This window comes from Gymnodinialimonas sp. JB5-7 (assembly GCF_055693405.1).
Genome location: NZ_JBVFUX010000004.1, coordinates 784664 through 972763, shown reverse-complemented (window position 1 = coordinate 972763; position 188100 = coordinate 784664). Strand labels below are relative to the sequence as shown.

173 protein-coding genes, 1 tRNA gene and 26 pseudogenes (1 of these 200 running past the window's edge) are annotated in these 188100 nt (G+C 62.3%); 118 read left to right on the top strand and 82 right to left on the bottom strand.

The annotated features are described in order from the left end of the window. The coding region (locus tag ACZ1HK_RS05800) for an IS6 family transposase (RefSeq protein ID WP_472627857.1) at positions 1-521 on the top strand (521 nt) is incomplete at its 5' end. 77 nt (positions 522-598) lie between these two features. On the opposite strand, the pseudogene uxuA reads toward ACZ1HK_RS05800, so the two are convergent. Then, a pseudogene (uxuA, locus tag ACZ1HK_RS05795) lies at positions 599-1234 on the bottom strand (mannonate dehydratase). 186 nt (positions 1235-1420) lie between these two features. Here uxuA and ACZ1HK_RS05790 point away from each other — a divergent pair. Continuing rightward, positions 1421-2110, top strand: a pseudogene (locus ACZ1HK_RS05790) (inositol monophosphatase family protein); the annotation flags it as partial. A gap of 180 nt (positions 2111-2290) precedes the next feature. On the opposite strand, the gene ACZ1HK_RS05785 reads toward ACZ1HK_RS05790, so the two are convergent. Together ACZ1HK_RS05785 and ACZ1HK_RS05780 are read right to left on the bottom strand one after the other, a co-directional pair. After that, the gene (locus tag ACZ1HK_RS05785; protein WP_472627856.1) at positions 2291-3268 is read right to left on the bottom strand and encodes a 2-dehydropantoate 2-reductase; all 978 of its coding nucleotides are present in this window, start codon (positions 3266-3268) and stop codon (positions 2291-2293) included. A gap of 1 nt (position 3269) precedes the next feature. Then, positions 3270-4801: pseudogene (locus ACZ1HK_RS05780) on the bottom strand (acyl--CoA ligase). A 312-nt stretch (positions 4802-5113) separates the two neighbouring features. Here ACZ1HK_RS05780 and hmgA point away from each other — a divergent pair. The 9 genes and pseudogenes from hmgA (at position 5114) to ACZ1HK_RS05735 (ending at position 17236) form a co-directional block, all read left to right on the top strand. Further along, positions 5114-6469 carry a homogentisate 1,2-dioxygenase gene (hmgA, locus tag ACZ1HK_RS05775; RefSeq protein WP_472627855.1) on the top strand — a complete coding sequence of 452 codons (1356 nt, stop codon included), beginning with the start codon at positions 5114-5116 and terminating at the stop codon, positions 6467-6469. A gap of 13 nt (positions 6470-6482) precedes the next feature. After that, positions 6483-6638, top strand: a complete 156-nt coding sequence (locus ACZ1HK_RS05770; protein WP_472627854.1) for a hypothetical protein — start codon at positions 6483-6485, stop codon at positions 6636-6638. 189 nt (positions 6639-6827) lie between these two features. Then, on the top strand, positions 6828-7376 hold the full coding sequence (maiA, locus tag ACZ1HK_RS05765; protein ID WP_472627853.1) for a maleylacetoacetate isomerase: 549 nt from the start codon (positions 6828-6830) through the stop codon (positions 7374-7376). Continuing rightward, a pseudogene (fahA, locus tag ACZ1HK_RS05760) lies at positions 7376-8625 on the top strand (fumarylacetoacetase). The gene maiA and the pseudogene fahA overlap by 1 nt, the downstream one beginning before the upstream one ends. 78 nt (positions 8626-8703) lie before the next feature. Continuing rightward, positions 8704-9654 carry an MBL fold metallo-hydrolase gene (locus ACZ1HK_RS05755; RefSeq protein ID WP_472627852.1) on the top strand — a complete coding sequence of 317 codons (951 nt, stop codon included), beginning with the start codon at positions 8704-8706 and terminating at the stop codon, positions 9652-9654. A gap of 75 nt (positions 9655-9729) precedes the next feature. Next, the gene (locus ACZ1HK_RS05750; RefSeq protein ID WP_472627851.1) at positions 9730-11331 is read left to right on the top strand and encodes an FAD-dependent oxidoreductase; all 1602 of its coding nucleotides are present in this window, start codon (positions 9730-9732) and stop codon (positions 11329-11331) included. Further along, on the top strand, positions 11328-11513 hold the full coding sequence (locus ACZ1HK_RS05745; RefSeq protein WP_472627849.1) for a DUF2783 domain-containing protein: 186 nt from the start codon (positions 11328-11330) through the stop codon (positions 11511-11513). Before ACZ1HK_RS05750 ends, ACZ1HK_RS05745 begins: the two co-directional genes overlap by 4 nt. A 77-nt stretch (positions 11514-11590) precedes the next feature. Further along, a pseudogene (locus ACZ1HK_RS05740) lies at positions 11591-14736 on the top strand (2Fe-2S iron-sulfur cluster-binding protein). A 64-nt stretch (positions 14737-14800) separates the two neighbouring features. After that, entirely contained in the window at positions 14801-17236 is a 2436-nt protein-coding gene (locus ACZ1HK_RS05735) for a GcvT family protein (protein ID WP_472627848.1), read from the top strand. Here ACZ1HK_RS05735 and ACZ1HK_RS05730 read toward each other — a convergent pair. Beyond that, positions 17187-18005: a DeoR/GlpR family DNA-binding transcription regulator gene (locus ACZ1HK_RS05730; RefSeq protein WP_472627847.1), complete on the bottom strand. Its 819-nt coding sequence runs from the start codon at positions 18003-18005 to the stop codon at positions 17187-17189. The genes ACZ1HK_RS05735 and ACZ1HK_RS05730 overlap by 50 nt on opposite strands. Positions 18006-18123: 118 nt before the next feature. Between ACZ1HK_RS05730 and ACZ1HK_RS05725 the strand changes: the two genes are divergently transcribed. Both ACZ1HK_RS05725 and ACZ1HK_RS05720 read left to right on the top strand, forming a co-directional pair. Further along, a complete protein-coding gene (locus ACZ1HK_RS05725; protein WP_472627846.1) occupies positions 18124-19521 on the top strand; it encodes a pyridoxal phosphate-dependent decarboxylase family protein in 1398 nt (465 codons plus the stop codon). Between the two features lie 33 nt (positions 19522-19554). Beyond that, complete coding sequence (locus ACZ1HK_RS05720; protein ID WP_472627845.1) at positions 19555-19755, top strand: hypothetical protein; 201 nt, start codon at positions 19555-19557, stop codon at positions 19753-19755. On the opposite strand, the pseudogene iolG reads toward ACZ1HK_RS05720, so the two are convergent. From iolG to iolD, 5 genes and pseudogenes are all read right to left on the bottom strand, one after another. After that, positions 19752-20737: pseudogene (iolG, locus tag ACZ1HK_RS05715) on the bottom strand (inositol 2-dehydrogenase). The gene ACZ1HK_RS05720 and the pseudogene iolG sit on opposite strands and share 4 nt — an antisense overlap. Beyond that, positions 20734-21577, bottom strand: a pseudogene (locus ACZ1HK_RS05710) (class II fructose-bisphosphate aldolase). The pseudogenes iolG and ACZ1HK_RS05710 overlap by 4 nt, the downstream one beginning before the upstream one ends. Then, complete coding sequence (locus ACZ1HK_RS05705) at positions 21574-22413, bottom strand: 5-deoxy-glucuronate isomerase (protein WP_472627844.1); 840 nt, start codon at positions 22411-22413, stop codon at positions 21574-21576. Before ACZ1HK_RS05705 ends, ACZ1HK_RS05710 begins: the two are co-directional and overlap by 4 nt. Positions 22414-22427: 14 nt before the next feature. Further along, the gene (gene iolC, locus ACZ1HK_RS05700) at positions 22428-23405 is read right to left on the bottom strand and encodes a 5-dehydro-2-deoxygluconokinase (protein WP_472627892.1); all 978 of its coding nucleotides are present in this window, start codon (positions 23403-23405) and stop codon (positions 22428-22430) included. A gap of 5 nt (positions 23406-23410) precedes the next feature. After that, positions 23411-25282, bottom strand: coding sequence for a 3D-(3,5/4)-trihydroxycyclohexane-1,2-dione acylhydrolase (decyclizing) (gene iolD, locus ACZ1HK_RS05695; RefSeq protein WP_472627843.1), 1872 nt, complete (start codon positions 25280-25282; stop codon positions 23411-23413). 124 nt (positions 25283-25406) lie between these two features. Between iolD and ACZ1HK_RS05690 the strand changes: the two genes are divergently transcribed. The 3 genes and pseudogenes from ACZ1HK_RS05690 to ACZ1HK_RS05680 all read left to right on the top strand — a co-directional run bounded on the left by ACZ1HK_RS05690 (position 25407) and on the right by ACZ1HK_RS05680 (position 28565). After that, positions 25407-26510, top strand: a complete 1104-nt coding sequence (locus ACZ1HK_RS05690; protein ID WP_472627842.1) for a Gfo/Idh/MocA family protein — start codon at positions 25407-25409, stop codon at positions 26508-26510. Positions 26511-26521: 11 nt separating this feature from the next. Further along, a complete protein-coding gene (locus ACZ1HK_RS05685; RefSeq protein WP_472627841.1) occupies positions 26522-27412 on the top strand; it encodes a sugar phosphate isomerase/epimerase family protein in 891 nt (296 codons plus the stop codon). 20 nt (positions 27413-27432) lie between these two features. Further along, positions 27433-28565 (top strand): annotated as a pseudogene (locus tag ACZ1HK_RS05680) (Gfo/Idh/MocA family protein). Between the two features lie 123 nt (positions 28566-28688). On the opposite strand, the gene ACZ1HK_RS05675 reads toward ACZ1HK_RS05680, so the two are convergent. After that, on the bottom strand, positions 28689-29690 hold the full coding sequence (locus ACZ1HK_RS05675; protein ID WP_472627840.1) for a LacI family DNA-binding transcriptional regulator: 1002 nt from the start codon (positions 29688-29690) through the stop codon (positions 28689-28691). Positions 29691-29857: 167 nt separating this feature from the next. On the opposite strand from ACZ1HK_RS05675, the gene ACZ1HK_RS05670 reads away from it, so the two are divergent. The 6 genes and pseudogenes from ACZ1HK_RS05670 (at position 29858) to ACZ1HK_RS05645 (ending at position 35271) form a co-directional block, all read left to right on the top strand. Continuing rightward, positions 29858-30808 carry a sugar ABC transporter substrate-binding protein gene (locus tag ACZ1HK_RS05670; RefSeq protein ID WP_472627839.1) on the top strand — a complete coding sequence of 317 codons (951 nt, stop codon included), beginning with the start codon at positions 29858-29860 and terminating at the stop codon, positions 30806-30808. Positions 30809-30959: 151 nt separating this feature from the next. Further along, positions 30960-32077 (top strand): annotated as a pseudogene (locus ACZ1HK_RS05665) (ABC transporter permease); the annotation flags it as partial. Between the two features lie 9 nt (positions 32078-32086). Then, complete coding sequence (locus ACZ1HK_RS05660) at positions 32087-32854, top strand: ATP-binding cassette domain-containing protein (protein ID WP_472627891.1); 768 nt, start codon at positions 32087-32089, stop codon at positions 32852-32854. Positions 32855-32865: 11 nt separating this feature from the next. Continuing rightward, on the top strand, positions 32866-34050 hold the full coding sequence (locus ACZ1HK_RS05655) for a phytanoyl-CoA dioxygenase family protein (RefSeq protein WP_472627838.1): 1185 nt from the start codon (positions 32866-32868) through the stop codon (positions 34048-34050). Further along, on the top strand, positions 34047-34820 hold the full coding sequence (iolB, locus tag ACZ1HK_RS05650) for a 5-deoxy-glucuronate isomerase (protein ID WP_472627837.1): 774 nt from the start codon (positions 34047-34049) through the stop codon (positions 34818-34820). The genes ACZ1HK_RS05655 and iolB overlap by 4 nt, the downstream gene beginning before the upstream one ends. 103 nt (positions 34821-34923) lie before the next feature. After that, positions 34924-35271, top strand: a complete 348-nt coding sequence (locus tag ACZ1HK_RS05645) for a glyoxalase superfamily protein (RefSeq protein WP_472627836.1) — start codon at positions 34924-34926, stop codon at positions 35269-35271. Between the two features lie 16 nt (positions 35272-35287). On the opposite strand, the gene ACZ1HK_RS05640 is transcribed toward ACZ1HK_RS05645, so the two are convergent. Continuing rightward, on the bottom strand, positions 35288-35752 hold the full coding sequence (locus tag ACZ1HK_RS05640; RefSeq protein ID WP_472627835.1) for a DUF2059 domain-containing protein: 465 nt from the start codon (positions 35750-35752) through the stop codon (positions 35288-35290). Between the two features lie 110 nt (positions 35753-35862). Here ACZ1HK_RS05640 and ACZ1HK_RS05635 point away from each other — a divergent pair, with 110 nt between their 5' ends. Beyond that, the gene (locus tag ACZ1HK_RS05635) at positions 35863-36303 is read left to right on the top strand and encodes a DMP19 family protein (protein WP_472627834.1); all 441 of its coding nucleotides are present in this window, start codon (positions 35863-35865) and stop codon (positions 36301-36303) included. A 43-nt stretch (positions 36304-36346) separates the two neighbouring features. On the opposite strand, the gene ACZ1HK_RS05630 is transcribed toward ACZ1HK_RS05635, so the two are convergent. The 5 genes from ACZ1HK_RS05630 to ACZ1HK_RS05610 all read right to left on the bottom strand — a co-directional run bounded on the left by ACZ1HK_RS05630 (position 36347) and on the right by ACZ1HK_RS05610 (position 42193). Further along, positions 36347-36796, bottom strand: coding sequence for a hypothetical protein (locus ACZ1HK_RS05630; RefSeq protein ID WP_472627833.1), 450 nt, complete (start codon positions 36794-36796; stop codon positions 36347-36349). 17 nt (positions 36797-36813) lie between these two features. Next, positions 36814-37689, bottom strand: coding sequence for a dimethyl sulfoxide reductase anchor subunit family protein (locus ACZ1HK_RS05625; protein WP_472627832.1), 876 nt, complete (start codon positions 37687-37689; stop codon positions 36814-36816). Positions 37690-37692: 3 nt separating this feature from the next. Beyond that, positions 37693-38472: a 4Fe-4S dicluster domain-containing protein gene (locus tag ACZ1HK_RS05620; protein ID WP_472627831.1), complete on the bottom strand. Its 780-nt coding sequence runs from the start codon at positions 38470-38472 to the stop codon at positions 37693-37695. A 128-nt stretch (positions 38473-38600) separates the two neighbouring features. Then, on the bottom strand, positions 38601-41390 hold the full coding sequence (locus tag ACZ1HK_RS05615; protein ID WP_472627830.1) for a molybdopterin oxidoreductase family protein: 2790 nt from the start codon (positions 41388-41390) through the stop codon (positions 38601-38603). Between the two features lie 149 nt (positions 41391-41539). Continuing rightward, entirely contained in the window at positions 41540-42193 is a 654-nt protein-coding gene (locus tag ACZ1HK_RS05610; RefSeq protein WP_472627829.1) for a helix-turn-helix domain-containing protein, read from the bottom strand. A 95-nt stretch (positions 42194-42288) separates the two neighbouring features. Between ACZ1HK_RS05610 and ACZ1HK_RS05605 the strand changes: the two genes are divergently transcribed. From ACZ1HK_RS05605 to ACZ1HK_RS05575, 7 genes and pseudogenes are all read left to right on the top strand, one after another. Next, on the top strand, positions 42289-42669 hold the full coding sequence (locus tag ACZ1HK_RS05605; protein ID WP_472627828.1) for a Rieske 2Fe-2S domain-containing protein: 381 nt from the start codon (positions 42289-42291) through the stop codon (positions 42667-42669). Next, entirely contained in the window at positions 42624-43601 is a 978-nt protein-coding gene (locus ACZ1HK_RS05600) for an RHO alpha subunit C-terminal catalytic domain-containing protein (RefSeq protein ID WP_472627827.1), read from the top strand. Before ACZ1HK_RS05605 ends, ACZ1HK_RS05600 begins: the two co-directional genes overlap by 46 nt. Further along, the gene (locus ACZ1HK_RS05595) at positions 43598-44890 is read left to right on the top strand and encodes a glutamine synthetase family protein (RefSeq protein ID WP_472627826.1); all 1293 of its coding nucleotides are present in this window, start codon (positions 43598-43600) and stop codon (positions 44888-44890) included. Before ACZ1HK_RS05600 ends, ACZ1HK_RS05595 begins: the two co-directional genes overlap by 4 nt. Before the next feature lie 95 nt (positions 44891-44985). Beyond that, positions 44986-45528, top strand: a complete 543-nt coding sequence (locus tag ACZ1HK_RS05590; protein ID WP_472627825.1) for a 3-hydroxyanthranilate 3,4-dioxygenase — start codon at positions 44986-44988, stop codon at positions 45526-45528. Positions 45529-45634: 106 nt separating this feature from the next. After that, complete coding sequence (locus ACZ1HK_RS05585; protein ID WP_472627824.1) at positions 45635-46618, top strand: TRAP transporter substrate-binding protein; 984 nt, start codon at positions 45635-45637, stop codon at positions 46616-46618. Between the two features lie 63 nt (positions 46619-46681). Then, on the top strand, positions 46682-47230 hold the full coding sequence (locus ACZ1HK_RS05580) for a TRAP transporter small permease (RefSeq protein ID WP_472627823.1): 549 nt from the start codon (positions 46682-46684) through the stop codon (positions 47228-47230). After that, a pseudogene (locus ACZ1HK_RS05575) lies at positions 47227-48487 on the top strand (TRAP transporter large permease). The gene ACZ1HK_RS05580 and the pseudogene ACZ1HK_RS05575 overlap by 4 nt, the downstream one beginning before the upstream one ends. Here the strand turns inward: ACZ1HK_RS05575 and ACZ1HK_RS05570 are convergent. Together ACZ1HK_RS05570 and ACZ1HK_RS05565 are read right to left on the bottom strand one after the other, a co-directional pair. Then, positions 48480-49433, bottom strand: a complete 954-nt coding sequence (locus ACZ1HK_RS05570; RefSeq protein WP_472627822.1) for a LysR substrate-binding domain-containing protein — start codon at positions 49431-49433, stop codon at positions 48480-48482. The pseudogene ACZ1HK_RS05575 and the gene ACZ1HK_RS05570 sit on opposite strands and share 8 nt — an antisense overlap. 1 nt (position 49434) lies before the next feature. After that, the gene (locus ACZ1HK_RS05565) at positions 49435-50199 is read right to left on the bottom strand and encodes an aspartate dehydrogenase (RefSeq protein WP_472627821.1); all 765 of its coding nucleotides are present in this window, start codon (positions 50197-50199) and stop codon (positions 49435-49437) included. A gap of 204 nt (positions 50200-50403) precedes the next feature. Here ACZ1HK_RS05565 and ACZ1HK_RS05560 point away from each other — a divergent pair, with 204 nt between their 5' ends. Beyond that, complete coding sequence (locus ACZ1HK_RS05560) at positions 50404-52428, top strand: xanthine dehydrogenase family protein molybdopterin-binding subunit (protein ID WP_472627820.1); 2025 nt, start codon at positions 50404-50406, stop codon at positions 52426-52428. Further along, on the top strand, positions 52425-53378 hold the full coding sequence (locus tag ACZ1HK_RS05555; protein ID WP_472627819.1) for a dihydrodipicolinate synthase family protein: 954 nt from the start codon (positions 52425-52427) through the stop codon (positions 53376-53378). Before ACZ1HK_RS05560 ends, ACZ1HK_RS05555 begins: the two co-directional genes overlap by 4 nt. 7 nt (positions 53379-53385) lie before the next feature. Here ACZ1HK_RS05555 and ACZ1HK_RS05550 read toward each other — a convergent pair whose 3' ends face one another. Both ACZ1HK_RS05550 and ACZ1HK_RS05545 read right to left on the bottom strand, forming a co-directional pair. Beyond that, positions 53386-53610 carry a DUF6455 family protein gene (locus ACZ1HK_RS05550; RefSeq protein WP_472627818.1) on the bottom strand — a complete coding sequence of 75 codons (225 nt, stop codon included), beginning with the start codon at positions 53608-53610 and terminating at the stop codon, positions 53386-53388. A 77-nt stretch (positions 53611-53687) separates the two neighbouring features. After that, a complete protein-coding gene (locus ACZ1HK_RS05545) occupies positions 53688-54689 on the bottom strand; it encodes a LacI family DNA-binding transcriptional regulator (RefSeq protein WP_472627817.1) in 1002 nt (333 codons plus the stop codon). 119 nt (positions 54690-54808) lie between these two features. On the opposite strand from ACZ1HK_RS05545, the gene ACZ1HK_RS05540 reads away from it, so the two are divergent. Together ACZ1HK_RS05540 and ACZ1HK_RS05535 are read left to right on the top strand one after the other, a co-directional pair. Beyond that, the gene (locus ACZ1HK_RS05540) at positions 54809-55903 is read left to right on the top strand and encodes a fatty acid desaturase family protein (RefSeq protein WP_472627816.1); all 1095 of its coding nucleotides are present in this window, start codon (positions 54809-54811) and stop codon (positions 55901-55903) included. Then, positions 55900-56520 (top strand): annotated as a pseudogene (locus tag ACZ1HK_RS05535) (SDR family NAD(P)-dependent oxidoreductase); the annotation flags it as partial. The gene ACZ1HK_RS05540 and the pseudogene ACZ1HK_RS05535, both read left to right, overlap by 4 nt. Positions 56521-56622: 102 nt before the next feature. On the opposite strand, the gene ACZ1HK_RS05530 reads toward ACZ1HK_RS05535, so the two are convergent. Then, a complete protein-coding gene (locus ACZ1HK_RS05530) occupies positions 56623-57645 on the bottom strand; it encodes a LacI family DNA-binding transcriptional regulator (RefSeq protein ID WP_472627815.1) in 1023 nt (340 codons plus the stop codon). 104 nt (positions 57646-57749) lie between these two features. Here ACZ1HK_RS05530 and ACZ1HK_RS05525 point away from each other — a divergent pair, with 104 nt between their 5' ends. The 10 genes and pseudogenes from ACZ1HK_RS05525 (at position 57750) to ACZ1HK_RS05480 (ending at position 68370) form a co-directional block, all read left to right on the top strand. Continuing rightward, positions 57750-58496 (top strand): SDR family NAD(P)-dependent oxidoreductase, encoded by a 747-nt coding sequence (locus ACZ1HK_RS05525; protein ID WP_472627890.1) that lies wholly within the window; start codon positions 57750-57752, stop codon positions 58494-58496. Between the two features lie 9 nt (positions 58497-58505). Continuing rightward, a complete protein-coding gene (locus ACZ1HK_RS05520) occupies positions 58506-59672 on the top strand; it encodes a Gfo/Idh/MocA family protein (protein ID WP_472627814.1) in 1167 nt (388 codons plus the stop codon). After that, positions 59669-60583 carry a sugar phosphate isomerase/epimerase family protein gene (locus ACZ1HK_RS05515; protein WP_472627813.1) on the top strand — a complete coding sequence of 305 codons (915 nt, stop codon included), beginning with the start codon at positions 59669-59671 and terminating at the stop codon, positions 60581-60583. Before ACZ1HK_RS05520 ends, ACZ1HK_RS05515 begins: the two co-directional genes overlap by 4 nt. A 50-nt stretch (positions 60584-60633) precedes the next feature. Next, complete coding sequence (locus tag ACZ1HK_RS05510; RefSeq protein WP_472627812.1) at positions 60634-61653, top strand: ABC transporter substrate-binding protein; 1020 nt, start codon at positions 60634-60636, stop codon at positions 61651-61653. Between the two features lie 195 nt (positions 61654-61848). Further along, positions 61849-63219: a sugar ABC transporter ATP-binding protein gene (locus tag ACZ1HK_RS05505; RefSeq protein WP_472627811.1), complete on the top strand. Its 1371-nt coding sequence runs from the start codon at positions 61849-61851 to the stop codon at positions 63217-63219. Then, complete coding sequence (locus tag ACZ1HK_RS05500; RefSeq protein ID WP_472627810.1) at positions 63216-64151, top strand: ABC transporter permease; 936 nt, start codon at positions 63216-63218, stop codon at positions 64149-64151. The genes ACZ1HK_RS05505 and ACZ1HK_RS05500 overlap by 4 nt, the downstream gene beginning before the upstream one ends. Then, complete coding sequence (locus ACZ1HK_RS05495; protein WP_472627809.1) at positions 64148-65161, top strand: ABC transporter permease; 1014 nt, start codon at positions 64148-64150, stop codon at positions 65159-65161. Before ACZ1HK_RS05500 ends, ACZ1HK_RS05495 begins: the two co-directional genes overlap by 4 nt. A 1-nt stretch (position 65162) precedes the next feature. Further along, entirely contained in the window at positions 65163-66236 is a 1074-nt protein-coding gene (locus ACZ1HK_RS05490; RefSeq protein WP_472627808.1) for a Gfo/Idh/MocA family protein, read from the top strand. Continuing rightward, positions 66233-67348, top strand: a complete 1116-nt coding sequence (locus tag ACZ1HK_RS05485) for a Gfo/Idh/MocA family protein (RefSeq protein ID WP_472627807.1) — start codon at positions 66233-66235, stop codon at positions 67346-67348. Before ACZ1HK_RS05490 ends, ACZ1HK_RS05485 begins: the two co-directional genes overlap by 4 nt. A 4-nt stretch (positions 67349-67352) precedes the next feature. Next, positions 67353-68370 (top strand): annotated as a pseudogene (locus ACZ1HK_RS05480) (Gfo/Idh/MocA family protein). On the opposite strand, the gene ACZ1HK_RS05475 reads toward ACZ1HK_RS05480, so the two are convergent. The 16 genes and pseudogenes from ACZ1HK_RS05475 to ACZ1HK_RS05400 form a co-directional block, all read right to left on the bottom strand. Beyond that, on the bottom strand, positions 68367-69032 hold the full coding sequence (locus tag ACZ1HK_RS05475) for a TetR/AcrR family transcriptional regulator (protein WP_472627806.1): 666 nt from the start codon (positions 69030-69032) through the stop codon (positions 68367-68369). The pseudogene ACZ1HK_RS05480 and the gene ACZ1HK_RS05475 sit on opposite strands and share 4 nt — an antisense overlap. Before the next feature lie 3 nt (positions 69033-69035). Next, positions 69036-70324, bottom strand: a pseudogene (locus tag ACZ1HK_RS05470) (trimethylamine methyltransferase family protein). A gap of 103 nt (positions 70325-70427) precedes the next feature. After that, positions 70428-70559: pseudogene (locus tag ACZ1HK_RS05465) on the bottom strand (hypothetical protein); the annotation flags it as partial. Next, positions 70556-72961, bottom strand: a complete 2406-nt coding sequence (locus tag ACZ1HK_RS05460) for a GcvT family protein (RefSeq protein ID WP_472627805.1) — start codon at positions 72959-72961, stop codon at positions 70556-70558. The pseudogene ACZ1HK_RS05465 and the gene ACZ1HK_RS05460, both read right to left, overlap by 4 nt. A 113-nt stretch (positions 72962-73074) precedes the next feature. After that, positions 73075-73749 (bottom strand): phosphatase PAP2 family protein, encoded by a 675-nt coding sequence (locus ACZ1HK_RS05455; RefSeq protein ID WP_472627804.1) that lies wholly within the window; start codon positions 73747-73749, stop codon positions 73075-73077. Continuing rightward, positions 73740-74993, bottom strand: a complete 1254-nt coding sequence (locus tag ACZ1HK_RS05450; RefSeq protein WP_472627803.1) for an ArnT family glycosyltransferase — start codon at positions 74991-74993, stop codon at positions 73740-73742. The genes ACZ1HK_RS05455 and ACZ1HK_RS05450 overlap by 10 nt, the downstream gene beginning before the upstream one ends. After that, positions 74993-75361, bottom strand: coding sequence for an ArnT family glycosyltransferase (locus ACZ1HK_RS05445; RefSeq protein WP_472627802.1), 369 nt, complete (start codon positions 75359-75361; stop codon positions 74993-74995). Before ACZ1HK_RS05445 ends, ACZ1HK_RS05450 begins: the two co-directional genes overlap by 1 nt. A 1-nt stretch (position 75362) precedes the next feature. Next, positions 75363-75710, bottom strand: a complete 348-nt coding sequence (locus tag ACZ1HK_RS05440; RefSeq protein WP_472627801.1) for a lipid-A-disaccharide synthase N-terminal domain-containing protein — start codon at positions 75708-75710, stop codon at positions 75363-75365. A gap of 1 nt (position 75711) precedes the next feature. Then, positions 75712-76443: a glycosyltransferase family 2 protein gene (locus ACZ1HK_RS05435; protein ID WP_472627889.1), complete on the bottom strand. Its 732-nt coding sequence runs from the start codon at positions 76441-76443 to the stop codon at positions 75712-75714. 88 nt (positions 76444-76531) lie between these two features. Further along, a complete protein-coding gene (locus ACZ1HK_RS05430; RefSeq protein ID WP_472627800.1) occupies positions 76532-77443 on the bottom strand; it encodes a dihydrodipicolinate synthase family protein in 912 nt (303 codons plus the stop codon). Next, positions 77443-78126 carry an aspartate/glutamate racemase family protein gene (locus ACZ1HK_RS05425; protein ID WP_472627799.1) on the bottom strand — a complete coding sequence of 228 codons (684 nt, stop codon included), beginning with the start codon at positions 78124-78126 and terminating at the stop codon, positions 77443-77445. Before ACZ1HK_RS05425 ends, ACZ1HK_RS05430 begins: the two co-directional genes overlap by 1 nt. A 1-nt stretch (position 78127) precedes the next feature. Further along, entirely contained in the window at positions 78128-78523 is a 396-nt protein-coding gene (locus ACZ1HK_RS05420) for a VOC family protein (protein ID WP_472627798.1), read from the bottom strand. After that, on the bottom strand, positions 78520-79065 hold the full coding sequence (locus ACZ1HK_RS05415; protein ID WP_472627888.1) for an amidohydrolase family protein: 546 nt from the start codon (positions 79063-79065) through the stop codon (positions 78520-78522). The genes ACZ1HK_RS05420 and ACZ1HK_RS05415 overlap by 4 nt, the downstream gene beginning before the upstream one ends. Further along, positions 78990-79904 (bottom strand): amidohydrolase family protein, encoded by a 915-nt coding sequence (locus ACZ1HK_RS05410; RefSeq protein ID WP_472627797.1) that lies wholly within the window; start codon positions 79902-79904, stop codon positions 78990-78992. Before ACZ1HK_RS05410 ends, ACZ1HK_RS05415 begins: the two co-directional genes overlap by 76 nt. Before the next feature lie 198 nt (positions 79905-80102). Continuing rightward, a complete protein-coding gene (locus tag ACZ1HK_RS05405) occupies positions 80103-80339 on the bottom strand; it encodes a hypothetical protein (RefSeq protein WP_472627887.1) in 237 nt (78 codons plus the stop codon). A 78-nt stretch (positions 80340-80417) separates the two neighbouring features. Then, positions 80418-81481, bottom strand: a pseudogene (locus ACZ1HK_RS05400) (phosphohexomutase domain-containing protein); the annotation flags it as partial. Positions 81482-81619: 138 nt separating this feature from the next. On the opposite strand from ACZ1HK_RS05400, the gene ACZ1HK_RS05395 reads away from it, so the two are divergent. The 4 genes and pseudogenes from ACZ1HK_RS05395 (at position 81620) to ACZ1HK_RS05380 (ending at position 84612) form a co-directional block, all read left to right on the top strand. Then, positions 81620-82306: a hypothetical protein gene (locus ACZ1HK_RS05395; RefSeq protein WP_472627796.1), complete on the top strand. Its 687-nt coding sequence runs from the start codon at positions 81620-81622 to the stop codon at positions 82304-82306. A gap of 2 nt (positions 82307-82308) precedes the next feature. Then, entirely contained in the window at positions 82309-83163 is an 855-nt protein-coding gene (locus ACZ1HK_RS05390) for an AAA family ATPase (protein WP_472627795.1), read from the top strand. A gap of 44 nt (positions 83164-83207) precedes the next feature. Further along, complete coding sequence (locus ACZ1HK_RS05385; protein WP_472627794.1) at positions 83208-83402, top strand: hypothetical protein; 195 nt, start codon at positions 83208-83210, stop codon at positions 83400-83402. Continuing rightward, a pseudogene (locus ACZ1HK_RS05380) lies at positions 83399-84612 on the top strand (vWA domain-containing protein). Before ACZ1HK_RS05385 ends, ACZ1HK_RS05380 begins: the two are co-directional and overlap by 4 nt. Before the next feature lies 1 nt (position 84613). On the opposite strand, the pseudogene betA reads toward ACZ1HK_RS05380, so the two are convergent. The 4 genes and pseudogenes from betA to betI form a co-directional block, all read right to left on the bottom strand. Further along, positions 84614-86283, bottom strand: a pseudogene (gene betA / locus ACZ1HK_RS05375) (choline dehydrogenase). A gap of 12 nt (positions 86284-86295) precedes the next feature. Further along, positions 86296-87739: pseudogene (gene betB / locus ACZ1HK_RS05370) on the bottom strand (betaine-aldehyde dehydrogenase). Positions 87740-87763: 24 nt separating this feature from the next. After that, a pseudogene (betC, locus tag ACZ1HK_RS05365) lies at positions 87764-89273 on the bottom strand (choline-sulfatase). Beyond that, entirely contained in the window at positions 89270-89842 is a 573-nt protein-coding gene (gene betI / locus ACZ1HK_RS05360) for a choline-binding transcriptional repressor BetI (protein WP_472627793.1), read from the bottom strand. The pseudogene betC and the gene betI overlap by 4 nt, the downstream one beginning before the upstream one ends. Positions 89843-89927: 85 nt before the next feature. On the opposite strand from betI, the gene choX reads away from it, so the two are divergent. After that, entirely contained in the window at positions 89928-90872 is a 945-nt protein-coding gene (gene choX / locus ACZ1HK_RS05355) for a choline ABC transporter substrate-binding protein (protein ID WP_472627792.1), read from the top strand. A gap of 255 nt (positions 90873-91127) precedes the next feature. On the opposite strand, the gene tcmP is transcribed toward choX, so the two are convergent. Both tcmP and ACZ1HK_RS05345 read right to left on the bottom strand, forming a co-directional pair. Then, complete coding sequence (gene tcmP, locus ACZ1HK_RS05350; protein ID WP_472627791.1) at positions 91128-92006, bottom strand: three-Cys-motif partner protein TcmP; 879 nt, start codon at positions 92004-92006, stop codon at positions 91128-91130. After that, the gene (locus ACZ1HK_RS05345) at positions 92003-92854 is read right to left on the bottom strand and encodes a DUF5131 family protein (RefSeq protein WP_472627790.1); all 852 of its coding nucleotides are present in this window, start codon (positions 92852-92854) and stop codon (positions 92003-92005) included. Before ACZ1HK_RS05345 ends, tcmP begins: the two co-directional genes overlap by 4 nt. Before the next feature lie 270 nt (positions 92855-93124). Here ACZ1HK_RS05345 and choW point away from each other — a divergent pair. The 3 genes and pseudogenes from choW (at position 93125) to choV (ending at position 95470) form a co-directional block, all read left to right on the top strand. Then, positions 93125-94020, top strand: a pseudogene (gene choW, locus ACZ1HK_RS05340) (choline ABC transporter permease subunit). Then, complete coding sequence (locus ACZ1HK_RS05335) at positions 94017-94454, top strand: GFA family protein (protein WP_472627789.1); 438 nt, start codon at positions 94017-94019, stop codon at positions 94452-94454. The pseudogene choW and the gene ACZ1HK_RS05335 overlap by 4 nt, the downstream one beginning before the upstream one ends. After that, complete coding sequence (choV, locus tag ACZ1HK_RS05330) at positions 94451-95470, top strand: choline ABC transporter ATP-binding protein (protein WP_472627788.1); 1020 nt, start codon at positions 94451-94453, stop codon at positions 95468-95470. Before ACZ1HK_RS05335 ends, choV begins: the two co-directional genes overlap by 4 nt. Positions 95471-95519: 49 nt before the next feature. On the opposite strand, the gene ACZ1HK_RS05325 is transcribed toward choV, so the two are convergent. The 3 genes from ACZ1HK_RS05325 to ACZ1HK_RS05315 are packed head-to-tail and all read right to left on the bottom strand — an operon-like array spanning position 95520 to position 98125. Next, positions 95520-96566 carry an acyl-CoA dehydrogenase family protein gene (locus tag ACZ1HK_RS05325; protein ID WP_472627787.1) on the bottom strand — a complete coding sequence of 349 codons (1047 nt, stop codon included), beginning with the start codon at positions 96564-96566 and terminating at the stop codon, positions 95520-95522. An 8-nt stretch (positions 96567-96574) separates the two neighbouring features. Further along, entirely contained in the window at positions 96575-97759 is a 1185-nt protein-coding gene (locus ACZ1HK_RS05320; protein ID WP_472627786.1) for an acyl-CoA dehydrogenase family protein, read from the bottom strand. A 57-nt stretch (positions 97760-97816) separates the two neighbouring features. Continuing rightward, the gene (locus tag ACZ1HK_RS05315) at positions 97817-98125 is read right to left on the bottom strand and encodes a HesB/IscA family protein (RefSeq protein ID WP_472627785.1); all 309 of its coding nucleotides are present in this window, start codon (positions 98123-98125) and stop codon (positions 97817-97819) included. 106 nt (positions 98126-98231) lie between these two features. On the opposite strand from ACZ1HK_RS05315, the gene ACZ1HK_RS05310 reads away from it, so the two are divergent. From ACZ1HK_RS05310 to ACZ1HK_RS05250, 13 genes and pseudogenes are all read left to right on the top strand, one after another. Then, the gene (locus ACZ1HK_RS05310) at positions 98232-98567 is read left to right on the top strand and encodes an HD domain-containing protein (RefSeq protein ID WP_472627784.1); all 336 of its coding nucleotides are present in this window, start codon (positions 98232-98234) and stop codon (positions 98565-98567) included. Continuing rightward, positions 98567-99402, top strand: a pseudogene (locus tag ACZ1HK_RS05305) (deoxyguanosinetriphosphate triphosphohydrolase family protein). The gene ACZ1HK_RS05310 and the pseudogene ACZ1HK_RS05305 overlap by 1 nt, the downstream one beginning before the upstream one ends. Positions 99403-99424: 22 nt before the next feature. Continuing rightward, on the top strand, positions 99425-99790 hold the full coding sequence (locus tag ACZ1HK_RS05300) for a hypothetical protein (RefSeq protein WP_472627783.1): 366 nt from the start codon (positions 99425-99427) through the stop codon (positions 99788-99790). Between the two features lie 45 nt (positions 99791-99835). Then, the gene (locus ACZ1HK_RS05295) at positions 99836-100183 is read left to right on the top strand and encodes a hypothetical protein (protein ID WP_472627782.1); all 348 of its coding nucleotides are present in this window, start codon (positions 99836-99838) and stop codon (positions 100181-100183) included. 60 nt (positions 100184-100243) lie between these two features. Next, a pseudogene (gene argS, locus ACZ1HK_RS05290) lies at positions 100244-101972 on the top strand (arginine--tRNA ligase). A 75-nt stretch (positions 101973-102047) separates the two neighbouring features. Next, positions 102048-103121, top strand: a complete 1074-nt coding sequence (locus ACZ1HK_RS05285; RefSeq protein WP_472627781.1) for an SPOR domain-containing protein — start codon at positions 102048-102050, stop codon at positions 103119-103121. Next, a complete protein-coding gene (gene nagZ, locus ACZ1HK_RS05280) occupies positions 103118-104122 on the top strand; it encodes a beta-N-acetylhexosaminidase (protein ID WP_472627780.1) in 1005 nt (334 codons plus the stop codon). The genes ACZ1HK_RS05285 and nagZ overlap by 4 nt, the downstream gene beginning before the upstream one ends. Continuing rightward, positions 104115-104918 (top strand): segregation and condensation protein A, encoded by an 804-nt coding sequence (locus tag ACZ1HK_RS05275; RefSeq protein ID WP_472627779.1) that lies wholly within the window; start codon positions 104115-104117, stop codon positions 104916-104918. Before nagZ ends, ACZ1HK_RS05275 begins: the two co-directional genes overlap by 8 nt. A gap of 66 nt (positions 104919-104984) precedes the next feature. Further along, entirely contained in the window at positions 104985-105602 is a 618-nt protein-coding gene (scpB, locus tag ACZ1HK_RS05270) for an SMC-Scp complex subunit ScpB (protein WP_472627778.1), read from the top strand. 105 nt (positions 105603-105707) lie between these two features. Next, positions 105708-105899, top strand: coding sequence for a hypothetical protein (locus tag ACZ1HK_RS05265; protein ID WP_472627777.1), 192 nt, complete (start codon positions 105708-105710; stop codon positions 105897-105899). 81 nt (positions 105900-105980) lie between these two features. Beyond that, positions 105981-106961 carry a hypothetical protein gene (locus ACZ1HK_RS05260; RefSeq protein WP_472627776.1) on the top strand — a complete coding sequence of 327 codons (981 nt, stop codon included), beginning with the start codon at positions 105981-105983 and terminating at the stop codon, positions 106959-106961. Between the two features lie 143 nt (positions 106962-107104). After that, entirely contained in the window at positions 107105-107296 is a 192-nt protein-coding gene (locus tag ACZ1HK_RS05255) for a hypothetical protein (protein WP_472627775.1), read from the top strand. Positions 107297-107400: 104 nt separating this feature from the next. Continuing rightward, positions 107401-108015, top strand: a complete 615-nt coding sequence (locus ACZ1HK_RS05250; RefSeq protein ID WP_472627774.1) for an MliC family protein — start codon at positions 107401-107403, stop codon at positions 108013-108015. 186 nt (positions 108016-108201) lie between these two features. Here the strand turns inward: ACZ1HK_RS05250 and glnA are convergent, their stop codons facing one another. Further along, a complete protein-coding gene (gene glnA, locus ACZ1HK_RS05245; RefSeq protein WP_472627773.1) occupies positions 108202-109608 on the bottom strand; it encodes a type I glutamate--ammonia ligase in 1407 nt (468 codons plus the stop codon). A gap of 57 nt (positions 109609-109665) precedes the next feature. Beyond that, the gene (locus ACZ1HK_RS05240) at positions 109666-110004 is read right to left on the bottom strand and encodes a P-II family nitrogen regulator (RefSeq protein ID WP_368475723.1); all 339 of its coding nucleotides are present in this window, start codon (positions 110002-110004) and stop codon (positions 109666-109668) included. 164 nt (positions 110005-110168) lie between these two features. On the opposite strand from ACZ1HK_RS05240, the gene ACZ1HK_RS05235 reads away from it, so the two are divergent. Together ACZ1HK_RS05235 and ACZ1HK_RS05230 are read left to right on the top strand one after the other, a co-directional pair. After that, positions 110169-110537: an NAD(P)H-hydrate epimerase gene (locus ACZ1HK_RS05235; RefSeq protein WP_472627772.1), complete on the top strand. Its 369-nt coding sequence runs from the start codon at positions 110169-110171 to the stop codon at positions 110535-110537. Then, entirely contained in the window at positions 110504-111766 is a 1263-nt protein-coding gene (locus tag ACZ1HK_RS05230) for an NAD(P)H-hydrate dehydratase (RefSeq protein ID WP_472627771.1), read from the top strand. The genes ACZ1HK_RS05235 and ACZ1HK_RS05230 overlap by 34 nt, the downstream gene beginning before the upstream one ends. Before the next feature lie 167 nt (positions 111767-111933). On the opposite strand, the gene ACZ1HK_RS05225 is transcribed toward ACZ1HK_RS05230, so the two are convergent. After that, positions 111934-112428, bottom strand: a complete 495-nt coding sequence (locus ACZ1HK_RS05225) for a Hint domain-containing protein (protein ID WP_472627770.1) — start codon at positions 112426-112428, stop codon at positions 111934-111936. 276 nt (positions 112429-112704) lie between these two features. Here ACZ1HK_RS05225 and ACZ1HK_RS05220 point away from each other — a divergent pair. Beyond that, positions 112705-112789: transfer RNA gene (locus tag ACZ1HK_RS05220), tRNA-Leu, on the top strand. Between the two features lie 13 nt (positions 112790-112802). Here ACZ1HK_RS05220 and ACZ1HK_RS05215 read toward each other — a convergent pair. The 3 genes from ACZ1HK_RS05215 to ACZ1HK_RS05205 form a co-directional block, all read right to left on the bottom strand. Then, positions 112803-113672 carry a CobW family GTP-binding protein gene (locus ACZ1HK_RS05215; protein ID WP_472627769.1) on the bottom strand — a complete coding sequence of 290 codons (870 nt, stop codon included), beginning with the start codon at positions 113670-113672 and terminating at the stop codon, positions 112803-112805. An 11-nt stretch (positions 113673-113683) separates the two neighbouring features. After that, positions 113684-115309 (bottom strand): amidohydrolase, encoded by a 1626-nt coding sequence (locus tag ACZ1HK_RS05210; protein WP_472627768.1) that lies wholly within the window; start codon positions 115307-115309, stop codon positions 113684-113686. A 75-nt stretch (positions 115310-115384) separates the two neighbouring features. Then, a complete protein-coding gene (locus tag ACZ1HK_RS05205) occupies positions 115385-116065 on the bottom strand; it encodes a DUF1045 domain-containing protein (protein WP_472627767.1) in 681 nt (226 codons plus the stop codon). Between the two features lie 163 nt (positions 116066-116228). Here ACZ1HK_RS05205 and ACZ1HK_RS05200 point away from each other — a divergent pair, with 163 nt between their 5' ends. Further along, complete coding sequence (locus ACZ1HK_RS05200) at positions 116229-117257, top strand: LacI family DNA-binding transcriptional regulator (protein ID WP_472627766.1); 1029 nt, start codon at positions 116229-116231, stop codon at positions 117255-117257. On the opposite strand, the gene ACZ1HK_RS05195 is transcribed toward ACZ1HK_RS05200, so the two are convergent. The 10 genes from ACZ1HK_RS05195 to ACZ1HK_RS05150 form a co-directional block, all read right to left on the bottom strand. Next, the gene (locus ACZ1HK_RS05195; protein WP_472627765.1) at positions 117254-117766 is read right to left on the bottom strand and encodes a hypothetical protein; all 513 of its coding nucleotides are present in this window, start codon (positions 117764-117766) and stop codon (positions 117254-117256) included. The two genes, ACZ1HK_RS05200 and ACZ1HK_RS05195, sit on opposite strands and share 4 nt — an antisense overlap. Next, positions 117727-117999 carry a hypothetical protein gene (locus ACZ1HK_RS05190; RefSeq protein WP_472627764.1) on the bottom strand — a complete coding sequence of 91 codons (273 nt, stop codon included), beginning with the start codon at positions 117997-117999 and terminating at the stop codon, positions 117727-117729. The genes ACZ1HK_RS05195 and ACZ1HK_RS05190 overlap by 40 nt, the downstream gene beginning before the upstream one ends. After that, entirely contained in the window at positions 117996-118349 is a 354-nt protein-coding gene (locus tag ACZ1HK_RS05185) for a hypothetical protein (RefSeq protein ID WP_472627763.1), read from the bottom strand. The genes ACZ1HK_RS05190 and ACZ1HK_RS05185 overlap by 4 nt, the downstream gene beginning before the upstream one ends. Positions 118350-118360: 11 nt before the next feature. After that, positions 118361-119161, bottom strand: coding sequence for a P-loop NTPase family protein (locus ACZ1HK_RS05180; protein WP_472627762.1), 801 nt, complete (start codon positions 119159-119161; stop codon positions 118361-118363). Continuing rightward, positions 119161-120837 carry a P-loop NTPase family protein gene (locus ACZ1HK_RS05175; protein WP_472627761.1) on the bottom strand — a complete coding sequence of 559 codons (1677 nt, stop codon included), beginning with the start codon at positions 120835-120837 and terminating at the stop codon, positions 119161-119163. Before ACZ1HK_RS05175 ends, ACZ1HK_RS05180 begins: the two co-directional genes overlap by 1 nt. A gap of 403 nt (positions 120838-121240) precedes the next feature. Next, complete coding sequence (locus ACZ1HK_RS05170) at positions 121241-121471, bottom strand: hypothetical protein (protein ID WP_472627760.1); 231 nt, start codon at positions 121469-121471, stop codon at positions 121241-121243. Between the two features lie 44 nt (positions 121472-121515). Further along, on the bottom strand, positions 121516-122397 hold the full coding sequence (locus tag ACZ1HK_RS05165) for a hypothetical protein (protein WP_472627759.1): 882 nt from the start codon (positions 122395-122397) through the stop codon (positions 121516-121518). After that, positions 122397-123281 (bottom strand): PP2C family protein-serine/threonine phosphatase, encoded by an 885-nt coding sequence (locus ACZ1HK_RS05160; protein WP_472627758.1) that lies wholly within the window; start codon positions 123279-123281, stop codon positions 122397-122399. The genes ACZ1HK_RS05165 and ACZ1HK_RS05160 overlap by 1 nt, the downstream gene beginning before the upstream one ends. Further along, the gene (locus tag ACZ1HK_RS05155; RefSeq protein WP_472627757.1) at positions 123274-123969 is read right to left on the bottom strand and encodes an FHA domain-containing protein; all 696 of its coding nucleotides are present in this window, start codon (positions 123967-123969) and stop codon (positions 123274-123276) included. Before ACZ1HK_RS05155 ends, ACZ1HK_RS05160 begins: the two co-directional genes overlap by 8 nt. Next, positions 123966-125300: a serine/threonine-protein kinase gene (locus ACZ1HK_RS05150; RefSeq protein ID WP_472627756.1), complete on the bottom strand. Its 1335-nt coding sequence runs from the start codon at positions 125298-125300 to the stop codon at positions 123966-123968. The genes ACZ1HK_RS05155 and ACZ1HK_RS05150 overlap by 4 nt, the downstream gene beginning before the upstream one ends. 597 nt (positions 125301-125897) lie before the next feature. On the opposite strand from ACZ1HK_RS05150, the gene pufB reads away from it, so the two are divergent. From pufB to ACZ1HK_RS05130, 4 genes are all read left to right on the top strand, one after another. Next, the gene (pufB, locus tag ACZ1HK_RS05145; protein WP_339982414.1) at positions 125898-126053 is read left to right on the top strand and encodes a light-harvesting antenna LH1, beta subunit; all 156 of its coding nucleotides are present in this window, start codon (positions 125898-125900) and stop codon (positions 126051-126053) included. A 15-nt stretch (positions 126054-126068) separates the two neighbouring features. Beyond that, positions 126069-126431, top strand: a complete 363-nt coding sequence (locus ACZ1HK_RS05140; protein ID WP_368475674.1) for a light-harvesting protein — start codon at positions 126069-126071, stop codon at positions 126429-126431. A gap of 101 nt (positions 126432-126532) precedes the next feature. Continuing rightward, positions 126533-127924 (top strand): PucC family protein, encoded by a 1392-nt coding sequence (locus ACZ1HK_RS05135; protein ID WP_472627755.1) that lies wholly within the window; start codon positions 126533-126535, stop codon positions 127922-127924. A gap of 67 nt (positions 127925-127991) precedes the next feature. After that, positions 127992-128642: a hypothetical protein gene (locus ACZ1HK_RS05130; RefSeq protein WP_472627754.1), complete on the top strand. Its 651-nt coding sequence runs from the start codon at positions 127992-127994 to the stop codon at positions 128640-128642. On the opposite strand, the gene ACZ1HK_RS05125 is transcribed toward ACZ1HK_RS05130, so the two are convergent. Continuing rightward, a complete protein-coding gene (locus tag ACZ1HK_RS05125; protein WP_472627753.1) occupies positions 128630-129523 on the bottom strand; it encodes a LysR substrate-binding domain-containing protein in 894 nt (297 codons plus the stop codon). The genes ACZ1HK_RS05130 and ACZ1HK_RS05125 overlap by 13 nt on opposite strands. A gap of 137 nt (positions 129524-129660) precedes the next feature. Here ACZ1HK_RS05125 and katG point away from each other — a divergent pair, with 137 nt between their 5' ends. Next, the gene (katG, locus tag ACZ1HK_RS05120; RefSeq protein ID WP_472627886.1) at positions 129661-131832 is read left to right on the top strand and encodes a catalase/peroxidase HPI; all 2172 of its coding nucleotides are present in this window, start codon (positions 129661-129663) and stop codon (positions 131830-131832) included. A gap of 207 nt (positions 131833-132039) precedes the next feature. Here katG and ACZ1HK_RS05115 read toward each other — a convergent pair whose 3' ends face one another. From ACZ1HK_RS05115 to ACZ1HK_RS05080, 8 genes are all read right to left on the bottom strand, one after another. After that, positions 132040-132423, bottom strand: a complete 384-nt coding sequence (locus ACZ1HK_RS05115) for a DUF1801 domain-containing protein (RefSeq protein ID WP_472627752.1) — start codon at positions 132421-132423, stop codon at positions 132040-132042. Positions 132424-132490: 67 nt separating this feature from the next. Next, on the bottom strand, positions 132491-132787 hold the full coding sequence (locus ACZ1HK_RS05110; protein ID WP_472627751.1) for a hypothetical protein: 297 nt from the start codon (positions 132785-132787) through the stop codon (positions 132491-132493). A gap of 114 nt (positions 132788-132901) precedes the next feature. Next, the gene (locus ACZ1HK_RS05105; protein WP_472627750.1) at positions 132902-133075 is read right to left on the bottom strand and encodes a hypothetical protein; all 174 of its coding nucleotides are present in this window, start codon (positions 133073-133075) and stop codon (positions 132902-132904) included. A 68-nt stretch (positions 133076-133143) separates the two neighbouring features. After that, the gene (locus ACZ1HK_RS05100; RefSeq protein WP_472627749.1) at positions 133144-133851 is read right to left on the bottom strand and encodes a hypothetical protein; all 708 of its coding nucleotides are present in this window, start codon (positions 133849-133851) and stop codon (positions 133144-133146) included. A gap of 91 nt (positions 133852-133942) precedes the next feature. Continuing rightward, positions 133943-134350, bottom strand: a complete 408-nt coding sequence (locus tag ACZ1HK_RS05095; protein ID WP_472627748.1) for a hypothetical protein — start codon at positions 134348-134350, stop codon at positions 133943-133945. Positions 134351-134569: 219 nt separating this feature from the next. Further along, on the bottom strand, positions 134570-136060 hold the full coding sequence (locus ACZ1HK_RS05090) for an FAD-binding protein (RefSeq protein WP_472627747.1): 1491 nt from the start codon (positions 136058-136060) through the stop codon (positions 134570-134572). A gap of 133 nt (positions 136061-136193) precedes the next feature. Beyond that, positions 136194-136571, bottom strand: a complete 378-nt coding sequence (locus tag ACZ1HK_RS05085) for a carboxymuconolactone decarboxylase family protein (RefSeq protein ID WP_472627746.1) — start codon at positions 136569-136571, stop codon at positions 136194-136196. A gap of 69 nt (positions 136572-136640) precedes the next feature. Next, positions 136641-138320, bottom strand: a complete 1680-nt coding sequence (locus tag ACZ1HK_RS05080; protein WP_472627745.1) for a BCCT family transporter — start codon at positions 138318-138320, stop codon at positions 136641-136643. Between the two features lie 283 nt (positions 138321-138603). Here ACZ1HK_RS05080 and ACZ1HK_RS05075 point away from each other — a divergent pair, with 283 nt between their 5' ends. The 4 genes from ACZ1HK_RS05075 (at position 138604) to ACZ1HK_RS05060 (ending at position 141358) form a co-directional block, all read left to right on the top strand. Then, entirely contained in the window at positions 138604-139224 is a 621-nt protein-coding gene (locus tag ACZ1HK_RS05075; RefSeq protein ID WP_472627744.1) for a class I SAM-dependent DNA methyltransferase, read from the top strand. Between the two features lie 129 nt (positions 139225-139353). Beyond that, positions 139354-140301 carry an NAD(P)-dependent oxidoreductase gene (locus ACZ1HK_RS05070; protein ID WP_472627743.1) on the top strand — a complete coding sequence of 316 codons (948 nt, stop codon included), beginning with the start codon at positions 139354-139356 and terminating at the stop codon, positions 140299-140301. A 189-nt stretch (positions 140302-140490) separates the two neighbouring features. Beyond that, positions 140491-140718 (top strand): hypothetical protein, encoded by a 228-nt coding sequence (locus ACZ1HK_RS05065; protein ID WP_472627742.1) that lies wholly within the window; start codon positions 140491-140493, stop codon positions 140716-140718. 94 nt (positions 140719-140812) lie between these two features. Then, positions 140813-141358, top strand: a complete 546-nt coding sequence (locus ACZ1HK_RS05060) for a CIA30 family protein (protein ID WP_472627741.1) — start codon at positions 140813-140815, stop codon at positions 141356-141358. Between the two features lie 36 nt (positions 141359-141394). Here ACZ1HK_RS05060 and ACZ1HK_RS05055 read toward each other — a convergent pair whose 3' ends face one another. Then, positions 141395-142240: a LysR family transcriptional regulator gene (locus ACZ1HK_RS05055; RefSeq protein WP_472627740.1), complete on the bottom strand. Its 846-nt coding sequence runs from the start codon at positions 142238-142240 to the stop codon at positions 141395-141397. A 335-nt stretch (positions 142241-142575) separates the two neighbouring features. Between ACZ1HK_RS05055 and ACZ1HK_RS05050 the strand changes: the two genes are divergently transcribed. From ACZ1HK_RS05050 to ACZ1HK_RS04980, 15 genes and pseudogenes are all read left to right on the top strand, one after another. After that, positions 142576-145029, top strand: a complete 2454-nt coding sequence (locus ACZ1HK_RS05050; RefSeq protein ID WP_472627739.1) for an FAD-dependent oxidoreductase — start codon at positions 142576-142578, stop codon at positions 145027-145029. Positions 145030-145075: 46 nt separating this feature from the next. Then, positions 145076-145978, top strand: coding sequence for a homocysteine S-methyltransferase family protein (locus tag ACZ1HK_RS05045; RefSeq protein ID WP_472627738.1), 903 nt, complete (start codon positions 145076-145078; stop codon positions 145976-145978). Further along, positions 145975-146394: a DUF2867 domain-containing protein gene (locus ACZ1HK_RS05040; RefSeq protein WP_472627737.1), complete on the top strand. Its 420-nt coding sequence runs from the start codon at positions 145975-145977 to the stop codon at positions 146392-146394. The genes ACZ1HK_RS05045 and ACZ1HK_RS05040 overlap by 4 nt, the downstream gene beginning before the upstream one ends. 51 nt (positions 146395-146445) lie before the next feature. Beyond that, the gene (locus tag ACZ1HK_RS05035) at positions 146446-146655 is read left to right on the top strand and encodes an isocitrate lyase/phosphoenolpyruvate mutase family protein (protein WP_472627736.1); all 210 of its coding nucleotides are present in this window, start codon (positions 146446-146448) and stop codon (positions 146653-146655) included. Next, the gene (locus ACZ1HK_RS05030; RefSeq protein ID WP_472627735.1) at positions 146588-147217 is read left to right on the top strand and encodes an isocitrate lyase/PEP mutase family protein; all 630 of its coding nucleotides are present in this window, start codon (positions 146588-146590) and stop codon (positions 147215-147217) included. Before ACZ1HK_RS05035 ends, ACZ1HK_RS05030 begins: the two co-directional genes overlap by 68 nt. After that, positions 147210-147701 carry a trimethylamine methyltransferase family protein gene (locus ACZ1HK_RS05025; RefSeq protein ID WP_472627734.1) on the top strand — a complete coding sequence of 164 codons (492 nt, stop codon included), beginning with the start codon at positions 147210-147212 and terminating at the stop codon, positions 147699-147701. The genes ACZ1HK_RS05030 and ACZ1HK_RS05025 overlap by 8 nt, the downstream gene beginning before the upstream one ends. After that, positions 147586-148014 carry a trimethylamine methyltransferase family protein gene (locus ACZ1HK_RS05020; RefSeq protein WP_472627733.1) on the top strand — a complete coding sequence of 143 codons (429 nt, stop codon included), beginning with the start codon at positions 147586-147588 and terminating at the stop codon, positions 148012-148014. Before ACZ1HK_RS05025 ends, ACZ1HK_RS05020 begins: the two co-directional genes overlap by 116 nt. Next, positions 147972-148754 (top strand): trimethylamine methyltransferase family protein, encoded by a 783-nt coding sequence (locus ACZ1HK_RS05015; protein ID WP_472627732.1) that lies wholly within the window; start codon positions 147972-147974, stop codon positions 148752-148754. Before ACZ1HK_RS05020 ends, ACZ1HK_RS05015 begins: the two co-directional genes overlap by 43 nt. 135 nt (positions 148755-148889) lie before the next feature. Continuing rightward, positions 148890-149865, top strand: a pseudogene (locus tag ACZ1HK_RS05010) (membrane dipeptidase). After that, entirely contained in the window at positions 149862-151646 is a 1785-nt protein-coding gene (locus ACZ1HK_RS05005; protein WP_472627731.1) for a hypothetical protein, read from the top strand. Before ACZ1HK_RS05010 ends, ACZ1HK_RS05005 begins: the two are co-directional and overlap by 4 nt. Further along, entirely contained in the window at positions 151528-152097 is a 570-nt protein-coding gene (locus ACZ1HK_RS05000) for a DUF3726 domain-containing protein (RefSeq protein ID WP_472627730.1), read from the top strand. The genes ACZ1HK_RS05005 and ACZ1HK_RS05000 overlap by 119 nt, the downstream gene beginning before the upstream one ends. Before the next feature lie 185 nt (positions 152098-152282). Then, the gene (locus ACZ1HK_RS04995; protein ID WP_472627729.1) at positions 152283-152675 is read left to right on the top strand and encodes a hypothetical protein; all 393 of its coding nucleotides are present in this window, start codon (positions 152283-152285) and stop codon (positions 152673-152675) included. Continuing rightward, positions 152666-152956: an FHA domain-containing protein gene (locus ACZ1HK_RS04990; protein ID WP_472627728.1), complete on the top strand. Its 291-nt coding sequence runs from the start codon at positions 152666-152668 to the stop codon at positions 152954-152956. Before ACZ1HK_RS04995 ends, ACZ1HK_RS04990 begins: the two co-directional genes overlap by 10 nt. Continuing rightward, the gene (locus ACZ1HK_RS04985) at positions 152953-154026 is read left to right on the top strand and encodes a PP2C family protein-serine/threonine phosphatase (protein ID WP_472627727.1); all 1074 of its coding nucleotides are present in this window, start codon (positions 152953-152955) and stop codon (positions 154024-154026) included. Before ACZ1HK_RS04990 ends, ACZ1HK_RS04985 begins: the two co-directional genes overlap by 4 nt. Beyond that, entirely contained in the window at positions 153929-155101 is a 1173-nt protein-coding gene (locus ACZ1HK_RS04980) for a hypothetical protein (protein ID WP_472627726.1), read from the top strand. Before ACZ1HK_RS04985 ends, ACZ1HK_RS04980 begins: the two co-directional genes overlap by 98 nt. Here ACZ1HK_RS04980 and ACZ1HK_RS04975 read toward each other — a convergent pair. Next, positions 155090-155389, bottom strand: a complete 300-nt coding sequence (locus ACZ1HK_RS04975; RefSeq protein ID WP_472627725.1) for a hypothetical protein — start codon at positions 155387-155389, stop codon at positions 155090-155092. The two genes, ACZ1HK_RS04980 and ACZ1HK_RS04975, sit on opposite strands and share 12 nt — an antisense overlap. A gap of 151 nt (positions 155390-155540) precedes the next feature. Between ACZ1HK_RS04975 and ACZ1HK_RS04970 the strand changes: the two genes are divergently transcribed. The 4 genes from ACZ1HK_RS04970 (at position 155541) to ACZ1HK_RS04955 (ending at position 159998) form a co-directional block, all read left to right on the top strand. Further along, entirely contained in the window at positions 155541-156404 is an 864-nt protein-coding gene (locus tag ACZ1HK_RS04970; protein ID WP_472627724.1) for a hypothetical protein, read from the top strand. 9 nt (positions 156405-156413) lie between these two features. After that, on the top strand, positions 156414-157805 hold the full coding sequence (locus tag ACZ1HK_RS04965; protein ID WP_472627723.1) for an FHA domain-containing protein: 1392 nt from the start codon (positions 156414-156416) through the stop codon (positions 157803-157805). Between the two features lie 676 nt (positions 157806-158481). After that, complete coding sequence (locus ACZ1HK_RS04960; protein ID WP_472627722.1) at positions 158482-158931, top strand: hypothetical protein; 450 nt, start codon at positions 158482-158484, stop codon at positions 158929-158931. Then, positions 158931-159998, top strand: a complete 1068-nt coding sequence (locus ACZ1HK_RS04955; protein ID WP_472627721.1) for a TSUP family transporter — start codon at positions 158931-158933, stop codon at positions 159996-159998. Before ACZ1HK_RS04960 ends, ACZ1HK_RS04955 begins: the two co-directional genes overlap by 1 nt. A 143-nt stretch (positions 159999-160141) precedes the next feature. Here the strand turns inward: ACZ1HK_RS04955 and ACZ1HK_RS04950 are convergent, their stop codons facing one another. Continuing rightward, complete coding sequence (locus ACZ1HK_RS04950; RefSeq protein ID WP_472627720.1) at positions 160142-163432, bottom strand: protein kinase domain-containing protein; 3291 nt, start codon at positions 163430-163432, stop codon at positions 160142-160144. 105 nt (positions 163433-163537) lie between these two features. Between ACZ1HK_RS04950 and ACZ1HK_RS04945 the strand changes: the two genes are divergently transcribed. Then, positions 163538-164188, top strand: coding sequence for a tyrosine-protein phosphatase (locus tag ACZ1HK_RS04945; protein ID WP_472627719.1), 651 nt, complete (start codon positions 163538-163540; stop codon positions 164186-164188). A gap of 7 nt (positions 164189-164195) precedes the next feature. Here the strand turns inward: ACZ1HK_RS04945 and ACZ1HK_RS04940 are convergent, their stop codons facing one another. Genes ACZ1HK_RS04940 through ACZ1HK_RS04930 form a run of 3 tightly spaced genes read right to left on the bottom strand, consistent with a single transcriptional unit; the run spans position 164196 to position 166501 of the window. Then, the gene (locus ACZ1HK_RS04940; RefSeq protein WP_472627718.1) at positions 164196-164432 is read right to left on the bottom strand and encodes a hypothetical protein; all 237 of its coding nucleotides are present in this window, start codon (positions 164430-164432) and stop codon (positions 164196-164198) included. 1 nt (position 164433) lies between these two features. Next, a complete protein-coding gene (locus ACZ1HK_RS04935) occupies positions 164434-165150 on the bottom strand; it encodes a hypothetical protein (protein ID WP_472627717.1) in 717 nt (238 codons plus the stop codon). Then, positions 165065-166501, bottom strand: a complete 1437-nt coding sequence (locus ACZ1HK_RS04930) for a serine/threonine-protein kinase (RefSeq protein ID WP_472627716.1) — start codon at positions 166499-166501, stop codon at positions 165065-165067. The genes ACZ1HK_RS04935 and ACZ1HK_RS04930 overlap by 86 nt, the downstream gene beginning before the upstream one ends. Before the next feature lie 544 nt (positions 166502-167045). On the opposite strand from ACZ1HK_RS04930, the pseudogene tig reads away from it, so the two are divergent. The 8 genes and pseudogenes from tig to ACZ1HK_RS04890 all read left to right on the top strand — a co-directional run bounded on the left by tig (position 167046) and on the right by ACZ1HK_RS04890 (position 174096). Further along, a pseudogene (gene tig / locus ACZ1HK_RS04925) lies at positions 167046-168373 on the top strand (trigger factor). A gap of 97 nt (positions 168374-168470) precedes the next feature. Then, positions 168471-169025 carry a GNAT family N-acetyltransferase gene (locus tag ACZ1HK_RS04920; RefSeq protein ID WP_472627715.1) on the top strand — a complete coding sequence of 185 codons (555 nt, stop codon included), beginning with the start codon at positions 168471-168473 and terminating at the stop codon, positions 169023-169025. Between the two features lie 160 nt (positions 169026-169185). Continuing rightward, the gene (locus tag ACZ1HK_RS04915) at positions 169186-169755 is read left to right on the top strand and encodes a hypothetical protein (RefSeq protein WP_472627714.1); all 570 of its coding nucleotides are present in this window, start codon (positions 169186-169188) and stop codon (positions 169753-169755) included. Positions 169756-169975: 220 nt separating this feature from the next. Continuing rightward, positions 169976-170353 (top strand): hypothetical protein, encoded by a 378-nt coding sequence (locus ACZ1HK_RS04910; protein WP_472627713.1) that lies wholly within the window; start codon positions 169976-169978, stop codon positions 170351-170353. Between the two features lie 230 nt (positions 170354-170583). After that, positions 170584-172125, top strand: a complete 1542-nt coding sequence (locus tag ACZ1HK_RS04905) for a hypothetical protein (RefSeq protein ID WP_472627712.1) — start codon at positions 170584-170586, stop codon at positions 172123-172125. Between the two features lie 165 nt (positions 172126-172290). Beyond that, on the top strand, positions 172291-172746 hold the full coding sequence (locus tag ACZ1HK_RS04900; RefSeq protein WP_368475636.1) for a hypothetical protein: 456 nt from the start codon (positions 172291-172293) through the stop codon (positions 172744-172746). A 318-nt stretch (positions 172747-173064) separates the two neighbouring features. Then, positions 173065-173298, top strand: a complete 234-nt coding sequence (locus ACZ1HK_RS04895) for a hypothetical protein (RefSeq protein ID WP_472627711.1) — start codon at positions 173065-173067, stop codon at positions 173296-173298. 165 nt (positions 173299-173463) lie between these two features. Next, positions 173464-174096, top strand: a complete 633-nt coding sequence (locus ACZ1HK_RS04890) for a LysE family translocator (RefSeq protein WP_472627710.1) — start codon at positions 173464-173466, stop codon at positions 174094-174096. A 93-nt stretch (positions 174097-174189) separates the two neighbouring features. Here ACZ1HK_RS04890 and ACZ1HK_RS04885 read toward each other — a convergent pair whose 3' ends face one another. From ACZ1HK_RS04885 to rpsF, 4 genes are all read right to left on the bottom strand, one after another. Then, complete coding sequence (locus ACZ1HK_RS04885; RefSeq protein WP_472627709.1) at positions 174190-175383, bottom strand: PQQ-dependent sugar dehydrogenase; 1194 nt, start codon at positions 175381-175383, stop codon at positions 174190-174192. Positions 175384-175563: 180 nt separating this feature from the next. Next, positions 175564-176208, bottom strand: coding sequence for a 50S ribosomal protein L9 (rplI, locus tag ACZ1HK_RS04880; protein WP_472627708.1), 645 nt, complete (start codon positions 176206-176208; stop codon positions 175564-175566). 12 nt (positions 176209-176220) lie between these two features. Continuing rightward, on the bottom strand, positions 176221-176448 hold the full coding sequence (rpsR, locus tag ACZ1HK_RS04875) for a 30S ribosomal protein S18 (protein ID WP_472627707.1): 228 nt from the start codon (positions 176446-176448) through the stop codon (positions 176221-176223). 20 nt (positions 176449-176468) lie between these two features. Then, positions 176469-176822 (bottom strand): 30S ribosomal protein S6, encoded by a 354-nt coding sequence (gene rpsF, locus ACZ1HK_RS04870; RefSeq protein WP_472627706.1) that lies wholly within the window; start codon positions 176820-176822, stop codon positions 176469-176471. A gap of 333 nt (positions 176823-177155) precedes the next feature. Between rpsF and ACZ1HK_RS04865 the strand changes: the two genes are divergently transcribed. From ACZ1HK_RS04865 to cysE, 12 genes and pseudogenes are all read left to right on the top strand, one after another. Further along, on the top strand, positions 177156-177878 hold the full coding sequence (locus tag ACZ1HK_RS04865) for a hypothetical protein (protein WP_472627705.1): 723 nt from the start codon (positions 177156-177158) through the stop codon (positions 177876-177878). Then, positions 177833-178087: a hypothetical protein gene (locus ACZ1HK_RS04860; RefSeq protein WP_472627704.1), complete on the top strand. Its 255-nt coding sequence runs from the start codon at positions 177833-177835 to the stop codon at positions 178085-178087. The genes ACZ1HK_RS04865 and ACZ1HK_RS04860 overlap by 46 nt, the downstream gene beginning before the upstream one ends. 142 nt (positions 178088-178229) lie before the next feature. After that, a pseudogene (fabD, locus tag ACZ1HK_RS04855) lies at positions 178230-179172 on the top strand (ACP S-malonyltransferase). Positions 179173-179202: 30 nt separating this feature from the next. Further along, on the top strand, positions 179203-179940 hold the full coding sequence (gene fabG / locus ACZ1HK_RS04850) for a 3-oxoacyl-[acyl-carrier-protein] reductase (RefSeq protein ID WP_472627703.1): 738 nt from the start codon (positions 179203-179205) through the stop codon (positions 179938-179940). A gap of 215 nt (positions 179941-180155) precedes the next feature. Continuing rightward, positions 180156-180389, top strand: coding sequence for an acyl carrier protein (locus tag ACZ1HK_RS04845; RefSeq protein WP_472627702.1), 234 nt, complete (start codon positions 180156-180158; stop codon positions 180387-180389). 208 nt (positions 180390-180597) lie between these two features. Beyond that, positions 180598-181857 carry a beta-ketoacyl-ACP synthase II gene (fabF, locus tag ACZ1HK_RS04840; RefSeq protein WP_472627701.1) on the top strand — a complete coding sequence of 420 codons (1260 nt, stop codon included), beginning with the start codon at positions 180598-180600 and terminating at the stop codon, positions 181855-181857. Between the two features lie 7 nt (positions 181858-181864). Then, on the top strand, positions 181865-183025 hold the full coding sequence (gene mltG / locus ACZ1HK_RS04835; protein ID WP_472627700.1) for an endolytic transglycosylase MltG: 1161 nt from the start codon (positions 181865-181867) through the stop codon (positions 183023-183025). A gap of 84 nt (positions 183026-183109) precedes the next feature. Continuing rightward, complete coding sequence (locus ACZ1HK_RS04830) at positions 183110-183247, top strand: hypothetical protein (RefSeq protein ID WP_472627699.1); 138 nt, start codon at positions 183110-183112, stop codon at positions 183245-183247. 235 nt (positions 183248-183482) lie between these two features. Beyond that, complete coding sequence (locus ACZ1HK_RS04825) at positions 183483-183842, top strand: hypothetical protein (RefSeq protein WP_472627698.1); 360 nt, start codon at positions 183483-183485, stop codon at positions 183840-183842. Then, a complete protein-coding gene (locus ACZ1HK_RS04820) occupies positions 183733-186198 on the top strand; it encodes a phage tail protein (RefSeq protein WP_472627697.1) in 2466 nt (821 codons plus the stop codon). The genes ACZ1HK_RS04825 and ACZ1HK_RS04820 overlap by 110 nt, the downstream gene beginning before the upstream one ends. Continuing rightward, positions 186191-186898, top strand: coding sequence for a DUF2793 domain-containing protein (locus ACZ1HK_RS04815; RefSeq protein WP_472627696.1), 708 nt, complete (start codon positions 186191-186193; stop codon positions 186896-186898). The genes ACZ1HK_RS04820 and ACZ1HK_RS04815 overlap by 8 nt, the downstream gene beginning before the upstream one ends. Positions 186899-186996: 98 nt before the next feature. Further along, a pseudogene (cysE, locus tag ACZ1HK_RS04810) lies at positions 186997-187816 on the top strand (serine O-acetyltransferase). 71 nt (positions 187817-187887) lie between these two features. On the opposite strand, the gene ACZ1HK_RS04805 reads toward cysE, so the two are convergent. Next, positions 187888-188100, bottom strand: partial view of a hypothetical protein gene (locus ACZ1HK_RS04805; RefSeq protein WP_472627695.1) — the 3' portion only. 2085 nt of this gene lie beyond the right edge of the window; the window shows 213 of its 2298 coding nt (coding positions 2086-2298); its start codon lies off the right edge, out of view — the gene reads right to left on this strand; the stop codon is at positions 187888-187890.

Below are 188100 nucleotides of genomic sequence, written 5' to 3'. Positions count from 1 at the left end.
CGTCTGAGATTAAGAAGCGACGGGTCGAAGGGATGAAGTTCGGTCGCTGGCGCTGGCATCTGGACGAGGTTTTCGTGAAGATCATCGGCAAGACACACTATCTTTGTCGGGCCGTAGATCACGAAGGCGAAGTGCTCGAAAGCTACGTCACGAAGCGTCGCGACAAGAGGTCCGCACTGAAATTCTTAAGAAAAGCAATGCGCAAGCACGGTCGACCTGTAGTGTTGGTAACCGACAAGCTTCGTTCCTATGGCGCCGCTCTCAAGGAACAAGGCGGCGCAGACCGGCAAGAGACAGGTCGCTGGGTAAACAATCGAGCGGAGCATTCGCACTTTCCGTACCTACGAAGGGAGAGGGCAATGCAGCGCTTCCGGCGGATGCGAAGTTTGCAGAAGTTCGCCTCCGTCCACGCCTCAGTCTCCAACCACTTCAACCAAGACCGTAGTCAATCGAGTCGAAGCCGCTTCAAACTTAGCCGAACCGCCGCTCTTTCCGAGTGGCGCGGTCTTTGCGCTGAATAAACGGCAGGGGATCTGTCCTATCTGAGACTGGTTCGAATTTGTCTGACAGCACCGCCACCGCCGCCCCCGACATCGTGTCAGCTTTGGGCTGAAATCGCCCCACGTAGTTCAGCAAGACCCCTTAGGCGGCCGATCAGGGTATATCCCGGTTGGACATCGCGATCTGCATCTGAAAGCAGGCAATGACCATTATCGGCACGAAACGGGAACTCCATTCCAATACGCGCTTCGACCTACAGCAACTCGTCAATGACCGCGATCATGTTGACGTCACCTTGAAGATGGCTGCTTTCGGAAAACGATCCATCCTCTTCCTTTGAGACGTTGCGCAGATGAACGAAATGAATTCGCTCGCCGAATTTACGCGCTATGGTCGGCAGGTCATTTTCAGTTCTGGACCCAAGCGATCCGGTGCACAGGGTCAGCCCATTTGCGGGTTCATCCATGCAACCGAGAATCCAATCAATGTCCGGCTCGGTCGAGACAATGCGCGGGAGGCCAAGAATACTGCGCGGCGGATCATCGGGATGAATACACATCTGGATGCCCAAATCAGTGGCAGTCGGAATGATTTCTTCCAGAAACCGCTTCAGGTTTGCACGAAGATCGACAGGACCTAGCCCATCATAGCGACGAAGGGCTTTGCGTAACCGCTCGATATCGTAAGTATCAACTGCGCCGGGCAGGCAAAGCTCTGGATCGGGCGGCGCGATGCTTTGTGCGCCAACCAGGGCTTGCGACGTAAGCAGGCTTCCGCCGCAGAATGTCGGAAACGGGTCATTGCGATGTTATGCGCCGATACGCGTTGCGCCGTCCGCCAGAAATTTGAGATGCCCTATGGATTGCGGTGCGCGGGGTGAAGACCCCACTTTTTCGCCCCCCGACATCTGAGCCGCGCTATGAAAGCAGGCAGGGGGTCGGCTACCGCCCTCCAACAAGAGGTTGCCCGACACATGACTGACGCCCTTACCGCCCGCGCCGATCTGGCCTCGGACCTTGCCCATCGGGCCGGACAATTGGCGCTGGAATACTACCGCAACCGAGAAGCATTGGTGGTGGAGACCAAGGCGGATGCGCTGGACCTCGTCTCTGTCGCCGACCGCGCGGTTGAGGACATGATCCGCTCTGCTATTGCCGCGCGTTTTCCCGATGATGCGATCCTGGGCGAGGAGGGCGGCGCGAAAGAGGGCGCTTCTGGTCTGACATGGGTGATTGATCCGATCGACGGGACTGTGCCGTTCTTGATGGGTCTGCCGCATTGGTGTGTTGTTTTGACCGTCGTGGAAGGGTCGAAGACCCATATAGGCGTGATCGATGTGCCGATCCTGGGTGAGCATTTCGCGGCCCGCGCAGGGCAGGGTGTGAGACTTGATGGGAAGCGCCTGGTTCTCGATCCGGCCAAGCGGATTGATCAGGGCGTGATTGCGGTTGGGGCGTCGTCGCGCACGGGCCCCGGGCCGACCGTTGGGATCATTGGCAAACTATTGGAGGCTGGCAGCATGTATTACCGCAACGGCTCGGGCGCGAATATGTTGGCCTGTGTCGCGGCGGGACGTCTTGCAGGGTATGTCGAGTTTGCGATGAACCCGTGGGACAGTTTGGCCGGCCTGCTGATGATCGAAGAGGCGGGCGGCGTCATTCTCCCCTATCCCGCGGATGCGCGCTTCGGCCTTTGCCTCGGCGCTGCCCGGGGGTTTGGGACGATCTGGAGCGGATTGTGGCGTCAGAATTCGGCGGGGCGCTGCCGGGCCCGAGTTTTTGATTGCCCTTCAGGAATACAAACCAGCCACACGTCCGCGCAGCTGGGTCAGGGCAAGGACCGTGTCGATCGTAGGCGTTTCGTGACCAGTGATCTGGCCAAGCTCCTGGACCGAGCCCAGAAGCGCGTCGATCTCCATCGGGCGGCCAGCACCCAGGTCTTGCAGCATCGAGGTGCGGTGGGCGCCGACAGCGGCTCCGCCATCAATCCGGCGATCCACGTCGATGGGGAATTTCACACTAAGCGCCTCGGCGATTGTCTGAGCCTCCAGCATCATATTGCGGGCAACGGATCGTGTGCCGGGGTCGGTGCACAGCACATCAAGGGTCGCATGGGTAAGCGCCGAGATCGGGTTGAAGGACAGGTTCCCCCAGAGCTTCACCCAGATCTCGTCGCGCAGGCGCGGTCGGACCGGTGCTTTGAGACCCGCGGCCATCAGTGCCTTGGATAGGCGCATCGCACGTTCGGATTTGGAGCCGTCGGGTTCGCCTAACGAAAAACGATTGCCTTCGATGTGATTGATCACACCGGGTTCCAGCACTTCAGCGGCGGGGTAGACAACGCAGCCGAGGACATTGTCAGGACCAAAGCCGTCCCATTGGGCATTTCCGGGATCGACGGTTTGAAGGCGGGTGCCTTCATGCGGGCCTTCGAGTCCGTGGAAGTACCACCAGGGCACTCCGTTCACGCCTGACACGATGGTGGTCTCCGGGCCGATAAGGGGGGCCATTTTGGGCACGACCGCGGGCACGGAATGGGCCTTTAGCGTCACGATGACATAGTCCTGCACACCTAGATCGGCTGCATCATTTGATGCGGTGACGGAGACGGTCTTGCGTGCGCCATCCTCGATCAAGGTCACGCCGTTCGCCTGCATGGCGGCCAAATGCGGCCCGCGCGCGACTAGGCTGACGTCCGCGCCAACCTCGGCCAACTTTGCCCCCATATAGCCGCCAATGGCACCCGCTCCGAAAATGCAAATCCTCATCTTACGCGCCCTCGGTCAGACCGAGTTTTTCGGCCAGTCCGATCCGTTGCAATTTACCCGTCGCCCCTTTGGGGATCTCATCGAGGATCACGACTTTGCGCGGCACTTTGAAGGCCGCAAGCCGCTCGGCTGCGAAGGCGCGAATGTCAGCCTCGCTCGCGTCTGCGCCTTCTTTCAGCACAGCGGCGGCGGCGACCTCTTCCCCCAGTTTCGGGTGGGGCAGGGCGAAGGTCACGACTTGCGCGACGGCGGGGTGGGCCGACAGGACCCCGTCGACTTCGAGCGGAGAGACCTTTTCACCGCCGCGATTGATGATCTCTTTCAGGCGACCGGTCAGTGTCAGATAGCCTTCGTCGTCGAACTGTCCCTGATCGCCTGTGCGAAACCAGCGCTTGCCATCGGCCTCGAAGAAGCTTTTGGCATTGGCGTCCGGATTGCCCTCATACCCCGGGGTCACGTTTGGGCCTGAAATGACGATTTCGCCCACACCGTCGATCAGATGGTTTTCAACTTCATGGGCGATACGAACCAGCGGGCCCGCTTCGACCCCAACAGCACCGGGCTTTTGCGCGCGAGGCGGGAGGGGTTAGAGGCCATCTGATGGGTGGCCTCTGTCATCCCGTAGCCTTCGATCACGGGGGCCGAGAAGGTCGCAGCCAGAGTCTCCATCACCGGGCCTGGGAGGGAGGCCGAGGAGGAGCGCAGGAAGCGCAAAGGCACATCGGCAATGGTCTCGGCATTGCGGCTGGCGCGGCTGAGGATGGCTTGGTGCATTGTTGGGACAGCTGTGTACCAGGTGGGCTGCGCTTCACGCATCCAGCCAAAGAATTTCAGCGCGTCAAAGCCCGGTGCACACCAGACCGAACCGCCGGAGGCGAGGGTCGCCGACACTGCTGCGATCAGCCCATGAATGTGGAAAAGCGGCATGACGTTCAGGCAGCGATCCTTCACCGACAGCTCCAGAGAGGCCCCGATATTGTGGGCAGATGCGGCGATATTGGACTGCAAGAGCGGCACGATCTTGGGCCGCGATGTGGTGCCGGACGTGTGCAGGATCAGCGCCACATCGTCCGCTTCGGGCAAGGAGGTGTCGGCAATTCCGCCGCCTCCCTCAGCGCGCAACGTGAATTGGCCTGCCGGTGCATCGGGTTCCGTGCCAAGGCGCAGCACCATCAGACCTTGTGCCTTGGCGGCTTCAAAAGCCGGGCCATTTTCGCCCTCGGCCAGGACAATTGCCTTGGCTTTGAGGTCATCGAGGTAGAAGGCGAATTCATCAACCTTGTAGGCCGGGTTCAGCGGACATGTCGTTGCGACATTGGCAACACAGATAAACGCGGCTGCCATTTCAGGGCCGTTGGGCAAAACGATTGCAACCCGATCGCCGCGCCCGATGCCAGCGCTGTGCAGGGCTGCGGCAGTCTCGTCGGCAAGCGTGCTCAGCGCGCCGTAGCTCAACCAATCCTGACCGGGCGCGCCAATAGCGGGTGCGGCTTTGTCTTGTGCCATCCAAAGTGCGGCAAGGGTGGTTGTCATGTCATCGCTCCCGTCTTTCAGTATTTGGGCATTGCTATGGCCCAGGGCGTTTGCGCCCCCATCTTGGACGAAAGCCTAGGTCGTTTGGCCAGCCGTCCAACACTTCGTTTTTGCGTCGCCCATAAAAAAGGCGTCAGTGTTTCCCTGTCTGGTAACGTGGAGTCGCTGCGCTGACCAGACGGCACAGGCCTCCGAAGAGTGCATCGCTGCGCCGGACAAGCGCAGGGACGGAGACCTGCAAATGAACACAGCGAAGCAGCTTGTTGGTTACAAAGTAACTGATACCTGTGCTGTGAGCGCAGGAGGAGTGCGATGACCGAACAATCGACGCCACGTCCGATGATACAGGCCCCGTCCCATCCGGGCGCCCATGAAGGGTATATGCCGGGCTTCGGCAACGACTTCGAGACAGAGGCTCTGCCGGACGCGCTGCCGCAAGGCATGAACTCCCCACAGAAGGTCAACTACGGTCTCTATGGTGAGCAATTGTCTGGCACAGCGTTTACGGATGTGCGGCCCGAGCGAACCTGGTGCTACCGTATCCGGCCATCGGTGAAGCATTCGCACAGGTATGAGAAGATTGCGCTGCCCTATTGGCAGAGTGCGCCGAATGTGGATCCAGATGTGGTGTCCCTCGGACAATATCGCTGGTCCCCCGTTCCGCATTCCGATGCACCGCTGACTTGGCTGACTGGCATGCGGACCATGACCACAGCGGGCGACGTGAATTCCCAGGTCGGGATGGCCAGCCATATCTATCTTGTCACCGCGTCGATGGTTGACGACTATTTCTATTCTGCAGACAGCGAATTGTTGGTTGTGCCGCAGGAGGGGCGCCTTCGGTTCTGCACCGAGCTTGGCATCATCGACGTGGAGCCGCAGGAGATCGCGATCATCCCGCGCGGTCTGGTCTACCGCGTCGAAGTGCTGGACGGGCCTGCGCGCGGCTTCGTGTGCGAGAATTACGGGGCCAAGTTCGAAATGCCCGGCCGAGGCCCAATTGGCGCCAATTGCATGGCCAATCCACGCGATTTCAAGGCGCCGGTTGCGGCCTATGAAGACCGTGAAGTCCCCTCGACCGTTACAATCAAATGGTGCGGTCAGTTCCACCGGACGAACATCGAGCAGTCGCCGCTGGACGTTGTGGCTTGGCATGGGAACTACGCGCCGCTGAAATACGACCTCAAGACCTATTGCCCTGTCGGGGCGATCCTGTTCGATCACCCGGATCCATCGATCTTTACCGTGCTGACGGCACCCTCGGGCCAGCCCGGGGTCGCGAACATCGATTTCGTATTGTTCCGCGAACGCTGGATGGTGGCCGAAGATACATTCCGCCCGCCGTGGTATCACAAGAACATCATGTCCGAGCTGATGGGCAACATTTACGGCCAGTATGATGCCAAGCCTCAGGGCTTTGTGCCGGGGGGCATGAGTCTGCACAACATGATGCTGCCCCACGGTCCTGACCGGGAGGCGTTCGAAAGAGCCTCCAATGCTGATCTGCAACCGCACAAGCTCGACAACACCATGTCGTTCATGTTCGAAACCCGCTTTCCGCAACATCTGACGGCGTTTGCCGCGAATGAGGCCCCGCTGCAGGACGACTACATCGATTGCTGGACGACGCTGGAGAAGAAGTTCGACGGCACGCCGGGCAAGAAGTAGGGGAGGCTGACCGATGGATCTGGGATATATCGTCATCGCCGCCGTCGTGGTCATCGCCGCGCTGGCGCTCTGGCCGCGCCGGGGTCGCTGGCGGGCCACGCGCCACGGCGAAGCGCCGGCCCGGATGCCGGGTGAGCGCCAAGGCGGCGCCGGAGGGCCCGAGGCATGAGTGCACCCTTCTGGATCCTGATCTCGGCCGCCATTCTGGCCTCCATCGCCTTTCCGCTGGTGTTGGTCTGGATCGCGCGCACCTATGGGGGTCGCGACGAATGATCCTTCACAGCTATTGGCGGTCCACCACCTCCTTCCGGGTGCGCGCGGCGCTGAACCTCAAGGAGTAAGCTACACGTCGGTCTCCGTGGACCTTCCCAGCGGCGAGCAGCACGGCGACGCCTACCGCGCGATAAATCCCGGTTACGGCGTTCCCGCGCTTGTGCTGGACGATGGCACGGTGCTGACCCAGAGCCTTGCGATCATCGACTATCTGGACGCCATCTATCCCGAGCCGCCGATGCTCTCGTCCGACCCTGTGCAGCGCGAGCGCCAATTGGCAGCCGCGCTCACGATTGCCACGGACGTGCACCCCGTCAACAATCTGCGGGTTCTGGCCGAGCTTGAAGGCCGGTTTGGTGCCAGCGATGAGGATAAGGTCAGCTGGATGCGGCATTGGATGGCCGAAGGCTTTGCGGCGCTTGAGGCCCTGCTGCCCGACGGAGAGGGCTTCGCATTCGGCGACGCGCCGGATCTGGCGGATCTGTGTATCGTTGCGCAGTGCGTCAATGCGCACAGGTTCGGGATGCCCCTTGCGCCATACCCGAAAGTCACCCGCATCGAAGCCGCGTGCCTTTCCGTGCCTGAAATCGCAGCAGCCGCACCGGATGCGCAACCTGAAGCGGGGGTGGGGTAATGTCTGATCTGAAACGGTCCTGGTTGGACAGCGCAAATGCGCCGGACACCGATTTTCCGCTAAACAATCTGCCCTATGGCGTTTTCTCAGTCGACGATGGCGATCTGCGCTGTGGCGTGGCGATAGGCGACCGGATCGTGGACGCGACGGGGTTGGAGGCTGCTGGTCATCTGCGCGCTGATCCCGAGGCTGACGTGCTGGATGCGCCTTACTGGAACGACTTCATGGAGCTTGGGCCAACCACCTGGTACGCCTACCGACAGGTGCTTTCGATGATGTTGGCCGAAGGTAGCGACGAGCATGTGCAGGACATCGTCACAACCTTTCGGTGCCCATGGCAAAAGCCAGACTGCACATGCCGTTCCGCGTGGCGGAATACACCGACTTCTACGCTGGCCGTCACCATGCGACGAACGTTGGAACCATGTTCCGGGGGCCGGAAAACGCGCTGCCGCCCAACTGGTTGCATATGCCCATCGGGTATAATGGACGGGCCTCATCAGTGGTGGTGTCAGGAACCCCGGTCAGGCGCCCGTGGGGCCAGTTGAAATCGCCGGACCACGACGTGCCGATCTTTGCCCCCTCGCGTCGCTTTGATATTGAGTTGGAGATGGGGGCGATTGTTGGCGTGCCCTCCGATGGCCCGCTGAGTGTCGATCAGGCGTTCGCAAATATCTTCGGCTACGTCCTGCTGAACGACTGGTCGGCCCGTGATATTCAGGCTTGGGAATACCAGCCCCTTGGACCGTTCCAGGCCAAGGCCACGGCTACCACCATCAGCCCATGGATCGTTCCAGCTGCCGCGCTGGCCCCGTTCCGGTGCGCCACGCCAGAGCGCGAAAAACCACTGCTGCCGCATCTGGCCGATACAGCGCCGATGAACCACGACATCGACCTGTCCATCACTTTGAACGGCGAGACAATCGCCCAGACCAACGCGAACGAGTTGTACTACTCGGCGGCACAGCAACTGGCCCACCACGCGACCTCGGGCTGCCCGATGCGCGCAGGCGACCTGCTTGGTTCCGGGACGATCTCTGGCCCTGAGAAGCACCAACGCGGCTCGCTCCTTGAACTGAGCTGGGGCGGCAAAGAACCGATCGACACAGCCTCTGGCCCGCGCACCTTCATTGAAGATGGCGATACGCTTGCCCTACACGGTGTAGCGCGCGGCAATGGCTATCGCCTTGGCTTTGGACCTTGCACCGGAACCGTCGAACCCGCCGCCAAGGATCCTTTCACCAGCTGACCCATCTTTGTTCCAAAAATATGCCCGCCGGAGGCGCCTGCCGCTGGCCACACGAAAAATCGGATAGGACAACACACCATGGCCAAAGCCTTCGCCTCGCAGGGGGACATGACGGAAAAGAAGATCACCTTCGACGAAATAGGCGAGGGGCTTTACGCCTTCACCGCCGAGGGTGATCCGAATTCCGGTGTGATTATCGGGGATGACAGCGTGATGATCGTTGAGGCGCAGGCCACGCCACGCCTCGCCCAGAAGGTCATCGATTGCGTGCGTTCGGTGACGGACAAGCCGATCTCGCACCTTGTTCTCACGCACTACCATGCGGTGCGGGTGCTGGGGGCCTCGGCCTACGGCGCGGACCAGATCATCATGTCCGACACGGCACGCGCCATGGTCGTGGAACGCGGGCAGGAGGATTGGGACAGCGAATTCCAACGCTTCCCCCGTCTTTTCGAAGGCCATGAAAGCATCCCCGGTCTGACTTACCCGACGACCACCTTTTCCGATGCCATGACGGTCTACCTTGGCAATCGTCGCATCGACATCAAGCATCTTGGCCGCGCCCATACGGCAGGCGACGCGGTGATCCATGTGCCAGATGCCAATGTCATGTTCACCGGCGATATCGTCGAATACCGCTCCGCCTGCTATTGCGGCGATGGCCATTTCGAGGATTGGCCCAACACGCTTTCGGCGATCTCCCATATCGGCCCGGACGCGATCGCGCCCGGCCGCGGCGACGCGCTACAGGGGCGCGAGATGGTGATGAAAGCGCTCTCGTCGACTGCCGATTTCATCCATTCCACCTACAACCCGGTCAAGCGCGTGGCCGCACGCGGCGGCTCGCTCAAAGACGCTTGGGACGCAGTGCGCGAAGCCTGCGACCCCAAATTCGCCGACTACGCCATCTACGAGCATTGCCTGCCGTTCAACGTAGCACGCGCCTATGATGAGGCGAGGGGTCTGGATCACCCCCGCATCTGGACCGACAAGCGCGACATCGAGATGTGGGAACAGCTTCAGGGATAAGCTGCGAGGCGGCGTTGCGCCCATCCGGGCGCATTGCCGAGGATTGGCCGAAAAGGCCGGAATACGGAGAAGAAGATGGTCGGCGCCACTTACGCCCTTGCCCATGAACTCTACCCCTATGACCCGGCTACGGCACGCGCGGGCCACCACCCCGTCATCATCATCGGGGGCGGGCCGGTGGGCGTGGCAACCGGCCTCGACCTCGCCCAAAAGGGCACGCCCGCGCTGATCCTCGATGACCACGAGGGTGTCGGCCAAGGATCCCGCGCGATCTGTTTTGCCAAGCGCACATTGGAGATTGCGGATCGGCTTGGTGCCGGGGCCGACATGGTGAAAAAGGGGGTCGTCTGGAATGTGGGCCGTGTGTTCCATGGCGATGGGGAAGTCTTCAATTTCAACCTCTTGCCCGAGGGCGGCCACAAGAACCCCGCCTTCATCAATCTCCAGCAGCCCTATTTCGAGATGTTCCTGATCGATGCCCTGCGCCGGGCTGAGGCGGGTGGCAAACCAATCGAAATTCGAGGCCGCAACGTGGTATCGGGCCTCACTCAAGATGCGGACAAGGTCACGCTCGACATCGACACGCCCGACGGGCCCTACCAACTGACCGCCGATTACGTGATTGCCTGCGACGGCGCGCGGTCCCCCACGCGTGAGATGATGGGTCTCAGCTTTGACGGTCGGGTGTTCGAGGACAACTTCCTGATCGCGGACGTCCGGATGACTGCCGATTTCCCCACCGAACGTTGGTTCTGGTTTGAGCCGCCACTGGCCGAAGCGCCGCAATCGGCTTTGCTGCACAAACAACCCGATGATGTCTGGCGTATCGATTTCCAGTTGGGATGGGACGTTGACCGCAACGCCGAGCTGGAGGAGGGCCGCATCCGCCAGCGGATTGACGAATTTCTGCCTGCGGGCACGGAGTATGAGCTGGTCTGGACCTCCATCTACACGTTCCAATGTCGTAGGATGGAGCGGTTTCGCCATGGCCGCGTTCTGTTCGCCGGGGACAGCGCCCATCAAGTCAGCCCGTTCGGCGCGCGCGGCGCGAATTCCGGGATGCAGGATGCCGACAATCTCGCGTGGAAACTGGACCTGGTGCTGAAGGGCCTCGCACCTGATGCGCTGCTCGAAACCTACCACGAAGAACGTGCCTACGGGGCAGATGAGAATATCCTGAACTCCACGCGCGCCACGGATTTCCTGACGCCGAAGTCTGAGATGTCGAAGATCTTTCGCAATGCGGTTCTGACATTGGCCAAGGATCACGCCTTTGCGCGGCCGTTGGTCAATTCCGGGCGACTTTCGGTCCCTTGCAGTTATGATGGCCTGCCCCTGAACGGCCCCGACGCTTTGGATGGCCCCGCCCGCACGCGCCCTGGCAGCCCATGCCCCGATGCGCCACTGGCGGAGGGGTTCCTATTGGATCGCTTGCCGGGCCTTTTCACGCTTCTTGCACTTGGCCTCCAACCGCCCGAACTCCTCACCGATGTACCGATCGGAACGCTTGCGTTGGCAGGGGATGATCTGACGGATGAACTGCGCGCCCGCTACCTTGGGGATGCAGAGCACGCGCTTTACCTCATCCGCCCGGACCAGCACGTCGCGGCCCGTTGGGCTGAGGTGAAAGAGGCTGAGATCCAAGCCGCCCTCAAGACTGCGATAGGCCTGACATGACGTTGAACACACAGCCCAACCTTCCCGACCCAGACGGCTTCTACGATGAACTCCTGGCGGCCCATCACGGGTTGAGCAAGGACCAGTCAGATGCCCTGAATGCGCGCCTGATCCTTGTCCTTGCCAATCATATCGGCGACCGGGAGGTCTTGCGCGCTGCGTTGAAGGCCGCGGCCGGGTAGCTCGGCCATTGCCATTGCCGCCGTTTCAGGCCGATGGTGCCTTGAACGATTTGCTGCCGTGAAATGGACAGGCCCCGATGGGATTTCGCATATTCTCAGACAAGACCAGGCCAGTGCATCTTGGGCGGTATCGGCTGGAATCGCTTGAGCGTGCGGACGCGGTGGACCTGTCGCGCGTCACCCCCTTTCAGACATTGTCCTACGCCCATGACCATCGCCCGCACTCCATCGTCAACGCGATGCGAGACCATGCCGCCATGCTGGATGTGATCCGGGATGGCTTGATCAACAAGGCCGTGGCGGAGACGCCGACGAACCTGCAAGAGCGCGCCAATCATCTGAAAGCGTTCGGGTATTTCGCAGACGCGTCCATGGTTGGCACATGCGCGCTGCCCTCTGAGGCTGTTCTGGCGGAACCGCATCTGAACCCCGATATTGCCCGTTTGGCCGAAGATCTGCGCACCCGTCAAACCAAGACGCTGGCCTCGGGCATCGACCTGATCATGGCTGATCTGAAGGAGTCGATGGAAGCACCGCCCACCACCATTGACGGGCATACCCACGCGATTGTCTTCCTCTATGAGCATCCCCGCGCGCCCGAGCCGGAAGAGCCGGGAAGCGATTGGATCATCGATGCCATTGACCATCGCTCAAGCCTTTTGGCGGCAGAGACGGCAGTGGTGATTGCGAACTACCTTCGGGTTTTGGGACATGATGCGCGGGCGCACACGGCCTCAACCGCGGATGTTGATCTGAACAAGATGGCGGTGGCTTCGGGTCTTGCTGTGCCTGATGGCGACGGGGTGGTTGCGCCTTATCTCGGACGCGGGTTCGGGATCTCTGTGATCACGACGAATTTTGCGGTTGCACCGGATCGACCGCTTGAGCCGCATGCGCGTTTGCCGGAAGCGCCCAAAGCCTATGCCAAACGGCGTTTCGTGGACGGTGCGCATCCGTTTGAGACGCTCAAGCGCGTTGAGGAGCCCACAACGTTCATTGACGAAGCGCGTGTGCCACGTGTTCCTAAGCGTTCGGACATGTTTGCCCGGGCGCAATTCGGCGACATGGGTAAGCCGCTGCAGGATGGTGCGAAGGGCGGATACTATGTGCGCAAATCCGCCCCGTCCTCAGCGCAACGGCGGGCGCTTGGGGCGTTTGTTCTTCTACAAGATGGCGAGCCCGCCGCTGAAAAGGCGCAGCTGGACCCTCGTGCAGCTGCCGAACTGGTCAAGGCGACCGGCTACTTTCTGGGTGTGGACGCAATCGGTCTCAGCCGCTGCCCGGATTGGACTTGGTATTCCCATGACGCAGCCGGTGAACCCATCGACCCGCCCCATGACAACGCGATCTCTATGATCATTGATCAGGGGTTCGAGACGATGGAGGGCGCGTCTGGCGACGATTGGATCAGCGTCGCGCAATCCATGCGCGCCTATCTGCGGTTCTCGCTCCTGGGGGGCGTTGTCGCGCGGCAATTGCGCAACTTTGGTTATAAAGCCAAGGCGCATTCGGTCATGGATGGCGAAGTGCTTCAGCCGCCGCTTCTGCTGCTGAGCGGGTTGGGCGAAGTCAGCCGCATTGGGGAGGTCATCCTGAATCCCTTTCTGGGGCCGCGTCTGAAATCGGGCGTTGTCACAACTGACCTGCCGATGGCCCATGACAAACCCATCGACTTTGGCCTGCAAAGCTTCTGCGAGGCCTGCAAGAAATGCGCGCGGGAATGTCCGTCCGGTGCGATCACCGCAGGTCCGAAGCTGATGTTCAACGGGTATGAGATCTGGAAATCCGACAGCCAGAAATGCGCAACCTACCGGATCACAACCGAAGGTGGCGCGATGTGCGGGCGGTGCATGAAAACCTGCCCTTGGAACCTAGAGGGCGTTTTGGGCGACGCCGTGTTTCGCTGGATGGTGATGAAAGTCCCGGGATCGGCGCCGGCTTTGGCCAAGCTGGATGATCTGTTGAACCGGGGCGACCTCAACCCCGCAAAGAAATGGTGGTGGGATCTGGAGATCGAGGAAGACGGCGGCTATCGACCCACCAAGAGGCCGGTGAACGCGCGCGGGCTGCAGAAGGACCTCGACCTGCGTTACGAGGATCAGACGCTCGCCGTCTATCCCGCGCCGCTTGTGCCGCATCCTTATCCATACCCTTACCCCATGGATCGGGAGGCCGGGATCGAAGCGTACCAGGCGATGATTACGGCTGAGGAGTACAAGGCACGTCTGGCCAACGGCGAAGACCCGGTTCACAAACCCCGCGATTATGACGAAAGCCCGGTCTTGCGCGTGCAGATCACCAAGGCCGAACAAACCGCTGAGGATGTCACGATCTACGAATTCGCCAGCCTGGATGGGAGCGATCTACCGGAATGGGAGGCCGGCGCGCATCTGGACATCGTCGTAGCCCCGGAATTTCTGCGCCAATATTCCATGTCCGGCGACCCGGCGGATCGGTCCAAGTACCAGATTGGCGTTCTTCGCGAAGCGGCAGGCAGGGGGGATCAGCCCTGTTGCATCGGATCTTCAGCGAGGGGCGCAAGGTCTTCATCTCCAAGCCGATCAACCATTTCCCGCTGCACGAAGATGCCCCAATGAGCTATCTGATGGGGGGCGGGATCGGGATCACACCGATGATCGCGATGGCCCACCGATTGCACGCCTTGGACCGTCCGTTCGAGATGCACTATTCAGGCCGCACGCGGGCCACGATGGGGTATCTCGACCATCTTGATAACGTGCCCTGGGCGGATCGCGTTACTCTGCATATCTCATCGGAAGGCACCCGTGCGGATCTTGCGGCGATCCTGCGCCACAGCGACGACGCGCATGTCTATACCTGCGGGGCTGAGCCTTACATGGCTGCCGTGATGGACGTGGCCGAGGCGGCTGGCTTCCCGGAGGACAACCGCCATCTCGAGTATTTCTCCGTCCCGGAGATGCCGGACTATGTGAACCATCCTTTTACGATCAAGCTATTGAAATCAGGCTGTGAATTTCCTGTTCCGGCGGACAAGAGTGCGGCGGATGTGCTGATCGAGAACGGCATTCCAGTTGATCTGAAATGCTCCGATGGGATTTGCGGGGTGTGTAAATGCGGCCTCGGCTCGGGTGAGGTTGAACACCGCGATTTCGTCCTGTCGAACGCACAGCGTCAGACGAATATCATCACATGCCAATCCCGGGCCGCCGTTGCAGGTGGTGTGATCGAATTGGATCTTTGAAAGCGCTTGCATTGCGCGTGAAATCGCCCCTTCCTGACAACGGTGTGATCGGAGGGGGAACGCAATGAAATCGCGCACGAAAGTGGCCGTGATCGGCGGTGGAATTGCAGGGTGTTCGACCCTCTATCATCTGGTGCAGGAAGGCTGGTCTGACGTTGTTCTGATCGAGCGGGATGAACTGACATCCGGCACGACCTGGCATTCGGCAGCGCAGGTCACAAATTTCGGCATGAACCAGACGATGGTGGGCCTGAAAAGCCATTCCGTCGCACTCTATAAGCGGCTCCGAGATGACCCCGAATATCCAGTAGGCTATAATCACGGCGATGGCGGCATCCGGCTCGCCAATACCGAGGCGCAGATGCAGGGCTACCGCCATTTCGCCTCGATGGCGCGCGGTATGGGTGTTGAGTTCGAGATGATCGACGCGGAGGAGTGTGCGCGACGCCATCCGCTGATCTCAACCGACAACCTGCTTGGTGGTTTGTGGGACGGCGAAGACGGCGATATTGACCCGGCGCAACTGTGTCAGGCCTTGGCGTTTCACGCCCGCAAAGCCGGGGCGGAGGTCTACCGCAGCACCGACGTCACGGGCCTGACGCAGCACAAGGATGACACCTGGACCGTGCACACCAACAAAGGCGACATTGACGCCGATATCGTCGTGAACGCCTGCGGCTACCGGGTGAACGAGGTCGGCGCGATGATGGGAGTGCAACACCCGGTTGCGTCGATGGAGCACCAGTATTTCGTAACCGAAGACATCCCCGCCATTGCCGAAGCGGGCCATCGGATGCCGCTGCTGCGCTGTCCGATCAGCGACTACTACTCGCGGCAGGAAAAGAATGGTCTTCTGGTCGGGTTCTACGAACAGGACTGCAAAACCTGGGGAATGGACGGGATCAGCCCCGCGTTCTCCAACGATCTATGCCCTGACGATCTGGACCGCGTGATGGACGTGCTCGAAGGCGCGTTTGAACGGATGCCTGCGCTAACTGAGGTGGGTATCAAGCGCATCGTGAATGGCCCGATCACCTATACGATCGACGGCGCACCGCTGGTCGGTCCGATCCCCGGCAAGCGCAATGCCTTCTGCATCATCGGCCTGCGCGCCGGCGTGGGCGAGGGCGGTGGGCATGGCTGGCTGCTGGCGCAGCAGATCGTCCATGGAGAGGCCTGTTACGACACCTGGTGCCTCGACCCGCGCCGGTTCACGGGCCACGCGAATGCGGAACTGACGGCGCTCAAGGCGATAGAGGATTACCAAAACGAATTCCGCTTTCATTTCCCCCATGAACATCGCCCTGCGGGCCGCCCCGCCAAGACAACGCCGTTAACGCCCGTATTGGCCGCTGAAGGGGCCGAATTCACCGTGGTGAACGGGTGGGAGCGGGTCGATTACGTCAAGCCATCCACCGATTTTCATCCGTCCCTGACCTTTGATTTTGATGAGGCATTCGATGTTGTCGGGTCCGAGGTCGCCGCCGTGCAATCAGGTGTTGGTCTTTGTGAAGTCAACGGGTTCAACCGGTTCGAGATCACCGGCCGGGACCGCCACGCCTTTCTCGATCGGATGTGCTGCGGCACGGTCACGAAAAGGCCGGGGCGGGTTGGCCTTGGCTATCTGCTGAACCACCACGGCATGCTCAAATCAGAGGCGACGTTTGCCAACCTTCCGGCAAGCGATCGGGGGCCGGATCGCGTCTGGTATGGCTCTGCCGCGGCGGCCGAGTTCCATGACATGGATTGGCTCACGGCGCATATGCGGTCGGACGAGGATGTTCATATTCGCTCGCTTACGAATGAGCAGACGATCCTTGTTCTGGCCGGGCCGAAGGCGCGCGATGTTTTGACGGCATGCGCGCGCGGCGATTGGTCAGCGGCGGCCTTTCCATGGCTCAGCGTGCGCGAGGCTTATGTGGGCTTTGCCCCGGCCACGATCATGGCCGTCAGTTTCTCGGGCGAGTTGGCCTATGAAATCCACGTCCCCAATGCCTCACTCTACGCCGCGTACCTTGCCTTGCGTGAGGCCGGAGAAGCTCGTGGCCTGACACTGTTTGGCGCCCGTGCGGTCGAGTCCATGCGGATGGAGAAGGGCTTTCTGCATTGGAAGGCCGACATCCTGACGGAATTCGACCCGTTCGAGACCGGCCTTTCGCGCTTTGTGAAGTTGGAGAAGGGCGATTTCGTTGGGCGGGAGGCGCTTTTGGCGCGAAAAGACGCCGGCCCTGGCAGATGCCTTGTGACGTTGAAGATCGACACAAACCAAAGCCCGGCCCATGGCGGCGCATCGTTGATGCGGGACGGAAAGGTTGTTGGCACCGTAACCTCGGGCGAATGGGGGCATCGCGTGGGTCTCAACCTAGCCTATGCATTTATTGCGTCCGAACTTGCGGCAGACGGTACGGTGATGGACCTTGACCTGTGCGGCACCAGGGTTGAGGCGACTGTCATTCCGGCCAGCCCGTATGATCCCGCTTTCGCCCTGCTGCGGGGTTAGGAGGGCTCGGCTCTGCGACCAGAACGTTGGTCTCCCAGTCTCGGCAGGCAGAGGACAAGGCAGGGGTCAGCGGGCGATCCGTGACCAATGTGTGAATATCGGCCAGCGAGCAGATGCGCCCCGGCGCGCTGCGCTGGAACTTCGAGTGATCCGCCACAAGCAGGGGGACGCGCGCCTGTGCAATGATCGCCTGACTGACGCCGACCTCCTGAATGTCGAAATCGAGCACATCACCCCCAGCATCGAGGGCCGAACACCCCATGACCGCATAGTCGAATTTGAACCGGCGGATTGCATCCACCGTCATGGCCCCAATCAACCCGCCATCGCCACGGCGGAGCGTTCCACCGGTGACGATCACTTCACAATCGGGGTTGCGGTCCAGTGTGTGGGCCACGTTCATGTTGTTTGTCACCACCAGTAGACCTTTGTGCGCCAGCAACTCGGCCGCCACCGCCTCGGTACTGGTGCCGATGTTCAGAAAGACCGCGCAATCATTGGGGATTTGCGCCGCACAATGCCGCGCCATGGCCGCCTTTTCTTCCGCCAGGAACTCACGACGTTCTCCGTAAGCGACATTCGATGTGCCAGAGGCCAGAACCGCCCCGCCGTGCACCCTGTTGAGGTGGCGCGCTTCATCAAGCTCGCTCAGGTCGCGGCGGATGGTCTGCACCGTGACATCAAAATGGGCGGCCAACCCTTCGACCGTCACCTTGCCCTCGCGTTGCGCGATGTCGAGGATTTCTGTCTGGCGAAAACTGCTTTTCATGGTCGTGCTCCTGCCTCGCCATCTGAGCGATAGCGTCCTTGGCAGGCAAGGCTTTTCACCCATCGACAGCCCGAAAGCACAGCCCTAACGTTTGCGCGCCGGACAAAGGGATAGAGCGATGGACTGGGATGAATTCGCGGGATGGGGCGCGCGCATCAGTGAATGGGCTGCGCACTACCACCAGACCATTGCCGACCAGCCCGTGCGCGCCCAAACGCAACCCGGCGACATCGCGCGGCAACTGCCCGACACGCCGCCAGACGCGCCGGACGGTATGGCGCAGATCCTCGATGATTTTGAGCGGATCGTCATGCCCGGCATCACCCATTGGCAGCATCCCCGCTTCTTCGCCTATTTCCCCGCAAACGCCGCCCCGCCTTCCATGCTTGCGGACTTTCTTGTCACCACAATCGCGGCGCAATGCATGTTGTGGCAGACCTCTCCGGCGGCGACCGAGGTGGAAGGCGTCATGGTCGATTGGCTCCGGCAAGCCATGGGTTTGCCTGCAGGCTTTACAGGCGTGATCCAGGACAGCGCGTCGTCCGCCACACTGTCAGCCGTGTTGACGATGCGCGAACGGGCCACCGGGTTCACGGGAAATCGCGATGGGCTGAACGGCAAGGGCAATTTACGCATCTATTGCTCGGATCAGGTCCATTCCTCCATCGACCGAGCATGCTGGGTGGCCGGTATCGGGCAGGAAAACCTCGTCAAACTGCCAACATGCGGGGCACGTTTCGCGTTGGACACGGAGGCGTTGAAGGCCGCGATTGCGGCAGATCGGGCGGCGGGGCACCAGCCGGCTGGCATCATCGCGGTGACAGGCGCGACCGGGGTTGGCGCCGCAGATGAGTTGCCCGGCATTGCCGAGATTGCAGCGCGTGAGGGATTGTACACGCACCTCGACGCCGCATGGGCGGGGTCGGCGATGATTTGTCCGGAATTCCATGCGGAATTTTGGCCGGGCGTCGCGCAGTTCGACAGTATCGTGTTCAATCCGCACAAGTGGATGGGCGCGCAGTTCGATTGTTCCATCCAGTTCCTGCGGGACGCGCAGCCGCAACTTGATACGTTGAAGATCGAGCCGGAGTATCTGAAAACATCCGGCAGCCCGGTCACGAATTATTCCGAATGGACGATCCCCCTTGGACGACGGTTCCGGGCGCTCAAGATCTGGTTTCTCATCCGCGCCTATGGCCTGGACGGGCTGCGCACCCGGATCCGCAACCATGTTGCGTGGGCGGAGGAGGTTTGCGAGGTCATTCGAAACATGGACGGGTTCGAAATTGTCACGGACCCGATCCTCAGCCTCTTCACGTTCCGATGCCCGGGGGATGACGACCGGCAGCAAAGGCTGGTGGATGCCCTTAACAACGATGGGCGCATCTACCTGACGCAAGGCCTGCACCACGGCCGCAAGGTGATCCGCTTTCAGGTTGGGCAGTTCGACACGACCCGCGACCATGTCATGATGGCCGCCGATGTCATTGCCGAGGTTCATGCGTCCCTTGCCTAGACGGCGCGTGACAAGCGGGGTAGCCACGGGGCCATGAAACTGCTCGACCCGACCCACCCCTTCTTTCGCCCCGCCTGGCGACGCTATGCCATTGTTGCGGTCTGTTTCCTGTGGGCGACCTTCGAGATGAGCCAGGGCAACAACATCTGGGCCTACGTCTTTGCGGGCATCGGCGGATACCTCGCCTACAACCTGATCTTTGCCTTCCCCAAGGATCCGCCCGAGGACGGTTAAAGCGCCACGGGCTTCCCGGTTTCACGCGATTGCGTGGCCGCATCTGCCAGGATCTGCGCCTGCAGCCCGTCACGGATGGAGGGTGTGGGCTGCGTGCCGGCTGAAACAGCAGCAATGAATGCCTTCATTTCCGCTGCATAGGCTGCTTCGTACCGTTCAAGGAAGAAGTGCAGGGTGGGGGAGCGTTTGAATCCCTCTGCCGTGGCGCTTTCCACCGAGGTCTCAAGGATATTCTCGGCCCTCAACATCCCATCCGCACAATGTACCTCGATCCGCTGGTCATAGCCATAAGCGGCACGGCGGGAGTTTGAGATTTGGCAAATGCGCCCGGACGCCGTGGTCAACGTCACCGCAGCGGTATCCACGTCACCGGCTTTGCCGATCTCAGGATCCACAAGGCTGGAACCCACTGCATGGACGCTGTCGAACTCTTCCCCCATCAGAAAACGCGCCATGTCGAAATCATGGATCATCATGTCCCGGAAAAGCCCGCCCGAGCTCTTGATGTAGCCGATGGGCGGCGGGGATGGATCGCGAGAGGTGATTTGGATCAGCTCCACGGCACCGATCTCACCCGCGCGCAGACGCGCCTGAAGCGCTGCGAAATTTGGGTCGAACCGGCGATTGAAGGCGGTGAAGAATGGCACTTCAGCGGCCTCTATATCCGCCATCAACGTGCGGATATTGTTGACGGACATATCAACGGGCTTCTCACAAAGATCGCCTTGCCGGCCTTGGTTGCGGCCTCGATCTGCGAAAAATGAGTATCCGTTGGCGTGCCAATGACAACCGCGTCGATATCTCCGGCGCTCAAGATCGCATCCGTCGCGCGCATCTCGGCCCCTGTGGCCTCGGCCAACGACTGCGCCGCAGCAGGCATCGCGTCGGCAACGGCTACGATACGTGCGCCATCCATGGCCTTTAGCGTACGGGCATGAACCTGCCCGATCCGGCCACATCCCAGCAATCCAATGCGGATCATCCCTGAACCCTCCCCGAAGCGCCCGTGGACCGGATCGCAAGGCGCGCCGCTTCCATAACCGGGTCTTGTGTGTCTTTCAGGATCTGAACGCGGTCGAAGCGATCCGCATCCTTGTTCACTGCCGCACGCAGCGCGGCGCCGAACGCCATGCGCAGTTCCGTGCCAATGTTGAATTTGCAGATGGCCGATCCTTGGGCCAGCGCGAGGCGTTGATCATGGGGCACGCCGGACCCGCCGTGGATCACCAGTGGCACATCGGTTGCGGCCTCAATCGCGCGGATGCGCGCCTCGTCCAGACCGCCTTCATGATCTTGTTGCAGGTGCACATTTCCGACACTGATTGCCATGGCGTCCACGCCCGTCTCACGCGCAAAGAGCGCGGCTTCGGCGGGGTCCGTTCCGGCACTGTCTTCGCCGCCTGAATAGCCGACAAACCCAATCTCGCCCTCGGCGGAGATGCCTGCGCCATGCGCCAACTCGGCCACTGCTTGGGTCTCTTTGATGTTATCTTCCAAAGGCTTGCGCGACCCGTCAAACATCAGCGACGTGAAGCCCGCCTCAAGGGCCGCTTCGCAGTCTTCCATGGTGTAGCCGTGGTCCAGATGCGCCACGACCGGCACCTCGACCTCCGCCGCCAGATGTCGGAACATCCGGCCCAAAACGGGCAGGGGTGTGCTCACGACATGATGGGCCCGCTTGCAGGATTACCGGCGCGCGCTCGGCTTGCGCGGCCAAGACATAGGCGCGCATATCCTCCCAGCCGAGGCAGACCAACCCGGGCACGGCATATGCCCCCTTCAGCGCGGGCCGAAGAACCTCAGACAACGTCGCAAGCGTCATTTGAACTTTGCCACCATGTCCATGATGCCCGGAATGGTATGGAGTTGCTCTGCATGGGTCGGCTGAAAATATTGCTTCAAGCTGCGCTGCGACAGACCGCCGAGGATGGTGAAATAGTACATCTCATAGCCCGGAAGGGCGCAGCAGGGATGGTAGCCCTTGTCGATCAGAACGGTGGAGCCGTTCATGATGTGATACGCATCACCGGGCTCGTTGTCTTCACGCTGAAGCATTTGCAGGCCCGAGCCGTAGTCAGGCTTGAAGCGGAAATTGTAGCATTCATCGTGGCGGCTTTCGTCCGGCAGGCGGTCCGTGTCGTGCTTGTGCGACGGAAACCCGGACCAGCCGCCGGCCCCAACCGTAAACAGCTCTGACACCAGCAGGCGGCCCACGCGATCATGGTGGCCCGCACCAAGGATGTGCTTGATTTTGCGATGCGTTTTTGTGTCGTCCGACCCGTATTGCACCAGATCCAGCTCATGCGACCGGACGGCAAACGGGGCCAACGTTTCGGCGAACTTGGCCCCCGCGATGAAGGTTTCGGTATCCGTCCGCGCCGTGATCCGCGCGCCGGTGGCGGTCGGTACATAGATCCCTTCCGGATCGCCATCCCATACATCCGCGCCGCGGTTCCCGATCTCGGCGAATGTTTTGCCCCCAACCTCGACATCAACGGTCCCGGTGGCGGGCACAATGCAGGTCTCGTACCCGTCCAGCTTATAGTCGAAATATTCGCCCGCTTTCAGCTTCACGATATTGAAATAGGTCAGCGGCACATGGGCATCGTCCACATCAACGATGGCCTTGTTCTGATTGTCGTGTGGGGCGATGTGCATGGGCGCGCTCCTGGTCAGGCGGCTGTTGGGCCGGGATGCTCGGATTGAAAGAGGTCGAGCGTGTCTGTATCGGGCATGGCGGGGGCGCAACCGGGTTGCGCGACTACGATGGAGGCGCAGGCAGAGCCGCGCAAAACAGCTTCTTTCAAGGGCCGGTTCTCGGCCAATCCGGCCAGCAGACCCGCCATGAAACTGTCGCCCGCACCTGTGGGTTTCACGGCCTCAACCTTGTAGATGCCGGTGCGCACTTCTTCGCCATCCGCGATGGTCACGGCCCCGTGTGGCCCCATCTTGTAGACGACGATGGCGGCGTTGCTGCCCGCCAATTCGCGTGCTTTCCCAAGGCCTTGGGCAATATCACCCGCCATGAAGCCAAACTCTTCATCATTGCCGACGATCACGTCTGACATCGCCCCGGCCCGCGATAGAACATCGGCGGCAACCTCGGGCGAAGGCCAGGAATAGGGGCGGTAATCGACATCGAAAATAATCGGCAGACCGGCCTTTCGCGCCAGTTCGAACGCTCGGAACGCAGCGCTGCGCGAAGGCTCTGCCGCAAAAACGGTGCCTGCGGTGATCAGGGCGGAAAACGCGCCGTAGTCTACCGCCTCCACATCTTCCAAAGACATCTGAAAATCGGCGGCATTGTTGCGGTAGATCACCGATTGATGGTTTTCCACCCGCGTCTCGTACACGGCGAGCGAGGTCCGTTCTTCCCCTTGAATGGTGCGCACATGCGACCGACCCACGCCGTAGGCGTCCAACTGGTTCAAGCAGTACCGCCCAACCGCATCATCCGACACGCAAGTGACCAAGTCCGCGGACAGGCCCAATTTGACCAGACCGGCGGCGATATTTGCGCTCGATCCACCCATCGCGACCATCATCTCGGTCGCGTCTTCCGTGCGGCTGCGGTCAACAGGCGACAGGTCCATTCCGACGCGGCCAACGACGATGAATCGTCCCTTTTGGATCCCGCCGAGAACATCCACGCCCATCACACACCCTGCCGCTGTTTGACACGCTCGGCTTCCCATTCCGCATGCTTTTCGCGCACGTTCGGATCGTCCGAGACTTGGGCGGTCCCGACCTCCCACCAGGTGTGGCCTTCGGTTGTCCAGCCGTCATAGGGGTCGACCTGCATCACGATCACACTGGTTTTGTCCGAGGCCTTGGCCTCTTTGAACGCCTCCCCCAGTTCCGCTGCGTTGGCCACTGTTACGGCATCCGCCCCCATGGATTTGGCATGGGCCTCAAAATCTACCGCGAAGGCTTCCGGAACCGTAGGGCAATCCTTGATCAGGTTGTTGAAACTCTGGTTTCCGGTGTTGTTCTGCAGCTTGTTGATGACCGCAAAGCCACCATTGTCGAGCACCAGGATGATCAGCTTCTTTTGCGTCAGTACGCTTGAATAAATGTCTGAATTCATCAACAAATAACTGCCGTCACCCACAAAAACGACAGTATCAGCTGTGGGTTCACGTTCGGATTGTGCAATTCGCGCGCCCCAACCGCCAGCGATTTCATAGCCCATGCAGCTGAATCCGAACTCCACATCAACGGTGCCCGGCAACAAAGTGCGCCAGTTTGCGGTGACCTCTGCCGGAAGCCCACCTGCGGCTGCCACAACCCGATCTTCCGGCGCGCAAAGGGCGTTCACCGCACCGATGGCTTGTGCGTAGGAATTGGCACCGTTCCCTGACTTGGTGTTCTCGGCCACATAGGCATCCCATTTGCGTCGCTCGGCCTGGCAATCGGCCAGCCAACTTGACGGTGCTGCATGCCCGTTAAGGGCATCGGTCAGAGCGAGAATGCCCTGTCGTGCGTCACCCACGATGGGCAGGCTGAAGTGCTTGGTTGCGTCGTACCGGCCCGCGTTCAACCCGATGATTTTCGCGTCCTTCGCAAATGCTGTCCACGACCCGGTTGTGAAATCCTGCAATCGCGTGCCAACGGCGAGGATCACGTCAGCCTTCTCAGCCGTCCAGTTTGCGCTGTCCGACCCGGTCACGCCGACCGGTCCGATGTTGAGTGGATCGTCCGCCGTCAAATTCGCACGCCCGGCAATGGTCTCGATCACGGGGATCGCGTGCCGCTCAGCAAATGCGCCGAGCGCTTCGACCGCACCGGAATATTGCACGCCACCGCCGGCGATGATGACGGGCCGCTTAGCGGATTTCAGAAGCGCGGCCGCCGCCGCAATCTCGACAGGGTCAGGATGGGCGCGCCGGATGCGGTGCACGCGGCGCTCAAAGAATTCCATGGGATAATCATATGCATATCCCTGCAGATCTTGCGGCAGGCCGATAAAGCATGGGCCGCAATCGGCAGAGTCCAGCATTGTGTTGAGGGCGTTGGGAAGGGAGTGCATCAGTTGCGCGGGATGCGTAATGCGATCCCAGAAGCGGGTCACGGCCTTGAACGCATCATTGACGCCAAAGGTCGGGTTCCCGAAATGCTCCAGCTGTTGCAGCACCGGGTCCGGCAATCGGGTCAGAAAGGTATCGCCGCACAGCATCAGCATCGGCAGCCGGTTCGCATGGGCGAGGGCGGATGCCGTCAACAGGTTGGCTGTGCCCGGCCCGGCCGATGCTGTGCAGAACATGAACCGACGACGTAGGTGGTATTTTGCGTAAGCCGCCGCAGCAAAGCCCATGCTCTGCTCGTTTTGCCCGCGGTACAGCGGCAGTTCATCTTGAACGGGGTAGAGCGCTTCGCCAAGGCAGGGCACATTGCCGTGCCCGAAAATGCCAAAGCCGCCACCACAGATGCGCGTTTCCACTCCATCGATCTCGATGAACTGGTTCATCAGGTAGCGCACAATGGCTTGGGCCACGGTCAGCCGGATGGTCTCGCCCTGAGCGGTCATGGTCTCTCCCCGTCTTTTCGCGCAGCCGGGCGTGGCCCGGTCGATTGGATATTGCGTCGCTTCATTTCGCAGGATACGAGTTTTGCAACCGGTTGCAACAGGCATCAGCAAGGGAGGGTGCGCCATGGCAGAGATCGGCATCGGTCTGATCGGCGGTGGCTATATGGGTAAGGCCCATGCTGTGGCCATGGCCGCAGTGGGGGCTGTGTTCGACACCGCCCTTCGCCCACGGCTTGAGATGCTCGCCGCCTCGTCCGACGCCTCTGCCGAGCGCTACCGGGCGGCCTATGGATCTGCCCGTGGTACCGGGGATTGGCGCAACGTCGTGGCCGATCCGCCTGTCGATGCAATTGTCATCGCCTCCCCCCAGACCACGCACCGTGCGATTGCAGAGGCCGCTTTTGCAGCTGGAAAACCGGTGTTTTGTGAAAAGCCCCTTGGCGCATCCTTGGAGGATGCACAGGCGATGGTCGCGGCGGCTGAGGCCAGCGGATTGCCGAACATGATCGGGTTCAACTACGTCCGCACGCCCGCCACGCAACTGGTGCGCAAGCTTCTTTCATCCGGTGAGATCGGCGAGGTGACCTGGTTCCGGGGCGAGCATACCGAGGATTTCCTCGCAGATCCGACCCTCCCGGCGACGTGGCGGACCACGGGCCGTGCGAATGGATGTATGGGCGATCTCTCGCCCCACATGATCAATTGTGCGCTCGCGCTCATGGGACCGATGGCGGAGGTTTCAGCGCGCATCGACACGGTCCATGCGACCCGCCCCGGAGGCGTTGTAGACAATGACGACCACGGCCAAATGATGGTCCGCTTTGCGTCCGGGGCGATGGGGCACCTGTATTTCAGCCGTGTCGCGACCGGACGCAAGATGGGCTATGCCTATGAAATTCATGGCACAAAAGGCTCCATCCGCTTCGATCAGGAAGATCAGAACGCGGTCCATCTCTACCGAGCCGACGGGCCTGAAGCGGTGCGCGGGTTCACCAAGATCCTAACCGGGCCGGAACATCCCGATTACCTGCCGTTCTGCCAGGGGCCGGGGCACGGGACGGGTTATCAGGATCAGATCATCATCGAGGCGCGGGACTTTTTGCGCGCCATCGAGACGGGCGATGCCATTTGGCCGACCTTCCGCGATGGGCTGGAGGTCAGCCGCATCATCGACACCGCTTTCACCGCTGCCGAGACGGGTGGCTGGGTCTCTATCCCTCAGATCTGAAAGGGAAAATCATGACTATTCGTATCGGAAATGCGCCCTGTTCCTGGGGCGTGGAATTCGCGGGTGATCCGCGAAACCCGGCCTGGCGCACAGTTCTGAAGGAGAATGCTGAGGCCGGCTATACGGGTATTGAATTGGGCCCTGTCGGTTTCATGCCGGAAGATCCGGCAGAGCTTGGAGAGGCATTGGCCGAGCATGACCTGGAGCTGATCGGCGGCGTTGTCTTTCGCCCGTTCCATGATCCGGCGGCGTGGGACGATGTGCTCGACGGGTCCGTGCGGACTTGCAGGGCCCTTGCCGCGCATGGCGCGCAACATCTTGTTTTGATTGACTCAATCTCTCCACGTCGCGCCCCGACTGCTGGCCGGGCGGATGCGGCAGAGCAGATGGATGCGGCGGAATGGTCCGCGTATCGGGACCGTATCGCGCAGATCGCGAAAATGGGAGCTGAGGAATATGGGCTCACCGTGGGGATCCACGCACATGCGGCGGGTTTCATGGACTTTGAGCCGGAGCTTGAGCGGCTTTTGGATGAAGTGTCTGACGACATCCTCAAAATCTGCTTCGACACGGGCCATCACTCCTATGCAGGGTTCGATCCGGTGGCCTTCATGAAGCGGCATATCGATCGCATTTCCTATATGCATTTCAAAGATATAGATCCGGTTGTTAAAGCGGATGTCATCGCCAAGAGCACTGGTTTCTATGAGGCCTGCGGGCAGGGCATTTTCTGCAATCTGGGCCAGGGCGACGTGGATTTCCCGAGTGTCAGGCAGGTGTTGCTGGATGCAGGGTTTGAAGGGTGGTGCACGGTGGAGCAGGATTGCGACCCAACGCTGGATGTGCGGCCCATGGATGATGCGGTCGCAAACCGCAAATATTTGGAATCAATCGGGTTTTAACCCGTCGCGGGAGACGAGAGATGGCACGTTTGCAATGGGGCATGGTTGGCGGCGGTGAGGGCAGCCAGATCGGGCCAGCGCATCGGTTGGGGGCGCAGGCGGATGGGAATTTTGTCTTATCTGCCGGGGCTTTAGACCATGATGCGGACAGGGGCGGGCCTATGCGCAGCACTTGGGCGTGGCCGAGGATCGTGCCTATGGCGATTGGCGGGAGATGCTGGCAGGCGAAAAGGACCGCGCGGATCGGGTTGATCTGGTGACCGTGGCGACGCCGAATTCCACCCACTTTGAAATCACCAAGGCGTTTTTAGAGAGCGGTTTCAACGTCTTGTGCGAAAAGCCGATGACGATGACGGTGGAGGAAGGTGAGGAGATCGTGAAGATCGCGGAGGCCTCTGGCCGCATCTGTGCGGTGAATTATTGCTACTCGGCCTATCCGATGGTGCGGGAGATGAAACACCTTGTAAGTGCCGGATTTATTGGAAAAATCCGGCTTGTGGTGACCTCTTTCAGCCACGGGCATCATGGCGATGCGACGGATGCGGACAATCCGCGCGTGCGCTGGCGGTATGATCCGGCGATGGCGGGGGTCTCGGGGCAGTTTGCCGATTGCGGGATCCATGCGCTGCACATGGCGTCGTTCATCGTAGGCGACGAGGTGCGGGAGCTGTCAGCGGATTTTGCCAGCACCATTCCAAGCCGTACCTTGGAAGACGACGCGATGGTCAATTTCCGCATGGAAGGCGGCACGGTCGGGCGGCTTTGGACAAGCTCTGTCGCGATTGGGCGGCAGCACGGATTTGACATCCAAGTCTTTGGAGAGACGGGAGGATTCCGGTGGGCGAGTGAACAGCCGAACCAGGTTCTTTACACGCCGGTGGGCGGCAGGACGCAAATAATGGAGAAGGGCGAAGCGGGCCTTTCGGACGAGGCGCAACGACTTTCGCGGGTCGCAATTGCGCATCCTGAAGGCTTTCCTTTGGCGGTTGCGAATATCTACGTGGACCTGGCGGCTGCGATCCGGGGAGAGGCGCATGGAGCCTATCCGACGGCGGCGGATGGGGTGCGTTCGATGGCGGCAGTCTATGGGGCCGTGGCCTCAGCGAAGGAGCGCGGTGCGTGGGTCGATGCGCGGCCGCCGATGTTTCGCTGATATCTGCTCAGATGAACGGAGATGCGTTCAATTGAACGCGTTTTCCCGCAAAAACTGCGTTCAGCTGAGCAGAATTCGATCCGTTCAGTTGAACGCGCTTGGATGCGTCCAAATGAACGCATTTTACCTTTGGGGGCGGAGTGTGCCGCGCTCGATCACGCGGCAGGGAAACAGCCGGGTTTCCGGGTGGCGTTTGGGGTCCTCAACGGTGCCGATCACCAGGTCGATGGACGCCCCGATGATCTCGGCCACCGGCTGTCGGATCGTTGTGAGGTTGATGTTCTGCCAGCCCGACATCTGCATGTCGTTCAAACCGATGATGCCGATATTATCGGGGCAGGTCAGCCCGGCCTCTTGCACGGCGCTGAGCGCGCCGATGGACAGCACATCGTCGCCGCAAAAGTAAGCCTCCGCCGGATCGGCCATCAGGAGCTTCGTCATCTCGACCCGGCCCGCATCGAAAGAATAGGCGGCGGCGTAGCTGGACGTCACCTCAATCTCTGGATGCTCGCGCAGGGCGGCCATGAAGCCGAGCGCGCGATCCTGTGTGGAGGTGGCCTGTTCCGGGCCGCCCAGAAACGCCACCCGTTTGTAGCCGCGCGCGATCAGGGTTTCGCCGGCCATGCGCCCGCAGGCGACGTTGTCGATGCCAACCACATGGACCTGCGGCGCAGTGGTGAAGCGCCCGAAGGAGTTCACGACGGGAATGCCGGCGGCGCGGTAGGCTTCAGCGAAGGCGGGAGGGAGCGTGGAGGAGGCGACAATCGCGCCATCCACGGAATATTGCTTGAGCATCCGGACCGAGCCCTGTGGGTCGGTTTCATCGACGCGGAGATTGACCAGAAGCGGGCGCAGGCCGCGATCCTGCAGGCCGCGTGTGAAGCGGTCGAAGACCTCAAGAAACAGGGGGTTGTGGAAGTTGTTGGACACCAGCCCGATAAGCTTGGTGCGCCCGGTCGTCAGGCTGGAGGCGAGCGCGTTGGGCGAATAGCCAAGCGCATCTGCGGCGCGTTCGACCTTGGCGCGGGTCTTGGGCGAGACGGAGGCCCCTTCGGTGAAGGTGCGCGACACGGCAGAGGTGGAAACCCCGGCTTTTTCGGCCACGTCCTTCAATGTCACGCCCACGGGAACCGTTTCCTTTGCAAATAAATTCAGCCCGTTATGGGCCATTTCCTAACGAAGAGTAAATCGCATTTTGCAACCGGTTGCAATGAATCAGAATCGCCGCTACGGTTTTGCCAAGGCGGGCCTCCGGACGTGTGATCCGCCGTAAGATCCAATGGGAGGACATCATGAAATCACTTTTGAAGACGGTCGCCGCAGCGGCACTCGTCGCAGCCACGCCGTTCATGGCGGCCGCCGACGGCCACCAGGGTGGCGAGCGCTACATTCTTGTCAGCCACGCCCCTGACAGCGACAGCTGGTGGAACACGATCCGCAACGCGCTGAGCCTTGCGGGCGAGCAGATGGGCGTCGAAGTCGAATATCGTAACCCGCCCACCGGTGACATTGCCGACATGGCGCGCATCATCGAGCAGGCGGCGGCCTCCGGCCCCGACGGCATCATCACGACGCTGGCTGACCCAGACGTTCTGGGCGACTCGATCAGTGCCGCTGTGGATGCAGGCATCGATGTCATCATCATGAACTCCGGCACGCCTGAACAGGCGCGCGAAGTGGGTGCGCTGATGTATGTTGGCCAGCCTGAATATGACGCAGGTTATGCCGCTGGTCTGCGCGCGGCAGGTGACGGTGTTACCAGCTTCCTGTGTGTGAACCACGTCATCTCCAACCCTGTTGTGGCTGAGCGTTGCTCGGGCTTTGCGGATGGTCTGGGTGTGGAACTGGGCGACAGCATGATCGATGCGGGCCAGGACCCTGCTGAGATCCAGAACCGGGTTATCGCCTATCTGAACGCCAACCCTGAAACCGACGGCATCCTGACCCTCGGGCCGACCTCGGCTGACCCGACGATCCTGGCGCTGGAAGAGATGGGCCTTGCGGGCGACATCTACTTCGGCACGTTCGATCTGGGTGAGAACATCGTGGCGGGTATCCGCGACGGCGTGATCCAGTGGGGCATCGACCAGCAGCCGTTCCTGCAGGCCTATCTGCCGGTTGTGGTTCTGACCAACTATCACCGCTACGGCGTGCTGCCGGGCAACAACATCAACTCGGGCCCCGGTTTCATCACCGCTGACGGCCTTGAGCTGGTGGAAGCCCTGGCCGGCGAGTTCCGCTGAGGCGACGCGGTCCATGTGATCGCGTGAGCATCGGGGCAGGCGGCGGAAACGTTGCCTGCCCTTTTTCAACGGCGGATTTCGAAAGGCCCTGTTGTGCGGGGCTTTCCTAGAGACGCTTGAGTGAGACGACACGTATACACGGGAGGGGCACATGTCGGAGACGCAGCCTGCAGCGGGCGGACAAGACGACGAAAGAATCAAGGAGATCGGGGGACTACGCCAATGGTTGATCCGGCCGGAATTGGGCGGGATCGTCGGTGTGATCACCGTGTTCGTTTTCTTCGGAATCCTTGCCGGGGACAGCGGCATGTTCAACCCGCAGGGCATCCTGAACTGGAGCCAGGTTTCGGCGCAGTTCATGATCATCGCCGTGGGCGCCTGCATGTTGATGGTGGCTGGTGAGTTCGACCTTTCGGTTGGCTCGATGATCGGCTTTGCGGGTATCTCCATCGCGATGTTCGGCGTGGTCTGGGGCTTTCCGATGTGGATTGCCATCCTGATCACCTTCGTCATCTGCATCGGCATCGGGGCGATCAACGGATTGATCGTGGTGCGCACCGGGTTGCCGAGTTTCATCGTGACGCTGGCTTTCCTTTTCATCCTGCGTGGCTTCACGATCTTCATTCCGCAAACGGTGGAAAGCCGCACAATCATCGGCGGCATCGAGGATGCGGCGGAAGGCGATTGGTTGGCATCGATCTTCAGCGCGGACATCATGCAATGGCTGTTCGTGAAGTTCGCAGATTGGGGCTGGATCGAGACCTTCACTCGGGGCACGCGGGAAGGGGAGCCCGTGGTGACGGGCATTCCGATGCTGATTGTCTGGGCGCTGATCCTTGTGGTCGTGGGCCACACGATTTTGACGCGCACGCGCTACGGCAACTGGATTTTGCGGCAGGCGGCGATGCGCAGGCGGCGCGCTATGTCGGCGTTCCGGTGGATCGGGTGAAGATCTCCATGTTCATGGTGACGGCCTTCTGCTCCACGATCTTCGCCTGCTGCCAGGTGTTTGAATTCGGCACGGCGGCGGCGGACCGGGGTATCCTGAAGGAGTTTGAGGCGATCATCGCGGTGGTGATCGGCGGCGCGCTTCTGACGGGCGGATATGGCTCGGTCGTGGGCGCGGCCTTGGGGGCAATCATTTTCGGCGTGGTGCAGCAGGGCCTGTTCTTTGCGGGCGTTGAGAACTCGCTGTTCCGCGTGTTCCTCGGCGTGATCCTGCTCTTTGCGGTGATCCTGAACACCTATGTGCGACGCATCATCACGGGGAGCGTTGATATGTCTGACCCAATCGTAAAAATGGTCGATATCAAGAAGCACTTCGGCCCTGTGATTGCCCTGAACGGTGTGTCGTTCGACGTGAAGGCGGGCGAATGCCATTGCCTTCTGGGCGACAACGGCGCGGGCAAGTCGACCTTCATCAAGACCATGTCGGGCGTGCACAAGCCGACCTCGGGCGAGATCATGTTCGAGGGCAAAACGATGAACTTCAACAGCCCTCGCGACGCGATGGAGGCGGGGATTGCGACGGTTTATCAGGATCTTGCGATGATCCCGCTGATGTCGGTGACGCGCAACTTCTGGATGGGGCGGGAGCCGAAGAAGGGTTTGTTCATCGACTTCGACAAGGCGAATTCCACGACGATGTCGGAGATGAAGAAGATGGGCATCAACCTGCGCTCGCCTGATCAGGCGGTGGGCACGCTTTCGGGCGGGGAACGTCAGACGGTGGCCATTGCGCGGGCGGTCTATTTTGGGGCGAAAGTTCTGATTTTGGACGAGCCGACCTCGGCCCTTGGGGTGCGGCAGACCTCGAACGTTCTGGCCACGGTGGACCGGGTCCGGAAGGCGGGCATCGGGGTGGTGTTCATCACCCACAACGTGCGCCACGCCATGGCGGTGGGGGACCGGTTCACGGTGCTCAACCGCGGCCAGACGCTCGGCACTGCGGCGCGTGGTGAGATCACGCCGGAAGAGTTGCAGGATCTTATGGCCGGTGGGCAGGAGATGGCGCAGTTGGAGGGCTCGCTGGGCGGGACCGTCTGATGGGGCCCCGGATGCGGGATCCAGGTGGGCCGCAGCTTGCCTGGTATAGCGATGAAGATGTCTCGCTCGACGCCTTTGCCGAGGCGGTCGGGCGGGCGATCCCTGAGGGTGCCATAACCCATACGCAAGACATTCGTGAGCGTATTCCGGTCTACGACATGGAGGCGCTGCGTCCGACGCTCATGGAATATGACCGCTGGGCGTTGATGAGCGAATGGATCTGGGTGCTGAAAGACGGCCCCGGTGCGATGGTGCTGAAGAACAGCTACCGCGACGTGGAGCCGGTGAACGGTGTCATCGACCGTGTCAGCGCCATCTTCGAGCAGATTATCGCGGAGGAGGGCGGCGGGTCGGGCGACCATTTCGCCAAGTCGGGCGCGAATGCGCGGATTTGGAACGCGCTGGAAAAGCTGTGCCTGGCCGATCCGGAGGCCTTCCTGATGTATCACGGGAACCCGACCATCGATGCGGTTTGCGAGGCGTGGTGCGGGCCCGGATACCAGATGACGGCCCAGGTCAATGTGGTGCGCCCGGGTGGTGCTGCGCAAACGGCGCACCGGGATTATCATCTGGGGTTCATGTCAAAGGATGCCGCGCAGGATTTTCCCAAGCATGTTCATGCTGTTTCGCCCTTCCTGACCCTACAGGGCGGCATCGCCCATTGTGATATGCCGGTGGAAAGCGGGCCGACGAAGCTTCTGCCGTTTTCGCAAGGATATGGGCCGGGCTATCTGGCCTATCACCGCGAGGATTTCGCGGCCTTTTTCGAAGAGCACCACGTGCAGCTGCCGCTGGAGAAAGGGGATGTGATCTTCTTCAACCCGGCGCTCTTTCACGGGGCGGGCGAGAACCGGACGCAAGATGTGCAGCGTATGGCGAACTTGATGCAAGTATCTTCGCCCATGGGTCGTGCGATGGAGGCGGTGGATCGCGCGGGCATGGCGCGGGCGCTTTACCCCGTCTATCAGCGGGCGCTGGCGACGCATCTGCACCTGGGCAATGAATTGGCCGCCGCACTTCCTTCGGCTTTGGAAGGATATGCCTTTCCCACCAGTCTAGACACCGACCCGCCCAAGGGAGGGCTGGCGCCAGAAACTATGGCACAGCTCTTTGACCGCGCGATCGAGCAGGGAAAGATGCCGGAGCAGTTCAATGCAATGCTGGATGCGTATGTCGCACGGAGGCCAATGGGATGAGTTTGCTGGTTAAGCCGAACGGGACGGCAGGGAAGGTCCACGCGATCACGCCGGACAGTGCCGGGTGGGGCTATGTCGGCTTTGACGTTTGGCATCTGGCGCCCGGGGATGTGGCCTCGGGCGGGGAGCCGGGGCGCGAGGTGATCCTGGTGCTGGTCGAGGGCCGCGCCGTGGTGGATGGCTTGGGCGAGATGGGTGTGCGGATGAGCGTTTGGGAAAAGACGCCGCCGGCCTGCGCCTATCAGCCGGGCGCATGGCGCGTGGAGGCCGTGACCCATTGCGTGCTGGCGGTGTGTTCCGCGCCGGGGACAGGCGCGCGCCCCGCGCAGGCACTGGGGCCAGAGGGCATCGAGATGGTGGATCGGGGGCAGGGGACGAACCTGCGCCACATCCACAACATCGCGATGGAGGATCGGGATGTGGCGGAGTCTTTGCTGGTGACGGAGGTGTTCACGCCCGCAGGCCATTGGTCCAGCTACGCGCCGCACCGCCATGACGAGGATGATTTTCCGCGCATCACCTATCTGGAAGAGACGTATTATCACCGGTTGAACCCGGCCAAGGGCTTTGGCGTGCAGCGGGTGTTCACCGAGGACGGCAAGTTGGATGAGACGATGGCGGTGTCGGATGGCGACGTGGTTTTGGTACCGCGTGGGCATCATCCGTGTGGCACGCCTTACGGGGTGGAGATGTACTATCTGAACGTCATGGCCGGGCCGCTGCGGAAGTGGCGGTTCGAGGCGCATCCGGATTTCGCGCATTTGATGTGAGGGGGCGCTGGCCGACGCTTGCCTGACGGCGTCGCCCCGCCCACCGTCCCGTATGGATGTGCTGCAGGTTGGCACATTTGCTGCGCGTGCGTAGGCTGTGCCTATGGTCCAGATCTCTCAACCTACTGCTGCCCTTCCGGTCCGGTCCGTGCCCGAGGCGCAGGACTGGTACCGCGATCTTCTGGGGTTCGAGATCAAGTGGCACCATGAGGGCGGCCGGATCGGCGGTGTGGCCCATGGGGAAGCGGCGGTCTTTCTGCGCGAATTGGACGGGGATATTCAGCCCAATGTGCTGTGGATCTTCTGCGCGGATGTCGATGCGGTCCACGATGATCTGGTCGCGCGGGGCGCGCCGATCACCGGGCCCTTGGCGGACACGCCCTGGGGTCTGCGGCAGTTCACAGTGACCGACCTGGCCGGTCACCACCTGCATTTCTTTCACGACCTCTGAGGGTCCGTGCGGGCGCCTATTGGCCCATGATGATGGCCATGATGTCGTTTTGGCGCCCCATCATGCGGGCCTGCATCTCGGGCGCGAGTTGCGTCATGATGGAGGTGAACATGGGTTGGGTCTGCACCAGGATCGAGCGGCCCACATCGGACGAATAGAATTCGATCATCGCCTGCATCTCCTCGACCGTGAAGGTGTTGATCATGCCTTCGATCATCAGCACTTCGAGGCGGGGCTGGAAATCGATCAGCTCTTCGGAGAGCAGGGTGCCGAGATCGCTGAGCTGCTGTTCGGTGAGCTCCATGCCCGGCGGCAGGGTGGCTGCGATTTGAGCGGCGGAGGCCTCGGGCGAGAACATGGCGGACATCATCTCCTGCACGGCGGGCAGGGCGGCGTAGTCGCGGGCGAGTTCCTCGACCGATTGGGCGGCGGCGGCCAGGGGAGAGAGGGCGATGGCTGTGGCGAAGGCGAGTGCGCGCATGGGCGATGTCCTTTATGGGGCTGCGTTGAAGGGTAATCTGGGCCCTCGGGCGGATATTGCCAATTCAATTTCTGGGACCAAAGGCGGATGGCCGCACAATTGGGGGCAAAATGCAAATAGGTGAGGCCTTTATCGAGAGGCTTTTGACGTCCGAGGACGCGGTGGAGGCTGTGGCGACTTTGTCGGGGTTTTGGGCGCACCGCGCCCGGGAAGGGGCGGCACAGTTGGGGCTGGCCAAGCCGGAATGGGAGGTTCAGTTGATCCTGATCTATACCGGTGAGGTGTGGAATGGGGGCCATGCGCAGTATCGCATGAACCGGCGGCCGGACATGGCGCAGGCGACAGGGACCGCCTTGGCGGCTGTTGGATTGGAGGGGCTGTCGGCGGTTTTGCGAGAGGTGTCAAATGCGGCGTGGTCGGAGGCGGGGTGCGCGCAAGCGGACCGGGCATTTGATGCGTTAGACGGCGGTGTGGACACGGCCCTGCTTGGGCATCTGCGCCGCCATGCGGACGAGATCCTATTGCCAGAGCGTGGGCAAGACCGGGCTTAGAGCGCTTTGCGATAAGAGTGCCTCAGATAAAACGCAAAGGGCTTTAGAAAGAGGCTTTCAAACCATTTGCCCGAAGCCAAAGCCAGCCACGGATGCCTGCGCTGATCAGGATCAAGCAGATGATGGGGATGATCCACTGCGTGACGATCATTGTGCCGCTCATGTTGGCGGCGCCCGGCGACAGGCGGGTCGCGAAGATGGTGAGCGCAAGGCTGGCGGCGAGGTAGGTGACAAAGAGCAAAGCCACGATGGGCACCCAGCCGGCATGGCCACCGCGCAGGCGGAAGGCGAGGACGATGCAGGCCAGGGCGGCGCCAAGCAGCCCCAGGGCGAAGGCGGCAAGCGATGGGCTTGCGGAGAGCGTAAGAAGTGCCAGGACCAGCAGGTTGAACCCCATCAGCAAGAGCGGCAGGCCCGCCATGCGTACGGCCTCCAGGGCGCTGGCCTGGTCATGGGAGACAATCCAGTAGCCGAGCAGGCGGGTCCGCGGCACGGGGGTTGATCCTTTGCCTAGCGTTTGCCGTAGTAGAGGCCCACAACGTGTTCTGCCTCGGCAAAGAAGAGCCAGCGGGCGCAGGCGACACCTGCAATGTGGCTGAGGATCGCCACAACGGCAAGGACGTGGCTGAAGGGCAGGGCCGTGAGGATCAGAACCGGAATGGCAAAGGCGAGAAGGCCTGCGATGATGCGGAGATTGCGGGCATGTTTGCGGCCCACGACATGGACGAATTCGCGCAGCAGGTAGTTGGTGCCGGTATGGGGCGGCTCGAACGCTGTGACCTTGCCGATGCGGCCAAGACCGGTGGCGGTCTGAAGATCGGTGCCTGAGGCGGCGAAGGCCTGATCGCCCTGGAACCAGGACAAGAGCGTGATGACGGTGGCGATCATCAAAAGGACGGCCGCAGCAGTGATCTGGCCGGACAGAAGCGCGCCGCCGGCCAGCGACAGGGCCAGGAACTTCAGCGGTGTCAGGGGCGAGTGCCAGCGTGGCACGGTCTTCATCTGGGCATAGATCATCGAGGTGGTGAAAACGGTGCCGATCGACAGAAGCGCCCCGAGATAGCCGAGCGGCTGCCAGGCGGTGTCGAAAAACACCAGACCGGCGCCGAAAAGTGCCATGACCAGCAAGGCCGCGACGGCGCAGATGCCTTCGCGGGAAAGCCAGGAGGTTTTCCATTGGCTGAAGGCTTTCCAGGCGCGTTCGGGGTGGCCGAGGTGGAAGGTCGACGAGATCAGGCCGCCGACCGCCAGCACATAGCCAATGGCGAAGAACCAGAAGGCCGTCCAGCCTGTGACCTGCGGATAGCCAAGGCCGAGGAAGGTCAGGAGGCCGAAGCCCAGGCCCGAGAGGGTGGTGAAGATGATGACGGAAGGAGCTGGATGCATGGTTCAGGCTCCTTTCGAAGGTAGTTTGTCGAGCGCCTTGTCGAGCCAGCCGATGAAGCCGCCGGGGTTCTCGGCCACGGGCTTCAGATACGGCGCGAGGACGTCGAATTCGGGCAGGCCATCCTTGGGGCGCGGGGGCAGGTATTTGTTGACGGGCTTGGTGCCTTGTTCGGGCATCAGGTCCATGCCGCCGCGTTCGGCGACCAATTGGCTGACGTCGCTGTCGGGGTCACCCAGATCGCCGAAATGGCGCGCGCCTGCCGGGCAGGTGCGCACGCAGGAGGGGGTGCGGTCGATCTCAGGCAGGTTTTCGTTATAGATGCGGTCGACGCAGAGGGTGCATTTCTTCATCACGCCTTCGTCCTGGTCGAGCTCCCGCGCGCCGTAGGGACAGGCCCAGGCGCAGAGGCCGCAGCCGATGCAGTCTTTCTCGTTGACCAAAACGATGCCGTCTTCCTCGCGTTTGTAGCTGGCGCCAGTGGGACAAACGGTAACGCAAGGCGCGTCTTCGCAATGCAGGCAGGATTTTGGAAAGTGGATGGTTTGCGCCGCTGGATGCGGCTTGGCGGAGGTGGCCAAGGGCTGGACCGAGTAGGAGTGCACGCGGTTGAGGAAGGTGCCAGACGGGTTTTCACCGTAAGCGTCCTGATCCGACAGCGGCGCGCCGTAATTTTCGGTGTTCCAGCCTTTGCACGAGATCACGCAGGCATGGCACCCGACGCAGGTGTCGAGGTCGATCACAAGGCCGAGTTTCTTTTGGGTCGAGGTGGGAAGCTGGGTCATGCGTTTGGCCTGGCTGAGAGGGGGATTTCACCGCGCTTTCGCGCGTCGACCAGCCGGGGGCGCTGCCCCCGGACCCCCCGAGGTATTTTTGAAACAAGGAAGTGGGGCGGGGCGGACGATGTCGGATGTCATTTGCCCACCTTCCAGGCGAGGTCTTTGGGGCCCTTCCCGACGGGTGATTTGATTGGGGGAAAGGCAGGTTGGCTTTCCGCAGGCGCCGTGGCCTTTTCGAGGCGAACTTTGAGGTCGAACCACGCGGCCTGCCCGGTGATCGGGTCGGAGTTGGTCCAGCGGTGGCCATCGCCTTTCGAGGGCAGAAGCTCGTGGATCAGGTGGTTCAGCAGGAAGCCCTTGGTGGCCTCCACCGCGTTATCATCGAGCGCCCAGGCGCCCTTGCGCTTGCCGATGGCATTCCACGTCCAGACGGTGTTTTCGTTCAGCGCGGCCATCTCCATCACCGGCACGGTGATGGTGCCGTGGGGCGAGGTGACCTTGGCCCAGTCGCCGTCATTCAGCCCGTTTTCGCGCATCAGCTTGGTGGGCACGTAGAGCGGGTTGTGGCCGTGGAGCTGGCGCAGCCAGGCGTTTTGCGTGCCCCAGGAATGATACATCGCCATCGGGCGCTGGGTGAGCGCGGTGATGGGGTAATCGTCCACTTTGTTGGCGGGGGCGGGGTCCGACCAGAAGGGGAGCGGGTCCATGTTTTCGGCGACTTGGGCGCGCAGATGTTCAGGCGGCTGGATGTCGCCATGGCCCTCCGCCGCGCGGCGGAATTTTTGCATCGGCTCCACATAGAGCGTGAAGAGGTAGGGCTGTGGCGCGTCGTAGAGGCCCATCTCGACGGCCCAATCCTGATAGGCGTTGTTCCAGGGTTTCATGTATTGCGCGCCATCGGGGACGTGGCTGACGAAGAAGCCGCCATTTTCGATGTACTTGTTCAGCTGGTCTGGGTTGGGGTCGCCGCGCCCATGCTGGTCGCCATTCTCACCGCGCCAGCCGGCGAGCGGGCCGATGCCGGGGCGGCGGATGTGGTTGACGATATAGTCGCCGTAATCGGCATATTTCTGGGAGCCGTCTTCGTTCGTGAAGCCGGGCAAGCCAAGGCGCGCGCCGAGGTCACAGAGCGCGGACTGGAAGCCTTTGACGTTGCGGTCGGGTTCGATCACCGGCCAACGGATGGCGTCGGCGGCGCCGTCTGCCTCGCAGATCGGGCGGTCGAGGAGCGAGATGCAATCGTGGCGTTCGAGATAGGTTGTGTCGGGCAGGATCAGGTCGGCGTAAGCCACCATCTCGGAGCTATAGGCATCGGAATAGATGATGTGCGGGATGACATATTCGCCGCTCTCATCCTTGTCGGTCAGCATCTGCATGACGCCGCCGGAGTTCATGGAGGAGTTCCACGACATGTTCGCCATATACATGAAAAGCGTGTCGATCTTGTAGGGATCACCGGCATGGGCGTTCGAGATGACCATGTGCATGAGGCCATGGGCGCTCATGGGATTTTCCCAGGTATAGGCCTTGTCGATGCGGGCCGGCGTGCCGTCTTCCTTGAGCGCGAGATCCTCGGGGCCGTGGACGAAGCCCAGATGCGGGCCGTCGAGCGGTTGGCCGGGCGTGACCTTGCAGTGCGGCTTGGGGTGGATCTTGGAGGGCTTGGGGTAGGGCGGCTTGAAGCGGAAGCCGCCGGGGGCCTCGACCGAGCCCAGGATGATCTGGAGGATGTGCAGCGCGCGGCAGGTCTGGAAGCCGTTGGCATGGGCGCTGATCCCGCGCATGGAGTGCATGGCGACGGGACGCGCGGTCATGGAGGTGTGGGTTTCGCCGCGGAAATCGGTCCAAGTGATGGGCAGCTCGAAGCTTTCGTCGAACGCGACGCGGGCCAGTTCGGCGGCGATGGCGCGGATCTTGTCGGCGGGGATGCCCGTGCGCTCGGCCACGTTTTCGGGCGCGTATTCGTCGGACATGTAGCGTTCGGCCATGTGGTGGAGGACGGGTTTGTGGCCGTCCTTGTGGGTGGCGCTGAGATCAGGCTGAACGCCGGGTTTGTCGAAGGCCGTGGGCTTGCCGGTCTTGCGGTCGATGACCAGTTCCTTGCCGTCCTTGTCGCGGAGCAGCAGCCCGGTGTCTTTGTCCACCAACACCGGCGCGTTGGTCCAGCGGGCGAGGTAATCGAGGTCGATCTTGCCGGCTTTCATCAGGCAGTGGACCATCGACAGGATGAAGAGGCCGTCGGTGCCGGGTGTGATGCCGACCCATTCGTCGGCCACGGCGTTGTAGCCTGAGCGGATCGGGTTCACGCCGATCACTTTGGCCCCACGCGCCTTGATCTTGCCCAGGCCCATTTTGATCGGGTTGCTGTCATGGTCTTCGGCGACGCCGAACAGCATGAAAAGCTTGGTGTGATCCCAATCGGGCTGGCCGAACTCCCAAAACGCGCCGCCCATCGTGTAGATGCCAGCGGCGGCCATGTTGACGGAGCAAAAACCGCCATGGGCCGCGTAGTTGGGGGTGCCGAAATTCTGCGCCCAGAAACTTGTGAAAGATTGCGATTGGTCGCGGCCGGTGAAGAAGGCGAGTTTGGAGGGGTCTTCTTCGCGGATCGGGCGCAGCCAGCCTTCGGCGATGGTGTAGGCTTCTTCCCAGGAGATTTCTTCGAATTCACCCGAGCCGCGTGGGCCAACGCGCTTCAAAGGCGCTTTCAGGCGCGAGGGGGCGTTGACCTGCATGATGCCCGCCGAGCCCTTGGCGCACAGCACGCCCTGATTGACGGGGTGGTCGCGGTTGCCCTCGATATAGGCCACCTTGCCTTCTTTCATGTGCACGTTGATCCCGCAGCGGCAGGCGCACATGTAACAGGTGGTTTTGCGGATTTCGTCCGAGACCTTCGGGGACAGGTCCAATGTCGGTTGTGCCATGTGTTCCGTCCCCCAAAATGGTCCCTGCGACAGCCTTAATCCCGCAGTGACTGGAATGGCCATATGGCCAAATCGCGCAGGCGTTATGGCCAACGCTCAATCAGTATTGAGACTTTTGGTCTCAAATTGCAATGGATCGATTGCCGCAATCAGGCGGCGTAGGCAAGCCCCGGAACGTCTCGCAGGTCGGCAGCGGCCATTTGCAAGGCGGCGAGCGCGGTTTCAAGGCGCGCCTCCAGATCGGGCAGAGCGAGCGGCAGCGTGGTGCCGAGAGCGGCTTGCGGAGCTTGCGGTGCACCGACGGGAACCGCAAGGCCGCAAACGCCCGCCTCGTAGGCGCCGCGGATCACCTGAGCGGGTTGATCGCTGCCTTGCAGGACTTGCCCGATGGCCGTGGTGTCGAGGGGCAGTGTGGAGCCGACCGTAAGGCCAAGCGACACCCGCGCGCCGGGACGGGCGGAATGGGCCACGTAGACCGCGACAGTGTCGTCGCGCAGGGCGAGGCTGATCTCACCGCCTAAGGTTTCCGCATGGGCGTTGAGCGTGGGTTGCACGGCGCGCCCGAAGCTGCCTGCTTGCAGGAAAGCGCCAGCCGGGCGCAGCACGCGAGGGGCAAGCGAGAAGGCGCGGCCCTGCTGGCGGGCCCATCCGGCCTCCACCAGCGTCAGGGTCAGGCGGCGGGCAGTGGAGCGATCCAGCCCGGTGCGGTCGGCGATCTGGCTGAGCGTAAGGACCGGTGCGCCTTCGAAGGCGGACAGGACGCCGAGGCCTTTGAGAAGGGTCGTCGAGAGGGTTTTGGACATCTGCGCGCTTTCGTTGACAGGGGAGGAAAGCGCGCCACGCTCATAAAGTCAACAAATGTGCGTATATCGCACAATTCCAGCGGAGGGTCGCGCCCATGATGAGCCAGGAGTTGAACGATCAGATCACGCGGGTCGGGCCGGGGACGGGAGCGGGCAAGGTGCTGCGGCACTATTGGCAGCCCGCGGCCCTGAGCGACGAGTTGATGGGCGCCCGGCCCGTTGTGCCGGTGAAGCTGATGGGGGAGGAATTGGTGCTGTTCCGCGATGAGAGCGGCACTTTGGGCCTGATCGGGCGGCGCTGTCCGCATCGCGGTGCGGACCTTGCCTATGGACGGCTGGAGGATAACGGGTTGCGGTGCCCTTTCCACGGCTGGCACTTCGATTGCACCGGGCAATGTGTGGAGCAGCCGGGGAGCCTGAGGGCTCGAAGATGCACCAACAGATCAGGGCGGTCAGCTATCCGGTGCGGGAGCTGAACGGGATCATCTGGGCTTACATGGGGCCGGGCGACCCGCCGCCTTTCGCGGATTTCGACTGTTTCCGCGCGCCGGAGAGCCATGTGTTCGCCTTTAAGGGGCTGTGGGAATGCAACTGGCTGCAGGCGATGGAGGTGGGGATCGACCCGGCCCATGCTTCGTTCTTGCATCGATTTCTTCAGGATGAAGACCCTGCCGACAGCTATGGGAAGCAGTTCCGCGACGGGGTGGATGGGGCCGAAATGCCGATGACGAAACTGCTGCGCGATTATCCCCGGCCCGAAATCAGCGTGGATGAAACGGACTACGGGATGAAGCTGACCGCGCTGCGCCACCTCGACGACGGGCGGACCCATGTGCGGGTGACGAACCAGATCTTCCCGCAGGCGATTTGCATCCCGATGAGCCGCGAGATGACGATCACGCAATGGCACGTGCCGGTCGATGATGAGACCTGCTATTGGTATTCGATGTTCACCTCGTTCAAAGCGCCCGTTGATAAGGCGACCATGCGCGATCAGCGGTTGGCGGAGCATCGATTGCCGGACTACGCGCCGCTGAAAAACGCGCGGAACAACTATGGCTATGACGCGGATGAGCAGGCCGATCAGACCTATACGGGCATGGGCCTCGACATCAACGTGCATGACCAATGGGCGGTGGAAAGCATGGGCCGCATCCAGGACCGGCGGCATGAGCATCTGGGCAAGACCGATGTGGGCATCATCAAGTATCGCCGGATGCTGCGGGCGGCGATTGCGGCTGTTGAAGCGGGCGAGGCGCAGGGCCTGAAGATGCAGAACGGTGGGACATCCGGCATCAAGGGGCCGCTGTCGAATGATGCGATTGCGCCGGATGATGATTGGCAGGCGGCCTCCGTTCAGGCAGACTTGGAGCGTCGGGGCCAGTGCCCCTGGGATGCAAGCGTTTGACGACAGACGATATTCTCAAACTGGTGGAGAAGGACGGGATCGAGACGATCCGCGTGGTCTTCACCGATCCGCATGGGGTGTTGCGGGGCAAGACGGTGACGGCGAGCGCGCTGCCGGGGGTGTTGCGCGATGGGCTGCGGGTGCCGTCGACGCTGCTGTTGAAAGACCTGTCACACCGCACGGCGTTTCCGGTTTGGGCGGGCGACGGTGCGCCGATGCAGGGGGCGTCGGATGTGGTTCTGCGGCCCGATCCGGCGACGTTTCGCAAGCTGCCATGGTCGCCGCATTCGGCGCTGGTCCATTGCGATGTGGAAAGTCCGTTTTGTTCGCGTGGGATTTTGCGCCGTTGCGAGGCGGCTTTGGCCGAGGTGAGGCTGCGCGCGACGATGGGTGTGGAGATTGAGTTTCAGGTGTTTCGGGTAGTGGACCCGTCCTTGGGGCCTGCGCAATCCACCATGCCCGGCGTCCCGCCGCAGGTGGAGAATACGACGCAAGGGTATCAGTACCTGACCGAGACTCGATACGCGGAGGTGGAGGGGATGCTCGACCGGCTCCGCCGCGCGGCGGAAGCGATGGGGATCGACGTCCGCTCCGTCGAGGTGGAGATGGGGCCGTCGCAATATGAGGTGACGTTTGCGCCGGGCACGCCGATGGAGGTGGCCGAGCAGGCGGTGAATTTTCGGATGTTGGCGCGTGAGGTGAGCCATCGCCACGGGCTGCTCGCCAGCTTCATGCCCAAGCCCGCGTTGCCCAATGCGGTGGCGAATGGGTGGCATATTCATCAGAGCGTATCGGGCGATCTCGACATGGGCCACTGGATCGCGGGCTTGCTGGAGCACGCCCCGGCCTGTGCGCTTCTGACCAATCCGACGGTCAACAGCTACAAACGCTTCACGCCCTATCAACTCGCCCCGACCCGCATTGGCTGGGCGCGCGACAATCGCGGCGCGATGGTGCGGGCGTTGGAGGATCGGGTGGAGAACCGCTTGCCAGATAGTGCGGCGAATCCCTTCTTTGCCTTGGCTGCGCAGTTGATCGCGGGTCGTGCGGGGTTGAAAGCCGCGCAGGACCCGCCGCCTGAGATGACCGACCCTTACGGCGGCGATGCGCCTGCGCTCCCGGCTTCTCTGGGGGAGGCGATTGAGGCCTTCGCGGCTTCCGATACGTTGCGTGCGGCGTTGACGCCGGAGGTCCATGACTGGCTGATCACACTGAAACGGCACGAGTGGAAGCGTTACCTGGCTCATATCTCGGATTGGGAACAGGCGGAGTATTTCGCCAATCTTTGATATCCAATTTGTGGATAGCGGGCGCGGAAATCGGCCCTTGCGGTTATATCGGGGCGCGGCAAACTGAACGGCGACAGACACGGGGAGATTTCAGTATGGGACGGCTTTCGGCCTTCAACTTCAAAGCCTGGATTGACGAGCATCGCCACCTTCTGAAACCGCCCGTCGGCAACAAGATGGTGTTCGAGAACAGCGATATCATGGTCACCGTCGTGGGCGGGCCGAACAAGCGGACGGATTACCATGACGACCCGGTGGAAGAATTCTTCTACCAGCTCGAAGGCGACATGGTCCTGAAGCTTTGTGATCAGGGCGAGTTCTATGATGTCCCGATCCGGGAGGGCGAGATATTCCTGCTGCCGCCCCATGTGCGCCACTCGCCGCAACGCCCGATGGAGGGGTCTGTCGGGCTGGTGATTGAACCGAAGCGGCCTAAAGGGGCTGTGGATGCGATTGAGTGGTATTGCTTCAATTGTGGAACGCTGGTGCACCGGGCGGAGCTGCACCTGACCTCCATCGTCGATGATCTGCCCCCCGTCTACGCCAAGTTCTATGCCTCGGACGAGGCGCGGACCTGTGGGTCTTGTGGGGAGGTGCATCCGGGGAAGGAGCCACCCGAGGGCTGGGTGACGCTTTAGCGGCAATCCGTTGCGCGGGCGTCCGATATCCGGCTAGGCTCTGCCGGAACCAATCAAAAATAGCCCCGGCCACACAAGAAGCCGAGGGCGGATAGGGAGAAAAGACATGAAGACATTCAACGCATTGCTGGCCTCAGCGGCCATGGCCGTCAGCGGATTGGCAGGGGCCGCTCAGGCGGAGGAATTCCGCTTGGGCTTGATCACGCCGCCGCCCCATGTCTGGACGCTGGCCGCCGAAGAATTCGGCACGGCGTTGTCCGAGGCGTCGGGCGGGGAACACACCGTCACCGTTTTCCCGGCGCGGCAGTTGGGCAACGAGGCGGACATGCTGCAACAGTTGCAGTCGGGCGCCTTGGACATGGCGTTCATGACGGTGGCGGAAATCTCCAACCGTGCCACCGATTTCGGCGCCTTCTACCAGCCGTTCCTGGCCGATGACATGGGCCATGCCGCGCGCATCCTGCGCTCGGACGAGGCGCGGGCGATGCTGGATCAATTGCCCGGGTCGTTGGGTGTTGTGGGCTTGGGCTATGGCTCGGCCGGTATGCGCCACATTCTGACGAATGGCGGTGTGACCGACGCGGCGGGGCTTGCGGGGCAGAAGATCCGCATCACGCCGTTCGAGGCCAATCTTGATTTCTACAACGCCATCGGCGCGGCCCCTACGCCCATGCCTTTGCCCGCCGTCTTCGACGCGCTGGCCAACGGGCAGGTGGACGGGATCGACATGGACAGCGAGTTGATCGTGCTGCTTCGCTACCACGAGCATGCCGATACGATGCTGCGCACCAACCACATGATGTTCCCGATGGTGGGTCTGGTCTCGGCCCGGGTCTGGGCGGGCTTAAGCGAGGAAGATCGCGCGCTGATCTCGGAGCATATGGGCGCGGCTGTGGATGGCGTGCTGTCTACTTATGTGGAGCGTGATGCCGGATGGCAGGAAGAAATCCGCGGCTTCGATGTGACCTATATCGAGGCCGACCGCGATTTCTTCGGCGATGCCGTGGCCCAGTGGGAAGGCATCTGGGAAGAGCGCGCCGGTGAGGCGCTGGCGACCCTGCGCGATGTGGCTGACGCGACCCGCGAGTGATCTGATTTTCAACGAAGAAGCCCGGGCGTTGTCAGACGCCCGGGTTTTGCTTGGGACCTGCCCATGTTGACCCGCCTTTCCGCCTTCTGGGCCCGGATTGAACTTTCCGCTGCTGCCATTCTGGCGGTGGGTGTGACGCTGTTGATCCTGCTTAATGTCGTAACGCGCACGGCGGGTGCGCCGATCTATTGGGTGGATGAGACGGCGATCTACACGATGGTTTGGATGACGTTTCTGGGCGCGTCTGCAGCAATCCAGATGCGGCAGCAAGTGGCGATCACGATCCTGACCGACGCGCTGCCCGGCGGGGCGAAGCGGGTGGCGGCCAAGCTGGTGGACCTGGCGGTTTTTGTCTTTGCGGCGGCGATGCTCTGGTTCTGTTGGCGCTGGTTCAACCCTTGGGCACTGGCGCAGAACGGGTTCGACGTGATGGCGTTTCAGGGAAGCACTTTCAACTTCATCTATGCGGAGCCGACCAGCACTTTGGGTATCTCGAAATGGATCATCTGGCTCGTCATGCCGATCTTTTCCGCCGGCGTGTTCTTGCACGCCACGGCGCATCTGCTCAACTTCGCACCGCCTGAGACCAGCGGCCCGGAGGTCGCCACATGACCCCGGCGCTGTTTTTCGCGAAGCTGCTGTTGGCTGTTCCGGTTGCGGTTGTCCTCGCGCTGACGGCGATGTGGTACATTTGGGAGAGTGACAACACGATCCTCTACGACAGCTTTGCGCAACGGATGTTTTCAGGCGTCGAGGCGTACGGGTTGCTTGCGATCCCGCTCTTCATGCTGACCGGTGAGTTGATGAACGAGGGCGGCATGACCCGTCGCCTGATCCACGCCGCGCGGGTGTTTGTGGGCGGGTTCCGGGGCGGCCTCGCCTATATCAACCTGCTGGCGAATATGTTCATGGCGGCCATTGTGGGCTCCGCTGCGGCGCAGATCGCGGTGATGAGCCGCGCGATGGTGCCTGCGATGGAGGAAGAGGGTACGATCGGGGCTTTGCGGCGGCCACGACGGCGGCGGGCGGATTGCTGGCGCCGGTGATCCCACCCTCGATGCTGTTTGTGATCTACGGGGTGTTGGCGCAGATCCCCATTGGCGACATGTTCCTGGCCGGGATCATTCCTGGCCTGATCCTTTCGGCCTGTTTCGCCATCGTGATTGCCTTGATCGGGTTGAAGCAGCAATTCCCGAAGGGGAGTGGTTGGCCGCGTCCGAGGCCGGGAAGGCCATTCTTTACGCCTTGCCTGCGATGCTGATCCCGGCGGCGATCATTGGCGGGATCATCGGTGGCGTGGCGACTCCGACGGAATCGGCTGCGGTGGCAAGTGTGGTGGCCTTTGCGCTGGGATGGTTGCTGTATCGGGAGTTGGAGCCGCGAAAGCTGTTTGACATGTTCAAGCGCACGGCGCTGAACGCGGCGCTGATCATCTTCATGATTGCGGCCGCGAACGTGTTTGGCTGGGTGATCATCTACGAGGCCGTGCCGCAGCGGCTGGCGGAGTTCATCACCACGATCACGGAAAACCCGTTCCTGTTCCTGCTGATCGTCAATGTGGTTTTGCTGTTCGTGGGTATGGTCATCGACGGGATCGCCGCCATCATTCTGGTCACGCCGATCCTGTTGCCGATTGCCATCGAAAGCTATGGCATCAGCCCGTATCAGTTTGGCGTCGTCATCTCGCTCAACCTGGTACTGGGGCTGCTGACGCCGCCGGTGGGTGTGGGCCTTTATATCGCGTCCGCCATGGGGGAGACGCCGACGGGCCGTATCCTGCGCCAGCTCTGGCCGTTCCTGATTGCGGTGGCATTGGTGTTGATCCTGCTCAGCTACGCGCCCTGGCTGTCGACGGCTTTGATCAGCTAGCGGTGGCGCTTTGAGTGAGGGCCGTGGCCTCTTCCTGCAAGGCCAGCAGGAACAGGCGGGCGGCGGGGGAGAGTTGGGTGTCGCCCCGATGGGTTACACCAATCGGGCCGGACCCGAACGGGAGGTCATAGTCCAGCCGGCTCAGCACCTTCAGCGTCAGGTCAAGCGCTGCGACGGTCCGCGGGACAAGGCCGATCAACGCACCGCTGCTGAGCAAGGCTCGGTTGCTGAGATAGTTGACGCTTTCGACCACCTTGGGCGGTTCATATTGCGCGGCCTCGACGAACATCTCGTCGATCTGGCGGCGCAGGGTGGTCTCGGGCGGGGGCAGTATCCATCCGAAGGGCCGCAGATCGTCAAAGCTGAGGCCCGCGCGTCCGGCCAGCGGGTGATCGGGACCAACCACCAGCACCACATCCTCATGGATCAGGGGGACCTGAACCAGCCCCTTGCGGTGGCGGTGGTGGGGCAGGCGGCCCACGACAAGGTCGACCTCGCCGGTCTGGACGCGTGGCATGAGGGCATCGTTTGTGCCTTCCACCACCCGGATCGTCACATTGGCGCGCTCGGCCAAGACGCGCTGGATCGCAAGGGGCACAAGTTGCGCGGCGCCCGCCAGAAGGGTGCCGACGGTGATACGGCCCGCGCTGCCTTCAGTGATATCTTCCATCTCCTGCGTGGCGTTGGACAATTGGGCGAAGATCAGCTGCGCGTGGCGGATCAGGGCGGCCCCTTGCTCGGTCGCGATGACACCGCGGTTGGTGCGCGTGAACAGGCGCGTGTCGAAGTCGGCCTCAAGCTCTTTGATCATGCGGGTGGCGGCGGGCTGGCTGATATTCTCGGCCTGCGCCGCGGCCTGAATATTGCCAAGCTGTCCGACCGTCACCAGCAGGCTGAGTTGCCGCAGCTTCAGGCGGTTGAGCGCGCGGTTATAGAGGCGGGCCATGTCAGGCGAACCGGATCGGCGAGGAGGCTTGGCGCAGGGCGGCCACGGCTGACATCGCGGCCAGCGCGGAGGAGCGTGGATTGTCCGGCAGACTCTTACCAGTGATGCGGAAGGCCATGGTGCCAAACGCCCCTTCGGCGCGGATATCGTGGATGTTTCCGGTGGCCGTGGGGTCGGCGATCAGCTCCGCCCGTGTGGCGTCGAACCCAAGGCCCGCCAAGGCGACGGCGGCGGCGACATTTGCGTTTTTCGGGTAGGTGAGGGCGGCTTCGCGGGCGGTGCCGACAAAGTGGGTGGCCGGTTTGGATAAGGTCTCCAGATCAAGCGCGTCTTCTGCCGGAGAGCCACGCCAGCCCGCAGGGGGTTTGCGCCCCGAATAGGTCACCGCGCTGAGGCCACCGACCGCCCCGGCCCGCAGGGCATCCAGCGCTCCAATTGCGCCGGAGGCGAGGTGCAATTGCGCGCCGCCCGCTTGTGCGCTGCGTTCAAGCTGCGTGGCAAGATCGGCATCGGCCAGAGCGCCGAGGGACAGGGTCAGCACGTCGATCCCGGCGGATAGGGCCTTTGGGCCGTGTTGGGCCAGCCCGGCATGCCCGGCGCAATCGATCAGAAGGTCGACGGGCGGAAGATCAGCCACATTCGCCACGGCATGGGCTTGGGACCGCCGCAACACCCGACCGACAAGTTCAAGCTCGCCCGGCTGTGCGAGGATCGCGTCGGTCACGTACCCCGCAATTGCGCCCTTTCCGATGATGGCCAGCCGCATCTTGTATCCTTTCCTGATATACGAAGAGCGTCGTATCAAATCCGATGGCTATTCACAAAGTGGATAACTGTGTCTGGAACTTCGACTTCTGTTTGTTAGGGGGCCATGGGAAACAGGTGCGATGTTTGACACCGGCAAAACGCACATAGGCGACAGCCCGATTGACCGGCGCGCCGGGGCGCGGGTGCAGGGGCTGGCTGCTTTGTGGCAGATGTTCGCCTGACCGCGCCGTTGCATGTGTCGTTCGTCCGTTCGCATTTGGCGCATGGCCGCATCACGTCCGTCGAGACGGAGATTGCCCGGGACGTTGATGGTGTTTGCGCCGTACATGTTGGCGGGGATGTGGCCATTGCCCGCGCGCTGAGTGTGAACGAAGTGCTGCCGCTGGAGTGGCGACCGGATTTCCCCGTTCTTGCACAAGATCATGTCGGAGGCCTTGGGCAGCCGATTGCCGCCGTTCTGGCAGAAAGCGCTGCATCGTCTCTCGACGGGGCCGAAGCGGTATCGGTGGAGTTAGAGGAGTTGGGCCCACGCGATCTGCCGCCGGTGGCGCAGAAGCGGTGGCGCACGGGCGATCCAGAGGCGGTCTTTGAAGAGGCGGCTTTCGTGGTGGAGGCCAAGATCCAGCATCCGCGTCTGTTTCCCGCCCCGATGGAGACGCGCGGCATTGCCGTTGAATGGGCCAAAGATGGGCTGACGATCTGGCTTTCGACGCAGACGCCGCACCGGGCGCGCAGCGAATTTGCCAGCATCCTTGGCATCGACCCGGAACGTTTGCATGTGATTGCGCCGGATGTGGGTGGGGCCTTTGGCATGAAGGGTTCGGTCTACCCCGAAGAGGTCTTCGCGGTCTGGGCAGCGCTTCGGCACGAACGCTCCGTGCGGTGGATTGCGACGCGCGGCGAAGACATGCTGTCGGCCACCCAAGGGCGGGGATTGACCAGCCGGGGCCGTCTGGCGGTTGCCCGGGATGGGACATTTCTGGCGCTCAGCGCGCAGGTTGAAGCGCCTTTGGGGGCTTGGCTGCCAAACTCCGGCCTTGTTCCGGCGTGGAACGGCGCCCGCATCTTGCCGGGGCCCTATGCCATTGAAACGGTGGATATTGAAACGCGGGCCGTTGTGGATGGCCCCGGACCCATGGGCATTTACCGGGGTGCAGGGCGGCCCGAAGCGGCCTGTCTGATGGAACGGTTGGTGGAGCTTGCGGCCGCGCGGTTGGATCGGTGTGCCCTGGATTTGCGGATCCAGAATGCGCACCCCTCCGGTGCGCTGCCGGTGCGTACGCCCACGGGCAATGTTCTCGATACCGGCGATTATCCGGCGGCGCTGTATCAAGCGGCGGAGGTGTCGCACTATGCAGAGCTGCTGCGCAAGCGTCGCGTGGCGCGCCAGGACGGACGGCTTTTCGGATTGGGGGCGGCGCTTTATCTGGAGCCCTCCGGCGAGGGTTTTGAAACCGCCCGTGTGACGCTGCAAGGCGATGGCCGCATCCTTGTTGCCAGCGGGTCATCCAGCCAGGGCCATGGGCGCGAGACGGCTTATGCGCAGATCGTGGCGGATGTGTTCGAGGTTGCACCGGATCGGATTACCGTTGTTCAGGGGGATACGCGGACCTGCCCGGCGGGGATTGGGGCCGTCGCCTCCCGCGGGACGGCGATTGGCGGCAGCGCCGTGTTTGCGGCGGCCGAGCGGGTGCGGGCGCGCCAATTGCGCGGCGATGTGGCCCCGATCACGGAAGAGGTGCGCTACGAGAATGAAGGGCAGGCCTGGGGCTATGGTGTCTATGTGGTTGCCGTCGAAATTGACCGGGAAACCGGGGTGCCGGATGTGCAGCATGTCACATGCCTTGATGATGCGGGACGCATCGTGAACCCCGCCTTTGTCGAAGGCCAAGTGCGCGGCGGCTTTGCCCAAGGGTTGGGCGAGGCCTTGATGGAGCAGGTTGTCTACAGCGATGGCCAGCTGCTGAGCGGATCCCTGATGGATTACGCCTTGCCACGCGCCAGCGATATGCCACCGCTCGGCCTGCACAAGTCTGAGACGCCCACGTCGCTGAACGCGCTGGGCGCGAAGGGTGTGGGTGAGGCGGGCACAATCGGAGCGCCTGCCGCGATATTGAACGCGGTGCTCGATGCTTTGGCGCCGCTGGGCGTGGTGCATCTGGATATGCCGCTGACACCCTGCAAGATCTGGACGGCGATCCGTGCTGCGGAAAGGGAAAAGCCATGAAATACAGCCGCTTGGACGCGAAGGATCATGCGCGCGAACATATGCGCGGCATCTGGGCTGCGTGCCTGAACCCGTGGCGCGCGGATGGATCCTTCAACGAAGAAGGGTTCCGGGCGAACATCCGCCATTGGGTTGATGACCTTGGCATTGCGGGTCTGTTCATTGCGGGCAAACAGGGCGAATTTTTTGCCATGTCGCTGGAGGAGCGGAAGCGGAATATCGAGATCGCGGTGGAGGAATGCGACGGGGCGGCGGGCACGATATTCTCGGCCAGTGACCAGAATTTCGAGACGGTGATCGCCCTTGCACAGCACGCGCAGGATTGCGGTGCGGATTACGTGGTGGTGCACGCGCCGGTGCTGCATTTCGTGAGCCACCCCGATGAGGTCCTGTACCAATACTATAAGGCGATTTGCGAGCGTGTGGACATCGGCATCGCGATGTGGAGCCATCCCGACAGCGGCTATATGATGAGCCCTGAGCTGTGCGCGCGGATCGCCGAATTGCCCAATATCGTGGCAATCAAATACTCCGTCCCGCGGCCCATGTATGTGGAGCTGACCCGGTTGGCGGGGGACAAGATCCATGTCTCCACCGCCGATGAGGGCGCGTGGCTCGATAATATCGAGGAGTTGGGCTGGAAGCTGTATCTGTGTTCCTCGCCGCCCTATCAGCTTCAGTCGAAGGTCGATCAACGGATGAACGACTATACGCGGCTGGCGTTTGAAGGGCGGTTTGCAGAGGCCCGCGCGGTGCGCGACAGCCTTGATCCGGTGCGCGAGGCCTTCAAGCGCACGAAACCGGCGGACAAGCCGCAGGCCCATGGCAAATATTGGCAAGACCTGCTGGGGCAGGTCGGTGGCCCCGTGCGCGCGCCGATGCTGAACCTGACGGACGCCGAGAAAGCGGCCACGCGCGCGGCATTTGAGGCGTGCGGGCTGCGCGTGTGATCCGGGCCTAGCTGTTGAAGCGGGCGGCGTTGCGGCAATAGGCCGGGGCGGCGTCGAGTGTGTCGGTTTCCGCTTGCAGGCGCGTGCACGCGGCCTGATCGGAACAGGCGGCGCAGGCCATCACCATTTGCTTGAATTGAGAGGCTTCTTTCGGATCAGTCAGATCGTGGCCGGTGCGTTGGGCCATGCCTTTGACCAGATCCGCGCTGCGATTGAATTTTTCGAAGAACATGTGCGTTCCCTCGCCTGATTGCATGCAGGTTCAGGATAGGGCGTGCGGGGGCGGTGCCTTGATCTGGGTCAAACGGCTCAGATCGGCAGGTTTTCCCGCAGGATCAACTGGGGCTGGGGTGCCGTGACGCGATGGTCCTGGTCGCGGATGGCCGCAGTGAGAGTGGCCAGGACTTCAGCCGCCTCGTTGCGTGCGGATTGGTCGATCACGGCGTCCAGAGTGCCCTCCAGCAGCAGGGCCTTGTTGGGGTCGGTCAGATCATGGGCCACGAAGGTGATGTCGCGCCATCGGTCTGCCGATTTGAGGGCGCGGGCAATGCCCTGGGTGCCGCCGCCTGCGTTGTAGACGGCGACAAGATCGGGGTGATCTGACAGAAGCTCCGCCATCTGGGCCTGGGCTTGATTGCGGTTTTCGCCGCTTTCGCGCACAGCGAGCAGGTTCAAGGCGGGGGCTTCTTCCGCAAGGTATTGGCGCAATCCCATCTCACGCTCCTGATGGCCGCGATAGCTGAGCGAACCTGCAAAAAGGGCGATTTTGCCCTTGGGGCGGGGCCCAAGGAACCGGGTGATGATTTGCCCCGCAAGCCGCCCGGCGCGGGTGTCGTCGATGCCGATATAGGCCAGCCTGCCACTGCCGGGCACGTCGGAGGCGAGGGTGACGAAAGGCGTGCCGCCATGGCCGATCCGGCGAAGCGCGTCCAGCACCAAGGGGTGATCGCGGGCGAGAACGGCAAGCCCATCGGCATGGGTGGCGGCATTTAGTGCGGCCACCATCGCCTCGGGCGAGGAATCTGGGATCTCAGGGAATTCAAGGGTCAGGGCGGGATCGGATTTCGCAAACCGATCCAGGTGATGCCGTAGGTCGTTGACGAAGGCATTGGTGCCCCGTGGCAAAAGAACGGCGAGGTGAACCGGGCGCGGCGCGGTCGGTGTTTCGGCCAGGTAGCCGATCGCATGGGCCGTCTGCAGAACCAGGGCGCGGGTGCGCGGCGAAACGCCCTTGCGGTTGTTCAGGGCGCGGTCCGCCGTGGCGGTCGAGACGTTGGCCGCTTTGGCAAGGTCGTGCAGGGTCGGGCGCATGGGATGATGTAAAATGATGTGATTTCGGCGCGCAAGCGCGGATTTCATCACGTGCAATCGCCGATTTGTTGACGGGTGCGTGCAGTCCCTCCCACATTTGACGGAAGGGAGGCAGGGCAATGCCGAAGGATAGCTACGAGACGCGCGATTATTCCCTGACCGGGCCGGAGGCTGCGCGGGCGGAGGCTTTGGGCCTTGTCTCAGCCGGTTGGTATCACTCCGACGTGCCGCGCAAAGTCATGAAAGAGCTGATGCAGCGCAAGGATGGGCCCGCGACGCGGGATACGATCCTGTGGATTGGGTTGCTGCTGGTCTCAGGCGTGGGCGGCGTGCTGACCTGGGGAACATGGTGGTGCGTGCCGTTTTTTGTCGTCTACGGCGTTCTCTACGGGTCGGCCTGCGACTCACGCTGGCACGAATGCGGGCACGGGACTGCCTTCAAGACGCAATGGAAGAACCGCTGGGTCTATAATCTGGCCAGCTTCATGGTGATGCGGAACCCGGTGGCCTGGCGGTGGAGCCATATGCGCCACCACACCGATACCATCATCGTGGGCCGCGACCCCGAGATTGCGATCATGCGCCCGCCCGATATCGCGCGTAAGGCGCTGCATTTCATCGGCATTCCGGACGTATTCCAGCATTTCGCGATCCTCATGCGGCAGGCTGTGTCTGGCCCCGATGAAGCTGAGCGAGGCTATATCCCCGAAAGCCAGATCCCGAAGGCTATCTTCTGGGCGCGGCTGTTCGTGGGGGTGCATCTGGCGGCGGTCCTGCTCGCGCTGGTCACTTGGTCATTGCTGCCGCTGATGCTGATTGGCGGGCCGCGCATTTATGGGACATGGCACATGGTGCTGACGGGGCTTTTGCAGCATGGCGGGCTGGCGGAGGATGTGTTGGATCACCGCCTGAATTCACGCACGGTGCTGATGAATCCGGTCAGCCGCTGGATCTACTGGAACATGAATTACCATGTGGAGCATCACATGTATCCGGTGGTGCCCTACCATGCCCTGCCGCGCCTGCACGAGGCGATCAAGCACGATCTGCCTGCGCCCGATCCGTCGATGTTTCATGCCTACCGCGACATGTTGGGGGCGCTCCGGCGGATGCGACAGGAGCCGGGCTATTACCTACGCCGGGAGCTTCCGCCGACGGCCAAGCCGTACCGGGAGGAGTTTCATGGGGCCGATGCGGTGCCGGCGGCGGAATGAGTGATCTGTCCGGGAAAGTCGTTCTTGTGACTGGCGCTGCACGCGGGATCGGCGCGGCGATTGTGGCGGCTTGCGAACGGGCGGGGGCCGGAGTGATCGGCGTGGATCGCGACCCGTGCAGTGGGATCGAGGCCGATTTGGCGGAGCCGGACGCGCCGGAGCGCGTGATGGCCGAGGCTATTGCGCAGGCGGGCCGGGTCGACGGGCTGGTGAATGCGGCCGGGATTACCACGCGCGCCTCGTTCGAGGATGCCGATGTGGCGCGGTTCGATGCCTTGGTGGCTGTGAACTTTCGCGCTCCGTTTTTCCTGATGGCGGGGTTGATCCGACACCTAAAGGGACGGGGCGCGCCGGGGGCGATCGTGAATATCCAGTCAATGAATGCCCATTGCGGGGTGCCTGACCTGGCGATTTATGCGGGCACCAAGGGGGGCTTGCAGACGCTTACGAAGAATGCCGCGCAGCACCATATGGCGGACCGTATCCGGGTAAACGGGATCAACCTGGGCTGGGTCGCGACGGAGACGGAGGCCGCGCTTCATGCCGCCGAGAAAGGGCCGGAATGGCTGGCCGCGCAGGGCGAAGCGCAGCCGCTGGGACGGTTCGTCACGGCTGAGGAATGTGCCGCGCAAGCCGTTTGGATGCTGTCCGATGCCTCCGCCCCGATGACAGGGCGTTTGCGTGGATCTGGAGCAATGGGTCGCGGGCGCGCCGCCATGTTAGGCGGGAGGCGCGGTCGAACCGCGAACAACCAGTTCGACAGGCACAATCTCATCAATGCGGGATCGGCCGTGCGGGACCCTCATTTGCTCCAACAGGCGCTCCGCCGCCGTGCGGCCCAACCGTTCACGATCCTGTCGGATGGTCGTCAGGGCGGGCACGTAACTGCCTGCCATATCGATATCGTCGAAGCCGATGACCGAGATATCTTCGGGCACGCGCAAGCCACCGGCCACGAGCCCGGCGATCAGCCCGAACGCGACCATGTCGGCGGCACAGAAGACGGCGGTGGGGCGATCTTCCATGACGAGAATGCGCTCGGCGGCCATGTGACCGGAGCCCAACGAAAAGTCGCCCCGGATGATCCATTCATCGCGGGCGGGCAAGGCAAGGCGCGCGCGTTCCTCAATCATGCCCTTGCGCCGCTCAGCCGTCAGCACGTTCCCGGCAGGCCCGGTGACATGCGCAATCTTGCGATGCCCAAGCTCCGCAAGGTGCCGGATCGCCAGCCGGGAGCCTTCGGCATTGTCGCACATGATGATCGGAAATTCGGCGCCGTTGACCCATTCGCACAAAAAGACGATCCGGTCCGCGACGCCCTGGTGGTGGCATTGGTCCAGCGTTTGTGGGGCAAGGCTGCCGTCCAGCGATATCACGCCGTCAACACGGCCTTGGGTGAAGTTGCCGACCAGCTCCCCTTCGGCCAGAGGCGTATTCTCGGTGTCTGTGATCAGCACCGCATAATCCGTTCCGGCAAAGCCCTGAGAAATGCCGCGCAGGATCGCGGAATAGAAGGGCTTTCCGAGGTTCGGCACCAGCACCAGCACCGCGCCCGCGCGCTGCATCCGCAGGTTTCGCGCCGCGTGGTTCACGCGGTAGCCTGTGGTCTTGATCGCCTCCATCACCTGTTTGCGCGTCCGCTCGGACAGCAGGCCGGGGTTCGACAGCGCACGGCTGACCGTCGCGGTCGAAACCTTCGCCGCCTGGGCCACATCCTGAATGGTCGCGCTTTTGGGGGCCATTTTCATCCCTTGATGCCGAAAACGCCGCTTGACACGAATCTGTTTCCGCTTCGAGTATGTAATCGATTTCATATTTCGCAAAGCGTTTATCGCAAGCATCTGAAATCGATTACACGGGAGGGCGGGCTGATCACGGCAGCCGCGACATATCAGGGGATTTCTCCGGGGCTGAAGTTCTGGTCGTAGGTGCGAGCCGCGGCGGGATCGGGACAGCGATTGCAGGTGCGTTCCGCGATGCCGGTGCGCAGGTGCGGATTACCGGGGTCGAGGCCGCGCCGGACCCGGATGAGGGATTTGCCTACACGCAGCTGGATGTCACCGACACCAAGGCAGTGCGGGCCTATGCCGGAGGGATCGACCGGCTTGATGTTCTTGTGAATTGCGCGGCCATCACCCGGCGCGGGGAAGAGATGGACCCGGAGTTCTTCGCTCACGTTCTGAACGTGAATCTCGTGGGCTCCCTTCGGTGTGCTGAGGCGTTGCAAGGTGCGCTGAAAGGCGGCGCGGTGATCAATATCGCGTCGATGTATGCGCGCTTTGGCTCACCCCGGAATCCGGCTTACGGCGCGTCCAAGGCGGGGGTGGAGCAGATGACGAAATCGCTCGCCATCGCCTGGGCCGGTGACGGCATCCGCGTCAACGCCATCGCGCCCGGGTTCATCGTGACGGAGCAATCTGCCCGCGCTCGGCAGGATGAGAGTTTCACCAAGGGCGTCGAAGCCCGCACGCCCATGGGCCGTTGGGGCCAGCCCGGCGATATCGCGGGGGCTGCGATGTTTTTGGCAAGCGACGCGGCGGGGTTCATCACCGGCGTCACGCTGCCGGTCGACGGGGGATATTCGGTTGTCTGAGAGGGGCTTATGACGGATTTCTCGAAGCTTTGCGCGGCGGTGATCGGAACGGGGTTCATCGGCACGGTCCACACGCAAGCTCTGCGCCGATTGGGCGTGCAGGTGAAAGGGGTTCTCGGGTCCTCCCCAGAGCGTGGCGCAGCACGGGCGGCCGAGATCGGCGTCGCCCATGCCTACGCCACGCTCGAGGAGTTGCTGGCGGATGACGCGGTGGACGTGGTCCACGTCACCTCGCCCAACCACGCCCATTACGGGCAGGTGAAGGCTATCTTGCAGGCCGGAAAGCACGTGATCTGCGAGAAGCCTTTGGCGATGACGAGTGCTGAGTCCGCCGAGATGGTGGAAATCGCCAGGACCTCAGGCAAGGTGGCCGCCGTTTGCTACAACATTCGCTTTTATCCCCTGAACCAGCAGGCCCACGGGATGGTGCGAGCGGGGGAGCTTGGGGATATTCGGTTTGTGACGGGCCATTACCATCAGGATTGGCTGGCCAAGCCCACCGATTGGAATTGGCGGTTGGTGGCGGAAGAGGGCGGCACTCTGCGCTCCGTCGGCGATATCGGAACGCATTGGGTGGACCTGACGAGCTTCGTAACGGGGCTGAAGGCCGAAGCTGTGATGGCGGAACTAGCGACCTTTATCCCAGAGCGGGCAAAGCCAGTTGGACCGGTGGAGACCTTTTCTTCGGCGGCCGGCGCGACCGAAACCGCCCTGATCAACACCGACGACGCTGCGATGATCGTGATCCGATATGCCGGTGGCGCGCGCGGGGTGATGAGCACGTCGCAGATCAACATGGGCCGCAAAAACTCCCTGCAATGGGATGTGGCAGGCGCGAAGGCTTCCGCCGCGTGGGACAGCGAGACGCCGGATCATTTGTTCATCGGGCATCGAGACCGCGCCAATGAAACCCTCATGCGGGACTTCACGCTGATGAACGACACGGGCGTTGCGGCGGCGACCTTGCCGCCCGGCCATGTGGAAGGTTTCGCAGACAGTTTCTTCAACTTTTTCAGGGCTGTGTACGCGGATGTTGATGCGGGCGAGCGGCAAGAGAATAGCACATGGGCCACCTTTGATGATGGCCATTACGAGATGCGCTTTTGCGACGCGGTGGTGCTGAGTGCGCGCGAAAACCGCTGGGTGCGGCTGGATGAGATCGGGGGTAAGGCATGAAACTTGGGCTACTGACGGCACCGTTTGAGGACAGCGACCTGATGGACGTCGCGGCGTGGTCCGGGGCGAATGGCTTCTCGGCCTTCGAGGTTGCATGCTGGCCCGCCAGTGGCGGCGAGGCGCGGCGATATGCTGGCACGTCTCATATCAACGTCGATGGGCTGAATGCAGCGCAAGGCGAGGAGATCAAGGGCGGACTGGCCGCGCATGGGATCGAGATTTCGGGCCTCGGTTACTACCCCAACCCGCTGCACGCCGATGCGGATCACCGGGACGAGGTGATCGGCCATCTGATGAAGGTCATCACGGCGGCGGGTACGATGGGTGTGCCGATTGTGAACACGTTTGTTGGCGGGGATCGGACGCTGAACGTCGATGAAAACTGGGCGCGGGCGGTTGAGATCTTCAACCCCATCGTCGCCCATGCGCAGGCCTCAGGCGTGCGGCTGTGCTTTGAAAACTGCCCAATGATCTTCAGCTATGATGAATGGCCGGGCGGTCACAACATCGCCTACAGCCCGAAAATCTGGCGGCGCATTTTCGAACAATGGGGGGATGCTGTCGGCATGAATTTCGACCCCAGCCACCTGATCTGGCAGTTCATCGACCAGACTTGCTTCATCAAGGAATTCGGGGGCCAGATGGCCCATGTCCACGCCAAGGACGTGATGGTGGATCGCGACGGGCTCTATGAGAATGGCGTGATGTCGACGGGCATGGGGTGGCAGATCCCGCGCCTGTGTGGCCTCGGCGATGTGGACTGGAGCGACTTTTTCAGCGGGCTCTACCGCGCAGGCTACGACGGCCCCATTATCATCGAGCATGAGGATCGCCTGTTTGAAGGCACGGACGAAAAGGTCAAACGCGGGTTCCTGCTGGCCCGCGACGTTTTGCAACCATTCATCAAGTAGAGGGTGCCAAGCCCCGGACTTTGTTTTGTAATCCCAAGGGAGGAAGACCAATGAAGAGACTTCTTACAACCGCCGCCGCTTTGGCCATGCTGGCCCCCGGCGCGGCATTTGCCGATGGCCATGCGGCCTACACAATCGGCGTGTCGAACACCGTGCAAGGCAATGGCTGGCGCGAACAGATGATCTGCGCCATGCGCGCCCAAGCGGCCGTCGAAGGGGACGTGGCCGAGCTGATCGTGGCGCACCGGAACACGGATGCGGCGGGTCAGCTTGAGGATCTAAACAACCTGATCGAGGCGGGTGTGGACGCCATCGTGCTGAACCCGTCGAACCCCGACGCGCTGAACTCCGCGCTGGATGCGGCGATGGAGGCCGGGATCGTGGTGGTCGCAGTAGATGCCGGTGTGACGGCGGAAGGGGCCTACATCCTGTCCAACAATCAGGAAGAATATGCCTATCTCGGCGCGCGGTGGCTGTTTGAGCAGTTGGGTGGTGAAGGTGCTGTCGTCTACATGCGCGGGATCGCTGGTGTTTCGGCGGATACCGACCGCGACAATGGCTTCCAGCGCGCTTTGGCCGAATATCCCGGCATCGAGGTCGTGCACGAGGTCTTCACGGGCTGGCAGCAGGACCAGGGCAAGCAGCAGATGTTTGATTTCCTTGCAACCGGCATTCCGTTTGATGGTGTCTGGACCTCCGGCATCGACAACGTGATCGTAGATGCCTTCGTGGAATCCGGCGCGCCGCTGGTGCCGATCGTGGGCGCGGATAACGCGGGCTTCGTGCAGTACCTGGCCGAGACCGAGGGTCTTCAGGGCGCGGCTGTTACTAACCCCGGCTCTGTCGGGGGCGCGGGCATCGCGCTGGCCGTGGATATCCTGAACGGCGAGGCGCCAGCGGAAAGCACCGTGCTGGTTGATCCGGTTCTCTGGGAAAATACGACTGCCGAAGGGCAAGAGATCATCGCGGGCGCCCTGAACCCGAACCTTGATCCGGAATGGCCGGTCTCGGTCTCCATCCCCGGTTGGACGGATTATTCGATGGAAGAGATCATCGCCTGCGAAGGCTGATCTGAGCCTTTGAAAACGGGTGTCCCGCCGTGCGTGTGGGGCACCCCAGCCAATAGACAAACCTCCGGGGCGCGAGATGAGCAGGACGGAACCACAAGCGCTTTTGGATGCGACCGGCGTGGCCAAGAGCTTTGGCGCGGTGCGGGCGCTGACGGATGCGAGCCTGCACGTCTCGCCGGGGAAGTTGTTGCCCTGATGGGGGCAAACGGCGCAGGCAAATCGACCTTCGTGAAAATCATCACCGGAGCTTTGCGGCCCGATGCGGGCACGGTCTTGATCCGGGGCAAGCCCGCGCAGGTGGGTAGCCCCGCGCAAGCGCGACGGTCCGGGTTGGTGCCTGTCTATCAGGAACCTTCGTTGATCCCCGATCTGGATGTGGCCGACAACTTGCGCCTTGGTGATACGCCGGTGGAGCCGTTCCGGCATTGGGTCAGTGAATTGGGGATCGAGGGGCTGAGGCTGGATCACATGATCGCGGACCTGCCGCTGGCGACCCTGCGTATTCTTGATCTGGCGCGCGCGATTGCGGCAAAGCCGGACGTTTTGATGCTGGACGAGATGACGGCTGCCTTGCCGACGGATCTGGTGGAGAAGGTGCTAAAGGTCGTGCGCGGGCAGGCGGATGAGGGGCGTGGGGTGATCTACATTTCCCACCGTTTCACAGAAATCCAGGAGTTGTGCGACAGCGCGACCGTTTTGCGCGATGGGCGCACGGTGGGCGATCTGAAGATCGAGCCTGGGGCCGAAGAACAGGTTGTGGAACTGATGCTGGGGGCGAAGATCGACCTTGGCAAAGCGGCGGCGCGTGCGCGTCATGTGAACGAGGGCGCGCCGCGGCTGAGCGCGCGGGGTCTGGCGGTTGCGCCAAAGGTGACGGACGTGTCGTTCGACCTCTACCCTGGTGAGGTTCTCGGCGTCGTGGCGCTGGAAGGGCAGGGGCAGGACGAGGTCTTTGAAGTGCTGTCTGGCTTCCGCAAGGCCACTGGCGGCACGCTGGAGGTCGATGGAGATGCGGTCAGTTTCAATCACCCGTCGCAGGCCATCGCAAAGGGCCTGACCTTCGTGCCGGGCGACAGAGCCGAGGCCCTGATGCGCGAGCGGTCCGTGCGCGAGAATATCGCTTTGCCGTTTTCGGCACGGTTGCGCGATTGGGGTCCGCTGAAAGGCAGGCAGGAGCGTGCGCGCGTGGCCCATGCGATCGATAAGCTTCAGATTGATACGCGTGCCCAGGGCGAGGTGCAGCGCCTGTCCGGCGGCAATCAGCAGAAGGTGACCATCGGGCGGTGGCTGGCCCATGGGGTTGAAACGCTGCTGCTGTTCGACCCGACCCGCGGCATCGATGTGCGCACCAAGCGGCAGATTTACCCGCTTGTACGCGAGTTGGCAGAACAGGGCGCGGCTGTGTTGTACTACACCTCTGAACTGGAGGAAGTGCCCTTGGCCTGCGACCGCGCCGTGGTGATCTTCAACGGCCGAGTTGCGGATGTGATCGACGCGGCGGACGCCGATGAACAGACCTTGATGCGCGCGGCCTATGGGCTGACCGAAGCGAAAGCCGCCTCATGAGCATGGTGCGGAAAAATGCGTGGGTCATGGGGTTGGTGGGGCTGCTGGCCGTGCTTCTGATCGTGACCAAGCTGATCCAACCGAGTTTCGGGGCCACAGGCCTCGAAAGCCTCGCCCGCGCCGCCTTGCCCTTTGCCTTCGCCACGGCGGGTATGGCGATTGTGGTGATCGTGGGCGGCATTGATCTGTCGATTGCATCGATCATGGCGGTGTGCGGGGTGACGGCGGCGGTGCTGATGCAGAGCATGGGGGCCGTTCCTGCGGTCGCCATCACATTGGCACTTGGCGGATTGATGGGGGCGATCAACGGCGGGCTTATCGTGGTGACGAAGGTGCCCGACATCGTCGTCACACTGGCGATGCTTTTTGTGTGGGAAGGGGTCGCCTTGCTGATCCTGGAGACGCCCGGCGGCACCGTTGCGCCCGGGTTGCGGGCGCTGATCAACGGCTCCCTTATCCCGTTTCTTCCCAATGCCTTACTGGTCATCGTGATTGCCGTCGCCCTTGTCTGGGTGCCTGTGCGCCGTTCCAAGCTTGGGCTCTCGATTTATGCCGTGGGTTCGGATGAATTGGCCGCCTTCCGCTCCGGCGTATCCGTGGGCTGGACCAAGGTTGCCGCCTATGCGTTGGCCGGCGTGCTGGCGGCGATGGGTGGCCTGAGCCTGATCATGCTGACCGGCATCGGAGAGCCTGTGCCCGGCCCCTACCTGCTGGCCTCGGTCGCTGCTGTGGTGTTGGGCGGCGTGATGCTGGGCGGCGGGCGCGGCGGACTGCTCGGCCCGATCATCGCGGTCTTTATCCTGCGTATCATCCGCACGATCCTGACGCTGGCGAATGTGGATCCGAACGTTACGACGATTGTGGAAGGTGTGGTGATGGTCGCCGTGGTGATGTTGGGCGCAGTGCTGACCTACCGAGGACGGCGGACATGAGCGATACACGCATCCACGCGGAAGCTGCGGAAGAACGTGGCCTCGTCCGCCTTGGCCGTTTCTTGCGGGACAATCCGGTCATCCCGCTGATCCTGTTCCTGATCCTGCTGATTTTCGCGCATTTCTACGTTGTCATGCCGCTCAGGACAGGCCGCACCGGAGCGCTGTCGGCCTTCTGGGTCAACAACCTGATCAAATTTGCGATCCCGCTTGCGATGTTGGCGGCCTGTCAGGTGCTGACGATGCTGACGGCGGGCATCGACCTGTCTGCGGGCATCGTTGCCACCATCGCGGCCTTCGTCTGTGCCACGCTGTCACCCTTGATCGGTGTGCCGGGGGCGGTGGCGATTGCCATGGCCTGCGGCGTTGTCGTTGGGCTGGTGAACGGGTTTGGAGTGGGCGTGGTGCGGGTGCATCCGCTGATCATGACCCTCGGCACGGGTCTGATCGCCACCGGCTGCTTGCAGGTCTACCAGCGCTTCGTGATCTCCACCGGCACATTGGTGCCGGAGTTCCTCGTCTGGCTCGGCACTGGACGCACGGCGGGCCTGCCCAATGGCCTGTTCCTGTTCCTACCGTTTGCCGCCTTCATCCTCTGGCTCATGCGCTTCACGGGTTTCGGCCGGTTGCTGTTTGCGCTTGGCTCGAACGAGAATGCGGCCAAGCTGAGTGGCGTGAAAAGCTGGCAGGTGTTTCTCGCCCTTTACGCGCTGTCGGGTGTGATCGCGGCCCTTGCAGGCCTGCTTTACCTTGGCATGATCCGCACGCCGTCGCTGCAACTGGCGAACCCGCTGCTTTTGCCAAGCGTTGCGGCAGCTGTGATTGGGGGCACCTCCATCTTCGGCGGGCGTGGCAGTTTCGCCGGTGCCATCGTTGGCGCGTTGATCCTGCGCGTGATCGACACGATGCTGACGCTGTTGCAGATGCCCGAAGGCGCGCGCATCGCGCTCTTTGGGTTGATCATTCTGCTGGTCACGGCGCTTTATGTGAGGATTACGGGGAGTAGGTAGCATGACGTACAAAGTCGTCGGGATCAGCTTCGACCACATGCATATGGGTGACCTGCTGCGGATGGTCGACGCGCATCCGAACGCCGAGATTGCGGGCCTCTACGACCCGGACCGAACCAAGATGCAGGGCGCGGTCGACACGTTCAACGTGGCCGAGGACCGGGTTTTCACCGATTTCGATGCCTGCATGGCCGCTGGCGCCTATGACCTCGCCATCCTATGCTGCGCCACCGCCGATCACGCCGCGATGACCGAACGCCTCGCGCCCCATGGCGTGCATATCCATGTCGAAAAGCCCTTCGCCGCCAGCGCCGATGATGCGCGGCGGATGATGAAAGCGATGGAGGGGACGGGTAAGATCATGTCGATCAACTGGCCGCTGGCCTGGGTTGAGAGCCATCTAACCGCCAAGCGCCTGATCGACGAAGGGATGATCGGAGAATTGCGGGAGGTGCATTTCTACGACGGCAATCGCGGGCCGCTGTTCCACCTGGCTGACAAGGTGGAGGTCAGCCCTGAAGAGGTCGAGGCACAGAAACCCGATAGCTGGTGGTACAAGAAATCCTCCGGCGGCGGGGCGTTGCTGGATTACATGGGCTACGGCGCGACGCTTGGCACCTGGTATATGGGGGGCGAGGCCCCGCTGGAAGTGACCTGCACCATCGACGAGACACCGGGGATCGAAGTGGATCAACACGCCATTGCGTTGGTGCGCTATGCGTGCGGGCTTTCAAAGATGGAAACCCGCTGGGGCACCTTCACGGACCCTTGGACGATCAATCCTCAGCCGATGTGCGGCTTCGTGTTCGTGGGCAGCGACGGCACGATCTGTTCGCCCGACTATGCACCTGCGGTCACCGTGCAGACGCGCACCAACCCGGAAAAGCATGACATCCCCGTCGATCCGCTGCCCGCTGGCCGCGCGGACGCCATCGCCTATATTCTCGACCTGATTGAACGCGGCGCGCAGCCCGAGGGGCCCTTCGACCCCGCGCTTTGCCTGACCGCGCAACGGATCGTGGACACCGCCGCCGCCTCCGCCCAACAAAAACGCACCCTGGAGCTTTTGCCATGACCGAAGATGCAGGCGACAGCGACACCTATGCCCTGAAGGCCGCCGACCTGCCCGAGATCGCGGCACCCGATGTGGCCTATAGACCGCCCATGCCGCAGCATCTGCGCCCGCGCATCGGCGTGATCGGGACGGGCGGCATCTCTGGCTCCCACCTCGACGCCTATCGCAAGGCGGGCTGGCAGGTGGCTGCGCTGTGGAACCGGACCCGCACGAAGGCCGAACAAAAGGCCGCAGAATATTGCCCTCAGGCCCGCATCGAAGACACCTGGCAGGCGGTCCTGGATAACCCCGATATCGACGTGGTGGACATCACGCTGCACCCTGAACACCGGACTGAGATCATCGAAGCGGCGCTGAAGGCTGGCAAACATGTGCTGAGCCAGAAGCCCTTCGTCACCGACCTCGACACCGGCATGGACCTTGTGAAACTGGCGCAAGACAAGGGCGTGAAGCTGGCCGTGAACCAGAACGCGCGATGGGCGCCTTATTTTGCCTTCGTGCGTGAGGCCGCGCGGGCAGGCAAGATTGGGCAAATCCTGTCAGTGCATCTGAATGTGCATTGGAACCATGGCTGGACGGCGGGCACGCCTTTTGACGAGATCGAGGATCTGATCCTTTACGATTTCGGCGTACATTGGTTCGACTTCGTCAATTCCGTGCTCGGCAACCGGGTTGAGGCGATCTTTGCCACTGCGCTGCGAGGGGCAGGGCAGGCCAACAAGGTGCCGCTTCTGGCGCAGGCGCTGGTGCGGGCCGATGGCGCGCAGGCCTCGCTGGTCTTTGACGGCGGCATCCCCCACGGGCCCCGCGACACAACCTTTGTGGGGGGCACGGCAGGCAGTATTCAGTCCGACGGGCCGGATCTGGGCCAGCAACAGGTGACGATGACCACACCTGATGGCATCGCCCGCCCTCAGCTGGAGGGCGATTGGTTCAACGACGGCTTCATGGGCACGATGGGGGAGCTTCTGTGTGCGATCGAGGATGATCGCGAACCCGCCAATGGCGCCGCCGAGAACCTGCGTAGCCTCGCCATGGCCTTTGCAGCCGTCCGCTCGCGCATCACCGGCAAGGAAGTCGCTGTGGGCGCGGCCCGGCGGTTGGAAAGCTGACATGGTGCTGCGTGTCGTTATCATCGGCCTTGGCAATATGGGCCGCAGCCACGCGCTTGCCCATCACGCCGCAGACGATGCGGAAATCGTCGGGCTCGTCAGCCGCACGCCGCCGGACCTACCCGGTCCGTTGCAAGGCTATCCGTGGTTCTCAGACATTGATGCGGCGCTTGCCACCAAACCTGACTTGGTCGTGATCGCCACCTATTCCGACAGCCATGCCGAGATCGCGCTGAAAGCAATGGGTGCTGGCGCCCATGTCTTCGTCGAAAAGCCGCTCGCCACCAACGTGGCCGATGCGAAGGCCGTGGTCGACAAAGCCCGCACGACGGGCCGCAAGCTGGCCGTCGGATACATCCTCCGCCACCATCCAAGCTGGCAGCGCCTGATCGCGGAGGCGCGCGCATTGGGCGGGCCTTACGTTTTCCGCATGAACCTCAACCAGCAATCCAAGGGTGCGGAGTGGGAGACGCACAAGGCGCTCATGGACACGACCGCCCCCATAGTCGATTGCGGGGTGCATTACGTCGATGTCTGGTGCCAGATCACCGATGCCAAACCTGTCGCGGTGCACGGCATGGGCCTTCGCCTGAGCGATGAGATCGCGCCGGACATGTACAATTACGGCCAGTTTCAGGTGATCTTCCATGATGGCTCCGTCGGGCTGGTACGAGGCCGGCTGGGGCCCGATGATGAGCGAGACGGCGTTTTTCGTGAAAGACGTGATCAGCCCAAATGGCGCGGTCTCGATTACCGATGCCGACAAGGGCGAGAGCGCTGATATCGACGGCCATACCAAAGTGGGCGGGTTGTTGGTGCATCGAACTGACGGCGACGAGCTGATCGACCTTGCCGAAGAGCCGGGACACCAGGCGCTCTGCGATGCTGAACAGGCCTATATGCGCCGCGCGATTGCAGAGGATCTGGATCTGAGCCGCCACATGGACGACGCTCTCCGGTCGCTTGCGATTTGTCTGGCGGCGGATGAAAGCGTGCGCTCCGGCCAGCGTGTCGCCCTTTAGCACGCGCGCTCCATCGCAAAGGCCGAAAAGGCCGCAATTTCGGCGGCCAAGGGTTTGCGACCCGTGAAATGCTCAAGGAACCCGGGCAAACGATCCATCCGCACGGCCATATCCTCGCGCAGTTCCAGCGCATGATACCCGATCTGCATGAAATAGAGGATACGGGCCCGGCAATCTGCCTCGACGGGGTCGTAGCCATGGGTGGCGAACATGGCTGTCACAGCCTTCAGCCGTGCGGCATCGGCTGCATCGATACGGCTGCGCACCGACGCATCGCGCCGCGACCATTCCCGCACGGCGAAATCAAGATGCGCGTCGAATATGCTGTCATCCACAAAGCACCGGAAGAAGTTGCACAACGCCCCTGTGATGGTCTCGGCCGGAAGCGCACAATGATGCAGGATTGGCGCCGTGTTGCGCGCCTCCCAATCGTCCAGCAGGGCAGCCAACAGCTCAGCCCGTGAGCCGAAATACCAATAAAAGCTGGACCGTGACACACCCAGCCGTGTGGCGAGCGCCAAAATCTTCACCTCGCCCGCGCCCTCGCTGACCAGCACGTCGCGCGCCGCGTTCAGCCAATCCTCCCGCGTGACCTTCACATGGCCGGTCAGCGGATCTTTTGCAGGATCATCTCGGTGCAGAACGGGGGCTGGGCGGGGCATGTCTTAGCTTTCAGGGTACGCGCCGCCCTTGGCGGTCATCTTCGCAATACTCTCCTTTAGCGCGGCATGACGGTCCGGGTCTATGGCAGGGCGGTTCGGATTGGCCACGATCCCCTGCCAGATGTCGCGCGCCCGGGTGGAGGCATCCTTGGCCCCGCGTTCCGTCCAGGTGCCGAAATTCGCATAATCATGCACAATCGGTTCATAGAATTCGGTCTGATAGCGCGCCATGGTCTGGGCGGCGGCAAAGAAATGGCCACCCGGCTGCGTCTCGGCGATGGCATCAAGGCCGATCTCAGCCTCCCCCGCCTGCGCGCCGGCGCAGAGCTCGGCCACCATGTTCAGCACTTCCGCATCTGTCACCAACTTCTCGTAGGACACGCTCAGCCCCCTTCGAGCCAGCCCGCCGAGTGGATCACCACAGTGGCCCCGGCCATCAGGCACCCCCATAGGCCGAACTGGTTTTCATTGGCCGCCTGCACGTCGTTGAGGTTCGCCGCCGATCCCGCCGCGGACCGCCAGGGCAGCCCGATGAAGCGCGCCAGTTGTCCCGCCGCCAGCGAGGCCTGGAAATGCGCGGGCGTGCCGAAGGCAGGCGCACCCGATTTCATGTCGACGTTTGAGGTGAAGGTGCCGTAGCAGACCGGCGCGCCGGGCCGGGCGAGTTGCGTGAGCGTGAGGGCCGCGAGTGCCTCTGCATGGCTCAACGTGATCGCACCCGCCACGGTGATGGGTGCCATGGCCCCCATCAGAGTAAACGGCGTGATGATGGAGACCTGACCGGCGCGGGCAAAGTCGATCAAGCCCTGCGCCATGGGAATGTCGAGCGTGCGGGGCGAGTTGGTGTTGATGATCGTGTAGCAATACGGTTCGGCTTGGAACTCGGCGTCCGACAGCCCCCGAAAATCACGCAAAAGCTCAAAGCTCTCCGCCACTTGTGGGGTGCCACGTGAGAAGATGAAGGGGAATTTGTCCGACTCCGTCAGCTGGGTTTCCAGCGTGTAGTAGTGGCGGATGTTGGTGGCGACATCCTGCGGCTCGACCAAGGGCGGCATCATCTGGAAGACGTCGAAATGGTGGGTCAGTTGCACCAATTCACGGAAATCCCGCGCGCTGCCGGGGCGGCGACCTCGGATTTCATCCGTCGCGTGGGGCGCGCCCGCGCCGGGCTGGAACACAAGGCTTCCAAGCTCCAGCACGATGTCCCGTTCGCGCGATCCGGCGCGGCCGTCGATCCGGGTGGGGGCAGTAGCCAGCGCCTCGGCCACGATCTCGCGCCCGATATGCACCATGTCGTCGTCTCGCACCGTCGCCCCCGCCGCGCGAAACATCTCCGATCGCCTCCGGCAGCAGGACCTTCACACCCAGATCTTCCAGCACGCTCAACGCCGCCTCGTGCATTGCCTCGATCCGGTCGGCGGTGAAGACATCCATCGGCGGGAACGGGTTTTTCAACTGCCGATAATTCGTCACCCGCGCCGAGGGGCGCGGGCCGGAAGCGTTGCGGGCGCGATTTCGGCGGCTCATCCCCGCATCGCTTTGCCTTGGGGGTCGTAGGGCGAGGGCGGCACAACTTTCGCCCCGCGTTCAACGCCCACAATATGCACCGACAGGTCCGTGCCTTCGCCTGCCGCCTCCACATTCACCATCGCCATGGCGAGCGATTTGCCAAGTGTGTGGCCGTAACCGCCCGAGGTCACGAAGCCCACCATCTCGCCGTTCTGCCAGACCGGTTCATACCCAATCGCGTCGGAATCCCCGTCCGCGATTTCGAGCGTCACCACCTTTTGCGCCGGTCCATTTCCGTCCCGCTCGATCAACGCTTTATCCTTGCCAATGAACGACTTATCCCAGTCGATCCAGCGATCCATGCCTGTCTGTGCGGCGGTGTAGCCCATGGTGAATTCCGCCGACCAGATGCCGAAGCTCTTCTCCAAACGGGTCGACAGCAGCGCGTTGAAGCCGACTTCCTTGATCCCCTCCGAGGCGCCCGCCTCCAACAGCATCCGCCGCAGCGTGATGTGATCGCCATAACGGCAGTTGATCTCATAGCCCATCTCACCCGTGACGCTGATCCGCGCGACCCGGGCCTGGATCAGGCCCACGTCAAACGTGGCACAGCCCATGAACGGCATCGGGGTCAGGTCGTTGGTGACAAGCTTCTGCAACACCGCCCGCGACTTCGGCCCGGACAAGGAAAAGCCGCACATCTCTTCGCCCAAATCGCGCACGGCGACTCCTTCGGCCATGTGGTCGTTGAACCACCGCGTGTGCCACGCCCGAAGGTAGTAGGAGCCCATGATCCACCACGTCCCGTCGCCCCAGTTGAAGACCGTAAGGTCCCCCATCAACCGACCCGAAGGCGCCAACATCGGCGCCAGTTTCGCGCGGCCCCGCCCCGGTAATTTCGACGCCATCAGGTTGTCCAACCACGCCTCCGCGTTTGGGCCGGAGACTTCGAACCGCGAGAAGCCCGAGATGTCGAGAAGGCCCACGCCCTCGCGGACTGCCTTGCATTCCTCAGCCACGATGTCATGGGCGTTTGAGCGCTTGAGCGTCAGGTTTTCCTCAAAATCCTCACTGGGTGCGAAGTAGAGGGGCACCTCCAAATCCCATGACTGACCCCAGCGACAGCCCGCCGCCGTCATGTCCGAATAGGCCGGCGCGCGCTTCAAAGGACGCCCCGCGGGGAGCTGTTCGTTGGGGTATGACATCACAAACCGGCGCGAGTAGAACTGCCCCGTCGTCTGTTTGATATACTCCCGGTTCTCCGCAAACTTCCCGTAGCGTGCGACGTCCATGCAGTAGGTGTCGGCCTCGGTTTCGCCCTCGACCATCCATTCGGCCAGGGACTTGCCCACGCCGCCGCCCTGCAGGAAGCCCGCCATGACCGCGCAGGCGCACCAATAGCCCTTCACACCTGGTACCGGGCCCACAAGCGGGTTGCCGTCGGGCGAGAAGGTGAACGCCCCGTTCACCCAGGTTTTGACACCGGTATGCTGCAGCGCCGGATACCGCTCGAACCCCAAAATCAGTTCGTTTTCAATACGATCCGTCTGTTCCTGGAACAGCTCCATCCCGTAGTCCCACGGCGCACCGTCCATGGCCCAATGCTCGTGCTCGATCTCGTAAATGCCAAGCAGAAGGCCCTTTTGGTCCTGCCGCATATAGGTGAAGCCTTCGAGGTCCACGGTCATCGGCACCTCGAAATCGAGCGCCTCCAGCTCCGGGATGCTATCCGAGATCAGATAATGGTGCTTGAGCGGCGAGACGGGCAGTTCGATCCCTGCCATGCGCCCCAATTGCTTGGCCCAAAGACCACCCGCATTCACCACATGCTCGCAGGTGATCGTGCCCTTGTCGGTCACAACCTGCCAGCCATCGGCGGTCTGGATCAGCTCTTCGACCTTGGTGTGCTCATAATACTCCGCCCCGCGTTTCTTGGCGGCAATCGCGTAGGCATGAACGGTTCCGGTGGTATCCACATACCCCTCGCGATCCGCCCAAAGCGCGCCCAACACGCCGTCAGTGGACATGATCGGGCAGGCCTCTTTCGCCTCCTCCGGCGTCATCAGGTGGCAATCGTGAATGCCGATGGACTGGAACGTCCGGTACGCCGATTGCAGCCATTCCCAGCGCTCTGGCGTGCCCGCCAAGGTCAATCCGCCGGTCATGTGCAGGCCGATGTTCTGCCCGCTCTCGGCCTCCACTTCGCTCAGCAAATCAATGGTATAGGCCTGCAGCGCCGCCATGTTCGGGTCCGCGTTCAGCGCATGGATGCCGCCCGCCGCATGCCACGACGACCCCGCCGTCAGGACCGAGCGTTCCAGCATCACGCAATCCGTCCAGCCCATCTTGGCCAGGTGATACAACACGGAAGAGCCGACAACGCCCCCTCCGATCACGACAACGCGGTAATGGGATTTCATGGGTTACGGTCTCCGTCAGGGTCGAATCTGTCTCTCGACCCAAGGCTAGGGAGGATTAGACATACCTGTCCAGATGGATTGCGACCTCTGGCGGCCATATCCGCGACACGGGGCTATTGGGCCGGCTTGATCAACGCCGCAATCAATCGCCCGAATGTGCGCGGAATGGCCCGCAGCCCCGTCATCGGCGTGCCGCCATCCGCGAAAGGCTCCGTTACCCGCCAGCGATCCAGCATCCATCCGGCCAAGACTGCGCCAAGCGCCAGCCCCGCGACGACGTCCGAGACATAGTGAACGCCCACCAGCACCCGGCTGACCGCAACCAGCACGGACAATCCCCACGCGTATATCCATGCCCTCGGCCAGATCCGGCAGGCCATCACCGCAAGCGCACCCATCGTGGTGGCATGCCCGGACGGAAAGGCCTTCCACCCCAGCTGAAAGGAAAACGGCGCGAAGGTCATGGGTGACAGCCCGTTCAGATAGGCGGGGCGAGGCCGTCCGAAGCCATATTTCAGCGCCTGAACTGCGATCCCGGTCAGAAGGATCAGCAGAAAGCAGGCCACTGCCAACCTCAGGACCGCCGCCGAGACCGGGGTCGGGCGGGCCAAAGCCGCGCCGATCATCAAGGTGATGAGGACCAGAGCCTGCCAATCCGTCTTGCCGATCCAGGTCACATATGCCGCTGCCTGTGCGACACCCTCAGGCGCGGCGGACAGGGCTCGGTGCACTGGCGCATCCGCAATGAACGCCAGCAAGAGCGCCAACAGAAAAAGGGCTAGCCGCATGGATTTTCTGGTGCCGGAATGCCCGGCGACACCCATAGTCGTAGCGCAACATCCCGGAAGTTGGCCGAGTTTACGCCTCGGATCGCCGTGACCCCGAGAACGCCGTCCTCTCCGTCCGCGGGGATCCAGGCCGCCCGGTTCTCCCCATCGGCGAGGTAGGCCAGCGCGCCGTCTTCCTCCATCAGCCGGACATTGCCCCCCAGAAGGAACGCGGCGGACGGCTCATGATAACCAACTAGGGCGACCGGGTCGCGCACGCACGCATGCGCTGCCATCGCGTCCGCCAAGTGCGGCGCAAGCCACAGGTCGCGCGCGGCGGGCAGGGACACGGCGGTCAACGTCCAGCCCATGACAATTCCTGAAAGCGCCAGCGCGCCAATCCCAAGTGGTACCCGCATGCGCCAGAACGCGACCAATGCGGCGGTGGCGGCACCCAGCGTGACAAGAGCACCGGCGACACTCAGCCAATTTATCCCGGGTCCATAGACCACGGGAAAGGCCACCATCAGCCCGGCCATCAGTAGCGCCCCCAAAGCAAACCCGGCAGACCCGATCCAGGCGGGCCAGCCGCGAAAAACCCGCGCGCCGTCCAGCATCTGCACAAGGGCCGCCGCACACAGGATCATCAGCGCCGGGTAAAGCGGCAGGGTGTAGTGGATCAGCTTCACCGGCACGGCCTCAAACACCAGCCAACCGGGGATCAGCCAGCCCAAAGTGAAAGCCGTCTCAGGGGTCTTCCGCGTGGCCCAACCATAGACCAGCCCAAGCGGGATCAGCAGGGTCCAAGGCCAGTAGGTGAACCAAGTGGTTAACAAATATTGGCCCGGCAGGCTGCCGGAATGCTCCCCACTGGCGAGGACCTTGTCGGTCAAATCGCCGCCGACCGAGCCGGACCAGAATGCGCCGTCTGTGACGATTGTGATGGCGATGAACCATGGGGCCGAGAGGGCGAGAAACCACAGCCCGCCCACCAGCGGCCTCAGCCCAGACAGCCAGCGCAGGCTGCGTGCGTTCCAGCCGCACCAAGCCATTGCGCCGACAACCGGCAAGGCCACCATCGGCCCTTTCAGCAGGAATCCTGCCGCCAAAGCCGTCCAGAAGATCGCCGGGATCAGCCAGCCCTTCGCCTGATCGAGCCAGACCCGGCCCAAGGCCCCCATGGCCAGGATCACCGACAAAAGCAGCGCCGCGTCGGTCTTGGCCGTACGCGCCTCGGAATGGACCATGTAGATCGTCGCACACATCACCCCCGCGACGAGGGCGCCCTGCGCCCGAGCATGGGACGCGCCGCCCAATAAAGCGCCAGGGCCGACAACACGCCTGCCAGATAGGAGGGCAGGCGATGCACCCAAATCGGCGTCGTGCCGTCCGCCCCCGTCGCCCATTGTGCCACCGTTTGGAGCCAATAGATCAGGGCCGGTTTGTTGTGGCGCGGCTGATCCAGAAGGCGAATATCGATCAGATCACCCGTTTGCGCCATCTGCCGCGCGGCCTGCGCGAAACGCGCCTCGTCGCGGTCCTGCACCGGCAGCTCGGCCAACCCTACACCCAGGCTCAGCAAGGCCAGCACCAGCAGCGCAAGCGGGGCCAGCCGGTGCGCCAGAAGCGCCATGTCAGGCCTTCTCGTGGGCGGCATCCGCGGCTTCGGCCTCGGCCGCATCCGCCTTTTTCGAGCGGCGGATCAGCATCAGGTTGCGCGCATAGACGATCACGCCCGTCGATTGCCCCAGGATGAACACCGGGTCCGCGCGGTAGATCGCATAGGCCAGCATCAACAACCCGCCCGAGATCGACAGATACCAGAACGCGATCGGCACATAGGAGCGTCCGGCGCGTTCAGACGCGATCCATTGAACGATAAAGCGCGAGGCGAAAATCGCCTGCGCCACAAAGCCCAGCGTGACCCACCAGAACTCTAACCAATTGTCGAGGTTGAGGAAATCAAAAAGCCATTCCTGCATGTCAGACCTCCTCCGCTCGGTCGATGTGCACTTCAGCGGGGGCCACCTTGCGCCGCCGCCGGATCAGCCATGCAACGCCAAACAGGTCCGAGGCCCCCACAATCGCGCGCCCCAGATTTGTGTATTTTGAGGCCCCGGCCGTGCGCGGTTTGTGCGCCACGTCGACATGGGCAATGCCCCAGCCATCGCGCTGGAACAGGGCGGGCAGGAACCGGTGCATATGGTTGAAATAGGGCAGGGCGAGGAAGGCATCGCGCCGGAACGCCTTCAGGCCGCAACCCGTATCGCGCGTCCCGTCCTTCAACAGCGCCTTGCGTAGCGCGTTTGCGGCCTTGGACGCGAGGCGTTTCGCAGGCGGATCGTCCCGCTTGACGCGCTGTCCCGCCACCAGCCCCAATGTCTCTGGTCCGTCCAGTAACTCTGCCAACAGCTTGGGCAATTCCTCGGGCGGATTTTGCCCGTCGCCATCCAGCGTCGCGATGATCGGCGCACGCGCGGCGCGCACCGCCGAGTGCACTGCCGCCGATTGGCCCGCTGGCACCGGATGCGTCAGGATCGTCAGCTGTGCCTGGGGATGCGCCGCACGGAAGGCCAGCAGGGCCTCGCCCGTCGCGTCGGTCGACCCGTCATTGGTCACGCAAATCTCGAACGGCCCCAATGGCTCCGCCGCCGTCACGCAAGCCCCCAGCAGATGTGGCACGGTCTCGGCCTCATTCAGCATCGGGATGACAATGGCGAAACGGGGGCGGTCATTCAGGCGTTCCTTGAGCGGTCCAAAGGGCTTTAGGCCAAAGGCGCGCGCCCCGAAAGGGGGCCTGACCTCACAACGCGGAAAGCCGCGCGTCCTGCCGGGCGATCAACGTGTCAATCTCGGTCATTGCAGCCGGGCTCAACTCCGCCCCCGCCTTGCGCGCTTTGGAATGCGCAATCGCGCCCCGCTTGGCGAGGATGTATTTACGCGCCGCCAATCCCAGACCGGGCTGACATTCATACCGCACCAAGGGCAGATAGGCGTCGAAAATGTTCCGCGCACGCTCAATATCCCCGCTGTTACAAAGGCTTACGACATCGCGCATCATCTCAGGATACGCAAATCCCGTCATGGCGCCGTCCACCCCTCGCAGCATTTCTTCCAGCAGGAACTGCCCGCCATTGCCACACAGGATCGAGACCTTGCGCGCCCCGTCCGCTTCCGCCTGACGCAGGGTAGAGATCTTCTCCAGCCCCGGCCAATCCTCATGCTTCAGCATCACACAATTCGGGCACGTGTCGAAAATCGCGCGCAAAACCAGTGCCGAAATATTGATTTTCGTGACCAGCGGAAAATCCTGCAAAACCCAAGGCGTGTCGCCCAACCGCCGGGCCACATCGTGAAAATAGGCGATCACCTCATCATCGGCGCGCGGCGTGCCTTGCGGGGCAACCATCACACCCGCAGCACCGTGCCCCATCGCGATCTCGCTGAACCGCTCCACCGCCTCGATCCGCGGCGCAGACACGCCCACGACCACCGGCACATCCGTGCGTGCTGTCACGCGCTGGATCACGGCCTCGGATTCCTTGGCGGAAAGCTCGCCAGCCTCGCCCATGATCCCAAGGATCGTCAGGCCCGTCGCGCCCTTTTCCAGGTAGAAATCGACCATCGAGTCGATGCTGTCGAGGTCCAGCGCCCCATCCGGCAGAAACGGCGTGGCCGCAATGGTGAAAACACCAGACGCGCGTTCATCAAGCATCAGCTCTCTCCAACTTTGTGGAATTGTTTCAAGGCGATACGGGGCAGGGCCATGGCGACGGCGGCTTGGCAAGGCTCCACCACCGGAATGCCCAAAGCTTTCTCCAAAGGAAAGCGAAACCGCGCCATGCCGGCGCATCCCATGATCAAGACATCTGCGCCATCCTCGTCACGCAACCGGCGGCCCACCTCCGTCATCCGCTCCAGCGTGCGCCCGGCATCGTTCAACTCATTCACATGCAGCCCGATGGCCCGGTCCCCCGCCAACCGATCGAGCACACCCATGGCCCCCAGACTGCGCAGATGGCGCGGGATCGACCCCGGCAATATCGCAATGATCCCAAAGCGTTGGCCAAGGGTCATCGCGGTCATCACTGCACTTTCCTGAATGCCCAGAACGGGCTTGGCCGTTTGGTCTCGCAAGGCGTGCAGACCCGGATCGCCAAAACACGCAATCACGAACCCGGCCGCCGGATCCTCGACCTGCGCGGCCAGTTTCAAGGTCTGAGGAATCGTCAGATCCGCCTGCGCCTGCGTCTCGATCCCTTTGGGCCCCTGACTGTTGCCCATGCAGATGATACGTCGCCCGAACCCCTCCAACGGGCGCACGGCCTCCTGAATGCCAAGCGTCACGCTGTCCGAGGCGTTCGGGTTCAGAACATAGAGGTATCTCTTGTCGCCCAAATCACGCGCCCTCTCGTGTGGCGGTCTGGATTTCGACCTGATAGCCCTCTGGGTCGTCAAAGACGAAGGCGCGGATGCCAATGGCATCGTTGACGAACATTTCGCTCAGGTTTTCAACGCCTTGGTTCTCGATATAGGCGTACCACGCATCCACATCCGGCACTCGAATGCAGAACTGAACGGGTCGTGTTTCGGCCCATTTGTGCATCCCGTGCGCCTCGTCCACGAGGCCGATATGCGCGCCCTCGCACGCCCGCATGATCTTGGCGAGGCCCTGCTGGTCGATCACCAACGGAAAGCCCATCACGTCGCGATAGAAGGCTTCGGCCCGCGCAAGGTCCTTGTAGTACAGAAAGGTGATCGCAAGCTGGTTCGGTGCGTCCGGGCGTTGTGTCATCTGGGCCTCCGGTTGATCCATCGGCCTTGGCCGGGTTGCGTGGTCAGGACACCGTCGCTGACAATTCTGTCGCCACGAAGGAAAACATCGTTGGGCCAGCCGGTTACGGTGCGTCCTTCATGCGGATTATAACCCACGTTGTCGTGCAGGTCATTGGCTCCGTAGGTGTGAGTCTGGCCTGTATCCCACAGCACGATATCGGCATCCGCGCCCACTTCAAGCACACCCTTGCCGGGCAGGTCGTAAATCTCCGCAGCCCGCGATGCGGTTAGCTGAGCGAAGGCAGGGGCAGGCATCTTGCCCTGGGACACGATGGCATCAAACAGAAGCGGTTGGCGCGTCTCCAACCCGGGTTGGCCATTTGCAATCTCCGGGAAAGGTGGGTTCGGGCCGGTGCGCAATTTCCCCGTTTCATCAAAGCGATAGGGCGCGTGGTCGGATGAGATCAGGTCGAGCGTCCCGTCGCTTAACCCGTCCCACAACGCCAATTGGTCCGCTTTGGCCCGTTGCGGCGGCGAACACATCCACTTCGCGCCTTCAATGCCTTGGTCGAGGATTTCGGCGGTCTGAAACAGGTAATGCGTACAGGTCTCGGCGAAGACTGGCGCCCCCGTTTTCGGGCGGCCCGGACAGCTTCAAGCGCCTCAATGCAGGTGACATGGAATATCATGACCGGTGCGGAAAGTTGCTCTGCCATCGCACAGATGCGTTTTACGGCCTCGGCTTCCGCCGCCCGCGGGCGCGCTTCAGCGTGGTGCTTCGGTTCTGTTTTATTTCTCGAAATCAATTTGTTACGCGCCGCACTTAAGATGGCATCGTCTTCGGCATGAACACAGGTCAGAGCGCCAGCCGGGCCGGTGATCGACAGGATATGGGCGATTTGATCTGAATTTAGCGCGATGTTGTACGTGGTGAAGACCTTCACGGTCCGATGCCCGGCCGCGATCAATGCACGCAGATCATCGTCAAAATGCGGCGCATCGGGGTCAGACAGGCTCAGGTGGAAGGCATAATCGATCATCGCACCGCGCTGTGCACGGGCGGAGTAATCCTCCACAACGTCGCTTAATCGCTCACCTTTTCCTTGCGCCGCGAAGGAGATGACGGACGTCGTCCCACCAAGCGCGGCCGACCGTGTCGCGGTTTCAAAACTGTCCGCGTTCCAAAGCCCCATCCCGGATTTCTGTTCGATATGAGCGTGTGGGTCCACGCCGCCTGGGGTGGCCACCAAGCCGGGTGCGTCGTGGGTCGGCAGCGATTTATCAAGATCCGCGCCAATTGCGCCAATTTTCCCGTCGGAGACAAGGATATCCGCACGCCGCCGACCCAGACGGTCCAGCAAGTCAGCCCCACGGATCACGAAATCAGAACGATGCCCCATATCCAGAGCATGCGGCGCGGGTGATGGGGTGACAAGCACCTGAACGTCCGAGCTGATGCCTCACTTGTGGATATACTTGTGGATAAGTAGATCCCAATAGATGAAAACAGACCTCACTCCTTTTGATTTCTATTCCCAGAAGAGGTCAAATACTCATTGGTGCTCCACAAAATTGTGCTTATACCACCTCTATTCCCATCACTGGGAAATCAGCGCACTCACTGTTTCCAGTCCCGATTTTAGCCGGTCCACACGCCCTATCGCCTCAACATTCAGACGCAAAAGCGGCTCTGTGTTAGACGACCGCAGGTTCAGACGCCAATCCTCAAAACTCAGGCTTAACCCATCCGTAATGTCTCGCGCCAAAGCCTTGGGACCAAGGGCCTTATCGACGCGCGCAAGAGCGGCTTGCGCATCGTCGACCCGGAAATTCATCTCACCGGACGAGGGGAAGGCGGCCATCTGGTCCGCGACCAATTGCTTCAAGGTGCCACCACGCCGCCCGAGCAACTCACACAGCAGCATCCAGGGGATCATGCCGCTGTCGCAGAAGAAGAAGTCGCGAAAATAGTGATGGGCAGACATCTCTCCGCCGTAGATCGCATCCTCATCACGCAGCTTTTGCTTGATGTTGGTATGCCCGCATTTCGACATCACGGCGCGCCCGCCCGCCCGCGCCACCACATGCTGCGTGTTCCAGACAATGCGCGGATCGTGGATGATCGTGGCCCCCGGTTCCTTCTCCAGAAACACTTCCGCCAACAATCCGACGACATATTCGCCGGGAATGAACGTGCCTTCATGGTCGAAGAAAAAGCAGCGGTCGAAATCGCCGTCCCAGGCGATGGCCAGATGCGCACCGGTGTCACGCACCATTTGCGCGGTGGGCGGCTGATTTTCCGGCAGCATCGGGTTGGGAATGCCGTTGGGGAAACTGCCATCCGGCGAATGGTGCATCCGTACGAATTCCCAAGGCACGCCCCTTTCAGCGAGCGACTCAGCCAAGTGGTCAAAAGTTGGCCCCGCTGCGCCGTTCCCCGCGTTCACCAGTATTTTCAGTGGCTTAAGGGCCTCGGTTGAGAGGAACCCTAAAATGCAATCTATATAGGCATCGCGCGTGCCAGTCGCATCGATCACACGGCCACCTGCACGCCCGGGCGCGAATTCGCCGCTTTCTGCAAGCGCCTTGATCTCTGCCAGACCAGTCTCGGCCCCAACGGGCGCAGACCCGGCCTTGACCAGCTTCATGCCGTTATAGTCCATCGGATTGTGGGACGCAGTCACACAAATCCCCCATCAGCGCCCAGATGGGAGGTTGCGAAATACACCTCTTCCGTGCCGCACAGGCCCAGATCCAGCACCTCAACCCCGGCCTGCACCATTCCGGTCGCAACAGCACCCGCCAACCCGGCGGAGGAGGGGCGCACATCCCGCCCCAGAACCACTCGCCGCGCAGTCAAAACCTCGGCAAAGGCGCGCCCAACCCGTTCCGCATTGGCTTGCGTCAGATCATCGTCCAGCCGCCCGCGAATGTCGTAGGCCTTGAAGAAATTCAATGGTTTAGCCAATGGCTCCATGCCAAGCTCCGTCCCGTCGCTCCCGCTTGTTATAGCCATGTGCGGGCCAGCGCGACCAGTCTGCGTGATTGGCATGACCGCGTGAGACGCTATGTTTGACCCAATGCCGCAAGACCCACGGGGCCCAAGAACCAGACCATGATCATCCTCTCGCCCCAGACCGTCGCCAATCCAGGCGCATTGGAAACGCGCTCCCTGCCGAAGAAAATCATTGGCCGGGTGCAGATCCTGCCGCGCGGGGCAACGTTCGGCACATGGCTGCGGCTCCTGTTTGAGATGCAGTTCCTACGCTATTGCGCGGCCCTATTTCCCTTCCTTGTCCCCATCCTCATTTCCCGCGATCTGGCCCTGCCGGTCATGCAGGCGCCGCTTGCCATGATCCTCGTGATCGGCGTCATCGAATTGAAGGTCCTGCGCCTGTCTGACAGCGCGCGCACCCGCCTGATGCCGGAGGAGGAGGCTGACCGCACCCTCGATGCCTTTTCGTTCCGCGCCAAATCCCTGCTGCGCCGCATCGCCGCCCGCCGCGGGATTGCCGAAGGCGATCTTCGCCTTGTGGCCGAGCAATCGGAACTGGCGCGCGTCGCACCGCTGACCTTCGTATCGGTTCAATCGGCCGCGCCGTCGCGCCACATCGTTCCCCTGGACCCGGAGGATCAGGATATCCTGAACACCCTATTTGACGACACACTCACTGAACGCGATCTGCACCGCGCTCAACTTCGGAAAGAAAAGCATATTCAAGATGTTACCATAGAAGCAGCCGGTGTTTCGGCCCATGCGCGCCTGTCGGCGTGGATGGATGCAAACGCGGCGGAGGCCTGATTATGGCAATCAACGCAACCCGCGTTTCCGCCGGTGGCGCGCTGGACGTTTTGCGCGCCGCATGGGCCGCGCAACGCGACGATGGGCTGACCGCATCTTGGATGCTGCACGGACGCCCCGGCGTCGGAAAGTCCGAGATCATCGCGCAATTGGCGGCTGAAATCGGGGCAGACTTGCACGATCTGCGCCTGACCACGATTGAGCCGCAGGATCTGCGCGGCTTGCCTTTCTATGACCATGACGCGGGCAAGACCATCTGGTACCGGCCCGAGGATTTGCCAGACGGCGACGCGCCCGCGATCCTGTTTCTGGACGAACTGACAGCCGCCGCCCCCTCTCTCCAACCCACGGTCTACGGGCTTTTGCAGGAACGCCGCGTGGGCCGCCACGTCCTGCCCGCGAACGTGCTGATCGTCGCTGCCGGCAATATGGTCGAAGACGGCGCCGTCGCGTATGAGATGGGAACCGCCCTGTCCGACCGCTTGATCCACATGATCGTGCAGGCCGACGCCGAGGATTGGCTGCAAAACTACGCAGCCTCCACAGGCATCCATCCCAGTGTCGCCGCGTTCCTCAAGACCCGGCCTGACCTGTTCGAGACAACCGAAGCAGCCCTTCGCCGCGGGGACGCCATTGCCTGCACCCCAAGATCGTGGCGCCGCGTCAGCGACATCATGCATCTCAACCCGGCCAAATCCACGCGCCAGGTCATGGTCGCGGGCACAGTGGGGGAGACTGCGGCCGCCGAATTCCTGCTGCTGGCCGATGAAATCGCGGCAACCGTGCAGGTCGAGGCCATGTTGCAAACCCCCGATCTGAACGGGCTGACCTTTATCCGCCAACGCTGCATGGGTTAACGGCACTCGTTTACGGGCTGTTGGGTGCGGTCAACGAAGCGAATTTGCCCGCGGCCATCGAAATTCTCGCTGATATGCGCGGGATCGAACGCGTGGGCGTGCCGGTGGCGGAACTCGGGACCTTCGGGTTCGAACTGCTCATCTCGCAAGCGCTCGACAATGGCTGGCAAGCCGCCTTTGCCACGTCCGATGCCTTCGCGGCCTACCAGTCCGAACGCGCCGCCGCCGGCCTGCCGTGACCGGGCGGCACCGCGCCAGCCGTGCCCTCGCGCATCTGGGCGAAATTGACCCGGCCCTTGCTGTCTTGTCCCTTGCCTGTCGGCACCGCGACGGAAGCGGGCGTACAAAGACCCAAGGCGAAACAATCCTTTACGGCCTCGGCTTTGAGCAATTAGGTCTCGCGGAACAGGTCGGGCTGACGGCCCATCACGTCCTGCATGTTGCGCTGCAGCACTCGGATCGAAAGGCAGCACTGGCGGAGCGATTGGGCGAACGGTTTGATCCCAGCCTCTTTGATCTTGCCGCCGATGGCATCATTAACGAAACCCTCCAACTGGCCGATCACGCCCTTCCGCGCCCTGCCGTCATGCTGACGGAGCTATTGGCGGACATCGGTGATACCGCCCCCTCTGCCGTTGCTGCACTTTCCGAATGGGATGCGGACCGCTTGGCCATGCATCTCCACGCGGATCCGCAACGCGCTGAAAAAGCACGCGATTTCGGCGCAACGCGCGGCTTCGCGCAGGATCTCGACCTTGGCGAAGCGGATACGGAAGGCGAGCCTCAGAAAGCCGCGGATTGGCGCAACCATATGTTGCGCGCGCTGGAGGCGGGCCGCAAAGCCGGCACCGGGATCGGGCGCTTTGGGGTCATCCTCGCCGATCTCGCCCCGCCCACCATCCCGTGGGAGGTCGAGTTGCGCGGCATCCTCGCCAAGGCCTTGTCTGACCAGCCTCGGACCTCCCACCGCCGTCCCGCCGGGCGCTGGGTCGCCATGGCAGCCGACGCACTGGACCGTGGCGCGCCAGAGCCTGTCTTCCAACCCGGCCAATCCCGTGATGCCAGCCGCCCTCGCGTGGTCGTGGCCCTTGATACATCCAGTTCCATCGATGCTCTCACCCAATCTCTCTTTTTCGCCGAAGTTCAAGGGGTTGCCCGCCGCACCGCGGCCGAGGTGCACCTGCTCGCCTTCGATGAAGAGGTGTTTGAAACCCGCCGCATCGACGGCTTCGGCGCGACCCTGGCTGACCTCAACCTGCGCACCGGGGCGGCACCGATTTTGCCCCGGTGTTCGCGGCCGCAGACCGGATCAACCCGTCCATTCTGGTGATGTTGACCGACCTCGATGCGCCATGCCCCACCGCGCCCGCCTATCCTGTGATCTGGGCGGTGCCTGGCCGGGCCGAGGTCAGCGTGCCGTACGGGCGCTGCCTCAGGGTCGGGGGCTGACCTATTCGGCCGCCTGCGCGGTCACATGCCCTTCCCGCTGCGCGTGGTGCCAATCCGGTGCTGTCCAAGCGGGCAAATTCTCCGCCGGGAGGCTGCGGCCCAGGATATGGTCCGCCGCTTTTTCGCCCACCATGATCGATGGCGCGTTCAGATTTCCGTTTGGAATCAACGGAAAGATCGAGCTGTCGGCCAGTCGAAGCCCGTCTACGCCGATCACCCGGTTTTCCGGGTCAACCACGGCGCCCGGATCATCCGCACGCCCCATCCGCGCCGTCCCGCACGGGTGATAGGCCGATTCCGCATGCTCCCGGATCACGGCATCCAACGCGTCGTCCGATTGCGCGTCTTCACCCGGCTGAATCTCATGATCGACATATTGCGCGATGGGATCGGTCTGGAAGATCTCGCGCGTCAGCCGGATCGCGCGCCTGAAATCCTGCCAATCCTGCTCGGTCGACATGTAGTTGAACCGGATGCGCGGCGCATCGTTCGGATCGCCGCTGCGCAACGTGATCTCCCCGCGAGAGGGGAGCGCATCGGCCCGACATGGGCCTGAAATCCGTGCCCGCCGGGCGGGGTTGTGCCGTCGTACCGGATCGCAATGGGCAGGAAATGGTATTGAATGTCTGGGTATTCCACGCCCCTGTCCGAGCGGATGAAGCCACAGCTCTCAAAATTGTTCGTCGCACCCAGGCCCGTCTTGGTGAACAGCCATTGCGCACCCACCAGCGCTTTGCCCCAAAGCGACCAATAGGGCGCGATAGAAACCGGTTGCGAGGCTGCGTATTGCACATACAGCTCAAGATGGTCTTGCAGGTTCTGCCCCACGCCCGCGCGGTCCGCGACCACGGAAATTCCGTTATCGCTCAGATGTTTACCGGGTCCAATTCCACTCATCATTAGAATTTTAGGCGAATTGATCGCACCGGCGGCCAGCACCACTTCGGCCCGCGCGCGCAGCATCTTGCCGCCCGCCAGCCGCACGCCCACGGCGCGACCTTCTTCGATCACGACCTTCTCGACCAGCCCACGTACCAAATCGCAGTTCGGCTGCCGCAGCGCCGGTTTCAGATAGGCCGACGCCGCCGACCAGCGCTTGCCCTGCCACACGGTCATCTCAAAGGCCCCGAAGCCCTCCTGCCGATAGCCGTTATAATCGTCAGTAGCCCCGTAACCGGCAGCCGCCCCGGCCTCGCTAAACGCATGAAACAGAGGGTTTTTCCGTTCTCCTCGCGTGATGTGAAGCGGCCCGCTGTCACCGCGATACGCCGGATCGCCCGCATCACCATGCCAAGTCTCCGCCCGTTTGAAATAGGGCAAGACGTCGGCGTAGCTCCACCCATCCGCCCCCATCTCGGCCCAGGTGTCGAAGTCGCGCGCATGGCCGCGCACATAGATCATGCCGTTGATCGACGACGACCCACCGATCACCTTCCCGCGCGGCACCGCCATGCGGCGATTGCCCATATGCGGCTCAGGCTCAGACGCGTAGCCCCAATCATAGCGCTTCATGCCCATCGGGTAGGACAGCGCCGCCGGCATGTTAATGAACGGCCCCCAATCGGACCCGCCATGTTCCACCACCAGCACCGATTTGCCTGCTTCCGTTAACCTGAACGCCATCGCGCAACCGGCTGATCCGGCACCCACAATGATGTAGTCGGCTTCCATCGTGTTAACCATTTAGAACGCCGCCTCCACCGGGGACATGCCGACATAGACGGTCTTCAGCTGCGAATAATGCTCGATTGCGGCCTTGGAATTCTCACGCCCCACGCCGGATCCCTTCATGCCGCCAAATGGCACTTCCACTGGCGTCAGGTTGTACTGATTGATCCAGACCGAGCCCGCATCAATCGCATGCACCACCCTGTGCCCGCGCGTCAGATCGGCGGTGAACACCGCCCCCGACAGGCCGAGATCCGTTGCATTGGCCCGTTCAATGACCTCGTCCTCGGTCTCGAAATCCAGCACCGACATGACCGGCCCGAAAATCTCTTCCCGCGCGATGGTCATGTCGTCGGTCACATCGGCGAAGATCGTCGGCTCAATGAAGCAGCCGGGGCGATCCAACCGCTTGCCGCCATGCACCATGCGTGCGCCCTCGGACACGCCCTTTTCAACGTAAGAACAAACAATTGCGAGCTGTTCTTCACTCACCATCGGCCCGAAATTCGTGGCCTCGTCACGCGGATCGCCAATCACGGCGGCGGCCGTCCGTTCCACCAATCGCGTCAGAAACGCGTCTTTGATCCCACGCTGCACGAAGACCCGCGTGCCGTTGGAACAGACCTGCCCAGAGGCATAGAAATTCGCATTGATCGCCGCCGAAACCGCGCTTTCCACATCCGCGTCGTCGAAGATGATCAGGGAGATTTGCCCCCAATTCCATCGTGGCATGTTTCATCTGTGCCGCCGCCGAGGCGTAGACCTTCTTGCCCGTCGCCGCCGATCCGGTCAGCGACACCTTCGCCGTGCGCGGGTCTTCAACCAGCGACCGCCCGACCGTTCCAGCCCCCTGCACGACGTTGTAGACACCCGCAGGCGCCCCGGCCTCCACCAATATTTCCGCGACTTTCAAAGCACATAGCGGCGTTTGTTCAGATGGTTTGAACACCATCGCATTGCCGCAGGCCAAGGCGGGCGCGCCCTTCCAGGCCGCGATCTGGGTGGGGTAATTCCACGCGCCGATCCCCACGCACACGCCAAGCGGCACCCGCATCGTATAGGCCCAATCACCGCCCAGCGGCACATGCTCACCCGTCAACGTCGCGGCCAACCCGCCGAAATATTCCAGCGCATCCGCCGCCGATGTGGCATCGGCCACCAGCGTTTCCTGCAACGGCTTACCGGTATCGAGCGTTTCCAGCTCGCTCAATTCCCGGTTCCGCTCCCGCATGATGTCCGCCGCGCGACGCAGCACGCGGCCGCGCTCCACCGGCATCCACGCGGCCCAGTCCTTCTGGGCCTCAAAAGCCGCCTTCAGGGCCGCCTCGACCACTGCGGGCGTCGCCTCATGGACGACCGCGATCTCTTCGCCGGTTGCGGGGAAAATCACCGGCATGGCCGCGCCATCCGTATCTTCCAGATAGGCGCCATTCACAAAATGAGAAGCAACAGGTTGCATCAGTCACACATCCTTTTCAAAGGGCTACTCGCCCCGAGGAAACCGTTGATTTTCCTCGACAACATTCAAATCCATATGATTGCGCATGTAGCGGTTCGAGGCATCGCGCAGCGGCTGGAAATCCCACGGGTAATACGCGCCATTCCGCAACGATTCATAAACGACCCACCGGCACGCCTGGCTCTGCCGCACATCCGCATCGAACCGTTCCAGATCCCACCGTGCCGCCGCCATCACGCGGAACCGCTCCAGCACGTCCGCATGGGCTGGGTCTTCGGCCAGATCCGTCAATTCCAGCGGATCGGCCTCCAGATCGAACAACTGCTCCGGGTCCAACGCACAGTTCGTGTACTTCCACTTGCCCTCACGCAGCCCGACCAGCGGCGAGTATGACGCCTCCGCCGCATATTCCATCGCCACAGGCGACACGCGCGTGGCCCCACGCCCCAATGGCACAAGGCTCTCGCCCTCCGTCCAAGGCATCACTTCGCCCATGTCCACACCCGCCAGATCGCAAAGCGTCGGGCACAGATCGATGGTCGAGACGGGTGCCTCCACCAGCCCCGCTTCCATCCCAGGTGCCGCGATCATCAATGGCACGCGCGCCGAGCCCTCGAAGAACGTCATCTTGAACCAGAGCCCACGCTCACCCAGCATGTCCCCGTGATCTGAAACGAAGATCACGATGGCCTCTTGCCGGGTCCGCTCCAACACGTCCAAGACACCGCCGATCTTCTCATCCAAATACGAGATGTTCGCGAAATACGCCCGCCGCGAGCGCCGGATATCCTCGTCCGAAATCTCGAAATTCTCCCGATCATTCGCATCCAGAATCCGCTGCGAATGCGGGTCCTGATCCTCGTAGGGCAGGGCGCCCACCGCGGGCATCAGGTGGTCGCAATCCCCATACATGTCCCAGTACCGCTTCCGCGCCACATACGGATCATGGGGATGCGTGAAGCTGACCGTCAGGCACCAGGGCCGCGCATCATGCCCCCGCGACAAGTCATAGAGCTTCTGCTCCGCCTCAAAGGCCACCGCATCGTCATATTCCATCTGGTTGGTTATCTCGGCCACGCCCGCGCCTGTGACCGAGCCCATATTGTGATACCACCAATCGATCCGCTCACCTGGCTTGCGGTAGTCGGGCGTCCACCCGAAATCGGCGGGGTAGATGTCGGTCGTCAGCCGCTCCTCAAACCCGTGCAACTGGTCCGGCCCCACGAAATGCATCTTGCCCGACAAAGCGGTGTAATACCCCGCCCGCCGCAGAGTGATGCGCATAGGTCGGCACACTCGACGGAAATTCCGCGGCATTGTCGTAAACTCCTGATCTCGATGGCAAAAGCCCCGACATGAAGCTCGCCCGGGCAGGCGCGCACAGGGGCGAGGCCGTGTAGGAATTCGCAAACCGCGTCGACCGCGCGGCCAGGGCCTTCAGGTTCGGCGCATGCAACCACTCCGCCGGGCCGTCCGGGAACAGCGTCCCGTTCAACTGGTCCACCATCAGGATCAGGATGTTCGGCTGGCTCATGCGACGGCCCCCTCAAGGTAGTCCATCACACGGCCCACCGCTGCGTTTCCGTCGGGCGCGCCCGCATCGGCCAGTGCGTGCCGAATATAAAGCCCGTCGATCAATGCAGCCGCCGTCGCCGCGACATCCTCAGGCCGCGCGCACAAAGGCCGCAATGCATGCACCAAATTCGCCACCAAGCGCCGCTGATAAACCCGCAAAAGCCGCGCCGCCTCCGCGTCCCGCTGCGCCATCACGTAGAAGGTCAGCCACGCGGAAATCACCTCCGCCCGGAAATTCCGCCCCTCAAAACTCGCCTCCGCAATCGCCCGCAACCGCGCCATCGGCCCCTCGGCCTGCGCCAACCGCGCCCGCGCCTCCGCTCCGAACTCCGCCAGAATCGCCCGCATCGCCGCCAGAAGCAGCTCATCCTTCGACCCGAAGTAGTGATGCGCCAACGCGCTCGACACACCCGCCGCCTTCGCGATCTGGCCCATTGTCACGTCCAAATGGCCCGCGCGCCCGATCTCGGCGATCGTCGCGTTGACAAGCGCGTCCTTCCGTATAGCCATCATACCTGTGCGGGGCATTGCGCATCCTTTCATTGCCTTGCCCCAGAAATATGTTTTTAATTGACTGGTCAATCAACAAAAGACCGCCAACCGGGAGAGAAACATGACAATCCTCAAGAAATCCGCCGTCAGCGCCCTCGCGCTCGCCGTCAGCGCCGGCGCCGCCATGGCCGATGGCCACGCCGAATGCGGCACCGTGACCTTCTCCGACGTGGGCTGGACCGACATCACCGCAACCACCGCCGCCACCACCGTCGTGCTTGAGGCGCTGGGCTATGAGACCGAGATCCTCGTCCTCTCCGTCCCCGTCACCTACACCTCGCTGGCCGAAGGCGACGTCGACATCTTCCTGGGCAACTGGATGCCCACGATGGAGGCGGACATCGCCCCCTACCGTGAAGCTGGCACCGTCGACACCGTCCGCGCCAACCTTGAAGGCGCGAAATACACGCTCGCCACCAACGCCGCTGGCGCCGCCCTCGGCATCACCGATTTCGCCTCCATCGCCGCCGCCATTGACGATCTCGACGGTGAGATCTACGGCATCGAGCCCGGCAATGACGGCAACCGCCTGATCATGGACATGATCGAGGCCGACGCTTTCGGCCTCAGCGGGTTCGAGGTTGTCGAGTCCTCCGAGCAAGGCATGCTCGCCCAGGTCGCCCGCGCCACCGACCGCGATGAGCCCGTCGTCTTCCTTGGCTGGGAACCGCACCCGATGAATGCCAACTTCGAGCTGACCTACCTGGAAGGCGGCGACGATTGGTTCGGCCCCAACCTTGGCGGCGCGACCGTCTACACCAATACCTCCGCCGGTTACGTCGAGGCCTGCCCCAATGTCGGCGCGCTGCTGACCAACCTGGAATTCTCGCTGGCCATGGAAAACGAGATCATGGGTGCCATTCTAAATGACGGCGAAGAGCCTGCGGATGCGGCGACGGCCTGGATGGCCGCGAACCCCGATGCGGTCATGGCGTGGCTCGACGGTGTGACGACGATCGACGGCGGCGACGCGGCTGCTGCCGTTGGAGAAGCGCTGGGGCTGTAAGCCTTAAGCGGAGAGAGTAGGGGAGGCCCCGCGGGAAACGGCGGGGCTTTTCTTTTCGCGCTAAACCCACCCCGTCGCACCACCCGTAGGGCGGGACTTGTCCCGCCATCTGTCCACCCGCGCCAACCCCGTAGGGTGGGTGAAACCCACCATCCCCGCCACCGCGCAGGTCCATCGCCGAGCCGGTGGGGGGGCGGCGGTCGCGCTCTGGCAATCTTTGGCTACAAGGCTACTGCGCTGGATGAACAGAGCAAACTACCCGCCAACTTTCTCACCTTGGCGCAAGATATAGTCCGCTCCTTTTAGCCCCAATTTGTTCGGCCCAGCCCAAATCAAATAGTAGAGCGGGCTGTTCCGCGTGTTGCGTACAAGATGAGGCTTTGCGACGAACGGGAACAGTGCCTTGAGCCGAGTTATGTAAAGATCAAGCAACCTCTCCGCGACATTCCCGTTTTTGCTAGTGACTTCATGTCCGAACAGATCAATTTCGCGACTGTAAGCAATATCACGCCACTCTCCGGTTCCGAAACATGCGGTCAATTGGTTTGCCCACCGCTCCGGCACAACACCTGACCTTGTAATGAGTCGGTTGATGGCCATCGCGAGCGGGAAATTGATGACTACTTCCATTGTCCCCGTTGCTGCCAGTGCTTCAATGGTCGACCATTCCAAGTGGGCACCGTAGGGGTCTAGAAATGCCACGCCGCGAATGTTGGGTGTAGCCAGCGATGGCGCAAGTTCGCGGATCAAGGGATTGCAATCACCTACCTCAACGGTCACTCCGCTCCTTCCTTCACTAACCGCACGAAGTGTTTCCGCTCGAGTTGCATCAAGGTCAAAGAAGTAGTGACGGTGGAAGCCATTCGGCGTGTTGAGCGCTCGAATTGGCGAGCCAAGTATGAATTCCTCCTGCGCCTCTGTGTCATCCAATTCGTCGAAGAATGGTGAAGTTTCCGTCGTGGAGTCCACGCCGCGAACCTTTGCCACACACGCACCAGCAAATGCGTCAATGTAAACACGTGTGAAGGACTGCTTGCTAAGCGCCGTTCCGTAGAACTTTAAGTAGGCTTCCAAAGCATCAAGTTTTGCGGCTGCCCAAGGGCCAACTGTGTTCTCCCGGTGGTCTTTCTTCATGCAAGTTCTGCCATGATCGCCTTAGGCACGATCTGCCAAGGGAACCCATTCCACTCTTCGCCTTCGAGCAGTCGGCCGCCGGACTTTGGACGTGCACCGCCCCACTGCTTGAAGAAGAAAGCCACATCGTGCCGCTCACAGGCGATACGCAATTCGGTCGCCCATGCGGCTTCCATTGAACGAGCGCCGGGTCCGCTTTCGCCGCCGACGATCGCCCACGCGACGCCAGTCAAATCGACCTTGCCAATCGGTCCGAGCAGCGGTTCGAACGAGATGAAACGAGCCTCCGAGTTGATCTGCCGAAGGTGCTCGATCCGCCCTTTGTGGGCAGCATTTTCGACGGAAACGCCGAGCCAGATGTGCGTCGGCACTCGCCCACCGTCGTAGCGGCTGCGCACGTAGTTGCGCATCAGCGACGACCGCTTGGTGAGCACCTGATAGACGTGCCAGTCGGCAGCTTCCATGGCCTCGAACACACGGTCAATGAACTCGCGAGGAATGTCCTTGTGGAACAGGTCGCTCATGGAGTTGACGAAGATCATTCGGGGCTTCTTCCAAAGCGATGGTTGTTCAAGGCGTGACGGCCAAAGGCGCATATCAAAACCTTGCTCATAGGGGTGTCCTTCGATGCCACGCCAACGTTCTGCGAACCGCTCAGCGTAGCAATGGTCGCAGCCCGGGCCGACTTTCGTGCATCCTGTCACGGGATTCCACGTCGCATCGGTCCATTCGATTTCAGATTTCTGTGCCATGCTGCTCAATCCTTTTTCTTTGAACTTACCCGACACTGGACAAACAGAGAACGGTTTTTGGGATTTCCCCGCGGATTGCTCGAAGAGGTGTATCATTCTGTCCTAGGGTGCACCCAACCCCTTAACAAACCCTTAACAAAATCCCCCTTTCCCAACAAAACCAACATCTTAACCCCCTTGCTCAACCTTGCAGCAAACCCGCCCCACACCTCCCCCCTTTCCATCCCGACCCACCCACGCCATGATCCCCTCAAACGACCGAAGGGACACAAAGACATGAGCTGGTGGAGCGACCTGCGCGCCTGGTGGGCCGATGACGGCATTGCCGAGTGCACCTTCCCCAACGACCCCGACGTCACGGGCCCCATCACGTTCCTCACCGAATGCAAGCTCCGCATCGGTGACGCGGCGGAGGCCGTCTTCGACAGCCTGCAAGCCAACCTCTCCGGCTTTTTCGACCTGATCGCCATCGGGCTAGAGGCGATGATCGAAGCCATCCTCGCGCTCCTCCAACAGCCCCCCAATACCAGCTGGTTTCAGGACGTCCGCCTCCGCGACGCCAGCTTCCTCTACCCCCCGAATGGCACCCGTTCCTGATCATCGCGCTCTTCACCGCGCTCGCCTGGTACTTCCACCGCGGCTGGAAAGTCCCAACCCTCGTGGCCCTCGGCTTCCTCTTCATCGTGAACCAGGACTATTACGAGGAAACCACCGAAAGCCTCACTCTCGTCCTATCCGCCTGCGTCGTCTGCATGGGCCTCGGCGTGCCCATCGGCATCGCCGCCGCCCACCGCCCCCGCCTTTACGCGGCCATGCGCCCCGTCCTCGACCTGATGCAGACGCTGCCGACCTTCGTCTACCTCATCCCCGCCATCGTCTTTTTCGGCATCGGCATGGTCCCCGGCCTGATCGCCACGGTGATCTTCGTCCTACCCGCCCCGATCCGCCTGACCCATCTGGGTATTTCCTCCACGCCAACATCGCTGCTTGAAGCCGCCGACGCCTTCGGCGCCACGGGCCGCCAAAAGCTCTGGAAGGTGGAGCTTCCCTACGCCCTGCCGCAAATCATGACCGGCCTGAACCAGACCATCATGCTGTCGCTCTCCATGGTCGTGATCGCAGCCCTTGTCGGTGCCGACGGCCTCGGCGTCCCGGTCGTCCGCGCGCTCAACCAGGTCAATACCGGCCTGGGTTTCGAGTCCGGCTTCATTATCGTCGTCGTCGCCATCGTCCTCGACCGAGCCCTACGGGTGAAAACATGATGCATAACGCACACGATACGATCACGCGCGTGAACGCGCGATGCCACTGCGGCAATGTCAAATTCACCGTCGATCTCAAGGGCGGCCTCGCCTCCGCCCGGCGCTGCGATTGCAGCTTCTGCACCATGCGCGGGGCGGTTGCGGTCTCCACCACACTCGACGGCCTCACCATCACCGAAGGCGCGGAAAACCTGACGCTTTACCAGTTCGGCACCAACACCGCGCGCCACCATTTCTGCAAGACCTGTGGCATCTACACCCACCACCAACGCCGCTCGAACCCGGAAGAGTTCGGCGTCAACATGGCCTGCCTCGAAGGCCACACACCGTTCGAGCTGGCAGAGATCATCGTCCATGATGGGCAGAACCACCCCAATGATGGCGGCGCGCCCGATGGCGTCGCGGGCATCCTGCGCTACGAGGCCAATACATGAGCATCGCGGTTTCTTTCGAAGATGTCTGCATCATGTTCGGCCCGCGCCCCGCGCCCGCGTTGAAGCTTGCCGATGACGGCAAGGACCGCGCCGAAATCCAGCGCGAAACCGGACACGTCCTGGGTGTTCACGATTGTTCCCTGGATGTGGAGGCTGGTGAAATCCTTGTCCTTATGGGTCTCTCCGGCTCAGGCAAATCTACGCTTCTGCGGTCCGTGAATGGCCTCAATCCCGTGGCGCGGGGCAGGGTGCATGTGCGCGACGGGGATTGGAACTGCACGCTGCCCGGCACCTCGACGCAAGACTTGCGCTATCTGCGCCAGAATTGCGTTTCGATGGTGTTTCAGCAATTCGGCCTGCTGCCTTGGCGCACGGTCCGCGAAAATGTCGGCCTCGGCCTTGAACTGGCAGGCCAAAGTGCGGCCGACCGCACAGCGAAAGTCGACGAACAACTGGCCCTCGTCAGCCTGTCGGACTGGGCCGACCGTAAGGTGGGTGAGCTTTCGGGCGGCATGCAGCAACGCGTGGGCCTGGCCCGTGCCTTTGTCACCCAAGCCCCGATCCTACTGATGGATGAGCCGTTCTCAGCGCTCGACCCGCTCATCCGCACCAAGCTGCAGGATGAGCTTCTTGACCTGCAACGCGACCTCAAGCGTACGATCATTTTTGTCAGTCACGATCTGGATGAGGCGTTCAAGATCGGCAACCGCATCGCGATCATGGAAGGCGGGCGCATCGTTCAGATCGGGACGCCGCGGCAGATCTTCTCGGAACCCAAAACACCTTATGTCGCTGAATTTGTGGCCAATATGAACCCGCTTGGGGTTCTGACCGCGCGCGATGTCATGCAGGACATTCCCACCGATCACCCGCGCATCCCGGCGGAAACACCAGTCAAAGATATCCTCACCCGCTTCGCCGAAACGCCGTCACCGCTCAGTGTGGAACAGGATGGAGAGGTCATCGGCACCGTCACCCCTGACAGCGTCACCGCGCGGCTCGGCGCCAGCGGGTAGGGCACGACCGGCCCATCTTTGTTCCCTGGAAATGCCCCCCGGAGGGTCCTCACTCAGCCGCAAGTGCCCCCATCAGCCGCTCCAGATGCCAATCGGTATCCCCAAGTTGCGCATCAATCATCACCAGCCGTTTGGCGTAGTGCGCCAACGGATATTCCCAGGTGATCCCGATCCCGCCATGCATCTGGATCGCCTCTTCGGAGACCTGTCGCGCGATCTTGCCCACCAGGAACTTCGCCTGCGCCACGCGTTTCGCGAACTCGGGTCCGCCCTCGGCGCTCGCGGCCAAAATCACGATCGACCGCGCCTGCTCGATCTCGATCCCAAGATCAATCGCCCGGTGTTGCAACGCCTGAAACGCGCCAATTGGCTGCCCGAATTGCTTTCGCGTTTTCAGATAGTCGATAAGAATGCCCTGCACGACCTCCATCGCGCCAAGGGCCTCCGCACATAGCGCAAGCGCGCCCAGATCCAGCGCCTCTTCCAACGCCGCACTCGCGTCACCCAGAACCAATTCCCCCGGCGTGCCGTCCAGAAACACCTCCGCCACCGGGCCGCCGTCGATCATGCCGTAGCCGGAAACCTGGGCGTCTTCCGCGTTCACATCGAACAAAGCCAACTTGCCCTCGGTCTGCGCCGCAATCAGCAAACGTTCCGCGCCAGCCCCGCCATACACCACCGACTTCCGTCCGGTTAGCAGGCCGCCCTCGGCATGGCAGGCGATTCCATCCAGATCATAGGGCGCATCCAACTCGCCGATCCCGACGGCGAGGCGTTGCCCCGCCAAAACCTCCTCCACATCCCGCCCGGCGCGCGCGAGGAGGCGCAAGCCAAGAAGGGTTGCGAGCACTGGCTCCGGACACAGGGCGCGGCCAAGCGCCTCAAACACAACGGAAATATCAAAGCCTGAGCCGCCCATGCCGCCCGCATCTTCAGGGGCCAGTGCATAAAACGCGCCCAATTCCGCCAACCCTGCCCAAGCCGCTTCCGAATGCCAAGGTGCGGCATAGGCCACGTCCACGCGGCCCTCCACCGGGCAGGCATCCGCCAGAAACCGCGCCAGGCTATCCGCCAGCATTCGGCGGTCATCGCTCATCTCGAAATTCATCCCCGCATCATCCCTTTTGCCAGAATGTTGCGCTGGATCTCGTTCGATCCGCCGTAGATCGAGATCTTGCGGTTGTTGAAATAGCCCGCCGCATTGTGCGCATGACCCTTGGGCGCAATCGCCAGATTATCGAGGTCTTCGGACGGAAACGGCGCCGCAGCCGGCCCCAAAGCCCGGCGCGCCAGATCGTTCAACTCCTGCCGGATCACCGTGCCCTTGATCTTCAACATCGACGGCTCCGCCCCAAGCTGCCCGCCCGCAGCAGCCTTTGACAGCATTCGAAGGTTGGTGATCTTCACCGCCTCCAACTCTGCCTCGACGCTCGCCAGTCTCGCCGCAAATAGCGGGCTCTCGATCAACGCTTTGCCACCGCGCTTAACCTGCTTCGCCAGCGCCTTCACTTGGCGCAAAGCCTGCACTGAAAAGCCAGTCCCCGCGATATTCGTGCGCTCATGCCCCAGCAGATACTTCGCGATGGTCCAGCCCATATTCTCTTCGCCGACAAGGTTGCCCACCGGCACCCGCACATCGGTGAAAAACACCTCGTTCACCTCATACCCGCCCTCTATCAGGCGAATGGGCCGCATCTCGATGCCGGGCGTATCCAGATCGATCAGCAGGAAGGAAATCCCTTCCTGCGGCTTGCCTTCGAACTTCGTGCGCACAAGGCAGAAGATGCGATTGGCGTATTGCCCCAACGTGGTCCACGTCTTCTGACCATTCACGACATATACATCACCGTCCCGCTCGGCCCTTGTCTTCAGCGACGCCAGATCCGACCCCGCCCCGGGCTCAGAATAGCCCTGACACCACCAATCGCGGCCATCCAGAATGCGCGGCAGATACTCAGCCTGCTGTGCGGGCGTGCCGAACTTCATCAACACCGGCCCGAGCATCTTGGTGCCAAACGGCACGATCCGGGGCGCGCTGGCCTTGGCGCATTCCTCCTCGAAGATATGCAGCTCAATCGGACCCCAGCCTTGCCCGCCAAACTCTACGGGCCATGTGCCCGCCAGCCAGCCCTTTTCGTTCAGGATCGCGTGCCACCGCTCCATATCCTCACGCGTGGGCTCTTCACCGCGGCCCACACGACCCGCAATCTCCGCAGGCAGCGCCTCGGCCAAAAACGCCTGCACCTCTGCTTGAAATGCCTGTTCCTCAGGGGAAAAATTCAGATCCATCGCACCCTCCCTCCGCTTTGGAAAAAGGGTAGCACGGGCAGCGTAAAGCGCCAGCGGTTACATCGAAAAGGAGGTCCCGCACCCGCAAGATGACGTGGCGTTCGGGTTCTCGATTGTGAACCGCGCGCCGATCAACTCTTCGGTAAAGTCGATCACGGCGTCGGCCAGAAACGGCAGCGAAACGCTGTCCACCACAACCTTCTGTCCCTGACCTTCCAGAACCAGATCGTCTGCGTCCGGGGCGTCCAGCTTGATCTCGTACTGAAATCCCGAACATCCACCGCCTTCTACGGCCACACGCAGCGCCTGCGGGACCTCGGCGGTATTGTTGATCTCGGCCAGGCGCGCAAAGGCGCGGTCGGTCACTTTGGGGGCACGGTCAGCATGTCAGATCACCTGTCGCATTCAGCGTGGGGCAAATATATGAAAGGGCAGGGGCCGGGACAAGACAGCGCCCCGCAAGGAGGCTGAAATGCGGGCACCTTTTGCGTGCAATCCGATCGAGACGCGCGGACGCTTGGTCGTCGAGGAGGAAAGCGCCCACCGCTCCCCCTTTCAGCGCGACCGCGACCGGATCATCCATTCCTCCGCCTTTCGCCGCCTCAAACACAAGACGCAGGTCTTTGTGGAGCATGAGGGCGATTACTTCCGAACCCGCCTGACCCACTCGCTGGAGGTCGCCCAGGTGGCACGCACCATGGCCCGTGCGCTTGGCCTGGATGAGGATCTGACCGAAACCGTCGCACTCGCCCATGATCTGGGCCATCCCCCTTCGGCCATACCGGTGAGGATGCACTACAGGCGCTGATGGCGCCTCATGGCGGCTTTGATCACAACGCGCAGGCCCTCCGGATCGTGACGCAGCTGGAGCGGCACTATGCCGAATTCGACGGCCTCAACCTGACATGGGAAACGCTGGAGGGGATCGCCAAACATAACGGCCCGGTCGCGCCCCCACTGCCGTGGGCGCTCAACGCCTGTTGCGCCGATATCGACCTTGAGCTTTCAACCCATGCGAGTGCCGAGGCGCAGGTCGCAGCCCTGGCCGATGACATCGCCTACAACCACCACGACCTACACGACGGCCTGCGGGCAGAGCTGTTTTCGACCGACGAACTGGCCGAATTGCCGATCCTGCGGGACTGTTTTGCGGCTGTGGATGCACGTTACCCCGGCCTCAACTACTACCGTCGCAGGCACGAAGCACTGCGGCGCTTCTTTGGTGTGCTGGTCGAGGATGTTCTCGCCTGCGCGCGCACCGCTCTGGACGAAATTGATCCACAATCCCCTGTGGATATCCGCATGGCGGGCCGCCCGGTCATTCGCTTTTCCAAGGGCTTGTTCGACGACCTCAAAGTCATCCGTACATTTTTATTCAAACGCATGTACCGCGCGCCCTCGGTGGTGGTCATGCGGCAGGACGTGACGCAGGTGGTCGAGGATCTGTTTCCCTTTTCATGGCCAACCCAACGGAATTGCCCAAGCAGTGGCGCAAGGACGTGGAAGAGATCGCGGGGGATCAGACCGAACTGGCCCGCATCGTCTCGGACTATATCTCAGGCATGACCGACCGCTTTGCGTTGCAATGCCACCAAAGGTTGATCGGTGGGGCGGATCGCGGCACACTGGACCGGCCCCTATAGCTCACATTTCCGGAGCCGAACGATGCCCATTACCCTCCGCCTCGCCGCCCCGGCGGCGGCCCTGTTTGCATCCCTATCCATTGCGCAGGCTTTCCCGCAAGATGGCCAGTTTTATCAGGGGTTTAGCTGCCCCGCCGAAGGGTTCACACCCGGCGGCGAACGCACCGCCTCTCTGGCTTTTCCGACGCTCTGCCTGTTCGAGCAATGCTGTGATTTGTCCAACCCGATCAATGTCCGCGATATGGATCAGATCTTCCTCTATGACGGGGCCTGCACTGCGGAAGGCAATGATTTTGAGGCGCGTCTGCTGGTGGGGGAAGCCTCCATTGATGGGTTGGTCGTGGTGCTGAACAATAACGCCTATACCTACGCGCGGTGCGAGCCCTGATTGACCCGTTCCGCGCATCCTATTTTGATGCAAGGAATTGAACTCATGACTTTGAAATCATTCGGCATTTCTGCCATCCTGCTGGTTGCGGCCACCGCCAGCGCCTCGGCCCAGGTGGCCAATGGCCGCTTCCAGATCGGCGCCTGCACCACTCATCCTGAGGAGGCCATCGTCCGCCTCGAAAACAACGTCCTCACCTTCTACGAGTCCGTGTGTACCTTGGCCAATCCAGTCCCAGTCGACGGCACAGATGGCTTCTCCTACACCGGCAATTGCGCGGGCGAGGGGCAGGAATGGACGGCCAATATGTTCCTGATCCCGCTGCAAGACGGCGCGGTGATGCGCCTGATCAATGACGGCAACGTCATCGACTACAACCGCTGCACCCCCTGATCTGATTGACGCCACAGGCCATGGTGATACACCCCCGGTGATCTTCCAAAGGACACCGCCATGACCCTGTTCGACCAGATCCGCGAGGCTGTTCTCGCCGCCATCGACGCGCTTTCCGCTGAGGGCACTTTGCCCACCGGCCTGGAGACGCGCGCGATCACGGTCGAACCGCCCCGCGATGCGGCCCATGGCGATATGGCAACGAACGCCGCGATGGTGTTGGCCAAGCCCGCCCAGATGAAGCCCCGCGACATTGCCGAGGCACTGGCGGCCAAACTGGCCGATGACCCGCGCATTGACAGTGCCGAGGTCGCAGGCCCGGGCTTTCTGAACCTGCGGCTCGCGGCGTCTGTCTGGCAGAGTGTCGTGGCGGATGTGGTGCAGGGCGGCACGGCCTACGGACGCTCCACCAAGGGGCAGGGACGCCGCGTAAACGTCGAATATGTCAGCGCAAATCCCACCGGGCCGTTGCATGTGGGTCACACCCGTGGCGCGGTCTTCGGCGACGCGCTCGCCTCGCTTCTGGATGCGGCGGGCTATGACGTCACGCGCGAATACTACATCAACGACGGCGGCGCGCAGGTCGATGTCCTCGCGCGGTCGGTCTATCTGCGCTACCTCGAAGCCCACGGACAACAGGTCGCGTTTGAGGATGGCACCTATCCCGGCGACTATCTGATCGAGGTTGGACAAGCGCTCAAAGACAAGGTTGGCGATCAGTTTGTCGACAAGGGTGAGCAGTATTGGCTCGCCGAAATTCGCGAATTCGCAACCGAGCGGATGATGGGCCTGATCCGGGAGGATCTGGCGATGCTCGGCGTCGAGATGGATGAATTCTTCTCGGAAAAATCGCTCTACGGCACGGGTCGGATCGAGGATGCGATCAACGATCTGCGGGACAAGGGGCTGATCTACGAAGGCGTGTTGGAGCCGCCCAAGGGCAAGAAACCCGAAGATTGGGAACCCCGCGAACAGACGCTTTTCAAGTCGACCGAACACGGCGACGACGTGGACCGCCCGGTGATGAAATCCGACGGCGCCTGGACCTATTTCGCCCCCGACATCGCCTATCATTTTGACAAGGTTTCCAGAGGGTTCGACGAGCTTATTGATGTATTTGGCGCCGATCACGGCGGCTATGTCAAACGGATGAAGGCGGCTGTCTCGGCGCTCAGCGATGGCCGCGTCCCGCTCGATATCAAGCTGACCCAGCTCGTCAAACTGCGTCGCGGCGACGAGGAATTGAAGATGTCCAAACGCGCGGGCACCTTCGTGACGCTCCGCGATGTGGTTGAGATGGTGGGCGCTGACGTGACCCGCTTCCACATGCTCACTCGCAAGAACGACGCACCGCTCGATTTCGACGTCGACAAGGTCCGCGAACAGTCCAAGGACAACCCCGTCTGGTACGTCCAATACGCCCATGCGCGCATCCATTCCGTGCTGCGCAAGGCCGCGGAGGCCGGCATGACGCCCGATCCTGCAAACCTCGATGCCATCGCCGATCCGGCAGAACTTGCGCTGGCCGCAAAGCTTGCCGAATACCCCCGGATGATCGAGGCCGCCGCCGCCACGCACGAGCCGCACCGCATCGCCTTCTACCTCTACGACCTCGCCTCCGACTTCCACGCTCTGTGGAACAAGGGCAACTGCCGATCCGCACCTGCGCTTCTTCCAGGAGGATGATCCATCGGCAACATCCGGGAAACTTTGCCTGATTTCGGCCGTGGCGATTGTCATTTCGAACGGCCTTGGTATTTTGGGCGTGAAACCGGTCGAACAAATGTGAGGCATCAGACCTCCTGTCGCGCCGGTCGAGCAAGTGACATCGGGCCGCCAAAAGGCTCGGGCGAATGAGGCAGGCATGGCAGATATCCAATATTCCGGGGACTACGCCCCAGAGTCGGGTTACGACTATTCGCATGATTATGCGCACGACCACGCGCAAGCGGCGGCTGATGTCAGCCGTGTGACGCAGTTGATCAACTGGGCCGGTGCGGTTGTGTCCATCGGCTTGGTTGTGGGCATGGCGATCTGGGCCTGGCAGCTTCTGATGCGCGACGTGACGGACGTTCCGGTGATCCGCGCCATGGAAGGCCCGATGCGCATCGCTCCTGAAAATCCAGGCGGCGCTGTGGCCGAGAACCAGGGGCTGGCCGTAAACCGTCTGGCCGAAGGAGAGGAGGCCGCGCCAGTGCCCGACCAGTTGGTCTTGGCTCCTCAGCCCATGGATTTCGACGATGTGCCTGAGCTTGAACAGGCTTTTGAAAGTGCCTCGGCCGGAAACCCTGCACCGGTTGAAGAGGTTGCAGAGGTGCCCGCAGTGATCGCCGAAGTGGCCCCGGAGGTCGAAGAACCTGTCACCGCCGAGGACACCGAAGCGTTGATCGAACGTCTGCTGGCCGAAGCGCAACCTCTTGAAGGTGTGGAAGAAAGCGCCATGCCCAACGCCGCGGAAGAGCCTGAGCTGGTGGCTCGCGCCGATACAATCCCGATCTCCGTCCCCGGCGTGCGCCGCTCTCCTCGGCCCGCCACGCGCCCCGCAGATATCCAGGCCCGCGCAGAGGCTGCCGCCGCAGCCGCCGCCGTTGCCGCCGCCACGCCAGACGCGGCAGAGGCCGCGGCACCTGCCGCTGACGCGCCTATCGGCGCGGATGAATTTGAACTTGCTGCGTCCGATCTGGAAACGGGCACCCGCCTTGTCCAGCTTGGCGCCTTTGACACGCCCGATCTGGCCCGCGCCGAATGGCAGCGCCTGTCGCAGAACTACCCCGACTTCTTCCTTGGCCGGGCTCGCGTGATTGAACAAGCCTCCTCCGGCGGACAGAGCTTCTATCGCCTGCGCGCCCACGGGTTTGGCGACCTCTCGGCCTCTCGCCGCTTCTGCGCGGCACTGGTTGCCCAAGGTGCTGCCTGCATCCCGGTTACGGTCCGGTGACACAAGCCGCGACGATCCTGGGATGCGAAGGCACGATCCTCTCACCTGCGGAGAAATCCTTCTTCGCCGATGCGCAGCCCTGGGGCTTCATCCTCTTCACGCGGAACATTAACAACCCCGCGCAACTTTCTGCTTTGACAGCAGAATTACGTGAAATTGTTGGGCGCGACGCCCCCATCCTGGTTGATCAGGAAGGGGGACGCGTACAGCGGATGGGCGAGCCCCATTGGCGGCAATGGCATCCACCGCTCGACATGGCGGCCAAGGCGTCCGACCCCGTGCGTGCGCTCTACCTTCGCTACCGCCTGATCGCCGAAGAACTGCACGCCGTGGGCATCGACGTGCAATGCGGCCCTACGGCGGATGTGGCGCGCGACAGCACGCATCCGTTCCTGCAAAACCGCCTCTATGGCTATGACACAGAGACGGTCATCGACCTTGCCCATGCGGTCGCTGAAGGCCTGACCGATGGCGGCATCCATCCTGTCGTCAAGCATATCCCGGGCCACGGGGCGGCCACCGTCGACAGCCACCACGATCTGCCCCGCGTCACGCTGGATCGCGATACGCTAGACGCCACGGATTTTGCCGTGTTCGAGCAGATGGATCACATCATGATGGGCATGACCGCCCATGTCGTGTTCGAGGCCATCGACCCCGACCTGCCCGCCACCCTGTCGCGCAAGGTCATGCAAGTGATCCGGGAAGACATTGATTTCGATGGCCTTTTGATGACCGATGACCTGTCGATGGGCGCGCTGCCTGGCGCTATCGGTGAACGCGCCGCGGCCGCCCGCGCGGCCGGATGCGACATGATCCTGCACTGCAATGGAGACCGGGCCGAGATGGAGCAGGTTCTTGCTAATTGCGGCCAGTTGAGCGGGGCCGCACAGGCCCGTGCCGACACCGTTATCGCGCGCCGACCACAGCCTGAACCGCTTGACATCCAAGCCGCCGAGGAGGAACTCTCAAGCCTTCTGGGCGGAGAGGTTTATGTCTGAAGCGGGCCAAACGGGCCAACCTGCGAACACAGATGATTGGGACAAGGTCACCGCCCGGCGCGAAGCTGAGGCGCTGATTGTGGACGTCGATGGGTTTGAAGGCCCGCTCGACCTGCTGCTGACGCTCAGCCGCACCCAAAAGGTCGACCTGCGCAAGATTTCCATCCTCGCTCTTACCGAACAATACCTTGTTTTCATTGAACAAGCCCGCGCTTTGCGCATCGAACTGGCCGCCGATTATCTCGTCATGGCCGCCTGGCTCGCCTTCCTGAAATCCAAGCTCCTCTTGCCGCCGGAACCCGGCGATGAAGGCCCGTCTGGCGAAGACCTGGCCGCGCATCTGGCCTTCCAGCTGGAACGCCTCGCTGCGATGCGCGAATGCGCAGCCAAGCTGATGGCGCGCGACCGGCTGGGTCGTGACCGTTTCGTGCGCGGCGCCCCGCAAGCCATGACGACGAGCCGCAAGATCACCTACACCGCCGGCCTGCTCGACCTGATGCAGGCCTATGCCCGCATTCGCACCAAGGACGATTTCCGCCCCTACGTGATGGACCGCGAAAAGGTCCTGACCATGGAAGAGGCGCTGGATCGCTTGCGCGGGATGGTCGGCTATATGGGCGAATGGGCGGACCTGATGTCCTACCTGCCCGAAACCTGGACGAAGGACCCGAAATCCCGCCGCTCCGCCACTGCCGCCAACTTCGCGGCGGCTTTGGAGTTGACGAAGGCCGGAAAGGTTGAGATCCGCCAATCCGATACATTCGAGCCCATCCAACTGCGCCGGAAAGACACATGAGCGATCAAGCGCCTGAAAAGACGGAAGAAAGCCTCTTCCGCGCCCCCGCTAGCTGAGCAGGAGCGTATGATCGAAGCGCTGCTGTTTGCCTCCGCCGAACCCGTAAGCCTGTCGGAGATGGAGGCACGGATGCCCCACGGCTCCGACCCGGCGGAGGCGCTTGTTCTTCTGCGCAGACGGTACGAGGGCAGGGGTGTGCAGGTTGCCAAAGTGGGCGATGCCTACGCCTTTCGCACAGCCGCCGATCTCGGCTTCCTCATGGCGCGCGAGCAGGTCGAACAACGCAAACTCAGCCGTGCCGCCATCGAGACGCTGGCCATCGTCGCCTACCACCAACCCGTCACCCGTGCCGAGATCGAAGAGATCCGCGGTGTCTCCGTCAGTCGCGGCACGGTCGATCAGTTGATCGAGTTGGAGTGGATCAAATCTGGCCGCCGCCGCATGACCCCGGGCCGTCCGGTGACCTACGTGGTCACGCCCGAGTTCCTCGACCATTTCGGGCTGGAAAATGCACGCGATCTGCCCGGCCTCAAAGAGCTGCGCGATGCGGGTCTTCTGGAAAGCCGCCCCCCGGACGCCGAGGGCGAAGAGGGGCCCGAGCCCGAGCGGGATGACGATACGGGCGACATGTTCGACGATGACGCGGACGCGGCGCGCGACGATGACCTGATCGAAGACGAATAAGGCCGGAAAAGTCTGACCAGCTGAACGCAGTTTTCGCCAAAATTCTGCCCAACTGGTCACATACCCGTTCATCTGAGCAGATATAAACTGGTAAAGGGCAGCCCAATGGACCGTATTTTGAACATGATCATCCGCCGCGTGATGTCGCGCGTCGTGAACCGTGGCGTCGATGCAGGCATTGATGCCGTGACACGTCGGGGCGACGAAAACACGCCCGAAGATCGCGCGCGCGGGCGGGCGGCTGCGCGCAACGCGAAAGGCGCGCTTCGCATGGCTCGGCGGATCGGGCGCTTCTAAGCCGATAGCCAATTCTACCCTTGGGTCCGCCGCCAAAGCGCGGCAGGGTGTGTGTGCTCAATTCTAGAGGACAACACCACAATGATTACCCGATTGACCCTTAGCACGGGGGTATTTCTCCTCGTTTCCGGGGCCGCTCAGGCGCAGGCTTACCTGTGTCCCGGCTTTGGTGATGTGGACGTGCGCATTACCTTGATCGAAGGCACGGACGCGGCGGTTGCCGAGTTCATCGCCGGGGCTGACAACCCTTCGGGCGGGGACGATCCCGTCACCATGCGGTCGCAACGGGGCGGCGACGGCATCACCTATGCTGGCGGCGATCTATTGCTGCGCGGAACCGGAGACATCGCTGATCTGACGGCTGGCGATCTGACGGTTCACTGCACTCTTGAAGGGGCTGAGGCTGCGGCGACCGTCGAGCAACCCGTTGAAACTGTGGAAGATAGTGAGGTTGTGCAGGCGCCGATTGAGGATGGCGCGGGCGAGGCCACACCTGATGCGGCAGGCGGCGCAAACATTCCCGCAATTTCCCTTGGCGGGAACCTGCGCGCCGGTCCCGGCACGGAATTCGCCGATGTCGGTGGCCTTGATGAAGGCACGGAAATCATCCTGCAGGCCGATACGGGCGTGCCGTTCAACGGCTACACATGGTGGGAGATCATCCTGCCAAGCGGCGAGTTGGCTTTCCAATGGGGCGGCGTGATTTGTGTGCCCGGCGGCGGTGTGTCCGGCGTGATCGAGGATGCAGACGCCTGCCCGATTGCCGAGGCTGATACCGGCACGGATGTCGGCGAAGCGACGGCGGATGCCAGCGGTGCTGCTGACATCGCCGCGATCTCGCTGGGGGGCAACCTGCGCTCGGGCCCCGGCACGGCGTTCCCGGATATCGGCGGATTGGAACAGGGCACGGCCATCACATTGCTCACCAACAGCGGAATTCCTTTCAACGGCTATGATTGGTGGGAGATTGAGCTGGCCGATGGCCAGATCGCCTTCCAGTGGGGCGGCGTGATTTGCGTACCCGCCGGGGGTGTCGCTGGCGTGTTGGAAAGCTGTCAGTAAGCCACAAAAGGTCCGCGGCTGGGTGGTATTGAAGCCACAGGTCGCGGCCCTCTGCCGATGGCAGAACGTGGTGCCCAGATTTCGCCACATTTCGCCGCCAACTCTGCCTCAAGATCAATAAAAACAGATCATGAGGCAGAGTTATGGAGCGGATCGTTAGCAGCGTTTTGCGCTTTTTCCAGTCGGTGGATGCGCCGAGAACGGAAATTCACGTCAACCGGATCGCCATGGGCAGCAGCCACGATCGGGCGCTTGCCGCATTCAAGGCAGATCAGGCACGCATCGCCAGTAAACAGGATGGCGCGACGTTCGCGTCCAAGCGCGCGGCCAAGTAAACGACGCACATCGCGTGCAGCAAAGCGCCCCAGCCGGGGCGCTTTTTTCTTTGTGCCCGGGGTTTTGTGCGGCAATCATCGCGCATCAGCTTTGGGGATGTACCATGAAATATACTACCGCTCTTGTGGCCTTGGCCGCGTCACTTGGTGTGCCAACCATGTCTTTGGCAAACGTGAACTATGCGTGCGGCGCGCTTAACGGGATCGAATTCACAGCCACCTATTTTGATGAGGAAGACGTCGTCGGGGTCGATGCGCGGAACCAAGCCAATGGGCAGGTCACGCGGGCGGTGCTGAACCCCGCTGTTTCAGGCAGTGGGTCGCGCTTCTTTGATCCATCCACAGGCCTCGATTTCGTCGAGCATCAGGGTCAGGCATTTCTGACGACGGCCTCGGGCGCGCAGTTCACCTGCGTGGTGACAAGCATTGACGAGCCAGGTGGCAGTCAGGCTGGCGGCGGCTACGACCCGCAGGTCGGCCCATTTCCCGGATTTTCCTTCGGAGGCAATCTTCGCGGTGGGCCAGGCACCAATTTCGCCGATGTCGGTTCTACGTTTGAGGGGCAACCAATAACTTTGGTCACGGATACGGGCATTTTCTTCAACGGTTATTCGTGGTGGGCTGTGCAGTTGCAGAACGGGCAGGACGCCTACCAATGGGGCGGGCTGCTCTGCGCGCCGGGTCTGCAGCTTGCAGGTATCTTCAACGAAGGGTGTTGAGGGCAACCGAGACGTTAATTTTCGGCTAACACAAAATGGAAAACCGTTCGATATCAATGGGAAAGGGTAGCTTATCAAGCGTGATAAGCTGAGTACTACCGGCCAAAAAAAGGGCGCCGCAATGGGCGCCCTTTCCTGTTTCTGACAGCCGCTGATTAGCAGCTGTAGTACATGTCTGACCGGAGGTCAGCAGGAGTAGTACATCTTGTATTCCATCGGGTGCGGCGTGTGCTCGTAGGCGTAAACCTCTTCCCACTTGAGCGCGGCATAGCCCTCGATCTGGTCTTTGGTGAACACGTCGCCCTTCAGCAGGAATTCGTGATCGGCTTCCAGCTCGTCGAGCGCTTCGCGCAAGCTCGCACAAACGGTTGGGATGCCCGCCAGCTCTTCCGGCGGCAGATCGTAGAGGTCCTTGTCCGAAGGATCGCCCGGGTTGATCTTGTTCTGGATGCCGTCGAGGCCAGCCATCAGCAGGGCCGCGAAGCAGAGATAGGGGTTCGCTGCCGGATCGGGGAAACGCGCTTCCACACGCTTGGCCTTCGGGCTTTCCGTCCACGGAATACGTACACAGCCAGAACGGTTGCGGGCCGAGTAGGCGCGCAGAACCGGGGCTTCAAAGCCAGGGATCAGACGCTTGTAGGAGTTCGTCGACGGGTTCGTGAAGGCGTTCAGCGCCTTGGCGTGCTTCAGGATGCCGCCGATAAAGTACAGAGCTTCATCAGACAGGTCGGCATACTTGTCACCCGCGAAGAGCGGCTTGCCGTCCTTCCAGATCGACATGTTGCAGTGCATGCCGGTGCCGTTGTCACCCGCGATGGGCTTCGGCATGAACGTGGCCGACTTGCCGTAGGCATGGGCAACGTTGTGGATGATGTACTTGTACTTCTGAAGCTCGTCGGCCTGCTTGGTTAGGCTGTCGAAGATCAGGCCAAGCTCGTGCTGGCAAGATGCCACCTCGTGGTGGTGCTTATCGACCTTCATGCCGATGCGCTTCATCGTGGACAGCATCTCAGACCGCAGATCCTGACCGGCATCGATCGGGTTCACGGGGAAGTAGCCGCCCTTAACGCCCGGACGGTGGCCCATATTGCCCATCTCATACTCGGTATCGCCGTTCCAGGATGCATCCTGAGCGTCGACCTCGTAAGAGACCTTGTTGATTTCAACAGACATGCGCACGTCGTCGAAGACGAAGAATTCGGCTTCGGGGCCGAAGAACGCGGTGTCACCGATGCCGGAGGACTTGAGGTATGCCTCAGCCTTCTCGGCGGTCGAACGGGGATCACGCTCATACGCTTCGCCGGTGTCGGGCTCAACGATCGAGCAGTGCACGCAGATCGTCTTTTCCGCGTAGAACGGATCAACATAGGCGCTGTCGGTGTCGGGCATCAGCTTCATGTCGGAGGCTTCGATGCCTTTCCAACCGGCGATGGACGAGCCGTCGAACATGAAGCCTTCCTCAAGGAAGTCCTCATCGACCTGGTCGGACATCACCGTGACGTGCTGCAGCTTGCCGCGCGGATCGGTGAACCGGATATCGACGTATTCCGCGTCCTCGTCCTTAACCATTTTCAAGAAGTCTGCTGTGCTCATTCTGACCTTCCCTTTGCGTTCAAATAGGCCCCGGTCGGGGGTGCTTTACATTGCGGATTAGATTGCGTCTTCGCCCGTTTCGCCGGTCCGGATGCGGATCGCCTGGCTGATGTCGGATACGAAAATCTTGCCATCGCCGATCTTGTCGGTCTTGGCGGCATTGATGATGGTCTCAATCGCGGCATCGGCCTGATCTTCGCTTAGGACGACTTCGATCTTTACCTTGGGCAGGAAGTCCACGACATATTCGGCGCCACGGTAAAGCTCCGTGTGCCCCTTCTGGCGGCCAAACCCTTTCACCTCGGTTACGCTCAGACCCTGAACGCCGATTTCCTGAAGGGCTTCCTTCACCTCATCCAGCTTGAACGGTTTGATGATTGCTTCGATCTTTTTCACAGGCCGACTCCCTCGCCATCTCTTCGATGTTCTGACACCATCTTGGGCAAGGGGCGTCCATGTGTGAGCGTGATTGCTGTTCAATCTTTGGGCGTATTTTGAAGCTGTCGGTGACTTATTGTGCAAGGCGCTTAAAAAATGTGCACAAATGAATCGGAGCCGCGATGAACCTGTTATCAGCTGCCGAAATGCGGGATCTGGAAGCTGCGGCAATCGCGTCAGGCCATACCACGGGCCTCGACATGATGGAGCGGGCCGGTGCCGGAGTGGTGGATGCGGTGCTGTCACGCTGGCCTGAATTGAACAACGGTCCGCGTCGGGCCGTAATTCTATGCGGGCCAGGCAATAACGGAGGTGATGGCTACGTCATCGCGCGGCTTTTGGCGCAGCGCTATTGGGATGTGCGGGTCTTTGGGATGGGGGCGTGCGATGACATGCCCCCGATGCGGCGGCAAACCGGCGTCGTTGGGAAGGGATTGGCGCTGTTGCCCTGCTTGAAATGGCCTCGGACGAGGGGGCGGACCTTGTCGTAGACGCGATTTTCGGAACCGGACTAAGCCGTGGTTTCGCGCCGCCCGATCGCGTGGGTGCGCTGTTTCACGGCCTGTTTGCAGATGGATTTTGGGGGCATGGCAAAGAACACCTGCCATATGTCGTCGCGGTTGATGTCCCGTCGGGACTGGATGCGGATAGCGGAAAGATCCTTTGGACCGACAGCCAATGGTGCGGGGATATTGCGGCGCATCTGACTGTCACTTTTCAACAACCGAAATTGGGGCATGTCCTGGCGGACGGGCCAGGGCAGTGTGGAGCGCTCGAGGTTGTGGATATCGGTTTGACAGATCGATCGAAGGGTCTTCCATTGGCGCGCCTGCCGGATCCGATTTTGGCGGAACCTTCGTTGAGCAAGACAGTCATGGACGCTCACAAATTCGACCATGGCCACGCCCTGATCCTGACGGGTGGTCTGGGGCGCACCGGGGCGGCCCGCCTTGCTGCACAAGGGGCGCTTCGTATTGGCGCGGGGCTCGTTTCTCTCGGGGCGCCGGGTGCGGCCATGATGGAATGCGCCGCCCAGATTACAGGGCTGATGTTGCGCCGGTGCGAGGGCGCGGATGGGCTGCGCGATTCATTGGAAGACGACCGCATCAACGCCCTATGCATAGGCCCCGGTTTTGGGATTGGGGACGCCCAGGTTGCCGTAGTGCAGACGGCTCTGGACATCGCCGCGAACCGAGGGCGCAAAGTCTCTGTGGTATTGGATGCCGACGCTTTGTCGAATTTCTCCGGGCGGGCGGATGACTTGGTGCTCCGTCTGGCGGATGCAGCCGTTATCACGCCCCATGGCGGAGAATTCGCCCGGATCTTTCCGGATTTGGCGGCACGTCTGGCCGAGCGGGCGATACATGGCCCGGCCTTTTCAAAGGTCGACGCCGCACGAGAAGCCGCCGGGCGGGCGCAATGCGTCGTCGTTCTCAAAGGGGCTGATACAGTGGTTGCTGGCCCGGACGGCAAGGTCGCAGTTCACGCCGCTGCCTATGAGCGTGCGGCCCCTTGGCTTGCAACAGCTGGGTCTGGTGATGTCCTGGCCGGGTTCATCACGGGACTTCTGGCGCGCGGGTTTGAGCCGTTTTGGGCGGCGCAGGCCGGGGTGTACCTGCATGTCGAAGCTGCGCGCAGCTTTGGCCCGGGTCTGATTGCCGAAGATTTGCCAGATCAACTGCCTGAAGTCCTACGGCAGATCGAGGCAAACACGCCCTGAAAAGAAAGCGGCGCCCTGTCCCGGGGCGCCGCTTGAATTCCGTGAGAGGGGGGCGGTCTGCAACGCCCGAGTTCACGGTGTCGGACGCAGCGATGCGTCCTGTCCTCCGTGGCGTGGTGTGCGTTGCCACTGCCACCCGCACGCATACACCGCGCGGACTGGATGGGTCACTTCGCCGAGGCTGCCACCTTCGGCTTGTCTGCGGAGGCAAGCTCCAACCCATCTGCGTAGAGGATCTCAGGTGCGCCGAAGTAGAGCGACAGCATAATCTGCCGTCCGCCGGTTTCGGTGCGAATGAAGTTGCCGTCCACAAGGCGGGCGGCGGGAACAGCGGCGATGTCCTTGCCCCAAAGGGCCTTGGCGCGCCAATCGCGGACCAGCACACGCTGGCCGGGCATCAGAATGACGTCATTGGACGGCTTGCCGCCCATGGCGTCGGCTGACACGCGCACGCGCGGCGTACCTTCGGGCAAATTGTGGCGCATCACGGCTTTCAGTGTGCGGACACCACGCCGCGTAATGACGCGGTCGCCGGGGTTCAGAAATTCTACGGGGATCGCGCCGTCCAGGGTCAGGACTTGCGTTCCGGGGGCAAGGCCGGCTTCACATGCGCCGGATTTGCCACCCACACCGGCCTGCGGCCGCGGGGTTGCATCTGTCATTTTGATACCTGCTCGCTCGTTCGGGCCCTGAGGACCTCGTTTATGTGAACGCGAGATTACGGCATCCTCGCCCATTGGGCGAGTTTTTTCTTCAATATGAAGCGTGGTGTCGGTCATGTGTCTTCCCCTCAGGTTTCGGGTGGCAGCCCGTTGATGAGAGATATCTCGCGTGAGATTCGGGCATAATCTGGGCGAAAACTGGTTACACTTAGGTTAATGCTGGGGAGAATTTTGGCCTCGCCATGCACGAACGGGCCTGCTAAACGCACCGCCGATGCGGGTGTGGCGAAATTGGTAGACGCACCAGATTTAGGTTCTGGCGCCGCAAGGCGTGGGGGTTCAAGTCCCTCCACCCGCACCATCTTATGCTTGGCCTACCGACCTTCGCGCTGCTTGAGGCCTTGGTTCGGCCACCACATCTGAATCCCCTCCGGGTCCCACAGCGCCGACAGGCCGATGCCGACGATGCCCGGCTGCGCGTCCTGCGCCGCTGGCGTGATCTCTAGCTGTGTTCCGACAACCTGAACGTGCCAGTGGTTTGCGGCGGCATCTCGTGCGACCCCCTTCACCCGGAACAGGCCGCGCGGTCGGTTTTCCAGGTGGTCACGCAAGGCCGTTGCATCGCCGGCGAAGCTGCCATCCGACGACCAGGAAGAATATTCGGCATGGGGCTGGCCCTTGGCCGGCGGGGAATAGGCGCCTCCGATCAGCTTCAGGAATGCGTCCGATGTCAGGCCTTCGACCACGGGCGCAGTCACAACGCCTTTCACCTGATCCAATTGCGGACCGTCAGGTTCCTTGCTGACCCAGATCAGATCCGCCTTTTCGATCTGCGACATGTATTGTGGCCCGATCAGGGGGTCTTCGCGAAAGTCGCAAAAGCGCTGACCATCCACAACAGTCACGATGCCCGCATAGCTGAGCTCAGGTTCCGCCAAGGCCGCATTTGCGATGCGCGCGGGATCCGAAATGCCGCTGGCCTCGATAAACAGGTGATCCGGGCGTGGGCGACGATCAAGCGTGTCGCCGATTGCCATGAACAAATCTGCCCCCATCGTGCAGCAGACGCACCCGTTAGACAGGGCAATCGTGTCTTCATCGCGTGAGATCAACAGACGCTCATCAATGTTGATGGCGCCAAAGTCATTGACCATCACCAGGATGCGCAAGCCCTGCGGATCCGCGAGGATGCGGTTGATCAACGTTGTCTTTCCGGCCCCAAGATAGCCGGAGATCACCGTCATGGGCAGAGCGGTCAAAGTAGATACGCCCGGCCGTCCAGCACCGTGCCAAGCACCTCCACGTCCTTGAGCTGGTCCGGACCCGCTTGTGTGGGGTCGCTGCCGAGGACGGCAAAGTCCGCTCGTTTACCAACTTCGATAGAGCCGATTTCGGCGTCCATCTTCAGCGTCTGCGCAGCGCCGAGGGTGATGGCGTAGAGCGCCTCGTCCACTTTGATCCTCTGCGCCTCCCCAAGGGTGCGGCCTGACATCGTCTTTCGGTTCACGGCGCACCAAGCCGTGAAGAGTGGCCCCATCGGCGTCACGGGCGCATCGGAGTGGATGGCAACCGTCAGACCGGCATCAAGGGCGGAGCGCACGGCATCCATCTGGCTGGCGCGGTCTTCACCGATGGTCAGCGCGACATGTTGATCGCCGAAATACCAAAGGTGATTGGCGAACAGGTTTACGGCGATGCCCAATTCCTGGCAGCGGCGGAATTGAGCGGCATCCATCATCTGGCCGTGCTGCAGAACATGGCGATGGGTCGGCCAAGGGGCGGCCTGCATCGCGGCCTCCAGCGCATCAATTGCAATCTCGGAGGCTTCATTGCCGTTGACGTGGATATGCATCTGAATTCCGGCGGCATGGAGCGCGGCGCAGGTCTCAAAGATCTGGTCCGGCGCCATGTTCCATAGGCCATTTGGCTGGCCACCAACATAGCCCGGCCACTTCACACGCGCCGTCCACCCCTGGATCGACCCGTCGGTCATCAGTTTTACGGCACCCAATCGAAGTTTGTCTGTTGAGCGTGCTCTCAACCCTTTTGCGCGTTCCGCGAGGGCCTGCGGGTCGCCCATTGCGGCGAGGGCAGGGACGATCCGCAATGGAAAGTCTGGATCCGCGGTGACCGACAGCATCGTGGCGAGATCCTCGTCCTCCAATTGAGAGAAGAGGTCCGTTACGGTGGTCACACCCGCGCGCCGCGCGACTTCCCCATAGGAGCGGATCGCACTTTCGCGTTGGGACAGGGCGCGAAAGTCGATCCCCAGGCGCCGCATGATCGGAAACATGGCCGCCATTTCCTGAAGCTCGCCCGTGGGCACACCGTTGCGGTCTTTGACAACACCTTCGACATTGGTGCCCTCTCCATATCCAGCCATCTCCAGCGCAACCGAATTCACGCACATCAGGTGAAAGTTGGAGAATATGATCGCAATGGGCCGCGTCGTTGAAACGCGGTCCAGATGCGCGGCACCAAGCCGTTCGCCGGGCAGAAAGATCGGATCAAAGCCCCAGCCGATCAGGGGTTGATCGTGGGGCAGGGTCGCCTCGACCTCCTTCAATCGATCCACGACGGCATCGAGCGTGCCCAAACCTTGCCAGAGCTGCCCGTTTGGATCGAGGCGGTCGTGATAGCCCGTATAGGTGTAGTCCCAGATCGCCCCGGCCATCATGTGGGCATGGCCTTCGACAAAGCCGGGCATCAGCACGGCGTGCGAGAGCGAGGTGTCGTGTGTGACAGGCCCCCAAGCATCGGCACAGGACGCATCGCCAAGTGCCAGAATGCGCCCGTCGCGCACCGCGACATGGGTGGCGCTGGGGCGATTGCGATCCATGGTGACGATCTTTCGCGCCGAATACACGGTGATGTCCGCCATTTTTGCTCTCCCTACCTTGTTGGGAATCCGTAGCGCACTCTTGCAGCGGGGAGGAACCGGAATCTGTGCGTGGCCTTAGCCTTGCAGCTTGAAACGCTGCAGAACATGAAACCAGCCGGCCTCGTCTTCGCCGACAAGACACAGGGCGGTTATGTCCATCGGCCGGGCGAGGTCGGGGGCGAAATATTGCCTGAGAACGTCGCACACCTGATCTGCGTGATCTGTTGGGCCGGTCAGTGTCATGTGAAAGCGGAACTCCTCCATGACATAGGGATAGCCCCAATGCTGCAGCATCTGTTCTTGCCGGGCGCTCAGCCCGTGTTTGCGCCGTTTGGCAAGCTCGTCCTCAGTGGCGGGTGCCCGGAAGCCGTCCAGCGACTTGACGGCGGAGGAGGCCAGATTGGCCAAGGCCTCGCTACGCTTGAGCGGCGTGAGCGCCACAAAACGCCCCATGCGACGTACCACCATCGCGGGCAGAGTTACTGGCGGGCGTGACGCACAAAAGGCGGCGGCTGCATCCGTCAGCGCTGTATGATCGGTTCCGGGCGATAAGGCGAATGGCGGCTTGATCGTGCCGTGGAACCCGTATTTGCGGGGCCGACGGGTCAGCGCATCTATGCTTTCGCCGAGGTCGGGAAGTGAGGGATTGGCAACAGTCCGCCCCGCGTCGCTATCCCAGCCCAACCAACCGGCCCCGCGCGTGTACACGGACCCGTCTGGTACGAAAAACAGGGCAAATCGTTTGAATGATGCCATTTGCAAACCCTTCTGCCCGAGCGTGTTTTGCGCAAGTCGAACGTGATCACAAGGCAAGCTCGCCAATGCCCCGTGTGCAAACCTGTCCGTCGTCACGGCCAAAGAGTTGACAGTGAAAGCCCCTTCATTAAGCAGAGCAGATGCTTTTGACCACGTGCAGCCCATGACCAAAGACGCCAAATCCGCGCCAACATTGGAAGATGTTGCCCGGCTCGCCTCGGTCTCGACGGCGACTGTGTCGCGGAGTTTGAACTTTCCCGAATTGGTGTCCGATCGCACCCGCGAGCGGGTCCAATCCGCTGTCGATACCTTGGGCTATTCCCCGAATTTCGGCGCGCGCGCCATGGCCTCGCAACGGACGCGCACCATTGGGGCGATCATTCCAACGATGGAGAATGCCGTGTTTGCGCAAGGCATTCAGGCCTTTCAGGAGGAGCTGGACGACCATGGCTATACGCTTCTGGTCGCAAGTTCGGCCTACCGGACGGATCTGGAGGAAAAGCAAATCCGGTCGCTGATCGCACGCGGTGCCGATGCGCTGCTGTTGATCGGGTACCAACGTGCCCCCGCGATCACCGATTTCATCAAGGCCCGCAACGTCCCGACCCTGATCACCTGGGCCTATGACGCCGCCAAAACGGACCCGAGCATCGGGTTCGACAATCGCCACGCCATGCGGCGCCTGACGGAGGAGGTCTTGCGCCAGGGCCATCGCCGCATCGCCTTGATTGCAGCAGAGACCGACACCAATGACCGTGTGGCAGAACGGGTTCGCGGGGTGTCAGAGGCGATCCAACAGGCGGGACTTCCCGCCGATCATCTTACGATCCACCGCACGCGATATGGGATAGAGACCGGAGCGGCAGCGTTTGAGGCCGTGATGCGGAGCCCCCAACGGCCCACAGCCGTCATGTGCGCCAATGATGTTCTGGCCGTCGGGGCGGTCAAACAGGCCTCAAAAATGGGGCTGGCCGTGCCAGGCGATGTTTCGGTTACAGGTTTTGATGACATTGAACTGGCGCAGGTCACGTCACCCGAAATCGCTACGGTTCGGGTCCCGCACCGCCAGATGGGGCGCCACGCAGCGCGCGCCCTGATCGCTTTGTTGGAGGAGGCTGTGCCGCTTGAAAGCGAAAACCTGCATACCGAGCTTTGCCTCCGTGGGTCCCTTGGACCTGCACCGGAGATTTAGGCGGCCTGCCAATAGGTCAGGGCCTCTTGCGCGCTGGTCTGTTGAAACAGCACGGCGCCGTAGGTGCCGACGCGACCCACGAGCAAAACGCACGCCTCATCCGCAGGATCGCACGGGAATGCAAGCGCGCCGTCTGTTTCGAGCGTGGCCGCCAAAGGGCTTTCATCCGAGGTTGCCCGCGCCAGAATATCCGTGATCTCGGAGGCGCGCCGTTCAATGGCGTCCTCAGCTCCGGAAAGAGGGGCGATTTCATAGCCTTCCATCAAGAAGCTTGCTTCGATCTTCGCGGCGTGCTGGTTGGTGAACGCCACTAACTGATGCGCCAAATCGGGCTGGACTGAACCGCTTTGATCTGTCCCGGTTTGTTCCATCAGACTTGTGGCTGCGATGCCAAGGCCCGTCCCATCCATGCCGTCGCGAAGTGCAGTTTCGGAGATGGAAATAACGACATCGCCCGAAAGCGCTTCTTTCAACGTGTCGGCAACCAGTCCTTCATCGCCAGCGCCCAACGCGGCCCCCAGGGTGCCGGCGCGCTGGCGTCGCCCGTCATGCGGTAGAGGCGACGATTGTGCACGAAAAGCGCCATCGTCGCCCCGCTCTCGAAGCGCAATTCGATGTGGCGCGGCAGTACCGTTCGGTTCAGCCGCTCCAAAAGCGCACTTAAGTCAGGGACGGACGCAACCTGATCGCTGACGCAGGCCGCCGCGTTCAGAGTAGATCTGATGCGAGACAGGGCGCTCATGCCGCAATCTCCGGAATTTCCATGGACACAGCGAACCGGTGCATTCCGGCCAAGAGTTCAGTGATGTCCGCGCCAGGGTTGCACACGCATGTAAGCGCCACGCTTCCAAGCTGCGGCACTTTCTTGAATATGCGGATCGCCTGTGGCGTTTCGAGGGCCACATAATCCGTCGCCAAGCCCGCCATATCAAAGGCATCCCGGGTGAGCGCGCTGAGCGCATCGAGGTTTTCCTGCGGGTAGGCGAGTGCACCGTCTGCTGCCAGAACCGTGCCGGAGCGCAGGTCGCTGAGCATCAGAAGCACGCATTGGGGATGTGCGGCGCGATATGTGCGTAGTCCGTCAAAGTGCATTGCAATTCCAGTTAGATCAGCGCGTTTTGCGCGGTCCGTCGCCGGACCTTTCGCTCGGCTGACAGGGTTGTGACACGGCGAGGCGCAACAAGATCGGGGGTAGGCACCTTTGATCGCATTGGCGCTTGTGGGGCAGGTCTTTCGGGCGCTTGGGCGATCTGCGGCACGGCGCATTCGATCAAGTCGTCCAGTGCAGAAACGATGGATGAGGGTCCGGTGCTGTGCGCACCATCGTCGGCCGTCAGCAGTGCGGCTGGGAGAACATGGCGGAACTGTCCCGCAACTTCATCGCGAACCCGCTTCAAGACGCGCGGTTGATCCTGCGCCCGAACTTTGTCGATCCGCGTCAACAGCAGCATCGACCGATGCTGAAGCGTGGCCGGCACAAGGTCCCAGATCGCAGCTTCCGATTGCCGCCAGGCCTGGGTGGCCGGAGTGCACCAAATCGCAATTTCCACTCCGGGCAGCAGCTGGTCCCACAGGTCCGGCGCCATGTTCGGATCGGAGCTTCCTGGCATATCGAGAAGATCAATGCGCTCAAGGATTGGGGCGTCCAGGGGCACTTGGACGAACTTCGTGTCTTCCAGCGGCACCGAGGACCCGCTCCCTGCCGCCAAAGGCTCGGCCGTATCGTCGTCCAAAATGCGGACTGGGTCACCGGTTCCGTATTGATACCAAAGGGGCGGGGTTTGTGTCGCGGTGACGCGCACCGGGGATTGCCTGCGCCCCAATAAAAGGTTCGCTAGGGTGCTTTTCCCGGCGGAGAATTCACCAAGCAGCGCCACGCATGGCCGTTTCTTCGTATTTGCCATTACTTTGCTCGTCCTCGTTGGGGTGTTCCAAAATCTGCCAGAATGGCCTGGGCCGCGCCAAGGGCGTTGGATTGCTTCTCATCCGTTTGCGCTTGGTCCTGACGCAACTGGGCAAGGTCTGTGGTCCCGCGGCTTGCCAGGCCAAGGATCACCGCACGCTGCGCCGACAGGAATTCGTCAAGCTCTTCGTGCACCGCCCTTGCATGGGGGGCCGCGTGGTCGGTCGACAGGGCTGCCACAACGGGCGCAATTTCCGCTTCGATCAGCGATCTGAATTCGGCGGCATAGCTGTCATAGCTGCGGCGGCGGCGCCACCATCGGGTCCACCAGCTGCCCTTGATGTCGAGCGCGATGGTTTGCCCCAGCATCACAGGAACAGGTGGCTCTGGCACAGCCGGGGCTTCCAGTGTGAAGCCCGCATGGCTCAGGCCGAAGGTTGTCTCAAACAGGATCTCAAGATCGCGCGCGGCCTTCTGGAAAACGGCGTCCGCGGATTTATGCGACTTTCCGCAATAGACGTTGTAGCCCGATTTCAGCAGCAAACGCAGACCTGCCGGGTCGTACGTCCACTCAACCTCTTCGCCATAGGTTTCCAAATGCCGGATCAACGAGGTGGTGCCGCGGGCGACGAACGCTTCCTGCGCTTTTCCCAGGCGCAGGTCGAGGTCAGCGGCCAGCGTCGAAAGTGAGCTCTCGAGGGCTGATTGCGCCTCGGCCGCGACCTTATCGATGGCTTGCGCCAATTCTGTTGGGTCAATCGAAGGAGTGGCGCGTTCGACGATGTGCTTTTCCTGCAAGGCGCGCTGTGCGGAAATGGCGCTGACCGTGTTTCGCGCGGCAGACGCGGTTCGGGCCAACGCATGTGCGCCATCGCTTGCGCAGATACGCTCCGCCATGGCTTGTCCAAGCGCTGGCAAGCCCGAGAGTGTCCAGATCAGCGATGCGGTGTCTTTCTCAAGCCCCGCTTTATTGGCCTGATACCGCGCGAAGTTGAGCAGCGCCTCAGCGCTGTCGCGACCCATCTGGGCGAAGTCGCCGGACAAGGCGGCGTTGGCCCAATGGGCGCTGCCAAACAGGATTTCCGCTTCGGCCGGAATGCTGAGCGATTTGAGCGTTTTCTCGATCGAGGCGCGGATTTCGGGAATGTCCCGCGCGGGATCTGCCAATTCATCCACTCGGTTCACGAAAATCAAAACGTCACGGGCCGGCACGTTCGCGATCAGCCGAACGAGCGCCAGATCCACATTCGAAAGCGCCTGATGAGCCGACAGGACAACGATACACAGGCGGCTGCCGCGAATGGCATTCACAGTGATCTGCTCGCGGACCATGAAAGTGTCGTTCACACCGGGCGTGTCCCGAAGGCAAAGTGGCAAGGGCAAGGCAGGTTGCGACAGGTACAGGTCAGCCGAGCGGGTGATATCGGCAAATCGTCCCTGGGACGGGTCCACGTCACTCTCGTCGCCCAGGCAGACATAACGTTGCAACAAGTCCGCATCGACATAGCCATAATCGTGGGTCTGCCCGAGCAGCATCTCGAACTGCTCGCCCAATCGCGCACGGGCCGCTGCGCGCATGGTCTCAAGCTGTTTGCGGACCTTCTCAAGCTCCTGATCGGCACCGGCGCGGCTAGCCAATTCGCCCACACGCCCCCGGTGGTCAGAAGGTTGGCCCATTCCGCATCCGTGAAGAAGCGGAAGCTGGATTTTTCCTGCACCTTGTTTCGGCGCGGGGAGAGATGGACGGATGTGACCACCGACGTCCACGGGTTGATGTCTGAGGGAAGCAAGCCAACAGTGCCCGCCATTGCATTGGCGAGAGATGTTTTTCCGGCCTTAACCTGTCCAATCAGGGTCACAGACGGCGTGAACTCCCGAAGCTCGGCCCGCATGGCGCGCACCTGATCGCTATGCGTGTCACCGCCTGCGACCTGCAGATGGTCCAGCGCCGCTTCCAGCTTGCGTATGTCCCGGGCCAGCGGGGTGAGCCCGCGATAGGCGCGCGCCAAAAGGGCCTGGTCTGGTGGGGGTGTCTCGCAAGGCACACCCGGCTTGGCGCGGGGAAGGGCTGCATCATGTTTCATGCCGCCATACCCCGCCCGAGCCTGCACTGATCAAATGCGGCACGCATCTGGTGCAAAAGCGCTGCCGCATCTTCAACCTGGTCCGGGCCCGCCTCCATTTGCAGCAGCAGGAGAAGGTCGGTGGCTTCATCAATCATGTCGGCGAGCGCGGTGAATTCCGCCAGATCATCGGGCCAACCGCTGGACCGATCCCGCAGGCCTTCAGCCGTTTCCGCGCAATGGATCAACGCGGTTTCTGGCCAATTCGTTTCGGTTTCGGGGTCGATCCACGCTAGGTCTTCTGCCAGCGCTCGTGATCTTCGTGCCAGAAAAGCGTGGGCTCCGACAGCACTTCGCGCAGGCGCGCAAGCTGTCCCGAACTGCGCTGCGGCTTACTTGGCCCGTAGTCCGCGACCGGTTCTTCGGGGTCGGCCGTATATCCAAGACGGTGCAACAGCAGATACGCAGCGTCCAGGTCCGCCATGCGCGCTTCATCGATGTCGTCGCGCAACTGCGTCAGAAGCGGGGCGATGTCGCCGGGCAAGGGCAGGTGCACATGGTCAGTGAACTCAGAGGCAGCCACAGCGTCATGCCCGGCTGTGTCCGGGGCCGTTTCAACCAGATAGGCCCGGTGTGTGAGCCGCTCGGGCGCATTCCCCCAAATCCGGGCATCGGCGACGGAGAAGGCCGTCGTGCACCAGACCGCGATTTCAGTGCGCCGCGCAGCCCATGCAAGGGCGGGGCGGTGCATCGCGGGGTTCAGATCCAGTGATAAGGCCAGAAAGGACATGTGTTTGAGGGGCTCTGACGGCGCGGTCACACGCAGAAACACCGGGGCTTCCGACAGAAGCGCGGCATCAGGCCAGCCGTCCTGGGCAAGGTGCGAACCATCCTCCAAGGTTGCATGGGTCTGAACGCGGTCGCCGAACTGCATCTCCAGCGCTGGCGGAAGGGCGACGCCATCGGGCGCAATGTCGCTGCCGCACACAGCGTAGAGAATGGTGCGCATGTCGCTGTCCCATTGACCCATCAGGCAGACGCGAACGGGCCGCTTGAGCGTTTCGATCAAATGCGCACAACGCTCCGCATCCCGTTGCGGAATACGGGCAGACGCCAAGAGCGCTTCCAGCTTCGCGACGGTCTCACTTGGTTCTGGCGCAAGGGCCTTCATCATCACCCCCGCGGTTCAATCGAAATCGCTGGCGCAACCGCGCGCCGCATGGCTTTGAACATGGCGCTGGGGGCATGACGCAAGCTGCTGTGGCGTTCGGCGCGCTTGCGGCGCACCGGGCGAATGACGACCAGCGATGTGTTGTCCTGTTCGGGATCGTTCAAGGTCGTCAACGCCTCAAGAAGATCGTTGGCGATCACGCGACTTTGCTCATTCCGAGCGCGCAAAAGCAGGGCTTCGATGATCGGATCGGGCAGGAATTGAAGGCCGTCACTTGCGAGGACGAGAATGTCGCCTGCGCGCACTTCTAGCGGGGCGTCGGGGCAGTCAATCTCGGCCACCGCGTCGCCGGTCAGGGCTGAGGTCAGGCAATTGCGCTGCGGGTGCGCGGCGGCCTCAGCTTCGGTCATAGCGCCGTTTGCGGCCAGCAGGTCCAGTTGCGGGGCCATCGAATGGTCCGCGTTGAGGCGGGAAAGCTTTTCATCACGGAACAGATAAAGGACGGAATCCCCGACCGAGACCCAGTGCAGATCGCATCCGGACAGGTGCGTGGCAATGACAGTGCCCCCCATGCCGGAATGATCCGGGCGCGCGGCCGTCACGGCCTTGAGGCCCGCATTTGCCTTTTCCACGGCGCCGCGCAAGGCGTCAGGCGGCGCGGATTTGCGGGCACTTTCCTTTAGGGTCAGCGCGGCAAAAACCTCGGTCACGATCGCGCGGCTGGCCAGATCGCCGGAGGCATGTCCGCCCATGCCATCCGACAGAATGGCAAACCCATCCGGTGCGCCTTGTGGGAACGACACGGCCACCGCGTCTTCCTGTCGAGACCGCGCGCCTTGCGCGAGGGCAGAGGCGACATCAAACTCGAATTCCGATTGGTCAGTCATCGGCGTGCCCGTCCCACGTGAAATCAGGCCCGCAAAAGGCATGAAAGCGCAAAGTGGTTTTGCCGATGCGGATTTCGTCGCCATGCTCCATCTGTTCGGTGGCAAGGACCGGCATATCGTTGCGACGGACGGCATTGGCCTTGTTGCCGTGGCCAAGGAAGAACCGGTTTTGTTCGGCGTCGTACATGACCGAGGCATGGCCGGCGCGCGAGATGCTCTCATCGCCGAAGTTCATGCAAATGTCCTGATCTTCGCCGCGCCCGATGGACGACACGCGCGTTGTTACGGCGAAAAAGGCACCCCGTCCGGGGCCGTCCGTGACGACAAGAAAGCCTGCCGGATAGGTGGGTCCTTCTGACTGCGCGTCGGATGCGGGTTCAACCTCGGAAGTCGCGCCGAGAAATCCGATGACCCGCGTTTTGGCGCGATCGGTGGGCTGTGCGGGCGCAGGCGGCGGCGTTGACGGCACGGCACGCGCCGGGGCCGGTGCCTTGTCGGATGGGTCCGCTTCCAGATCCCAGATTTGACGGCGCTGATCCGTTTCCGGGCGACTGACGGCCACGCGCCGCGGTATTGCGGGCTGCGATACCGGTCGTATGGCGTTTTCGCCTGTTGTCGGCGCAGGTCCGTCAGCGCCTGCAGGAGGACGCATCCGAACGGCAACATTGCGCAATCTTTTGATACTCATACGATTTCCTCGGCTCGATCATCCCCGTTTGCTGTTTTGGCGCCGGGTTTTGGGGGTTTTGCGAATAGGGAAAGCCAGCCCGAGCGTGTCGCGGCCTGATGGTCCGCCGCGTCCGTCTGCGGGGCTTCGGGCCGACGATACCTAAGCTGCATCTTTTCAATGGGCTGCAATTTCGGCTTGCGGGGCCGATGCGGTTGCGTTGCTGGCGCTTCTGCTGGCTCCTCTGCGGTCAACTCCTCAAAGTCCGGTTCAGCTTGTACGATCCGCACTTCCGGTTTTGCCTGCACTGGGTTGGGTGGTTCCAGCGGCGGTTTTGGCGCGTCGGGCGCCTTCGGCGTGAAATCCCGAAAGAAGTCGCGCACAAGTTGCGACACCGTTTTGTCCAGGGTTTCGTCTTGCTCGGCCTTTTCCAGCAAACGCTTCTTGCGCCGCGTCTCGTCTATGGACGACAGCCAGGTGTCCGCGTCGGTCAGGCGATCTTTCGGAAACAAGCTGAGGCATTGCCAAATGGCCGCAATGAAGGTGCGATCATAGCCCTCAATGTCAGGTTGGTCTGGCAACGGATCTGCGGCGTCGCGCGCGGCTGCGGCCATCCGCACTTGGCTGCTTGGGGGCGCTTTGCCAGTCAGCAAGTGGAAAAAGGTCGCCGCTAGCGCATAAAGGTCGCTCGCATATGTTTGGTCGCTACCCGCGAGGTAGAATTCCTGCGGCGAGTAGCCGTCTTTGACAGTTTGCAGTTTCGACAGCACGCGACTGACGCGTGTCGCATCCTCGCGCGCAGCCCCAAAATCGATCAAGACAGGCAGGTTATCATCATCCACCAGAATATTGTCCGGCGAGATATCGCGATGCAGGATGTCGTTGCTGTGGATGTAGGCAAGTGCCTGCAGCAATTGGGACAGGAGGGTTTTCACGCGATCGGGCGTCAGGCGCCCAGGGTCGTTTTCGACGATGTCGAGGAGCGTGCGTCCCTCGACAAAATCCATCGCCATATAGGCGGTCCCGTTGTCGCGAAAATACTGATGGACCCCAACAATATAAGGGTGTTGCAGCGTGGCAAGCGCGCGGGCTTCCTTTTCGAACAGCTCCAGAATGGCGTCAAATTCAACGGCGTTTCCCTGGCTTCTGACGCAGACCGTCTGATTTGACCGGAAGCACATAGCGCTGGGGAAGCATTCCTTGATCACCACCCGACGCCCGAGGCTGTCGCAGGCCAGATAGGTCACTCCAAATCCGCCAGCGTTGAGGTAGCCCTCGATCGTGTACTGGCCGCCACACAAGGTGGCGCCGGGGGGCAGCTCATCTCCCTGATATGTGGGTTCGGGTTCCATTTGGTGCCTGTGCCTGCAGAAATGCGTTGATGCTGACCCCGGGTTGTCCGGGGGCGCGTTCAGGCCTTCCAATTCGCGCTCGAAAAGTGGCTGGATTGCGGCACGCGGTGGTGCAACTGGGGTCGAATACCTGCAATTCAGATTGAATTCTCGGGGATTGTTGCGCGCCCGAATTGCGCAAAAGGCTATCGATGATCCGACTCCACTGTCACGCTGGATTTACACATTTGAGTGCATGGGGGCTGTTTCTGGGGCGGAATCAGAGCAACTTTTCATGGATATTCTTCCCCTTGGGGCAGGGCGTCCCGCAGAAAGATCACTTCAGATGAAATAGCTTTTCCGGGCCACAAAGTCTTTTCGCACAAAGACTTAGCAGGGTCGGACCAGGTTTTGATCCCTGCAAGGCCAATTGTTTCGCGTGTGTTCAAGGTGTAAATCACAATTTACAGTTGACCTGTCAGACTGTTGTGACATTCTTAATCTCGATGGACCCGGATGCCGGACGACTTGTCTTCGCCTCTGCGGGCCCGTCGCTCGCCGGTTCTTGGGTGTCACCACCCTCGGGCCAAATCTCGAAGCGAAGAGGAGAGGAACATCATGTCTGATGATCCGGATAAAGTCTGGCCCACGGGTCTGACCCTCAAAGAGGCGGAAGAGGTGCATAGCTACCTCATCGATGGCACGCGGGTGTTTGGGGGGATCGCTCTGGTCGCTCACTTCCTCGTGGCTGTTGCAACGCCTTGGCTGGGCTGACGGGAGCAAGATCGCATGAACAATTCAAAGATCTGGCTTGTTGTTAAGCCCACCGTCGGTATTCCGCTGTTTCTTTCAGCGGTCGCCGTCGGCTCGTTTGCGGTGCACGTCGCCGTTGTCAGCAACACCACCTGGGTGTCTGATTTCCTGTCTGGACAGGAACTCGGCTCGGGCTCGGCGGCGCTGGAAACGGAAACGAATATCCTGCCCGCAAGTGCGGACGTCACACCTGACGCGCCAATGTATCTCGACGCCGCTGCCGATGATGGCATGACGGTAATCCTGCCCGATGGGCGGACAGCAAGGCTTGTCATCGAAGACCCGGTGACGCTGGCCTCCGCGAGGACATTGCTACCAACCGACACGGCGCTCGAATAAGCGCCTTGTTCTCCACGACCGGGGGATAGAAGCGCGCGTCGCTTCTTGACCCGGCCCGGTCGCCCGTCTTTCCCAGCGACCATCAGCAACGGGGCAGCCTTTTGAGCGGCATTCGTGACACTATCCTGCGCCGGATCACCCGGATCACGCCGCGCTATTTGCCGTTTGCCGATGTCGCCAGCGAAACGGCACCCTTGTCACGCTTGCTGCGCCTTTCCCTGTTTCAGGTTTCCGTGGGCATGGCCCTTGTTCTTTTGGTCGGCACGCTCAACCGCGTGATGATCGTCGAGCTTGGTGTGCCAGCCTCCCTTGTCGCGATCATGCTGGCCTTGCCGCTGATCTTTGCGCCGTTCCGTGCGCTCATCGGGTTCAAATCCGATCAACACCGATCCGCCCTTGGGTGGCGCCGTGTTCCTTACATCTGGAAGGGCACGATGCTGCAATTCGGTGGCTTCGCGATCATGCCCTTCGCGTTGCTCGTGCTGTCTGGCTACGACCAGGCCGCTGACGCGCCTTTGTGGATTGGCCGCGCTTCAGCCGCGCTGGCGTTTCTGCTGGTTGGGGCAGGGGTGCATACAGTGCAGACAGTTGGGCTTGCCCTCGCCACCGATCTTGTTCCTGTAGAAGATCAGCCCAAGGTCGTGGGTCTGATGTATGTGATGCTTCTGCTCGGCATGATCCTCAGTGCGCTTGTGTTCGGCTATCTTCTGTCAGACTACACGCCGGGCCGTCTGGTTCAGGTTGTGCAAGGCGCGGCAGTTACCACCATTGCGCTCAACCTGCTGGCATTGTGGAAGCAGGAGCCGCGCGACCGCACGCGCGCCGCCAACCCGCCGCCGGTCGAGGCCTTCTCGGACGCATGGGCCGTTTTTTCAGCCCGCGAAGGGACCATGCGACTGCTGATCGTGATCGCTCTTGGGACCATGGCCTACGGTATGGCCGAGGTCCTGCTGGAGCCCTATGGCGGTGAGGTCCTGTCGATGTCAGTCGCCATGACAACCCGCCTGACCGCTGTTCTTGCGGGCGGCGGCTTGCTTGGCTTCTGGTTCGCCAGCCATGTGCTGCTGCGCGGGGCCGAGCCGTTGAATGTCGCAACGTTCGGGGCGGCCATTGGTGTGCCTGCCTTCATCGCCATTGCCATCGCTGCGCAAATGGGTGGCGTGGCCTTGTTCACTTTGGGCACATTCATCTCGGGCGTCGGCGCGGGCCTGTTTGGTCACGGCACGTTGACGGCCACGATGCGCCGCGCGCCACGATCGCAAATTGGCCTCGCCCTGGGGGCCTGGGGCGCGGTGCAGGCGACCGCCGCGGGTATCGCCATTGCCGCCGGCGGCGTGATCCGCGACGTGATCCTTGCCCTGCCGGGAACCGCGGGTCCGGCGACGCCGTACATCCCCGTTTTCCTGCTTGAGGCTGTCTTCCTGGTGGCGGCTTTGTGCGTAATTTGGCGCCTACATGCACAGGCGCCTCGAAATTTGGGCGTTGAGCCCTAACATAAGGTTTTGGTAGTCTTGCCGACGTAGACTGCCACCGTCCGTTCAATTGGGGAGGCCCGATCAAATGTCCACAATAGTCACCCGGCTCTATGAAGACCCGGCCAATGCCGACGCCGCAGTCGCAACGCTCAAAGCCGAGGGTTTCCCGGACGATTGCATGAGCATTGTGGAACAGCGATCGCGCAGGTCTGCGCAGGACATGATTGAAGAAGCGGGCGTGCCCACGGACACGGCACAGCAATACGCGCAGCATCTGACGGCCAATCGCGCCCTTCTGGTGGTTCGTGCGCCATTTACCCCCTTCGGCGCCGCGCGCCGCGCGATTGAGGTGGCAGACAGCTACCCCGCCTTCAATGCAGGCGTTGCAAACGAAAACATCAATATTCCGAATGAGCCTAACCCAGAGCTCTTCGTGTCGATCCTGCCGTCGCACCGCCTGTTCCTGACGAACATGCTGGATGTGCGCAATGACCTGAAGCCGCGTGGCCTGTCGCGCGCCTTCGGCATTCCAACCCTGTCGCAAAAGCCCAAAAAGCGGATGCGCCCGGCTGTGATTGATCAGCGATTTGGCGATTTCCTGTTCCCGTTGATCGCGCGCAACCGGATGATGTCGAGCAGGCATTTGGTCAACGGCTTCTTCGCCGCCTTCGCCCTGCCGCATATCTGGCGCCGCAACCCAAAGGCCCGCGTGGGCAGTTGGCGTTACACGACCTGAACGGCCTCCCTCAGCACGTCTGCCATCCCATTGAGCTGATGGCCGAGCGGGCTGGTTTTGCGCCAAACCATTCCAACCGTTCGCTTCGGCTTGCGCCGCCCAAAGCGCGCAACTGAGACGTCGGCTGAGGGTGTTTCGACGCCCACAGCCATTTCGGGGATGAGGGTCACTCCAATTCCGGCGCCCACCATCTGCACAAGTGTCGACAGGTTCGATCCATCCAACCCTTCACGGGGCAGGGGTGAGCGGATGTTGCAGAATTCGAGCGCCTGATCACGGAAGCAATGGCCTTCCTCCAGCAACAACAGGCGCATTTGGGCCAGTGTCTCCGCGTCAGGAACCGGCTTTTCGGCATCGGATGCGGGGCGGATCAGAACAAACTCCTCATCGTGCAGCGGCACCTCGGTCAGGCCGGGCTCAGAGACGGGCAGGGCCAGGACCGCACAATCCAACCGGCCCGCGCCCAGATCCTCGATCAATTTCGGGGTCAGCGTTTCGCGAATATGAAGGTCGATGTCAGGGTAGCGGTGGCTGAGGGCGCCGATGATCCGGGGCAGAAGGTAGGGCGCGATGGTGGGGATGATCCCGAGCCGCAACCGCCCCACAAGGCTGGTTTCAGCGGCGCGCGCAAGCTCGGCCAATTCATCCACATCGCGCAGGATTTTGCGCGCGCGCTCCAGAAAGCGCTCTCCGAACCCGGTCAGGCGCACCGCTTTTCCGCCACGCTCAAAGAGCGCGAGGCCGAAATTCTCCTCCAACTCCTTGATCTGCATGGAAAGCGCAGGCTGCGTCACGGCGCACGCATCTGCGGCGCGGCCAAAATGGCCATGCTGCGCCAAAGCTTCGACATATCGCAACTGCTTGAGAGTGAGATTGCTCATCAGTAGAGCTTATCAGGATTATCAGAAAATCCAACTGTAGCTAATGGCCTCGGCCTGATAGCCTAGCGGCAATCGCGAGTCGCAAGACCGGTGCGGCGCGTGCCAGTCAAACAGCCAGCAGTGGAGAGAGACACATGATGGACGGAGCCCCGATTTCGACAGGCCGTTGCCCCGTGATGCACGGGCAGGGAAAACAACCCAGCGCCAGCACCGCAAATGAGCATTGGTGGCCAAATCAGTTGAACCTGAAGCCGTTGAACGGCAATTCCCCAAAGCTGGACCCGATGGGTGAAGCGTTTGATTACGCGGAAGAATTCCAGAAACTCGACATGGAGCAGGTCAAGGCCGACCTCAAGGCGTTGATGACCGAAAGCCAGGATTGGTGGCCTGCAGATTATGGCCATTACGGTGGCCTGATGATCCGCCTCGCATGGCACTCTGCCGGAACATACCGCACCTATGACGGGCGCGGTGGTGCAGGCAACGGCACGCACCGGTTTGCGCCGCTGAATTCCTGGCCCGATAACGGCAATCTCGACAAGGCGCGCCGTCTGCTCTGGCCGATCAAGGAGAAGTACGGGCGTTCGCTGTCTTGGGCGGACTTGTTCATCCTGGCGGGCAATATGGCGTTGGAGTCGATGGGGTTCAAAACCTTCGGCTTTGCCGGTGGCCGTGAGGATGTGTGGGAGCCTGATGAAGACATCTACTGGGGGCCTGAGGCGACCTGGTTAGGCGATGAGCGCTATTCTGGCGACCGCGATCTGGAAAACCCGCTGGCCGCTGTGCAAATGGGTCTGATCTACGTGAACCCTGAAGGCCCGAACGGCACGCCCGATCCGCTCGCCTCGGCCCACGACATTCGCGATACCTTTGCGCGCATGGCCATGAATGATGAGGAAACCGTGGCCCTTGTTGCCGGTGGCCACACCTTCGGCAAGGCCCATGGTGCAGGCGATCCTGAGCTGGTTGAAGCCGAGCCCGAGGGCGCGCCGATCCACCAGATGGGTCTGGGCTGGCGCAATGGGTTCGAAAGCGGCAAGGGCGTCCACGCCACGACCTCCGGGATCGAAGGCGCCTGGACACCGAACCCGACCCAGTGGGACACGGGCTATTTCGATATGCTCTTCGGATATGAGTGGGAGTTGACGAAGTCGCCTGCTGGCGCGAACCAGTGGCAACCCGTTGATCTTAAAGAAGAAGATATGGCGCCCACGGCCGACGGACAGGGCAAGACCCATATCATGATGACGACCGCGGACATGGCGATGCGCATGGATCCGGCTTACGAGAAGATCAGCCGCGATTTCCACGCGAACCCCGACAAGTTCGCCGATGCCTTCGCGCGGGCCTGGTACAAGCTGACCCACCGCGACATGGGGCCGATCCAGCGCTACCTCGGCCCGGACGTGCCAAGCGAAGAACTGCTGTGGCAGGACCCCGTTCCAGCGGGCCCGACGCTGAGCGATGCGGACGTGGATGCGCTCAAGTCGCAGATCATGGACAGCGGCCTGTCGGTGCAGGAATTGGTCCGCGTCGCCTGGGGCTCGGCCGCGTCCTACCGCAACAGCGACAAGCGGGGCGGCGCCAATGGCGCGCGCATCCGGCTTGCCCCTGCCAAGGATTGGGAGGTCAACAATCCGGCCGAATTGTCCAAGGTTTTGAAGGTGTTGGAAGGCATTCAGGGCGGGTTTGGCAAGCCTGTTTCCATGGCAGACCTGATCGTTCTGGGCGGGTGTGCTGCGATCGAGGCGGCGGCGAAGGCAGGTGGCCACGACGTGACCGTGCCGTTCACCTCAGGCCGCGGCGATGCGAGCCAGGAGCAGACGGATGTCGAAGCCTACGCCGTGCTGGAGCCCAAATCCGATGCGTTCCGCAACTACCATGCGCCGTTCAGTCTGCGCGAACCGGCGGAGATGATGGTCGACAAGGCGCAGCTTCTGGGCCTGACCATGCCGCAGATGACCGTTCTGATGGGCGGCATGCGGGCGCTTGGCGCGACCCATGGCGACAGCAAGCACGGTGTGCTGACGGACACGCCCGGTGTGCTGAACAACAAGTTTTTCAAGAACTTGCTGGATATGAGCACAAGCTGGACCGAGACGGAAAGCGGCATTCTGGAGGGGCGTGACGCCTCTGGCGCGGTGAAGTGGACGGCCAATGTGGTCGATCTTGTCTTCGGGTCGAACAGCCAGTTGCGGGCCGTGGCCGAGGTGTATGGCTGCAACGATGCCGAGCGGAAGATGGTTGATGATTTCATCGCCGCCTGGGTTCAGGTCATGGAGAATGATCGCTTCGACCTGCATCGCTGAAGTCGTTGATTTAAAAGAGTAATTGGGCGCGTCGTTGAACCGGCGCGCCCTTTTTCGTTTGGGTGTTTCGCCGACTGCGTCGTCGACCAATGCGAGGGGAAACCCCCTCGCGCTCCCCCATGCGAAGAGGGGGGCGCCGCCCCAGGCGTCTTTTTCGGAGAAAAAGCCGCCATCCCCCGGCATATTTTCGGAACAAAGAAGGGCGGATCAGGCGCGTTTGTCGCGGTGGTAGGTCAGCGCCATGGCCGCGATTTGCTGGAAGGCTGCTTCCGCGAAGGGGCCGCTTGCGGGAACAAGGATCGCGCGCTTGTCGGAATAGGTGAATTCTGTTGGAAAAAGAACGCGGTAGCGGGAGACGAGATCCGTTTGGCAATGCACAAAGAGAGCCGGGTTTTCTGCGGACACCCCAAGGCGGAGCGTGGTGCCGGCGCGTTTGGCGGGGAGGTAGGCGGCTTGGCCCCATTTGAGGGTTTCGGTCAGCGGCGCGGTCCCGGTTGCCTTTGCTGCGGCAAAGATCAGCGCGCGCATGTGCAAGAGGCGCGGGCGGTGGGTTTCGGGGAGAGCTGCTTTGATTTCTGGCGGAGCTGTCATGGGAAAAGCCTAGCATATCCAATGGCTTGGTGCACCCCACCCTCCTGACAGGATCATGTCAGCAGGCTTATACGTCTTGGCGCAGGAAGCGCGGGATGCAGGCCTCCAACCCGGCGGGCAGGACCAGCCAGGCCCCGGCCTCATAAAGCTGCGACGGCAGATTTTCCGTTTCAGATCGGAGGGTTAGCGAGATGGGGGAGCGACCTGTTATGGCGATGCCATCGGGCAGGGCGGTGATGAAGTCCGACGGGGGCAAGGGCACAAATGCCGCTGGAGCCTCACCGCCCAAGCGCATCACGAGGGCGAGGATGGCGATCCAGCCGACAAGGACGATCGGGATGGCTATGAGCACCCGCTTCAACATGTGACCATCTGGACGGAGATGTGACCATTTGGACGGGTTTTTGCGCGAAAAAGCGTCCAGATGGTCACAGTTTTGCGGAAAGGCCCAAGATGCGCCCAACGGAGCGGACTTTGCTCAATAATCATGGATGTGTTCCAGCCGCAGTCCGGCAGCGTCCAGCTCGCGCAACGCCTCGGCCAGTGAGGTGACGGGGATCAGAAACAGGTGCCGCGTGTCGCCATATCCCTGACGGTCGAGCGAGGCCAAAGCCCCTGGAACATCGGGTGTGTCGGAGATCGCCGTGAACATGATCTGATCATTGCCCGCCATATCGAGGAAGGTCGCGCCTTGGTCGGCCCAATTGGCAAGGATGCCGGTCAGCTCGCGGTAGCGGGGGTTTCGATTTCCACCCCGCCGGGGGCGTCGCGCAGAATGGTGACGCCTTCTACGGCTTCGATCTGCGCAGGCGTCAGACCGGTGACGACCATTTGCAGGGTCAGATCGTCGAAGCCCGTGGCGGCCACGGCTTGCGCGATAACATCGGCGTATGCTGCGCGGGTCAGGTGCTCAAAGCCCAGGGCAAAGGCGCGTTCCTGATCGCGAAAAGCGTCGGTTGCGGCGGCGTTCAGCGTGGCGGCGTCGCCCCGGAAATCGTAGCGGTACCATGGCACCTGCTGCAGGAAGGCGGCGTAGTCTGCGGCTTGCAGGGCGGAGAGATTGTCGAGCCGGGTCTGCTGCGGGCCGCGCACCCATGTGGCGGCGCGGCCAATCGTTTCCTCATAGAGGCCTTTCATCAGCATTTCGAACGTGAAGGAGACGCCTATGACATGGACAAGCTGACGGGTGCCGCCGTCGATCTCACCCAGCTCACCACTGGCGCGGGTGAGGGTGCAGAGCGAGGACCAATAGCCCGCAATGGCGCGCAGATAGCCGAAATCATGCGGGTCGCCCTGATCGATGACGGTGGCGTAATCGTCATAGGCATGGACGATGTGCCATTCGGGGTAGGTCAGAAGCGTGCGGATTTCGGGCCGGGTCTCTGACGATAATGGGCTCGCGGGCGCGGGCTCCCCGAGGCGCGGCACATGGTTTCGACATAGAGCGAGGGGGCCGCCAAGGTCAGCACCAGCATCAGCAGAAGCTGGAGGGCGCGCTTGAGAAAGGTGGCGATAAAGCTCATGTCTGGCGGCCAGCCATAAGGCCCGCGCCAACGGCGATGGCGCCGAGGCCGATATGGGGCGCATTGGCGGCGAGGCGGAGGAAGGTGAATTCTGGCCCGAGGCTTTCATTGGTGAAGATCGCGAAATCGAGGAAGCCCCAGCCGGTGAAAATGCCGAAGACGCCGTCCGCGAGGTAGGCCGCGCCGAAGATCAGCAGGAAGGTGCGGGCGGAGCGGTTTGAGATGAGGCCCGCGAGGAAGGCCCAGATGGCGGAGGCCAGGTGCAGGGCATCGTCGAACGGGTCGAGCGCGAAGATGCCGAAGGCGAGGCCGTCGTCATCGGTGAGGCCTGGGATATAGTTGATTGCGGCTACGGCGAGAAGCACGGCGGCGTAGAGGAGGCAGAGGCGACGGATCAGGGACATTTTGTGGAGCCTTTGCGGGTTTGGGGCCTTGGATGGTCTTTTCAAATGGAGCGGCGTGCGCCGCAAGTCTTTTGCCTCGTTGTCCGGCTTGCGCCGGCCTGCCTCTGCAAGGGGGCGCTGCCCCCTTCGCGACTTTTTCCGTGAAAAAATCGCTGACCCCCGAGGTATTTTTGAAACAAGGAAGACGTGCCTGCGCGGAGAGCCAAGGAGGGGGACGGGTCAGAGGTTGGCCATATAGCTGTCCCAGAGGTTGTTGCGGAGGGTGAGGGTCGGGTCGATCTCACGCTTGAGGGCGGCGAGGTCGGCGGCGCGGGGATAGGCGCGGGTGAATTGGCTCTGCGTCGCGTGGGGGCGGTAGGGCAGGTAGTAGCGCCCGCCGATTTCGAGGATGCGGTCGATCAAGGCTTGGGTCATGCGTTGGTGGTCGGCCTCGGCGCGGGCGGTCATTTCCTGGGTGAAGGACATGACGGCGGCGATGGTGGGGGTGGGGGAGTGGGGCAGGTAGCTGTCGGTATCGGCGTCGACGAAGCGCAGCGTGACGTTGAGGAATTCGACGAAGGCGTCGGGGATCACGTCGCGGCAGGCCTCAAGGAAGCCGTCGAAGGCGTCGAAGGGGACGAAATATTCGTGCAGGATGTCGACGCGGGTCGGGTCGCGGTCATCGAGGGTGATGATGGGTTCGTTCATGAGCGAATTGCGCGTGCTTTCGCCGGCGAAGCGGGGGCCGAGGGAGGTTTCGACCCACCAGCGCCAGTCTTTCATGCCTTCGCGGCCCACCTGGCCCCGGTAGAGGTAAGAGGCGGCGTAAGACATCCAGCCGGATTCGGTGGCGGGGGGAATATCGGATTGGTCTTCGGTGGGAGAGTAGGTGATGAGGAGGGCCTCATCGAAGAGCGTCTCGCGCGTGACGTTGAGGCGACCGTAAGTCATGGGTTTGGTCGGGTCGTCGACGGCGGCCTGGAAGGCGGTGGGGAAATCGGCGGCGGGCATGGTCTCGAACGCCGGGGTGAGGCGCTGGTTGGGGACCATGTCGACGTCCATGTCGACGATGAGGCCGGTGAGGCCGTAGCCGCCCATGGCCATCTGGAAGAGTTGGGTGTTTTCCGTGCGCGACGCGGTGACGAGCTCGCCCGAGGGCAGGACCATGCGGAGGTTGCGGACGGTGGCGCCCATGGGGCCGTAGGGGACGGGCCAGCCATGCGCACCGACGGAGAAGGTCGCGGCGACGCCGAAATCGTGGTTGGACTGCATGACGGCGGGGGAGAAGCCGAGCGGGTCGAGGGCCGCGATCACGTCGCGCCAGCGCGCGCCGCCGTTGACGCGGTAGGTCCCGTTGGCGGTGTCGGGCTCGATCCAGGCATCGTCGACGGTGATCGCGTGGCCGTCGCGGGGGATGGACTGCCCGCCCATGGAATGGCGGGCGGCGGAGACGCAGACGGGGCGGTTTTCTGATTGGGCGGCAGCGAGTTCGGCGCGGAACGCCTCGATCAGGGCATCGCCGTGGGCGGCGGGGCGCTGGTGGATGTGGATGGGGGTGGCCATCAGTTCGGACGCATCGTTGAGGAACAGCCCCTCTGGCGTGCTACCGATGCGGTCGACGCCGTCCAGTTGCGACAATCCCGGTGCCCAGGCCCGGCCCGCGACGTAGCCGCCGGCCGCACCGGCCCCCAACAGCAAGGCACGGCGGGAGAGTGTTCCGGTGCGGGCCATGGGCGTTCCTTCCTTATCCTCGGCGTGATCTGGGCGTCGGTTTGTGAACGACGTTCAATTATCTTATGCCGAGGTAATCACGAAGCAAGCATGGCAGAAGGTAAGGAAAACCGGAAGGGAGGCGGGGTTGCCCCTAAAGTTCGCCGGCCTCTTCAAGCACCTTGCGGGCGACGCGGAAGCATTCGAGCGCCATGGGCACGCCGCAATAGATGCCGACGACGTGGATGATGGCGCGGATCTCCTCCTTCGTCACACCGTTGTTGAGGGCGCCGCGGCAATGGATTTCCCATTCGTGCATGCGCCCGAGCGCGCCGATCATCGACAGGTTCATCATCGAGCGGGTCTTGGGATCAATCGCGTCATCGCCCCAGCCAAAGCCCCAGCACCAGGCTGTCATTGCCTCCTGGAACGGGCGGGTGAAGTCATCGGCGGCCTCCAGGTTCTTGTTCACATAGTCCGCGCCGAGCGTGCCGCGGCGTTGTTCGAGGCCCTTTTCAAAGAAATCGTCCATCATTTCCTCCGTTGGACATGAAAACGGGCCGCGCGGTGGCGGCCCGTTTCAGATGGTTGGGATGTAGGCTTATTCCGCGGGCGTTGCCGAGGGCACCTCATCATGGGTGGTGGCCACACCTGCCGCTTCGCGCCGGCCATCGTTGAAGATGGCCTTGATCAACGCGATGCACATCAGCGCCATCACCAGCGAGAAGGGCAAGGCCCCGATCACCATGGCGGTCTGAATGGCCCCGGTGCCGCCCGAGATCAGCAGGCCGCCGACCACAAGCGCCAGCGCGCCACCCCAGAACAGGATGTGCGGACGGGCCTTGGGGCCTTCATCGCCGGCCGCGTTGATCGTGTTCACGATCAGAACGGCGGAGTCAGCGGACGTCACCAGGAACGTCATCAGCAGGACCACGATCAGCACGGCCATGCCCCAGGCCAGAGCCTGCGCGATGGGCGCGAGCATGAACTCGGTCATGGCGAAGATCTTGTCGCCATTGGCCGCATCCAGGATCACGCCGTTGGCGTCGCCGTTCAGCTCCAAGTCGATGGCGGTGCCACCGGCCCAGGAGAACCAGACGAAGCACATCAGCGACGGCACGATCATGGCGCCCAGGACGAACTCGCGGATCGAGCGACCCTTGGAGATACGTGCCAGGAACAGGCCCACGAAAGGTGCGAACGCGATCCACCAGGCCCAGTAGAACACCGGCCACCAGCCCTGCCACTGCGTCAGCAGGAAGGACTCAGACCCTTCGACACCGTCGGAGCTGTAGACGTTGAACGACAGCCAAGGCAGCTGAACCAGATAGTCCCAGATGCCCACGAAGAAGGCCGTTGCGCCAAAGAACGTCGCACCGAAGATGATGAAGAAGCCGAGAAGGACAATCGACAGCACCATGTTGATGTTCGACAGCCATTTGATGCCTTTGCCAACGCCGGAAAGCGCCGACAGCGTCGAGGCCCCCATGATCACGCAAAGCGCCACGATGATTCCGAGCGTGGTGGCTGAGCCATCCTCCAGCACCAAGCCGCCAATGCCGATCCGGTTGAGGCCGGCCACGAACTGTTCCACCCCGAAGCCCAGAGTCTGCGCCACACCGAGGATGGTCGCAACCACGGCGACGATGTCGATGATATGGCCAATGGTCCCGGACAGGGACTTGCCGAACAAGGGTGTCAGCGACGACCGGATCGTCAGCGGAAGGCCGCGACGATAGCTGAAGAACGCAAGTGCCAGGCCCGCAACAGCATAACAGGCCCAGGCGCCCAGACCCCAGTGCAGGAACGACCAGACATAGGCCGTGCGCACGTTGTTGGCATCAAGGGCGGTGGTGTCGCCGGTGATCACAGAGGGGTTGTTCTGGAAGTGTGCAACCGGTTCGGCCACAGCCCATGTCAGCATGCCGACGCCGATACCGGCACCGAACATCATGGAGAACCATGAGAAATTCGAGAATTCGGGTTTCTCGCCCGGCAGGCCAAGGGTCATCCGCCCGGCTGTGGGCCAGATCGCAAGCCCCAGGCAGACGATGATGAAGGCTGCGACCACCCAGATATACCATCCGGCAAAGGCCGAAAGGATCGCACCGTTCCAATCGCCCAGGACATTCCCAGCCTGGATCGGCCAAAAGATACACCACACCACCAGAACGGAGATGATGATCTTACTGACCACTGCAACGTTAACACTAAATCCCCGATAAAAGCCGCTGTCAGCGGTCTTGATCGGTAGATCTGTTAGAGGGGGTTCAATAGCCATGCAGGTCTCCTCGTCCTTGCGCGCTTTATGGCAACGAACCGCCAATTCCTTACTTGCCCCGGTTTTTCTTGTGTCCGCGACAAGCCCCAGGCGGCCCGCTGACCCGTTTTCCACGGGGTCTTGGTCTGTGGGGCAAAAGCGTAAGCGCGATTCTTTTCAAACCCAAAGGTCTTTTTTCACCCAGAAGTTGATTTTGATGAGTCCAATTTCGCGCCAATGGTGCTTGACGCTGGCGTCATGCCCGCGGGAGGGTGGCCGGACAAAGAGCCGGGAAGAAAGACCCATGACGAGACTTGGACAGGCCTATGATGCCGCGACCCCTGAGGCGGCGAGGGACAAGTACAACGCCTGGGCCGACAGCTATGAGACGGAATTGATGGCAGGCGGCTATCGCTTGCCTTGGATCATGGCGACCGCGGTGGCTGCCCATGTGCCGCGCGATGCTAAGCCGCTTCTGGATGCAGGCTGTGGCGGCGGATTGCAGGTGGAACCGCTGCATTTGCTGGGATACCGGGGCTTTATCGGGCTTGATCTGTCGCCGGGCATGCTGGATGTGGCGCGCGGCAAGGGCCTGTACGACGATTTGATCGAAGCGGCGCTGGGCGGGCCGCTGCCATTTGCGGAGGGGCAGTTTGCGGCCACGATGACAGCGGGCACGATCACGCCCGGCCATGCGCCGCCCGAGGCGTTCGATGAATTGGTGCGGGTGACACGGCGGGGCGGCATCCTGATCTATTCTATGCGCCACGATGCGGGGCAGGAGCCGGCCTATCTGGACGCCATCGCCCGGTACGAGGCCGAGGGTGCGTGGCGCGAGATCTACCGAACGCCTGTCTTTCACACGATCCCCGTAGGTGCGCCGGAGGTCATGAATGCGGTGCATGTGTGTGAGGTTCTGGTCTGACGGTCTTAATCCGTCGCAACAATGGCGCATTTGGCCGAGTTCGGACGCTGCGCGGCGCATATTTTAGGAACAAAGATGGGGCGGCCGCAGATTGACTGCGGCCTGAGGCGTGCTTGGGAGGGCAGGGCAATGCAGGTTGGGTTTATCGGGTTGGGGTCCGTCGGTGGGAAACTGGCGGGATCGCTCTTGCGCAATGGTGTGGCGTTGCGGGTGCATGATCTGGACGCCGCGCTGGTGGACGGCTTCGCGGTGGGCGGGGCGGTTGCGGGCGGCGATCCGGCTGCGATGATGCGCGACTGCGATGTGGTGATCACGTGCCTGCCGTCGCCTGCGGCGAGTGCGGCGGTGGTGGATGCGATGCTGCCAGAGGTTGGGCCAGGCAAGATCTGGATGGAGATGTCGACAACCGATGCGGCCGAGATCCTGCGCATCGCACCGTTGGTGGAGGCGCAGGGCGGCGCGGTGGCGGAATGCCCGGTCTCGGGCGGGTGCCACAGGGCGGATACGGGCAATATCTCAATCTACATGAGCGGGGAGCGGGCCGTCTTTGACCGCGTGTTCCCGCTGCTGACGAAGATGGGGCGGCGGGTGCTGCATACGGGGCCGTTGGGGGCGGCATCGACGTTGAAGGTGATGACGAATTATCTGGCGACGGGGCATCTGCTAATGCTGTGTGAGGCGCTGACAGTCATGCGTGCGGCGGGGGTGGATATGGCCACGACCTATGAGGCAATTGCGGTCTCGTCCGGCAACTCGTTCGTGCATGAAACGGAGAGCCAGCTGATCCTGTCGGGCTCTCGCGATGTGAATTTCACGCTGGACTTGATCCAGAAAGATGTGGGGCTGTTCCAGACGATTGCTGACCGTTTCGGGGTGCCGTTGGAGATCAGCCCGAAGATGATCGAGATGCTGACCGCGGGGCAACGGGTGTTGGGGGAGGCGGCGCAATCGGATCGGATGATCGAGCTGCTGGAGGCGGCCACCGGGCTGGACGTGCGGGCCGATGGGTTCCCCATGGAGCTGGTTGATGAGGAGCCGGAGGAAGAGGGCTATGAGGTGGTCGTGACGCGTGCATGAGCAAGGTTGCTCACGCGTGATCAGATGGCGGGGTAGGTAGGAAAGCATTAAAATCAATGACTTGATGGGGCGAACATTTCTATATTCATAGAAATGTTTTTGGACCTCGGGCGGCATCTTTCCCCTGTTGCGGACAGCCGCGCCCGTGCAATCTTCCCGGTGAGACACCCAACAACAAGGAGAGCGACCATGGGTATTGGAGATATGATCGGCGGCCTGATGGGCGGCGAGGGCGGTGGCCTGGACGGGATCATGGAGAAGCTGGGCGAGGCGGGCATCGACCCGAGCGCGCTGGGCGATTTGGATGCAGAGGGCATCACCAGCCTCCTCGCAGATAACGGCATCGATCTGTCGATGTTGGAGGGGCTTGGCATCTCGGTCGAGGACATTGTTGCAAAGCTCACCGGCAGCGCGTGAGCCTTTGCGACGGAGAGCATGGGGCGCCTTTGGGCGCCCTTTTTTATTGGACGCGGAGCGCTATTTGGCGGGATACAATGAGGGCAGGTGCAGCATGGGCAAAGTATACGCAATGGCGTTTGCGCTGGCGGTTTCATGCGGCGGGGCGGAGACGGCGATGGCGCAGGTTTGGGACAGGTTCGACGCGCTAAGTGGCGCGCGTTGGGACTACGTGGCCGATGGCGTGATGGGCGGCGTGTCGCAAGGGCGGGCCGAACTCGTGCCGGGTGAAGGGGCCGTGCGCCTGGTGGGTGAGGTCAGCACCGAGAACAATGGCGGCTTCATTCAGGTTCGGCGCAGGTTTGAGGGTGGCTGGCCGGATGACACGCAAGGCCTGCGCCTGTCGGTGCGCGGCAATGGCGAGACCTATTACCTGTTCGTGCGAACGGAGGGGCTGCGCCGGGTCTGGCATTCGTACCGCGCGGCGTTTGTCGCCGGTGCGCATTGGTCGGAGGTGACGTTGCCACTGGATGGGTTTGTGCCGTCCCATGATGGCATGGACCCGGGCTTTGCGCCGGGGGATGTGGTGAGCCTCGGGATCGTGGCCTATGGGCGCGACCACGTTGCTGACTTGATGGTGCGCGAAATTCGTCTGTATTGAAGATGGGCGTCGGCCCCTGGATATTGCCGGTTGCGGTCACGTGCCCATTTGTCCCCGCAGGACCTTTGCCATGCGGCGGTAGCCCGCGCGATGGCGGTTGCGCAGGTGCATAGCGATGAACACGGGCTGGCCGATGACCGGCGCGCTCCCGACCGCATGGGCGCTGCCCTCGGCAATAAGGGCGTCGGCCATTTCAGCGGGCAGATAGGTGGTGCCCTGCAGCGCAATCAGCAGGCCGCGCACTGCGGCGGCCTGGCCGGAGCTGACCGTGCCTTCGCTGAGGCCCGGCAGAAGCGTTGCGTGGGTTTGCGCAAACGCGGGGGCGTAGTTGGGCAGGATGTAGTCGTTGGCTTTGACGTCTGCCAAGGTGTCAGCAGTGCAGGACACCATGCGGTAGGGCACCTCCCCCATGCTTTCAAAATAGAGGTCGGGGGACGGGCGCGGTGTGTAGACGACGCCAAGGTCGAGGGCGCCGGCCTCAAGATCGCGGCACATCTGGCGGGAATAGTCGCCGTCCACGTAGAAGCCGCAGTCTGGCAAGGCCGAGCGGAGTGCGGTGAGCCAGTCGGCGACATGGTTGTCGAGCAAGTCATGCTGGATGCCGATGCGCAGCATGACAGCGGCGCCATAGGGTTTGACATCGGCCTGCGCGTCGGCCCAGGCGCGGCGCAGAACGCGGGCATGGGTTTCGAACCTAAGGGCCGCGGTGGTAGGCTGTGTGCCCGAGCGAGAGCGTTCGAAGAGCTTCTCGCCCAGGGCCTTTTCCAGCGCCTTCACCCGTCCTGATATGGTGGATTGGGTGACGTCGAGCCGATCGGCCGTGCGATTGAAGGATCGGGTGTCGAGGAGGTCGAGAAAGGTTTCGATCTGGTCGATTTGCATGCGGTCGCAACTTTCTGTCTGCGCCTTCGGCGCGAGGGGGCGCTGCCCCCTTGGCGCGGATTTCTGTGAAATCCACGCTGACCCCCGAGGTATTTTTGACCAATGGAAGACGAGGCGCTGGTCGTAGGGGTGCGGCTGTGAGGAGAGCCGGAGGCTCGAGGAGGGGCGGGCGGGGCGCGTTGGCACCGAAGGAGGGTGGCGCGCGCACTAATCGGTTTTTGCGATTAAAACAGATGCCGTTTGCGAATTGAACTGAAAAGTTTCCGATACGATACTTGCGCGCGAGACAATCAGGAGGCGCGCCGGGATGGCAGCGCCCGACAGGGGAGAGAGATATGGCTGATCTGCCAAGCACCGCACGCGTTGTTATCATTGGGGGCGGGGCCGTTGGCACATCCTCGCTCTACCACCTGGCGATGGCCGGTTGGACCGATTGCGTGTTGTTGGAGAAGAACGAGCTGACCGCAGGCTCCACCTGGCACGCGGCGGGCAACTGCCCGAATTTCTCGACCTCCTGGGCGGTGCTCAACATGCAGCGTTATTCGTTGGAGATGTATCGCGGGCTGGCCGAGAAGGTCGATTACCCGATGAACTACCATGTGACCGGCGCGCTGCGTCTTGGCCACACGAAGGAGCGCAAGCAGGAGTTCGAGCGGGTGATGGGCATGGCCCAGTACCAGGGCATCGACATGAAGATGTTGGAGCCGGAAGAGGCGAAGGAGTATTATCCGTTCCTCGAGACCCACGATCTGAGCGCGGTCCTGTGGGACCCCTATGATGGCGATATTGACCCCGCGCAGTTGACGCAGGCCATGGCCAAGGGCGCGCGCGATCTGGGGGCGCAGATTCACCGCTTCACACCCGCCACGGGCGTCCGCCGCGAAAATGGCGAGTGGATCGTGGAGACCGAGAAGGGCGAAATTCGCTGCGAATATGTGGTGAACGCGGCGGGCTATTATGCGCAGCGCGTGGGCGAGTGGTTCCGCCCCTATGGCGGGCGGCGGGTGCCGATGGTTGTGATGTCTCACCAGTATTTCCTGACCGAGGAAATCGCGCAGGTGAAGGAATGGACCGAGGCCAACGGGCGCAAACTGCCGATGATCCGGGATGTGGATAGCTCGTACTATCTGCGGCAGGACAAGCACGGTCTGAACCTTGGACCCTATGAACGGAACTGTAAGGCGCATTGGGTCACACCCGAGGATCCGATGCCCGATGACTTCAGCTTCCAGCTGTACCCGGACGATCTGGACCGCCTGGAATGGTATATCGAGGATGCGATGGAGCGGGTGCCGCTGCTGGGTGAAGGTGGTGTGGGCCGCAATATCAACGGACCCATTCCTTACGCGCCCGATGGCCTGCCGATGATCGGGCCCATGCCGGGGGTCGAGAACGCGTTTGAGGCGCATTCGTTTACCTTCGGGATCGTGCAGGGCGGCGGCGCGGGCAAGGTGCTGGCCGAGTGGATCACCGAGGGCATGACCGAGTGGGACATGTGGGCCGTCGATCCGCGCCGCTATACCGATTACACCGACCATTCGCTTATTGCCTGGACAAGGCGCTGGAGACCTATGGGCACGAATACGGGATGCATTTCCCGTGGAAGGCCTGGCCTGCGGGGCGCGACAAGAAACTGTCGCCGGTGGACGCAAAGGTGCGCGAATTGGGCGGCCAGATGGGCGCCTATGCCGGGTTGGGAACGCGCGAATTGGTTTGCCAAGGACGGCGATGATACGTCGCTTGAGGCGACGGAGACCTGGGGCCGGACCGGGCCTTGGGAGCAACGGGTGAAGGAGGAATGCGAAGCCGTGCGTGATGGCGTCGGCGTTCTGGATTTGCCGGGCTTCTCGCGTTTCAATCTGACCGGTGAGGGCGCCGCGGAATGGCTGCGGGGCCGGATTGCGGGCGCGCTGCCCAAAGTGGGCCGAATGAACCTTGGATATTTCCCGGACCCCCGTGGCCGTATCCTGACCGAGATGTCCCTGATCCGGCATGACGAGGATCACTTCACGTTGATCACGGCGGCACCGGCGCAGTGGCACGACTATGAGGTGCTGTGGCGCGATGGTCTGCCCGAAGGCGTGAGCCTGACAGATCATACGACGGAGTTTTCGACCCTGATCGTGACGGGCCCGAAAGCGCGCGATCTGTTTCAGGCGATTGGGACGGACGCGGACTTGTCGCTGGGGTGGCTGACGCATCAGAAAGCGACCGTCGCGGGCAAGCCTGCCTTCCTGGCGCGGGTGTCGTTCGCTGGGGAGCTGGGGTGGGAAATCCATGCCGCCATGGCCGAGATGCCTGCGATTTACGAGGCGGTGCTGGGCGCGGGGGCGACCCCATTCGGGATGTTCGCGCTGAACGCGCTGCGCATCGAGAAGGGCTACCGTGCGTGGAAGGGTGATTTGTCGACCGATTACACGCTGCTGGAAGGCGGGATGGAGCGGTTCATCAAGTTCGACAAGCCGCAGGATTTCCCCGGCAAGGCGGCGCTCCTGTCTGAAAAGCAGCAAGGCGTGAAGAAGCGCTTTGTGACGCTGAAGGTCGATGCCGGTGAGGCCGACGCACCGTACATGTCGACGATCATCAAGGATGGCGACGTGGTGGGTGAGACAACCTCCGGCGCGTGGGGCTACCGGGTTGGGCATTCCGTGGCGCTGGCCATGGTGCGCGCCGATCTTGCGGAGCCGGGCACAGAGCTGGACGTCAATATCTATGGCGAGATCTGCAAGGCGACCGTGCAGGGCGATGGTCCGCTTTGGGACCCGCAAAACGAACGGATCCGGGCGTGAGCCGCTTGTGCCTTAGGTTTGCGACCCTCCTCGTGGCGGTGACCGTATGAACGATGTGACACTCCTCGATGGTGGGATGGGGCAGGAGTTGATCCGACGCTCGGGTCAACCGGCGCAGCCCTTATGGTCAACGCAGGTGATGATTGATCATCCCGGCCTCGTGGCCGGGGTTCATACCGACTACGTAGATGCGGGCGCGCAGGTCGTCACCACGAATTCCTATGCGATCCATCGCGATCGGCTGCGGGGATCGAGTTCGAACCACTATGCGGGGGACGGCGTGGAGCTGCCCGACCGTGAAGCGGAGTTCGAAGCGCTGCTGGCCCGGTCGCTGGATGAAGCGGAGGCCGTGCATGGGCGGGCGCAGGTGGCGGGATCGGTGGGGCCTTTGGGGGCCAGCTATCGCTCGGACCTGAACCCGCCATTCGACGAGGCCGTGGCCCTTTATGCGGAGGTCGCCAAGGCACTGGCCCCGCGGTGTGACGTTCTGTTGTTCGAGACCATCGCGTCGGTCGAGGCGGCGCGGACCTGTCTGGAGGCCGGGCGGCAGACATTGCGCCCCGTCTGGCTGGCGCTGACGGTGGATGATGAAGACGGATCGCTGCTGCGATCCGGTGAGCCGGTGGCGGAGGCTGTGGCGGTGGCGCGGGATGCGGATGCGGTGCTGGCCAATTGCTCGGCCCCCGAGGTCATGCCCGCAGCGTTGGACGCGATAGCGAAGGCGGATGTGCCGTTTGGCGCCTATGCCAATGCGTTCACGCAGATCACCAAGGCGTTTCTGGAAGGCGGAACCACGGCCAGCGACCTGAGCGCACGGCGCGATATGGGCCCCGAAGCCTATGCCGATCATGCGATGTCTTGGATCGATATGGGGGCCACGATCGTGGGCGGCTGTTGCGAAACGGGGCCTGCGCATATCGCAGAGATCAACCGGAGGCTCGGGCGGTGACGGGCTTGAAACGCCCTTTGCGTCCACCTGATTGGGCGGACACGCATTCGGGGCCGGTGCGGCCTGCGATTGCGACGGCACGCGGGGCCTATGAGACCGCGCTGGGAACTATGCCGCGGTGGGCCGAAGCGGCGCTGGCGATCCGAAACAGGGTCGTTGGTATGTTCGGCCTTCAGACACCCGATATGGGGCAGGGCATGGCGGACCTGCCGGTTCTGACCGAGACCGATGAGGCCTATGAGCTGGGCCTGGAAGACCGTCATCTGACTTTCACGATATTGACGCAAGTGCGGGGCGGCGAGGCGGCTGTCACGACGTCGATCTGGTACAATCACTGGGCCGGGCGGCTGTACCTGGCGCTGGTCCTGATCCCCCACAAATTGATCCTGCGCGGTGCGCTGAGGAGGCTGGCATGAGCTGATCGGCACGAGGTGTTTGCGCAATTGCACGGGGCGGGCTGTTTCGTCATGCCGAACCCCTGGGACCGCGGCAGTGCACGGATGATGGCGGCGATGGGGGCGGTGGCTTTGGCCACGTCGTCGGCGGCCCATGCGTTCACCTTGGGGCGGCCTGATATGGGCGGCGTGAGCCGGGACGAAGCCTTGGCTCATGCGGAAGATATTGTTGCGGCAACGAGCCCTGCCAGTGTCCGGCGATTTCGAGAACGGGTTTGGTGACACGCCCGAGGATGTGGCTGAAACGGTGCGGCTGGCCGCCGAGGCTGGTCTGTCGGGCTGTGGCATCGAGGATATGGCGTTTGGCGAGAGCGTCACGGCCTATGACTTTGAATTGGCTTTGGAAAAGGTGCGGGCCGGTGTGGCGGCTGCGCGCACTCTGGGGCGGCCATTCGTGCTGACGGCGCGGGCCGACGGGATCATGAACGGGGTCTATGACCTCGCCGAGGGGATCCGCCGGTTGCAGGCGTTCGAGGCGGCGGGGGCCGATTGCCTCTACCTGCCGGTGCCTCCGGGTCGGGCGGAATTGGCGCAGGTGTTGCGCGCGGTTTCTGCGCCGGTGAACGCGCTGGCGGTGGGGCCGTTGCAGGACCTGTCGGTGGCGGAGCTGGCGGGCATGGGCGTGCGGCGGATTTCGCTGGGCTCTCAGGTCGCGCGGCTGACCCATGCGGCGATCCGGGACGGAATGGCGGGGCTGATGGCGGGTGATCTGACCCCGTTCAAGGCGAGCGCCTCGGGAGATGAGATTGATGCAATGCTGAGGGAGGGCAGTGCAGATGGTTGAGGTTCAGGAGCGTAAGGGCAGGCGCGGCGGTGGTCGGGCTGCCCGTGTGGCGGCGCGGGCGGCAGCTTTGCCCGATGATGTGCGGCCAATCCGGCCGGGGATGGAGGGCGGCACGCTCAAGGTCTTGAGCGAGGCGCAGGTCCTGCAGATCCACCATGCGGCCTTGGAGGCGCTGGAGACGATTGGTCTGGCCGATGCGCCGCAATCGGGCATCGATATCATGGTCGCGGCGGGTGCGATCCTGGGTGAGGATGGGCGGCTCAGGTATCCGCGTGCGCTGGTCGAGGATATGCTGGCCAAGGCCAACCGGAACGTGACGCTGCCCGGGCGCGATCCGCGCTTTGACCTGAACTCTGGGCGGAACGAAGGTGCACTACGGGACCGCAGGGGCCGCGGTGAACGTGGTGGAGGTGGAGACGAATTCCTACCGTCATTCCACATCGCAGGACCTGTACGACGCCGCGCGGATCACGCAGGTGCTTGATAACGTGCACTTCTTTCAGCGTCCGATGGTGTGCCGCGACATTGCCGACAATCTGGAGATGGACCTGAATTCGATCTATGCCTGCGTGGCGGGCACGCAGAAGCATATCGGTATGTCATTCAGCGATCCGTCCCACGTGGCGCCCTGTATGGAGATGATCCATGTACTGGCAGGCGGCGAGGACGCGTGGCGGGCGCGGCCCTTCATCTCGAACACCAATTGTTTCGTGGTCCCGCCGATGAAGTTCGCCACGGAAAGTCGTGCGAGACGATGGAGCATTGTATCCGCGCGGGCATGCCGATCCTGCTGCTGAGTGCGGGGATGGCGGGGGCGACGGCGCCTTCGACCATTGCGGGCGCGGTGGTGCAGGCCACGGCGGAGTGCCTGGCCGGGCTGGTCTATGTGAACGCGATGGCGCCGGGGCATCCGGCGGTGTTCGGGACCTGGCCCTTTGGCTTGGATTTGCGGACCGGTGCGATGAGCGTGGGCTCGGGCGAGCAGGCATTGCTGAGTGCGGCCTGCGCGCAGATGCATCAATTCTACGGCGTGCCGGGCGGGGCTGCCGGTGGCGCGTCTGATGCCAAGATGCCCGACATGCAGGCGGGGTGGGAGCAGATGTGCTCCAACGTCATGACGGGGCTGTCGGGGCTGAACATGGTCTATGAGGCGGCGGGCATGCATGCCTCCCTCCTGGGTTTCTGTCTGGAAAGCCTGATCCTGTCGGATGATCTGATCGGGCAGGCGCAACGCTGTGTGCGCGGGATCGAGGTGAATGACGAGACCATGGCGCTGGATCAGATGGCCGAGGTCTGTCTGGGTGGGCCGGGCCACTATCTGGGCACAGACAAGACACTGGCCCTGATGCAGTCGGATTTCGTGTACCCCACCCTTGGAAACCGAATGAGTCCGAAGGAATGGGAAGAGGCGGAAAAACCCGATTTGATTGCAAATGCGACGGCTCGGAAGAACGAGATTCTGGCACAAGGGGCCTGTCAGATTGACCCCGCGTTGGATTCGGCGGTGCGAGACCGTTGGCCGATCTATTTCAATTGAGGCGTGGGCGGGCCCGCCCGCCCACCCCCATTTGGGGGTTCTACCCCCGCCGCCTGCGGCGACTCCCCGAGGTATTTGTGAAACAAGGAAGCAGGGTGCTTGACCGGGTTCGCTCGGTCAGTGACAGATGGCGGCATGCGCATTGACGGGCTTCAATATTGCAACTGGTCGCGGCGGATCTTTGAGGAGATGCGCGCGGGCGGCGTGGATGCCGTCCATGTCACCATCGCCTATCACGAGATGTTTCGTGAGACGGTTCTACAGATCGAGCGCTGGAACCGGTTTTTCGAAGACCATGGCGATCTGATTGTGCGGGCAGGCTGCGGCGCGGAGGTGCGCGCGGCCAAGGCGGCAGGCAAGACAGCGATCCTCTTCGGGGCGCAGAACCCGTCGCCCATCGAGGATGATATTGGGTTGGTGGAGATCCTGCACACGCTGGGCCTTCGGTTCATGCAGTTGACCTATAACAACCAATCTTTGCTGGCGACCGGCTGTTACGAGGCCGAGGATATGGGCCTTACGCGCATGGGGCGCGAGGTGGTGGCCGAGATGAACCGTGTGGGGCTGGTGGTGGATATGAGCCATTCGGCGGATCGGTCCACCATTGAGGCGGCGGAGCATTCGACGCGGCCCATTGCGATCACCCATGCCAACCCGTTTGACTGGCACGCCAGCGCGGCGCAACAAGCGCGCGGAGGTGATTGAGGCCGTCGTTGCGGGTGGCGGGATGATGGGGTTCTCGATCTATCCGCATCATCTGAAGGACGGCTCTGACTGCACGCTCGACAGTTTCTGCGGGATGATTGCGGATATGGCGGAGCGGTATGGTGTTGGGCATTTCGGCATCGGGTCCGATCTGTGCCAGGATCAACCTGACAGCGTGGTGGAATGGATGCGGGTCGGGCGCTGGACCAAGACAATCGACTATGGTGAGGGCTCGGCTGACAATGCGGGCTTCCCACCGCAGCCGGACTGGTTCCGCACCAATGCGGATTTCCCGATGCTGGAAGCGGGCCTGCGCGCCGTGGGGTTTGATCAGGCGGGGGTGGATGCCGTGCTGGGGGGCAATTGGCTGGACTTCTTTGACAAGAATTTCGGGCCGGTCGCGTGAAGGCGCCAGCGCATAAATCCGTGCCGCTGCGCGATCCGCAGGTGGTGATGAAGCTGGCGCGCATGGGCTGTTTCCACCAGTCGCGGCTGAGCTTCATGCGTATTTTGCTGCGGCGGATGAAGGACGAGGCCTGGCAGTTTGCCTGTGCAGACTGGGCGGTGGATGCGCGCGGGGTGGGCCATGCGGTCTATTCTGCCGAGGGGCCAGAGCGGACCTATTCCCTGGTGGCCTTTGCCCATGATCTGCCGCCCGAGGCGCGCAGTGACCGGGTCATTGCGACCGCGTGGGATGCCACATTTGCGCTGTTTGACGGGGTGCCGGAGGCGGCGGATATCGAACGGCTGCGCGGCAATGTCCCAAAGCAGGAGGCGGGGCGCGTCTCAGCCCGGGAACTGACGTTGAGCCGGGCGAACCGGTCGGTGCGCTTGTGGGATCATGTTGTGGGCCGGTTGGCGGACGGGCAGCAGCCGGACTTGGATCTGGTTGAAAACGTTGGCTATTTGATGCGGACGACGGCCGTTTACGGCTCTGCCAAGTTCGGCGCGGCGGATCGGGCGGAGATTGCCGATCGTCCCGAATTGAGTGCGCCGTTTCAGGCGGAAATGCTAACGGTCTATCTGATCCGCGCGTTTGTGTTGGATCTGGTGGAGCATATGGCGCGGTCGCGAAATGCAGATGCGGTGCCACTTGATCCGGCGCTGCGTCGGCGCTTTGGGATCGGCAATTCCACGGGCCTCGGCATGGCGCCGTTTTTGATGAACCACCCAAGGCTGATCCACAACTGGATCGCCGCGCGGGAATGGGCCCTGGCGGAGGTTCGGGGGCTGGCGCAGGCCACGGGCGAGGATGTTGACATCTTCCGTGGATATGCCGCGCGGGCGGCCCGGAACGCGCAAGAGTGGCAGTCGGAGCATCCGATCCAGCAGGCAAAGCTGGCGGAATTGCGCGCGGATATGGCGGCGCTGTCAGAGCAACTGGAGCGGTTTGATTTTGCCGCGCCCCACCCCTGGGACCGTTTGTGGCGCTGGGGTGAGGGGGCGCTTGGCCTGGAAGGGCAGGAGCAATTGGCGGCCTTGTTGCTGGAGCCTTATGGCGCGATTGTCGACAGAGCCGCCCATTGCATGGCCGCCGATGAAGGCCCGGTGCGGATCGACGGCGTGCGGGATGTGGCCGATATCCGGGCGCTGATCGAGGCGGTGCACCCGGACGCGCTGGCCACCAATTGGGACGCGCCGGAAGAACAGGCGCGGGTCTGGTACGTTTCTGCCGAGAAGCTTGAGCCGCGATTGGGTGAACGCGCGGAGGAGGATCTGGAGGCCTATGCGCAGCCGCTTTGCCCGGCGCGGGATGCGGCGGCACTTTATGCGGCACTGGCGGGCGAGAGCGGGCCGGTGGCGGAGTTCCTTTGCGGTATCCCGAGCATCGCCATACCGTGCGCCGTTTGCAGATCGCCGAAGCGCACCCCTATGCAGAAGTGCGCGACAACACCACCCACGCCGATATGGCGCCGATCGACTTGCTGCGCGCCAAGCTCAGCTTTTTCGGAGCGACGCGGTTTGATCCCCGCTCGGACCGCTGGCTGCGGATCACCATGTTCCAGAATGCACCGTTCCCGCATGAGCTGGCGGCGCTGGACCCCGATGATTGGAGCTATCCCGCGCCATGAGGCACGATCTGTCGCTGGGGGAGGTGCAATCGCTCGCCGCAAAGGCGGCACGCGGGGCCGGGCGCCCCCACGGAATGTCCGAGGAGGCCGCCTTTGCCTTGCGTTGGCTGATTGAGCGAGGTTTTGACGGCGCGGGTGCCCTGGCGGCCTTGTTGCAGGCAACGGATGGCGGGGCGGATGGCTGCCCGATCGCTGTCGGGGCCGCGCTGTCGGATGCTGGTGCGTTGACCGAGGGGGTGCAGGTCAAGGTCCATTGCCCGCTGCTGCTGGCCCCGTTCCTGTCTGGGTTGGCGCCCTCGGATGCCGGCGTATTGCTGTCGACGGAAGACGGCGGCGTGGCGGTTGGCTTGGATGGTGCGTGCGGTGGCGGAGAGCTGTCCCATGCTTTGGAAGAGGTTCGCTTGACGCATTGCGCCGCGCCAGAGCAAGGCGCGCGGGTGCGTCGGGCGGAGGTGGCAAATCAGGCGTTGCAGGTCTTGCTGGAGTTCGCCGCGCGGACCTACGCCCCGGCAACCGAGGAAAGCCGCGCAAAAGGGGCCGGGGCCGGTGTGACCGACAACGATTGAGCTTTCATGGCCTCTACACGGGGCCGTGAATGCCATGGGTCAGGTGGCAGGGATTTCCGCCACTCGCCTAAGGTGCCAAATTCCTTCACGTTTGCCGACAGTGTGTTACCAATTGGATCACGCCCAAGAGCAAGACACATGGCGACGGACCGCAACCGGTCTTTCTTGCCAGTGAAAGGATGACTATGGCCAAGAAACCCATCCTCACGGACGACGAACTGGATGGCGGTCTTCCGCCACGCGCGGCGACGCCGCCGCCATTGCCCGGTGCAAGCTCCGGCGCGACGCGACCGCTCGACGCCCCTGCGGCAGAGACATCGGGATCGGCCACACGAATGGTGAATGATCCCGCTGCTGATGATACGGCGTCGCCGCCGCCGCCGCCGCCTCCGCCTGCTGCGCAACAGCAAGGGCGCGATGCGTCCGGACACGCGCGGCCCAAAACGCGCATTCACGGTTATGGAAACGCCCCGCGCGCGGATGAAGCAACGTCCAAGGAGGGCGCGCCGATGGTGCAGCCCGTTGTCGGCTGGCTTGTCGTGACGAGCGGGCCGGGCCGGGGGCTGCCGTGGGTTTGAGCGCCGGCATGAACGGCGTGGGCCGCGGGCCAGAGAACAGCGCGCAGGTCGATTTCGGCGATGACACGATCAGCCGCGAGGCCCATGCCTTTGTGACCTATGACAATGAAACGCGACTGTTCCACCTGAGCCATGGCGGCAAGACCAACCTTGTTCGCCTGAACAACGCGCCGGTTCTGGCTGTGGAAACGCTGTCCCATGGGGACACGATCCGCATCGGGGCCACGGGGTTGCGCTTTGTCGCCCTTTGCGGACCTGATTTCGATTGGGCCGACGCATGAGCGCGGCGCAGGGCAGGGGCGGGGACAGCACCGCCATCGCATATGATGTTGCGACCGCGCTCTGGCAGGGCAAGCGCCCCTATCAGGAGGACACGCTGCTTGCCGATTTCCATGGCGGCATGGATCGTGGATTTGCCGTGTTGGCGGACGGCATGGGCGGACATGCGGCGGGGGATCTGGCCAGCCGCCTTGTGGTGATCGACGCAGTCAGTCACCTGAAATTCCTGATGCATGACGGCGCGGCGCTGGAACAAAGCCTGCAATCCGAGCTGACCTCGGCCATCGAGACGGCCAATGAGGTTCTGAAGGATCGCGCGGCGGACGACCGGCGCTTGCAGGGCATGGGGGCCACTTTTCTGGCCACTGTCCTGTTCGAGGATCGCCTGTACTGGGCCTCGGTCGGGGACAGTCCCCTGTACCTGTGGCGTGAGGGCAAGCTGAAGCAACTCAACGAAGATCATTCTATGGCGCCGATCATCGACCAGATGGCGAAATCGGGCGAATTGACGGAAGAAGAGGCGGCCAACCATCCCGATCGCAATGCGCTGACCTCGGTCCTGATGGGGCGCAGTGTGAAATCGATGGACGTGCCCAAGACGGCCACGGTGCTGGATCCGGGCGATGTGCTGATCCAGGCCTCGGACGGTCTGCAATACCTCGATGAACGCGAGATTGTGAAGGTGCTGGAAGGCCTTGGCACCGATGCCAGCAGCCGCGAGATTGCGGATGCGTTGATGCAGGCGCTGTTTGATCTGGACGACCCGGCGCAGGACAACACGGCGATCATGGTGCTGCAACTGACCCAGGGCATGGGCGGCGGTGGTGGTGTGTCGGCGGCAACGGCGACCGCCGATGGCGAGCGCGCGGTGGCCGGTGCAACGGCGGCGGCCACGGCGACCAGCGGGGGCTGCCACGGCCAGTGCCGGCCCGGTGCCACCGGCGGAGCCGGACCCGCCGGAAAGGCGACGAAACATGCTGGTGCCTGCGGCCCTTCTCGGCGGGGCGGCACTGGCACTTGGGCTGATTTTCGGCCTGCCGAGCGAGCAAGACACGACCACACCCACGGCTGACGAAGCGCCGGTGGCGGAAGGTGAGGTGCGTGTTCCAGATGACACTCAACCCAGTGATGCGGCGACCTCTGCCGAGGTTGATCCCGTCGAAGAGACGGATCCTGCCCCAGCCGCTGCAGACGATCCTGGGCCAGACATCGCGGCGGATGACGATGCTGCGACCGAAGTAGCCGGAGAAGAGAGCGCGCCGGAGGCCAGTCCGGATGCAGACGCGCCCGAAGATTTGACACCAGCCGAGGAGGCGGAGCCGCAAGCGCCCGCCCCGGCTGAAGAAGTGGCTTCAGAGGAAGTCGCCGCCGAAGAGGTGCCTGCCGAGGACGTGGCCGATCCGGATGCGGAAAGCGCCACGCCACCACCGACGCGGACGCGGGCAGTGAAGTTGAAGCTGAGGCTGAGGCCGAAGCCGCGCCCGTGGAAACGCCTGAAATCACACAAGAACCGTCACTCGAAGAGACTGCTCCGCCTGCAGATGAGGCGACCGCCGTGGAAGCGCCCGAGCTTGATGAGCCCGAATTGGGCACCGATGATGCCGCGCCCGCAGAAGAGATCACACCGGTCGAAACCGATCAGCCAGAGGCGCCGCAGCCTGTGCGGGACGCCGATATGCCGGATGGCGATGCGCCCGCCGGGGCCGCGGCGGATCGCAGTGACCCGGGCGCAGAAGTCCAGCCCGCAACCGTTCCATCGGATACCACCGGGTCAGAGGTTGTTCCCGTTCCAGGTGCCACGACTGCGCCGACGGTCGGGGGTGCGCAGACCGGGTCTTCGCAAGGGGCCAGCTGTGGGGCAGGCTTCTGCCGCCTGCTGTTGCAGAGAGTCGCCCCGGACGTTGCAGACGAGGCCCCAGCGGTTGAGCCTCAGCCTCAGCCTCAGCCTCAGCCTCAGCCTCAGCCTCAGCCTCAGCCTCAGCCTCAGCCTCAGCCTCAGCCTGTTCCGGTTCCGGTTCCGGTACCAACTCCCTCTCCCACGCCCACGCCCACGCCTGTTCCGGCTCCCGCGCCTTCTCCGACACCCGCGCCGAGCCAGACGCCGCAGCCGGCACCTGCTGCACCCACTCCCTCCCTCAAGGCGGTGAAGAGCCCGCAGCCAGTGCCGTACCCGGCGTTGGAACGTTGCGCGAAGGGCTAAGTGCGCCATCTGGGGCCGATGATGCCGCCGTGACCCCGGCGCCAGAACCGGTGCCCTCGCCGCAGCCGGTCCCGCTTGCGCCGCAAAACGTGCCGCGTGCGCCTGTTGAGGTGGCACCTACGGCCCCGCAGATCGGTGAGGATGATCGCGCGACCCAGATGGCCCCGCGCAATCCATCGGCGCCCTTGATCGTTCCGGGCGACGGGGCGGAGGAGGGGGCCAGCGTGCTGCCCATGTTGCCGCCTTTCACGGGCAGCATTCAAAGAATTTGCCAAGCACAGCAATGCTTTGCCATCATTCGGCAGCCGGATGGTACGGTGACCATCCTGCAACGCCGCAGATAACAGACCACACCGAAAACACCGACCACGGGGACAGAGATCAAGATGACCGACGATGTGGAGCTTTCAATTCGGCAGGTGACTGGCGGCACTGTCCTGCTGGCGACAGAGACCTTGCGTCTGCCGGTCGAGATCGGGCGTTTCGGCGCAGACAATGTGGGCCGGGTCAGCGCAGGCGATGGGCGTGTGGTGCATTTCGGGGAAGGGTACGGCACCCTGTCGCGCCAGCACCTGACCATCACGCCGTCCGGGGATGGCGGGCTTGTCGTGACGGACCTGTCGTCCAATGGTGTGGCCCAGATCGGGCAGGAGGGGTCTGCCCCCGTGCCCATGGGGCGCGGCGGCACGGTGCGTATGGCGCCCGGTGCGATGCGCGCGTTTGAGACGGTGGGTCTTCGCGTGACGGTCTGTTCGCCCAAGGAAGCGCAGGTGGATGCCATCGGTCAGCCGCTACATCTGGTCTATGACAGCACCTCTACCGGCGGGCTCAAGGCGCTTGATCTGGATGGTGTATCGATTGCGTTGGTGGCCAATGGCGCGGAAGTCCTGATGCGCCGGCGCAAGGGGCGCGCGGCGCAAGCGCTTGAGGCCGCCAAGGCCGAGGGCGCGCGCGTTCTGGTGATGATCGGCCCCGACGGTGCCGGTGGGGTGGAGGCCATTTGTGGCATGGGCGGCGAAGTGGAGCATAATCGCCGCACCCTCGACGAGGGCGAAGCGGTGCAGATGGATCACCTCGCCACGCTTGATATCCGCGGGCAACTTCTGCGGATCATGTCGGCGGAAGAAGGCAAGGGGCTGAGTTGCACGAACCCTGATTGCCGCCAGCTGAACCCATACCTTCCGGGCGAAAATTGCCGGTATTGCGGGCAACGGCTTGGAGATGGAACATCATACTGGGTGCATTCGTAAGGGGCTGATATGATTACTTTTCCGGTCCGTTTCCGCGTCCGCCAGATCGGTATCGATGGCAATACGATGGGGTCTTCGCGCATCTTGCTGTGTGAGGAGCCCGGCGCCTTTCTGGTGGGCAAGACCGATGACGCCGATGTGCCGCTGACCGGTGATGCCGTCAGCCGCAGGCACATGTCCATCGTGCTGAGCGCCGAGGATGTGCGGGTGCGCGATGAAGGCTCCACCAACGGGACCTATGTGAACGGCACGCGGGTGGCCGAACAGGTGCTGGAGGTGGGCGATCAGGTCTCCATCCCTGGTTGGCTGTTGGAGTTGCTGGCCCCGGCGGAGAGCGCGGCGAGTGCCACGCGGATCGCGGGCGTTGAGGTCGATGCCTCGCTGGTCAGCAGGCTGGTCATCACCGACGATGACGCCCCGCCACCGTCGCGCCGGACATTCCCTGAGATGGAATTTGCGGGCAAGGATATCGTGGGGATCGAGGCGTTGCGCGCCTCGGGCCACCCGGTCGAGGAGGTCAAGTTTTGCGCCGTGGGCGGCGGGCTAGGCAGTTTTGTCTGGGTCGATCACCTGCGCTGCTACGGCATTTCTGCGAGCGATATCAGGGCGATCGGGACGGAAGAGGTCTGCTATCGGACGTATCAGCGGTACTGCAAGAATTCCCAGATCCCGGACCATGAACGCCTGCGGTCCAACAGCCTTAGCCGCCCGGACAATATCTGGGGCTTTCCCGGCTATGCCCTGCGGGAGGTTGGCAAGGGCATCGGCGTGAAGGGCATCTTCCAGGTGTTCGGGGAGCCGACGCTGTCTGAGTCCTACACGCCACGCGCGGGCGATGTGTTCGACAGCCTTGATGTGGAGGCCAAGCGCATCGGCTGGTCCGAGATGTTCGTGAAGGCGCAGGTCCTGGGCCTGCGCAAGACCAGTCCGATGGGCGTTATGCCGTGGCCTACAAGCTGTGGGGCGGCGAGGCGCAGGGCGAGGCCCGCAATCGCTATGTCATCGCAGACGTGGTCCATCTGGCGACGGGGTACCCGGCCACGCGTTTTGTCGATGATTTTCAGACCTTTATTACCAATCACCCGGACAGCCGCGCGCAAGTCGCCAATGCCTACGAGCCGCATGACCAGATGTATATCGAGGCCGAACGGCGTGGCGGCCCGGTGCAGGTTGTCGTGCGGGGCAGGGGGATTGTGGCGTCGCGCATCATCCAGCGCCTGCATGAGGCACGGGCCAAGAACCCCGACATTCGTATCCTGCATTCCATGCGCACGCCCATTGGGGCGCGAGATGGCGCCGTATTTCCGCAAGGCGCGGCAGGCTGGTGCGCAACAATGTGGAAATCCAGCCGTTCAATTGGCCGAAATCCTGCTGGGGCGGGGATTTGCGGGTCGAATATGAGCGATGCGGGCGAGGAAGATCGCGGCGTGATGCTGTCCCAGCTTGGCGGCACCACGACCGCCGAGCGCTCCGATTGGATCGCCATCGCCGAGCGCGGCGCGGAGGAGGGATGGTACAGGCCGGTCTACGGCAACATCTCGGACCTGCAACCGCTGCCCTCGCCGGGACCGGACCAGCCTGACGGCGTGCAGGTCTCGATCAATACGGTCGAGGGCAACGAGGAAGTGCTGAATGCCGACTACCTGATCGACTGTACGGGTTTGATCGCCGATATTCGCCGCTCGCCCTTCCTGGCCGATCTGCTCGATACCTATCACCTGCCGCGCAACCACGGCTACCGCGTAACCGATCAGCGGGCCGCAAAAGGCGTGGCGCGACGGGCCTGCGCTGCACGAATGATTTCGAGATCGAGGGGCTGCGCAATAATCAGGGCCGGGTTTATGCCGCCGGAACCATCACGACCGGGGGCCCTATCTGGCCGTCGACAGCTTCCTTGGCCTGCAATATTCGGCCATTCGGTCCGTCGATCATCTTGTCACCGAACGCATCCACAAAGTCCGCAACCTCGGGCCGTTCCGGTCCCTTGGGGGCTGGACGAAGTGGATGGTCGGCGCACGGCCATAAGCGAGGAGAGAACCCATGATCCCAACCCTCGCCGGACGGCTGCAAACCCGCCTTGTTCCTGTTTCTTTTCATCGGTGTGCCGGTCACATTGGCCTTCGTTTTCGTGCTCGCTGGCTGGAAGTTCGACTATGACATCGCCATGCCGTTCCTGCTGTTCCTCGTGACAATCACCGGCCTCGGCCTGCTGCTCGACCCGATCTACATCTTCATCCAGACGACAAGGTGGGACCGCGACTGGCCCTTTGCCTATCAGTTCTTCTTTTCGTGGGTGGAATTCGGGATCGTCTTTGCCGTGGCCCGGGCCGGTCTGATCCCGTGGTTGCCCGTGTCAGTGGAAGGCCAGCCCGCGCCGCTTGTCGATTTCTCAAGCAGTGCCGCCATCGGCCTTGCGACCTTGCACTTCACCTGCGTGTTCATCCCGTCTTTCCTTGCCCTGCTTGGCCCGATGCAAGCGATCTTCGTGCGCTGGCGCTTTAAGGGCGGCCAGTTCGGCAAGCTGTGATGACGCACACATCCGCCATGAAGCCTGTGATCAAGGCGTGGATTCCGATCCACCTTCTGCTTTTGGCGGGGGCTTACTATCTGCTGTTTCAGGAAAGCGCGCTTAACCTAGAGGTCCTGATGGGCCTGTGGTTCTTCTTCCCTGTCGGCATCATGGGCGCGATCATTGCCAACGCAACGGGCACGGGCGGCGGCGTGGTTTTCGTGCCGGTTTTTGCCGCCCTGCAAGACGGCGGCATCATGATCCCGCCTGAGCTTTTGCGGGTCGCAACCCTGAAGCCCGAGGAATCCGTTGCCGTCAGCTTCACCATCCAATGTTTCGGCATGTCCATCGGCGCGCTCACCTGGGCGCATGCGATCTTCGTGAAGGACGGACTGGCCTGGGACGAAAAGGTCTCAAGCCAGACGCTGGCTGCGCTGACCTTCGCGCCTTTGGCGACTGGCATCCCCGCGCTTTTGCTGACCCAGGCCTTTGTCGAGGTCGAAGGCGCGCAATTGCTGTTCTATTTCAAGATCTTCTCGCTCGCGCTTGGTGTGACGCTTCTGATCTTCACATGGGTTCAGCGCAGGCAGGCGGCGAAGGACCGCAAGCTATGGGTCAGCCCCGGTGAGTTGTGGGTGCTGATGGGCCTGGGCGTGATCGGCGGGGCCGTCACCGCGCTCTTCTCCGTGGGGATCGGAGAGTTCCTTGCCATCTACCTGATCTTGCGCCGTTTCCCCACGAAGGTGGCCATTGCCGTGGCGGTCTGGGTCAGCGTCGTTTGTGTGATCACCGGGTTCTGGGACGGCTATTTCAATGACCTCGTCCGGCTTGAGATTGCTTTGATCGCGGTGCCGGGGGCCATTGTGGGCGGTTTCCTTGCGAAGGGGATTGCGCAGCTTTGGGGTCGCTGTGGCTCAAGACGCTGGCGTCGATCTGGATCATTGCGTCGAGCGTTTATTTGCTGGCGACCTAGGGCCGGGCGCTCAGCGACAGCTGGACCAAACCCGCGCACTCTGGATCATGCTCCTCGGTTGCGATCCAGACGCGCAGCGGCTGATCGTCGGTGCCCGGATCAAGCAGGTTGAGGGATTGGCCGGTTCCGACCGGCTCACTCAAACGCCACCGCCCACGCCACTCAGCAATCAGCCGGGCGTTGCACGAGGCGCGGCCACTCACATCAAGGTTAAGCGCGCGGGATGTCGCGGTCATGCTGAGGGACACCATGGGCTCAGGGGAAATGAACAAGGGTGCGGGTGCGTTCTCGATCACCTCGGTCAGACCATCGGGATGAACGGACCAGCATTCCAACAGGTTCATTGGCCCGCCAGCATCGCCCGCAAAGAGGCGGCGATCGTCGATGAAATCGGGGACTAAATCGGTGAGGTCTGAGTTGAGCGCCATCGGGCTGCATGTGCCCGTATCCACACGTGGCGCCTGGTGCCGGCGCTGGGGCTTGTGGCGCGATATTCACAATTGCGGGTTCGTCAAACAGCGGCTCGGGCGGGCTGCCCTCCCGCCGGAAGATCGTGGCTTGCGGCTGATCGGGGCTGCCGACGGCGATATGGCTGTTGTCGAAACTGAAATAGCCCTGCTCGGCCTCGCCGAATTCGTGCAGCACGCCACCACTTGCCACATCAATCAGTTGCGCCGTGCTGCCGCCAGATGCCCCGATGAACAGCATCTCCCCATCGGAGGAGACGGAGATGAAGGCCTCGGACGTCGCATCCGGCATGGGGCCGCTGCCGCGAATGGAACGTCCGACCAGATCAATGATTTCCCATTCGGTGTCGCTGGCGCGCATGAAGCTCAAACGGTCGCCCGAAAGCCGGTAGCGGGTATAGGGCGAAGTGGGCGGAAAATCGGCCAATTCGCGCTGGTCGAGGGCGTTGTCGAAAAGCGTAACACCGCCATCATTGCGCAGGATCAAGAGCCCCTGATCGCCGCCCATGGGCGACATGGCAACGAAAGACCCTATGCGGTTTCCAGCAGTTCGGGTCAGGCGGCCATCCGTCTCAAACACGCGCACAAGGCTGGGTGTGATGACGGTGATCTGGTCCGCGTTCTCCGCGAATGTGACCCGCACGGTTGTCCCATCAGGCACCGAGGTCAGGATTTGCTCGGACGGCGCGCCAAGGGTCGTGTTGGCCAGATCGACCAGAACGATGTCTGTCTGTCCGCCGACACTGGCGCGGGTGTAGACGAAATGGGTCTCGCTGCGGGAAATGGCGCGGTTTGCGGTGGTGACCGTGGTCGGCTCAAAGCGCAGGATTTCGCGGCGGTTGGTGATGTCATACAGGCGGTTCGGCGTGCCGGGGCCGGTGGTGGCGATGGCGTAGCCGCCTTCCATCGAAAACCCCAACCGCGTGATCGTGTCGGGAATACCGCGCGCGAGATGGGCCTGGTAGACGCCGCTGTCCCGGTCGAACAGGGCAATGCCGCCCGTGCTGTCGACAAGACCCACGGTGGCATTATCCCACGAGAAGCGCGGCAGCAGTGACAGGGTTCCGTTGGGCGCGCTGAGCGTGGCGGTCTCTACCAGATACATGGGGCCTTCGCCCAAAGCGTCGGCCAGCGCGGCTTCGGTCAGGGCCAAGGCCGCCTGGAGATTTGCATTCTCGGCCTCCAGATCGGCGATGCGCGCGCGCAGGCGGTCGATTTCCGAGAGATTGGCATCACTGTTTCCAGCCGCTTCTTCGGCTTCGGCAAGATCTGCAAGCAGCCGAGCGCGCTCTGCCTCTGATACCTCCAACGCGCCTCCAAGCCGGTCCATTTCCGCGCGCATCGCGTCGGAGCCTTCGCCCGCCTCAAGGGCTGCGGCCAGGCGTGCCTCCAGGTCTGCGATGTCGCTGGCGGCGGTGGCCAGCGCAGCCTCAGCCGCGGTCAGGTCATTGTCGACATTGGCCAAGGCGGCGGCCCGCGTGCGTTCCGAGGTGAGTTCCTGCTCCAACCGCGCAATGTCAGCGGCAGCGGTCTGCACGTCTTGCGTCAAACCATCGGAGGCGGCCAGAGCCGCAGCCAAGCTGGCCTGCGCTTCGGCCAGTTGCCCTTCCAACGCGGTGATCTGGTTGGTGGCGGATGCGTTTTCTTCGGCCAGTGCGGTGGCCCGTTGTGTGGCAGCGTCACGCGCCGCGCGGGCGTCTTCCAGCGCGGCCTGGGTCACGGCCAATGTCTCAAGCGAGCGTTCCAGATCGGCGACCTGCGCCGCGGCGGCGTCGCGTGCAGCGCGGGCTTCATCAAGCTCGGCCATGGTTGCGGCCATGTCGCCATCGGCGGTTTCCAGACGCGTGAGGTTTTCCTCAGCCGCGGTCAGGGCGGATTGCAATGTCGTCAGCTCTGCCTCTGCGGCACCGCGCGCGGCCTCAGCTTCGGCCAGAGCCGTCTCCAGACGGCCCATCTCGGCCATCATCTCGTCCATGCCGGGGGTCAGCCATGCCGGCTGCGTCGACCAGATGCCGCCGCCGACGGCAGCGGCCAGAAGCGCGCCAAGCACTGCGCCGCCCACAAACCGCCCGCCGGATCGGGCCGGGGCAGGGGCCACCGCATCGGGCATGGCCATCGGTGTGACCATCGTTGTGGGCGCATCGGCCAAAGCGGCAAGCCACGCGCCCGCATCTCTTGGCCTATCACCCGGGGTCATGCGCAGGGCGCGGTCGATCAGATGCAGAAGGCGTCCATCATGGTCGGGGTGGAGGTCTGCAATCGGCTGGTATGGGTCCGGCTGGCCCGTCGCAATCGCGCTGGCGCGTTCGTCTGCCGCGATGGGGGCCGCACCGGTGATGACGTGATGCAGCGTCGCGGCGAGGGCATATAGGTCCGAATAGGGACCCTGTTGCGCGCCCGATACGTAGAATTCGTGCGGGCTGTAGCCGTCCGTCACCACCCGGAACGTGCCTGCCATGCGCGAGCGCGCCTGTGTTTCCGCGCGTGCGGCGCCGAAATCGATCAGCATCGGCATACCGAACCGATCTATGCGGATATTCTGCGGCTTGATATCGCGGTGGAGGACCGATTGGTCGTGAATGTACTTCAGCGCCCCCAGCAGATCGCGCGCCAGTTCCAGAACGCGGTGGGGGGAGAAGGCGCCGTCGGCGCCCACGATCTCTTCCTGCAGATCGCGGCCATGGATGAAATCCATTGCCATATAGGCGGTGCCGTTCTCTTCAAACAGGGTTTGCACATGCACCACATTGGGATGACGGAGCCGGGCCAGCATCCGTGCCTCACGCAGGAATTGCGCGCGCGCGGTTTCGAAATGTTCAGACGTGCCGGCGGAGGTTGCGCTGACCGCGTGGGTCGCGGCCTGACGTTGCGCCAGCCCTAACGGGAAGCATTCCTTCACCGCCACATCCCGCCCAAGGGTATCTTGTGCAAGATAGGTGATGCCGAACCCGCCCGATGCAATCAGGCGCTTGATCTCGTACTGGCCACCCAACAGCATCCAGCCCGGAGGAAGCTCTCCGGCGGGCAATTGATGCGTGACGGCGTCGGGGCCGCGTGGGGTTGGTGTTTCATCAGCCATGGCTGAAGGCACAATTGCGCGCGCGCATCCGCCTGTAAACGCATGTTTTCCGTATCGTATGTGAAGGGCTTGCAATCTTGTCCCTGCTGCGACACGTCAAGCGCGATGACATTGACGATTTCGCAAAAGCTGCACGGGGCATGGGATGTCGCGCGCGGACGCTACGATCACCAGATCGATAGCGACCTTGGCCGGTGGCAGGGCCACCTGTTTGCGGCGGTCAATGATCACGGATTTCTGCGCCGGTATTGGCGCAACGAGGGCCAGATAGCGCCCGGCCTCTACCGGGCCAACCACCCTGATGAGAGGGCGCTTCGCCAGTGGAAAGCGCGCGGCATTGTGGAGGTGATCAGCCTGCGCCCCGCTCAGCTGGCTGTCCACGAATTCGAGGCACGCACATGCGCAGCGCTGGGGCTTCGTCTGCGCAATGTCGCACTAACAGCGCGAGAGGCACCGCGCCGCATCCGGCTTTTGGAGTTGCTCGATGTGTTCGATACGCTCGAACGGCCCGCGTTGATCCACTGCAAATCGGGGGCGGATCGGACGGGTCTTGCAGCGGCCCTTTGGGCGATCCACGTGGAAGGGCGACCGGTGGCCGAGGCCCGGCGCGCCTTGGGCCTGCGCCATTTGCACCTCAGCTGGTCCAAGACGGGTGTGTTGGATCGGTTCCTTGATGCCTATGAGGCGCGCCTGAAGCAGGGTGACATATCGCTCAGGCAATGGATCGACGCGGAATACGACGAAACCGCGTTATAGCCGTTGGTCAGTTCAGCCAGGTTTCGATCTCAAGCGTTGCGTCACACCCGGCACCGTCGATGGTGCCGACCCAGATGTCGATGCGCCCCTCAATCGCGGCCTGCCCGGTAAGGTTCAGAAGCGGGGCCGTAATGCTGCCGGTATTGTCATCGAAATGCCAAACCGTGTCCTGCGTGTTCACCAGCAGGATCGTGTCACATTCATCGGCTTCAACCTCCAATTCCAACCGCCGGAACTGGGCCATCTCAGACGTATAAAGCGTGAAGTCCGGGATCTGATCGACGAAGCCCTGTGACGTTGGCGGGCAAGTCCGCGCAATTGGCCAGGTCGGCCGTGCCGCTGGCGCGCAAAAGCGCTGTCTGGGGCGTGTAAATCTCGGTGCCCGTATAACGGAGTTCCGCACCTGGTACGGCCCAGGTCGGGCAATTGGCGGCTGTGCCCCCGCCGCCGCCGGTCACGTTCCCACCGGGGGTGTTGGGGCCGGGGTTGGGCGTCGTGCCGCTGGCCAGCATCAACTCGATTTCGGCGCGCGCCTCGCGCAGTTCCATTGTCAGACGGTCGGCCTCTGCCTCGGCCTCCGACAGATCCTCGGCCATGCGTTGCAGGTCGGCCTGCGCGCGCTCGACGTTGCGTGTGGCGGCGTCACGCTCGGCCTCCAGCGCGGCAAGGGCTTCTGCGTCGATCTCGCCACCGCCGGCCTCAATCGCGGCCTCAAGTGCGGCAAGCTCTGCCGCAAGCGCGTCGGCGCGCGCTTCTGCGGCGGCTTGTTCGGCCTCTGCCTCCGCCCGGGCGGATTGCAGTTGCGCCATTTCTTCAGGCGCTGGGGCCTCCGCACGCGCGGCCTCCAGGGCCGCCTGCAGGCTGGCCACTTCGGCCTCAAGCGTCAATTGCGTCTCGCGGGCGCTGTCCTGATCCGTCAGGGCCTGGCTCAGCCTGATTTCGCAGTTCGACGGCGGTCGCATCCCCACCTTCTTCGGCAGCGGCCAATTGGGCGCGCAGATCGGCGACCGTGTCACCCAATTCGCCCACGCGTGCCTCTGCGATGTCGCGGGCTTGGGCGGCGTTGGCAACTTCTGCCTGCAATTCACTGGCTTCGGTTGCCATCGCAGCCAGTTCGGCCTCAAGATCGGTACGGGCGGACGTGGCTTCATCCAGCATGCGCTGCATCTCGGCATCCCCGCCCGCGGCGGGGCTGCCATCGGGCAAGACGAAGTAGGCACCGCCCCCAAGAAGCGCGAGAAGACCGCCACCAACGGCGGCCCCTTTCCAGAAGCTTCCGCTGCCCTGCTGTGTCTCCGCCGGGGTGGGCGACGTATCGGCTGCGACCACGGCCGCGGCGGGTGCTGCTGCAACGATACGGGTGGTGGCATCGGGCATGGCCGAGAACCAGGCCGCTGCATCGGCGGGGCGGTCTTTCAGGGGCCGCGACAGCGCGCGGTCGATCAGCGCCAGCAGGCGCGGGTCATGGTCGGGGAAGCGGCCTGCGATGGGCTCATACGGATCGTCTTCGCCGTTTGAGACCTTCTGCGCACGCTCATCCGCCGGGGCAGGTGCGCTGCCCGCAATGCAATGGTGCAGCGTGGCCGCCAGCGAATAGAGGTCCGAGGCCGGGCCCTGTTCGGTGCCCGCCACATAGAATTCGTTGGGTGAATAGCCGTCCGAGACCACGCGGAACGTTCCTGCCGCGCGGGAGCGGTTCTTGGTTTCCTGTCGCGCTGCGCCGAAATCGATGATCACCGGCATGTCGAGCGGGTCGATACGGATATTGGCCGGCTTGATATCGCGGTGCAGCAGCCGTTCCTTGCCACGCTCAGGCGCGTCGCGGTGCAGGTAGTCCAGCGCGCCCAGAAGCGTGCGCGTCAGCTCCATCACGTAAGCCGGCGTCAGCTTGTCGCGTTCATTGTCGATGATGTGCTGAAGGTCGCGCCCGTCGATATAATCCATCGCCATATAGGCGGTGCCGTTCTCCTCAAACAGCGTCTGGACATGAACGATGTTGGGGTGACGCAGGGCCGCGAGCGTGCGGGCTTCGCGCAGGAACAGGTTGCGCGCCGTCTCAAACGGCTCGGCGGTTGAGGCGCTGGCGGCTGAGACGGTGAAATCGCCCGCGCGCAAGGCCAGGCCCGCCGGAAAGCACTCCTTGATCGCAACTTTCCGGTCGAGATTGTCACGCGCTTCGTAGGTGATGCCAAAACCACCCGCCGCGATCCGGCCCGTGACGCGGTACATCCCCGACGACAATTCGGCGCCCACGGGTAATTCCCCGGCTGGGCCGTCAGGCAGCACGCGCGTTTTGCTGGGATCGTCGCTCATCTTGTCCGGGTCCGGCCTTTGAAGGGGCGCCATTTTTTGGGCAGCTGGCGCGAAGGGGGCTCAGGTCGTGGTTCCCTTAAATATGGTAAACGCTAGGGGGAAAGTAAATGTCGGGATTCCCTTACGCGCGGGCGCATAGGCGGTAAAACCCCCGTCAGAACGCCAAGGTCAAAAGCGCCGGAAGCGCAAGCGCGCCCAACAGCGTGATCTCGACCCATCGCATATCGTGGCTGGCCAGCCTGCGCTGGTCGCGAAATCCACCAACGGGGCGCTTCGGTGGCAGCGATCTCGAGGATCAGAACCGCAAAGCCACGGCGCGCGGCCTCTTCCCTTTGTCTGTTGGTTATGCACGTCATTTTCGGCACGGATCCATCGCTCCTCCGTCGGTTGGTGCATCAAAGCAACCCAAAGCCTCTTTGCCAAGCCTCCGACCCCCTTGCGGACCGGGCCGCAGCCCCATAGAACGGCGCAAATTTTCACCCGACCTGAACGGCGCGGGCAATTGGTTTTGCCTGATCGCCGCCTAGCCGTCACGAGGACAAACATGCAGATCACCGAAACCCTTTCCGAGGGCCTGAAGCGCGAATACCAGATCACCGTCACGGCGGGCGACCTTGAAGCGCGTGTGAATTCCAAGCTGGAAGAGGCGCAGCCTGAGGTCGAGATGAAGGGCTTCCGCAAGGGCAAGGTGCCCATGGCGCTGCTGAAAAAGCAGTTCGGCCCCCGCGTTATGGGTGAGGCGATGCAGGAATCGGTCGACGAGGCAATGCAGGGCCATCTGGACGAGTCCGGTGACCGCCCCGCGATGCAGCCCGAGGTCAAAATGACCAACGAGGATTGGAAAGAAGGCGACGATATCGTCGTTTCCATGTCCTACGAAAAGCTGCCCGAGATCCCAGAGGTCGACTACAAGAAGATCAAACTCGAAAAGCTGGTCGTGAAGCCCGGCGATGACGAGATTGACGAAGCCTTGAAAAACCTCGCCGACAACGCCCAGAACTTCGCCACCAAGAAGGGCAAGGCCGCGGACGGTGACCAGGTTGTCTTCGACTTTGTTGGCACCGTGGACGGCGAAGCATTTGACGGTGGCTCCGCTGAAGACTTCCCGCTGGTCCTGGGTTCCGGCCAGTTCATCCCCGGCTTTGAAGAGCAGCTTGTTGGCGTGAAGGCGAAAGACGAGAAAGACGTCGAAGTGACCTTCCCCGAAGATTACCAGGCCGAGCATCTGGCGGGCAAAGCCGCCGTGTTCGCCTGCACCGTCAAGGAAGTGAAAAAGCCCGTTCCGGCGGAAATCGATGACGAGCTGGCCAAGAAGTTCGGCGCCGAGGACCTCGACGCGCTGAAGGGCCAGATCACCGAGCGTCTGCAAGCCGAATATGCCGGTGCCGCGCGCGCTGTGATGAAGCGCGGCTCTGCTGGACCAGCTTGACGACGTCGTATCGTTCGACCTGCCGCCCTCGCTTGTGAAGGCCGAGGCAGACCAGATCGCACACCAGCTGTGGCACGAGGAAAACCCGGACGTCGAAGGCCATGATCACCCTGGAGATCGAGCCGACAGATGAGCACACCAAACTGGCTGAGCGCCGGGTGAAGCTGGGCCTTCTGCTGGCCGAGCTTGGCCAGAAAAATGATGTGCAGGTCTCGGACGCCGAAATGACGCAAGCCATCATGAACCAGGCGCGCCAGTACCCGGGTCAGGAACGCGCGTTCTTCGAATTCATCCAGCAGAACCAGGCCGCACAACAGCAGGTCCGCGCGCCTCTGTTCGAAGACAAGGTTGTCGATTTCATCGGCGAGCTGGCGAAAGTGACCGAAAAAGAGGTCTCTAAAGACGATCTCAAGAAAGCCGTCGACGCCCTCGACGAGGAATAAGCGGACTTTACGTTACGTAACAAAGCGCGCTGCCACTTGGCGGCGCGTTTTTTATTGGCAGACGAGCCAGACGTTGCGCGCAGGGGAGGGGAGGCCCATGCCAAAAGATCATAATCCCAAGCCTCTCGTGGTGCTCCGGGCTCCGGTGCCTGCCGATATTGAGATGCACCTCGCCCTGCCGCATTCGCGCGAAATCCACATCATGTATGGTGGCGATCCCGAGATCCCGCCCACCGCCAACCTTGCCCGGTCCGAGGGCTGGTTTGAATGGCTTCGGGATCATCCCTTCGCGCGGATCATAGAGGTCGAGGGGCGCGCCGTTGGCGAGGTTCGCCTGCACAGCCATGACGAAGCTGACTGCACCGCGCGCCTTGCTGTGGGTCTTTTTGCGGAAGAGGATCTGGGCCGCGGTTATGGCCATCAGGCGATCGTTCAGACGCTTTGCCATGGCTTCGATACCATGGCGCTTGAGATGATTGACCTGCGCGTTCTGGAATTCAACGAACGCGCTATTCGCTGCTACACGGCTTGCGGATTCGAAACGGTTGCGCGGCTGCCGAGATCGCTCAAAATCGGTGAAATCTGGCACGATGATTTGCTGATGGAGATCACGCGCCAGCGGTTTTTGTCTGTCCGCGCCGATCTGGATTAATTCCACCAAACTAAAGCGTTAGCGGGATCTGTTATCAGATAACGCGCCCCGGCGGTTGTATAACAACGCCGGCTGGATGCAGCTTTGATCAAACGCCGGTCAACGGCAACTCCCTTTTATGCACGTCTTTTTATGCACCCGTTTTTGAAAGCCCTGACCCATGTTGAAACCCACCCTCCTAGCCATTGTTGGCCTTGCAGCGGTTGTTCCCGCCGCCTCGGCTGACACGATCATCCCCCTCCTGCCGCGGCCTGACCTGTCAGACGGGCTTGCCCCATTCGAAAGCCCCGCCTTCGACCGCATGGTCGACTTGTGCGAGCGCTTCGGCGTGGCGTGCAGCGTGCCCGGCGCGGATCGCTATTCCGATTTGGATGCAACCGATTTGCTTGACTTGATCCCGCGCGCACAGGCTGATGCCGCCAAGCGTTGGGCGCTTTACGCGGACGAGTGGGCCGAAGTTGCCGAGCTTTACGATGACTACACCCCCTACCATCCGCCTGCGCCGCAGCTCTTCGGCTGGTCCGATCATCCCATGGCCGACGTCGAAGCACTTCTGGAAAGCGTGCAGGAACGGTTGGACCACCGTCCGTCCATCGCGCATGTTGTACCGCGTCCGCGCTTTTCCTGGCAGCATCCCTTGGAAATCTGCCCGGCACCCATTCCTTTGGCCATCGCGGGCCCACGATCATCAACCCCTATGCCTTGCCGCACCGTCCCGGCAACTCGGTGATTATCTTGCCGTCGCGCTGAACTTTACCTCCCTTGTCCTGCCTCGGCAGGGCAGGGTTCCTTCAAAATCCATTTCAAAACAATCGAGTAGAGAAACCCATGACCTATAAACTCCCCTGATCGCCGCGCTTGCCGCAACCCTTGCAACCCCGACCCTCGCCCAGAACATCACCGATATTCTGGACCCGCACGCCCTCATCGCTGAGATTGAACGTGGTGCGATGGGGCAAGCCACATTCGGCAACCGCATCGCAGCACCGCGTGTGGTTGAGGTCGACCCGGCCGAGATCGCGGTACTGCAGCTGGATACGACTGTCCTGCGCTCCCCGCGCCCGTTGCTGCGGCCCTCGACACTTGATGTCGCTGATGTCGTGCGCGTTCCGGAAGCGGCTGCTGTGGCTGCCGCGCCAGCCGCCTCTGACGTGCGCTCGATGATCGACGCGATGCAAGTGGCTGCAGCAGATGCACCTGCCGGCGCCAATACGCTTGTCGTCTCGGGCGGCACAACCGTGGCCGTAAACGGCACGAACACGGCCGTCATTCACAGCAGCGGTCCAGCGCCGCGTCTGACCCTGTGGCAGCGCATCTTCGGCAACTGACGCAGCCCTGCCGGGCCCTAAGTCACGGGTCCGGCAGGTTTTTTATCATTTGGAAAAAAGCTTTTGGTGAACGCCCAGAGGCCCGCTAACCTTTGGGTTGCAAAGCGAAGGTCAGGGTTTCCGCAGTTTGGCGGAGGAATTTCATCCCATAACCTGACCAGGCACACGTCTATTTCCGGCGGGTCGATTGCCCTTCAACGACCCCCAATTACAGGAAGGATAATTCCAACATGCGTCTTATGACAGCAAGCGCGATCGCAATGATTGCCATGGGTGGGGCCGCTATGGCTTGCCCAAACTACCAACTGGCCCAAAGCAGCTATAATTACGATAGCTCGCAGATCGCGAACGGACTGAATTTCAACGTCAATGCGGGTGGCGATTTCACACTCGCTCAATGTGGCCTGGGCAATCTTGGCTTTGGTCAGTTCCGCTCGGCGCCCGACATCACGCTGCAATTGACCAATATGGTCGGACGTGAGCTTGATCTTTTCGTCCAGTCCAGCTGTGACCCGACGATGCTTGTAAACGACGCATCCGGCCAGTGGTTCTTCAACGATGACAGCAACGGCCTTCAGCCCGGCATGCGTCTGCCTTCTGCGTCTGCAGACGGGCGGGTCGACATCTGGATCGGCACCTATTCGGGTGGCGGATGCCCTGCCACGCTGACCGTGCAGGCCACCGGTGCGGCGGTCCCTGTGCCCCAGCCCGTGCCGCAACCCATCCCGCAACCCGCCAATGCCTGCCCGACCTGGGAAGTACCTGGCCCGGCCCTGGCGTTCAGCGCCAACCAGATCCTTCAGCCGCTCAGCTACATCGCCCAGGCGACGGGCGGTGTCAGCGTCGGCTCCTGCCCAACGGTCGATGGCGGCGGAACCGCCAGCCAGGTGCCGCAATTCTCCATCACCTTGTCCGAGATGCAGGGCCACAACCTGACACTGCGCGCCAATGCCGAGTGTGACTCCACGCTTCTGGTTAACGGTGCAGACACGACGTGGTACTACAACGATGACGGGCAGGGGAACCTGCAGCCGGAACTGACGATCACCGAGCAATCGGCCCTGAACGGTCGCATCGATGTCTGGGTTGGGACCTTCGGTGGCAATTCGTGCGCTGGTACCTTCACGCTTCAGGCAATCCCGGTCGTGCAGCCCGCACCGCAACCTGTGCCGCAGCCCGTGCCGCAACCGGTTCCAACACCGGCGCCTACGCCTGTGCCGACACCCGTGCCGACACCAGCCCCAGCACCGGCTCCAGCCCCGGCACCGGCCCCAGCGCCTGCTCCTGCACCGGCGCCCGCTCCGGCTCCTGCCCCTGCACCGGCACCCGCTCCAGCCCCTGCACCCACGCAGACTGGGGGTTGCCCAACAACATCGCTGGAAGGCATCTCGGTCGTCTCTGATGGGCAGGAACTCTATAGCCCTGACACCTACACGGTGCAGGCGGGTGGTGTGACCGCATTGACCAGCTGTTCGGGTCTGCCCGGCGCTGGCGTGATCAATGCGCAGCCGCATTACAGCTTCCAGCTTGCGGGCATGGAAACCTATGGTCGCCTTGAGATCGAGGTCAGCAGCGCGTGCGATACCACGCTGCTTGTCAACGACGCCCAGGGCAACTGGCACTTTGATGACGATTCCGGTGGCAACCTGCAGCCGGAGCTTAACCTGACGGATACCGCTGCCCTCAATGGCCGCGTCGATGTCTGGGTCGGCACGTTTGGCGCTGAAATCGCCTGCGAAGCCGAGATCGAGATGGAGACCTGGAACTTCTGATCCAGTCCCGCAACCGGAGAGGGTAAGGGTTTCCCGACTTTCGCCCTCTCTGCCAAAAATGGATAGTGTCCCTACCCTTCACCGGGGGCACCATCGCCCTCAAACACTTGGACCAAAACACTTTTCCCCTTCTACGAAGAAAAAGAACACCCGGAGTAACACACGATGAAAAAGCTTCTTGCAGCCACCGCCGTCCTTCTCGCCACCGCTGGTATCGCCGCAGCCTGCCCCGCATGGCAGAACCAGGGCGTCCAGACGGGCTACACCACCGGCCAGGACCTCTGGACCCCCAACAGCTACTCGGTTGTTGCTGGCGGTTCGCAGTCGCTGCGCAACTGTGGCTGGAACCACTCGGGCTACGTGATTTCGCGCCCTGACTTTGAATTCCAGATCGACGGCCTGCACGCCTATAACCGCCTCGAGATCCGTGCAATCGGCTCGTGCGACACGGTTCTGCTGGTCAACGACGCAACCGGCAACTGGTACTTCGACGATGACAGCTACGGCAACCTGAACCCTGCCATCAACCTCTACAGCCCGCAGTCCGGCGTGTACGACATTTGGGTCGGCACCTACGGCACCAGCACCTGCGGCGCGACGCTGCAGATGGAAACCTGGTAAGTTTTCAAGACCTTATGGTCTGAACGGAACGGCCCGCCCTTCGGCGGGCCGTTTTGCGTTTGTGGGCTAGTAACTAGCCCAACTCACTGCATGACCTAGGGTGGTCTCAGGCGCCGTCCGCTCCGAGGCCGGCGCGGCCCGTGGCGGCCGGCTCTCCTTGCCAAAACTACTCAGTGTGGCGAAGGTTTGAACACGCAATTGCATGGAGGTCGGCGTGATGATCTTGGAAATCCGTCACTACACGATCAAAGCGGGCCGTCGCGACGATTTCATTGCTTTTTTGAGCAAAGGAACCGCAAGGCTCTGTGCGAGGCCGGAATGCTTGTCTTCGGGCCTTTGCGGGATCTGGACGACCAGGACAAGGTGCATTGGATTCGGGCATTTGAGTCCCTCGAAGACCGCGAAAGGCTGAAAGACGCTTTCTATGGCGGACCAGTTTGGCACGAAGAGATTGAGCCGATTGCCATGTCGATGATCGAGCACATGGATGCAGAGGTGACCGAAACAACGGCTGGTTTCCAAAGCTTTGGCGGCGGCCCAACGTTGACCTGAAGTCGCAGTCTTTTCCACTGCACACGGCACTCGCCGCGACGCCACATGGTGAAATCTCCTGCAAGCCTTGGTGTCGGCAACGGCACAGGATGTCTTTTTCGCAGTTGTCGCTTTTCTTTGGATCACAGCGCTGCTTGTGTGGGGGCAGGAAAGGGAGGCACATCCATGACAATCGAAACCTGGCTGGCCTTTGTTGTGGCGAGCGCCATCGTCGTGGTCATCCCCGGCCCCAATATCGTGCTGACCGTCACCTACGGCATCCGTGACGGGCTACGTTCGGGCCTTGCAACCGTGCCGGGGCAGGCGCTTGGCGCATTGCTGGCGATGTCCGTGTCGCTGGCGGGCGCTGGGGCCATTTTGGTGGCGTCGGTGAGTTTGTTCACGGCCATGAAGGTTGTCGGCGCGCTTTATCTGCTGTGGCTTGCCTATCGGCTCTGGACGGCGCCGGTCGAGGCCATCCGCACCGACGACGATGCGCCCAAACGCCCGCTTGGTGCGCTCTTCCGGCAATCAACGCTGATCTCGGCGCTCAATCCCAAAGGGCCGGTCTTCTACATGGCGTTCGTGCCGCAATTCGTGGATCCCGGCGGCGATGTGATGCTGCAATTCGCTGTGTTGACCGCGACGTTCACCGTGGTGGCGGCGATCAATGGGGTGGGCTGGCTGGTTCTGGCGAGCAGTTTGCGAGAGTATCTGCGCGGGCCGTTTGTGCTGCGTCTGATCAACCGGATCGGGGCGGCCTGCTTGGGCGTGGCTGGGGTGGTGGCCTTGCGGGCAAGCCGCTCAACGGCGGGTTGAGCGAGATTGAAATCCTTAAGATTTGGTTAAATTCTCCAAACAACGTAAATAAATTCAATGACTTACGGGATTTCTCACGCGTGATACCTTCGCCTATTCCGCGTCTTCGTTGGGAACAAGCCGGATCAGGCTGCCCGGATCATCATCGATCAGGATCAGGATCGCGCCATCGTTGTCCACGGCCACATCCCGCACCCGCTCGCCTTGCCTCAACCGCTCTTCGCCCACCACGGTGTCGCCCTCCATATCCAGCCGGACCAAGGCTCGACCCGCCAAGGCGCCCAACAGGATGTCTCCCTCCCATTCCGGGAACATCTCGCCCTCGTAGAAAATCAGATCCGACGGCGCGATGGATGGATCCCAGAAATAACGCGGCTCCTCATAATCCGGCGCATGGGCCTGCTCGCCTGTGCCGACGTCCGAGCCATTGTAGTTCACGCCGTAGCTGACCTCGGGCCAGCCGTAGTTTGCACCGGGTCTGATGACGTTCAATTCATCCCCGCCCGCTGGTCCGTGTTCTAGTGTCCAGATCAGATCGGTTCCCGGCTGCACGGCAGCACCCTGAATATTGCGATGGCCATATGTAAGGACGCCCGGATGTGCCTCAGCGATAACCGGGTAGACAAACGGGGTCCCATCGGTTTCGGTAAGGATCGTCACACCATAGCTCGCGTTTTCCGGATCCTGCGCTAGAAGCCGATTTTCCGGTGTGAACCGGTCGCCTGTGGTCACGAAAAGCATACCTGACCGGTCCACGATCACCCGACTTCCGAAATGGGCTGGAACAACCGATGCAGGGCTTTGGCGCCAGAGTTCAGTCACGTCCTCCAGCGCCAAATGATCCTCGGACAAGGTGGCGCGTGCGACGGCTGTGGCCGAGGCTGCAAGCCCATCGCGGGCGGAGTAGGTGAGGAAAAGCTCGCGGTTCTCGACAAAGTCCGGTGAGAGGGCCACATCCAGCAGCCCGCCCTGCTGGATCGCCCGCACGGACGGCACACCGCTGATTTCCGGCCCCATTGTCCCGTCGCGGGTGATGTGGCGCAACGTGCCGCCGCGCTCTGTCACGACATAACCGGCACCGTCCGGCAGCACCGCTACCGCCCAGGGGCGCGCAAGGGTGCCCACGATGATTTCTTCGTCAAACGTGACGTCCGAGAAGACCTCCGGCGCATCGGTTTGCTCAGGGAAGGCAGGTACCGTATCGGGCAGGTTTGGTGTGCCATCATCGACGGCCGTTTGGGCGGCGAGAGGCGTGGCAAGCAGAAGAAAGGGCAAGGCGCGGAGCATGGGGGCCTCTCGGATTTGGATGCTTCAGGTAGGATATAGGTTCATCACCGCCACGATCAGCCCCTGCTGAAGTTCACGCGCTTCGTCGCAGCTGAAAATTGCCAACGAAAAAGGCCGCCCCGGTATGGAGCGGCCTTCATCAAGTTCTCTGCAAGGACGGCCAGAGGCCGGAGGAGGCGTTCAGTCCTCTTCGCTGTCCTCTGCGGGGGCTTCGTCCGATGCCTCTTCTGCAGCAGGGGCCTCGTCGCCGCCTTCCAGCTCGTCGAGCTGTGCCGCGCCGATATCGTCAAAGAGTTCCGCGATCTCGAATTCGGCTTGCGCCTCTTCTTCGGCCGCCAGTTCCTGGATCGATTTGCCCGATGCCTGAAGCTCGGCCTCTTCGGGCGAGCGTGCGACGTTGAGTTGGATCGTCACCTCAACTTCGGGGTGCAGCTTCACGACAACATCGTGCAGGCCCAGATCCTTGATCGGCGCGGTCAGCACGACCTGCTTGCGATCAACCGAGAAGCCTTCGGCCGTGGCAGCGTCAGCCGCGTCACGGGTGGTGACCGAGCCGTAAAGCGAACCCGCGTCCGATGCCGAGCGGATCACGATGAACTGCTGTCCATCGAGTTTCTCGCCAAGCGCATCGGCTTCTTTCTTCGTCTCCAGATTGCGCGCTTCAAGCTGCGCTTTCTGGTTTTCGAAGGTTGCCATATTGGCCTCGTTGGCGCGGAGCGCCTTTTTCTGCGGCAGCAGGTAGTTGCGCGCGTAGCCTTCCTTGACGGAGACCACTTCGCCCATCTGACCCAGCTTGGCCACACGTTCCAGCAGGATAACGTCCATCAGTTCGTCTCCTTACTTAACGGCATAGGGCAGGAGGGCGAGGAACCGGGCACGTTTGATCGCCTTGGCGAGCTTGCGCTGGTTCTTGGCACCGACTGCGGTGATACGGGAAGGCACGATCTTGCCACGCTCAGAGATGTAGCGCTGCAGAAGACGGGTGTCCTTGTAGTCGATAACCGGCGCGCCCTCACCCTCGAACGGGTCGGTCTTGCGGCGGCGGAAGAATGGTTTTGCGGCCATGTCTTTATCCTTTCAAAGAATCAGCGGCGCTCGCGACGGCCGTCGCGTTCGTCACGTTTCTGCATCTGGACCGAAGGGCCCTCATCATGGGCGTCGACCTTGACGGTCAGGACGCGCATCACGTCGTCATGCAGGCGCATAAGGCGCTCCATTTCCTGCACAGCTTCCGACGGGGCGTCGGTGCGGATGTAGGAATAGTGGCCCTTGCGGTTTTTGTTGATCTTGTAGGCCATGGTCTTCACACCCCAATATTCGGTGTCGACCACGTTGCCGCCATTGTCTTTGAGGACAGTGCCGAAATGCTCGTTCAGGGCTTCGGCCTGCGCGTTGGACAGGTCCTGACGCGCAATCATCACATGCTCGTAGAGAGGCATGGGAACTCCAGTTCAGTTTTCAGGGCGCGTTTCAAAGGCCGGGCGTTTGTCGCTTCGTCCCCCGGCCACGAGGGATCACGCCGTATGGGATGCACGACGAAGCGATGCGCGCGTATAGGCGGGTGCGGGGCGCGTGTCCAGCCCGCCCCTCCGATTGGTGCCAGTCTGGCAACGGACTGTCACCGTGATTGCCGCCTTTCGCCCCATTTCGACCATGATGTCTTGAGACAAAAGCGTTGGAGAATTCCGTCCAAGTGGGCGGAGAGAGCGTATTCGGCTGCTTGTGAGCGGCCATGGTATTTTGGATTGGAGGCCACAGGTGTTCCACCCGTTTTGGAAAAAGACGAGGCCGTCGTTACCGTCGACTATGTTGTCGTGATGGCAGCACTTGTGGGCGTTGGCGTTTGGATGGCCGATACGACAAATGCCGATTTGTCCGAGCATTCCGCGGTGATCCGTGGCGAGATGCAGGGTGGCATGTTCGAGACAGCCTGGGACGCTGATCTGGCCGTGCAACCCGATACCGATGCTGGCGATCAGTGCACTGGTGCTGATACGTGCGGGACGGATGGCGGAACCACGGGTGGTGGGACAACCGGTGGTGGAACCACGGGCGGCGGCACGACCGGTGGCGGCACGACGGATCCTGATCCTGATCCCAATCCCGATCCGGATCCAACGCCTGATCCTGATCCGGACCCAACGCCGGACCCGGATCCCGACCCGACGCCTGATCCCGATCCGGACCCGGATCCAACCCCGGACCCGGACCCAGACCCCGATCCCGGCACAACCGGTGGCGGAACCGATCCGGCGCCGCCCCCGGCGACCGGTGCGGTCGCGGGCTGCCCGAACAATGCTTACAACGGCGAGCCTTTGGTCTCGGACGGGTCTGACTTTGGATCGACCTACGATCAGACCATTACGCATTCGGGCTATACCGACCTCAGGACCTGTGGCGGCAGCTTCCCTATGCACGCGGCTTCTTTGACGCGAACCCGACCTATTCCATGTACCTTAGCAACATGGATCAGTTCAGCACGGTCGAGTTCCTGATCGAAGCGACCACTTGCGACACAACGATCCTGATCCGCGATGCGGCGGGCAACTACTTCTTCAACGATGACTATGTTGATTGGCGGATCCACACCCGGTCGCGGTTGCAGTTGAGCTCCACCGCGGACTTGAACGGACGCGTCGACATCTGGATTGGCGGCTGGTCCCCATCGACCTGTAGCTCAACCATGCAGGTGACCGGCTACTAAGCCCACGAAAGTCGCGGTTTCCATGCCGCACGCAACAGGACGGCGGCGCCCTTTAACCAGGGTGTCGCCGTCTTTCGTTGCGCGGCGCGCGCCTGTGTTGTAGCCCATCGTGCGACAATCGAGGTTGAGCAGGAGCGCCAAAATGACCCGCGCATTCGTATTTCCCGGCCAAGGGGCGCAAACCATCGGAATGGGCCGCGATCTTGCCGATGCCTACCCTGACGCACGCGCCGTCTTTGATGAGGTCGATGCAGCGCTGGGTGAGAAGCTTTCCACGCTGATCTGGGAAGGTGAGATCGAGACGCTGACCCTGACCCGCAATGCACAGCCCGCCTTGATGGCAACATCCATGGCTGCCATGGCCGCCTTGAAGGCCGAAGGGGTAGAGGTGACGGCGGCGGATTTTGTGGCCGGTCATTCCTTGGGCGAATATTCCGCATTGTGTGCAGCCGGCGCGCTGAGCCTGGCCGACGCCGCGCGCCTCTTGCGGTTGCGCGGCGAGGCGATGCAGGCGGCGGTTCCGGCGGGCGAAGGGGCCATGGCGGCCGTCCTTGGCCTTGATTTTGAGGCTGTGACTGCGGTGGCCCAAGAGGCCGCGCAGGGCGAGGTTTGCGAAGCCGCCAATGACAATGACCCGGCGCAGGTCGTGATTTCCGGCCAAAAAGCGGCGGTTGAACGGGCCACGGTGATCGCCAAGGAAAGGGGCGCAAAGCGGGCGCTCCTTTTGCCGGTTTCCGCCCCGTTCCATTGCGCCTTGATGCAACCTGCTGCTGACGCGATGGCTGAAGCCTTGAGCCAGGTCGACTTGCAGGCCCCGATCGTGCCGCTGGTGGGCAATGTGATCGCACGCGCCGAAAGCTCAGCCATGCTGATCCGCAATCATCTGGTCGATCAGGTCACGGGCCGGGTCCGCTGGCGCGAGAGTGTGGCGTGGATGGTGGCGGAAGGTGTCACCGAATTCTACGAAATTGGTGCGGGCAAGGCTTTGTCCGGCATGATCAAACAGAATCGAACGCGCCGCAACCACGGCAGCGGTAGGGTCGGCCGACGACGTGCGGGCTGCGGTTGCGACGATCAACGGCTGAGGCATAAAAACACGGACTGAGGGGAGAGACATGACCGATCTGACAGGAATAGCGGCCCTGGTGACAGGCGCCTCGGGCGGCATCGGCGCAGAAATTGCGCGCGCCTTGCATGGGGCTGGCGCGATTGTGGGCCTGTCGGGCACGCGGGTAGAGCCGTTGGAGGCGTTGGCTTCTGAGCTGGGGGAGCGCGCACATGTCTTGCCCTGCAATCTGAGCGATGCGGATGCGGTGGATGCGCTGCCGAAAGAGGCCGCAACGGCGATGGGATCGCTTGATATTCTCGTCAACAATGCGGGCATCACGCGCGATAATCTGTTCATGCGGATGTCGGACGAAGAATGGCAAAGCGTTCTGGATGTGAACCTGACCTCGACCATGCGGCTGTGCCGGGGCGCTTTGCGCGGCATGATGAAAGCGCGTTGGGGCCGGATCGTGAATATCTCAAGCGTTGTGGGGGCCACGGGGAATCCGGGGCAGGGGAATTACGCGGCGTCGAAAGCGGGCATGGTGGGCATGTCGAAAAGCCTAGCCTATGAGGTCGCCAGCCGTGGAATCACCGTAAACTGTGTTGCACCGGGCTTCATCGAGACGGCCATGACCGACAAACTGACGGATGATCAGAAATCCAAGATCCTGACGCAGATTCCGGCCGGTCGCATGGGCACCCCCGCGGAAATCGCCGCTGCGACGCTGTTTCTGGCCAGCCCTGAGGCAGGCTACCTGACTGGCACCACGCTGCATGTGAACGGCGGTATGGCGATGCTGTAGCGCGCTTTCCGCTACGTCAGAAAGCCACGCGCAAGGCATGGACATGGGCGAAACTTGTGTTATAGGCGGCGCGAGAATTGCCGGGGGGCTTGTTCCACCGGTCGGGCCTGACCACCTGTTATTGGTGTGATGGCACATTGAGCGGCCGGAACGGCAGTACTGAAACAAGGGCACCCGGCACGGGCGGAACCCTGAAAGACCATGAGGACCTGAAAATGAGCGACATCGCAGATCGCGTGAAGAAGATCGTTGTTGAGCACCTGAGCGTTGACGAAGACAAGGTGACGGAAGCCGCGTCGTTCATCGACGACCTGGGCGCAGACTCGCTGGATACGGTTGAGCTGGTCATGGCTTTTGAGGAAGAGTTCGGCATTGAGATCCCTGATGACGCCGCCGAGACCATCCAGACGTTTGGCGACGCGGTGAAGTTCATCAACGAAGCCCAGTAATCGGGTCTTTTGGCAAAATTGGCGGCGGCGCGGAGAAATCCCGCCGCCGCTTTTGCATTTCCGGGGGCGGGGGAGACGCTTGTGCTATGGCACGTCGCCCCTCCCACCGTCCCGTAAGGCAATGCTTTGCCGGTAACGGGAGCGGGGATTGCGCCGGGGCGGCGCTTTCCGGTAATTGAAGCGCAACGAAAATCGCGGGGGCCGAATAATGCGTCGAGTGGTTGTGACAGGTTTGGGGTTGGTGACACCCCTGGCATGCGGTGTTGAGAAGACATGGGAGCGGCTTTTGGCCGGCCAATCGGGGGCCGGGCCGATTACGCGCTTCGACGCCGAAGGGTTTGGAACAACCTATGCCTGCGAGCTTCCGCGCGGCGATGGATCAGACGGGACCTTCAACCCGGACGATTGGATGGAGCCCAAGGAACAACGCAAGGTCGATGATTTCATCCTGTACGGCGTGGCTGCAGCAGATCAGGCGATTGCCGATGCGGGCTGGACGCCGGAAGATCGTGAGAGCCTTGAGCGCACCGGCTGCCTGATTGGGGCCGGTATTGGCGGACTTTCTTCCATTGCCGATACGTCGATTACCCTGAACGAGCGCGGGCCACGGCGTGTATCGCCGTTCTTTGTGCCGGGCGCGTTGATCAACCTGATCTCTGGCCAGGTCTCGATCCGTTACGGCTATAAAGGGCCGAACCATTCGGTTGTGACGGCCTGTTCGACCGGTGCGCATGCCATTGGCGATGCGGCGCGTTTGATTGCGCTGGACGATGCGGATGTGATGATTGCGGGTGGGGCGGAAAGCCCGATCTGTGCGATCGGGATTGCCGGGTTCAATGCGTGCAAGGCGCTTTCAACAAAACGCGCGGATGAGCCGGAGAAGGCGTCGCGTCCTTGGGACAGCGACAGCGATGGCTTTGTCATGGGCGAAGGTGCGGGCATGGTGGTGCTGGAGGAGTATGAGCATGCCAAGGCCCGGGGAGCGAAGATCTATGCTGAAATTCTGGGCTACGGCCTGTCGGGTGACGCGCATCACATCACAGCCCCGCCGCCGGACCATGAGGGCGCGGAGCGCGCAATGCGTGCTGCCCTGAAGCGAGCCGGATTGCAGCCGAGCGATATTGATTACGTGAACGCGCACGGCACCTCGACCATGGCCGATACGATCGAACTGGGCGCGGTTGAGCGTTTGATGGGCGATCATGCGAAGAACGTGCGCATGTCTTCGACCAAATCCATGACAGGGCATTTGCTGGGCGCTGCGGGTGCGATTGAGGCGATCTTCTCGATCCTCGCGATCCGGGACAATGTGGCGCCTCCGACAATCAACTTGGACAACCCGGCGGCGGAAACTGAGATCAACCTGTGTGCCAATGCCAAGCAGGAGGGGGAGATCCGGATCGCGCAGTCGAACTCTTTCGGGTTTGGCGGGACCAATGCCTGCCTGATCATGGGCCAGGTGGAGTAACCCGCATATGTGGAAACACATCGCCGCAAACGGCATGTCCTTCCTGATCGTTGCGTTGATCGCGGCGGCGGCGGCTTTGGGCTGGGGCAAGAACCAGTGGGATGCGGCCGGGCCGTTGGAGACCGCCGCTTTTTTCGAGGTTGAGCAAGGCGACACGCTCGGCGAAGTCTCGGAACGGTTGGAAGCGGCGGGTGTGATCCGCTCGGCTGCCATCTTCCGCGTTGGTGTGCGGGCCGCGGACCGGTCTGGTGATTTGCGGTTCGGGAATTACGAGATCCCGGCCGGGGCCACGATGGAAGAGGTGCTGGACATTGTGACGGCTGGTGGGCCGTCCTCGTTCCGCTACCGCGCAACCTATGTGCTGCGCAACTCAGGCTCAGGCCAGTTGCGGTTGAGCGAGCGTGTGCCGGGCACGGGTGAGGTCGAAGAGATCGCGCGGTTCGCCTATGAAGACGGTATTCCGCAGGAATATGCAGCACTTCTGGAGCAAGAGGTGCCGATGATCTACCGGCTGGTTATCCCGGAAGGGCTGACAAGCTGGCAGGTGGTGCAGGGGCTTTTGGCGGCGGATTTCCTGGATGGCGAGATCCCCGATATTCCTGCCGAGGGCATGCTGGCGCCCGCAACGATCGAAGTGAACCGGGGCGAAGACCGGATGGAGCTAATCGCCGAGATGCAGGCGGCGCAGGAACGTATTCTTGCGGAGGCCTGGGAGAACCGGGCGCCGGGCCTGCCGATTTCCACACCGGAAGAGGCGCTGATCCTGGCCTCCATCATCGAGAAGGAAACTTCTGTACCGGAGGAGCGGGGGCGGGTGGCCTCCGTCTTTATCAACCGTCTGAACACCGGCATGCGGCTGCAGACAGACCCTACGGTGATCTACGGCGTGACGAACGGGCGGGGTATCCTGGGCCGTGGTTTGCGGCAGTCGGAGCTGCGGGGTGAGACGCCATGGAATACCTACGTAATCGACGGCCTGCCACCGACGCCGATTGCAGATCCGGGCGCGGACGCCATTCGGGCCGCGCTCAACCCGGATGAGACGGACTTCATCTTCTTCGTGGCCGACGGCACGGGTGGCCATGCGTTTGCGGTGACTTTGGAAGAGCACAACCGCAATGTTGCCCGCTGGCGCGAAATTGAGGCGGAACGCAACGACGGGAACTGACGAGCACGGGGGAGACGCTGGTCCACGTGTTTTGCAGGCGCAAAACGCGCGGACCTCGCCCCTCCCGCCGTCCCGAAGGGTGTTTTGACAGCCCGCGCTGCATATTGGGCTGCTATTGTATTTGCATATTTGTGGAACAAAGAAGGGCGTGTGCCTGGCTTTGAGCTGCTGCTGGGTGTTGAATTTGCTGCGGAAAACGTGATCTGGTTAATGATTGGTTAGCGCGCGGTGCGTCCGTTAACCAACTGAAAACACAAAACTTCTTGACCGACCGAACGGTCCATGGCACCTCTTTAGGCACGCTGGAAGATGTGGGTCAACGGCCCGGGGGTAGCTGCCCTCGACGGCCGTTTTTTGTGCCGAGTGAGCCGGTGTCGCAAGACGCCGTCGGTTACAGGATCGCTGCCCGCATTCTGCTCGTGCCCGAGAGGTGATCTACGGACACGGGGTAATGACCATGGAAGATATGATTGAACGTGAGGTCGGTCCTTCTGAGGACCGGGCTGAGATGCTTGTGGATGATGCACAGGACGTCTTTGACCGGGCTGTGCGGGTCCTGCGGCAAAGCTGTGACACCCTTGAAGCTGTTGGCGAAGTGAGTGCTGCCGAGATCCTCAAGGATGTACGCGCGATGAATTCCGCGCTTCAGCACACGTTGGAGATGCGGGAGAAGGCACGTGAAGCAGGAAGTAAACGGTTCGGCGCACATGGCGCAGGGCAACTCGACCTTGGAGCAGCCCGAGCTGAGATCGGGCTCCGGCTTGCTTGCCTCCGCGACGCCGTCGCAGGAAATGGCGTTTCTGGAGAGCCTGGATGACAATGCGTTGGCAGCCTTGCCCTGGATTTTCGAGTTCTGGGCTCTGCCACACCAACTGCCGCCATCGGGGGATTGGCGCACCTGGGTTGTGCTGGGTGGCCGGGGCGCGGGCAAGACGCGCGCCGGGGCAGAATGGGTCCGGTCGATGGTGGAGGGGGACACGCCCGACGCTCCCGGCCGGGCCCGCCGGGTGGCCTTGATCGGGGAGACCTATGATCAGGCACTGGCCGTAATGGTAAAGGGTGAGAGCGGGTTGATTGCCTGCTCTCCGCCTGACCGGGTGCCACGTTGGGTGGCCGGCGAGCGGATGTTGGTTTGGCCGAACGGGGCAGAGGCGCGGCTCTATTCCTCTCATGATCCGGAGGCGCTGCGGGGGCCGCAATTTGACCTTGCCTGGTCGGATGAGTTCGGCTGTGCGGCCATCGACAAGGGGACGAACCAGCCCAACACATTCCTTGATCCGAAAAGCTCTGAGAGCAAAATACCGTACTTTTCCAACGGGCGCCGGGACGATCTGATTCAAGCGCAATACCTGCGCGCTATCATGGATTACTGGGCAGAAGAGGGCAGAAACCCTCAGTCAGATCAGTACGCTGGCCCGATGCTTGACCTGTCGCGCGCCCATGCCTGGGCTTGGGATGCACGGCCCTGGCCCGCCTTTCCAAACGATCTGGATCGGTGGACGGATGGGGTAAACTGGAAGCGGGGTCATTGGCTGACCGGACGGCTTGATGCGCAACCGCTTGATCTGGTGGTCGCCGAGATTTGCGAGCGCGCCGGGCTAACCCATTACGATGTATCTGCCTTGCATGGGCTGGTGCGTGGCCATGTCTCTGCCCAGACCGAAACCGCACGTGCGCGCCTGCAATCGCTGATGATGGCCTATGGTTTCCAGGCGATTGAGCGCGACGGAAAGCTGGTTTTCCTGCCGTTGCCCGAGGTGCCGAACAAAGTGGTCGAGGCGCCCGAGACGGCGCGCGATGATGACGGCGAAGGTGGCTTCACACGGACCCGCGCGCCCGAGGCCGAAACGGTCGGTCGCCTGCGCATCGGGTTTGCCGAGGCGGAGGGAAGCTATGGTGACAAGGTCGCCGAAGCCGTGTTCCCCGGCGACGGTGCCGATCAAGTGAATGACGTGGATCTGCCGCTGGCCTTGACCAGCGCAGAAGGCCAGGGGATGGCCGAACGTTGGTTGGCGGAAGGGCGCGTTGCACAAGACACATTGCGCTTCGCGCTACCGCCCTCAGACCGTGCCTTGGGCGCAGGTGCGCTGATCGCCACGGAAGATGGCCATACATGGCGCGTCGACCGGGTCGAGGACCGCGGATACAGGCAAATCGAAGCCTCCCGCGTTGAACCGTCGACGGCCATCCCCTCGGACGAGGTGGAGGAGGTCAATCGGGTTGAGGCCTTTGTTCCACCGCTTCCGGTGACGCCTGTTTTCATGGATCTGCCGCTTCTGACCGGCGATGAGGTCGAGCACGCCCCCCACCTTGCCGTCGCCGCAAGTCCTTGGCCGGGCAGTGCCGCGGTCTATTCCGCGCCAGGCAGCGACGGCTTCACGCTCAACAAGATCGTCGAGCAGCCCGCTATTGTCGGCACGCTTCAATCGCCTTTGCTGAAACAGAAATCAGGGATTTGGGACCGCTCTGGCAATCTCAGGGTTGAACTGGAGACCGGGGCGCTGTCTTCGGCCGAGATGGCCTCGGTTCTTGCAGGGGCCAATGCAGCCGCGATTGGCTCGGGCGAGGATGATGTGTGGGAGGTGATCCAGTTCGCGGATGCAACCCTTGTGGGCCCTGGAACGTGGGACATCGGGATGCGCCTGCGCGGCCAACTCGGCACCGATGGTGTTATGCCCGACGTCTGGCCTGAGGGTTCGGTCTTTGTGCTGTTGGATGCTGCGGTAACGCAGGTGGAGTTGCCGAGCTCCGCCCGTGGGCTGGTGCGCACATGGCGGGTCGGCCCCTCCCGACGGGCGGTCGATGATGCAAGCTATACCGAAGACGTCGTTGCCTTTCAGGGCATTGGCTTGCGCCCCTACAGCCCGGTGCACCTGCGCGCGCCCCGTGCCGGAGCCGAGCGGCAGATCAGCTGGATCCGTCGGTCGCGCATTGATGCCGACAGCTGGGACGGGACGGACGTGCCGTTGGGCGAGGCCTCTGAGCAGTACATTTTGCGGGTCGTGGATGCCGGAGCCATCCGGCGCGAAGAGATCCTGACCGCGCCCGTGTTCACCTACACCGATGCAATGCGCGCCGCTGACGGGACGCAAAGCACCTATTCCATCGAGGTTGCCCAGGTCTCCGAACGCTTCGGAGCGGGGCCATTTGCAAGGACCGAAATCAATGACTGAGACCGCAAACCTGGCCCTACCGCTGCTGGCTCCGGCGCAAGCGCAAAAGCATGTGACCGTGAATGAGGCGTTGGTGCGTCTGGATGGTGTGACGCAATTGCGCCTTTCCTCCGTGACCGAGACGACGCCGCCCGCTGCCATTGATGGATTGGCCTATGCCGTGCCGGTTGGCGCGGTGAATGCTTGGGCCGGGCAGGAGGGGACCGTTGCCATTGCGTCGGGCGGTGGCTGGGTCTTCGTGCCCCCATCTCGCGGATGGCAGGCGCTGGTGCTGGACGCCGGTGCATTGGCTATTTTCGACGGGACAGACTGGCGCATCGGCGCCATGACGATGACCCCCAATGGGGCGTCCGTTGCGACGAAATCAGTTGAGGTTGATGTGAACCTGACAGCCGGGGCGAGCGTGACGACGCCCGTCCTTTTCCCAGCCCGTTCAATTGCTTACGGCGTGACGGGCCGCGTGATCACGGCTATCACAGGCGCCGTCTCCACTTGGGATCTCGGGATCACCGGTGATTTGCAGCGCTACGGCTCGGGCCTTGGCCTGCCGCTGAATTCCTGGGTCAATGGCCCCGGCGCGCCGCAGGTCTATTGGTCGCCCACGGCGCTTGAGATTACGGCGCAGGGCGGCGATTTTGCGGGCGGTGCGATCCGTCTGGTCGCCCATTACGCCGAGCTGTCGCTGCCTGATCCTGTGTGATCTGTCAGCTCAGCTAACATCCCTCACATTATCGTTGCATGGACCTTTGCGGGCCGCTGCCGTATTCTGGCAGGGACGGTTCGCAAAGGAGGCCAAACATGGCCCGCACGCAATCCCATGTGACGGAACTTGATCCGGTCTGGCGCCGGATCACCGACGAGGCATCGACCGCCATCGCCGACGAGCCTTTGCTCGGCGGGCTGGTCCATGCCTGCGTCCTCCACCATCCCACCTTAGAGAATGCGCTCGGTTATCGCGTGTCGCAAAAGCTCGCATCGTCCGAGATGTCCGAGCAGCTTTTGCGCGAGATCGCGGATGAGGCTTTTGCCTCGGACAAAACCCTCGGTGCGCAGGCGCGTGCGGATATCGTGGCTGTCTATGACCGCGACCCGGCCTGCCACCGGTTCTTGCAGCCATTGCTGTACTTCAAGGGCTTCCAGGCAATCACGGCCTACCGCGTCGGCCATTGGCTGTGGCGCACCGGGCGCAAGGATCTGTCGTACTTCATCCAGATGCGCGTCTCGGAAGTCTTTGGTGTCGACATTCACCCCGGCGCCCGTGTGGGGCAGGGGATCATGATCGACCATGCCCATTCCATCGTGATTGGTGAGACGGCGGTTGTGGGCGACAATGTCTCCATGCTGCATTCCGTCACGCTCGGCGGGACCGGCAAGGAAGAGGAAGACCGTCACCCGAAAATCGGCAACGGCGTGCTGATCGGGGCGGGCGCGAAAGTGCTTGGCAATATCGAGGTCGGCCATTGCTCGCCGCATCGCCGCGGGCTCGGTCGTGTTGGAGGCCGTACCGCCCATGAAGACGGTCGCGGGCGTGCCTGCAAAGATCGTGGGCGAGGCCGGCTGCGCGCAGCCGTCGCTGACGATGGATCACCTCTTTGGCGGGGCAACGCCAGGGCTTTGAGCCCGCGCCATTGCAGGCCCATTCTGGTAAAGCCCCAGACCTACTTTCGCCCGCTCTACAGTAGGCCCAACCTATTGTAGGAACGTGTTGGAATACCATTCCCAGTGGATGTCGAACGTGCCCAAGATACCGTTGCCGCGACCACCCGGTAGGGCGCGGGCGCATAGAGCCATGTCAAAGGCCCGCCCCTCCACAAGCGCAATCTGGCAGTCCTCTGCCCATGCCGCGACGTCGTCGCGCGCCGTCATGCGGATGATTGGCACCGTGAACGTGCCAGTCGCCGT

Excerpts from the sequence above, each read along its gene's own strand:
- ACZ1HK_RS05785 (WP_472627856.1), bottom strand. The coding sequence starts at position 3,268 with ATGAGGATTTGCATTTTCGGAGCGGGTGCCATTGGCGGCTATATGGGG.
- hmgA (WP_472627855.1), top strand. The coding sequence starts at position 5,114 with ATGACCGAACAATCGACGCCACGTCCGATGATACAGGCCCCGTCCCAT.
- ACZ1HK_RS05770 (WP_472627854.1), top strand. The coding sequence starts at position 6,483 with ATGGATCTGGGATATATCGTCATCGCCGCCGTCGTGGTCATCGCCGCG.
- ACZ1HK_RS05755 (WP_472627852.1), top strand. The coding sequence starts at position 8,704 with ATGGCCAAAGCCTTCGCCTCGCAGGGGGACATGACGGAAAAGAAGATC.
- ACZ1HK_RS05750 (WP_472627851.1), top strand. The coding sequence starts at position 9,730 with ATGGTCGGCGCCACTTACGCCCTTGCCCATGAACTCTACCCCTATGAC.
- ACZ1HK_RS05745 (WP_472627849.1), top strand. The coding sequence starts at position 11,328 with ATGACGTTGAACACACAGCCCAACCTTCCCGACCCAGACGGCTTCTAC.
- ACZ1HK_RS05735 (WP_472627848.1), top strand. The coding sequence starts at position 14,801 with ATGAAATCGCGCACGAAAGTGGCCGTGATCGGCGGTGGAATTGCAGGG.
- ACZ1HK_RS05730 (WP_472627847.1), bottom strand. The coding sequence starts at position 18,005 with ATGAAAAGCAGTTTTCGCCAGACAGAAATCCTCGACATCGCGCAACGC.
- ACZ1HK_RS05725 (WP_472627846.1), top strand. The coding sequence starts at position 18,124 with ATGGACTGGGATGAATTCGCGGGATGGGGCGCGCGCATCAGTGAATGG.
- ACZ1HK_RS05720 (WP_472627845.1), top strand. The coding sequence starts at position 19,555 with ATGAAACTGCTCGACCCGACCCACCCCTTCTTTCGCCCCGCCTGGCGA.
- ACZ1HK_RS05705 (WP_472627844.1), bottom strand. The coding sequence starts at position 22,413 with ATGCACATCGCCCCACACGACAATCAGAACAAGGCCATCGTTGATGTG.
- iolD (WP_472627843.1), bottom strand. The coding sequence starts at position 25,282 with ATGACCGCTCAGGGCGAGACCATCCGGCTGACCGTGGCCCAAGCCATT.
- ACZ1HK_RS05690 (WP_472627842.1), top strand. The coding sequence starts at position 25,407 with ATGGCAGAGATCGGCATCGGTCTGATCGGCGGTGGCTATATGGGTAAG.
- ACZ1HK_RS05685 (WP_472627841.1), top strand. The coding sequence starts at position 26,522 with ATGACTATTCGTATCGGAAATGCGCCCTGTTCCTGGGGCGTGGAATTC.
- ACZ1HK_RS05670 (WP_472627839.1), top strand. The coding sequence starts at position 29,858 with ATGAAATCACTTTTGAAGACGGTCGCCGCAGCGGCACTCGTCGCAGCC.
- ACZ1HK_RS05660 (WP_472627891.1), top strand. The coding sequence starts at position 32,087 with ATGTCTGACCCAATCGTAAAAATGGTCGATATCAAGAAGCACTTCGGC.
- ACZ1HK_RS05655 (WP_472627838.1), top strand. The coding sequence starts at position 32,866 with ATGCGGGATCCAGGTGGGCCGCAGCTTGCCTGGTATAGCGATGAAGAT.
- iolB (WP_472627837.1), top strand. The coding sequence starts at position 34,047 with ATGAGTTTGCTGGTTAAGCCGAACGGGACGGCAGGGAAGGTCCACGCG.
- ACZ1HK_RS05645 (WP_472627836.1), top strand. The coding sequence starts at position 34,924 with ATGGTCCAGATCTCTCAACCTACTGCTGCCCTTCCGGTCCGGTCCGTG.
- ACZ1HK_RS05640 (WP_472627835.1), bottom strand. The coding sequence starts at position 35,752 with ATGCGCGCACTCGCCTTCGCCACAGCCATCGCCCTCTCTCCCCTGGCC.
- ACZ1HK_RS05635 (WP_472627834.1), top strand. The coding sequence starts at position 35,863 with ATGCAAATAGGTGAGGCCTTTATCGAGAGGCTTTTGACGTCCGAGGAC.
- ACZ1HK_RS05625 (WP_472627832.1), bottom strand. The coding sequence starts at position 37,689 with ATGCATCCAGCTCCTTCCGTCATCATCTTCACCACCCTCTCGGGCCTG.
- ACZ1HK_RS05620 (WP_472627831.1), bottom strand. The coding sequence starts at position 38,472 with ATGACCCAGCTTCCCACCTCGACCCAAAAGAAACTCGGCCTTGTGATC.
- ACZ1HK_RS05615 (WP_472627830.1), bottom strand. The coding sequence starts at position 41,390 with ATGGCACAACCGACATTGGACCTGTCCCCGAAGGTCTCGGACGAAATC.
- ACZ1HK_RS05610 (WP_472627829.1), bottom strand. The coding sequence starts at position 42,193 with ATGTCCAAAACCCTCTCGACGACCCTTCTCAAAGGCCTCGGCGTCCTG.
- ACZ1HK_RS05605 (WP_472627828.1), top strand. The coding sequence starts at position 42,289 with ATGATGAGCCAGGAGTTGAACGATCAGATCACGCGGGTCGGGCCGGGG.
- ACZ1HK_RS05600 (WP_472627827.1), top strand. The coding sequence starts at position 42,624 with ATGCACCAACAGATCAGGGCGGTCAGCTATCCGGTGCGGGAGCTGAAC.
- ACZ1HK_RS05590 (WP_472627825.1), top strand. The coding sequence starts at position 44,986 with ATGGGACGGCTTTCGGCCTTCAACTTCAAAGCCTGGATTGACGAGCAT.
- ACZ1HK_RS05585 (WP_472627824.1), top strand. The coding sequence starts at position 45,635 with ATGAAGACATTCAACGCATTGCTGGCCTCAGCGGCCATGGCCGTCAGC.
- ACZ1HK_RS05580 (WP_472627823.1), top strand. The coding sequence starts at position 46,682 with ATGTTGACCCGCCTTTCCGCCTTCTGGGCCCGGATTGAACTTTCCGCT.
- ACZ1HK_RS05570 (WP_472627822.1), bottom strand. The coding sequence starts at position 49,433 with ATGGCCCGCCTCTATAACCGCGCGCTCAACCGCCTGAAGCTGCGGCAA.
- ACZ1HK_RS05565 (WP_472627821.1), bottom strand. The coding sequence starts at position 50,199 with ATGCGGCTGGCCATCATCGGAAAGGGCGCAATTGCGGGGTACGTGACC.
- ACZ1HK_RS05555 (WP_472627819.1), top strand. The coding sequence starts at position 52,425 with ATGAAATACAGCCGCTTGGACGCGAAGGATCATGCGCGCGAACATATG.
- ACZ1HK_RS05550 (WP_472627818.1), bottom strand. The coding sequence starts at position 53,610 with ATGTTCTTCGAAAAATTCAATCGCAGCGCGGATCTGGTCAAAGGCATG.
- ACZ1HK_RS05545 (WP_472627817.1), bottom strand. The coding sequence starts at position 54,689 with ATGCGCCCGACCCTGCACGACCTTGCCAAAGCGGCCAACGTCTCGACC.
- ACZ1HK_RS05540 (WP_472627816.1), top strand. The coding sequence starts at position 54,809 with ATGCCGAAGGATAGCTACGAGACGCGCGATTATTCCCTGACCGGGCCG.
- ACZ1HK_RS05530 (WP_472627815.1), bottom strand. The coding sequence starts at position 57,645 with ATGGCCCCCAAAAGCGCGACCATTCAGGATGTGGCCCAGGCGGCGAAG.
- ACZ1HK_RS05520 (WP_472627814.1), top strand. The coding sequence starts at position 58,506 with ATGACGGATTTCTCGAAGCTTTGCGCGGCGGTGATCGGAACGGGGTTC.
- ACZ1HK_RS05515 (WP_472627813.1), top strand. The coding sequence starts at position 59,669 with ATGAAACTTGGGCTACTGACGGCACCGTTTGAGGACAGCGACCTGATG.
- ACZ1HK_RS05510 (WP_472627812.1), top strand. The coding sequence starts at position 60,634 with ATGAAGAGACTTCTTACAACCGCCGCCGCTTTGGCCATGCTGGCCCCC.
- ACZ1HK_RS05505 (WP_472627811.1), top strand. The coding sequence starts at position 61,849 with ATGGGGGCAAACGGCGCAGGCAAATCGACCTTCGTGAAAATCATCACC.
- ACZ1HK_RS05500 (WP_472627810.1), top strand. The coding sequence starts at position 63,216 with ATGAGCATGGTGCGGAAAAATGCGTGGGTCATGGGGTTGGTGGGGCTG.
- ACZ1HK_RS05495 (WP_472627809.1), top strand. The coding sequence starts at position 64,148 with ATGAGCGATACACGCATCCACGCGGAAGCTGCGGAAGAACGTGGCCTC.
- ACZ1HK_RS05490 (WP_472627808.1), top strand. The coding sequence starts at position 65,163 with ATGACGTACAAAGTCGTCGGGATCAGCTTCGACCACATGCATATGGGT.
- ACZ1HK_RS05485 (WP_472627807.1), top strand. The coding sequence starts at position 66,233 with ATGACCGAAGATGCAGGCGACAGCGACACCTATGCCCTGAAGGCCGCC.
- ACZ1HK_RS05475 (WP_472627806.1), bottom strand. The coding sequence starts at position 69,032 with ATGCCCCGCCCAGCCCCCGTTCTGCACCGAGATGATCCTGCAAAAGAT.
- ACZ1HK_RS05460 (WP_472627805.1), bottom strand. The coding sequence starts at position 72,961 with ATGAAATCCCATTACCGCGTTGTCGTGATCGGAGGGGGCGTTGTCGGC.
- ACZ1HK_RS05455 (WP_472627804.1), bottom strand. The coding sequence starts at position 73,749 with ATGCGGCTAGCCCTTTTTCTGTTGGCGCTCTTGCTGGCGTTCATTGCG.
- ACZ1HK_RS05450 (WP_472627803.1), bottom strand. The coding sequence starts at position 74,993 with ATGTGTGCGACGATCTACATGGTCCATTCCGAGGCGCGTACGGCCAAG.
- ACZ1HK_RS05445 (WP_472627802.1), bottom strand. The coding sequence starts at position 75,361 with ATGGCGCTTCTGGCGCACCGGCTGGCCCCGCTTGCGCTGCTGGTGCTG.
- ACZ1HK_RS05440 (WP_472627801.1), bottom strand. The coding sequence starts at position 75,710 with ATGCAGGAATGGCTTTTTGATTTCCTCAACCTCGACAATTGGTTAGAG.
- ACZ1HK_RS05430 (WP_472627800.1), bottom strand. The coding sequence starts at position 77,443 with ATGCTTGATGAACGCGCGTCTGGTGTTTTCACCATTGCGGCCACGCCG.
- ACZ1HK_RS05420 (WP_472627798.1), bottom strand. The coding sequence starts at position 78,523 with ATGACACAACGCCCGGACGCACCGAACCAGCTTGCGATCACCTTTCTG.
- ACZ1HK_RS05410 (WP_472627797.1), bottom strand. The coding sequence starts at position 79,904 with ATGGGGCATCGTTCTGATTTCGTGATCCGTGGGGCTGACTTGCTGGAC.
- ACZ1HK_RS05405 (WP_472627887.1), bottom strand. The coding sequence starts at position 80,339 with ATGAATTTCCGGGTCGACGATGCGCAAGCCGCTCTTGCGCGCGTCGAT.
- ACZ1HK_RS05395 (WP_472627796.1), top strand. The coding sequence starts at position 81,620 with ATGATCATCCTCTCGCCCCAGACCGTCGCCAATCCAGGCGCATTGGAA.
- ACZ1HK_RS05390 (WP_472627795.1), top strand. The coding sequence starts at position 82,309 with ATGGCAATCAACGCAACCCGCGTTTCCGCCGGTGGCGCGCTGGACGTT.
- betI (WP_472627793.1), bottom strand. The coding sequence starts at position 89,842 with ATGCCCCGCACAGGTATGATGGCTATACGGAAGGACGCGCTTGTCAAC.
- choX (WP_472627792.1), top strand. The coding sequence starts at position 89,928 with ATGACAATCCTCAAGAAATCCGCCGTCAGCGCCCTCGCGCTCGCCGTC.
- tcmP (WP_472627791.1), bottom strand. The coding sequence starts at position 92,006 with ATGAAGAAAGACCACCGGGAGAACACAGTTGGCCCTTGGGCAGCCGCA.
- ACZ1HK_RS05345 (WP_472627790.1), bottom strand. The coding sequence starts at position 92,854 with ATGATACACCTCTTCGAGCAATCCGCGGGGAAATCCCAAAAACCGTTC.
- ACZ1HK_RS05335 (WP_472627789.1), top strand. The coding sequence starts at position 94,017 with ATGATGCATAACGCACACGATACGATCACGCGCGTGAACGCGCGATGC.
- choV (WP_472627788.1), top strand. The coding sequence starts at position 94,451 with ATGAGCATCGCGGTTTCTTTCGAAGATGTCTGCATCATGTTCGGCCCG.
- ACZ1HK_RS05325 (WP_472627787.1), bottom strand. The coding sequence starts at position 96,566 with ATGAGCGATGACCGCCGAATGCTGGCGGATAGCCTGGCGCGGTTTCTG.
- ACZ1HK_RS05320 (WP_472627786.1), bottom strand. The coding sequence starts at position 97,759 with ATGGATCTGAATTTTTCCCCTGAGGAACAGGCATTTCAAGCAGAGGTG.
- ACZ1HK_RS05310 (WP_472627784.1), top strand. The coding sequence starts at position 98,232 with ATGCGGGCACCTTTTGCGTGCAATCCGATCGAGACGCGCGGACGCTTG.
- ACZ1HK_RS05300 (WP_472627783.1), top strand. The coding sequence starts at position 99,425 with ATGCCCATTACCCTCCGCCTCGCCGCCCCGGCGGCGGCCCTGTTTGCA.
- ACZ1HK_RS05295 (WP_472627782.1), top strand. The coding sequence starts at position 99,836 with ATGACTTTGAAATCATTCGGCATTTCTGCCATCCTGCTGGTTGCGGCC.
- ACZ1HK_RS05285 (WP_472627781.1), top strand. The coding sequence starts at position 102,048 with ATGGCAGATATCCAATATTCCGGGGACTACGCCCCAGAGTCGGGTTAC.
- ACZ1HK_RS05275 (WP_472627779.1), top strand. The coding sequence starts at position 104,115 with ATGTCTGAAGCGGGCCAAACGGGCCAACCTGCGAACACAGATGATTGG.
- scpB (WP_472627778.1), top strand. The coding sequence starts at position 104,985 with ATGATCGAAGCGCTGCTGTTTGCCTCCGCCGAACCCGTAAGCCTGTCG.
- ACZ1HK_RS05265 (WP_472627777.1), top strand. The coding sequence starts at position 105,708 with ATGGACCGTATTTTGAACATGATCATCCGCCGCGTGATGTCGCGCGTC.
- ACZ1HK_RS05260 (WP_472627776.1), top strand. The coding sequence starts at position 105,981 with ATGATTACCCGATTGACCCTTAGCACGGGGGTATTTCTCCTCGTTTCC.
- ACZ1HK_RS05255 (WP_472627775.1), top strand. The coding sequence starts at position 107,105 with ATGGAGCGGATCGTTAGCAGCGTTTTGCGCTTTTTCCAGTCGGTGGAT.
- ACZ1HK_RS05250 (WP_472627774.1), top strand. The coding sequence starts at position 107,401 with ATGAAATATACTACCGCTCTTGTGGCCTTGGCCGCGTCACTTGGTGTG.
- glnA (WP_472627773.1), bottom strand. The coding sequence starts at position 109,608 with ATGAGCACAGCAGACTTCTTGAAAATGGTTAAGGACGAGGACGCGGAA.
- ACZ1HK_RS05235 (WP_472627772.1), top strand. The coding sequence starts at position 110,169 with ATGAACCTGTTATCAGCTGCCGAAATGCGGGATCTGGAAGCTGCGGCA.
- ACZ1HK_RS05230 (WP_472627771.1), top strand. The coding sequence starts at position 110,504 with ATGGCCTCGGACGAGGGGGCGGACCTTGTCGTAGACGCGATTTTCGGA.
- ACZ1HK_RS05225 (WP_472627770.1), bottom strand. The coding sequence starts at position 112,428 with ATGACAGATGCAACCCCGCGGCCGCAGGCCGGTGTGGGTGGCAAATCC.
- ACZ1HK_RS05215 (WP_472627769.1), bottom strand. The coding sequence starts at position 113,672 with ATGACGGTGATCTCCGGCTATCTTGGGGCCGGAAAGACAACGTTGATC.
- ACZ1HK_RS05210 (WP_472627768.1), bottom strand. The coding sequence starts at position 115,309 with ATGGCGGACATCACCGTGTATTCGGCGCGAAAGATCGTCACCATGGAT.
- ACZ1HK_RS05205 (WP_472627767.1), bottom strand. The coding sequence starts at position 116,065 with ATGGCATCATTCAAACGATTTGCCCTGTTTTTCGTACCAGACGGGTCC.
- ACZ1HK_RS05200 (WP_472627766.1), top strand. The coding sequence starts at position 116,229 with ATGACCAAAGACGCCAAATCCGCGCCAACATTGGAAGATGTTGCCCGG.
- ACZ1HK_RS05190 (WP_472627764.1), bottom strand. The coding sequence starts at position 117,999 with ATGAGCGCCCTGTCTCGCATCAGATCTACTCTGAACGCGGCGGCCTGC.
- ACZ1HK_RS05185 (WP_472627763.1), bottom strand. The coding sequence starts at position 118,349 with ATGCACTTTGACGGACTACGCACATATCGCGCCGCACATCCCCAATGC.
- ACZ1HK_RS05180 (WP_472627762.1), bottom strand. The coding sequence starts at position 119,161 with ATGGCAAATACGAAGAAACGGCCATGCGTGGCGCTGCTTGGTGAATTC.
- ACZ1HK_RS05175 (WP_472627761.1), bottom strand. The coding sequence starts at position 120,837 with ATGGGCCAACCTTCTGACCACCGGGGGCGTGTGGGCGAATTGGCTAGC.
- ACZ1HK_RS05165 (WP_472627759.1), bottom strand. The coding sequence starts at position 122,397 with ATGATGAAGGCCCTTGCGCCAGAACCAAGTGAGACCGTCGCGAAGCTG.
- ACZ1HK_RS05160 (WP_472627758.1), bottom strand. The coding sequence starts at position 123,281 with ATGACTGACCAATCGGAATTCGAGTTTGATGTCGCCTCTGCCCTCGCG.
- ACZ1HK_RS05155 (WP_472627757.1), bottom strand. The coding sequence starts at position 123,969 with ATGAGTATCAAAAGATTGCGCAATGTTGCCGTTCGGATGCGTCCTCCT.
- ACZ1HK_RS05150 (WP_472627756.1), bottom strand. The coding sequence starts at position 125,300 with ATGGAACCCGAACCCACATATCAGGGAGATGAGCTGCCCCCCGGCGCC.
- pufB (WP_339982414.1), top strand. The coding sequence starts at position 125,898 with ATGTCTGATGATCCGGATAAAGTCTGGCCCACGGGTCTGACCCTCAAA.
- ACZ1HK_RS05140 (WP_368475674.1), top strand. The coding sequence starts at position 126,069 with ATGAACAATTCAAAGATCTGGCTTGTTGTTAAGCCCACCGTCGGTATT.
- ACZ1HK_RS05130 (WP_472627754.1), top strand. The coding sequence starts at position 127,992 with ATGTCCACAATAGTCACCCGGCTCTATGAAGACCCGGCCAATGCCGAC.
- ACZ1HK_RS05125 (WP_472627753.1), bottom strand. The coding sequence starts at position 129,523 with ATGAGCAATCTCACTCTCAAGCAGTTGCGATATGTCGAAGCTTTGGCG.
- katG (WP_472627886.1), top strand. The coding sequence starts at position 129,661 with ATGGACGGAGCCCCGATTTCGACAGGCCGTTGCCCCGTGATGCACGGG.
- ACZ1HK_RS05115 (WP_472627752.1), bottom strand. The coding sequence starts at position 132,423 with ATGACAGCTCCGCCAGAAATCAAAGCAGCTCTCCCCGAAACCCACCGC.
- ACZ1HK_RS05110 (WP_472627751.1), bottom strand. The coding sequence starts at position 132,787 with ATGTTGAAGCGGGTGCTCATAGCCATCCCGATCGTCCTTGTCGGCTGG.
- ACZ1HK_RS05105 (WP_472627750.1), bottom strand. The coding sequence starts at position 133,075 with ATGTTCACGGCGATCTCCGACACACCCGATGTTCCAGGGGCTTTGGCC.
- ACZ1HK_RS05095 (WP_472627748.1), bottom strand. The coding sequence starts at position 134,350 with ATGTCCCTGATCCGTCGCCTCTGCCTCCTCTACGCCGCCGTGCTTCTC.
- ACZ1HK_RS05090 (WP_472627747.1), bottom strand. The coding sequence starts at position 136,060 with ATGGCCCGCACCGGAACACTCTCCCGCCGTGCCTTGCTGTTGGGGGCC.
- ACZ1HK_RS05085 (WP_472627746.1), bottom strand. The coding sequence starts at position 136,571 with ATGGACGATTTCTTTGAAAAGGGCCTCGAACAACGCCGCGGCACGCTC.
- ACZ1HK_RS05080 (WP_472627745.1), bottom strand. The coding sequence starts at position 138,320 with ATGGCTATTGAACCCCCTCTAACAGATCTACCGATCAAGACCGCTGAC.
- ACZ1HK_RS05075 (WP_472627744.1), top strand. The coding sequence starts at position 138,604 with ATGACGAGACTTGGACAGGCCTATGATGCCGCGACCCCTGAGGCGGCG.
- ACZ1HK_RS05070 (WP_472627743.1), top strand. The coding sequence starts at position 139,354 with ATGCAGGTTGGGTTTATCGGGTTGGGGTCCGTCGGTGGGAAACTGGCG.
- ACZ1HK_RS05065 (WP_472627742.1), top strand. The coding sequence starts at position 140,491 with ATGGGTATTGGAGATATGATCGGCGGCCTGATGGGCGGCGAGGGCGGT.
- ACZ1HK_RS05060 (WP_472627741.1), top strand. The coding sequence starts at position 140,813 with ATGGGCAAAGTATACGCAATGGCGTTTGCGCTGGCGGTTTCATGCGGC.
- ACZ1HK_RS05055 (WP_472627740.1), bottom strand. The coding sequence starts at position 142,240 with ATGCAAATCGACCAGATCGAAACCTTTCTCGACCTCCTCGACACCCGA.
- ACZ1HK_RS05050 (WP_472627739.1), top strand. The coding sequence starts at position 142,576 with ATGGCTGATCTGCCAAGCACCGCACGCGTTGTTATCATTGGGGGCGGG.
- ACZ1HK_RS05045 (WP_472627738.1), top strand. The coding sequence starts at position 145,076 with ATGAACGATGTGACACTCCTCGATGGTGGGATGGGGCAGGAGTTGATC.
- ACZ1HK_RS05035 (WP_472627736.1), top strand. The coding sequence starts at position 146,446 with ATGCCGAACCCCTGGGACCGCGGCAGTGCACGGATGATGGCGGCGATG.
- ACZ1HK_RS05030 (WP_472627735.1), top strand. The coding sequence starts at position 146,588 with ATGCGGAAGATATTGTTGCGGCAACGAGCCCTGCCAGTGTCCGGCGAT.
- ACZ1HK_RS05025 (WP_472627734.1), top strand. The coding sequence starts at position 147,210 with ATGGTTGAGGTTCAGGAGCGTAAGGGCAGGCGCGGCGGTGGTCGGGCT.
- ACZ1HK_RS05015 (WP_472627732.1), top strand. The coding sequence starts at position 147,972 with ATGGAGCATTGTATCCGCGCGGGCATGCCGATCCTGCTGCTGAGTGCG.
- ACZ1HK_RS05000 (WP_472627730.1), top strand. The coding sequence starts at position 151,528 with ATGAGGCACGATCTGTCGCTGGGGGAGGTGCAATCGCTCGCCGCAAAG.
- ACZ1HK_RS04995 (WP_472627729.1), top strand. The coding sequence starts at position 152,283 with ATGGCCAAGAAACCCATCCTCACGGACGACGAACTGGATGGCGGTCTT.
- ACZ1HK_RS04985 (WP_472627727.1), top strand. The coding sequence starts at position 152,953 with ATGAGCGCGGCGCAGGGCAGGGGCGGGGACAGCACCGCCATCGCATAT.
- ACZ1HK_RS04980 (WP_472627726.1), top strand. The coding sequence starts at position 153,929 with ATGCTGGTGCCTGCGGCCCTTCTCGGCGGGGCGGCACTGGCACTTGGG.
- ACZ1HK_RS04975 (WP_472627725.1), bottom strand. The coding sequence starts at position 155,389 with ATGGGCAGCACGCTGGCCCCCTCCTCCGCCCCGTCGCCCGGAACGATC.
- ACZ1HK_RS04970 (WP_472627724.1), top strand. The coding sequence starts at position 155,541 with ATGACCGACGATGTGGAGCTTTCAATTCGGCAGGTGACTGGCGGCACT.
- ACZ1HK_RS04965 (WP_472627723.1), top strand. The coding sequence starts at position 156,414 with ATGATTACTTTTCCGGTCCGTTTCCGCGTCCGCCAGATCGGTATCGAT.
- ACZ1HK_RS04955 (WP_472627721.1), top strand. The coding sequence starts at position 158,931 with ATGACGCACACATCCGCCATGAAGCCTGTGATCAAGGCGTGGATTCCG.
- ACZ1HK_RS04950 (WP_472627720.1), bottom strand. The coding sequence starts at position 163,432 with ATGGCTGATGAAACACCAACCCCACGCGGCCCCGACGCCGTCACGCAT.
- ACZ1HK_RS04945 (WP_472627719.1), top strand. The coding sequence starts at position 163,538 with ATGACATTGACGATTTCGCAAAAGCTGCACGGGGCATGGGATGTCGCG.
- ACZ1HK_RS04940 (WP_472627718.1), bottom strand. The coding sequence starts at position 164,432 with ATGGCCCAGTTCCGGCGGTTGGAATTGGAGGTTGAAGCCGATGAATGT.
- ACZ1HK_RS04935 (WP_472627717.1), bottom strand. The coding sequence starts at position 165,150 with ATGCGACCGCCGTCGAACTGCGAAATCAGGCTGAGCCAGGCCCTGACG.
- ACZ1HK_RS04930 (WP_472627716.1), bottom strand. The coding sequence starts at position 166,501 with ATGAGCGACGATCCCAGCAAAACGCGCGTGCTGCCTGACGGCCCAGCC.
- ACZ1HK_RS04920 (WP_472627715.1), top strand. The coding sequence starts at position 168,471 with ATGCCAAAAGATCATAATCCCAAGCCTCTCGTGGTGCTCCGGGCTCCG.
- ACZ1HK_RS04915 (WP_472627714.1), top strand. The coding sequence starts at position 169,186 with ATGTTGAAACCCACCCTCCTAGCCATTGTTGGCCTTGCAGCGGTTGTT.
- ACZ1HK_RS04910 (WP_472627713.1), top strand. The coding sequence starts at position 169,976 with ATGGGGCAAGCCACATTCGGCAACCGCATCGCAGCACCGCGTGTGGTT.
- ACZ1HK_RS04905 (WP_472627712.1), top strand. The coding sequence starts at position 170,584 with ATGCGTCTTATGACAGCAAGCGCGATCGCAATGATTGCCATGGGTGGG.
- ACZ1HK_RS04900 (WP_368475636.1), top strand. The coding sequence starts at position 172,291 with ATGAAAAAGCTTCTTGCAGCCACCGCCGTCCTTCTCGCCACCGCTGGT.
- ACZ1HK_RS04895 (WP_472627711.1), top strand. The coding sequence starts at position 173,065 with ATGCTTGTCTTCGGGCCTTTGCGGGATCTGGACGACCAGGACAAGGTG.
- ACZ1HK_RS04890 (WP_472627710.1), top strand. The coding sequence starts at position 173,464 with ATGACAATCGAAACCTGGCTGGCCTTTGTTGTGGCGAGCGCCATCGTC.
- ACZ1HK_RS04885 (WP_472627709.1), bottom strand. The coding sequence starts at position 175,383 with ATGCTCCGCGCCTTGCCCTTTCTTCTGCTTGCCACGCCTCTCGCCGCC.
- rplI (WP_472627708.1), bottom strand. The coding sequence starts at position 176,208 with ATGGACGTTATCCTGCTGGAACGTGTGGCCAAGCTGGGTCAGATGGGC.
- rpsR (WP_472627707.1), bottom strand. The coding sequence starts at position 176,448 with ATGGCCGCAAAACCATTCTTCCGCCGCCGCAAGACCGACCCGTTCGAG.
- rpsF (WP_472627706.1), bottom strand. The coding sequence starts at position 176,822 with ATGCCTCTCTACGAGCATGTGATGATTGCGCGTCAGGACCTGTCCAAC.
- ACZ1HK_RS04860 (WP_472627704.1), top strand. The coding sequence starts at position 177,833 with ATGTACCTTAGCAACATGGATCAGTTCAGCACGGTCGAGTTCCTGATC.
- fabG (WP_472627703.1), top strand. The coding sequence starts at position 179,203 with ATGACCGATCTGACAGGAATAGCGGCCCTGGTGACAGGCGCCTCGGGC.
- ACZ1HK_RS04845 (WP_472627702.1), top strand. The coding sequence starts at position 180,156 with ATGAGCGACATCGCAGATCGCGTGAAGAAGATCGTTGTTGAGCACCTG.
- fabF (WP_472627701.1), top strand. The coding sequence starts at position 180,598 with ATGCGTCGAGTGGTTGTGACAGGTTTGGGGTTGGTGACACCCCTGGCA.
- mltG (WP_472627700.1), top strand. The coding sequence starts at position 181,865 with ATGTGGAAACACATCGCCGCAAACGGCATGTCCTTCCTGATCGTTGCG.
- ACZ1HK_RS04825 (WP_472627698.1), top strand. The coding sequence starts at position 183,483 with ATGGAAGATATGATTGAACGTGAGGTCGGTCCTTCTGAGGACCGGGCT.
- ACZ1HK_RS04820 (WP_472627697.1), top strand. The coding sequence starts at position 183,733 with ATGGCGCAGGGCAACTCGACCTTGGAGCAGCCCGAGCTGAGATCGGGC.
- ACZ1HK_RS04815 (WP_472627696.1), top strand. The coding sequence starts at position 186,191 with ATGACTGAGACCGCAAACCTGGCCCTACCGCTGCTGGCTCCGGCGCAA.